This window comes from Pueribacillus theae (genome assembly GCF_003097615.1).
GTDB lineage: Bacteria > Bacillota > Bacilli > Bacillales > UBA6769 > Pueribacillus > Pueribacillus theae.
Window position 1 is genome coordinate 1 of the sequence record NZ_QCZG01000001.1, and the last position, 230,686, is coordinate 230,686.

Genomic DNA, 230,686 nt, shown 5'->3' on the forward strand with positions numbered 1-230,686 from the left:
AAGTGAATAATAACAATGGACCCTTAGCTCAGTTGGTTAGAGCAGACGGCTCATAACCGTCCGGTCGTAGGTTCGAGTCCTACAGGGTCCACTAAATCAGATGTCAGGGATCAGAGGCTAGAAGCCGGATTGAAAGTTATTCATAAAGTTTAAAAAGTATTTTGATTTAACGTTCATCAGGCCTCTTGCTTCCAACATCTTGCAAAACGGAGGAATACCCAAGTCTGGCTGAAGGGATCGGTCTTGAAAACCGACAGGGGCTTCACGGCCCGCGGGGGTTCGAATCCCTCTTCCTCCGCCATACATACGAAACCGGAGCAATTGGAGAACAAAATAATAGGCTCGATAGCTCAGTCGGTAGAGCAACGAGCAAATGCATCGTCGAATGATCCGCGAGTTGTCCCGACACAGCCTGCATCGAAGCATAAGCTAGAAGAGGAAGGGACAGAGGCATCTAGAAGGATTTCCCTATCTCAATTGGAGAACTAAAAAAACTGGCTCGATAGCTCAGTCGGTAGAGCAGAGGACTGAAAATCCTCGTGTCGGCGGTTCGATTCCGTCTCGAGCCACCATACATCACCAAGCGTACAGGTTTCTGATGAAACTTGTTTTTTTGATTTCAAAAAAAGTATTGTAAATAGGTTTAAAAAATTGAAACCTTAGGGTATATCTGGTAATGTAAAAAGTGATCACAACTTACATATGAAGGAGGAATTGCTTATGGCAAAGTATGAACTGCCTGAATTGCCTTACGCTGCGAACGCACTTGAACCGCATATCGACGAAGAAACGATGAAGATTCATCATGGGAGACACCACAACACGTATGTCACCAATTTGAATAATGCACTTGAAGGCCATGACGACTTGGCAAGCAAAAGTGTAGAGGAACTTGTCGCAAATCTTGACGCGGTTCCTGAGAACATCCGTACAGCTGTAAGAAATAACGGTGGAGGACATGCCAACCACTCGTTCTTCTGGCAAATTTTAAGCCCGAATGGCGGCGGCCAGCCTTCTGGTGAATTAGCTGAAGCCATCAACAACAAATTCGGAAGCTTTGATAAGTTTAAAGAGGAGTTTGCGGCAGCGGCCACAGGCAGATTCGGTTCCGGCTGGGCATGGTTAGTTGTAAATAACGGTCAGTTGGAAGTGATGAGTACACCAAACCAAGATACACCGCTTATGGAAGGTAAAACTCCTATTCTTGGCCTTGACGTATGGGAGCATGCCTATTATTTAAAATACCAAAACAAACGTCCGGACTACATTAATGCATTCTGGAACGTTGTAAATTGGGATGAAGTGGCAAAACGCTACAACGAAGCTAAATAAAAAAGATTTCACTCAAAATCAGCCAATTATTTGGCTGATTTTTTTCTGTGTTAGGGAAGGATAATTTGCAGTACGGCAGAAAATCGACGTGGCGGCAAATTTTAAGTCCTGAGTGCAAGTTTTCTTTATCTTCTTTTCCGTGCGAATATCGTCACTTGATTAACGCACACTAATTTTTAAGGGAAAAGGAGAGATACATATGAACATTTTAAAAAAAATACTTGGAAATATTGAAGTGACGCGCGGTCTTTCTTTACTGATTTTAATTGGTGGCCTTTACTCTTTAAGCATTGCTTTGTCAAATACATTTGTGAATGTATTTCTCTGGAAACAGACCGGTAAATTTATAGATATTGCTGTTTATAATTTAGCAATCGTCGTATTAGAACCAATTGCTTTTCTATTCGCCGGAAAAATCGCTAAAAAAATCGATCGGGTCATTGTATTAAGGATCGGTGTGATTTTTTTATCAGCTTTTTATTTAGCAGTATTGCTTTCCGGCGAGAGGGCAAGTGCGTATATCGTTTTACTTGGGGCACTACTCGGAATCGGATACGGTTTTTACTGGCTTGCTTATAATGTTTTAACCTTTGAAATCACTGAACCTGAAACTCGTGATTTTTTTAATGGTTTTCTTGGAGTAATGACTTCGTTTTCAGGAATTGTCGGCCCAATCTTTGCAGGATTTATCATTTCTTCGATGGAAAAGTTTACGGGTTATAAAATTATTTTTTCTTTTTCTCTCTTGCTTTTTGTGGGAGCAGTAGTATTGAGTTTTTTCTTGCACAGAAGAGCGGCCAAGGGCAGTTTTGCTTTTCGCGATGTCTTTCAAGAAAAAAAAAGAAACAGAAATTGGAGAAATATTTTATACGCACATTTTTTCCAAGGGCTGCGTGAAGGAACGTTTGCTTTTGTTATCGTTGTCTGGGTTTTCATCATAACAAAAAGTGAATTGGCGTTGGGTGCGTTTAATTTCGTCATGTCCACTGTCCAGCTGCTGGCTTATTATGCAGTTGCAAGATTTATTAAGAAACAAAATCGAAAAAAAGCAATTCTCGCAGGAGGCATCATTTTATATGCAGCAGTTTACATCATTCTTTTTAAATTAACGTATCCCGGTTTACTATTTTATGCTGCTGTGATTTCGATTGCCTACCCGCTTTTGCTCGTCCCTTACCAGTCCATCACTTATGATGTCATCGGAACAGCGAAAAAAGCTGCCGACTTTAGAGTGGAATATATTGTTTTTCGGGAATTATATGTAAATGTTGGGCGCATTTTTTCCATCCTGGCGTTTATTATTTGTGTATCCATGTTCAAAGAAGAAAGCATCCGATACCTCATGATGGTTCTTGGAGCAGGCCACCTCATTTTGTATTTCTTTGTCAGAAAAATATCTTTTAAAAAAATGAACAGAGCAATATGGCAATAAAAGAAACAATGCCAGTCCTGCAAGTGTTTAACGGACTGGCATGTTTATTTTGTAATAATGTTGACGATTTCCTTGATCGACATCTCACTGTTAAGCTTATAAGATCCCGATTTTACAGCGGTTTCGAGTTTATTCTTATGTAAATAATCTCTAAATTCATCTTTGTCTGTAATGATTTTCGCGTCAAAAAGTTTGCTTGTCACTTCTTGGCTGCTTGTGCCTTTAGGAACGTCAAGTTGAATTTGGTACACGACATTTTTATCAGCTTGTTGATTGGCTTGTTCATTCAACTTTTCAAATTCTTTTTCGGATAGAATGACGAGATCATTTTTGTCAGCAAATGATTTGACATCTGTCTCAGTCAATTGTTTCCTCTCTTCTGTTGGGCTATTTGATGCAGCAGGAGTAGCGTCCGCCTTGACATTTTGAAAATAAAAGTAACTTAATACAGCCGTAGCGAGTAGTAGGCCTGCAGCAAAACTTCGCAATCCGTTTCGAGTCATTTTTTATCCTTTCTTACTTTTTTTATTGTCGGTTAACATGATCTCTTCTTCCAAAACATTAATCTTTTTCTTTAATTTCAAAATTTCCTGCATTAAGCTTATCGAAAAGTTTTCAAGTTGCTTTTCGACATCCTTCGCAGGATCCTTTTGAAAAAAAGAAAAGATCAAAATAAAGACAGCTACTGCCAATAGCGATAGAATCGCAATTTCCATTTTGAATCCCTCTTTTTTCAAATGATTTACAAATATAGTTTAAACGAGGAGTAATAAAAAAGAAAGGGAAAAAATAGATAACTTGAACCTAAGTTGATAATTTGGTACAATGGGTACGTTAATTTGATTTGTGATGATGAAATGGAGGGGTATAGATGCGTGTACAAGTAACTCTTGCTTGCACTGAAACGGGTGACCGTAATTATATTACTACAAAAAACAAACGTAATAATCCGGATCGTATAGAACTTAAAAAATACAGCCCAAGGTTAAAAAGGCATACGTTGCATCGTGAAACAAAGTAAGCGGTAGGTAAATCCTGCTGCTTTTTTTAATTTGGCTGAAGGCCAATACCATAAGGATTTATTTTTTCCCTTTAACAAGGAGAATGAGTGTGATATGACGAAACAAGAATGGCGTACGTTCATGAAAAAAAAGCTTGCTCACATGCCTAGCGATACATTTGGCAATCTTTGTAAAAAAATTCAAGATAGGCTTTTTCAGGATTGTTTGTGGCATGAAGCGAACACGATTGGCTTGACAGTTTCAGTAAATAGAGAAATTGATACGAAGAAAATTATCGAAGAAGCATGGAAGCTTGGCAAACAAACCGCCGTCCCAAAATGTTCGCCTGATTCATTTGAAATGGAGTTTTATCTTTTTGATTCTTTTTCACAAATCGAAAGAGGATTCTGTAATTTAGAAGAGCCTGTTGTCGAAAAAACAAGAGCAATCGCGGAAAAAGACCTAGATTTATTGATCGTTCCCGGACTTGCTTTTGATAAAAATGGATATAGAATTGGTTATGGAGGGGGATTTTTTGATCGTTATTTGCAAAAATACCCGAACGAAACGATATCTTTATCTTTTGAATGCCAACTGATTCCACACGTACCACGCGATCGTTACGATAAACCTGTGAATCAGCTAATCACAGAAAAAGCATGTTATAAAACGAGACTTTAATGGGGGTCTTACGGACGGTTACACAAACTGGTGTTTTCTAAGTTTACATTTACAGATAAAGGGGAAAAGAATTTGGGTGAAATGTTTGAGAGATACTCAAGACAAATGTTGTTTGCGCCAATCGGCTCAACAGGTCAAGAAAAATTAAAAAAAAGCAAGGTGCTTATCGTCGGAATGGGCGCCCTTGGCACGGCAGCCGCTAACCACCTCGTTCGTTCTGGTGTTGGTTTTCTCCGGTTCGTTGATCGGGATTATGTAGAATTGTCGAATTTACAAAGACAGATGCTTTTTGATGAAGACGATGTCAGAGAGTCTTTGCCCAAAGCTGTGGCTGCAGAAAGAAAGTTAAGAAAAATAAATAGCAGCATATCGATCGAAGGGATCGTTGCGGATGTAACCGCAGCCAATATTGAAGAATTCCTCGTTGGAATTGACTTGATCGTTGACGGGACGGATAATTTTTCGACACGATTCCTACTAAATGATGCAGCTTTTAAAAATAACATTCCTTACGTATATGGCGGGGTTGTTAGTTCCCGAGGGATGAGTGCGCTGTTTATTCCTGAAAAAACGCCTTGCCTGAGATGCTTCATTACTGAAGGCGATGGAAGCGGAGAAACGTGTGATACCGTTGGAGTTATTTCACCAATCGTCGACATTGTTTCTTCATATGAAGTCACTGAAGCGCTTAAATATTTAGCGGAAGATCATCATAAACTAAGAAATGGGTTAATCTCAATAGACGTTTGGCAAAACCGGACACATGTGATTCCCTTCGGTGAAGCAAAGCAAAATTGTCCTACATGCCAAAGAAAAGAATATCCCGCCTTAAAAATTGATCATGAAGAAATTGCCACGTCACTTTGCGGCCGTGAAACGGTTCAGATAAAGGCAAAGCAGTCATTCTTATTAAATGAGTGGTCAAATCGGCTTAAACCAATTGCAGATGTGAAAGAGACCCCGTTTTTACTGCGGGTTCAGCTCAAAGAAGGAGAGCGTCTCGTATTATTCCCTGATGGGCGTGTTCTTGTCCAAGGGACAGAAGATATCGTGAGAGCAAAAACGCTTTATGCCCGATATATTGGATTGTAGAAAAAGGAGGCGAACGTTATAAAAACGGTAAAGAAAATCATTTTCATTCAAACCGTTGCGTTATTGCTTGTTGCAATAGGCTTTCGATTTTTTAAAACAGTCCGCCATTTAACATTTCCTGAAATGAGGGAAAAAGTAATCGAATCGAGAATTTAACAACAGCCTTTTTGAAGTAAGAGCAGATTAGTGTAATCTGCTCTTACCTACGGTATATTAGAGTTTTCTTTAAAAGGGTGTTTCATTTTGAATACATTTTATGATATCCAGCAATTATTAAAGCGCTTTGGAATATTTATTTATACAGGAAATCGTCTCGCTGATTTGGAGTTAATGGAAGAAGAAATACATGAACTGTACAGAATGAAAATGATTGAGGCTCAAGATTACAAAATCGCATTGCTCATTTTAAGAAAAGAATATAGATTTGAAAGAGAGAAAAAAGACAGGACTATTTAACTGTTTTTTAAGAAAAGCGAAACTTTATCCAGTCTTTAATCGTAATTATTATGTGGGGTTAAGAAAAAACGCTAATTCATTTTTCTGGAAGTTAGTGGTGAAAAGTTAGATTTGCTTAAATATGGAAAAACTGTCGGTTGCCATAACAGTTAAAAGAGATTATGATATCTCTTATGTAAAGAATTACCGTACGAAAGAGAAATGAGGAGTGCTGGATTACGATGAAGAAGACGTTAGCTAACTATTCGATGTTCTTCACAGCTACGATTTTATTATGGATAAAAACGTATTTCGTTATTCGATTTTATTTTAATATCCCTTTAGAAAATAAAATGCAGCAATTTATTTTAGTTATTAGTCCATTAAGCACAGTGCTGCTGTTTTTAGGCTTTAGTTTATTTTTTTCTCAAAGACTGCGAAATCGGATGATTTTGCTTATAAGTTTCATAGGTTCTTTCATTCTGTATGCCAATATTGTGTACTATCGTTTTTTTAATGATTTTATTACAATTCCCCTCCTTTTCCAAACGAGCAATATGGGAGATTTAGGGAGCAGCGTCTTTGAATTAATGAATTTTACAGATGTTGTGTTTTTCATCGATGTCATTATTCTTGCTGTATTAATGAAATTCTTACAAGTCAAACCTGTGCATACGACAAAGAAACAAATTGCGTCCATATTTGCCGCAGCGTTGGCGCTATTCGCGATTAATCTTGGACTAGCTGAAACAGAGCGTCCGCAATTATTGACAAGGACGTTCGATAGAGAGATGCTCATCAAGAATATCGGAGTGTATAACTATCACATTTACGATATCATTATGCAGTCCCGGGCGAAGGCGCAGAGAGCGCTGGCGGATGGAAGCGAAATCGTAGATATTGAAAACTATGTAAAAGCCAATCGCGCACAACCAAATGAAAAGATGACCGGGATTGCCAAAAGGAAAAATGTGTTTGTTATTTCTTTTGAGTCATTGCAAGATTTTGTCATTAACAATACGGTTGACGGAGAAGCCATCACACCTTTCTTAAATTCTCTTATAAAAGAAAGTTATTATTTCCCAAACTTTTACCATCAAACCGGCCAGGGAAAAACATCGGATTCAGAGTTTCTGCTTGAGAATTCACTGTATCCATTGCCAAGTGGGGCGGTCTTTTTCACCCATTCACAAAATGCCTATCACGGAACACCTAACCAACTAAAAGAAAGTGGCTATTATTCTGCAGTTTTCCATGCAAACAATAAAAGCTTCTGGAACAGGGATGTTATGTATGATTCATTAGGCTATGACCACTTTTATGATGTAGATAGTTATAGTGTTACTGAGGAAAATTCGATTGGGTGGGGGTTAAAGGACGGTCCGTTTTTTGAACAGAGCATAGAATACTTGAAGCATATGCCGAAACCTTTTTATTCTAAATTTATTACATTAACGAATCACTTTCCGTTTACATTAGAAGAAGAGGATCAAATCATCCCGCCATGGACATCAAGTAGCGGTACGCTCAATCGTTATTTCACAACCGTTCGATATACGGATGAAGCGGTAAAAAACTTTTTTGAAAGGTTAAAAGAAGAAGGGCTTTACGAGGATTCCATTTTTATTTTATATGGAGACCATTATGGTATTTCTGAAAACCACAATAAAGCGATGAGCCAATATTTAGGCAGGGAAATAACGCCGTTTGAAAGTGCCCAGCTGCAAAAAGTCCCATTAATCATTCACATTCCTGGGCAAAAGGGGAAAGTCATCGAAACAGTCGGCGGCCAAATTGATTTGAAGCCAACGATCTTTAATTTACTTGGCATTGATTTGAAAGACGACATCTATTTTGGCAATGATTTGTTTTCAAAAGAACATTCGAATGCTGCTGTTTTTAGAGATGGAAGTTTCATAACAAAAGACTTCGTTTATACGAAAGATCTTTGTTATGAAAAGGCGACAGGTATGGAAACAGACATAGAAAAATGTGAACCTTATAAAGAAAAGACCGAACAAGAGCTTCATTATTCCGATCGAATTATTTATGGGGATTTGCTTCGATTTTTTGATAAGAATAACGGAACGGATGTAAAGGTTAAAAAGTGAAACATGGAACCCAGCATTGGGTTCTTTTTCTTTTTTTCGCTCATATTTATACAAGAGAATGTTTCCCATGGGGGGGATTATTTGGAACTCGTTGTTCAGCGCGGCCATACGTTTTGGCTTTACAGCCAGTTATTTCAAATTCCTTTACAGCTTATCGTTGACTCAAATAAAGAGGCAGATCCAATGAATCTAAAAATTGGAGAAACGATTAAAATTCCGGGTTTCATTAGCTCGGCCTATACCATTCAGCCGGGCGATACATTTTGGTCCATTTCATCAAAAAGAAATATTCCTCTGCAACAATTGCTTTTTATCAATTCCGGAATTGAACCAACTCACCTCCGGGCTGGCACAACAATTAAATTGCCTATAAGAATTACTTGGAGGCTAATTGATGGGAAAAAAAATTATGATTATGAGACACTCGTAAGAGATATTAGAATGCTGCTAACAGTCTATCCATTTATACAACAAGGATCAATCGGAAATTCAGTGATGCAAAAGCAAATTCCTGAAATGATTGTTGGAACTGGGCCGAAAAAAGTTCACGTAAACGGTTCTTTTCATGCAAATGAGTGGATAACGACGTCTATTTTGATGACTTTTTTGAACGATTATTTATTGGCATTGACGAATCAGACATGCATTCGCAATGTGCCTTCACTTTCGTTGTATGAAAAAACTTTTCTATCGATCGTGCCGATGGTGAACCCGGATGGCGTAAATCTTGTTTTATATGGCCCTCCCGATGAGGAACCTTACAAAAGCAATGTTTTGAAATTAAATAATGGAAGCAAGGAGTTCTCAGGGTGGAAGGCAAATATCAGGGGGATAGATTTAAATAACCAATTTCCAGCAAGGTGGAGTATTGAGAAAGAAAGAAAACCGAAGGAACCGGGTCCAAGAGATTATCCCGGACAAAAGCCGTTAAGTGAACCTGAATCAATTGCAATCGCTAACTTGACGAAAAGGCGCAACTTTGATCGTGTTTTGGCATTCCATTCTCAAGGAAAAGAAATTTATTGGGGATTTGAAGGATTTGAACCACCAATCGCTGAAACAATCGTTTCAGAATTCGCGAGAGCAAGTGGATATAAACCTGTACGTTATCTTGACAGTTACGCAGGATATAAGGATTGGTTTATCCAAGAATGGAAGAGGTCAGGGTTTACAATTGAGGTCGGGATGGGTGTGAATCCCTTGCCATTGTTACAATTTGATGAAATATACTATGATAATTTAGGCATTTTACTTGCTAGCCTGTATATGTAAAGATTGTTTTTTCAGAAGTTATTTGACATAATAAGGTTAATTTCATATTTTCAAAGACTAGGGGTGCGGAGAGCTGAGAAAAAGGAGGTCATCCTTTTACCCTCATAACCTGATCTGGATGGTGCCAGCGGAGGGAAGTCGAGATGTTTATAACTCGTTGTTTATCACCATAATCCGCTCTCCATGATTATGGTTTTTATTTTTATGGATGAATGGAGGTATAAATTTGAAAAGATTCAGATTATATGTCATTACCGGAGAAGAATTCCATCCATCACGGACGCTTAAAGAAGTGATGCGTGAAGCAATGGAAGGGGGAGCCGACTTCATTCAACTAAGAGATAAAAAAAGTACAAAAAAACAAGTATTGGAAAAAGCTAAAATGCTGCGGGAGCTAACGAATGAATTTGATGTTCCTTTCATTGTAAATGATCATATTGATGTTGCATTAGCTGTTGGTGCTGACGGTATTCATCTAGGACAAGACGATCTGCCGTTAGTGGAAGCCCGTAAACTTGTAGGAGATAAAATCATAGGAATCTCTACGCATTCGATTGAGCAAGCACGGGAAGCAGAAAGAAACGGTGCCGATTATATCGGGGTTGGTCCCATTTTTCCAACGAAAAGTAAAGAAGATGTCGTTGAACCTGTTACAGTAAGTTACTTAAGGGAAGTAGCAAACGAAATTAAAATCCCATTTGTCCCTATTGGCGGCATCAAACTGCATAATGTTGATGAGGTGCTGAATGCCGGTGGCAAAAGTGTATGCGTCATTAGTGAAGTAGTCGGAAGCAGCGATGTAAAAGGTACGTGTGAAGCGTTTATACGAAAAATTAAGGAGTGTGAAACATAATGGCGGTGCTAAGAATTAATGGGGAAGAAGAGCATTTCGATCATGTGAAAACTCTTTTAGATGTCGTAGCGCACTATAAGCTTGAAAATAATCTTGTCGTTGCTGAAGTTGATGGAAAGGTGATTGATCGAGAAAGATGGAGCGAGACGGGCATTGAAGATGGAATGTCAATTGAACTAGTACATTTTGTTGGAGGAGGGTAAACGAGTTGAATGATTCATTCAAAATTGCTGGCGAGGAATTATCATCAAGGCTCTTTTTAGGGACTGGGCGTTTTGCAAATCCGTATATTCAAAATGAAGCTATTGCTGCCTCGGGTACAGAAGTTTTAACATTTGCGATCCGAAGAGTCAATCTTGAGCATCCTGAGGAAGATGCAATATTACAGCATTTGGAAGGGAAAACTTTTCGATACTTGCCTAACACGTCAGGGGCAAGCAACGCAGAAGAAGCCATTAGAATTGCAAGGCTTGTTCGTGCCACAGGATTAAGCAATTGGATTAAAGTTGAAATCTGTGCAAACGAGAGAACGCTTTTGCCTGATCCTGTAGAAACGTTAAAAGCGACGGAACAATTGGTTAAAGAGGGTTTCGTCGTATTGCCGTACACATCAGATGATCCTATTTTGTGCAAACGGTTGGAAGAGGCTGGAGCAGCGGCAGTTATGCCCGGAGCATCTCCAATCGGAACGGGTTTGGGCATATTAAATCCATACAACTTATCGATTATTATTGAAGAAGCAAGCGTCCCGATTATTATCGATGCCGGCCTTGGCTCTGCGAAGGATGTAACCGAAGCCATGGAACTTGGCGCCGATGGCATTCTATTAAATACAGCTGTTGCGAGAGCGAAGGATCCGGTAAAAATGGCGGCAGCAATGAAATTTGCGATAGAAGCCGGCAGACTGTCCTACCTTGCTGGCCGAATAGAAAAGAAACGCTATGCAACGGCTTCCAGCACAACGATGGGGTATTTTACCTCTTCATTTCAATGATGCATTGATGACTAAACGATGACTGAGGAAGTGAACATGTAGTGGCAAAGGATATTCTCATACTTGGCGGCGGTGTTATCGGTTTGGCAACGGCTTTCGAGTGCCAAAATCGCGGCCATCAGGTGACCATTCTTGAAATTGCAACGTGCGGAGGACAAGCTTCAGGTGCCGCGGCAGGGATGTTGGCGCCTTATTCGGAGATGAGTGAGGAGCCTGATGATTTTTTCTTGCTTTCCCATCAAAGCCTGAAAGAGTATCCCGAGTGGCAGCAAGAAATAAAAAACAAGTCTTCCATGGATTTTGAGTATGTAGAATCGGGAAGCCTTTATACGATTTTTCATGAAGCTGAACGCTTCCCCCTTCAAACGAGAATGGAATGGCAAAATCAATTCGGTGTTGAAGCTTCCATTATTGAAAAAAGTGAATTGAAAGAAATGGAGCCTGCACTTTCTGAAGAAATTCTTGCTGCCCTTTATACACCTAGTGAAAGCCATCTTTATTCACCCGACTATGTTAAAGCATTAAAACAGGCTTGTTTGAATACAGGCGTACAGATTTACGAACATTTAAAGCACGTGGAAGTGATCGGGTGGAAAAATGAAGTTCACCTCCGCTCTTATGAAGACAAGCATTTTTTTGCAGATCACCTTATTATATGCAATGGCGCCTGGTCAAAAGAATTGGAAAATAGTTTTGGCATCGCCATTCCAGTTTTTCCGATTCGGGGGCAAATTTGCTCTTATCGTACTGAGAGCCTAATAAAAAGCTTGGTTTTCTCAAGTCAAGGCTATGTCGTGTCAAAAGGCAACGGTTCTCTCGTGTGCGGTGCATCAGAAGATATTGCAGGATTTAATGTTGACGTAACAGAAAAAGGAATAAAGAGGCTTGAAAGGTGGAGCAAAAAACTGCTGCCGGTTTTAGAAACAATGGAAACGAATCACAAGTGGGCTGGGTTGCGGCCGGCAACTCAGGATGGGTTTCCATTAATCGGCCAACTTTCAAATTATAACCATGTCCAATTCGCCACCGGCCATTATCGAAATGGAATTTTGCTCAGTCCAATTACGGCTAAGGTTGTCGCCGATCAAATCGATGGCTTAAAAGAGAGAGTACCGTTGCGTTCTTTTTCGCCAGAACGTTTTTCATAGTTGAGGAGGAGATGATATGTCACTATTTAAAGCTTTAACGATTGCTGGCTCTGACAGCGGGGGAGGGGCTGGTATTCAAGCTGACTTAAAGACTTTTCAAGAATTAGACGTATACGGCATGAGTGTGATCACAGCCATTACCGCACAAAATACGCTTGGTGTCCATGCTGTTTATCCGCAAACAGTGGAATCTGTCGTTGCACAATTAAAAGCTGTAGCTGAAGACTTGAAGCCTGAAGCAGTGAAAACAGGCATGCTTTTTTCAAAAGAAATCATTCAAGCAGTCGCTGAGCAAATTGAAAATTATCAACTGAAAAATCTTGTGATTGATCCGGTGATGATCGCAAAAGGCGGCGGCCAGCTGCTTAAAGATGATGCAATCGATGCCTTGTGTGAGTATTTGCTGCCTAAAGCTACTTTAATAACACCAAATTTACCAGAGGCTATGCGCATTGCTGATATGAAAAAAGTCGAAACAATAACCGATATGAAAAAGGCTGCGAAACGGATTTATCATTTAGGTGTCAAGCACGTCTTAATTAAAGGCGGCCATTTAAGCAGTGATCAAAAAGCGATTGATCTTCTTTACGATGGTTCCACCTATTATTCAGTTTCTTCCGATCGAATCGATACGAAGCATACACATGGAACAGGCTGCACGTATTCTGCCGCGATTACAGCTGAACTAGCAAAAGGTAATGAATTGTATAAGGCTGTTAACAAGGCCAAGCATTTTATTACGTGCGCGATTCGCCATAGTCTTGCGATTGGAAATGGAATTGGTCCAACGAACCACCGTGGCCATAGAATAGAGAATAAAGAAGGCTAAACCAGGAACATCCTTTTTTAGCCTTTTCTTTTTCTTACATGGACTAGAATTGCTAAAGGCAAGATGCCGAACCACCGAAATAAGAATGGCTCTCTTTGGTCTTTTTTCTTTCGTTTTAATTGTTTCTTTTCTTCTTTTGTTGCAAAAAAGTATTTTATTACCTTTTCTGTCACGTATTCCACGTATTCATTTGGAGACATAAGCATCACCTAGTTATAGCATGATCAGAATTTTTCGTTTTTAGTCAATAAATCGGTTATTTTTTTTACTGTTTCCTCAATAGATAAATCGCTTGTATCAATGATATGATTTGCTTCCTTATACAGCGGTAAACGGACTTCTAATCGTGATTCAATTTCCTTTCTTTTGTCTCCTGACAGTAAGGGCCTTGCAGTATCGTCCTTTAGCCTTTCAAATAGTTTATCTGGAGAGCAGTAAAGAAAGAAAGTATTCCCGTTTTTTTTCATGTATGAGCGATTTTCTTCGTTCAAAATGATTCCTCCCCCAGTAGAAACGATGACATTCTCTGTTGGAAGCGAATGAAGCGCTTTTGTTTCCGCTTGGCGAAAATACTCCTCACCGTCTTCAGCAAAGATTTGACTGATTGGGCGGTTTTCACTTTTTATGATTTCTTCATCCGTATCAAAAAAAGGGAGATCCAATTTTTTTGCTAATTCGGTTCCAATCGTCGTCTTTCCGGATCCCATAAATCCTATTAAATAGATTGCGTTCATTGTATACCCTCACTCCACTCGCTTATTCTTTTTGTTTCTTTGTCGTATACAAGAAATATTTCTCTTTTTCCCGGTAAATCTGTTGTTGAAGTTAAAAGAATAACCGTTTCATTTTGATGTTCTTCTGTCACTTTATAAATGACGGAACCGCCCTCAAATGTAAGTTGACCGGCTACCTTTTCTATTGTATCGGATTTTTCTAAAATAGAAAGCATTTCAAGAGAAGCGCGTTGAAGAAGGGTATCGTGGAGAAAGTAATTTTGTCTTTCCTTTAAAAAGCGGCGATCGCTTTCTAAAAGTTCCACCTGGTAAATAAGAATTGCCGCAAAAAGAAAAGCTAGAATAGCGACGATTGGCAAAATAAAGCCATTTTCATTCTTCATTTCTTTCACCTATTGGCGCAAATTTTCTTTTGAACGTTTTCCCATTTAGGCCTTCAATTTCAATCGTAACGATCTTGCCATTCATCTTAAAAGAAACTGTTTTTATATTCTGTAATACGATTTCATGGCCGGTGTCTTTCAGTTGGCGCCGTAACAGATTTTGAAAACGTTCGTATTTCGCTATGTCATTATATCGAAAATGCAAATAGAGCTTGTTATCGATGACTCTTATTTCATCGGCTGAATGTATTTCCCTGCCAATCTGCATGAAAAAGAGTTCTGCCTCCTTTTCGAACGCGGTGCTTACGTCGGTTTTGAAAAATTGAACAATAAGCGGAAAAAAGAGAACAATGATGGAGAAGACAAAAAGTGAAAAAATGGTTTCAAGAAGTGTAAACCCTCTGCTGTTTAAATATGGCTGCCTGTTCCGCATTCTTCATAATTCCTTCCGTTTTTTCCTTTCCATTTGATGCAAATTTCTATCACACTTTCTGTGTCTTGACGGACAGTTAACAGATAATCTGTACCGTCTTTTGAAATCGGGGATTCTGCGATAGGTTTTTCATTTGTCGTTCGATATTCTTCTAACGTATTTTGTATAACCTCATAAGCAAACAATTGCTGCTTAACGGTTTGCCTCTCCTGCAGAACGGTTGTGAAGAGGGGAGCAGTTGCTGCGATGATCATCGTTATCATCGCGAGTGAAACTGTTGCTTCAATTAACGTAAATCCTTTACAGTTTGCTAACATGAAACCTCCCCTTTCCGATGTAGAATGTCAGTTTGTAGCTTTCTTTTTTTGTTCGGACGATCCATGTGCCAAAGTTTGGTACATTTCCATTTTGAATGAAACAGAGCTGTAAATTTAACGTGCCTTTTTCAATTTTTATATCTGGAGAATGATTTCGCACGAGTAGAATCTCATCATTATTTCCCCGAATTTGATAGCTAGAATTTCGTGGTTCTACACAAACCTTTTTTCCTTGCGATAATGCAGATGCTTGCGCGAAGTAAATATCTTCTTCCAATTGAGCAATAAAATGATCGATTGATTTCGTTTCGGAAAGCGCGGAAAAAGAGGGGATCACTATTAATGCAATGATCGAAAAGATGGTTAGAACGATAGCTAATTCGATAAGTGTGTAGCCCTGTTGATGATTTGGTCTGATGCTCATTTTATGAACCGGCTTTTTTAACAATGCCATTTTCAATCACCAACGTTGAATTGTCTGGACATTTGATTGCTCCATCTACATAGTCTGAAAGATCCTCAACTTTTGTTGGCTTTTTTCCTTTTTCTATTTCATACACACCTACTTGCGCCTGCAGAAGCTTTATTGTAGCATCACAGCTTTTTCCATTAACGACGTCTGTGTTTTTCGTCATGTTCGGTACGATAATTAAGAGCAAAATCGAAATAATTGTCAAGACGATCATCATCTCGATCAGAGTGAAACCAAGGTTATTGTTCAAATATTTTTTCATTGAAATCTTCCTTTTTCATTTAAGAGTTTTTTATAAAGATTGAATAAATTGAAGCATTGGCAGCATGACTGACAGGAACATGAGAAGTACGATAAGGCCGACAAAGATAAAGATCGTTGGCTGTACGACATTGAGGGCTTTTACAAGCTTTTCTTCAATCCGTTGAAACAACATATCCGAATAGATGGCAAGTTCATCTGCCAGTTTGCCATTCATTTGGCCATGCTTAATGATCGAAGCAAGTTCTCTTTGGTAAAGAGCTCTTTCATTCATGATGGATTCTAGAGATTCACCACCTTTTAGCCGAAATTTAATATCCGTCGCCTCTTGTTGGAGAAGAAGGGAGTAATTTTGCCGCTCAAAAATATGAAATGCTTCGTTTATTGAGATTCCTGCATTTAGAAGGGAGCTGAAACTCAAGCTGAAATGCTGTGTTATGATTAATTTTGTTAAGGTGTTTACAAATGGGATTTTCAGGAGCGGGGCTAGCTTTGTACGCGGTGATTGCTTGCGGTATTTTGCTGCATAGCTGAGAAGAACAAAGATAAGCAATAGGGCGAAGCCGATGAGAACGGCAGGCAGGGATTTTACAATTTGCATGAGAAACATCGTAGTTTTTGGAAGCTCACTGCCCACAGAATCGAACAGATTCGAGAATTGGGGAAACAAATAGCGGAAAAGCATATAAAGCATAAAACTTGAAAGCCAAATGAGAAAGAGAGGGTATTGCATAATTTTTTGCAATCGGCTTTTAAAATGTTCACGTTTTTCAAGTATATTGCCGCTTTGAATAAAACCTTCAGCAAGATCATAATGCTCAAAAAAGTAGATGCTTGACAGTACATCGTTTGGAAACTTGAATCGATCCAAAACATCGTAAAGCCTATCGCCGTTTTTAAGCTGTTGCAGAATCGTCTGTATATCTTGTTGTACTTCATCTCTTTCATTCAAGGCGAATAATTCAATGCTATTTGATAATGTGTAGCCCCTTTGGATGAGGTTGCCGATTCCTCTTAAAAACGCAGCTTTTTCTCTGTTATTCCATTTTTTTCTTCTCAAGAAGCATCATTCCACCGTTCATTGTAATCTTTTGGAAGATACCCTAATTGAATGGCTTTGTTAATTTCATCGCGTAACGTTGGGTATGTTGGCAGTGGGTTTTTCGGGTTATAAATATGGGCGAGTGCTTCGATAAGGTTTTGATCGGAGAGCAATTCAAATACTGCCAGCCTGCGTTTTGTTTGCGAGGAACATTGTGGTCCACAACTGCCTTTGCAATTGGGGCAAATGGTGTTGATAAGATTTTGCGTTGCGACAGCAGTAACAGTTTGTTGAATATCACTAAAAGAAATGCCGAATTCAAGCAGCCGATAAAGGGCTCCAATTGTGTTTTTCGCATGCATTGTCGTAATGATTAAATGCCCGCTCAGCGCCGCTTTGATTGCTATTTTCGCGGTTTCCCCGTCGCGTATTTCTCCAATCATAATGATGTCCGGATCATGCCGCAAGCTCGCTTTAAATCCTTCTGAAAAGGTAATCCCAGCTCTTTCGTTTACTTCTAACTGGGTAAACGAATCACTTATCTTTTCAACAGGATCCTCAATTGTCAGGACTCGCCGGTTGTACTTCGAAACAGCTTGATGAAGGAGGGCATAAATTGTTGTCGTTTTGCCCGATCCCGTTGGGCCAGTCAGAATCATAAAACCCGCTTGTTCTTGAATAAGGGCAGGCATTCGATTAGCAGGATTGGGAAAAAGAAATAAATCTTTAAAAGAGAAGTTGTTTTCTTGAGGTAGCAAGCGTAAAACGAGGCTTTCATTAAAAGGAGTAGGCATTGTCGATAAGCGTATACTGACCTTTTTTCCGTGGAAGGAAAGGGTAAGTGCTCCATTCTGAGGACGTCTCTTTTCGCCAATATCCATATTCGCTTGGAATTTAAAGTGAGATAGCATTTTTGTATATAGCTGCTCTTTTATTTGGATATAGGGATGAAGTTCCCCAGCGATGCGGAATTGCAGCTGAATATAGTTTTCTTTCGGCTGAAAATGGATATCCGACACTTGGCGGTCAAGTGCTTCTTCAATTATTTTTAAACTTCTTTTTTCAATTTCATTCAAAAGATCACCCTTCCCTAAAAAAATAAAGTTATTCTTTGAAGAAAAACAAACGGCATGAATACCTTTCTGCACATTTCGCTAAAATCCTTCTTATTTTTTAAACTTTTTTTGTATATATTTTTTTATCCTGTTCATAATAATGAGTGCAATTGGACAATTGGGCTGTAGCCAAGCGGTAAGGCAACGGACTTTGACTTCGTGATTCGCTGGTTCGAATCCAGCTAGCCCAGTTTATTTTTAAAGGATAAACCGGTGTAAACATCGGTTTGTCCACTTCACCCTCAAACTTCTAACCTCCAATATCTAAAATTGCCACAACTTAGACACGAAATCGATCATTGGGATTTACAATTGGAACGAAACTCATATATAATGGGAAGTAGCGATTGTGAGTGTAAAGGAGGGGAATTTAGTGGATCGTATGTACCGAGTGTTAGGTTTTTGGACTGCAATGATAGCGATTATGGCTTTTCTTGGCGACTTGGATAATATGGCAATTCTATTTTTGGCACAGACAATCGTTTTTGTTTCGCTTAGTTATTTGAAATTATCAGAGCGGATGTATATGTATCTCTTCGGAGCATACTTAACCATCTTTATGGCAGGTTTTACATACTGGACTGTATTTGTAATGTCCTAAAAAATTTGATCATACAACGTAGGGAAGACGAAGCTTTTGCTCCGTCTTTTTAATTTTCTTAAAATCCTGTGAGGAAGGGGTTTGAATCCATTTCGGCTTCAATTGACGTCACAGGCCCATGCCCAGGGCAAACTTCGGTTTCCTCGGGTAAGCTAAGCAGTTTTTGATGGATGCTGTTCAGAAGCTGTTCATAGTTTCCGAAAGGCAGGTCTGTTCTTCCGATGCTTCCTTGAAACAACGCATCCCCGGAAAAAACGACGCCTTCATTTGCAAAGTAAAAGGACACACTCCCGGGTGAATGCCCAGGCGTTTCAAAGATTTCAATGGAAAACTCGCCAATCTCGATTTGGCTTTCATTTTTAATAATGTGTTCAGCCTTTTTTGCTTTAATGACGCCGAGAGGAAAGCGGATGGAACCATTTTTAGACGGATCCTCAAGCCAGTCTTCTTCGTTTGCATGGATGTAGACTGGAATATTAAAAGCTTCTCTCACTTCGTCAACGGCTCCGATGTGGTCAAAGTGTGCATGTGTCAGCAGAATGGCGAGCGGCGTAACGTTAAGTGTTTCAATATATTGAATGATTTTGCTTCCTTCAGATCCAGGATCAACAATAAGGCATTGATTCGCGTCATTCCATATGACGTACGTATTTTCCTGCAGGGGGCCGACAGGCATTTGCTTCCATTTCATTTTTTTACCTCCTCTTTAGTGTTCATGATCATTCTACACCATATAGAAGATGAAGTTTAGTTTGAAATGAAATGATAGAAGGATTCAAAACAAAGCAAATGTTACATTTTTATAAAATTTCATTCGGCCTTGAAGCCTCTAAACAAGGTTGTCTCGACAAATGGTTGAAAAACGGGTAGAATATGTTAAGGATCATCCTTTTTACATATCATTCTATTTCCAAAAAAGGGAACAATAGGGAACAAACAGATGAAAGGAGTACAATCATGGCTCTCGCAATTATTTTTCTACTGATAACTCTGTTGGCGCTCGTAGCGATTTTCCGTGAATTGCGCAAAAGAAACATGCTAGGGTTTGTGTTTGCATTACTGACTGTTGCAGTTTTCGGATGGTTTAGTGTCATGACATTTATTGATGTGTTCCATGGCGGCGGGGCACCTGCACCAATTTAAACTTCAAATGTTTTTAAAAAACAAAAAGACCGTAAAGGGAATGTAAGGGCTCCCTTTGTGGTCTTTTTTTCATTGGCTAAGATAATAAATGCCTCCATTAATTACTTCGACCTTAATTTTTGGTTCATATTGAATTTGCAGCGCTTCTTTTTCATTATGGTAGGCTTCGCTTTTTTCTTTGTCTTCATAAAACTGTTCAAGCAATGCTAAGTCCTCTTTCCATCTCGCTTTGGCATTTTCCGCCCATTCATCATCCCCATTCTCAATATAGGCGTAGATGGCTTTTTTTACACGATTCATGCCGCTTTTTGGCTTGATGAGGGGGGTTAATGGAAACGAGTAGTCTGGCAAAGTTGGTGTCAGCGATTTTTCTTGCAATTGGTTAAAAAAGTTTTCTTTTAGCTGTCCAGTAATTAAATGCAGCCCTAGAGAGAGCAGGGAGTCTTTTTTTCGATCGCAAACGTATGAAATTTTTACGTTTATATTTAGCCAAGGGATTAAAGAGAGGTAGGCTGAGTTTTCTCCTTCCGCGTTTTCATACATACGGATGAATTGAGACGTTTTTTTAGCAGCCTGGAAGATTTGATGCAACCTTGGCGATCCGAGATGAACGAATTCACCAGATGTTTTTTCGTTTTTTTTCGTTACCAATGTTAAGGTCATCGGCTCGGGAACGCCGCCGATTTTTTCAATGTAGTGCCAGTAGAAAGGACGATTCATAAGGAGTTTATCCATTTTTTCTGTAAGTTTAATGACAAGGGAATTTTCATTTTCCGCAACTTCACAGTCATTCTCCTTAAAATATCGTACAAGAAATTGATGGATATCATGTTGCTGCATCTTGTTGTTTATCCTCCTCTTTAAGATTGCGCTGGAAATTGATAAGTTCAGACAAATTATCCATCTTGATTTTAATTTCGCCTTTGCTTTCTGAATGGAGAAAAATATCATTCACATATTGCTCAATATTTTTTAAATCGAGCTTCGCAAGAATGTCGTCTAGTTGCCCAATTGTACTTTCAAAGAGCTGAATTTTTTCGTAAAGCAAAGATAGAATATGTTCTTCAATTGTGTCTTTGATCGTAAAATTGTAAATATGAACATCTTTTTCTTGGCCAATCCGATGGACACGGCCGATTCTTTGTTCAATTCTCATCGGATTCCACGGCAAGTCATAATTGATGACATGTTGGCAAAATTGCAAGTTGATTCCCTCTCCACCAGCTTCTGTCGCGATTAACACTTGTGCATGGTCTTTAAACAATTGTGTCATCCAATCTTTTTTACTTCGTTTAAATCCGCCGCGAAAGGGGACGGAACTGATGCCGTTTTGCTGCAAAAACCATTGCAAGTAAAGTTGGGTTGCACGATATTCTGTGAAAACGATAACCTTGCCGTCGATTTCTTTTATAATCTCTAGTAATTTTTCCGCTTTCGAATGACCATTGATTTTTTCAATATCTGAAATGAGTTCGATCGCAAATTGTTTCGTTGATTCGCTCGTATCCTCCTTTTCGATCATTTTTTTTAATGTCATAAACAGCGCTTCCCTGCTGGAACAGATCTCCCTTAACAGTGTCAATGTTGAAAGTTGGTGTTCCGAATACATCTGCTCATGTTTTGCAGCGGTAATTTTGTCATATACCATCTTTTCTGCTTCGCTAAAATCAATGGCTATGTTTTTTACGTGGCGCGATGTCCATGATAAGTTTGTTTTTTCTCTTCGATTGCGAATCATGACTTTATGGATAAGTTTTTTTAATTTCTCTTCATTTTCTATTGATCGTTTATTTGAAGCAAATTCATTTTGGAATTGATCGATATTTCCTAAATGTCCTGGTTTAAGTAAAGAGACAAGATTAAAAATCTCTTCAATTTTATTTTGAATAGGGGTTGCTGTGAGCAAAAGACAAAAGCGTTTTTTCAATTGCTGGACAAATTCATAGTTTTTCGTTTTTTTATTTTTTAATTTATGGGCTTCATCGACAATGATAAAATCCCAATTTTGCTGAAAGATAATGTCGCGATGAGGATTTCTTTTGGCCGTATCAAGTGATGAAATGACGACATCATATTGCTCCCAAACGTAAGCTTTTTTTTGCGCAACCGCCGGAATATAGAATTTTTCGTTTAATTCTTTCACCCATTGCAGCACGAGGGAAGCTGGTACGAGAATAAGCACTTTTTTTACTAGTCCGCGAATCATGTACTCTTTTAAAATAAGCCCTGCTTCAATCGTTTTTCCTAGGCCGACTTCATCGGCAAGAATGGCTTTGCCGTTCATATTTTCTACGACTTGCTTTGCCGTTTCTAATTGATGAGGCAAAATCTTTAAATTCGGTAAGTGCTTTGGAGCCTGCAATCCAAAAAAAGATGGAATGGCGAGCTCCTCCTCAGCCTCCATCGCTAATTTTGCCACTTCCCATTTTCCCCAAGGTCCGTCATTTGATAGCCGATGTAAAAATTCCTGTTCCCATTCTTGATCAAAATCGATCGTAATCATTGCGACAACTCCTAGAAAGCATTGAATTGGTTTTGATCTTTGTTTGTTATGATGCCCAATTCCTGCGTTTTTAATAAAATCAACACATTCTAAACAAATAAAAAAGTGACTCCTTTGGAAGTCACTTTTTCTTAATTTTGCCTGTCCATTTCTTAAACCCGCCTTCTAAATAATAGAGATCGGTATAGCCTTTCTTTTTTAAAAATTGTGCGGCCCTGCTGCTGCGGGCACTTCCTTCACAATATAAATAAACGGGCTTGTCCTTGCGAATTTCAGAAAAACGCATGCGAAGCTGGGACGCGGGAATGTTCCGTGCGCCTAAAATATGTCCGCCATTAAATTCTTTTTCTTCCCTTACATCAATCAGTTGGGCTTTTCGATAGCCTTTCTTAAATTCTTCCTGTGATAATTTTTTTAAATAACGCTTTTGAAGCAATTTTGAAATGAAAACAAAAACAATATATGAAACAATGACAATGATTAAAAGCCATAAAATCTCCAAGATTTTTCCCCCTGTTCGTTCTTTTTCTATTATGAAAGGAACGAAAGAATTTTAAGGAGCAGTCTTTTGAGTTTGAACTGCTAAACGCAGAAAGCTGGAGAGCGGTCACATTGTATTTACTTCAGCCGCTTGGAAGCTTTGAAGTTCGCTTCTTCGTCGAACTCAAACCAACTGTAAATTAAAATTCTTTTATTCCACATGTATATCTACATGTTGATTATATCGGTTATTTATAGAAATTCAAAGATTAAAACGGTTAACATCTCTTGAAACTTTTCTGCAGACTTGCATTTTTTAAAATAAAAAATCATGATAGAAGTATTGAACTTCATAAAAAGGGATGAGGCAATTGAAAGAAACTTGGCTTTTCTTAAATTCCGGGGCGTGTTCGCCAGCTTATAACATGGCATGTGATGAGGCGCTGTTAAATTGGCAAAGTGAAGGGAAAATTCCACCTGTCATCCGATTTTACAGCTGGGATCCGGCTACACTTTCCATTGGTTATTTTCAAAGGGCTAAAAAGGAAATTAATTTGGACGCGGTAAAGGGATATGGGCTCGGTTTTGTAAGGCGGCCTACTGGTGGACGGGCCGTGCTTCATGAATACGAATTAACATACAGCGTTATCGTTTCTGAAGAACATCCCAAAATGCCTAAAAGCGTAACTGAAGCATACCGGGTCATTTCAGAGGGTGTGCTGCAAGGTTTTCGGGAATTAGGTTTGGATGCTTATTTCTCTGTACCGAGATCGGAAGAAGAAAAGATGGATTTGAAAAAACCAAAGTCTTCCGTTTGCTTTGATGCACCTTCATGGTATGAGCTCGTTGTTGAAGGAAGGAAAGTGGCAGGCAGTGCCCAAACAAGACAAAAGGGAGTTATTTTACAGCATGGGGCTATATTGCTAGATTTAGATGAAGATAAAATGTTTGATTTGTTTAATTTCCGTGATCTTGCAGAAAGAGAAAAAATGCAAGCAAATTTTAAAAATAAAGCGGTCACCATTAATCAATTACTCGGTAGAAAAATTTCGCTCGAACAGGCTGTAGCTGCATTTAAAACGGGGTTTGAAAAAGGCTTGAATGTTGAGTTGCAGGAGTTTGTACTCGACGAGCCGCAAAAAAATGAAATTCAGGAAATTGCAAGAAACCGGTATCAATCCGATGACTGGAATTTTATGAGGTAAAAAGGTGAACGGGGTTTTGAACATACACTGAAAGTGCAATGGCCAAAATTTATTATATGAAGGATTCTTACATGAGAAAAGTGCCCTTTTCTCTTTTTTTCTTCAAAAATCGATTGATTTCATATTTGACAAAATTATTTTTCTTCCTCAAAAATCAATATATAGTATTAAAAAATGTGAAATTCATACTATATATTGATTTATTTGTTGCTATTTTAAATTCTCCTGTGATATGATGAATTCACACATCAAAGCTAGTTGTCATCGTTCGACATATAGCGAGACTTCCTTTATTGGGGGTTTAAGCACGGCTGCACCGTGAAAACCATGATGAATACATACAACAAGACATAATAAATTAGAGGAGGAGAAATATGGGCATTACACTTACTAAACATGAAATTGATACCGAACGATTAAACGAGGATATTAAACATTTTCCACAAGTCCACCCAATTACTTCTGATATGAAAACGACCTATTCTGGTGTGTCACGACTTGTCATGCTTGACCGTTATGCGTTTAAAGATACTGAAAAAAGCACATTAAAAATTGGCGATTTCGTCGTTCTAACAGTGAAAGAAGATCCGACATTTCCTGCAAGAGGGCTTGGTTTCATAACAAAAATAGATTGGGAAGAAAACTCGGCTTGCGTCGAAATTGAGGAAGAGTATCGCCACAATCTTGATCGGCCGGAGGAAGTTAAATCAGGCATTGTCAAACGAGCATTGGATATTATTGATAAGCCGCTTGAGATTTTTTACGAACAAATCGCAAAAAGGAATGCGACCGGCCTTGCTTCTGTAGAAAAAACAGAAGAAAAGCGCAAAGAATGGACAGAGAAGTTCTATAATGAACTTGTTTCATTGAACTTTATTCCGGCCGGCCGCGTATTGTATGGAGCTGGGGCAAATACAGATGTTACTTATTTTAACTGTTATGTCATGCCATTTGTTCCAGACTCACGTGAAGGAATTTCCGATCACAGGAAACAGGTAATGGAAATTATGAGTCGCGGAGGCGGGGTTGGTACGAATGGTTCAACATTGCGCCCCAGAAACACGCTTGCAAAAGGGGTAAACGGCAAATCCTCCGGTTCAGTATCTTGGCTTGATGATATCGCAAAGCTAACACATCTTGTCGAGCAAGGCGGTTCAAGGCGCGGAGCTCAAATGATTATGCTGGCAGACTGGCATCCTGACATTATCGAATTTATTATTTCCAAAATGCAAAATCCGAAAATTCTTCGCTTTTTAATTGAGAACACAAATGACGAACAGATTAAACAGCTTGCCCGTGAAAAATTGAAATTCACTCCGCTTACTGAAACAGAAGAAGCGATGTATCAAGGCATCGTTAACTATAAAAATATTCCGGGCAAAGGCGGGTTTAACGACCGCATTATTAAAGAAGCGGAAGAAAAGCTTGCAACTGGGGGAACATACACTGTTCATAAACCGGAATTTTTGACAGGGGCCAACATTTCCGTTTGTCTTACAAAAGAATTTATGGAAGCTGTTGAAAATGACGGAGAATATGCGCTTCGTTTTCCGGATGTTGAAAATTATAACCCGGAACAGATGAGAATTTACAATGAGGAATGGCATAAATGTGGAGACGTGCGTGAATGGGAAAAAGCAGGGCATCCTGTCCGTGTCTATCGAAAAATACGCGCCAAAGATCTTTGGGATTTAATCAATATTTGCGCGACATATTCAGCTGAACCCGGCATTTTCTTTATTGACAATGCAAATGATAAAACGAATGCAAAAGCGTATGGCCAGAAGGTCGTTGCGACTAACCCGTGTGGCGAACAACCACTAGCACCATATTCAGTTTGTAATTTGGCTGCTGTGAATTTAGCTCAAATGGCCGATAAAGAAAATAAAAAGGTTGATTTTGAAAAGTTAAAGCGGACGGTTGAAATCGGTGTAAGAATGCAGGACAACGTCATTGATGCGACACCTTACTTTCTTGAAGAAAATAAAAAACAGGCATTAGGCGAGCGGCGTGTCGGGCTTGGCGTGATGGGGCTTCACGACTTGTTAATTTATTGTGAGACTGTCTACGGATCAGAGGAAGGAAATGCGTTAACGGATCAAATTTTTGAAACGATAGCGACGAATGCTTACAGGGCATCTATCGAATTAGCAAAAGAAAAAGGCAGCTTCCCATTTTTAATTGGTGATACTGATGAAGAGACAAGGAAGCTTAGACAAGCATTTACAGAAACGGGCTATATGCGCACCATGCCTGAAGATATTCGATCGGATATACTGGAAAATGGCATTCGCAACTCTCACTTACTGACGGTTGCACCTACAGGATCAACAGGTACGATGGTCGGTGTTTCAACCGGTTTAGAGCCTTATTTTTCATTTTCTTATTTTAGAAGCGGCCGTTTAGGCAAATTTATTGAAGTGAAAGCTGAGATTGTTGAGGAATATTTAAGCAATCATCCCGATGCCCATCCTGAAGCACTGCCTGAATGGTTTATTTCGGCGATGGAATTGACTCCTGAGGCACACGCTGATACACAATGTGTCATTCAGCGTTGGATTGACAGTTCGATTAGTAAAACGGTAAACGCTCCAAAAGGCTATGCTGTTGAACAAGTTGAAGCGGTTTATGAAAGGCTTTATCGCGGTGGTGCTAAAGGCGGAACGGTATATGTCGATGGAAGCCGGGATGCACAAGTGTTAAGCTTGACAGCGGAAGACAATACGTTTGAAGAAGAAGAGCTGACAGAAAACCGTGTTGTCCTTGTTGATACGATTGCACCGTTAAAAAATACAGAAGTGACAATCGGATCTGAACTCGGAAATACTTGTCCTGTTTGCCGGGAAGGCGAAGTTGAAGACATTGGCGGCTGCAATACGTGTACGAGCTGTGGTGCACAGCTTAAATGTGGACTTTAAAAAATGATGCGTGTACTTCCAAATGGGAGTGCGCGTTTTTATTTTTTAAACAAATAAGGACGATTTGTTACAATGCCGTCAATTCCCATTTCGAGTAACTTTTCCGCTATGTTTGAATGATTGACTGTCCATGCGAAGATTCCCATTCCAAAATGTGAAGCCATATTAACCAATTCATCATCAATCAATAGAAAATGGGGATTTACATAGTTCGCATAAGAAGAAAATGACTGGATTTCCTGAACATTAATAGGCGATGTGAAACCAATGAGTACAGCGGTTTTAACAGATGGTAGAAATTTGTGAAATTTTAGGATGGATTGGTGATCGAATGATTGAACGACAAAAGGAGTGTTTTTCGTTTGCTTGTATAGATGCTTTTTTAATTCTTTTGCCAATTTCAGTTCAATTCCCGGATACAAGGAAGGGTTTTTTAGCTCGATAAGCATGCCAACCTTTCCGCTATAGCGTTTCAGTACCTCTTTTAACATCGGAATTCGTTCATTGCGAAAAGAATGGTGAAACCAGCTTCCGGCATCAATGCGTTTCTGGGCTTTGTTTGTCAAATTTTTTACTGGGCCTGCTGCATTCGTCGTCCGCTCCAAAGTCGTATCATGTATGACGACAAGCTCCCCGTTTCGATTTAATTGGACGTCCAGTTCGATATAATCAGCGTGCGTTTGAATCGCTTTGTCAAAAGCTGCAAATGTGTTTTCCGGTGCAATATCAGATGCACCCCGATGTGCAATAATGAATAATTTCTTCTTTCTTCGTTTTAATTTCGTGTCCTTAGCATCTCCGTAGAGGATAAAAATAAGGATAAGCAGAACATAGAACAGCGATTGTTTTAAAGTATAAATCATTTTGCCATATCCCTTCTCCATCAATACTTTAAGCGTCCAGATCGTAAGCTTACACAGGAACGCTGCTGTTTTTACTGAATGTATGTAAAAGCTAAATACTAATCATGAATCAGTATATGAAAGAACTTGTAAATGGTAAGGGCAGTCTAACGAAGCAGCTTTAACTGAACAGAAATTTTTAATCGTTTGCCCCAATCGAAATCGTCACTTTTTTCATACAAATGGATCAGCAGGAAAAGACGCTGATTGGGGTTGGCCATTTATGTATAAGCCTTTTTTAATTTATACAGCACTTGGAGATTCATTGACGAAAGGAAGGGGGGCGTTTTTTTCGCCTAATTTTGTCCAGAGTTATGCACAAATGGCACAGGAAGTTTTCAACAAACAGGTCGTTGTCCACAATTATTCGAAAGGCGGTTTAACGTCAGAACAAATTTTGTCGATGTTTTTCGACCCTGGAATCAGGTACGCAATTTACCACTCGGATTTGTTGACGATTACCGCTGGAGGCAATGATCTGCTTAAGGCGGGGAAACGTTTTATTCTTTCGAGAAATGATTCAGTTCTTAACCGCGCAAGCAATAAGGCCTTAAAAAACATCGAAAAAATGATAGATGAAATAGCTTCCATCAAGTCCTCTACGAAAGCCCCTTATCTTATTCGAATTGTCGATTTATACAACCCGGTTCCACAAGTCCAAGACAGCGATTACTGGATTCGATTATTTAACTATAAATTAAAGAAAAAGTTCACCCGGAAAAATATTGCAGTTACGAACATCCATCCAAAATTCAAAAAAGAAAAAAAGAAATTTCTCTCGGTTGACGGCTTACATCCAAACAAGCGTGGCTACCGTACAATTGCCGAAAATCTTCATCAATTAGGATATGAACCGTTGTTAGAAGGATAAAGCCCCGTTTTTCTTATTATGTTTAATTTTTAGAATTCCTTTACAATATAAAAAAGTTAAATTAAAATAAAAGGAAAGATGAGCAATAATTCAGTTTGCTTCAAATGGGAGTACGGGGCTCAAAATATACTTGTGGATGGGACAAAAATACATATAAAAGGAGAAAGCAATGTTTAAAAAAATTTTGATTGCGAACAGAGGAGAAATTGCCGTAAGGATTATGAGGACTTGTAAAGAAATGGGAATAAACACAGTTGCAGTTTACTCAGAGGCCGACGAAAAAGCCCCTCATGTCCAACTGGCAGATGAAGCGTATTTAATTGGAAAACCTAGAGTAAACGAAAGCTATCTAAATATCGATAAAATTATACAGGTTGCAAATGAAGCAGGCGCTGAAGCGATTCATCCTGGATATGGCCTATTGTCGGAGAATGCAGAATTCGCAAGGCGATGCACCGAATCGGGGCTTGTTTTTATTGGGCCGGATCCATCTGTTATTTCAAAAATGGGAAGCAAAATTGAATCGCGAAGAACGATGGAAAAGGCGGGCGTCCCTGTTGTTCCAGGGATCGATTACCCATTAAAAGACGAAAAAGAAGCCATTCAAATCGCAAATGAAATCGGTTACCCTGTCATGTTAAAAGCTTCGGCTGGCGGCGGTGGAATCGGCATGCAAATTGTAAGAAATGATGAAGAATTAACAAAAGCATACAGCGGCAACCAAAAACGAGCGACTGATTTCTTTGGTGATGGGGCAATGTATGTTGAAAAATACGTTGAAAATCCAAGGCATATCGAAATACAAATTCTCGCCGACAAGCGCCATCATACTGTTTATTTATGGGAGAGAGAATGTTCGATCCAACGCCGGCATCAAAAAGTTGTCGAAGAAGCGCCATCTCCTTTTTTAGATGATGAGACAAGGGCGAAAATGGGTGAGGCTGCGGTGAAAGCTGCGAAAGCAATTGGGTATGTTAACGCCGGCACGATTGAATTTTTGGTGGATGAAAACAAGAATTTTTATTTCCTTGAAATGAATACAAGATTACAAGTTGAACACCCAGTAACGGAAGAAATCACAGGGCTGGATTTAGTGAAAGAACAACTTAAGATTGCATGGGGGACAGAGCTGTCTTTTACACAATCTGATATTAAAAGAATGGGACATGCAATCGAAGTAAGGATCTATGCGGAAGATCCAAAAACATTTTTCCCCTCGCCTGGAAAGATTACAACACTCGAGCTTCCAAGGGGAGAAAATATTCGGCACGAACTTGCTGTAAATGAAGGGTCTACTGTTACACCGTTCTATGATCCAATGATTGCCAAGTTAATCGTTAAAGGATCGACGCGCGAAGAAGCGATAGACGGCATGAAAAAAGCGCTTGATCAATATGTTGTCGAAGGAATAAAAACGAATATTCCGATGTTGCAGACCGTCATCGCCCATGATGCATTTCTAGCTGGAGATACGACGACTAATTTTGTCGATAAGCATCTAAAACAAAAAAAGGCAAAAAAATAATACCCGGTGAATAAGGTTCTCCGGGTTTTCTCATTGCTTATCATGGCTGGGATGTATGGCGGCTTCATTCCAAATTCTATATTTTTTATTAAGATGATGTAAAAATGAGCTGCCCAGAAAATGATGAAAGAAAACAAAATAAACATTTTAAAAAGTGATAAAATCTAAGAATTACTCGTTTTTTGGTACAGAAAAATAAGCTTATCTAATTCTTGGCTAATGCGAATGGTTCTTTTTGATTGGAATCCGTACCGCTTAGCGGCAGCAATCATCTTTTTTCGTTTCGCTTCAATTTCTCTCTTTAACATCGTAAACACCTAGCCTTTATATATTTTCCCTCATATATTTTCACAAAAAAACACCCGTTAAACCAATTCAAGCAAACTTCTTATTTTTCGACAAAAGAAGCCATTTCCTTTCCGGTTTATAAAGTAGTTGAAGGTGGTAAAGTATGATACACTAAAAATGAACCCTTCTTAGTTGGGATCAGCTCGCTTTGGAAAACGACCGAAGGGGTGTTGTGATAATATGAACGATAAAAAAATAAAAGAGTTGATGATTCCATCTGAAAAAGTTGCACATGTCAATTTAAACAACCCGCTTGAACATGCGTTGCTCGTCTTAATTAAATCAGGCTATTCCGCCATACCTGTCGTTGATTCAGATTTTAAATTAAAAGGGCTTATTAGCATGACCTTAATCCTTGATTCAATTCTAGGAATTGAAAGAATTGAAACGGAAAAATTAGAAAACAAAATTGTGAAAGATGTTATTAAAGATGAGGCCCCGTCTATACGCGAGGATGAAAGTTTTATAAGGGGATTGAAACTTTCGATTGACCACCCATTTTTATGTGTTGTGAATCATGAAGGGGTATTTACTGGTATTTTAACACGAAGAGCGATTTTAAAGTATATTAATCGCTATATTCATGAAACCAATCGAGAATCTGTCCGCCCAATGTAGCTGGGACAGATTTTTTCTATTGCTAGACGATAAATAAAAGAACAATAGAGATCTACCATTGCCGTTGATTCGAAAAAGAAAGTGGTGCAAACATGTCTTATCAAAATATTACAGCCGCAAATTATCGCGAAAAAAAAACACATCGGCCGCTTGTTTTAACTGCAGTAATTTTAGCAATGTTTATGGCTGCCATCGAAGGGACAATTGTTGCTACGGCAATGCCCGGGATCGTTTCTGATCTCGGCAATTTTTCTTTATATAGCTGGGTGTTCTCCTCTTATTTACTGATGCAGTCTGTTTCCATTCTTATTTACGGAAAACTGTCGGATTTGTTTGGCCGAAAACCTATTTTTGTATTCGGAATCATTACTTTTTTAATCGGATCGCTTTTGTGCGGTTTTGCGACTTCTATGTTCGCGCTTATTTTATTTCGGTTTATCCAAGGCTTAGGCGCAGGTGCGGTACAACCAATTGCAACGACAATCGTAGGTGATATGTATTCAATTGAAGAAAGGGCTAAAATTCAAGGATATCTGTCGAGTGTTTGGGGAATCTCTGCGATTTTAGGTCCGCTTTTAGGCGGTTTACTCGTTCAATATTTGCATTGGGCATGGATTTTTTGGCTTAATATTCCTTTAGGCATATTGGCTATTATTGGCGTCGTTCGCTTTTTGCACGAGAGTCCTGAAAGAAAAAAGCAGCAGATTGATTACACCGGCTCTTTACTGCTGCTTTTTTCCGTTTCGGCTTTAATGCTCGTATTCATCCAAGGTGGTATCGCTTGGAAGTGGACATCCTTTCCAATCATTTGCTTAATTGCTGTTTTTTTTGTTTGTTTTATGTTATTTATTATCCAGGAAAAACGGTGCAGCGAACCGGTGATGCCGCTTAAAATATGGAAACATCCACTGATGGCTTTTGCGAATGTAGCTACGTTAACGTCAGGGATGATTATGATGGGTGTATCTACCTTTCTTCCGACATTTGTACAAGGTGTGATGGGCAAAACGCCAATTATTGCTGGGTTTACATTGACGACAATGTCCATCGGGTGGCCGATTGCCTCCACAATTGCCGGAAGATTAGTGATTAAAATTGGTTTTCGGACAACAGCTTTGTTAGGTGGGCTATCGCTTGTAGTAGGAGCCATTTTTTTCGTGCTGTTAACTCCTTCTCTTGGCCCTGTTTGGGCTGGTACTGCATCATTCTTTGTAGGGGTTGGCATGGGATTAACAAGCACAACCTTTATTGTTGCGATACAAAGTAGTGTTGATTGGAATACCCGAGGGATTGCAACTGCAAACAACATGTTTATGCGTATACTTGGAAATGCAATCGGGGCTGCATTGCTTGGCGGTATATTAAATAGCCAAATGAAACGATATTTCTTAACAAACAGTGATGGAATTGATGCATCACTGACCGTTGATGCGGCTAATGTATTGTTAAATGAAAGCCAAAGGAATGCTTTACCGCAAGAAGCATTGAACATTCTTAAAGATGGGCTGACTTATGCATTGCATAGCGTGCATTGGGGAATAGCTTGCTTAGCAGTTTTTACACTTGTTTTCATTTTCTTTTTGCCTAAACCTAATCCTTCTCCACAAAGAAAACTTTCACAATAATAGAGGTTGTTCAAAAAGTCCGGAGGCTTACAGGAGGTAAGTCAGTTCGACGTTATCACAGGACGTGATGCTTTTCGTCGAACTTCCTTAATAGGCTGCGAATCTCTTCGTCAGCTTGCTCTTCCGCTCCTCACGTATCCTACAAACATACGTTGCGGTGCTCAGAGCTACGCTTCCTCGACCTTCTTGCCTCTCGTTGTCCTCCTTTTTGAACATGCAATAAGTAGTGAAACGGAGTTGATCTTTTACTATGACAGAATATGAAATGCTGTCGATTTTGGCTGAGGAACTTAATATGCGAAAAGCCGCTGAACGCCTCTACGTTACCCAGCCCGCATTAAGTCAACGATTAAGGACGATTGAAAGAGAATGGGGGACACAAATTTTTTTACGTTCAAAAAGAGGTTTAGCCCTAACCCCTGCTGGCGAGAAAATCATTGCATACGTCAACCGTATGATTCGTGAGCAAGAAAAGGTGAGAGATGAAATTTCTTTTTTGAAAGCAGAAGTTTCAGGAACATTAAAATTGGCGGCTGCTTCAATTATTGGACAGTATTGGCTCCCGAAATTTTTAAAGCAGTACGTGGAGCGATATCCAAATGTAAAAATTTCATTGATTACCGGGTGGAGCAGCGAAATTTTGCATCAGTTTGATGAAGAGCATTTCCATATTGGGATTATCCGCGGAAATCCTGAATGGAAAGGGATGAAAAAGCGATTATTAACAGATGAGCTCGTTCTCGTCGATACAACGATTCAGTCAATTTCAGCATTAAAATCAACCGATAAGCCTTTTATTCAATTTAAAAGTGATTCGACGTACTATCGTGAAATCCAATCATGGTGGCACGAACATTTTATATCGCCGCCTGAGCGTACGATTGTTGTCGATCAAATTGAGACATGTAAACAAATGGCATTAAATGGGATTGGCTACGCGATCCTGCCTTCCATTAGTTTAACTGAAAACGATCGCGACATTTATAAAATTCCATTAATGACAAAACGTAAAGAAAGAGTGAGCCGAGATACATGGATTATAAGCCATGAATCCTATACGCGGCTTAAACAAGTAGAAGCATTTCTAAACCTTGTAAGCGAAATGGAGAAATAAATGAATAAAAGTAACAAAAGAGGGTAATTTATCAATTATGAAGCATTTTTATCTTGTAGAAAAGAGGGATCATATGGCTAAAATTGGTGTTGAGCAGTCTCTAACTAATGTTTCTGAAGCACTCCAAAATAACGGTTATGAAGTGGTTACTTTAAAACAAGAATCTGATGCCAAAAATTGTGATGTATGTGTGATTACCGGACAAGATGAAAATATGATGGGAATTCAAAACACCATCACTGAAGGTTCAATTATTAATGCTAGTGGATTATCAGCTGAAGAAGTTTGCCAGGAAGTTGAAACCCGCTTGCGATGAGAAGAATGAGGGGAACAGGCGATAAAGCTGTTCCTCATTTATTCTCAATTAGCTGAATGATCTTCCTATCTTCTTAGATTTGTATCGTATAAAATAGCAATAAAAACAATCATCTACTTAATTACATTAATTACAATTTAATATTGACTAAAAAGAGAAAGTCCTGTATAATTTAGTTGTAATCGAAATAAGGGGAAAATTTTTTAGGAGGGTTACATAATGGCAGAACGTATGGTTGGCAAACAAGCTCCTCGTTTTGAATTGGATGCTGTAATGCCTGATAAAGAGTTTGGTAAAGTTAGTCTAGAAGAAATCATGAAACAAGACAAATGGACGGTTTTATTTTTCTATCCAATGGACTTTACTTTCGTATGCCCGACTGAAATTACAGCAATGAGCGACCGTTATGACGAGTTCGCAGATTTAGATGCAGAAGTCATTGGGGTTTCCACTGATACAGTGCATACACACTTGGCTTGGATTAACACACCCCGCGATGATAACGGCCTGGGTGATTTGAAATATCCTTTAGCTGCGGATACAAACCACCAAGTATCTAAAGAGTATGGTGTTCTTATCGAAGAAGAAGGTGTTGCACTGCGCGGTCTTTACATTATTAACCCTGAGGGAGAACTTATGTATTCTGTTGTGAACCATAACAACATTGGACGTGATGTTGACGAAACTTTACGTGTTCTTCAAGCACTTCAAACAGGCGGACTTTGCCCAGCAAACTGGAGACCTGGACAAGCTACATTATAATTCCATAAGGACTCAGCTCAAAGATGTTCTTTTTTTGAACATCTTTGAGCTTTTTTCTTTAGGGAATACGGCATAAGAAGTTTAATTATGGTATGATATTTGCAAATTGCAAGTTTGGCATTGACGGAGGAATGGTTGTGAAGAAGGAATTTGCGGTTATCGGTCTCGGCCGGTTCGGGGGAAGCATTTGCCGGGAATTAATTGCTCAAGGAATGGAAGTTCTTGCGATTGATATCGATGAAGAAAGAGTCAATGAATATTCAGAAATTGCAACGTACGCTGTGATTGCGGATACGACAGATGAGGCTGTTCTTAAAAACCTTGGTATCCGTAATTTTGAGCATGTGATTGTAGCGATAGGGGATAATATTCAAGCAAGCATTTTAACAACGATTATTTTAAAAGAACTTGGAGTAGAACGAATTACTGTGAAAGCTCAAAATGATTATCATGAAAAGGTTTTACGGAAAATTGGGGCAGATCAAGTTGTTCATCCTGAAAGAGATATGGGAGTAAGGATTGTAACCAATCTTGTTTCCAATAATGTTCTTGACTATCTAGAGTTGTCAAACGAATATAGTATTGTTGAATTGATTGCTGGAATAAAAATGGATGGAAAGACATTACTTGAATTAGATATCCGTGCAAAATACGGCGTGAATATCGTTGCAATTAAAAGAAATGAAGAGATTCTAGTTTCCCCACAAGCGGAAGAAAAAATAAAAAAAGGCGATGTTTTAGTCGTTATTGGTGCATATCAAGATATTAACCGTTTAGAGAAAAAAATGTCGGAAGAATGAGCAACAAAAAAACGCCCTAGGGCGTTTTTTTAATAAAGACGTCAAAACAAGGACACGTCAGCATCTTTAGATTTCCATAATAATCGGTAAGATCATTGGCCGTCTTTTTGTTTTTTCATACAAAAATGGAGCCAGTGTTTCTGTTACTTCATTTTTTATCTCCGACCATTGATTTGTTTGTTTTTCCATCACCTGATTAAGGTGATTACTTAGTAAATCTTGCGCTTCTTTTATTAAGTCCCCAGACTCACGCATATACACAAACCCTCTTGAAATGATATCTGGACCAGAAACGATTTTGTACTCTTTCATATTGATACTGACAACGACAACAACAAGCCCTTCTTCAGAAAGAATCTTTCGATCCCGCAAAACGATGTTGCCGATATCGCCAATCCCACTTCCATCAACATAAATCGAACCCGAAGGGATTTTTCCTACAATCGAAGCATTATTTTCCTCAAGGGCAAGTACATCCCCATTATCCATAATAAATGAATGATCTTCAGGAATACCGCAATCCGCTGCTAGCTGCGTATGGATTTTTAGCATTCGGTATTCGCCATGAATAGGCATGAAAAACGTAGGTTTCATGAGGCGCAGCATCAGTTTTTGTTCTTGTTGCCCACCATGCCCGGACGTATGAATATCACTTAATTTGTGATGAATGACTTCAGCGCCTGCACGATAAAGTTTGTTAATGATTCTGCCAACGCTTACCGCATTTCCCGGTATAGGCGACGACGAAAAAACAACAGTATCTCCAGGTATGATTTGAATTTGCCGATGTGTGCCATTAGCTATCCGTGACAGGGCAGCCATCGGTTCCCCTTGGCTGCCGGTGCAGAGAATTGTTATTTCGTTATCAGGGACGCGGTTAATTTGCGACGGCTCAATAAATGTTTCTTTAGGTGCCTTAATATAGCCTAATTCTTGTCCAATTTCCATTGCGGATTCCATGCTTCGCCCGAAAACGGCAACTTTACGATCACTTTCAACAGCAGCTTCAACAACTTGCTGGAGCCTATGGATATTTGAGGCAAATGTAGCAAAAATAATTCTGCCGTTCACTTTGCGGAAAATATTTTGGATCGTTTCCCCAACACGGCGTTCAGACATTGTAAAATCGGGGATTTCACTGTTGGTGCTGTCTGACATTAATAAAAGGACCCCTTCTTTTCCGATTTCAGCCATTTTTGTTAAGTTCGCAGGCTCGCCAACTGGGGTAAAATCAAACTTAAAATCTCCGGTTTGAACGATGTTTCCAGAAGGGGTTTTTACGACGATACCGTAGGAGTCCGGGATACTGTGCGTTGTCCTGAAAAAACTGACAGACGTTTTTCGGAATTTAATGACGTCGTCTTCTTGAATTTCGATTAATTTTGCTTCCCTTAAAAGACCGTGTTCTTCAAGTTTGTTTCGAATAAGACCGATTGCCAACTTTCCACCGTATATTGGAATGTTAACTTGCCGCAACAAAAACGGAATTCCGCCAATATGGTCTTCATGTCCGTGTGTAATAAATAGTCCTTTAATTTTTTCACTATTTCTCTCAAGGTAAGTATAATCTGGAATGACGTAATCGATTCCTAATAATTCATCTTCCGGAAACTTAATTCCCGCGTCAATCAAGATAATCTCGTCTTGAAATTGAATGCCGTAGGTGTTTTTGCCAATTTCACCGAGGCCTCCAAGTGCGAAGACGGCTGTTTGATGATTTTTAATAAATTTCATAATTTCTACTTCTCCAATACTTTTCTCATTATATTTTTACCAAAACTTCCCGAATGCAGACATTTTGTTGGAAGTTTCACTTTCTTGAACCCGAAGCCATGTTTATAGTATAAAGGAAAATGGAATGTTTTTCATGTTTTTGTTGTAATAATCTCTTCTTTTTTACGTTAGGAAAGCATAAATAGCGGTAGAAAATCGACGTAGCAGCAAACTTTAAGCCCTAGTATAAGGGCAATTTACCGTTAGCGAGATTATACTCTGTGTGTACTATGCCTTATTTTATGCCATTAAGGCCTGCCAACCGGCAAGTTTTTTAAAATTCTGGCAGAAGGTTTTGATTTATTAATTTAGACCAGCGCTTAAGTATTTTTTTTCTTAATTTTTTTAGCATCACGCTGCATCCCCTTTCTATTCAATTCCAGTTACGAATAGTATTTGAAACTGTCTTTAAAAATTTCAGGTAAATAGTGGGAGATGCAGGTTTAAGTGAAACGGGGGGTTAGATTTGGCTACTTGGCAAGTTTATACTTTCTTAAAAAAACCGGGCAAAAGTCGTCCCGGTTTTTATACGAATTGCTCTTCATTCTCTAATTATAAGTGAAATCGGTCTTTTTCGCCAATTTTGGCTTTTAACCCGTGAATTGTTAAGAAAATCGCTTAACGAAGTACGGGTTTTCCATATGTTTGAAATGGGTCTTTTTTGTCGATTCGATCGTAAAACATAATGCCGTCCAAATGATCGATTTCATGCTGAAAACAAATGGCAGGAAGGCCTTTAAGGCGAAGTTTAACTTCACTGCCGTTTAGATCAGTGCCTGTAACAGTTATCCTTGCATACCGGGGCACATTTCCCGGGATGTCTTCATCCACCGATAGGCAGCCTTCTCCACCTTCCAAATAAGTCTGTTCAACAGAATGGCTTAAAATTTTCGGATTAAAAAGAGCATAACTGTATACATTCTCTTCGTCATCTGTAACAAGGACTGCGATCATTCTTTTGCTGATGCCGATTTGAGGAGCTGCAAGTCCAATACCGGGACGAAGTCCATATTTTTCGGCTATTTTAGGATCTTGGCTGTTCTTTAAAAACTGCAACATTTCCTGCAGCGTTTCTTTTTCTTCTTGTGAAGCGGGCAGTTTAACCGAAGCCGCTTTTTCTCGAAGAATGGGATGGCCATCCATGATAATATCTGTCATTTTAATCATTGAATTATGTCACTCCTAAACACTCAAGCGTCAATTTAATTTTACCATAAAATAAGGTGATGTAGCATTAAACACGTATTAGAGCATGTTCAAAAAGTCTGCAGGCCCACAGGATGTGAGTCAATTGCCCATTGGTCAAAACGTTTTGAGGTTATTTTTCTTGAGATTAGGGAAAAAATCTATACAAAAAGAATCAAATTATTCAGCTCTTTTATAGTACAGTTTTTATCTATTATATAATACAGTTTAGAAACAATTCGCTTGAAATTATAGTATTTATAAGATAAACTTAAATAAAATTAAGACGTGTTATATTCAGAGCCTAAATCTAATATAGTACAGAAATTTTTCTTCTCATACTGTTATATAACCGCTTACATACTTGCTAAATCGAGGACATTCATTAGTCATGCAGCTTTTGGTTAACCTAATAAGTATCTTTGCTTATTAAAAAATGGATATAAATTAAGTAATGATCAATATGAAAGGAAGAGGTGGAAATGATGGGTTTTCATTCATTAGAGAACATCGAAAAAGAATTCCAAACGTTTCAAATTTTAAATGAGCAAGGTGAAATCGTAAACGAAGAGGAAAAACCAGACTTATCCGATGACGAGTTAAAAGAATTGATGAGAAGAATGGTATATACGAGAATGCTTGACCAACGTTCAATTTCTTTAAACCGCCAAGGAAGGCTTGGTTTTTATGCGCCTACAGCGGGACAGGAAGCATCTCAGCTGGCGAGCCACTTTGCACTTGAAAAAGAAGATTTTCTCCTCCCGGGATACAGGGATGTGCCTCAAATCATTTGGCATGGGCTGCCTCTTCACAAAGCATTTTTATTTTCAAAAGGTCATTATGAAGGGAATCAGCTTCCGGAAGATCTGAATATTTTGCCTCCGCAAATTATTATTGGTGCCCAAATCATACAGGCTGCGGGTGTGGCCCTCGGATTAAAAATGCGAGATAAAAAAGCAGTTGCGGTTACCTATACCGGTGATGGCGGCTCTTCACAAGGCGACTTTTACGAAGGGATCAATTTTGCGGGAGTTTACAACGTCCCAGCTATTTTTATCGTCCAAAACAATCGTTTTGCAATTTCGGTTCCGGTTGAACTGCAAACAAACGCGAAAACGATTGCCCAAAAAGCAGTGGCGGCTGGAATTGAGGGGATTCAAGTGGACGGTATGGATCCTTTGGCCGTTTATGCCGTTACGAAAAAAGCTCGTGAACGAGCATTAAATGGAGAAGGACCGACGTTAATTGAAACATTGACGTATCGTTACGGCCCGCATACGATGGCGGGTGACGATCCGACCCGTTACAGAACAGAGGAAACGGATAATGAATGGGAGAAAAAAGACCCGCTCGTTCGTTTTAGGAAGTATTTGGGAAGTAAAAACCTATGGTCTGATGAGGAAGAAGAGATTGTAATTGAACAAGCGAAAAAAGAGATAAAAGAAGCGATTCAGTTAGCTGATAAAGCTCCAAAACAAAAGGTTACTGATTTGATTGGCTTTATGTTTGAGAAGCTGCCTAAAAACCTGGAGGAGCAAATGGAAGAATATAAAGCGAAGGAGTCGAAATAAAATGGCGCAAATGACGATGATTCAAGCAATTACTGACGCCTTGAGAACAGAGCTTAAAAACGATGAGAATGTTCTTGTTTTTGGAGAGGATGTCGGACAAAACGGGGGCGTCTTCCGGGCAACTGAAAATTTGCAAAAAGAATTTGGCAAAGACCGGGTGTTTGATACACCGCTGGCCGAGTCTGCCATTAATGGTTTAGCGATTGGGCTGGCACTGCAAGGATACCGTCCGGTACCTGAAATTCAGTTCTTCGGCTTTGTCTATGAAACGATGGATGCTATCTCGGGACAAATGGCCAGAATGCGCTACAGAACCGGTGGAACCCGTTCGGCACCGATAACCATTCGCTCTCCTTTTGGCGGCGGTGTAAAAACACCTGAACTGCATGCCGACAGTCTTGAAGGATTATTGGCCCAGCAACCAGGGTTGAAAGTTGTTATTCCTTCTACCCCTTATGATGCCAAAGGGCTATTAATCTCTGCCATCCGTGACAACGATCCGGTTATCTTTTTGGAGCATATGAAGCTGTATCGCTCGTTTAGAGAAGAAGTACCTGAGGAAGAATACACAATAGAACTAGGAAAGGCAGATGTCAAAAGAGAAGGGCATGACATTTCCATTATTACATATGGTGCCATGGTTCAATCGTCTATTAAAGCGGCCGAAGCGCTTGAAAAGGAAGGTATTTCAGCCGAGGTTATTGATTTAAGAACGGTTAGCCCGTTGGATGTTGATGCCATTGTCGCATCAGTAGAAAAGACAAATCGTGCCATCGTCGTACAAGAAGCACAAAAACAAGCAGGCGTCGCGGCAAATGTTGTGGCGGAAATTAATGATCGTGCCATCTTAAGCTTGGAAGCTCCCGTTCTTCGAGTGACAGCTCCTGATACGGTTTATCCATTTTCTGCAGCCGAAGACGTTTGGCTACCTAATTATAAAGACATTATTGAAAAAGCAAAACAAGTAATCCATTTTTAAAAAGGAGGGAAGCGCATTGGCATTTGAATTTAAGTTACCAGATATTGGTGAGGGCATCCATGAAGGTGAAATTGTGAAATGGTTTGTAAAGCCCGGTGATACGGTAAAAGAAGACGATCCAATTGCAGAGATTCAGAATGACAAAGCAGTTGTAGAAATTCCTTGCCCAGTCGATGGAAAAGTTCTTGAAATTAAGGCGAATGAAGGGGATACTGTAGTAGTCGGGGATGTCATTATTACATTTGAAGCCGAAGGATATGAAGACAAAGGAAACGGCGGCGAAACGACAGAAAATGAAGTAGTAAAAGACGAAAGTGAAAAAGGGCTCGTCAACAAGGACGAAATGGTTAGCGATCCTGAAGCGAAGGAAAGCGAAAAAGCGGACGAAAAAGAAGAACAAAAAGAAACAAACGTTGAAGAAAAGGCCAGAGTGATCGCGATGCCTTCAGTCCGTAAATTTGCAAGGGAAAAAGATGTTGATCTGTCAAAAGTAACAGGCACCGGAAAAAATGGAAGAATTTTAAAAGAAGATGTTGAGAACTTCTTAAGCGGTGATATAAAAGAAAAAGATAAAACGGAACAGCCTGTATCGCAAGCAGCAGAACCAGCTGTAGAAGAAAACAAGGCGGAAACACGAGAGAAGATAAGAGGCATCCGTAAAGTGATCGCAAAGGCAATGGTGCATTCCAAGCATACAGCCCCTCATGTTACCCATATGGATGATGTTGTTGTCACAGATTTAGTCGCCCATCGGAAAAAATATAAAGAGGCAGCAGCTGAAAAAGACATAAAATTAACCTATTTGCCTTACGTTGTAAAAGCACTTGTATCCGCATTGCGGGAATACCCGGTTTTGAACGCTTCCATTGACGATGAAAATGAAGAAATCATTTACAAACATTATTATAATATCGGCATTGCGGCCGATACAGAAAATGGTCTGGTTGTGCCTGTTATAAAAGATGCCGATCGCAAATCGATCCTCATGCTTTCAAAAGAAATAAATGAACTTGCAGGCAAAGCGAGAGAAGGCAAGCTGACAAACAACGAAATGAAAGGCAGCAGCTGTACGATTTCGAATCTCGGTTCTGCAGGCGGGCAATGGTTCACACCTGTCATCAATCATCCGGATGTTGCAATTCTTGGTGTTGGCCGCATTCAAGAAAAAGCAGTTGTTGAAAACGGAGAAGTTGTCGTTTCACCTGTTCTCGCGTTATCCTTAACTTACGATCATCGGCTTGTCGATGGCGTAATGGCTCAGAAAGCATTAAATCACATAAAACGCTTATTGAATGACCCACAATTACTAATAATGGAGGCGTAATGGAATGGTTGTAGGAGATTTTGCTGAAGAAATTGACACGCTTATTATCGGGTCGGGTCCAGGAGGCTATGTTGCAGCAATTCGTGCAGCACAGCTTGGCCAAAAAGTTACACTAGTAGAAAGAGGAGAAACCCTTGGAGGAGTATGCCTAAACGTGGGATGTATCCCTTCAAAAGCGCTGATAAGCACTAGCCACAAGGTTGAGGAAATGAAAAATTCCAGTGATCTCGGGATCACAGTAGATAATGTGAATGTTGATTTTTCAAAAGTCCAAGATTGGAAAAACTCTGTCGTTAAAAAATTAACCGGCGGTGTTGAAGGACTAATGAAGGGAAATAAAGTGGAAGTCGTTAAAGGCGAGGCGTATTTCTCGGATGAAAAAACGGTTCGAGTGACAAAAGACGAATACACGACACAAACTTACAAATTCAACAATTGTATCATCGCAACCGGTTCAAGGCCTATTGAATTGCCTAATTTTAAATGGAGTGACCGAGTCATCTCGTCCACCGAGGCTTTATCCCTTAATGAAATTCCAAAAAAACTTGTCGTTATTGGCGGAGGATATATTGGAACCGAGCTAGGTACGGCGTATGCTAATTTCGGTACCGAAGTCGTTATTTTAGAAGGTGAGAAGCAAATTCTATCTGGCTTTGAAAAGCAAATGGGTATGCTTGTTTCCCGCTCATTGAAGAAAAAGGGAGCAGAAATTTATACTGGTGCGATGGCACAAAGTGTTGAAGAAAAAGAAGACGGTGTCGTTGTAACAGCAGAAATTAAAGGGGAAACGAAAACCTTTGAAGCCGATTACGTATTAGTAACTGTCGGACGCCGCCCAAATACAGATGAGCTTGGGCTTGAACAAATCGGTGTTGAATTGACAGACAAAGGATTAATCAAAGTTGACAACCAATGCAAAACAAACATAGATGGCATTTATGCCATTGGTGATGTTGTTTCCGGCCCTGCACTTGCCCACAAAGCTTCTTACGAAGGGAAAGTAGCTGCGGAAGCAATCAGTGGCAAACCTTCACAAGTTGATTATTTAGCGATTCCTGAAGTTGTGTTCTCTGAACCGGAGCTTGCTTCAGTTGGCTACAATGAAAAGGAAGCGAAGGAAGCCGGCTTTGACGCTGTCGCTTCGAAATTTCCATTTGCCGCAAATGGCCGCGCTCTTACACTTAATGCGACAGACGGCTTTGTAAAGCTCGTCACAAGAAAAGAAGATGGGCTCGTTTTAGGCGCTCAAATTGCTGGGCCAAGCGCATCAGATATGATTGCTGAACTGGGGCTTGCCATTGAAACGGGTGTCACAGCCGAAGATATTGCTCTGACCATTCATGCCCATCCAACACTTGGAGAAATTACAATGGAAGCAGCAGAAGTCGCTCTTGGTACACCTGTTCATATTGTAAAATAGTTAGATTTGAAAATCGTGTGTCTATAGGCATGCGGTTTTTTTCTGCACTTTTCGTACATATACATGTATGGAGAGGTGATCGACATGCGGCGGTTTTTGCTTAGTATTGGTATCCATGAAGCAATTTGGCTTGGGTATTCACTTGTTACTTTTCTTTCTCCTGAAGACAGGCTGGCTGCGAAAGTTTTTTTATTAATTATTTTTGTTTATTTTGCTAGCTTGATTAGTTTTACAATCGGTAAAACAAAAATGTTTGTATTTTTTAGCTTAACCGCCAGTACCATTTGTTTCTTTATTATTCAAACGGGTATTTCTCTTATCGTCTCCTATTAATGTTTTTAATGAAAATAATAAGAAATTGAAAAAATCATGGATGCAAGAAGGTTTTTGAAGTAACTGAAGAGAATTGGAATAGTGTGGCGATCGATCATGGATCCAAATGAAATTAAAATGTTAGCAGAGTAGGAAGGTGTCTATATGAACTGGGAAACGAGAGTAACAAAATTGCTTGGGATCCGCTATCCAATCATTCAAGGCGGACTAGCCTATTTGGCTTATTCGGATTTAGCTGCAGCTGTTTCAAATGCAGGCGGGCTTGGACAAATTACAGCGATGAGTCTGTCATCTCCTGAAGAATTGAAGGAAGAAATCGCCAAAGTAAGAGAGAAGACTGATAAGCCTTTCGGAGTGAATTTTGCGATTGGGCAAAATAGAAGGCCATTTACCGATATGCTGCAAGCTGCTATCGACGAGAATGTACCGGTTATTTCAATGACAGGCGGCAACCCTCAACCGATCTTCGAACAACTCGAAGGTACGGACATTAAGAAACTTGTGCTTGTTGCAGCGAAAAGGCAGGCGATCAAAGCGGAAGAACTTGGCGCAGACGCTGTGATGGTCGTTGGACAAGAAGGCGGTGGCCATCTCGGCCGTGATGACATCGGCACGATTGTTCTTGTACCGCAAGTTGTGGACGCTGTTTCAATCCCTGTCATTGCATCAGGTGGAATTGGTGATGGGCGTGGATTACTGGCAGCATTAGCGTTAGGTGCAGAAGGAATCGAAATGGGGACCCGCTTTATCGCGACGAAAGAATGCATCCACGCAAGTGAATTGTATAAACAAAAACTAATCGAAGGAGATGAAACAGACACTGTCATTATTAAAAGGAGTATCGGTGCTCCGGCAAGGGCGATTAAAAACAGTTGGACAGATAAAATTTTAGAAACTGAGCAAAAATCGCCTACATATGAAGCATTAAAAGATTTAATCAGTGGAAAGGCAAATAAACGTTACATCCATGAGGGCTTAGAAGATGAAGGCTTTGCATGGGCTGGACAAATCATCGGCCGCATTCATGATTCACCGCCGGTTTCAGAATTGATTGAACGAACGATTTCCGAAGCAGAAGCAATGTATAATAAACTTAAATAGTATGCAAAGAACTCCTGGCATTTGAAGGAGTTCTTCTTTTACAGCATTTGATTCAGCCGGTGCGTTGGAGTGAAGATTGCTTATTTGACATAATTCCTTTTTTATTGGAGAAAATAATGGCAACAAGCTTTAGCGAAGAGTAAAGGAAATGAAAAGGATGAAAAAAATGCTGTATACCATTATCATCGCCTTTTTTTTTATTATAGGGATTTTAAGTATATTTTTAATTAAAAGTTTTAAACCCGATGTGCAGTCATTGGGTGGCAAACAAATGACTCATTCAGCCAAACCCGTTGTCCTTCTCATCATAGATTCATTAATGGACAAACCTCTTCAGAAAGCGATTGAAGAAGGACGGGCGCCGGCCTTTCAATTTTTGATAGATAATGGGTACTATGATTCGAATATGATAAGCAGTTATCCGACCATGTCTGTCACAATAGATAGCACGTTATTGACTGGAACGTATTCAGATAAACATCGGGTGCCTGCACTCGTTTGGTATAACGAGAAAGAAAAACGCCTTGTAAGTTATGGAAGTGCAAAAGAGGAAATTTTAAAACTAGGTGTAAAAAATATACTTGAAGATAGCATTGTCAATTTAAATGCTCATCATTTAAGCCGTGATGTGAATACCATCCATGAAGCAGCGGCTTCCAAAGGTTTACAAAGTGCATCAATCAATGCGCTTCTCTATCGCGGAACTGAAAAAAAAACGTTGCGGCTGCCTACTATCATGGCGAAATTGAACGTAGCGCCAAAAAAACTACAAGTTGAAACACCAACGCTGTTTTCCTATGGTGCGCTCGCACAGTTCAACCCGAAAAATAACAAAAACAATAATATATGGGATGGTTTTGGTTTTAATGATAAATTTTCAGCGCAAGAGCTAAAATATTTCATTCAGCATGAAACGGTTCCAGCATTTACAATCGCTTATTTTTCGGATCTTGACAAAATGGTTCATAAAAAAGGACCGGTTAACCATCTCAAAGGTATCGAAGATGCAGATAAACAGCTTCAGGAAATATTCAATTCTTTCGACTCATGGGAAGAGGCGGTAAAAGAAGTTGTTTGGATCGTAATGGGAGATAGTGGACAAGCAGAAATTGGCAAAGATAAAAAAGAATCGTTGATTGACTTAAAGTCCAAGTTGGGCATGTATAAAATACACAAAATCACTGAGTCTGTTAAACAAGAGGATCAGCTCGTATTGGCTGTAAACGAAAGAATGGCGTTCATTTATAGTCTGGATGAGCAAGTGACGCTTGAAGATATCGTGAACAAATTCAAGGACGATCATCGGCTCAATTTTATTGCTTGGAAAAGTGGCTCCAACGTGAATGTAGTGGCCAATGGGAAAAAGATGAACTTTCATCTAGGTGGCGATTTCAAAGATGAATATCACCAATCCTGGTCGCTTGAAGGTGATCTGTCTGCTTTAGATCTTACGTTGAAAAACAAACAAATTTTCTTTGGAAAATATCCAGACGCGTTAGCCCGTTTACACAGTTCATTACATTCACACTCCGGCAATTATATTATTGTTGATGCAAAACCGGGCTTTGAATTTGTTGGTGAAGGGACACCTGTCCACTTGGGGGGAGGATCACATGGCTCAATACACGAGAAAGATTCAATCGTCCCATTGATTGTAGCAGGCACTGATAAGAGGCCGGCACATTCGCGAATTGTCGATCTTTATCCATGGATTTTACAATTAATGCACCAATGAGACTGCTGCTGTTAAAGGCAAGAGGTGAAAGGCCATTGCATTGGCTTTAACATTTTGGGTTCTTTCGCCCGGAGGTTGCGGCCGGTTAACGTAAATTTAAAAAAGCTACCTGATGCCAAAATGGTCAAAAGGTAGCCAATATTGAATGTTACTGTAACTGTTGCTGTTGTTTGTTATTATTCGCTTGCTGTGTATTTGTTCCTTGCATGCTTTGTGGTGATTGTCCACCCATACTCGCAACAAAAGGAACCATTTGCTGCATCGTCTGCCCCATGCTTTTTCCGTTTTTCGTCATGCTGTAAAATGTAGCTGCTCCAACTCCTACAGAAGCAATCAAAGGGATCCAAATCTTTTGCTGTTGCAAAATCATTCACCACCTTCAAATGTACTTTATTACACTTATATTTTTTCTTAATGTGACTGGAAAAATGTCTGTGAACAAATACCATGTTTAAATGCTGTATTTTTCCTAAGAGGAAACTATTCGTTTATCGACAATTTATATAAAGGCATAAGTGCTTCAAAAGTGTTCTTTGCAAAATGTAAAAACGCTTGTCCATCTTTCAAAAGCGGATCTTCTGCTGCTACATGTTGTCCGATTAAAAATTCGGCCTTTTTCACGTCTCTAAAACGTTCAAGGGCTTTCGTTAAGTCAATCTCCCCCAGGGTAGAAGCGTCTTTTTTCGTATGATCGTGAGAGATAACAAAGTTTTTTGGAATTTTTGTTTGTATGTCATCAATATGCTGTAGAAAGGTGTGTCCGATTTCCTTTTTGTTCGGCAGTTCATAAATGTACGCCAACCATATAAAAACATGGTCGTCAAATAAACCGACTTGAAAATGTGGATGTTTTTTGTAGCCCCGTTTATTTGCGGAAATTGCCAACCAAGTATCATTTGGCGGGTTTTTTGTTCTTCTTGCGTGTTTTGCAATGTGCAAAAACATTTCATCCCCTGCTAATGCGGATATATCTTCTGTTAATGTTTTGCCGATAAGTTGAAATTTTGGCTGGATTCGCTCTTGGATTGCTTCCATCCGGTCTTCAAGTCCTTCAATTGTAAAGGTGTCAAAATCTTTTTTTGTAAATCCCTCAAACTTATCCACGTTTTTCCTCCTCATCAAAAATTTAACGGTAAATTGGTTTGAAATTCATGAAATGTGGGAAGATCTTAATAAAAGTAATTCGAATGATTTTAATCTTGCAACGCATTTAATAGCATTTTACCTATTAATAATTCAAAACACAAAGGGGTGTGAATTATTATGAAGCAAGTAATACAAACATTAAGAAGAAAAGACGCAGAAGAGCGCCTTCCTGTATTGCATTTAGAATTGAATTATGAATTGGCAACGCTTTATGATGCAATGGTTGAAAATGATGAAGCTAAAATTAATGAATCGAAAGAGAAGCTTGAATCCCTTCGGCGCGAGCTCATTCGGTTGGAAGTATAGTATGAACAAAGACGCTGATGCGTCCTTGTTCGGAAGTCTGAGGTCGGAAGCCGGATTGGTTTAAATTGGCGAATTGCCAATTTATACTTTTATGATCATTAAAAATAAGCGAACCATAGGTTCGTTATTTTTTTGTTCATTTTTTTACAATGTGGCATAATAAGAAAAAATGACTATACATTTTTTTCTTGGAAAGTTAGAAATTAGAAGTTGGATTAGGGGAAACAATCGAGAATGATCGATTCCAATATAAATGTTAAAGGGGCTATTTGTAAATGCTTGATGAACATTGGAGGCAGCTTTTTGGTCATGCAGAAGAGTGGATAAAAGAAGCGGGCAAGCTCATAAAGCAATCGTTTCAAAATGAAATTACAATTCAATTTAAAACGAATTTCTCAGATCTTGTAACAAATATAGATAAACAAGTGGAACAATTTTTAACTTCAAATATTCATAAGGCTTATCCAGATCATCGGGTGCTGGGTGAAGAAGGCTTCGGAGACTTCATCGAGTCATCGGAAGGGACGGTATGGATTATTGATCCGATTGACGGGACAACAAATTTTGTAAACCAGCAGCGCCATTTTGCGATCTCAGTTGCGATCTACCATCATGGTGCCGGAAAAATTGGAATGATCTATGATGTCGTTGCAGATGAGTTCTATCATTGTTTAAAGGGAGAGGGAGCTTATTTAAACGGCGTAAAATTGCCCCAACTAAAAGAAAAAAAGCTGTCACAATCACTCATAGGCCTTAATGCGACTTGGGTGACAAAAAATAGAAGAATTGATCCGGCAGTGTTGGCTCCGCTTGTGAACGCAGCCAGAGGGATACGTTCATATGGCTCAGCCGCGATTGAAATTGCTTATGTGGCATCAGGAAGGCTTGATGGCTATATCTCAATGCGGCTTTCCCCGTGGGACTTTGCAGCAGGGATGCTGCTGATCGATGAAGTTGGCGGGAAAATAACGAGGATTAATGGAGAGTCGATTAATTTATTTGAGCAAAATTCTGTTTTTGTCGCAAATCCATTTATCCATGAAGAAATATTACATAACTTTATTTTGCCTAAATTCGATAAAAAATAAGAATAAAAGAGAACAATAAGGAATACGAAATGCAAACTTATTTCGTATTCCATTTTCTTTTAAGCCGAAATCCGTAACCCATGAATCCAAAGGCTATAATTAAAGAAAGCAACGCATATAAAAGCAAGTTTTCCGCAAGTAATACACCAACCAAAAGAATAAAAAAAACAACGATGAATGAAAGCAGCAGGAAAATAATATTTTGCTTAACCAACTGAATTAGCCTCCGTATTTCTAAAATTATTTAAAAAAAGTGTATCACAAATTACGTTGTTTGTCGTGCTTATGGTATAATAATTTAGTTATCCCGCAATCTGGAAGGAATGGAGAAAAATATAGATGATGAATATAAGAGAAGATTTACGTAATATTGCGATCATTGCCCACGTCGATCACGGCAAAACGACATTGGTTGACCAGTTGCTTAAGCAATCAGGAACTTTTCGAGAAAATGAAGATGTCGCAGAGCGAGTGATGGATTCAAACGATTTGGAGCGTGAGCGCGGCATAACCATTTTGGCAAAAAATACGGCGATTCAATACAAAGATAAAAAAATAAATATTATGGATACACCCGGCCACGCCGACTTCGGAGGCGAAGTAGAGCGCATTATGAAAATGGTTGACGGTGTGTTGCTTATTGTTGATGCTTATGAAGGCTGTATGCCGCAAACAAGATTTGTTTTAAAGAAAGCATTGGAACAAAAGCTTATCCCTATTGTCGTTGTCAACAAGATTGACCGGCCGTTTACACGACCGGCTGAAGTGGTGGACGAAGTCCTTGATCTATTCATTGATCTTGGCGCAGAAGAGGAACAATTGGATTTTCCGGTTATTTATGCCTCTGGGATAAATGGAACAGCAAGCTTAGATCCGGATCCGGACAAGCAGGAAGATTCGCTTACCATTCTCTTTGAAACAATCATTGAGAAAATTCCAGCCCCTGTCGAGAACAGTGATGAGCCGCTTCAATTCCAAGTAACAATGCTTGACTATAACGATTACCTAGGCAGAATAGGAATTGGAAGAGTCTTCAGAGGAAAGATATCGGTTGGCCAACAAGTCGCTTTAATGAAATTGGACGGAACGGCAAAGCAATTCCGTGTAACGAAGCTTTTTGGCTTTCATGGGTTAAAAAGAATGGAGATTAACGAAGCGAAAGCCGGTGATCTTATTGCGGTTTCCGGCATGGAAGAAATCAATGTCGGGGAAACCGTTTGCCCGATTGACAACAAAGATCCACTCCCGCCGCTCAGAATTGATGAACCGACATTGCAAATGACTTTTTTAGTCAATAATAGTCCTTTTGCAGGCAGGGAAGGAAAGTTTATTACAAGCCGAAAAATCGAAGAAAGGCTTCGTGCAGAACTCGAAACAGATGTAAGCTTAAAAGTTGAAAACACGGAATCTCCTGAAGCTTGGATCGTTTCGGGACGAGGGGAGCTGCATCTCTCAATTTTAATCGAGAATATGAGGAGAGAAGGATACGAACTACAAGTATCTAAACCTGAAGTCATTATTAGGGAAATTGATGGTGTTCCATGCGAGCCTATTGAAAGGGTTCAAATCGATGTTCCAGAAGAATATACAGGAGCGATAATGGAAGCACTCGGAGAGCGTAAAGGTGAGATGCAAGATATGGTGAATAACGGCTCTGGCCAAGTGCGCTTGGAGTTTCTCGTACCTGCCCGGGGAATGATTGGTTACGCGACTGAATTCATGACCCAAACGAGGGGATACGGAATTTTAAATCATTCCTTTGATAGTTACCAGCCCGTCATCCATGGAGAAGTGGGGGGAAGGCGCCAAGGTGTGCTCGTCTCTCAAGAAACAGGAAAAGCAACACAATACAGCATCATCCAGCTCGAAGATCGAGGGACCATTTTTGTTGAGCCGGGAACAGAAGTGTATGAAGGCATGATCATCGGAGAACACAACCGTGAAAACGATTTAACGGTCAATATTGTGAAAATGAAACAAATGACGAATATGCGTTCATCAACGAAAGATCACACGGTAACGATGAAAAAACCAAAAATTATGACGCTTGAGGAATCACTTGAATATCTGAATGATGATGAATATTGTGAAGTTACGCCTAAATCGATACGCCTTCGAAAAAAAATATTAAACAAAAGCGAACGAGAGAAAATGGAAAAAAGGAAGAAAAATTAAATGCTGCGTCTAAAGGGGAGGGGGAGGCAAAATGAGTGAAGAAAATATCATGAATGCAGAGCCTGAAGGCCTAACATCAATGGCAATGTTGGTCGGTATTGATAAAAACGCTGTTCTTGGGTTCTTTCTTCTGTATCTCATTGTAACGGTATTAACAATCATTGTATTTAACTTAGGATTTGCACGGAAACTGCCGCTCTTAAAGACGGTCATCGTTTATATCGTCCTTGTTTTGGGAAGTTTTATTTTAACGTTTTTTGCCATTGGCCTTCCGATTGCCGAGGGGCTTATTGTCGCTGCGATTGTTCTTGGAATTTATAGAATACGGTTGCGCCAGTCAAAAAAGGAAACGGCGCAAAATGATCATTAAAAGCAGGATGAAAATCCTGCTTTTAAAATAATTCATTCTTTTCCATGGTGCGATAAAGCTTAAAAGATTCACTTGCCAGATGCTTTTTTGTTTTTACGGTAATCCGACTATGGCACTCATCACACATAAACGTATGAATCGGCCTGTTTCTTAAACGTTTTGCAAGCGATGTTTCATCATCTATTTTCTTGATTGCATCACATAACACGCATTTCACTCTCATTGCTACACCTCGCTACTTGTAAACAGTATAACATGAGATAAGCCTAATTACATCGTTTAAGAGGAAGTTCAAAGTCCGGGAACGATAGGCTGCGAATCTCTTCGTCAGCTTGCTCTTCTGCTCCTACTTAATTGAAAGGAGCTATGCACCTGCGTCTACAAGCATTGCTCCGAAGCATGCTTCCTCGGTGCAACTCGCAGCGGATCATAGAAGTATCGCTCGTCGCTGCGGTGCTCAGAGCTACGCTTCCTCGACCTTCTTGCCTCTCGTTGTCCTCCACCGCTCTTTAAATATTCTTATTTTCGTTCATGATCTTGCTTTTCTTGTTCTTTTTTAAGCTTCTGTTCATCTTTTGGGTTTAATTGTTGATCGTTATCTCTAGTCGGTGCATTCCCGTCATTGTTTTCATTCAGCACCCCCGGCGTTTCAGGCATAATCCGGTTTACGATTTCTGCTAATTCTTCCATAATCCCGGCTACCGGACGGCCTTCATCCATGCCTTCTCTCATTTTTCTTAGACGTTCTGTTATATCCGTATCCGCAGTTATCAATGCATTCGCACCATATGGGTCATCTTTCAAAGCTTCTCCTACCGTGTATTTAATCGTTCCGACCCGTGAACGGTCGATGTTTTTATTAACATCGATGCCGATTACTGCGTAATCACCAGCTACAATGGCAGTTGCATCCTCAACATCGGGAATTGAAGTGGCAAGATCAACAAGATGTTTTGCGATATCGTCTGAAGACATTTCATTTGTCTGTCTCATTTCAGCAATATTATTCCCTTGGTTGTTATTATTTTGATCATCATTTTGGCAACCGTATAATCCAACAAAACATAGCGTAAATAAAGCAAAGAATTTTTTCACATAGAACATCCTTTCATGCATTATTTACGTTTATGTTTTGTCATTAGTTAGATGATTATTCGAAATGAAAAGAAACGATATTTTTGATAGGATGATCGCGGTTGCTTCCGTCGCGAAAATAAAGATGAACAGGACCATCTTCGACGAGAGGTTTCCCGTTTAATGCAAAACAGAGAAAGGCATCTCTCACTTTTGAAAATTCCGCTATTATTTTTTCACCGTTTTTTTGTACAATTTGCACATTAGTTATATCTTTTGAAGGGCTGGCATTTTCGATAAAAGGGCGAAAAGGCATCACATAGGAACCTTTTAGTACTTCATCTTTTTTCTTTTGGTTCACACTTTTTTCGACGGGGGGAGAACTTACTCCGTGAACACGTTCTTTATCCCACTGTTCGGAAATGGCTTTCGTATAATCTTCAATGTCATCCACTTTATTTTCGAGTAAATGAAAACACTCTTCCAATTCAATTTTCCGATCGTCAAAAATCCATACACTTGGGTCAAGTGTAATATTGTAGTCTAATTTTCCAGTGAGTTGAATAATGTTACTCATAACTAACTCTCCAATCTTTTTAAGGGATCCTACGTCTATCTTATCATGTACAAATAGGAAAAGGGATATAATAATGTGTGTTCAAAAAGGAGGACAACGAGAGGCAAGAAGGTCGAGGAAGCGTAGCCCTGAGCACCACAGCGTATGTTTGTAGGATACGTGAGTCGCGGAAGGGCAAGCTGACGAAGAGATTCGCCGCCTATCGTTCCCGGACTTTTTGAACATCCTCATATAGTTGAAAAGAGATAGGAGTGTTATGATTGCATTGCATTACTGATGAAGAATTAATCGCACTTGTTGATCAGGCTAGGCCTTTCTGTAAAGAGGGCGAAGTATCAGATTATATTCCAGCACTGGGGAAAGCTGAGCAATCTGATTTATCCATTGCAGTATATACTGAAGATGGCTGCCGTTCTGCGGGAGATGTTGAGAAATTGTTTACTTTGCAAAGCGTTAGCAAAATCTTGACATTAGCCATAGCATTGTGTGATCTAGGTGTAGAAAGAGTATTTGAAAAAGTTGGCATGGAACCGACGGGCGATCCATTTAACTCGATTTCAAAGCTTGAAAATAATAAACCATCAAAGCCGTTAAATCCAATGATTAACGCTGGGGCATTAACAGTAACAAATTTAATAAAAGGAAACAATAACAATGACAAGCTTGAGAGAATTTTAAATTTAGTTCGCGCGATGGCCTGTAATCCTAAAATCAATTATAATTCTTTTGTTGCAGAATCCGAGTATGAAACAGCTTATCTGAATCGTTCGCTTTGTTATTTTTTAAAAGCACACAAAGTCATCGATTGCGACGTGGAACAATTGCTTGATATTTATACGAAGCAATGCGCCATTGAATTAAATTGCATCGACCTTTCGCGCATCGGTTTTGTTCTCGCGAATAACGGGGTTGACCCTGATACAGGAGAAACGATTTTGCCTAGAAAAATTACTAGAATTGTTACGACGTTTATGGTAACCTGCGGGATGTATAACGAATCAGGGGAATTTGCGATCAAAGCTGGAATTCCAGCAAAAAGTGGGGTATCTGGAGCACTTCTTAGTTCAGTCCCTGGCAGAATGGGGATTGGAGTTTATGGCCCGGCGCTGAATGAAAAAGGGAACAGTATAGCAGGGACAAAATTATTAGAAGAACTTTCAGAAAAACTCCAACTCAATATTTTTTAACAAAATCCAGCTTCTAAAACTCTGACTTCGGGCTCGTACGTTTCTGCTTGCATTTTTGATGAATTAAAGATATGATAAAGTCACGTAATTAGGATTCGAAACGGAGGGATCGTTTTGTCGCTTGAGACAATTGCCGTACATCGCGAAAAAGCCTATGCCCTGCTTAAGGCTGACGCCAATAAGATCCTAAAACTAATCGAGGTACAGATGGAAAATTTAACGATGCCGCAATGTCCTCTTTATGAGGAAGTGCTTGATACACAAATGTTTGGTCTTTCTAAAGAAATCGACTTTGCGATACGATTAGGTTTAGTCGATGAAATAGATGGAAAACAGTTGATGGAAAGCCTTGAAAAGCAATTAACTGTCTTACACGAAGCCTCGACAAAACCTTAAAAACTCAAACTATATAAAGATAGTTTGAGTTTTTTATATTTAAATTGGACGAAAATATGATAAAATAAATGCTATCTAGCTGTAAGGGTTGAGTAAAGCATGCTAAAAAAGTTATTAAAAAACTATGACTATTCTTTGATTATCGCCATGTTTTTACTAATCGGCTTTGGAATTATCATGATTTATAGTGCTAGCATGGTTGTTACAGTAACAAAATTTGACCCTCCCCGCCCAAGCAATTACTTTTTTATTAAACAGCTGCAATGGCTGGCAGTAGGAATGGTTCCTTTTATCCTAACGATGGTATTGCCTTACCAGGTTTATAAACGTTTTATGAAAATGATTATCATTGTTTCTTTAGCCTTGCTGCTTATCGTTTTGTTTGCTGGTTCCACATTTAATAATGGGCAAAGGTGGATCTCTTTTGCAGGAATTACGATTCAGCCATCAGAATTTATTAAGGTTGGCCTGATTATATATTTGGCAGCTATCTTTTCTAAGAAACAAAGCTACATAACAAACTTTAAAAAGGCTGTAGTTCCTCCCTTGATCGTAATCAGTGTGTTTTTTTTCCTAGTGGCCAAGCAGCCGGATTTAGGTACGGCGGTGATTATCGCGGGAGTTTCAGGCGTTATGATCATTTGTTCTGGTATGAAAGGAAAACATCTTTTTTCATTAATTGGGCTTTGCTTTGTCGCTTTTTCGATTATTGCGACAGCGTTGCCAATCTTTTTATCCGACGAGCAATTATCAAGAATATCCGGTGCCTATGATCCGTTCTCGGATCCGCAAGATTCTGGCTACCATTTAATTAATTCTTATTTGGCGATTGCTTCCGGCGGAATAACTGGAAGAGGGTTAGGAGACAGCATTCAAAAATACGGGTTTCTTCCCGAACCATATACAGACTTTATTATGGCAATTGTTATTGAAGAACTTGGAGTGTTTGGGACAATCTTTGTGATAGGTTTGCTCGCTTTTATTGTTTATAAAGGATTTATGATTGGCATACGCTGCCAGGATACCTTTGGCAGCTTGCTAGCTATAGGAATCTCATCTTTAATTGCGATTCAATCTTTTGTTAATTTGGGGACGGTCTCCGGTTTGCTTCCAATAACAGGGGCACCATTGCCTTTTATAAGCTATGGCGGATCATTCCTTGTTCTAGCAATGACTTCGATGGGGATCCTTATTAATATTTCATCATTTGTTAATATGAAACGAAAAGCTCTCCAACCTGCACCAACAAAAAATAAGAGTGAAGGAAGGATAGTCTATAGATAGAATTCAATAAATAGGAGGATATGTGAATGGATAGGAAAATCAATAAAGTTTTAGTTGCAAACAGAGGGGAAATAGCGATACGAGTCTTCAGGGCATGTACTGAACTGGGGATACGAACGGTCGCGATTTATTCAAATGAAGATACAGGTTCGTTTCATCGGTATAAAGCGGATGAAGCGTATCTTGTAGGTGAAGGAAAAAAACCGATTGAGGCGTACCTTGATATTGAAAACATCATCGAGATAGCAAAAGCCAATGATGTGGATGCGATTCATCCAGGCTATGGTTTTCTTTCTGAAAATGCAAAGTTTGCACAACGCTGTGAAGAAGAAGGAATTATTTTTATCGGCCCAAAACCTGAACATCTTATCATGTTTGGAGATAAAGTTCGCGCAAGAAGCGAAGCAATTAAAGCTAAAATCCCTGTCATTCCAGGAACGGACGGGCCTGTAAAGAATGTCGAAGAAGTGCGCGACTTTGCTTCAACCTATGGTTACCCAATTATCATTAAGGCTTCTCTTGGCGGCGGCGGACGCGGAATGAGAATTGTTAGAAGCGAAGAAGCGCTAGAAGAAGCTTATAACCGGGCGAAGTCAGAAGCGAAAGCAGCTTTTGGCGGGGACGAGGTGTACGCTGAAAAGTATATTGAAAAACCAAAGCATATTGAAGTACAGATTCTTGCTGATAAAAACGGACACACTGTCCATTTATATGAGCGTGACTGTTCAATTCAAAGGCGCCATCAAAAGGTTATCGAAGTGGCTCCAAGTGTTTCGCTTAGCGATGAACTTAGAGAAGCCATTTGTAACTCCGCCGTCGATTTAGCTAAAAACGTAAATTATTTGAACGCAGGAACAGTAGAATTCCTAGTTACTCAAGATGGGGAATACTATTTTATTGAAGTCAATCCAAGAGTACAGGTTGAGCATACAATTACAGAGTTAATTACTGGCGTTGACATTGTACAATCACAAATTTTAATTGCCGATGGCCATGAGTTGCATGGTAAAGTGGTGGGCATCCCTCAGCAAGAAGATATTCGTACGAACGGGTTTGCCATTCAATCACGCGTGACGACAGAAGACCCGGCGAATAATTTTATGCCTGACACTGGTAAAATCATGGCGTATCGTTCCGGTGGCGGCTTTGGTGTTCGTCTTGATGCCGGAAATGGATTTCAAGGTGCTGTCATTACTCCTTACTATGATTCGCTATTAGTAAAAGTTTCGACGTGGGCATTGACTTATGAACAAGCAGCCGCAAAAATGATACGAAATTTGAAAGAATTCCGTATTCGGGGAATTAAAACAAATATCCCTTTCTTGGAAAATGTGATTAAACATGAAAAATTTATGAATGGCAATTATGATACTTCATTAATTGATACATCACCAGAACTATTTGTTTTTCCAAAAAGATTGGACCGCGGTACGAAGATGTTGTCTTATATCGGTTCAACAACCATTAATGGATTTCCGGGTCTTGAAAAAAAGAAAAAGCCTGCGTTCCCTGAGCGGAGAATGCCGAAGTATAAAAAAACCGAGAATGTCCAAGATGGAACGAAACAAATTTTGGAAAAGGGTGGTCCGGAAGGGCTTGTTGAATGGGTAAAAGCGCAAAATAAAATATTATTAACGGATACGACTTTCCGTGATGCCCATCAATCGTTGCTCGCAACAAGAGTAAGATCATATGACTTGCTGGAAATTGCGGAACCAACAGCACATTTGCTGCCAAACCTTTTCTCAATCGAAATGTGGGGCGGGGCGACATTCGATGTTGCGATGCGCTTTTTGAATGAAGATCCGTGGGAGCGTTTAATTGCTTTAAGAGAAAAAATTCCAAACGTTTTATTTCAAATGTTGCTAAGAGCATCGAATGCTGTCGGCTACAAAAACTATCCAGATAATTTAATTCGTGAATTCGTCAAGCAATCTGCAGACGCTGGCATTGATGTGTTCCGGATTTTTGACAGCTTGAACTGGATTGAAGGAATGAAACCAGCAATCGATTCTGTAAGAGAATCCGGAAAAATTGCCGAGGCATCCATTTGCTACACAGGTGATATTCTTGATTCAACAAGAAAGAAATATGATTTAGCTTATTATAAAAAAATGGCAAAAGAATTAGAAAGCGCAGGAGCCCATATTCTAGGCATTAAAGATATGGCAGGGCTACTTAAACCCCAAGCTGCCTTTGAATTAATTTCTGCATTAAAAGAAACGGTCGATTTGCCGATCCATTTGCATACCCATGATACGAGCGGCAATGGAATTTTCACATATGCGAAAGCGATAGAAGCCGGTGTTGACATTGTCGATGTTGCTGTTAGCGCGATGGCTGGGCTAACGTCACAACCGAGTGCAAATACGTTATATTATGCGTTAAATGGTTTAGAAAGAGCTCCAGAACTTGACATCAGGGCGTTGGAGGAACTTTCTCACTATTGGGAAGACACAAGAAAATATTACGAAGGCTTCGAAAGCGGAATGAATGCCCCACACAGCGAAATATATGAACACGAAATGCCTGGTGGCCAATACAGCAACTTGCAACAACAGGCGAAGGCGGTTGGTTTAGGCGACAAATGGGAGAAAGTGAAGAAAATGTACCGCCGTGTCAATGACATGTTCGGGGACGTTGTAAAGGTAACGCCTTCTTCAAAAGTTGTCGGGGATATGGCGCTGTTCATGGTTCAAAACGATCTTAATGAAGATGATATTTATGAAAAAGGTGAAACATTGGATTTCCCTGATTCAGTGATCGAATTTTTCCAAGGATATTTAGGACAACCATACCAAGGCTTCCCGAAAGAACTGCAAAAAATCATTCTTAAAGGGCGAGAAGCGATTACAACTAGACCGGGTGAGCTTTTGGAACCTATCAACTTCCATGAACTAAGAGAAACGCTGCAAGGGAAGCTCAACAGACAAGTGACAATGCATGATATCATCTCTTATGCCTTATATCCAAAAGTCTTTATGGATTATGCGAATTTGGCGGAACAGTTTGGTGATCTCTCAGTACTCGATACGCCTACTTTCTTTTACGGCATGCGGTTAGGAGAAGAAATTAAAGTAGAGATTGAACGAGGAAAAACACTCATTGTAAAGCTAGTATCTGTTGGCCAGCCTCAACTCGATGGTACAAGAGTTGTCTATTTTGAACTAAACGGCCAGCCTCGCGAAGTAGTCGTAAAAGATTTAAATGTAAAAACAGCGATCGCACAAAAGCCGAAAGCGGATCGAGATAATCCGAACCATATCGGAGCAACAATGCCAGGTACCGTTATCGAAGTCCTTGTTAAAAAAGGGGAACAAGTGAAAAAAGGCGATCATCTCATGATAACGGAAGCAATGAAAATGGAGACGACGGTTCAGGCGCCATTCGATGGAACGATTGTTGATGTTTTTGTAAATAATGGAGAAGCGATTCAAACAGGTGATTTATTGATCGAAGTAACGAAATAAAAATAAGCTTGCCTTTGGGCAAGCTTATTTTTCATGCTGTAAAAGTTTTTGTCTCGTGGCGATAAGAAGCAAGTATGAAATGACGACAAATAAGCATGAAATGAAAAAACCGTGTGCAAGCGTTATAAAAAGGTTTAACTTTGAAAAAATAATCAATGCACCGGAGAAAACTTGAAAAATAACGAACAAGAAAGCGAACAAGAAAGAATAGAAAATTACTTTTTCATTCTTAAATTCCTTTGCTGCTCTTATAAACATATACAATAACCAGATGAAAACAACAAATGCTAGAATTCGATGGATAAAATGGACACCTGCCAAAGAATTTAGAGGTGGAATCCATTCAGTGGCACCACAAACCGGCCATGATGAACAAGCAAGGCTAGCCTTTGTATGCCTAACGAAAGCGCCGCTGTAAATGGCGATATAGAGGAAAATAGCAAAAACATACAATTGCGTCCGGAATGTTTTCGGCATTTCAACAACGTATTCTTTGCCCAACCGATCATCCTCAAAAACAAGCAAAGTCAATAAAAAGACAGAAGCCAACGAAAGAAGCGAAATTCCAAAATGCAGGGCCAAAACAGCAGATGATTGTCCCCATATGACAGCAGCAGCTCCAAGAAGACCTTGGAACGCAATTAGAAAAACAGAAAAAAAAGCGAGCCATTTCGTTTCTCTCAAGTGGCCAAGCTTTTTCCAAGTCCAAATTGCCAACATAATGACCATAATACCTAAGAGGCCTGATACAACCCGGTGGCTGTATTCGATAATCGTTTCAACTTCGGGCTGGGTTGGAAGTAGTTTTCCATAGCAAAGCGGCCATGAATTTCCGCAGCCGTCGCCGGAATCCGTCGTCGTTACGATTGCACCCATTAATAAAATGACAAACATTCCGAGCGTCGTAACGGCAGCATAAACTTTTAACAATTTATTCACAATTAGCACCTTCTTCTAAATTAGGCAACAGGGTTCGTCAAAATCGAATCTATAATGAATAACGTGCCAAATCTACGGCAAATCTAGATTCAGCACTTATTTTCAGGCTCTCGTATTGCTATACAAAATAAATAAGTTCGTTTATAATAATGGTTGATTCGACCAAATTCCCTATCAATCTTATCATACCATTCATCAAAAAGTGTGAACAACCTTAGAAACAATTGTGAAAGATGTATGATATTCAGCGGCATAGGATTGATATCCTTGCAAAGATCCTAGATAATAAGGGTTGCAAAGTAAATTAGAAGTCATTCATTTTGTAAGCTTAGAACAAAGGAGGTGTGATTTGTGGAAAGGGCAAAAGCAGTTACCGTAAGCAAAGTAATGGAACCGGGTCCTTTATCAGAACCTAAAACAGGAACTTGGAAAGACTTTATAACACTTACGAAGACTGGAATCGTTACTTCCAACTTTATGACAGCGTTCCTGGGGGTTTGGCTAGCAGCTAAGTTTACAGGCTTTTCTCTTACAGAAAACTTTTTGCATGTTTTCTTGGCCCTGTTAGGAACAACATTAGTTATAGCTGGCGGTACTTCATTAAACAACTATATTGACCGCGATATTGATGAAATGATGCCGCGTACACAAGATAGACCGTCTGTTGATGGTAGAATCCCTCCTAATCAAGTGTTGTGGGTAGGCTTTAGCCTTTCTGTTATTGGTATCGTTTTACTTTTAATGACAAATGTAATCTCTGCAGTTTTCGGATTGATTGGACTGCTTTTCTATGTTGTTCTCTATTCAATGTGGACAAAAAGAACAACATCATTCAATACTGCGGTTGGCGCTGTATCAGGAGCGATGCCTCCGGTAATTGGCTGGGCGGCTATTGATCCTCAGCTTCATCCAGTAGCCTTAATCCTGTTTTTAATTTTGTTTTTTTGGCAAATGCCGCATTTTTTTGCAATTAGTATGATGAGATGTGAGGATTACCGGGCTGCGGGAATTCCGATGCTCCCTGTCGTAGCAGGGTTTGAAGCAACAAAGCGGCAAATGGTTCTTTATGTTACCGCATTAATTCCTGTTTCATTGCTTCTATTTAAGCTTGGTGTTGTTTATACCGCTTTCATGGCTGCATTGGGTCTTGGATGGTTTGCTGTCGGTTTAGCCGGTTTCAAAATGAAAGACGAATTGAAATGGGCAAAAATAATGTTTGTTTACTCACTGAACTATCTCACAATTATGGTTATCGTTACAATTTTAGTTACATTTAAGATGTAACAATCTGTACCTAGTGTACAGATATATACATAAAATAAGTGTTTCTTACTGCAAGAATTTAAAGACTTGAGAAAGTGAGGTAAAGACATGAAAAAGATGTTAAGGTTGATTCCCGTTCCTATCTTCGGTTTCCTCTTATTAATGCTTGCAGGATGCGGGGAAGAAAACCTATCAGCTCTTCGACCAAAAGGAACAGGAGCAAAAATTCAATTTGATTTAATGATGCTGAGCATCTATATCATGATAGGCGTTTTTCTCGTTGTGGCTATCATTTTTACGTATGTCATATTGAAGTATAGAAAGCGCCGAGGTGAGGAAGATGTCATTCCGGAACAAGTGGAAGGAAATACAACGCTTGAGGTGCTTTGGACTGCAATTCCAATCCTTTTATTATTGATACTGGCGATTCCGACGGTGTTAGCTACCTTCACATTAGCTGCAGAAGCGCCTGAAGATGATAAGGATACGCTAAAGGTTGAAGTAACAGCTCATCAATATTGGTGGGATTTTAATTATCCTGGTTTGGATTTCAATACATCGCAAGATTTGTATATTCCGGTAGGCGAGAAAGTTTATTTTGACCTAACTTCCAATGATGTCATCCATTCGTTCTGGATTCCTGCTTTATCCGGGAAAATGGATACAAATCCAGGTTTGAAAAACAGCATGTGGATTGAAGCGAAAGAACCTGGTGTTTACAAAGGAAAATGTGCAGAGTTATGTGGACCATCCCATGCTTTAATGGACTTTAAAGTCATTGCTCTTGAGAGAGATGATTTTGACGCATGGGCTGACAAAATGAAAAATGCGAAAGCGAAAGCTGACACTGAGGCAGCTCAAGCTGGAGAAGAAGTTTTTAAACAAAGCTGCATTTCTTGTCACGCTGTTGGTGAGGAAGGCGGAAATCTCGCACCAAACTTAACAAACTTTGGCGATCGTGAAACATTAGCCGGTTTTCTTGATGTAACAGATGAAAACATTGCGGATTGGATTAAAGATCCTCAGTCCTTAAAACCTGCTAACAGTATGCCTGGCTTTGGAAACGACTTAAGCGATGATGAAATCAATTCACTTGTTGCCTACTTAAAAGAACAAAAAATTAATCAATAAATGATTAAGGAGGTTTAAACGTGGCGACTCACACTGAACAACTATCCCATCGCAAAAAGAGCGCCTTATGGGATTGGTTAACAACTGTTGACCACAAAAAAATTGCTATTTTGTACTGTCTTGCCGGTCTTTTCTTTTTCATTCTTGGGGGGATTGAAGCAGTATTAATTCGTATTCAGTTGCTATATCCGGAATTTAGCTTCGTTTCCGCACAAACGTTCAATGAATTAATCACAATGCACGGTACAACGATGATTTTCTTGGCTGCAATGCCTATTTTCCTTGGATTGATGAACGCGGTTGTTCCGCTTCAAATCGGAGCGAGAGATGTTGCGTTTCCGTTCATGAATGCACTTGGATTGTGGCTGTTTATTTTTGGTGGTTTGCTTCTTAACATGAGCTGGTTCCTTGGTGGAGCACCTGACGCTGGTTGGACGGCTTATGCGCCTTTATCTACAGACTATGCCGGAACAAGCGGGATGGACTACTATGTTTTAGGGCTGCAAATTGCTGGATTTGGTACGTTAATGGGAGGAATTAACTTCCTCGTTACGGTGATTAACATGAGAGCTCCTGGCATGTCATTTATGCGTATGCCAATGTTTACTTGGGCTTCATTTATTACATCAGCACTTATTTTATTCGCGTTCCCACCTTTAACAATTGGTTTTTTCCTGCTTATGTTTGACCGCTTTTTCGGTTCTAACTTTTTCGTAGCAGATGCTGGTGGTAACGTTATTGTTTGGGAACATATTTTCTGGATTTTTGGACACCCTGAAGTTTATATCTTGATTTTACCTGCTTTTGGTATTTTGTCAGAGGTCATTCCTACATTCTCTCGCAAACGGCTTTTCGGTTATAGTGCAATGGTGTTTGCGACAGCGTTAATTGCGTTTCTTGGGTTCATGGTTTGGGCTCACCATATGTTTACAACTGGTTTAGGCCCTGTAGCCAACTCAATTTTTGCGATTGCTACGATGACCATTGCGATCCCGACAGGGGTTAAGATCTTTAACTGGCTGTTTACAATGTGGGGGGGACAACTTCGCTTCCCGACTGCAAATCTATGGGCTGTAGGTTTTATTCCGTCTTTCTTAATCGGCGGTATGACAGGAATTATGCTTTCTGTTGCGCCTGCTGACTATCAATATCACGACACGTATTTCGTCGTTGCCCACTTCCACTATGTCATTGTTGGAGGTAGTGTGTTCGGTATTTTTGCCGGCCTGTATTATTGGTGGCCTAGAATGTTTAGCAAAACGCTTAACGAAACGCTTGGAAAGTGGCATTTCTGGACATTCTTCATCGGTTTCCATTTTACTTTCTTCCCGCAACACTTCTTAGGGTTAATGGGAATGCCGCGCCGTGTGTTTACGTATTTGTCTGGCCAAAATCTTGAGGCGGGTAACTTTGTAAGTACAATCGGAGCATTTTTAATGGGTGTTGGTACAATAATATTTATTGTCAATATCATCATGACGCAATCGAAAAAAGAAGTGGCTGCTTACGATCCATGGGATGGGCGTACACTCGAATGGGCAATTCCAATTCCGACGCCTGAATATAACTTTGCACAGTTGCCATTAGTGAAAGGCTTGGATGCATTTTGGATTGAAAAAATGAACGGCAACAAAGTAATGACGCCAGCTGAGCCGTTAGATGATGTTCATATGCCGAATGGTTCAATCTTGCCACTCTTAATGTCACTATCGTTTTTCGTAGCTGCTTTCGGATTTATTTTCGATGTATTGTTTGTCGCTATTCTTGGTCTTGCCAGCTTCTTCTTCTGTATGCTCTTGCGTTCAGTAATCGATGACCATGGCTACCATATCCATAAAGAAGAACTAATTCCTGTTGAAAACAAAGGAGGTAAAGCTTAAGTGAGTACACAATCATCAACATTGCCTCCTCATCCTGAGAAAGCAACATTAGAGGGAAAGAATAAGTTTTTAGGATTATGGTTTTTCCTAGGCGGGGAAACAGCTTTATTCGCAACGTTATTTGGTACGTATTTGGGGCTCCGGAATTCAAATGCCGGAGGCCCAACCGCCGAGGAATTGTTTTCACTTCCATTAGTTTTTGTAATGACCATCATCTTGCTTGTGAGCAGTATGACTTCTGTTCTTGCTGTTATGGCGATGAGAAGAAGAAATATGAAAGCATTGCTTGGCTGGTTTATTGTTACAGTTATTTTAGGTTTGTCGTTTATTGGCTTAGAAATTTACGAATTCTATCACTATACACTTGAAGGGCATCAATTTACAAAAAGTGCATTTGCTTCTGCTTTCTATACGTTGCTAGGAACTCACGGTTCCCACGTTGCCTTTGGCTGTGCATGGATAACTGCACTCGTAATCCGCAACTTCAAGCGCCCGCTCGACACATACAACGCGCCTAAATTTTATCTTGCATCTCTATATTGGCACTTTATTGATGTTGTATGGGTATTTATTTTCTCACTCGTTTATTTGTTGGGAGTGATCGGTTAAAATGGTTGAAGAGAATAAAGATTTAAACTCACCGAAAATGACGTTAGAGGAAGAGATTGAATATAAGTCGGAAATGAAGCTTCAGCTCATCTCCTTTGCGATGATGATTATTTTAACAATCGTTGCTTTTGCAGCTGTAGCCAGCGATGCCATTACACCGGCGTTTAAAGCCATTTTCGTCTTAATTATGGCTGGTATCCAATTTGTCTTCCAAGTTTATGTATTTATGCATATGGGGCAAAAAAATCACGAATTTCCGACATTGGCAATTTGGACTGGATTTTTTGTAGCTCTTTTATGTATTGTTGGGATAGCAGCGTTAATTTGGTAAGCAAATGTAAAGTTAATAAAAATGTGATGGCTGCAATCTTAAATTGCAGCCATTCGTTTTTTGCGGGGAGGAAAAACAAAGAATATGGCAGCCATTTTACCTTTAATCAGTACATCTTGTATTGTGATAAGCGCTATACTTATCGCTTTTGGTTGGCGTGAAATTAAGCTTGGCAATCGAGAAAAACATAAAAAGATCATGATAACTGCTGCTTTGTTTGCTTTAACATTTTTTATTATCTATATGTCACGGACGGTATTTATTGGGAACGTAAGCTTTGGAGGCCCTGAGCATTTAAAGATTTTTTATACGATCTTTTTAATTTTCCATGTCTTTCTAGCTACAACTGGCGGCGTATTTGGGCTTGTTACTTTATATCTCGCGTTCAAAGGGAATTTTGTTAAGCATAAAAAAATTGGGCCTTGGACTTCTATGATTTGGTTTTTCACTGCAATTACCGGTGTCGTTGTCTATCTATTGTTGTATGTTATTTTTCCAAATGGGGAAACGACGAGTTTAATAAAAGCCATTCTTGGAAATTAAACAAAGCCGTCTACTTCGTGTGGACGGCTTTAAATTTTAAAGTTTAATTTAATGATTCCCGCTTCTCTTGCAGAATTAAAGAAAATGACGATAAGTGGACCGACAAAAAATCCAATAAAGCCGAAAAGCTTTAATCCGATATACATGGAAATTAAGGTTGGAAGTGGGGATAGACCAATTTGTTTCCCCATCACTTTAGGTTCAACAGTTCGGCGAATTGCCAAAAGGATGACTGCCAGAATCGCGAGCTTTGTACCCATCACAGGATCTCCGACAATAAATTTATAAACTGACCATGGACCGAGAATAACAATCGAGCCAATAATCGGGATAACATCAATAATCCATATAATAAAGGACATCACTAGTGCAACATCTGGCGCAATTAAGTAAAGCCCAATAAGAGAAACGAAAAAAATGATGATGCTTACAAGCACTTGGCCTTTAAAAAACCCAATAAATACATGAGAAAGACGCGATGTCATAAAACTTACTCTTTTAGAGGTTTTTTCTGTGAGATGAGAATATAATTTAGTTTTCAAGCGGGGCATCTCAAGCATAAAAAGAAATAAAGCAATGAGATAGACAAGAAAACTGACTAAAAAATTAGGGATTTCAGTAATAAACTTTGTGATGTAGCCAAAATAATCCAATTGTGCAAGCCTGTATCTTGTATTTTCAAAAAACGTATCGATTTGCCTGTTAAGCTCATTGACAAATTCAGGTGGAAACGCATCAAGCCCTGCAGCAATATTTTCTTCTGTATTATCCCACATTTGTTTCGCATCGTTTACATATTGCGGCAAACTTTCGACAAGCTGAATTCCTTCCGAAACAATTTTGGATGTTAGAAAATATCCACCGAAGCCGATAACGCATAAAAAAACGAGAAATATAATCAATACAGCATACTGTCGCCTTAATTTTAACTTTAATTGCAGTAGATTAACAATAGGCCCAAGAACTAAGGCAGTGAAAAAAGCAAGAAGGATTGGTAAAGAAACTGGTAAGATCCAAATGGCTAGTAATAATAATAGGAGGATCACTAAACTGATGATAAGCGCTCGCCGGATTTTTTGTCTGTTCAACGTTAACTCCTTTCCAAATAAAAGTAAACTACCTTTATTATAATATGGGGAAACTTGATTTTAAAGCATCATGCGATGTGGGGGCTGCCAACAATTAAGAGTCTAACATAAAGAGAAAACGCATGGAAATTCCATGCGTTATACAACTGCTTTTTCTAGAAGCTCTTCAAATTGCTTTAATATGTCATTAGAAGCTTTAATGATTTCTTCAGGAAACTCTTCATCTTCATATTCAACGCCATGCGGATAGTAATGCTTTCCTATATACGGTACGCCAAGCTTCATAATGGCCGCTGAATCTTCAACAACGCCTTCGATGGCAACTGAGGGTACCCGCAAATAAAAAACATCGCCAGTCACCATGTTTTCAAACTTATAGTCGTATGTAGCCCGTTCATAATCCCAATGTCCATCTCGAAATAACCCGACAGAGCCCGCAATATGCTCAAGTACAGAGAATTGAACAGTTTTCCCTTCAATGCCGGTATTTTCAAACTTCATCGATTTTCTCTCCTTTAAACAAATAATAATAACAGTTTAAGTATAACCCACTTTAATTGTAAAGAAAACAAACAGGAAATTGAAAACGAAAGTTCATCAAATTATTGAACAATTGACACAAATAATAAAATAGGCGAACTCTTTTTTAGGCAGAGCGGTAAAATATAAAGAAAGAATACTTTTTATAGGTTACGGGAGGGATTCCGTTGTCTCAACAATCTGTCGAATCTTTTAAAAAATTTGTTAAGAAACATCCTTCTTTAATAAAAGAGGTAAGAAATGGAAGGCGAAATTGGAAGGAATTATATGAGGAGTGGTATATATTAGGTGAGCAAGATGAAGTATGGGATGTTTATAAAGAGAAAGAAGGAGGGAATTCCAGTTCCGATGAGCGGTTAGGTTTTTTTGGGAAATTAAGACAGGTTGATTTCGATCAAGTCCAAAAAAATATTTCAGATATGAAAGGACTTGTTGGAAATATTCAAGAGCTTATCCGTGATTTTAAGCCAAAACAAAAGCCGCCAACTGCACCCCGCATGATGTATCAAAGTCCTTTTACTTATAATCGACCGAGGCGATAAGCAATATTACAACAGAGCCCAGTGGTGAACACTGGGTTTTATATTGGATAAAAACAAATAAATGGGCGGACACTAAAAAGAAGGAAGGAGGTCTATGATCAAATGAGCAGAAAATGGATAATTAGCCTTGGAGTGGGCTTGTTTTTATGCTTTCAAATGGCATTTATGCAACCGTTAACTACCTTTAGTAAAGAAAATATAACGGATATGCCTGTACAAAGTAAATTTAAGGCAATTAAAATAAATTACAGTGTAAAGGGAAGGGATGTGTATGTTGAATGCATCGTTCCCGGGTTCTCTTTCGTTTCCGATGGTGAAAAAAGCACAAGGAAGGATGGAGAAGGGCATATTCATGTGTATGTAAATGGGAAAAAGATAGAGGATGTTAATCAAGCTGCCTTTATTATAAAAGGCCTCCCAAAAGGAACACATGAGATTACATTGCAATTTGTTCATAATAATCAGCAGCCTTATCAATATCATGAAAAATTTACTGTCGATATAAAGTGAGACCAATCAGTGGGGGTCTGCTGCTTAGTTAATGCGTGATAAAATAATGCCATGTAATGGGTTAGCCAATTGCATGGCGTATTCCTTTTTTTGTAATTAAGGGGTAATTTATATATAATAAAGGAGTATGGAGGTGTATTGAATGATTGCAACAAGTGATTTGCTGGAAGTGATTGAAAATTCTAATATGTTAGCTACATATATCTCTCAATCTGAGATTGCAAATAAATATCGACAGGCAAAAGAGTCATTAGCCCATAATTTAGAAGCACAGCAACTAATCGCACGGTTTTCAAAAATGAAAGAAGAATATGATGAAGTTCAAAGGTTTGGTAAATATCATCCCAACTTTACAGAGATCTCTACAAAAATGCGCCATTTAAAGCGTGAACTTGATCTTAATGAAGCCGTTGCTGCATTTAAACAATCAGAGGCAGATCTAGAATCATTGTTAAATGAAGTAAGTGCAATTATTGCCGGTGCTGTTTCACCTTTTATTAAAGTTCCAACAGGAAATCCTTTTTTTGATAATCGAAGCTGCGAAGGTGGCTGCGGTTCAGGTGGAGCCTGCAATTGCGGGTAAGGAAAAAAGGACGTGCTAACTGGTAATAAAAAGCAAAGGGGAAATGAGATGATCGGAGAGCGCATTGGCCTTTCGGTTTGGCTTTATTCTTTAAAACAAATGAAAAATTTGCGCCGTTTTGGCAATGTAGTTTATACATCTAAGAGGATGAAGTACGCTATTGTATATTGCAACAGAGAAAATATTGATGAAACAATCGAAAAACTTAATTCGCTGCATTACGTGAAAGCTGTTCAGCCTTCACTAAAACCTTTTCTTAAAACAGAATATGAAAAAGTGGTCGATAAAGAGAAGGAATTTGAACTGAAAATTGGCTTGTAGCATTTTTGGAACCCGGTTTATATAAAGCCGGGTTTTTATACGACGTTAGAAAGTATGAATGGACAGAACGGCAGAAAATCGATGCAGCAGTATACCGAGACTGTGCTCGTAGAGAGTTAGCGAGAGTATTAGGCCTCTGTCTATGCCTATAAGGTTCGGCGAGTTTTCTTTATGTAAAAAAATACCTGCAGGTAAGTCCTGCAGGAGCCTCTATCCATTGAGGCAATGGGAGAGGAGAAACCGGATGAAAGCTTATGGGGAAAGTAAGCTTTCACCGATGTTGGCACAACATCGTATTTGATGCTGTTAGTTGTATTATTGCCAAATCAATCTTTTGTATACATAAAATAAATTTGACAGAAAAATAAATTTAAAGTTTTAATTAAATATGGTAGGATGGTTTTGTATAAAAGGAGACTTGCCAGGGAATTAGTAACCATTGTCCACTTAACGCCATCAATTCCTCTAAATCTTGAAGTGGGGTTTTACGGGTGGTTGCAAGTGGGATAATAGTGAGAGCAGTGTTCAATTTGTCGAGGTGTCCACAATGCGGATAATAGCTGGAAAAATGAAGGGGTTATCGATAAAAGCAGTTCCTGGCCATTCAACAAGGCCTACAACAGATAAAGTACGGGAATCTATCTTTAATATGATTGGCCCTTATTTTCAAAATGAAGTCGGTTTAGATTTATACGCCGGCAGCGGTGCCCTGGGAATTGAAGCTTTAAGCAGAGGTTTTTCTAAAGTCATTTTTGTAGATCGGGATTATAAAGCTGTCCAAACGATAAACGAAAATTTAAAACGTTCTCATTTTAAGGAAAATGCCGAAGTTTATCGAAACGATGCAAAAATTGCTCTGAAGGCGCTTAAGAAAAGAAATATTTTTTTTTCGTATATTTTTCTTGATCCACCTTACAATAAGACAACCGTTTCAGATATTGAAACGATTCAATCTTTCGGTTTGTTATCCCATTCTGGGCGAATTATAGTTGAACATGCGAAAGAATTTGAATTACATAATCAAATAGGAGAAATCGTTCGAACGAAATATGAAACTTACGGAAGCACGTCAATATCAATTTTTTCTTACAAGATGAATACGAGGGGGATTTAGAAATGAGAAAGGTGGCTATTTGTTCAGGCAGTTTTGATCCAATAACGTTGGGGCATCTGGATATTATTAAAAGAGGTGCTACTGTTTTTGATGAAGTTATCGTCGGAATATTAAATAATATAAACAAGAAACCGTTATTTTCAGTTGAAGAGCGTATTGAACTTTTAGAGGAAACGACGAGAGATATTCCGAATGTCAAAATTGATTCTTTTAACGGGCTCTTAATTGACTATGCGAAAAAGGTTGGAGCAAATTGCATTATCCGTGGATTGAGAGCAGTCTCTGATTTTGAATATGAAATGCAAATTGCTTCAATGAACCGGAAACTCGACAATGAAATTGAGACATTTTTTATTATGACAAATAATGAGTATTCTTTTTTAAGCTCAAGCATTGTGAAAGAGGTTGCAAAATATCAAGGCAGTGTTTCTGGTCTCGTTCCTCCAGTTGTAGAAGAAGCGCTTAAAAGAAAATTTTCAATACCCCGTTAATGAGCGGGGTATTTTTTGGTTTTACTTTATAATTTTCAATTGGTAAATGATAAAAAAGAAAATCGAAAATAAAGTAATAAAAGAACCATATTTTACAAAAATCTCCCAAAGATTAATAAACATGTTGATCGATTCTTGTTGGTTTATCCAACTGATAACAGGTGGATTGGAATCATGATGAGCAGCATAAAGAGGTTTCCATAAAATCGCTGTAAACACCATCGCATAGGTGCCATGAAGAACTCTTCCAATAAAAAAAGGCCAAAATCGGATATCAGCTTGTGCTAGGAAAGTAGCAGCTTGAGCCTGGATTGAAAAGCCATTAAAGCCTAAAATAAAACTTACAAGCAGCACCTGATAAAATAGGGAGACATCTGCCGTTTCGCTTATTTGTTGGGCGCCATTTGTTATTTCGAGCAAGCCTGCAAAGAATGCGGGGCTTAATTCAGCCGGGATGGTGAAGATAGAGAAAAAAACTCCTATCATTGTTCCTATAGCATCAGTAATATTAATGATGCTTAATACGTTATTTAATACTGAAAAAAGAATAATAAACCCACCGACCATTAATAGTGTTTGTATTGCCGAATTTACTGAATCACCGAGCAACCGCCCGAGCGTTCGATTATCATTTAAACGTTTTTGGTGCATTTGCTCAAACGCCAGTTTTAAGGAAGCGGTGTGATGCGGCCGTTTCGTCTTTGAATTTTCTTCTCTTTTTCCATAGAATCGCATCGTAATCCCGACAAAAAGATTGCTTAAATAATGGCAGGTCATAATTAAGAGAGAGAGAGCAACATTGTGAAAGAAGCCGACAGCAATCGCACCGCTCAAAAAGAGTGGGTTTGAAGAGTTCGTGAAAGCGGAGAGGCGTTCCGCCTCGATGGCTGTAATCTGCTTTTCCTGCCTAAGCCTTGCTGTAAATTTAGCGCCCGCAGGAAAGCCAGAAGCCATTCCCATCGCCAATACAAATCCGCCTGCCCCTGGAACACGGAAAAGAGGCCGCATAAAAGGTTCGAGTAAGATACCGACGAAATTGACAATCCCAATCCCAATCATGATTTCTGAGATGACAAAAAATGGGAACAAAGAGGGAAAAACAACTTCTCCCCACATTTTTACTCCATTTAAAGCTGCGGATACAGAATCATTTGGTGAAATAATTATCGAAAAACCAATAAATGTTATGATTATGGCGTAAAGCAACGTTTTCATTTTAGGACCCATTCGTTTATTCATCACCACGCAATACATGTTTCACTTTTTTAAATTGAGTATAGGAAATCGGTTCTTTCGCCGCCGATTTCCTCTAGTCAGTCCTCTGTCATCTGACTTTTGTTTGTTATGTTTGTCCGATCGTTAAATTATACGTTTTAATTTATTTAATAGACCAAAAACTAAAGGGGTGCAGATATGGAGCCGAAAATTGGGTTGGCATTAGGTGCGGGAGGTGCGAGAGGATTCGCTCATATTGGCGCAATCCAAGTGCTTGAAAAAAATAATATTCCAATCGATTTCATTGCTGGCTGCAGTATCGGATCTCTAGTCGGAGCCCTTTATAGTATGGGACACGATGGAGAAACGCTGGAACGGTTTGCCTCTTTGTTTCGGCATAAATTCTATTTTGATTTTATGTTTCCGAAAATGGGCTTTATTGCCGGGAGTAAAGTAAAAGAGCTCATTCACCTTTTGACACAAGGAAAAAAAATAGAAGATTTAGCCATTCCACTATCGATTGTTGCAGTCGATTTACATACAGGGGAAAAGGTTATATTTCGGGATGGAAACATTGCGGATGCCGTAAGGGCAAGCATCAGCATCCCGGGGGTCTTCGTGCCTGAAAACATAAATGGGAGATATTTCGTTGACGGGAGTGTTGTTGATCGTGTCCCGGTGTCAGTCGTGAAAGAAATGGGGGCGGATGTTATTATCGCTGTTGATGTATTTAATTTAAAAACGAAACCGCAAATCACCACAATTGTTGATGTTATTTTGCAAAGCTTGGATATTATGCAAAATGAAATGGTTCGCTATCATGAAATAAAAACAGATATCATCATTCGTCCCGATTTAGGCAATTATAGTCTGCATTCTTTTGAACATGCGAATGAACTGATTCAATTAGGGAAAAGGGAAACAGAGAAGCAGCTTACAAACATTGAAAAGGCAATTGAAAACTGGAAGGAGTCCCACGCCTGATGAGATTCACAAAAAAACATCCATACAAATCAAGAACATATGCCATATTTGCGGTAGTAGTGGCTATTATTTTACTTACTGTGATAAAATTGCCTTTTTACGTGACGTATCCCGGCGATGCTGAATCGCTTGATAATATGGTAACCGTAGAAGGCGGCAACTCTGAGACGGGAGAGTTAATGCTCACAACGATTCGGATTGGAAAAGCAAATATTTTACAATATGCCATTGCTCATTTTAATAAATACCAATATATCTTTCCCGAAAACCAAATAAAAAGAGAGTGGGAAAGTGATAGCGAGTATGATCATAGGCAATTGAAAGTAATGGAGATGTCTCAACAGGCAGCTATCATCACCGCATTTAAATTGGCTGGTGAACAAGTCGAAATAAAAAATGAAGGGGTCATCGTTACCGGATTAATTGAAGGCATGCCAGCAGAAAAAAAGCTAGCAGTCGGTGACATCATTCAATCAGTTGACGGTAAGAAAATTGAGACATCGGAAGAATTGCTTGCCTATTTAAAAGAAAAAAAAGAAGGAGAAACCGTAACGTTTGATATAAATCGAAATGGGAAAATGATAGCGGCTGAGGTGAAGGTTCAACAGTTTCCAAAGGATTATGGACTGGCTGGCGAGAATAAGGTGGGAGTAGGAATCGTTGGGCCAGTAACGAAAAGGGTTGTAAATACAGAGCGAAAAGTTACTTTCAATACAAACAGTATCGGCGGCCCTTCCGCAGGTTTAATGTTTACTCTTGAAATTTATAATCAACTAACTGACAAAGATTTAACGAAAGGATATAAAATCGCCGGAACTGGCGAAATTAATGAAAACGGTGATGTGGGGGCGATTGGAGGAATAAAACAAAAGGTCGTCGCGGCGGACAATGCGGATGCTGATTTCTTCTTTGCCCCTGTAGATGGGAATAATTTTAAAGAGGCGGAAGAAGCTGCGGAGGAAATTAAAACAAAAATGAAAATTATCCCTGTAAAAACCGCACAAGAAGCGATTGACTATCTCTCAAATTTGTAACGTGAAAGTTCGTGTTCAAAAAGGAGGACGACGAGAGGCAAGAAGGTTGAGAAAGCGCAGCTCTGAGCACCGCAGCGACGAGCGATACTTCTATGATCCGCTACGAGTTGCACCGAGGAAGCTTGCTTCGGAGCAATGCTTGTAGAAGCAGGTGCATAACTCCTTTCAATTAAATGAGGAGCGGAAGAGCAAGCTGACGAAGAGACTCGCAGCCTATTAAGGAAGTTCGACTAAAAGCATCACGTCCTGTGATAACGTCGAACTGACTTACCTCCTGTAAGCCTCCGGACTTTTTGAACAACCCTCGTGAAATGTAAGGCAGTTCCAGATGAAAACATTGAACTGCCTATCGGATGATTTTTGTTAATCTAGATACCTGCCTCTTTCATTGGGGGAGTAGAATATTCGCTTTTTATTAGTTTTTCCCGTTTGGATTGATCGTAAGCCATCGCATATACAGATGCAGCAACATCATCAAGCCGCAGCAGTGTGCTGTATTGTTTTGAGTATTTGGAAATAATCGGAAGGCCAATATTCTTTTTCTTTTTGCTTAAATAGTACTGCCCTTTTTTAGACATTGCCAGCAAACGGATATAGGTTGCTTTTTTTGAGGTTAAGGCTTTTTGCATTTCTTCTTTTTTTGCATTTGTCAACATATGTGTACACATTCTTTGCAGCCGTGTCCACGTGAAACGCTTTGTTTTCACTTTTTGGATAAATCCTTTAAAACTTTCAGCTTCTTTTATGTATTGCATAAAACGGTTTTCGATTCCTTCCTCTATTTCATATATTGTTTGCAGTTCGCCTGGCGTCGATGTTAAAAGCCTATATTTTAAAAACGGAAACAGATCTTCCCAGCTTATAAGCTTGCCAAACGTGTCAAACTCTTTTTTTAAAAGCAATAGACTCGAATCGGGTACGAATTGTTGAATGGTCTGAATGGAGCGCTTGCTGTTTATTTCATTTCGTATACTCGTTGCACTCGCGATGGTTGGACTGGCTGGTGTTTGGTCGTGGTAACCTGATTTCGTCCGCCTGACAGTTAACGCTTCAATAGGTGCCTGCTGCTCTTTGATTGCTTTAACGTAATGAAATCCTAATATATTATTGGGCAGGCTTAAATCAAGCAGGCCTTTATGTTTAATTTTTTGGAAAGCATTCGAAGCAGCTTTTGGATAACTTAGCCCTTTTTTCATTTCCTGATTAATTTCAGCATCCAGCAATTCTTCGTTTGCTTGATGAAAAGACAAAAGTTCATGAAAGGCGTCAATGTCCCCCTCTTCACTTCCGAAGCAAATCGCATCTGTGTGTAATGCCTTTAGAAGGGAGACAGCGCCGTTTGCAAACACTTCAGCTTTTTGTGTTGCAAAGGCATAAGGAAGTTCAACAACGAGATCCGCTCCTCCGGCTAAGGCCATTTCCGCTCGTGTCCATTTGCTTGCTAGGGCAGGTTCACCACGCTGAAGAAAGTAACCGCTCATAACGGCAATCACGATATCAGCGTTCGTTTTCTTTTTTGCTTGTTGCAAATGGTAGGCATGGCCGTTGTGAAATGGATTATATTCTACAATGATTCCGACAGATTTCATGAATGAATTCTCCTCTTTCGAATTGTTAATTAAATTATACTGGTATGAAAAGTGAGGAGCAAAAAATTATGTAATTATTGTGGAATTGGAGATAATAAGCCACACTGAAGGAAGTTTCGCTTTATTGACAATAGAGTAAAGGCAAGCTATAATTACACTTGTTATTTCGAGGTGAAAAACATGCTGAAATGGACAATAGAAGAAATTAAGCGCCTTGGAAATGATCGTCTTTTGCTGGATGAAGTTGTCAATGTAGATGATTTGAAGGAAAAGGATAAACAAATTCGCGATATTTCTAACGTAAGGGTACAAGGTGAAGGAAATTTAGTGAATAATGTTGTTACTTTCACTTTACACTTGACAGGGAAGATGGTTCTTCCTTGTTCATTAACGCTTAAAGATGTAGATTATCCCTTTACAATAGACACGATTGAATCTTTTCAACTGGATCGCGGCCCGACGGAGTGGGAAGAGGGAGAGAATGAAGTCTTTCACAAAATGAAAGATAGTACAATTCATCTTATGCCAATTATTGAGGAAAATATCCTGCTTGCCGTTCCGATGAAAGTTGTCCATCCAAGTGCAAAAGTTACATCTTCGGGAGAAGGCTGGGCAATGCTTTCCGAAAAAGACAAAAAACCTAGAATCGATCCGAGAATGGCTAAGTTAGCCGAATTTTTTGGGAAGAAAAATGATACGGATGATGAGTAAAAAGGCTGAGGAAGCGAATGAGAAACGAGAAGATCAAGGGAATGAACAAGTGGACACCACACGTATTTAAAAACGTGAGGATGTGAGTGAAACTGACAAAGAGATTTGACGTTTATTCGCTTGTAAAGGAGGTGGGTAGTTATGGCAGTACCTAAGCGTCGTACATCGAAAAGCAAAAAAAATATGCGTCGTTCACATATCAAACTAGAAGTACCGGGCATGACGGAATGTCCAAATTGCGGAGAATACAAATTGTCTCACCGTGTTTGCAAATCTTGTGGAACTTACAAAGGTGAAGAAGTGATCAGCAAGTAAGAATGAAGTGGAGAGTACATTGCTCTCTGCTTTTTCTTTAATGGGGTGAAATGATGAACACACTGGAATGGAAGCAAGAAGATGGGATTTCTTGGATCGCGCTGAGTCGGCCTGAGTTGAGAAATGCAGTAAACTACGAAATGATGGATGAACTAGACGAAATATTACATAAAATCGAAGCGACAGATGATAAAATTGTCGTTATGACGGGAAGCGGCAATCGGGCATTTTGTTCTGGTGGCGATTTGTCTTTATTCCATTCTCTCTATACGGAAGCGGAAGCGTACGGTATGCTTTCAAAAATGGGGCAAATTTTAAAACGCATTTTTTTATTTCCAAAACCGACGGTTGCTCTGTTGAATGGGGCGGCTGTTGGCGGAGGCTGTGAACTTATTACAGCTTGCGATTTTCGAATAGCAAGAAGAAACACGAAATTCGGATTTGTTCAAGGTTCCCTCGAAATTACGACGGGATGGGGCGGAGGCACAATGCTTTTTGAACGTCTGAAGCCTCACGATGCCATGACATACTTAATGACTTCTCAACTTTTCGCCGCTGAAAAAGGTTTTGAAGATGGTTTTATACATCAATTAATTAATGACGATGAAAATTTGGAAGATGGCTTGAGACAATTTTTAAATCCATACCTAAAACAAAGCGCTAATGTACTTTCAGCATACAAAAAGATTTGGCTGAACAAATTTGATCTCGCTACCTTTGAAGAGAATGTAGAAAAAGAAATTCGAAACTGCTCTAAACTTTGGGAAAAGGAAGAACACCACGCAGCCGTTCGCCGTTTTCTTAACAAATAAATTCGGAGCAAGGCAAAGGATGAAAGGAACCGAAGAATTTTAATCCGCGTATATAGTTTCTATTCTATCTTTTCTACCATTTGCATAAATTAAATAAGAATGAATTTGATGCAGATGGGGGAGGATAGCTTTGGCTGTACACAGGCAAGATGCTTGGACGGAAGATGAAGATTTAATTTTGGCCGAAATTGTTTTAAAGCATATTCGTGAAGGAAGCACGCAATTGTCAGCATTTAAAGAAGTAGGGGAGCGTCTTGGGAGGACTGCTGCTGCATGTGGTTTCCGTTGGAATTCTACAGTTCGAAAAAAATATGAGGAATCGATTGCTTTAGCAAAAGAGCAACGGAAAACACACCAAAGTGAAAGCGGTTTATCCTTTAACATGCTATCTGAGTTAGATAAAAATATGAACTTGGAGGATGTTATTTCATTTCTGCAAAAATTAGCAACAGATGAAAAAAGAATTCATGCTTTGGAACAAGAAAATTTTAAATTGCGCCAAGAACTTGAGGAGACAAAAAAAGAATACGAGAGTAAACTTAAAGAATTAACGGAAGTAAATGAAATATTAAAAAAAGATTATAAGACGATGATTGAAATTATGAATCGGGCAAGCAAATTCGTTGAGGAAGAAGACCACTAAATTTTTCTATAAACTCTCACCTTGCATAAGAGGGAGAGTTTTTTTATTTCTACATCTTGCCTTCCAATGCTACAATGATATAAGTATGTTTAAATTGCTTGTTCAAAAAGGAGGACAACGAGAGGCAAGAAGGTCGAGGAAGTGCAGCTCTGAGCACCGCAGCGTATGTTTGTAGGATACGTGAGGAGCGGAAGAGCAAACTGACGTAGAGATTCGCAGCCTAATTAAGGAAGTTCGACTAAAAGCATCACGTCCTGTGATAACGTCGAACTGACTTACCTCCTGTAAGCCTCCGGACTTTTTGAACATCCTCTTGTAAGGGAGAATAAATTTGTGGGCGTTTCGATTTTAGGTGCAGGTTCAATTGGGCTTCTGTTTGCGGCTTATTTAAGGGAGATTGGGATTAAAGTCACCCTTTATACCCGAACTACGCAGCAGGCAGACCTACTAAATAAAGACGGTTTCATTTTTCGTAACGGGGAAAAAAAGAAGCATTTTTCAATATGTGCAGCCCAACTTACTCTAAATACAGAAATCAACGATCCGTTCGTCATCGTATCTGTTAAACAGCATCAATTAAAAGAGATCATGCCGGTAATAAAAAAAAATTGCCATAATAGATGTTTTTTATTTATTCAAAATGGCATGGGCCATCTCCCCTTTTTGGAGAAACTAACTCATTGTTCTATTGTATTGGGAATTGTGGAGCATGGGGCTATGAAATTGTCTGGAAATGAAGTGAACCATACAGGATATGGAAAAGTGAAAATAGCTCCATTCGACGAAGGAATCGATGAAGAAAAGTTAGTATTTATTGAATCCTGGTCTCAACATCAATTCCCAATTGAATTTCAACAAGATTGGTATAAGATGCTTGCGAACAAACTAGTTGTAAATGCTTTGATAAACCCTTTGACAGCCATCTATCGAATAAAAAATGGTACGTTAGTAAAAAACGGTTGCTTTACTAAATTAATGCGGCAATTATATGAAGAAACGGTTTCTGTTTTAATGATTCAAAATGAAGGGTTATGGGATCATGTCGTGTCCATTTGTGAAAAGACTGCAAAAAACGAATCATCAATGTTGTGTGATATAAAGTTAAAACGCAGAACAGAAATCGACGCCATTAGCGGTTATATCTTATCGCTAGCTAAAGAGCAGAAAAAAACACTCCCTTATACAGAATTTGTTTTCACGAGTATAAAAGCCCTAGAAGTAGAAAATAGTGAAGCAGAGCAGCCTTATGAAAAATTGTGAACGGAATCACTTTGATTCATTCTCACTTTGTAAAGAGGGGAAAGAAAAATGGTTATTGATGAATGTATTCTTCCAAATTCAAATCGTCTCTTTGACGATTATGTTCATAGTAAAGGTGAAGCTGGAAAATTTTTTGAATATGACTATAAAAATAGAAGCACGTACGTCCAAAGAAGAAATGAACTCGTCAAAAATGATTTTCCACGCCATAAACTTGCAAACCATCTTCTTGCATTCAATGAACAATTTTCAACACACCCGAAGGTCTTTGAAAACATAGAAAAATTACAAGCAAATGATTGTACGGTAGTTATTACGGGACAGCAGGCAGGCCTTTTAACCGGGCCGCTTTATACAATTTATAAAGCTATCACGACGATTCAATTGGCTAAAGCATACGAGGACCAACTGAAAACCCCGGTTGTCCCTATCTTTTGGGTAGCGGGAGAGGACCATGATTACCAAGAGATCAATCATATTTGGGTAGAAAAAGATGGAAAGCTAATCAAAAAGAAGTTTCCGAATAAGCAAGTGGATAAACAACCAGTTTCTGATATTACACTTGATCAAGATTCAATGGAAGAATGGGTAGAAGAAATATTTTCTTTTTTTGGAGAATCCGCCCATACTTCCGAGATGATGAAGCTTTTAAAAGAGAAAATCCATGTTTCAAAAACGATCAGCGCCTTTTTTATTCACGTGATGTCTCACTTTTTTCAAAAATATGGCCTTATTTTTATTGATTCAAATCAGGAAGAAGCAAGAAAAATCGAAGCCGTCTTTTTTGAAGAAATGATCCGTAAAACGAATGAACTGCAAGCAGCTTTAAAAGAGCAAGAAAGCCTAATGGGGAAGCTGGATTATCCGACGATCATTGAAACAGATGCTGAATGTGTTCATTTATTTTACCATCTAAACGGGAAAAGAGAACTTTTACATAAAAATCAAGACAATATGTTTTATTTAAAAGAAAAAGATCGTCAATTCACGGAAGAGGAACTAGTCAACATTAGTAGGGAAAGTCCAGAATTATTAAGCAACAATGTTGTCACCCGTCCATTAATGCAGGATTTTCTTTTTCCGACACTAGCGTTTGTAGCAGGCCCCGGGGAGATTACATATTGGGCACAGCTTAAGCTATTATTCGAAGTGATGAATCGAAAAATGCCGCCGGTCGTTCCGCGTATGAATCTTACAGTCGTAGAGCGGAAGATAAATAAAATGCTTGAACAATTTCATTTGTCGGTAGAGAATATATTAACTTCTGGTGTAGAAATGTTTCGAAATCAATGGCTTGAAAGCCGAAAAAACAATGATCTTGAATCGATTATTCAAGAAACACGAAATATGATCGATCTCGCTCATTCGAAGTTAAGAAAATTTGCTTGGGAGAATGATCGGAATTTAGGAAAATTGTCCGAGAAAAACCGATTGTTTATCATGTCACAAATTGACTTTATGGAAAGGAAAATTGAGCGAATGTATAAAGAGCGTTACTTGAATGAATTACAGGCATTCGATACCATTGAAGCTTCCCTCGTTCCAAACGGGGGCATGCAAGAACGCAGCTGGAACATTTTTTATTTTTTAAATAAATATGGGTTAAGTTTCATCGATGAATTATTTACAATCCTTGATTTGGAGAATGATAAACATCATATCATCTATATATAAGAGGATGTTAAAAAAGTCCGGAGGCTTACAGGAAGTAAGTCAGTTCGACGTTATCACAGGACGTGATGATTTAGTCGAACTTCCTTAATAGGCTGCGAATCTCTTCGTCAGCTTGCTCTTCCGCTCCTCACGTATCCTACAAACATACGCTGTGTTGCTCAGAGCTGCGCTTCCTCGACCTTCTTGCCTCTCGTTGTCCTCCTTTTTGAACACGCACTATAAAATAAAATCTTGCCGCTTTGGCAGGATTTTTTCTTTTTTCATGGAAATAGTAAAAAAAGAGTGTGGTACATTGTGGGGGGATGTGGTAGATTAGATTATGAAAGTGGGGGAATTGGGCCATGTTCATGGGGGAATATGAACATAACATTGATGAAAAAGGACGAATGATCATTCCTGCAAAGTTCCGCGATGAACTTGGCTCAACATTTGTGCTCACTAGAGGACTAGATCAATGCATATTTGGTTACCCTTTAGAAGAATGGAAAGTGTTGGAAGAAAAGCTTAAATCGCTTCCTTTTACAAAAAAAGATGCAAGAGCTTTTACAAGATTCTTTTTTTCAGGGGCAATGGAATGCCAACTAGATAAACAGGGAAGAGTCAATATTGCGCCGACACTCCGGAAATATGCCAAATTGGAAAAAGAGTGTACAATCATCGGAGTTTCAAATCGAATTGAAATTTGGAGCAATGCTGTTTGGGAAGATTACTACAATGACTCTGAAGAATCTTTTGGTGAAATTGCTGAAAGCTTAATTGACTTTGAATTGTAGCTATTTATTGAATGATGTTTCAAAAAGAGCCAGGAGACTCTAGTCTTTTTTTGGACAACCAAGTGTGGGAGACGTATGAACGGACACGAAACAGTACTCAAAGAAGAAGCAGTTGAACAACTTAATATTTCCCCTGATGGCATCTATGTTGACTGTACGTTTGGAAGAGGTGGGCATAGTGCAAAAATCATGGAAAAATTATCGCCTAACGGACATCTTTATGCATTTGACCAAGATGTAACGGCCGCTCGCCATGCCGAGCAATATTTTTCCCATCATAATCATTTCACTTTTATCCGTAACAACTTTCGCTTTTTAAAAGAAGAATTAAACAGCCGAAATGTAACGATGGTAGATGGCATTCTTTTTGATTTGGGTGTCTCTTCCCCGCAATTGGATGAGGTTGAACGGGGATTTAGTTATCATCACGATGCCCCATTAGACATGAGGATGGATCAAAATGCACACCTCACAGCAAAGGAAATTGTAAACGAGTGGGAATATGAGAAGCTTGTTTCCATTTTTTTTCACTATGGCGAAGAGAAATTTTCCAAGCAAATTGCGAGAAAAATTGGATATGCAAGACAAAAGAAACGGATAGAGACGACTAGTGAGCTCGTTGAGATAATTAAAGAAGCCATTCCAGCGCCTGCCCGGAGAAAAGGCGGGCATCCGGCAAAAAGAATATTTCAAGCAATAAGAATAGCAGTGAATGATGAACTGAAAGTTTTTGAAGCCGGGCTAAAAGAGGGGATCGAACTATTAAACCCGGCAGGGAGAATCGTTGTTATTACGTTTCATTCTCTAGAAGATCGAATATGTAAAACAGTTTTTAAAAAGGAAAGCACAGGCCCGGAACTTCCGCAAGGGCTTCCTATCATTCCGGATGAATACAAACCGAAAGTAAAATTGATTACGAGAAAACCCATCTTGCCGACGGAAGAAGAGATTAAACATAACCGAAGAGCGCGTTCAGCAAAGCTCAGGGTTGCGGAAAAGTGTTAAATTTTACGATAGGGGGATAAATTTTGGATAATTTGGCTTTTCAAACGAGGAGAAAACAGCAACATGCTCAAAAGCATGTAAAGAAAACATCGACAGTTGTTGTCGAAAAAGGTAGAATAACTAAAGGGGAAGTCGTATTATTAGCGATTCTTGCGATTACTTTTTTCCTTGCTTCCGTTTTTGTTATTTCAAATTATTCATCGATCAATTCAATAAATCGGGACATTCAAGCTGTTCAGACAGAAATTGATGCAAAAACCCGCGAAAACCAGGATTTGGAATTGCAAGTAACAGAGTTGAGCGATCCTGATCGGATTTTTAATATCGCAAAAAATGAATTGGGTTTGGAATTAAATGAAGAGAATGTAAAGGTCATCACAGAGTAAGCTACGCGAGTGTGATAAAAATGGGACAAATGAAAAATAAAAATATTAATAAAGGAGCAGCCAGTGTTGTAATTTTGTTTGTGCTGCTCTTTCTTTTATTGTTTACAAGATTTTTATACATCGAAATAACGAAAGAAGTAGACGGAAAAGAATTAAATACGCTTGCCCAAGAACTTTGGACAACTTCCAAAACGTTAGAAGCCCACCGAGGCTCCATTTATGATCGGAAAGGAAACGTCCTTGCGCAAGATATTCCTTCCTATACGATTTATGCGATTCTCGATCGATCTTATCCAAACCACGTGAAGGATCCTGAAGAAACTGCGAAACAGCTAGCGCCTATTTTAGGTGCCTCAAAAGAAAATCTAGAAAAAATATTAAAGCAAAAGAAGCGCTTTCAAGTTGAGTTTGGCGCTTACGGCCGCAAACTTACGCAAAAGCAAAAAAATAAAATAGAGGAATTAAATCTCCCGGGGATCGGTTTTGAAAGAGAGACCAAAAGATATTACCCTAATCAGGTGTTCGCGTCACATATCATTGGATTTGTGAATGAAAATGAACAGTCTGATATCCAGGAAGGGGTAATGGGCCTTGAAAAAAGTTTGAATAAATATTTAATAGAAAAAAATGGATCGGTTACATTTAAACGCGATGGAAGCGGAACAAAGCTGCCTGTGCCAGATGAAAAAATAGAAAAGCCCCAAAATGGAAAAAGTGTCTATTTAACAATTGATGAAAATATTCAGCTTTTCGTTGAACAGGCATTAAATGAAATTGAAAAAGAATACAAGCCGGAAAGAGCAATCGCAATCGTTGCCAATCCAAAGACAGGTGAAATTCTAGCTTTAGGGAACCGGCCAAGTTTTAATCCGAATAAAAGAGATATTGCAAACTATTCAAATGATGCAATTTCCTCCCGTTTTGAGCCTGGTTCCACAATGAAGGTATTTACCCTTGCCGCCGCGATTGAAGAGGGAGTATACAACGGACAGGAAAAGTATCAATCTGGAAAATACAAAGTTGCCGGTGGTGTCATCTCTGACCATAACAATGGTGAGGGATGGGGGAGCATTACCTTTGATGAAGGCGTAAGACGCTCATCAAACGTTGCTTTTTCCAAGTTGGCGAAAGAAAAGTTAGGCTTTAATCGTCTATACCAGTATTTGACAAAGTTTGGTTTTCGCGAAAAAACGGGAATCGATTTGCCTGATGAAGCAAACAGTGCTTTCCGCTATGAAGCTGAGATTGAAAAAGTAACGACTTCCTTTGGCCAAGGTACAGCTGTTACGCCGATACAACAAATTCAGGCAGCGACTGCGATTGCAAATAATGGCGTGATGATGCGTCCATATGTTACACGAAAAATCATAGACCCTGAAACAGACGAAATCATCCTAGAAAACAAGCCAAAATCAACAGGCAAGCCCATTTCTCCAGAAACGGCATCAAAAGTATTAGACATTCTGGAAACTGTTGTAACAGATGGAACAGGACAGCCGTTTGCGATTGAAGGCTACGACATTGCCGGTAAGACGGGGACTGCACAAATCCCATCTCCGAATGGCGGATATATGAAAGGATGGGGAAAAAATATTTATTCATTTATAGGAATGGCACCTAAAAATGATCCGAAGTTAGTCGTTTATGTTGCCGTAGACCGCCCTAAACTTAAAGGCTTCGAAACAGGCTCTCAAGCAACAGGAAAGCTATTTACATCGATTACGAAAAACAGTTTACAGCATTTAAATATCGAACCAGATGCATCTGAGGATTCAAAGAAAGCTCTTTCGAAAAATAGTAATTATGGCTTAGAACTGGAAGATTATGCTGGGAAAAAGTTGGAAGAAGCGAGAAAAGAACTTGAAAATAAAGGGTTTAAAGTCGAGGCTTTAGGCAACAAAGATAGCTTGATACAGGAACAGATTCCTTATCCGGGTTCATCTGTTTTAAATGGAGAACGAATCATTTTAAAAGGCGACGGAGAAATTAAAATGCCGAATCTAAAAGGGTGGTCTTTGGCGGACGCCTTGAAAGTCGTTGAAATCCTGCAGTTGGAACCGAAAATAAATGGTTCCGGCTATGTTGTTAAACAAAGTATAAAGCCAAAAGAATCAGTAAGAGAAAAGGATCAAATCACGATACAGCTTGCTCCTCCAGAGTAGCCAAAACAAAAACAAAATGAGTGAGCGGCGTCTAATTATTTTCGTACAAGCATATATTGAAACGAGTTAAGTAAGGGAGGTCCTCACTTTGCGCGTTTCAAATGTTACTGTACGGAAAAGGATTATTTTTTCGCTTGTAATTGGCGTAATTGTGTTTTTCGTTTTAATTGCCAGGTTAGGGTATGTACAGCTAATACAGGGGAATTGGCTAACGGAAAAAGCAAAGGATTCATGGAGCAGAAATATTCCTTTTGAAGCAGAACGCGGAGAAATTCTTGATCGCAACGATATTCCGCTCGCCAAAAATATAAGTGCTCCGTCTATCCTTGTCGTGCCAAGGCAAGTGAAGGATGCCAACGATACCGCTGAGAAACTGGCGTCCGCTCTTAATATGAAGAAAGATAGAGTATATGAGATTCTTACGAAACCCTCATCTTCCCAGTGGATTCATCCAGAAGGACGAAAAATTTCAAATGAAAAGGCAAATGAAATAAGAAAATTGCGATTACCTGGCGTATATATCGCTGAAGATAACAAGCGCCATTATCCATTTGGCAGCTATTTGTCACATGTCCTCGGTTTTGCGGGGATTGATAATCAGGGGCTAACAGGCCTGGAAAAATATTATGACGAAAAATTGAGTGGAAAAAAAGGCCAAGTTGAGTATTACTCAGATGCAAAAGGGAATCGCCTGCCTTTTCTTTCAGATGACTACACACCTCCCCAAAGCGGGTTAAATTTAAAACTGACCATTGATTCAAAAGTGCAGACAATCATCGAAAGAGAATTGGATATTGCTGAGACAACTTACCATCCGGATGGGGCCATGGCAATTGCCATGAATCCCAAGACAGGCGAAATTTTAGGGATGTCCAGCAGGCCGGATTTCAATCCGGAAAACTTCCGGGAAATTGCACCGGAAATCTATAATCAAAACAAACCGGTTTGGAGTACGTTTGAACCGGGTTCAACATTTAAAATCATTACACTTGCTGCCGCACTTGAAGAAGGAAAGGTTGACTTGGAGCATGACCATTTTCACGATCCAGGCCATATAAAAGTCGGTAGCGCCAAGCTAAGATGTTGGAAATCGGGCGGGCATGGTGAGCAAACATTTTTAGAAGTTGTCGAGAATTCATGCAACCCAGGCTTCGTAGCGCTAGGCCAAAGGCTAGGCAAAGAAAAACTGTTTTCCTATATTCATAAATTTGGTTTTGGTGAAAAAACAGGTGTTGATTTGCAGGGAGAAGGTACAGGAATCCTATTTGACCTTGAACGGGTTGGGCCAGTGGAACTGGCAACGACATCATTTGGCCAAGGTGTTTCTGTAACGCCTATTCAACAAATAACCGCTGTATCAGCCGCCATTAACGGAGGGGCCTTATATGAGCCTTATATTGCAAAAGAATGGATCGATCCAAAAACGAATGAGACGGTTGAAAAGATAACACCGAAGATGAAGCGGCAAGTTATTTCAAAAGAATCGTCAAAGAAAATCCGTGAATCTCTAGAAAGCGTTGTTGCAAAGGGAACTGGAAAAAACGCGTTTATCGACGGCTATCGTGTCGGCGGAAAAACAGGAACGGCACAAAAAGCTGTCGGGGGAAAATATTTAACAAATAACTACATTGTTTCATTTATTGGTTTTGCTCCGGCAGATGACCCAGAGATTATTGTCTATGTTGCGATTGACAATCCAAAAGGGATTGTACAATTCGGGGGTACCGTCGCCGCTCCGATTGCCGGTAAAATTATTGGCGACAGTCTGCAAGTCATGGACGTTAAAAAGAGAAAAAAACAAATTGAAAAAGAAAAAGCGTGGAATGACACTCCAATGATCGAAGTGCCGGATCTTACTGGGCAAACTCTTAAAGAAATCCGGAATGCTTTTTACAATTTAAAAATCGATGCATCCGGAACCGGCGAGAAAGTGATTTACCAATCGCCAAAAGCCGGCGAAAAAGTCGAAGAAGGTTCAACCATTCGCTTATATTTAAGTGAAAAACATTGAACTTCAAATGATTAGAAAAAAATGATTATCAAAGGATGGCGAAAGCCTTAAGTGATTGACGAACCGAATAAAATGACTACGAAAGCGATCCTTAATGTAGTAAAATAAATGGGGCGGTGAAGCCAAGCGGCCGGAGCTTGGCTTCTAAATTACCTTCTAAACTTACATTCACCCAAGGCCGTACAACTGATTATTTGCCAAAAACGGTGGAGTAAGCCATTTACTCCATCGTTTTTGACGAATAACCTTAACCAAATGGATATAGATTGCTTCAGAGAGGACTGGGATACATGAAGCTGGAAAAATTGATCGGCCATTTACTTGTGAAAAAATGGTTAAAAAAAGGGAATCCGGAAATTCATTCGATTCAAATGGATTCACGCAAGGTAAATCAAAATGATCTATTTATATGTATCAACGGATTTACGGTTGATGGACATGATTTTGCCAAAGAGGCGGTTTCGAAAGGAGCGGTCGCACTCGTTGTTGAGCGTCCGGTCAACTTAGATGTCCCTACGATTTTAGTAAAAGATTCGCAGCGTGCGATGGCCATTCTTGCAGATGTATTTTATGAATATCCTACAAAAAAATTAAATGTAATAGGCGTCACAGGCACAAATGGAAAAACAACGACAACGTATTTGATCGATAAAATATTAGAAGACAGCGGAGTAAGAACAGGAAGAATTGGGACGATTAATACAAAAATCAACGGTGTTGAAAGAGACATAGCAAACACAACCCCTGAATCACTTACTCTCCAAAAAATGTTTTCCGAAATGGTTGAAGGAGATACGAAAGCCGCAGTAATGGAAGTTTCTTCACATGCCCTTCATTTAGGCAGGGTGAGAGGCTGTGACTTTGACATCGCTGTTTTTACAAATTTAACTCAGGATCATTTGGACTACCACAAAACGATGGAAGCTTATAAACAAGCAAAGGGAATTCTTTTTTCCCAGCTAGGAAATACATATAGTAAATGTCAGAGGAAAGTTGCTGTTTTAAATAATGACGATGAAGCTTCAGCCTATTACAAAACGATTACGGCAGCAGAAGTAGTCACATATGGAATCGAAAAAGAGGCGGATATTTCAGCAAAAAATATAAAATTGTCAGGCGCTGGAACTAATTTTTTGCTTTGTACGCCATTTGGGGATATTGACATCAATATGCGATTAATCGGCACTTTTAGCGTTTATAATGCGTTAGCCGCAGTCTCCGCATGTCTGGCATCTGGCATATCCCTTCGTTCGATCAAGCAAAGTCTTGAAAGCATGGAAGGTGTGCCAGGCCGTTTCGAATTGATTGATGAAGGCCAGCCGTACACTGTGCTTGTTGATTACGCACACACGCCTGATAGCTTATTAAATGTTTTAAAAACAATTAAGGAATTTGCGAAAGGGAAAATGACAGTCGTCGTTGGCTGCGGCGGTGATCGGGATAAAACAAAACGGCCGATCATGGGAGAGATCGCCATGCAATATGCTGACTGTGCGATTTTTACTTCCGACAACCCGAGAAGTGAGGATCCTGAGCAAATTTTGCACGACATAACAGCAAATGTAGAAGGTGATTATCTTACGATCGTTGATCGAAGAGAGGCCATTTACTATGCTGTTCAGCAAGCGAAGCCGGATGATGTCATTTTAGTTGCTGGAAAAGGTCATGAGACGGAGCAGATTATCGGCAAGAACATCTATCATTTTGATGATCGTGAAGTTGCCAGAGATGCGATAAAGGAGTCAAGGTTATGAATCAGCCGCTATCTTTTTTTGAATCGCTAGGCGAATTGGTGAATGGAAAGTCAAATGACTCAAGACAAATCGAATGTATATTTATAAATAGCAGGCAACAAGTGAGGAGTGGGCTCTTTATCCCTATAAAAGGTGAGCGTTTTGACGGTCACGATTTTTTGCTGCAAGCGATAAGCAACGGTGCTGTCGCAAGTTATTGGAACAAAGATAAGCTGTTGCCGCCGGGCCTTCCAATGGACTTTCCTATCATTTTAGTTGAAGACACAACAATCGCATTGCAAAAAACCGCAGAACGTTACCTTTCAATGGTAAAGCCGTATGTTGTGGCAATTACCGGCAGCAACGGAAAGACAACGACAAAAGATTTAATTTCTTCACTTGTTGAACAACAATTTCATTCATTTAAAACAATGGGAAATTATAATAATCATATCGGGATGCCTCTTACGATCCTTTCAATGAAAGAGGATTGTGAGGTCCTCATTTTGGAAATGGGGATGAGTCATTTAGGCGAGATTTCATTTTTAAGCCGTCTTGCAAAGCCTGACTATGCGGTGATTACAAATATAGGCGAGTCCCATCTTGAACAACTGGGCAGCCGTGAGAAAATCGCAGAAGCTAAAATGGAAATTCGTGACGGCTTAAAAAGTGATGGAGTAACGGTTATGGATGGAGATGAACCGATTCTAAAGCCCATCGCAAACGAAACGAATGTCATTACTTGTGGATATGGATCAAACTGTGATGTTGTCATTAAAAATGTTTCAGGAAATGAAGATGGCCAGTTTTTTACATTAAATCATGAAGAAACAAAATTTTATTTGCCTTTGCTTGGAAAACATAATATTAAAAATGCTGTTTATGCAATCGTCATCGCAAGAAAACTTGGAATTAGCGATCTTAACATTCAAAAAGGCCTTAAGAACACAACTTTGACAGCAATGCGTCTTCAGCGCATAAAAGGAAAAAATGATTCATTGCTTATTAATGATGCATACAATGCGAGCCCTTCATCAATGAAGGCCGGGATTGAATCGCTTGAGCTGCTAACTGAATATAATAATAAGGTTGCTGTTTTGGGCGATATGTATGAATTAGGTGAAAAAGAAAAAGAGCTTCATCAAAGCGTCGCCAATTCAATTGGGGAAAACGTTCAAACTGTTATCTGTGTAGGGGAAAAAGGAAAATGGATTGGAGAGGCGCTTCAAGAGCGAAAATGGAACGGAACAGTGATTCTATGCGAGACGAAAGAAGATGCAGAATCCCATCTTGAACCTTTACTTACAAGTGAAACGGTTGTTCTTTTTAAAGCATCGCGCGGCATGAAGCTTGAAACATTAATCGATAAAGTGAGACTTCCATGAGTAGAGGTCTTGCGGACGGTTTGTACCGGGAAAAATTGGTTCGTCGCGAGTGAAAAGAGGGGTTTTTAAAAAATGCTTGAAAAAACGCTAGTTTATACACTTTTGGCAGCTTTTTTAATTGCTGTTATTTTATCACCTATCGTTATACCTTTTTTAAGACGATTAAAATTCGGCCAAAGCATTCGTGAAGAAGGGCCAAAATCTCACCAGAAAAAAGCCGGAACCCCTACAATGGGGGGGATCATTATTTTGTTAGCAGGGCTTGTTACAGCAAGTATAGCCATTGCGAGAGCTTCTGAGTTTTCAACCGCCGCCCTCTTGCTCATTTTTGTCACGCTCGGTTTTGGGCTTATTGGATTTATAGACGATTTTATAAAAATTGTTTTAAAAAGAAACCTAGGTCTAACTTCGAAACAAAAATTGCTGGGCCAGTTATTTATCGCGATTGTTTTTTATTTTGGCTTACGAGCGATTGGGCATCCTACAACTCTCAATATTCCCGGAACGGATCTTTCCTATGATATTGGGCTGCTCTATCCTCTTCTCATTATTTTTATGCTCGTCGGCGCTTCGAATGCCGTTAATTTGACAGATGGGCTTGATGGATTGTTGGCAGGAACTGCGGCAGTTGCCTTCGGAACATTTGCGGTTTTGAGTTGGAATCAGTCAGAATTATCCATTGCGTTATTTTGTACAGCAGTTGTCGGGGCTGTGTTAGGCTTTCTCGTTTTCAATGCCCATCCCGCAAAAGTATTTATGGGAGATACAGGCTCATTAGCACTGGGTGGAGCACTAGCTTCCATCGCCATTTTAACAAAGATGGAACTGTTGCTTGTTGTCATCGGCGGGGTTTTCGTTATTGAAACAGTATCCGTTATTATTCAAGTGATTTCGTTCAAGTCAACAGGCAAAAGGGTTTTCAAAATGACGCCATTACATCATCATTATGAATTGTCAGGCTGGTCTGAATGGCGGGTTGTCACGACGTTTTGGCTTGTTGGCTTTCTTTTTGCCGCGCTTGGAATTTACTTAGAGGTGTGGATGTAGCATGAAAAATAACAACGATTATAAAGGAAAAAAGATTTTAATCATCGGTTTGGCAAAAAGCGGTTATGCCGCCGCAAGAATTCTCGATCGCTTAGGGGCGGACATTGTTGTGAATGATATCGTCCCTCTTGAAGAGAACGCCCAAGCAAAAGAACTGAAACGAATGGGAATAGAAGTCATTTGCGGCTCCCATCCTCTTTCTCTGCTTGAAAAAGATTTTGAGCTTATCGTTAAAAACCCGGGGATCCGCTATGACAACCCGTTAATCGCAGAAGCGATAGAAAGGAACATACCTGTTATTACGGAAGTAGAATTAGCTTGGAAAATATCTGAAGCCGAACTTATCGGAATAACAGGCTCCAATGGGAAAACGACAACAACGATGCTAATTACCGAAATGTTAAACGGCGGTGAAAAAAAACCTCTCGCAGCGGGTAACATTGGCACCGTTGTTTCTGAAGTTGCTGAAACTGCAGAAGCGGACTCGATCATCGTAACAGAGCTTTCAAGCTTCCAATTAATGGGCACAATCGAATTCAGGCCGAAAATCGCTGTATTATTAAATCTTTTCGATGCCCATCTTGATTATCATGGTACGAAAGATGCTTATGTAGCGGCAAAGGCAAAAATCTTTAGGAATCAAACAAAAGAAGATTTTCTTGTGTATAATGCAGATGATGAACTTGTTTCAGCAATTGTTGCAACAAGCGAATCGACGTGCATCCCTTTTTCACGAAAAAAACAACTGGAGATTGGTGCGTGCATAAAAGACGGAGAGATCTATTTCAATCATGAACCGGTCATCTCACTTTCAAACATTGCATTGCCTGGTGTACATAATCTCGAAAACATTCTTGCTGCCGTTGCCACAGCAAAACTTGTAGGGATTGATAACGAATGGATTGAAAGGGTGCTTACAACCTTTCATGGCGTAAAACATCGGCTAGAATATGTTGAAACGCTGAATGGGAGGAAATTTTATAATGACTCAAAGGCAACAAACCTTTTAGCGACAGAAAAAGCCATTTCGGCTTTTCATGAGCCGGTCATTTTGTTAGCTGGCGGGCTTGATCGCGGGAATGGGTTTGATGAGCTTATTCCTATTTTACAAAAACATGTAAAAGCAGTTGTCTCATTTGGCGAAACGCGTAAAAAAATTCAAGAAGTGGCTGAAAAAGCAGGAATACAGCATACGAAAATTGTTTCGAATATGGAAGAAGCGGTCGATGCCGCTTATCGCATTTCCGATAAAGGTGACATTATTCTGTTATCTCCTGCCTGCGCAAGCTGGGATCAATACAAAACATTTGAAGAAAGAGGAGACATGTTTGTTAATAGCGTGCATAAATTAAAAGTGTGACAGGCTGTTACGTGAGCAGCTTTTGTTGCGAAAACGACGCGATTTCGAGGTGTTTCGCATGTTTAAGAAAAAGGCTCAGCCTGATTATTTACTCATTGTGTCTACACTTTTGCTATTAACAATTGGATTAATTATGGTCTATAGCGCAAGTGCGATATGGGCAGATTTCCGATTTCATGATCCTTTCTTTTTTGCGAAACGCCAACTTTTATTTGCAGGCGTTGGTGTCTTTGCAATGTTTTTTATAATGAATGTTGACTATTGGGTTTGGCAAAAATGGTCAAAGGTGCTGCTCATTATATGTTTTATTTTGCTTATTCTCGTATTAATCCCCGGGGTTGGGCTCGTTAGAGGCGGGGCAAGAAGCTGGCTTGGAGTAGGTGCTTTTTCGATTCAACCTTCTGAGTTTATGAAAATAGCGATGATCATTTTTTTAGCTAGGTATTTGTCGCAGCACCAAAAAAAGATCACGTCATTACGAAAAGGGCTTATCCCTTCGCTGTCTCTCGTACTCATCGCATTCGCATTCATCATGCTTCAGCCAGATTTAGGGACAGGGGCTGTCATGGTATGCACGTGCATTGTCATGATTTTTATTGCCGGAGCGAGAATTTTACACTTTTTTAGCTTAGGGCTTATCGGTTTAATCGGTTTGGCCGGACTCATTATATCAGCCCCTTACAGGATTAAGCGCATCACTTCCTATCTTGATCCGTGGAGCGATCCGTTGGGAAGCGGCTTTCAAATTATTCAATCCCTTTATGCAATTGGTCCGGGAGGATTGATGGGCTTGGGACTAGGGCAAAGCCGGCAAAAATTTTTTTATCTGCCTGAGCCGCAAACGGATTTTATCTTTGCTGTTTTAGTTGAAGAACTAGGTTTTCTAGGCGGCGTTTTTGTACTTGCTCTTTTCTGTATCATGCTCTGGCGGGGGATTAGTATTGCAAGCGGGGCACCTGACCTGTTTGGCAGCTTTCTTGCGATTGGAATTATCGGCATGCTTGCGATTCAAGTGTTTATAAATATCAGTGTTGTCATTGGTTTATTGCCGGTAACAGGAATCACGCTTCCGTTTCTTAGCTACGGCGGATCGTCACTAACGCTCATGCTTTTCAGCATTGGTATTTTATTGAATATAAGCCGGTATGCAAGATATTAATTTATGATAAGGAAGGAAGAAATTATGGAAAAGTTAGCGGAAAAATTAATAGACGCAGACATCGGTAAAGTGCTATTAGATGAACCGCTTGCGAACCATACAACGATAAAAATCGGCGGCCCTGCAGAACTGTATGTAGAGCCGAAAGATATCGAAAGCTTGAAGCGGTTAATGGCTTTCATTCGTGAAGAAAACATACAATGGTTCGTCATTGGACGCGGTTCGAATCTGTTGGTAAAGGATGGCGGGATTAAAGGTGTTGTCATTAACCTTGCAAAAGGAATCGAACATTTGGAAATAACGGGTGAAACAATCAAAGTTGGCGGGGGATATCCACTCGTGAAACTTGCCACATTGATAAGTAAAAAAGGATTGTCAGGCCTCGAGTTTGCAGGCGGCATCCCCGGTTCAGTCGGGGGGGCGGTTTATATGAATGCTGGCGCCCATGGATCTGACATTTCAAAGATTACAACGCGTGTTCACGTTCTATATCCTGATGGATCGATGCGATGGCTTTCCAATGAAGAGATGAAATTCTCGTACCGGACATCAATCTTGCAAAGCGAACCCGGAATTGTCGTAGAAGCAGAAATGAAACTTAAAGAAGATGACAAAGAAACGGTTACAGCTTTAATGAAAAAGCATAAAGACTACAGGCGCGAAACACAGCCGTGGAATGACCCGTGCTGTGGAAGCGTATTTCGCAACCCGCTCCCTGAACATTCAGGTGCGTTAATTGAAAGGGCCGGCCTTAAAGGCACAAAAATGGGCGGTGTTCAAATTTCCGAAATGCATGGAAATTTTATTGTAAACATTAAAAAAGGAGTTGCGAAAGCACAGGACGTTCTTGATTTAATTGAATTAGTGAAGAAAACAATTAAAGAGAAATACGATATTGAATTAGAAACAGAAGTAGAAGTTGTTGGCGACCCTTAACGGTGAAACACCTTTCGAAATTTGAAGTGACCCCATAAAGTTAGACACGGGTATTTCGTTAGGCGGCTAACTGGGCATGAACTCGGTATTGTACCGGGCTCATGCCCTTTAATTTTGCCTTAATCCGTTTGTGATTATAGTAATCTATGTATTTTTCTAGTTCCTTTTTAAAGTGCTCTACACTTTCAAATTCCTTTAGGTAGAGAAATTCTGATTTCATGATCCCAAAGAAACTTTCAATCACGGCGTTATCGTAACAGTTTCCCTTACGGGACATACTTTGTGTGATGCCACGTTCGCTTAGGGAAAGTTGGTATTTCTTCATCTGATAGTGCCAGCCTTGATCGGAATGAATGAGAAGGTTTTCCTCTCCCTTTAACCTTTCAAAAGCTTGATCCAGCATAGTGGAAACAAGGGAATACGTTGGTCTAGAACCTAATGTATAGGTAATGATTTCACCGTTATATAAATCGAGAATCGATGATAGGTAAAGCTTCTCTCCAAACAGTTTAAATTCAGTAATATCGGTCACCCATTTCTCATTTGGTTTATCAGCTTTGAAATTGCGGTCTAAAATGTTGGAGGCAATCTTACCGACCGTTCCCTTGTATGAACGGTATTTCTTCATACGTACCAGGCATTTCAGGCCTAATTCCTTCATGATACGCTGAACCTTTTTGTGGTTTATCTTGAGCTTCCGATTCCTTAATTCGTCCCGAATACGGCGATAGCCAAGACGACCTTCATGCTCATCATAAATAGATTGAATGATCTTCTTCAACTGTGCATCTGGATCAGGCTTCCCCATGTTTTTCACCCAATAATAATAGGTGCTTCGAGGGATTTCTGCGAGCTTCAAAAGTGCTTTCACCGGAAATTCATGCCTTAATTCATAGACTACTTGCGCTTTGTCTTGTTTGGTGATTTTTCCTTGTTTTGAACTAAGGCATTCAACTTTTTTAAATACGCATTCTCCATACGTAAACGTTCTAGTTCCTCCTGGAGTGCTTCTACAGATCCTTCTGCCGGTGTTGGTTTCTTTGAGTTTTTATTCATGGTTGGACGCCCCTTTTTCTTTGGTTTGAGGGCATCCAATCCTCCGGATTCAAAATCAGTCTTCCATTTAAAAAGTGTTGACGGTGCCGGGATATTAAATATCGCAGCCGTTTTCCTAATGGATGTCCCTTGTTCGACCATATAATTAAGTACATCCATTTTAAACTGCGGGGAGAAGGTTGTATAGGGCTTATCGAAAGCCGCCTCACCAGCGAACTCATATTGTTTAATCCAATTGTGGAGAACACCAGAACTAACACCAATGGATTTAGCCACTGTTTTGTACCCTTCCATCCCATTTAGATAGCTTTTGACGGCTTGTAACTTTTCTTCTGAAGTAAATTTGGCCATTAAAAAACTGCACCTCCAATTGTTAGGTATGTCTAACAATTGGGGTGCAGTTCAAATTTTGAAGGGTGTTTTTTGGTTTTTTACGTAAATATTAAAATTAAATTTCATTAAGAATGCAACGAACTCACCTAAATAATTGTGTTATAATGAGTGGGAAATGCATTTTTTTTGCGTTACTTCGTTTACGGAGGAAAACTTATGAAAAATGGGAAGGTCGTTACGATAGAAGACCGTATTCCTAAATTAAAGGCAGCGCGGCAACGTAAAGCAAATCGAAGATTCATTCTCTATATTTCAATCTTTTTTTTGTTGATTTTGCTTGTCGTTTACTTACAATCTCCATTAAGTAAAGTTGGAAAAATAAAGATTAATGGCAACCATTATGTTACAAATTCAGCGATTTTGAAATCAGGGGGATTATCGAAAGAGACAAGCTTTTGGAATATTAATACGAAAGAATTGGAAAAGAAAATAATCGCAGCGAATCTTCAAATTTCTGACGTTACGATAGAAAGAAAGCTTCCAAACGTACTTTCAATCGAAGTGAATGAATTTTCAAGAGTTGCTTACTTAAAAGAGAAAGATACATTTTACCCTATTCTTGAAAACGGCAAAGTGATTCATCAATTATCATCAAAACAAATACCGGTGAACGCCCCGATTCTTATCGATTTGAAAGAAGAGAAGCTTGAAGAATTAGCATCAGAGTTAAAGAAACTGCCCCAAAGCCTTATTCAAAGAATTTCAGAAATTAATCATGCGCCATCGGAAACTGTCTCTTACGATTTAATTATTTTTATGAACGACGGTTTCGAAGTAAGAACATCAATAAGAGATTTTTCCAAAAACATGAAAAAATATCCATCTATTGTCAGCGAGATTGAACCAGGAAAAAAAGGTATTATTCACATAAATGTCAGCTCCTATTTTGAAGCGTTCGAAACCGAGGAGGCAGCTAAGGTTGAAAGTGAAGGGTAAACATGTTATTTATTCCCTTGTACTTTTGTTGGTAGGGTTTATTGTAGCGTTTTCGTATCAAGTTACAGTAAAAGAGCAGTTGCCTAGCCAAGTGTCTCAAAAAGAATGGGAAAAGGAAGATAAACTTCGAAACGATATTTTAACTGTCCAACAAAATAATTCTTTGTTAATTGAACGATTAACAGAACTTCAAGAAGAAGTACAGGAAATAGAAAAATCTCAAGCTAAGCAGGAACAGATAACATCCGAACTAGTGAATGATCTTGACAACTTAAGGATGATCACTGGAAATGTCAAAGTAAAAGGCCCCGGTGTGATTGTTTCGCTTAGAGATGCATCCTATATCCCTGAACAAGATAATCCTAACCACTACATCGTTCATGAACAGCATATTCAAAAAGTAATTTCTGAATTGTTCATTTCGGGAGCCGAAGCCGTCTCAATTAACGGTCAGCGCATTGCACATAATTCATATATACTGTGTATCGGGCCAGTCGTAGAAGTAGATGGGAACCAGTACTTTGCTCCATTTGAAATCGCTGGGATTGGCGATCCTGAAATGATGGAGGCAGCACTGAACCTTAAAGGAAATTTAAAAGATCAACTTGTTGAAAATGGCATTGAAGTTACGATTGAAAAGAAAAATGAAATTGTAATGGAGCCGTTTTTAAGTAAAGAAAATTAGCCGATTGGCAGCCTATAAGGCGAAGACAGAGGCATGGTACACACAGAGTACAGCGCTCACTGACTCACTCTGTTCGCAGCTTATGCTTAGGACATAAAATTTGCTGCTGCGTCGATTCACTCCCGTGCTGGAAATTTATATTTTCTCCAACGTGCAAGAAAGGGCGAGAGGCTTGAAGCCGCAATCAATCATTGTCTTTACGTTAAGTACGATTATACTTGGCTTTATGCTTGCTGTTCAATTTCAAACAGTTAAAAAGCCAATCGAACGGGATACAAGGAATATTTGGGAATTAAGAGAGGATTTAGAAAAAGAAAAGAAACAGCAAGTGAAATTAAACTCCGAAATTGCTAAATATCAAACGCTATTAAATCAATACAGGCAAAATCCTGAAAAAGAAAGAACTCAAGTGATGAAAGAAGCAATCGAACATATGAAAGAGGAAGCAGGCTTTACTGATGTAGAAGGAAAAGGCGTTATTTTGAATATTGAACCGCTATTCTCAGAAGAATTGATTGGAGAAGAAGTGCCTACACTTCAACCAGAACTTCTTATGAGGCTTATGAATCAATTGAATTCCTTTGGAACAAGCCAAATGCAAATATCAAATCAGCGAGTTATCACAACAACTGCCATTAGAGAAGTAAACGGGGAAACGTATGTGAACAATCGTCCACTACCGGATTTGCCAATTGAAATTAGAATCATCTCGGAAGATGCGGTAAAACTTTTTGATCAAATGAAAGCATCAAAAATTACAGATGATTTTGCTGAGGAAAATTTGTCGATTACGGCAAGGTTAAAAAATAAAGTGGAAATATCTGCATACGATCGTCAATTAAATATAAAAAAGATGAAACAGTATAAGGAGGATTCATAATGTGGCTTCCGCTACTCGGCCTATTAATTGGCATTTTTTTAGGGTTATCAACTGAATTGCGAGTGCCGGAAGAATATACACAATATCTATCAATTGCCGTGTTAGCCGCTTTGGATACTCTGTTTGGCGGCATTCGTGCACATATGCAGTCAACTTTTGATGATCGTGTTTTTATTTCTGGATTTTTTTCCAATATTTTGCTTGCTGCAGGTTTAGCTTTTCTAGGTGTTAATCTTGGTGTAGACTTGTATTTAGCCGCAATTTTTGCGTTTGGTGTCAGATTGTTTAATAATATTGCAATCATACGCCGTATTCTTCTTGCACGTTGGTCTGAAAAACGAAAAAACGTTTGAAAAACTTCATGAAAAAAAAGGATTGCTCCTTTCCATGTGGAATACTTTCCGTAATCAAAGAATCAGTGGGGATGAAGAAAACCGCCACTGACGGAAGTCTCGCTTTATCGATTAAATATTTAAAGTGCGTGTTCAAAAAGGAGGACAACGAGAGGCAAGAAGGTCGAGGAAGTGTAGTTCTGAGCACCGCAGCGTATGTTTGTAGGATACGTGAGGAGCGGAAGAGCAAGCTGACGTAGAGATTCGCAGCCCTCTATAAGGAAGTTCGACTAAAAAGCATCACGTCCTGTGATAACGTCGAACTGACTCACATCCTGTGAGCCTCCGGACTTTTTGAACTACCTCTTAAAAAGGAGTCATCAAAAGATAAAGGTGGTGCCCTAGGTTGAGCAACAATGATATATTTGTAAGTTTAGACATCGGTACATCCAATGTAAAAGTAATCATCGGTGAAATGGTAGATGATTCTTTAAACATTATAGGCGTTGGAACGGCTCCTTCAAATGGAATAAATAAAGGAGCCATAGTCGATATAGATGAAACAGTCCATTCGATAAAAAAAGCAATTGAACAGGCTGAGAGAATGGTCGGCGTACAAATCGATTCGGTCATTGTAGGAGTTGGTGGCAACCATATTCAACTGCAGCCTTGCCACGGAGTTGTTGCTGTATCGAGTGAAGACAGAGAGATTCGCAACGAAGATGTTATGCGCGTCATTGATGCCGCAGAGGTAGTGTCCATTCCTCCAGAAAGAGAAATTATCGATGTGATCCCTAAACAATTTATCGTTGATGGACTAGATGAGATTAATGATCCTAGAGGGATGATTGGCGTTCGGCTTGAGATGGAAGGCACACTTATTACCGGCTCGAAAACCATTTTACATAATTTGCTGAGGTGTGTAGAAAGGGCTGGATTAATCATTGCCGATATTTGTTTACAACCAATTGCCGCAGGATCAATAGCCCTTTCAAAAGACGAGAAAGATTTGGGAGTGGCATTGATTGATATTGGAGGAGGTTGTACGACAATCTCTGTTTTTGAAGATGGAAGTTTACAAAAAACAAATGTCATTCCAATAGGCGGGGAACATATTACGAAAGATATTTCCGTCGGGCTTCGAATTAATATGGAAGAAGCTGAAAGAATCAAATTAAAACACGGCCATGCTTTTATTGATCTGTCATCTGAAGAAGAAGTCTTTAAGGTTACTAGAATTGGCAGCTCGGTTGAAGAGGAATTTAACCAATTTGAAATTTCTCATATCATTGAAGCAAGGGCTTCTGAGATCATGGAATTGGCCGATGAGGAAATAGCACGGATGGGGTATACAAACCTTCCCGGCGGATATGTTTTAACAGGTGGAGTTGCTGCATTGCCGGGAATCCTTGAATTATCCCACCATATTCTCCAAAACAATGTTAGGCTTGCTTCTCCTGACTATCTTGGCGTTAGAGAACCGCAATATACAACTGGCGTTGGTTTAATCCAGTTTACTTACCGAAATATAAAAGTCCAAGGAAGAGAAGTGGCCGCAGCAATAAGCAGTGAAAATAGTGTGAAAACAAAAAAGAAACCAGCTGAACAGAAGAAAAAGCGGGAAGAACATGTTCCCGGCATAGGAACGAAAGTAAAAAGCTGGTTTGGCTCTTTTTTTGACTAAGCATTGGCCTTGTATGATTTTCAAAACTTAGGAGGATCTAACATGTTAGAATTCGATATGGATGTTCATCAATTAGCAAGAATTAAAGTAATTGGCGTCGGCGGCGGGGGAAGCAATGCAGTAAACCGTATGATTGAACATGGTGTCCAAGGCGTAGATTTCATTGCTGTTAATACCGACGCCCAAGCTTTAAATCTATCGTTGGCGGAAACAAAGCTTCAAATTGGAACAAAATTAACAAGAGGACTTGGTGCAGGCGCCAATCCCGAGATCGGAAAAAAGGCTGCAGAAGAAAGTAAAGAGCAAATTGCAGAAGCGCTAAACGGCGCGGATATGGTATTTGTTACCGCTGGTATGGGAGGCGGTACAGGAACTGGTGCCGCACCGGTCATTGCAGAGATTGCAAAGGAAATTGGGGCGTTAACAGTCGGAGTCGTAACAAAGCCTTTTACATTTGAAGGAAGAAAACGTTTAAATCAAGCGGTTAACGGCATTAGCGTGTTTAAAGAAAAAGTAGATACGCTTATCGTTATCCCGAATGACAGGCTGTTGGAAATTGTTGACAAAAACACACCGATGCTTGAGGCATTCCGCGAAGCCGACAATGTTCTTCGCCAAGGTGTCCAAGGCATTTCAGATTTAATTGCGGTTCCCGGATTAATTAATCTAGACTTTGCCGACGTGAAGACGATTATGACGGAAAAGGGTACAGCATTAATGGGAATTGGTATTGCAACAGGTGAGAACCGTGCTGCAGATGCCGCTAAGAAGGCTATCTCAAGCCCGCTTCTTGAAACATCCATTGATGGGGCAAAAGGTGTATTAATGAACATTAGCGGCGGCTCTAACCTCAGTCTATATGAAGTCAACGAAGCGGCTGATATTGTCTCTTCAGCTTCGGATCAAGATGTCAATATGATTTTTGGTTCTGTTATAAATGAAAACCTTAAAGAAGAAATCCTTGTAACTGTTATAGCTACAGGGTTTGATGAGAAAGATATGAGACAAAAACAACCGGATAGCCGCCCTAAGCTTCAACCGAAATCACCAGCTGCTCAGCAATCCCCAAAAGAAGAGAAAGAACAAACTGAAGATAGAAGGTTCGGAAGCAACTATCAAGAAACAGGCGAAACGCTTGATATCCCAACATTTTTAAGAAATAGAAATCGGAGAAGAAGATAGGCGGGATATTCAATCAATAGGCGTTCCTTACAAAGCGATTTTAAATGAAATAGATTTTCACAAGACACGACATTCATTTGTTGTGTTTTTTTTTTGATCATGAGTCGTTGCTTTGCACAGAAATAAGCTTTATTTTTACGTGACAAAATTAGTGTGTTTTGATCAAAATAACTTGGAGGTTCTCGTCATAAATTGACAGACTTAGCAATAGAATCTTTATATACTAGTACACAAAGAATATGATTGGAATGAATTTCAAATGGCTGTTTATTTGGATGTCATTTGGTTTTTGAATTTTTGTACGGATTATCTTTTATTAACATTGACGGGTATTTTGCTTAAGAGAGACATAAAGAAAAAACGGATCCTTATTAGTTCTGCCATTGCATCGCTATATGTTCTGATTATTTTTACGCCCTGCGCTCAATTTTTCTATCATCCTGCAGTTAAATTTGTTTTTTCAATGTTTATCGTGTTTATCGCTTTTCAATTTAAACGCTTTTCTTATTTTTTCCAAAATGTGGCGATGTTTTATTTTGTTGCTTTTATGATTGGCGGGGGGTTAATTGCAGTACGTTTTTTCCTTCAAACAGACTCCCAACTGCTAAACGCAATAGCGGAAATGAACGTTAGCAGTTTTGGAGATCCAATTAGCTGGCTGTTTGTCATTATCGGTTTTCCGCTTCTTTGGATTTTTTCCCGCAATCGATTCACAAATATTGAATACCGCACAATGACATATGACCAAATTGCGGATGTAGAAGTGCATATTGAAGATGAAATTTTTCGCTTGAAAGGGCTTATTGACAGCGGGAATCATCTAACAGATCCACTGACAAAAGTGCCTGTTATGGTAATGGAGCAATCGCATGTAAATTTACCGTTCGATCCAGAGCGTTTATTGTCAGGGGATCCGTTTGAAGACAGCAGTCATCCGTGGTCAGCCCGAATGAGATTTGTTCCCTATCGTTCGGTTGGACAAGAAGAACAATTTATGTTGGCGATACGGCCTGATTTTATTCGGATTTTTTATAAAAATAAAACCTACACTGTAAAACAACTTTTAGTTGGATTAACAAATCAGCGATTATCAAGCGAAGGCGATTACGATTGTATTTTACACCCGAAAATGATCATGCAATCAAATACTTCAAATGCATCTTAAGGAAAATAATAAAGACAATAGGAGGAGAAGCACACGATGAAAATGTGGAAATTTCGTTTGATGCGCTTTTGGTACAAGTTATTAAACAGGCTTGGAATAAAAACGGATGAAATTTATTATATCGGAGGGAATGAAGCATTACCAGCCCCGCTATCAAAAGAGAAAGAAGCAGAATTAATTGAAAAACTTCCAAAAGGTGATACAAATGCGCGATCATTACTAATTGAACATAATTTAAGATTAGTCGTCTATATTGCCCGAAAATTTGAAAATACAGGAATCAATATCGAAGATCTCATTAGCATTGGTACGATCGGCCTTATAAAAGCGGTGAATACATTTAATCCGGAGAAAAAAATAAAGCTTGCCACTTACGCATCAAGATGTATAGAAAATGAAATTCTTATGTATTTACGAAGGAATAACAAGACAAGATCAGAAATTTCCTTTGATGAACCGTTAAACGTAGATTGGGATGGAAATGAATTATTGCTTTCAGATGTATTAGGTACAGATGAAAATATCATTACAAAAGGGATAGAGGACCAAGTAAATCGCAAATTGCTAGTAAAAGCTTTATATACGTTAAACCCGCGTGAAAAGCAAATTATGGAATTAAGGTTTGGATTAAGCGGAAAAGAAGAGAAAACCCAAAAGGACGTTGCTGACTTACTGGGCATCTCCCAATCATACATTTCCCGCCTGGAAAAAAGAATTATCAAACGCCTCAGGAAGGAATTCAATAAAATGGTTTAATTGATCACATGCATTCTGCCAGTCTCCAGATTTCATCTTTGTAAAAGATATACTTCTCCGAACTTAGATAGTGCACCGTGAAAAGAGCCCTCGAATGTAAAGAGGGCTCTTTTTCTCATTGAATATGTTTGTTCATTTGATTGATGGCTGCTTTTTCGAGCCTTGACACTTGCGCCTGTGAAATTCCAATTTCATTTGCGACTTCCATTTGTGTTTTTCCTTGGAAAAATCGCATAATCAAAATCGATTTTTCACGCTCGTTTAGCCGGGTCATTGCTTCTCTCATCGCAATATCTTCTGTCCAATGGCTATCTTTATTTTTATCATCACTTATTTGGTCCAAGACGTAAATCGGGTCGCCGCCATCATTGTAAATTGGTTCGAAAAGTGATACAGGATCTTGAATGGCATCAAGGGCAAAGACGACCTCTTCTTTTGGGACATCCAGTTCCTTTGCGATTTCTTGGGCGGTAGGTTCTTTTGAATTTTTTATCATCAGTTTATCTCTTGCTTGCAAAGCTTTGTAAGCAATATCCCGTAATGATCGGGAAACACGAATTGGATTGTTGTCTCTTAAATACCTTCTTATTTCCCCAATAATCATTGGTACTGCGTACGTTGAAAACCTCACATTGTGGCTTAAATCAAAGTTGTCAATTGATTTCATAAGCCCAATGCAGCCCACTTGAAAAAGATCATCAATATACTCCCCGCGGTTATTGAAACGTTGAATCACACTTAATACAAGGCGTAAATTTCCATTTACTAACTTTTCCCTTGCTGTAATATCCCCACTTTGCATTTCTTTAAAAAGCTTACGCATTTCTTCGTTTTTTAAAACGGGTAGCTTAGATGTGTCTACACCACAAATTTCTACTTTTTGTCGAGTCAATTCTTTCCCTCCTTGCAGGAGTTGATGTCTACGTTAAGTATCTCCTTGGGAGGGAAAAATATGCACAGCAATTTCCCTCGAAAAATGAATGTTCAATCGAACAGTACAATTTTTATAAGACGGCTCATATACTCTAGTGAAAGGTGGGTTCAGCATGAAAATTTCTGAATTTCAAGTCAAGGATGTTGTAAGTGTTTCAAGCGGGAAGCGGCTTGGCCATATTTATGATTTAGAAATTAACGTAACGACAGGTAAAATAGAAGCAATCATTATTCAAGGGGCAGGAAAAATGATGGGATTATTCGGAAGGGAAAATGATCTGATTATACCTTGGAGGAACATCGTAAAAATTGGTGCAGATGTTATTCTCGTTCGTTACAACGAAGTGGGCCAGATGGATGAAACCGAACATTAAATGGTTGTTTTTACAATGAAACTTCCTTCTATTTAACAAGTTGTGATAAAATAAGAACGAATCCTTCAAGAATGAACAAGGGGTGTCGTAATGTCAGAAGTCTTGTTAGAAAATGTTGACGAGTCGTATTTGTCACTTAAAGATTGGCAAGATCAACATGGTGTAATAGCTGGGATAACGACACGCTGCGGAGGAGTCAGCAAAGAACCATATCATCATTTAAATGTTGGTTTCCACGTTGGCGATAATAAGGAGGATGTTCTAACGAATCGAAAAATTGTCGCAAACAAGCTTGCGATCCCATTAGAAAGATGGGTCGTTGCAGAGCAGCCGCATCGTACAGAAATTTATCGAGTAGATGAGAATGATGCTGGTAAAGGGGCGGCAGACATTGATACAGTTATAAAAGGCATGGACGGCCTCTACACAAATATTCCGGGGGTTTTACTTGTTTCCATGCATGCTGATTGTGTGCCACTTTACTTTCTTTCGAAGAAAAACAAGGTAGTCGGCATTGCCCATGCAGGCTGGAAAGGCACGGTCGGCAACATCGGCAAAAAAATGATCGATCGATGGCAGGAAGAAGGAGTGGCTCTTGACGAGATTCAGATTGCGATTGGGCCATCAATTGGACAATGCTGTTACGAAGTGGACGATTTTGTTATCGATCAAGTAAAAAAACTGAAACTGGAAAATTCCGTCTCATTTAAGAAAACAAATGGCAAATTTATGTTAAACTTAAAGTTACTGAATAAGCTTTTATTAATGAGAGCCGGCATCTCTGAGCATGCAATTTCCATTTCAGAACAATGTACAAGTTGTTCAACATCCGTTTATTTCTCACATCGAAAAGAATCAGGGAAAACTGGGAGAATGATGGCTTATATTGGAATTTCAAACAACGGCATGAATAAGAAGTATGGATGAAAATTAGGGTGAACACGTTGACAATTAAAGAAAATTTGAAAAAGATTAAAGAAAAAATAGAGACAGCATGTAAAAACTCCAACCGTAACCCAGATGAAATTACGATTGTAGCTGTAACGAAATATGTAAGCGAAACAACTGCAAAATCCGTGCTTGAAGCAGGTATAACACATCTTGGAGAAAATAGGGACCAGCCTTTCCTTTCCAAATATGAAGCGATTGGAACGGAAGCAACATGGCACTTTATCGGTTCACTTCAAACGAGAAAAGTAAAAAATATCATCAACAAAGTCGATTACATCCATTCACTTGACCGCCTATCATTAGCAAAAGAAATTAATAAACGTACGGACAAACCAATAAAATGTTTCGTCCAAGTCAATGTATCAGGTGAAGAACAGAAACATGGCCTTTCGGTAAATGAAGTACTTCCATTTATTAAAGAGCTTCAGCAATTTGAAAAGATTATCGTTGCCGGATTAATGACAATGGCGCCACATACAGATGATGAGCAACTGATTCGTTCTGTATTTAAAAAGTTGAAAGACATTCAGGAAGAGGCAATGGATTTGAATTTGGCATATGCTCCTTGCAATGAACTCTCAATGGGAATGTCAAACGATTTTACAATTGCTATTGAAGAAGGAGCGACATTTATTAGGCTCGGAAGTTCACTTGTTGGCAGGGAATAAATGGTGGAAAATGATTAGAAGGAGAGAGGTTGCTCATGGGAATCAAATCAAAATTTAAGCGTTTTTTTGAACTTGATGACGAAACATATGAATTAGAAACGTATGAAGAAGAGGAACCTGAACAATACGAAGAAGAACGCACTTCTGTAAAAAAGACAGGAAATGTCGTCAGTCTTCAAAGCGTACAGCAGAATGTCAAAGTTATCCTAGTAGAACCTCGTGTTTATTCAGAAGTGCAAGATATTGCCGATCAATTAAAAAGCCATCGGGCGATCGCAATGAACCTTCAGCGAGTGCCGCATGATCAGGCAAGGCGGATTGTCGACTTTTTAAGTGGTACCGTTTACGCGATAGGCGGCGATATCCAGAAAATTGGAGAGCATACATTTTTATGTACACCTGAAAATGTCGATGTTTCCGGAAAAATCTCAGAAGTGTTGGATGATGACTATTAAGGAGTGTTTGAAGCTTGGGTGCAGTTGTAAGCTTACTTATTACAGCAATTAATATTTATTCATGGCTCATTATTATCTATATTTTTATGAGTTGGGTTCCGAATGCCAGAGAATCCGGTTTCGGCCAGATGCTTGGCCGAATTGTTGAACCTTACTTGGAACCATTCCGCAGAATTATTCCTCCTTTAGGGATGATCGATATTTCCCCAATCGTTGCAATTATTGCACTGCGGCTTGCTGAACGTGGGGTCGTTGAGATTTTTAGAATGTTTATGTAGGATGAATGAGTATGTCAATTTATCAACATTACCGAGCGGATGAAAAACCATTCATTGATCAAATATTCGAATCGATTCATTTTGTGAAAGACACATATTCATTCAAGCTAACGGATTTTCTAGATCCAAGGCAACAAGAAATTGTTACCCAGCTTGCCAGCTATGATGGACAAGTTGTTGTCTTTTTGGATGGCGGTATAGAAAATGCCGAGCGACAGAGGGCCATTATTTCTCCGCCATATTTCGAACCAGAGTCTGATGATTTTGGACTAGCCTTTTTTGAAGTTGATTATGCGGATAAATTTTTTACCATTGAGCACAGGCAGCTGCTTGGAGCATTAATGAACTTAGGGATAATACGGGATAAATTTGGCGACATTTTGATCAACGATAAGACTGTGCAATTTATTGTTGCAAAAGAAGTCTCCGGCTTTGTTCAATTAAATCTACAAGCAGTTGGCAAGGCGACAGTGGCATTAAGAAAGCTTAATTCTGAAGAACTTATTAAGATAAATGAAGAATGGAAAATACAATCAGGGACCGTATCTTCTTTGCGGCTTGATGCTGTGGTTTCTGAAATGTTTCATATTTCGCGGGCGAAATCGGCCGCATACATACAAAAAGGGATGGTAAAAGTGAATTGGAAAGTCGTGGAACAGCCGAATTACGAGTGCTGTAAACTTGACACCATTTCTGTAAGAGGCTTTGGCAGAGGTAAATTGGTATCGATTGACGGGCAGACCAAGAAGGAAAAATGGCGAATTCAATACGGCAAAAAATAAAGTGAATTGTGGGAGGTTGCTTACGTGTCATTAACACCGCTTGATATCCATAATAAAGAATTTAACCGAGGTTTTCGTGGTTATGCTGAAGACGAAGTGAATGAGTTTCTTGATCAAGTCATCAAAGACTACGAATCAGTGATTCGCGATAAAAAAGATCTGGAAGAAAAGGTTCAAACGTTAAATGAGCGGATAAAGCATTTCTCAGAACTAGAAGAATCGCTAAAAAAATCAATCCTTGTTGCCGAGCAAACAGCGGATGAAGTAAGGCGAAATGCGAATAAAGAAGCGGAACTTATTATTCGTGAAGCCGAGAAGAATGCAGATCGAATTATTAATGAAGCTCTGTCACGATCACGCCAAATTGCAGTGGAAATCGAGGAGTTAAAAAAACAGGCTTCTGTCTATCGCACTCGCTTTAGAATGCTTATTGAAGCGCAATTGGAAATGCTGAATAATGACGAATGGGATGAAGTCACCCAATCGATAGTTGAAGCAGAGAAAATTGAGGATACGGTTTAACTTGACTTCATGCAATGATCTATTTATACTATCTGAAAGAAACATACATCTCTATTGTCAATAGATTTTCAAAAGAATATTTGACTTGACAATGACAGGGAGAGTACTTTTTCATTTGTTTGGTAAGCGAATCAGGGACGGTGCGAGCCTGAGGCAAACAGGAAAAAGGAAAATCACCCTTGAGTCCCATACTGAAAGTTACCTTTTATAGTAAGTGTTGGCGTTTATTCGCGTTAAGAATATAGAGTGGCTAAGTCTTTAGATTTAGCTATTAGGGTGGTACCGCGAGGCCTTCTTCTCGTCCCTATTGGGATGATGAAGAAGGCTTTTTATATTTTTTTCAAGGAGGAAGTTTTATGAGTTATAAGGAAACGTTATTAATGCCAAAAACGGATTTTCCTATGAAAGGAAATTTGCCAAATAAAGAGCCAAAAATCCAAGAAAAATGGGATACAGAAAACATTTACCAAAAAGTACAAGAACGTACAAAAGGCCGTCCGCTCTTTGTATTGCACGACGGTCCTCCATACGCAAACGGGGATATTCATATCGGTCATGCCGAAAATAAAGTATTAAAAGACATCATTGTCCGCTATAAATCGATGAGCGGCTATCATGCCCCGTACGTGCCTGGGTGGGATACGCATGGACTTCCTATTGAAACGGCACTTACAAAATCGGGAAAAATTGATCGAAAGAAGCTTTCTGTTGCTGAATTTCGAAAGCTTTGCGAAGAATATGCATTGAAGCAAATCGACCGGCAGCGTGAACAGTTTAAACGGCTTGGCGTTCGTGGAGACTGGAAGCATCCTTACATTACGCTTACGAAAGATTACGAAGCAAGGCAAATCAAAGTTTTCGGTGAAATGGCGAAGAAAGGCTACATTTACAAAGATAAGAAAACAGTGTATTGGTCCCCTTCTTCCGAGTCCGCTCTTGCCGAGGCAGAAATTGAGTATGCAGATAAGCGATCTCCTTCTATTTACGTTAGCTTTAAAGTGAAGGACGGCAAAGGAATTTTAAATGGTGATGAACAGATCGTTATCTGGACGACAACCCCTTGGACAATTCCGGCGAATTTAGGCATTGCTGTTCACCCGGATTACGATTACAGTGTTGTAAATGCAAACGGAAAGAAATACGTTGTTGCAAAGGATCTCATTGATTCACTGGCGAAAGAATTTGAATGGACAGATGTTGCTGTCGAAAAAACATTCAAAGGAAAAGAATTAGAATATGTAGAAGCGCTGCACCCATTCTACGACCGGATTTCACTCGTCATCCTTGGCGAACACGTTACTTTGGATGCTGGAACTGGCTGTGTTCATACTGCCCCCGGACACGGGGAAGACGACTATGCCGTTGGTAAAAAATACAACTTGGATATTCTTTGCCCTGTCGATGAAAAAGGAGTATTCACTTCTGAAGCGCCGGGATTTGAGGGAATGTTTTATGATAAAGCAAACAAAACAGTGACAGAAAAGCTCGAGGAGACAGGTGCACTACTAAAGCTGGCATTCATCACGCACTCCTATCCACATGACTGGCGAACGAAAAAACCAATCATTTTCAGAGCGACGGAACAGTGGTTTGCCTCAATTAAAGATTTTCGGGACGATCTGCTTGAAGCAATTAAACAAGTAAAATGGCATCCTGCATGGGGTGAAACGAGAATTCACAATATGGTAAAAGACCGAGAGGATTGGTGTATCTCTAGGCAGCGAGCTTGGGGCGTGCCGATTCCCGTCTTCTACGGGGAAGATGGAGAACCGATCATTACAGATGAAACGATTGAGCATGTCTCAAATTTATTTAGGGAACACGGTTCGAACATTTGGTTTGAAAAAGACGCGAAAGACTTGCTTCCAGAAGGCTTTACTTCAGAGCATAGCCCGAATGGCGAATTTAGAAAAGAAATGGATATTATGGATGTATGGTTTGATTCAGGATCTTCCCACCAAGCTGTGCTGGCTGAGCGTGATGAGTTAACATGGCCGGCGGATCTTTATTTGGAAGGATCCGATCAATACCGCGGTTGGTTCAACTCTTCTTTGTCAACAAGTGTCGCGGTAACTGGCAAAGCTCCATATAAAGGAGTTATCAGCCACGGCTTTGTCCTTGACGGAGAAGGAAGGAAAATGAGTAAATCCATAGGAAACACTATTATTCCTAATGATGTCATGAAGCAGCTTGGTGCCGATATTTTAAGGCTGTGGGTTTCTTCTGTCGATTACCAGGCAGATGTTCGGGTATCGGATAAAATTTTAAAGCAAGTGGCTGAGGTTTACCGTAAAATACGGAATACCTTCCGGTTCATGCTTGGGAACCTGCATGATTTTGATCCATTGAACAACAGAGTATCGCTCGATGAATTGTCTGAAATCGATCGCTATATGCTTATCCAACTAAATGAGCTTATCGAAAAGGTTACAAAAGCGTACGATGAATACCAGTTTTCTACGATTTATCATGCGGTGCACAACTTCTGCACGATCGAATTAAGCGCCTTTTATTTAGATATTGCGAAAGATACGCTTTATATCGAAAAGGCGAACGATCCGAAGAGAAGGGCGATCCAGACGGTTTTATATGACGTGCTGCTTGCCCTTGCGAAACTCCTTACACCGATCTTGCCACATACGATGGAAGAAGTTTGGGAGCATACGAAAGGCGTCAAAGAAGAAAGCGTTCAGTTGACGGATATGCCGAAGGTGCAGCAAATCGAAAATCATCAAGAAATTAAAAACAAATGGGATCAATTGATCGCAATTCGAGATGAAGTGTTAAAAGCGCTTGAAGAAGCAAGAAATGAGAAATTGATTGGCAAATCACTTACGGCAGAGGTTATTTTATATCCGACAGATGAAGCGAAAGCTTTGCTTGAGAAAGCGGGTTCGCTTGAACAGCTCTTTATCGTTTCAAAAGTCAATATAGCAGGAAATAAGGCAGGTGCACCTCATGATGCAAAATCATTTGATCATGTAAATATCATCGTAAAGCAGGCAGAAGGTGAAACATGTGAGCGCTGCTGGATGGTAACACCTGATGTGGGGCAGCATGAGGAACATCCAACATTATGTACACGTTGTGTCCAAGTCTTGGAAGAAGCGTAAAAAAGTGAAGGGGCGGATAGCTCCTTCATTCCATTTTGTGTTTAAGAGGTTGTTCAAAAAGTCCGGAGGCTTACAGGAGGTAAGTCAGTTCGACGTTATCACAGGACGTGATGCTTTTAGTCGAACTTCCTTAATAGGCTAAGAATTTCTGCGTCGGTTCTTTTTGTCCTCCTTTTGAACACATACTTAAAGCACATTGTCTGAAGGGCGATGTTTACGGAGGTCGTAAGGTGTTCTATTATTTAATCGCTTTGATTGTAATCTTGATGGATCAACTAACAAAATGGATTGTCGCAGCAAAAATGAACATTGGCGAACAAATTGTTTTAATTGAAAATGTATTGTATTTTACTTCCCACCGAAATCGGGGGGCTGCCTTCGGTATTTTGCAAGGGAAGATGTGGCTGTTTTTTATGATTACGTTCATTGTCGTTGTCGGTATCATCTATTATTTGCAGAAGCATGTTGCCTACAAAGGAACGGGAATCGCGTTTGGATTAATTTTAGGCGGTGCGATCGGCAATTTTATCGACCGGTTTTTTAGAGGAGAGGTCGTTGACTTTATCGATGTAAAAATTGGCACGCGCGATTTCCCGATTTTTAATATTGCAGACTCCTCACTTGTTATTGGCGTGATCCTTCTCATGCTATTTACGTTAAAAGAGGAACAGAAAAAAGGAGAAGCGTAATGGAGACATTCCATTTTACGATTGATGAACAGCAATCAGGCCAACGCATCGATAAACTGCTCTCGGGATTAATGACAGACGTCTCACGCTCACGTGTACAGGAATTAATAGATGATGAACATGTAATGGTGAATGGTGAACTGGTAAAAGCGAGCTATAAATGTCAAGCTAGTGATAACATTCAAGTTGTTGTTCCTGAACCAGAACCTTTAGAAGTCCGACCGGAAACAATGGATTTAGATATCATTTATGAAGACGCAGATGTGCTTGTCGTAAATAAGCCACGCGGAATGGTGGTCCATCCTGCACCGGGGCATATGTCGGGCACACTTGTCAATGGCTTGCTTGCCCATTGCAATGATCTGTCGGGAATTAATGGTGTCATTCGGCCCGGGATTGTACATCGGATTGATAAAGACACGTCAGGCTTACTGATGGTCGCCAAAAACGATCAAGCACATGATTCGCTCGTCCAGCAGTTAAAAGCGAAAACAACGGTTAGGAAGTATAAAGCAATTGTCCATGGAAGTTTCGAACATAATCAAGGGACAATTGATGCACCAATCGGCCGGGATGAAAATGATCGTAAAAAAATGGCAGTAACGGATAAAGGAAGAGAAGCTATTACGCATTTTCGCGTTCTTGAACGATTCGATCATTTTACATTTGTTGAATGTCAGCTTGTTACCGGAAGAACGCATCAAATCCGTGTTCATATGAAATATATCGATCATCCGGTTGCAGGCGATCCAAAATACGGTCCAAGAAAAACGTTGCCGATAAATGGCCAAGCACTGCATGCTGAAGTATTAGGCTTTAAGCATCCTAGAAGTGGAGAGAAGCTCATATTCTCTGAACCTGTTCCAGATGATATGGAAACATTGCTTCACGGATTGCGAAATCATATTTATTGACATATAAGAACAGCCAAGGATCCGCATGATTATTGGATCCTTGGCTGTTTTTGTGCACAGTATGACGGATTTTACACGAAGTGATGTGAACAGTAGGGTTGCTCTTCTATTATTTTAATGTTGAGAAACTTGTCGAAGGATACTAAAATTAAAATACAAGTAAAAACCATGAAAGGATTGAATGCAATGGAAAAACAGATTTTACAAGCAATAAAGGAATTATCTATTCAAATGAAAGAAATGGAAAGCAGTATGAAAACTGAAATGGCAGAAATGAAAACTGAGCTAAGAACTGAAATGAAAGAAATGGAAGGGAGAATTACGGAAAGACTAGACAACCTTGAAGCGAGTTTGACAGTCTTAGTAGAAGAAAATCATCAAAACAAAGCAGACATCATGCAACTGAAACAAGCAAAATAATTAGGGAAGAAGCTGACCCTATATTTTTTGTCTATCATTTTTTAGATTTCCACACTTTTCCATCCAATTTACATTAAATTTGTCCATTGGCTCCTCTCTAATTACAATTAGAGTTCCTTCCAAAACAACAACCCATATTTTTCAATTTCACTGTCTGATCTCTTTCATTACGAGTAACTTTGGTGCATCTTTTAGGCATAGGTCTTTGCATTTTTGCCCATACTCTATCATAATTGGAAACCATTTATTCATAGATAGCGGGTGTGAAGATGGTAGAGTTTCGTTATAATGAAGAAAACGATACATATATCGGCTTACAAAGGATGCGTTCATATATGACAAACACGCCGGAACAAATGTGGATTAGACCTGTTCCCGAATTAAAGTATTTGAATGCGGAGAATGTTCACCGCTACCGCTTGCTTATGCGTTATTTCTATCAACAATACAAAAAGCTCAGATACTGGTTAAGTCCGGAAGAAGTCTATCAAGGTGTGCTTGATTTCGGGTTAATTAAAGACTATACGCTAGAGCAATGTCAACAAGACTTGGAATCGCTGACCGAATGGCAGAACCTTACAAATCGACACGACGGCAGTAAGGCATCGACGGTAGAAGAATATTTGCGTAAAAAGTTTCGTTATTTGTTAACGCCGTATTCGATTGAGATTGAAAGAATGCTTGAGAACTTGGAATCGATCCAAGGATATGGCGGTTCACTGGAGGCTTCCTTATTTGACCAAATCGTCGAATGGTTAAAACAAATCAATGACATGCTCGATCAGGATAAAGATTTTGAAGGTGCGTTGGATTTGTGGAAATCGCTTTCCGGAGCTTTCAAACAACTGCATGAAAATGCTTCGGATTATCTTGCTAGCTTACAGACAGGTAAAGCGGAAGAATTAATGATGACAGAATCGTTTCTAGTGTTTAAAGATACGTTGACTCATTACTTGCGGAATTTCATTCAAGGTATGCAGAAATCTTCTTATAAAATTGAAGGCTATTTGCGGAAAATTTCTCTTAATGAAGAGCAATTGCTGGATAAGATCACTGCCGAACAAGAACGGTTGCCCAATCTTGAAGACGACCGTACACATGAGGAGAGACATGCGCAATTTGAAGCGGAATGGCAAAGCTTTAAAAGATGGTTTTTAGGTGAAGGAAACGAATTATCCGATCTCTACTATCTGGAACAAGCAACAAAAGAAACGATTTCCAAAATTGTGCGTGCCGTTTTACGAATCCAGGAAAAAAGACGGCTTGGTACAAGCCGTAAAAGAGAGCTGGACTATTTGGGACAATGGTTTTTCGCTATCGATGAACTTGAGGAAGCGAAGGAGCTTGCGGCCTATACGTTTGGTCTTTATAAAACAAGGCATTTTCAAGGCTGGGACGAACCGATGAACGATAGTGGACATAGCAGCATGTGGGACGAAAGTCCGATGATTCGTCATTTGCGTTCGCGAAGCCGTAAGCAAATCAAAAGACAACAAAATGAACCAGTTCGCCAAACGAAGCAAAAGCAAAATGAGACGAGGGAAATATATTTACAAAAGCAAAAAGAAGAAGTGGAAATCATTGAGCAGCTATTGGAGAAAGAACAGTTTTCCGTTTCCGATTTAAAAGATGTGTCTCGCCCTTTGAGAAATCTATTGCTTTATTGGATCGGACGCTGTTCCAGCCATCCTTCACGGAATATGGATACTCCTGATGGTGTACGGATTGAATTGAAAATGCCTGACAATGAAAAAAGAACGAAATTGACCTCAAACGATGGTGAGTTGGAATTGCCGGATTTTGCTTTCAAACTGATGCGTATTCAGGCATCAAGTGATGATATAAATAAAAACAGTCATCATTTGCGCCGTAATTATCTCGATCATGCAAATGAACAGCAAGCAAAAATTTCAGGAATGTAACGGAAATTGAAGGTGTTACAATGCGTAAATGGGAAAAAAACGAAGAAAAACTAATAGAAGAAAAACAACAGTGCATAAAAGCGCTGCTCAATCGTCCTTGGGTGCTGAAAGAAGAAGATCCGGAAACCTTTCAGCAGATTAAAGATCATTATGAAGCATTGAGAGATTGGTTTCACGATTATTTAGGCTTCCCATTGCTTGTTACTCGTCAATTTGCAAAAGTGGAAAAATTCCCGGAAACCTATCATTGTTGGATGGGAATCGATGAATTTAAGCAATCAAGAGATTATGCGCTGTTCACGTACTGTTTGTGGTATTTGGAGGGACGGGGAGACGGTGAGCAATTTTTGTTGTCACAAATGGTGGAAGACATTCGTGACCATTTGCACACTTATGATGTGCTGATTGATTGGACGTTATATGAACACCGGCTCTCAATGGCACGTGCGTTAAAAAAATGCCGTGATTTAAAGGTTTTGTTATCTGTCGACGGAGAAGAAGGTGCTTGGGCGCGAGATGAGAAAGCGAATGTCTTGTATGAATGTTCACCAATGGCTCGTTATGTGTTGCGGCGATTTTCGAAAGAATTAATGCACTACTCGCGGATTGGTGATTTCCGTGCAGAGCTTGATGAGAAAGACGAAAAGGTGAAACGAAGACAACGGGTGTACCGGCGGTTTGTACAGGAGCCTGTCATTTACGACAGTGATTGGAGTGAAGAAGAGCGGCAATATGTATTGACACAACGGCGTTCACTCATTGACCAATTACAGACACAACTTGGCTTGGAGGGGAGACGTTACCGGGAAGCCTTGGTTCTTTTTGATCCTGGTTTGTCTGCTGAACATGAATTGTTCCCAACTCTATCATCTGTTTCAGATTTGTTAATTTTAACCGCATCAGAGCTTCGAAAAAAAATCGCAAAAGGCTACTATGAACAGAAGGAAGACGGTCGGATCATCATGAGTGTTACAGATTTGGAATCACTGCTGTTTTATTTGCGGGATAAGCATAAGGAGTTTTGGAGCAAAGAACACCGCGTGGCTTCATCGAAAGAATTGCTCAAGCAAGTCGTCTCACATTTAGAAGAGTGGCACTTAGGAGCACTTGAAGAACAAGAAGTAACGATATATCCCGCTTTATCGCGATGGATTGGAGAATATGATGCATTTGCTGGAGGTGACATGTCATGAGATGGAAGATGGAACGGGCTGGGATTTTTAACTTTTGGTATTATGACGATCAGGAATTTTATTTTTCGGATGGACGGTTGATCTTGCGCGGTTCGAACGGTTCCGGTAAATCGGTGACAATGCAAAGCTTCATCCCTTTAGTCCTGGATGGGGATAAGCGTCCATGGCGCTTGGATCCGTTTGGGTCACGCGACCGCCGGATTGAATATTATTTGCTTGGAGAGACAGATAGTGGAATCCATGACCGTACGGGATATCTCTACTTGGAGTTCCGTCATGCTGAAAGTGGGAAAACGTTAACGATCGGGATCGGCATGCGTGCAAGAAAAGGAATTTCTGGTCTCGGTTTTTGGGGATTTGTGCTTCAGGACGGACGCCGCATCGGGAAAGACTTCTTTCTGTATGATTACGATCATTACCGGAAGTACGGTGAGAAAATTCCGTTGCATCGTGACAAACTGATTGCACAGATTGGGGTGGGCGGCAAGCTAGTTCGTGAACAAGCAGCTTATCGCAAGTTAGTCAATCAAGTCTTATTTGGCTTTGATGACGAAGAAAGCTATCAAGAATTGTTAGATTTGTTAATTCAATTGCGCAGCCCGAAGCTTTCCAAGGATTTTAAGCCATCCACGATTTACAATATTTTGACGGATGCACTTCCACCGTTAAAAGAGGAAGAGCTTCGCCCGCTATCCGATGTTTTGGAAGATATGGATCAAATCAATGATACGCTTGATGAACTAATGATTCATCGCAAGGAAATCGAGCGTCTGAATGATGGATACGCGAAATACAACGAATATCTTTTCTATGAAGCATCCAGTCAATTGAGGAGACGGCAAAAGGAATTTGAGAATAAGAAAAACGACATCGATGCTATTCGTCAAGAGCTGGCGGAATATACACAGAATGTAGTCGATTTACAAGAACAGAAAGAGCAAGCGACGGAAAAAGAAAATGAGCTGACGACAGAAATCGAATTGCTTGAACAGCATGAAGCCATCGAAAAACATAAAGAGCTTGAACAAGCAAAAAATGAACGGCAAGAAATTACCATGCAGATTAACAATACGAAGCAGCGCATTGCGGAAGTGAAAGCACGGCTTGAGAAGAACAAAATCGAACAAGAAGAGACCGAAAAACAGGCGCAACGTCAAGAAAAATTGTCCACAGAATGTATGGAGGACATGGAGGTAATTGCACGAGACGCTGAATTCACGGAACATGATTTGTATCATCGTCAGTTCGAGCAACAGCATCACCTCGAAGAAGGAAATTGGCAAGCCTGGAAAACGGATGTTGCAAATCACGGGAAACGTTTGCAAGAAGCGCTTGTGCTTTCACAAAAAGAAGAACGGGCGAAAGAACGAGTTCAAGAGGCAGAAGCGGCCATGAGCGAAGCAAGGGAAGAAAGGGATGAACGGGAAAGGCTACTCCGTCAGGCAGAAAAACAACTGCAAGACACGATGAGCGATTACGAAGACCGTTTTTATCAATGGTTTCAATCGCTGAAAACTTTGCCGTTAGCGGAACAAACATGGCGTGATCTGCTGCATTTACTGTCCGGATATCCCAACGTTTCTTATCCTGAAATCAAGCAGCCAGCGATTAACATTTACGAAGAGACAAAAGAAAAATGGCAAGTGCAAATGACCCAAATTCAGCATCAGCAAGGTTTGTTACAAGAGGAAAAAAGCGCCCTCGAAGAAGAGCTTTACCTATGGGATACGAAAAAAGATCCGGAACCTGAACGACGGTCAAGCAGAGAAAGCTATCGTCAAAAACGGAAAGAGAATCAGGAAGGAGCAGGGTCTTCTCTAGATGCCGGAGCGCCGTTATATGCTTGTTGTGATTTTAAACAGAATTTATCTGATGAAGAAAAAGCCCGTCTGGAGAGCGTGTTGGAATATACAGGTTTGCTGGACGCTTGGATTGGCCCAACACAAATCGTAACGGAAGGCTCCGTTTGGCATGAAGACATCGAAGAATTTATGATTCTTCCTGAACCTGTTAGTGCAAAAAATGATATTGGAACGCTTGCTGACGTGTTGCAGCCGGAACTATCTGATGACATGATGATTAGCGAAGAAGAAGTCTGGAATGTTTTGCGAACGATCCGTTTTGAACGGGAACATCTAAAAGATGAACGATTGGAAGCAAAATCGGATTCAAACCGTACTGGTTCGTGGGTGAATCATCAAGGACAGTTCCAACTTGGTGCTCTTTTTGGTCAAGTTGAAGTGAAACCGAAAGCACAGCTAATCGGTAAAAATGCTCGTGAGAAAATGCGAATGGAAATGATCGAACACTTGAGAAATCAAATCGTTGAAGTGGAAGCAAAAATCCAGGAAAACGGTCAGAAACAACAAGAAATTCGCTTGATCACCGAGCAGCTTAAAGAGGAAATTGAAAACATTCCCTCTGAAGAGGAATTGTTGCATGCTGAAAGAACCCGAAGAGATGCCAGACTTGATTTAGAACAGGCACAGAAGCATCTTGAAAAAATGGATCAGCAATATCGCTCGCATCTTGGGCAATGGCGCCAATTACAGCAAGATTTTAAAGTGTATACAGATCGTTGGTCACGATTGAAAAACCGATCATTGATTGAACAAGCAATAGCGGATATGCAAGCCTATCATATGAGTTTAGGAGAATTACGCTCCGCCGTGCAAATTTTGTTCACTCACAAACAACGACTGAACCGGTTGTTAGAAGATATCGAGGCATGTGAAGAGCAGCAGGAAAGGGAGGAAGAACAACATACAGAGTGGAAACGCAAGCAACGCGAAACGGAACACAAAATAGAAACGTTAACCCGCCTTCTGGATGAATTAGGCATTCTCAACATTTATGAGCGCTTGGAAGAGGTTAAGCAGCAGCGTAACGAAACGTCTCAACTTGTTCAACGATTGGATGCCAATATACGAGACGTTGAAATTAAAAAAGCAAAATATGAAGAACGCGTCAATATCATGAAGCGGGAATTTGGCGAAATTGAAACATTACGGAATCAAGCGGTTCAATACTGGCAAGCAGAGTGGGAACGAAAACTGCTAACAGACTGGGAAGATGAGTGGAAGCGGGACAACTTGGACATAAGTGTTATGCTAATGTTAGCCAAAAAGGCTGAGCAACGGTACCAAAAGAAATATCAAACAAAGCCACGTGATAAAGCAGTGAATGAATTGCTCGATATGTTTAATGAAGTGAAAAACATGTTGCTTGACTACGTACTGGAATCACATTATGACGAACAGCATCAACGTTGGCTCATCCATTCTGTAAGAGACAGGCAACATCCTCTTTCTCCAGGTAAATTACTGGAAGAATTAATCTTGCTCGAAGAAGAGCAAAAGCAATTAATGGATGAAAAAGACCGTGAACTGTATGAACAAATTATTTTGCACAGTGTAGGCAAAGCGATTCGACATAAAATATACCGTGCCGAGCAGTGGGTCAAGCAGATGAACCGTTTGATGGATGAACGGAAAACGTCCAGCGGACTGAAGCTGTCTCTTAAATGGGAACCAAGACCACCAAGAAACGAAACTGAATTGGACGTGGACAAGCTCGTAACCTTGTTACGCAAAGATCCCGAACTGCTCCGCGACGACGAAGTGGCGCAAATGGTCGATCATTTCCGCTCACGCATTCGTTTGGCAAAATCGGAAGCGGATGAGAAAGAGAGCTTACGAAAATGGATTGCCGATTTTCTCGATTACAGACAATGGTTTGATTTTGTTCTTTATTATAAAAAAGGTGAGCAAAACCGGCGTGTGTTGACCGATTCACGGTTTAACGTGTTAAGCGGTGGGGAAAAGGCGATGTCAATGTATATCCCGTTGTTTGCCGCCACGTACTCACGCTATAACGATTCGAATCCGGATTCACCAAAAATTATTTCTTTGGATGAAGCTTTTGCCGGGGTAGATGAAGAGAACATACGTGATTTATTTCAACTATTAACGGATATGGACTTTGATTACATGATGACGAGCCAAGTATTATGGGGCTGTTTTGATACCGTACCGAACCTTTCGATTTATGAAATCATCCGGCCGAAAGATGTCGACTTCGTAACATTGCTTCGTTATCATTGGAACGGATATCGAAGGGAAATGGTTTTGGACGAACCCCTTTCTGATGAGCCCAAACGAGACTTAACGTATCATGATGAAGAAAAAGACCGCAATGAAGCACCAAAGCAAGCGTCGGATCAAATCACACTTGGTTTGTTTAGCGGGGATAACTAGTCAAGGAGAAGATACAAGATGACGGGAACGGAACGATTAGAAGAGGCAAAACAATATTTTTCACATCTAGCGTATCAGCGGTTGTTTCGGCAAGCAAAAAAGAAATACGAATCACTTGGGCGGATCGGGGGACAGATTCGCCTTTCTTCTCTTTCGGAAGATGAAAAAGAAGCGTTAAGCGGTTTATTGGTGAGAGGCCTTTACCATCAAAAGTCCGTGACGGTGACACTAACAGATTTAAACGAAAAATTATTGGCTACACGTTTTTCAATTGATTTGCTTACATTATTGACCGCTCTTTTTGCAGAAGAAATCAAGCCGAAATCGGTAAAGAAGCAAGAAGAAGAAGTTTTATGGGACTCGTTTATTGCGTTTTTACAATCGTACGCACAGCATTCGATCATACTGGATTGGTTGGCTTACGCCCGAACAGGCAAAGACGCCAGCTATCGGATGCTTAGAGAACGTTTTGAGGAGCTTAAACCGGATCTGCAAAAGCATCAATGGCAAACCAATCCATTATCTTCTAGTTGTGTTGAAATTGTACAAGTCGTTAAAGGATTGAACGACTTGCCGATTTTAAGCGAAAATCGATTGAGAACAGGTACTCCCCTTCCGATATTTGCTGCGACATTGACAGGAGACGCTCACTTTTTTGATCGAGATCGTTTTTCAGGCAGGCTATTTTACTATGGGATTTTGTTTATTAACCGCAGCCAAACTGAACATCAAGAGGAAATTGAAAATTCAATTTTTAGTCGAAAGCAATACCAGAGTGTCGGGCTTGCGCTAGATGACCTATCCTCGCAAGTGTTGATTTTGGGTGTGACCTGCAATAGCGGTGAACAACAAGAGTATAGCTACGCGATAACTCTTCGGATGCTCAAGAAAATCATTCCACGGTGGAGGATGAAAGCAGGAGACATCGAACAGAAGTCTAAAAACGAGAACAATTGGTTGCAAGCAGTTCTCAGTACAAAAAAAGTTTTCATTAGCGAAAATCCTTCGATTTGTTCAATGATATTGGATCAATTAAGTGATGCTCCAATTGGGAAAATGATTCCTCCAATTATTTGTACAAGCGGTCAACCAAGTCATGCAGCGCTTGAGTTGCTAGATTTTTTCGGAGATCAAGGTGTGCACATGTATTACAGCGGCGACCTCGATGTCAAAGGTTTAACAATCGCTTACATGCTTCATGAAAGGTATCGCGATTACTGGCACCCTTGGGGTATGACGCGCCAAGCAGTAGCGTGGTGGAGAAAGAATCGCGGGATATATCGTGATGAGGGCAAGCAAAATAAACGATACGGGTTATCTTTTTCGAACGATGAAATCAGAGCGTTGAAAAATATGAAACTTGCTTGGGATGAACAACTGATCGAGATGTTACTGGCAAACGAACAGGGTTCAAGATATCCAATCAAAATCTTTCAAGAAATGCTCATTTCGCTGCTGTGGGAGGAGTTTGAAAGTCATTCATCTCTATAAAAAGAAGGAAAAAATTTATTGACATTGTAAGTAAACTCTGTAATAATTATTGATAGCTAAAGTGAATAGCCTTTAACACCAGTCCCGTGAGGCTGAAAAGGAACGACTATGACATGAGGATTAGTATGTCTATGCCCCCTTTGCCAATCAACTGGTGAAGGGGATTTTTATTGCGATTGGTGGTGGTGTTTTGAAAAAACAAGCTGAAATTCTTGATGAACAAGCAATTAGAAGAGCATTGACACGAATTGCGCATGAAATTATCGAAAGAAATAAAGGCATCGAAGATTGTATTCTTATCGGAATTCGAACGAGAGGGATTTACATCGCTGAACGATTGGCGAAAAGAATTGAACAAATCGAAGGCTCCAGCATACCCGTTGGAGAAGTAGACATTACGCTCTATCGTGATGATCTGACTGTAAACCATGAAGACAATGAACCAACGCTGAAATCAACTTCCCTTCCACAAAATGTAACAAATAAAAAAGTAATTTTAGTTGATGACGTTCTTTATACTGGCAGAACAGTTCGAGCAGCAATGGATGCATTAATTGATTTAGGCCGTCCTGCTCAAATTCAATTAGCCGTACTTATCGATCGCGGCCACCGTGAACTGCCGATTCGTCCCGATTACGTCGGAAAAAATGTTCCAACTTCACGCTCTGAAATTGTGAATGTTGAATTGTTGGAAGTCGATAAAGTGGATAAAGTAAGCATAACGAAGAAATAATCTCTTTTAAAGAAGTCCAGAGAGGCTTGGAAAGAGGATGATGTGCTCACCGTTTTTACGGGAGTGCTGTAAACTCTTTGCCAAGCTGCAGGCAAGGAGTTTTTTATTTTTAATGGAGCTTTTGCTAAGCAGGCCCTAAATATAGAGGAGGATTAAAATGCAAGATTTATTGGAAATGAAAGAAATATCAACTAAAGATATTTATGAAATCCTTCATGAAGCAGCATTATTTGAAAAAGGGATGACATGGGAACCCAAGAAAAAAATGTTTGCCGCGAATCTTTTTTTTGAGCCTAGCACGAGAACAAGATTTAGCTTTGAAGTGGCAGAAAAAAAGCTCGGGCTTGATGTCCTGCATTTTTCCGCCGAACATTCAAGCGTTCAAAAAGGCGAAAGCTTATATGATACAGTTCGGACATTAGAAGAAATAGGTGCAAATGTTGTTGTCATCCGCCATGCTGACGAATGCTTCTATCATTCGTTAAAAGGAAATATTTCGATTCCAATCATTAACGCCGGTGACGGATGCGGCAACCACCCAACACAATCATTATTGGATTTAATGACAATCAGGCAGGAATTTGGCATTTTTGAAGGTTTGAATATTGCCATCAATGGGGATGTGAAACATAGCCGAGTCGCGCGTTCCAATGCAGAGGTTTTGAAAAGGTTAGGTGCGAACGTGAAGTTCTCTGGTCCAATCGAATGGTGGGATGCTTCATTAGGTGAATACATCGATTTTGACCAAGCTGTTGAGGAAGCGGATGTCCTTATGATGCTTCGAATTCAGCATGAACGCCACAATATGAATAATATGGAACTATCGGTTCATGAATACCATCAAAAATTCGGACTGACAATCGAACGTTCTCAAAGAATGAAAAAAGATAGCATTATTATGCACCCCGCTCCAGTAAACCGTGGGGTAGAGATTGCTCCCGAACTTGTTGAATCGCCAAAATCAAGGATCTTTAAACAAGTGAAAAATGGCGTATTTGTTCGCATGGCCGTTTTAAAGAGAGCAGTAGCAAGCTTGGCATATGAGAGGGGAGAAGGCATATGGGAACTTTGTTAAAAAACGGGCGAATCGTAACGGATCGCAACGAACTGGAATGTTGTGACATTTTAATTGAAGATGGATTCATTGAAAAAGTTGCTGAAACGATAGAACAGGAAACAGATGCAGTTGTGATTGATTTGGAAGGGCAACTTGTTATTCCTGGAATGGTTGATTTGCATGTGCATTTACGCGAGCCTGGAGGGGAGCATAAAGAAACGATCGAAACAGGGACAAAGGCAGCCGCAAGAGGTGGTTTTACAACGATTGCTGCCATGCCGAATACAAGGCCGGTTCCTGATGACAAAGAAACACTTTTAAAATTAAAGGAACGCATTGAAAAAACGGCTGTCGTTCGTGTTCTTCCGTATGCTTCGATAACGAAAAGGCAAATTGGTGAAGAGCTTACAGATTTTGACGCTTTAAAAGAAGCTGGAGCATTCGCTTTTACAGATGACGGCGTGGGAGTTCAAAACGCCGGAAAAATGTTAGAAGCGATGAAAGAAGCTCAAAGTGTAAATGCAGCGATTGTGGCCCATTGCGAAGAAAATACGCTCATCAACAAAGGCTCCGTACATGAGGGAAGTTTTTCGAAACAGCATTCATTACATGGCATTCCATCTGTTTGCGAATCCGTTCATATTGCGCGTGATGTTTTGCTTGCTGAAGCGGCCCATGCTCACTATCATGTATGCCATATTAGCACGAAAGAGTCAGTTCGCGCTGTGAGAGACGCAAAACGGGCGGGTATCAACGTAACAGCGGAAGTGACGCCGCACCATTTATTGCTTTGTGATGAAGATATTCCATCAAGCCTTGATCCGAATTACAAAATGAATCCGCCATTAAGAGGGAAAGAAGATCGCGACGCGTTGATTGAAGGCCTTTTAGACGGGACAATTGACTTTATCGCAACAGACCATGCACCGCATACGGAAGAAGAAAAATCGGTCGGAATTGAACGTGCGCCGTTTGGAATTGTTGGCCTTGAAACAGCTTTTCCTCTCCTTTATACAAATTTAGTCGAGAAAGGCATTCTGACATTAAAGCAACTTGTCGATTTCCTTACAATCAAGCCGGCTCAAGCTTTCGAGTTGCCATATGGAAGGCTGCAAGAAGGCAGCATTGCTGATATTGCGGTCATTGACCTTAACAATGAAATCGCAATTGACCCAGATAAATTTCTATCAAAAGGGAAAAACACGCCGTTCAAAGGCTGGGAATGCAAAGGTTGGCCAACTTTAACAATTTCTGAAGGAAACATTGTTTGGCAGCATACAGAATAACAAATTTTAGAATGAAAGGGACGTTGCTTCATGCCGAAAAGAACAGACATCAAAAAAATTCTAGTCATTGGTTCCGGTCCAATCACCATTGGACAAGCTGCGGAGTTTGATTATTCCGGTACACAAGCATGCCAATCGTTAAAAGAAGAAGGCTATGAGGTTATTTTAGTGAACTCCAATCCTGCAACAATTATGACAGATACGACGATGGCAGATAAAGTATATATTGAACCACTCACATTGGAATTTGTGACGAGGATTATACAGACAGAACGTCCATGCGCACTATTGCCGTCTCTTGGAGGACAAACAGGCTTGAACATGGCGATGCAATTGCATAAGGCAGGTGTTCTCGATCGTTTTAAAGTTGAAGTGTTAGGAACAAACCTAGATGCAATTCAAAAAGCAGAAGACCGGGACATGTTCAGAAGCTTAATGCATGAGATTCATGAACCTGTGCCGAAAAGTGAAATTGTTCACACACTTGAAGAAGCATTTGACTTTATAAATAAAGTCGGTTATCCGATTATTGTACGTCCTGCTTATACACTTGGAGGAACAGGTGGAGGCATTGTAGAAAACGAACACGATTTAGTTGAAATCGTAACGAGCGGTTTAAAATATAGCCCTGTGACGCAATGTCTCCTTGAAGAAAGTATTGCCGGCTTTAAAGAAATTGAATTTGAAGTCATTAGAGATTCAAACGATGAAGTAAATGTTATTTGCGATATGGAGAATGTTGATCCTGTCGGTGTGCATACAGGTGATTCCATCGTTGTCGCGCCTAACCAAACACTTTCGGAAAGTGATTATCATATGCTTCGAAACGCATCCGTTAACATCGTGCGTGCAATTGGGATTGAAGGGGGATGCAATGTGCAACTTGCGCTTTCCCCTGATTCATCAAAGTACTACGTCATCGAAGTAAATCCAAGATTGAGCCGTTCATCAGCACTCGCTTCGAAAGCGGTCGCTTATCCAATCGCAAAAATAGCCGCAAAAATCGCAGTCGGCTTACATTTTTCTGAAATTGAAAATCCAGTAACGGGCAAATCTTATGAGGGATTTGAACCTAAGCCTGATTACATCGTTGCCAAAATTCCGCGCTGGCCATTTGACAAATTTGAATCAGCAAACCGCAAGCTTGGTACACAAATGAAAGCAACGGGCGAAGTGATGGCAATCGGAAGCAACTTTGAAGAGGCGATCTTAAAGGCGGTCCGTTCACTGGAAGCGAATGTGATGCATATTAAAGTTTCGGAGATGGGACAGCTATCAAAAGAAATGCTCGAAAAACGAATCGTTCAAGCGGATGATGAAAGATTATTTGTGATTGCGGAAGCCTTTCGTAGAGGCTATACTGTCGAACAAATTTATGAGTTAAGCAAAATTACGAGACATTTTCTTGAAAAAATTGAACATATCGTACAACTAGAAAAACAATTAGAAGATGGACCGAATAATGTGGTTCTTTTACGAAAGGCAAAAAACTACGGTTTCTCTGATGAAGCGATCGCAGAAGCATGGCAAATGAATGAGTGCGATGTTTATGAATTGCGTAAAAACAACGCTATAATGCCTGCATACAGAATTGTTGATTCCATCGGCTATAAATCTGACACGCCTTATTTTTACAGTACATTTGGCAATGAAAATGAAACCGAAACATCAAACAAGAAAAGTGTTGTGGTGTTAGGTTCTGGACCGATTCGCATCGGACAAGGCATTGAATTTGATTATGCAACAGTCCATTCTGTGTGGGCGATTCAAGAAGCAGGATATGAAGCAATCATTATTAATAACAACCCTGAGACCGTATCAACCGACTTTACGACTTCCGACAGGCTTTACTTTGAACCGCTCACCGTTGAAGATGTCATGCATATCATTGACAGGGAACAACCTGAAGGTGTCATCGTTCAATTTGGCGGTCAAACGGCAATCAATTTGGCTTCGAAATTAGCGGAGCGAGGCGTCAAAATTTTAGGAACAACGCTTGAAAACATGGATCGGGCTGAAAACCGCGACGAATTCGAACATCTTTTGAGAAATCTCGATATTCCACAACCTTTAGGAAAAACAGCAACGTCTGTTGAGGAAGCAGTCGGCATTGCCGAAGAAATCGGCTATCCAGTTCTCGTCCGTCCTTCCTACGTGCTGGGAGGACGCGCAATGGAAATCGTCTATCAAAAAGAAGAACTGCTTCATTATATGGAAAACGCCGTAAAAATAAATCCAGAGCATCCTGTCTTAATCGACCGCTATTTAACCGGGGTAGAAATTGAAGTTGACGCCATTTCAGACGGGGAGACCGTATTTATCCCTGGCATTATGGAGCATATTGAACGTGCAGGTGTGCATTCGGGGGACTCAATCGCCGTTTACCCGCCGCAAAACCTTTCAGATGAAACGAAAAAAGTCATTATCGAGCGAACAACTGCTCTAGCAAAAGGATTACAAGTCGTAGGGCTGCTTAATATCCAGTTCGTTCTGCATGATAATGAAATATATGTAATTGAAGTGAATCCACGTTCAAGCCGAACGGTTCCATTCCTAAGCAAAATAACCGGTGTACCAATGCCAAACCTAGCAACAAAAGTCATTTTGGGAGCGAAAATGAAAGATCTCGGTTACTCATCTGGCATGCACCCAGAAGTTGAAGGCGTCTATGTAAAAGTTCCAGTCTTTTCTTTTGCAAAACTGCGACGTGTTGACATTACCCTTGGACCAGAAATGAAGTCCACAGGCGAAGTCATGGGGAAAGATGCAACATTGGAAAAAGCGTTATACAAAGGCTTGCTTGCGTCAGGAATGAATATCCCGACAACCGGTTCTGTCTTATTTACGATTTCCGATAAAGACAAGCAAGAAGTCATGCCGATTGTTGAACGCTTTTATGAAATCGGCTTTCAAATCCTCGCAACGGAAGGAACAGCAAAAGCAATTCAAGAGAGAAAGATTCCTGTGACCGTTGTAAATAAAATTGAAGCGGCAAAGCCAAACTTACTTGATGTGATCAGAGAAGGAGAAGCGAACTTTGTTATTAACACTTTAACAAAAGGAAAGCAGCCTGAAAGAGACGGTTTTAGAATTCGCCGGGAAGCAGTTGAAAATGAAGTGGTCTGCTTCACATCCATTGATACAGCCGTCGCCTTATTAAAAGTCCTAGAAATGATGGCGTTCACGATGAAACCTATGCCAGAATTTGTGAATAATGAAGTGATTCCGTCATGAATCAGCCAATCATAGCGCTTGACTTTCCGTCTATGGATTCTACCGACCAATTTTTATCCCAATTCGACCGTGAAAAATTATACGTAAAAGTCGGCATGCAGCTATTTTATAAAGAAGGCCCTAATTTGATAAAAAAGTTAAAAGAAGCGGGTCATTGGATCTTTCTCGATTTGAAATTACACGACATTCCGAACACGGTAAAAGAAGCAATGAAAAGCCTTGCGACACTTCATATTGATATGGTGAATGTCCATGCGGCAGGTGGAAAGAAAATGATGGAAGCTGCAATGGAGGGGCTTGAAGCAGGGACAGCTGCAGGGAGGCATCGGCCTCTTTGCATCGCTGTAACCCAGCTTACAAGTACGTCAGAAAAAATGTTGAAAGAAGAGCTTCTCATCAACAGCCACATGGAAGAGGCTGTGCTCCACTATGCAAAGCTTACAAAAGAAGCAGGGCTTGACGGGATTGTATCATCAGCATTGGAAGTGCCTCTCGTTAAAGAAAAAATAACTGATTTTATTACGGTTACACCTGGGATTCGCCTTCCAGGGGACAAAGCGGACGACCAAACGAGAATCGTCACACCTGAAAAAGCGAGAAAACTAGGCAGCGACTTTATCGTTGTCGGCAGAAGTGTAACAAAAAGTGGCAACCCGCTTGAAGCATATGAAAGGGTGGTATACGAATGGAACAATTAGCCTTAACAATTGCAAAAGATTTACTCGAAATACAAGCCGTCTTTTTAAAGCCAAACGACCCTTTCACTTGGACATCAGGAATGAAATCGCCGATATACTGCGATAACCGCCTGACACTATCCTATCCAGAAGTGCGTGGCAGAATCGCAGACGGACTCGTTTCAGTGATAAAAGATCATTTTCCAAAAGTCAATGTCATCGCTGGCACTGCCACAGCAGGTATCCCGCATGCTGCTTTAGTAAGTGAACGATTACAATTGCCGATGGTTTATGTACGAAGCTCTGCTAAAAAGCATGGCAAAGGCAATCAAATCGAAGGGAAAATTGCTGCGGGGGAAAATGTTGTCGTCATTGAAGATTTAATCTCTACCGGAGGCAGTGTCATTAATGCCGCCAATGCTTTAAGAGAAGCGGGAGCCAATGTATTAGGCGTCGCTGCCATTTTCAGCTATGGACTTGAAAAAGGAATCACACTTTTAAACGAAGCCAATTTAACGGTGCATACACTTACTAATCTTGATGCCTTAATGAAGGCAGCGGCTGAAGGCGGCGAAATTGATGCTACAGGTCAAGAAATGATAAAAAAATGGTCACAAGATCCTGAATCAATCGGATGGTTAAAGCGAGATTAGGAGCAAGAACACGTATCAAATGCAAGGAGAAGTATCAAAAAGCCTAAGTTTAATACTATGCAACCAGGATGACTCTAGTGAACTGTAATAAAGAATCATCCTGGTTTTTTGTAGTAAGTTTTATAATAGAAGGCCATTCAAGAAAAGATTACTAGTACTTAACCCGCATATTTTGATTTAACATTTTTGAAATGTTAAGCTTATCAATAAGTTTGAAGTGGAAAAAATAAGTAATCCGAATCGGTTTGATGTTGTTCACAAAGGAAAAAAATAAGTTAAAAGAAACTATTTGTTCATTAACAATTGAAAATCATTTTTCATGAGAAAGGAAGGTGGCATTAAATGCTTGATTTTTCAAAAATCGATACGCTTAAAGAACAATTAAATAAGAATAGACCCCTTCCTCCTGAAGTGCTTCAAAATCTTCGAGAAGTGTTTAGAGTGGACTGGACATACCATTCCAATGCCATTGAAGGCAATACATTATCCTTGCTAGAAACGAAAATGGTGGTCGAGGAAGGAATAACAGTCGGGGGTAAAACATTACGTGAGCATTTTGAGGCCATTAATCATGCTGAAGCGATTGATTTTGTTGAAACACTCGTTGAACAAAATAGCGAGCTGTCGGAACGGATCATTAAAGATCTGCATGCGCTCGTTTTAAAAAATATTGATGATAAAAATGCAGGTACATATCGTTCAGTAAATGTCGGTATTTCAGGAAGCCTTCACAAGCCTCCGCATTTTTTACAAGTCGCCGAAGAAATGAAGCGGCTGCTTATTTGGTTCAAGAAAAATCAAGATTTACTACATCCGGTTGAGCTTGCAGCTCGTTTTCATTTTCAATTTGTATATATTCATCCATTTATTGACGGGAATGGACGTACTGCAAGATTACTCATGAATCTTATTCTGATGGGAGCAGGTTTCCCGCCTGCAATTATTAAAGCAGACCGTGAAAAACGGCTTTATTATTATGAGACGCTTGAAAAAGCAAGTGTGAACGGTGATCTTGAACCATTCATTTTACTCGTTTCTGAATGTGTTGAAGAAAGTCTTACACGTTTTTTAAATGCAATAAGTTAACAAAATCTTAGAAAGTCTTCAGTTAACGAAGGCTTTTTTATTTAAAAGCTTTTAGAATACGAATAATAGATTTAAAAAGTCTAGTAAGGATGTAGGAGGTGCCCAGTCTTTACCCTTGATGGCTTTGAAAGGCATCCTAACCTCACTAAACGACAAAACGAAACAGATGAGAAATTAAAATCTAAACTCTTCGTGTCTAATTTCTTTGACATAGAAGTAGGATCTGCTGTTATGAATAACCAATGCTGGAACTTGGAACCTGATATTGACACCTATGAAATTCCCGTTCCACAAGCATGTAGCTGTACGCTCAATATGCTAAGATAAAGAAAACACGGCATTGGAGATGATATGAACGATGAAAGAAGAACTTGTCAACCGATTTATAACCTACGCAAAAGTGGACACCCGATCCAACGAGAAGTACGACACCTGCCCATCCACACCCGGACAGCTAGAGCTTGCAAATATGCTGGTCGAGGAGTTAAAAGAAATTGGGATGGAAGAGGTCACCATGGATGACAATGGATATGTGATGGCTACGCTCCCTGCAAATACGGAAAAAGACGTTCCGACCATTGGATTTCTGGCCCATATGGATACAGCTACTGATTTTACCGGGGCAAATGTCAAGCCTCAAATCGTGGAAAACTATGACGGGAAAGACATTGTGCTCAATGAAGCGTTAAACGTGGTTTTATCGACGGAAGATTCCCCGGAGCTTGCCGAATATGTCAGCCACACGCTGATTACAACCGACGGGACAACGCTTTTAGGTGCAGATGACAAGGCGGGTATTGCAGAAATTATGACGGCCATGGAATATTTGATTAGCCATCCGGAAATCAAGCACGGGAAAGTTAGAGTGGCTTTTACGCCTGATGAAGAAATCGGCAGAGGTCCACACCGGTTTGACGTGAAAAGATTCAATGCGAAATATGCATACACCATCGATGGCGGTCCGCTCGGTGAATTGCAGTATGAAAGCTTTAACGCTGCCGCAGCCAAAATTACGTTAAAAGGAAAAAGTGTTCATCCTGGCACAGCCAAAGGCAAGATGGTAAACGCTTCGAAAATTGCAATGGAATTTCATAAACGCCTTCCCGAAGACGAAGCCCCGGAATCAACAGAAGGTTATGAAGGCTTTTATCATTTGATCTCCGTCGAGGGGAATGTGGAAGAAGCGAAACTTTCTTATATTATCAGGGACTTCGATAAGAAGAAATTTCAAGCAAGAAAAACCAAAATACAGCAAATTGTCGAAGAACTTCAGGGAAAGTACGGAGAAGAGAACATCATCCTGGATATGAACGATCAATATTACAATATGAGAGATAAAATTGAACCAGTGAAAGAAATCGTTGATATCGCCTACGAAGCAATGCGACATTTGGATATTCAGCCAATCGTGCAGCCCATCCGCGGGGGCACGGATGGCTCACAACTTTCTTATATGGGTCTGCCCACACCAAATATCTTCGCAGGAGGAGAGAACATGCACGGAAAATTTGAATATGTTTCCGTTGATGTGATGGAGAAGGCGGTTAACGTAATTGTAGAGATCATTAAACGGTATGAGGAAAGAGCTTCATAATTAAGTGTATATGGACGCATTTTATGACGGGATGATGGAACGGGGGGAATTAATGAAAACCTACGTACTGGTATTGCCAGCACGTGGGTTTTCGCGTCTATTCTACTGAAGTGGCCATTTCGAGTGCATCCAGTGGGACTTCGGTTGTTTCCAATTGATAAATCATTTCTTCATCCTGCCAGCGGATATCAACATTTACTTTTTCTCCGCCCTGTGGATATTCCGCGTATACAATTCCTGAGTCCTTAGGTGCCGGAAGCATATGGGTTTCCAGATATTCCACCATTTTTTTGGCTATTTCTTGATTGTTCATTTCGTCTTCATTGATGGATGCTATACTCATCAGCCAATTTCCTTCTTTCCAGCTGAAGTATGCATGTCCGGCAGCTCCTTCACCATAGCCAGTGATGCCGTATCCAAGGTCTTCTTTTCCCTCTTCAAAAGGCTCCACTTCTTTCCCGTTCATAAAATCACCTATTGAATCGCTTGCTGCTTGAACCGAGTCATGACGGATTCCTGAAAATTTGGCAAGCTCTTCCCCAGAGACGGAATGATAGGCGATCGAGTAGGCATTTTCTTCATTTTTCACTATTTCAGGTTTAACCTCTTCTTTAACCGGAAAGTTCGTTGGTTGCTTAATGAATGCTGCGTCCATTTTTAACTTTTCCGTAATGTCGTTGGTTGTTTTAGATTCGGTTTGATTCTGATGGCTATTTGTCGCTTCTTTGTCTGAAGCATTCTCCTCAGCGTTCGCCTCTGCCGCATCCACTTTATCACCATTGTTATTTTTTTCTGAAGGCGATAAACCAGAGTTTTCAGTTTGACTATCCATTGTATGGTTATTTGAAACACAACCTGCAATGAGACTAGCACTTACAATTGCAACAAACAGTAGAGAAACTTTTCGTGTATTCATGTTCAGTCTCCTAATTATTCGTCTTCGTATTTTTTATTCCCTTTTTAAAAAAGATAAAACACAGGATATCGGCAAAGCCCGCGATATAGGTACATAGTGAGATTACGAGCTACACCAGAAGATTTAGTACCAGGGAAGAGAAAAAAATTGTTTGCTATAAGAAATTTATATGGAGACTGGATCCAAAGTGGATCCGAGCATTATAATAGAGTCAAGTGATCTATTTGCGATTCTCACTTCCTCATAATCAGTCTAGTGGAAAGAGTTTAATGTTGCGTCCACTCGTTACGTATCCAGTTACATGATGGCCATGGGTTACAACCCAATTTTTACACGAACAAATGAAAGTCATTATTTCAAAAAACATGGGGATGCAGCAATTAGTGCAAACAAAAAAGAGGGAAAAGATTGGAGAGGGATGAATAAAATGAGTACATTGGAAGGAATCAAAGTATTGGATTTATCAAGGTTATTGCCTGGGCCTTATTGTTCTCTGATGCTGGCGGATTACGGCGCAGATGTCATCAAAATTGAAGAACCTGAACTCGGTGATTACGCAAGGTGGGCCAAGCCATATATTGGCGGCATCGGTTCAAGGCACCTATTACTAAATCGAAACAAAAAGAGCATGACAATCAATTTGAAAACGAAAGAAGGCAAAGAAATTTTTAAGAAGATGGCAAAGGATGCCGATGTTATTTTGGAAAGCTTCCGGCCAGGGGTAATGGATAAACTCGGATTGTCATATGAAGAAATATCAAAAATCAATCCGGGAATCGTGTATTGTTCGCTTTCAGGGTATGGGCAAACTGGACCGTATCGACTGTTACCAGGACATGATATCAATTATGTTGGATACAGTGGAGTCCTAGGATTAATTGGTTTAAAAGATGAGAAACCAGTTGTTCCTGGTGTGCAAATTGCGGATATTGGAAGCGGTGCCCTCATGGCATTGTCAGGGATTCTCATGGCATTGGTTAACCGTGAACGCACAGGTAAAGGACAGTTTGTCGATATTTCAATGTTGGATGGGGCCGTTTCATGGTTATATGCCGCTGCATCTGAATACTTTGCGACAGGCAATGTGAAGCAGCGGGGAAACACACGCCTCTCCGGCAAAAATGCGTGCTATGATGTGTATGAAACAAAGGACGGAAAGTATTTAGCAGTAGGGGCTTTGGAAGATAAGTTTTGGAACAGGCTTTGTGAGTTAATCGAAAAACCTGAATGGATTCCACTTAAAGATAAAGAAGATGCCCAAGACCAGCTTCGGCAGGACATGACAGATCTATTTAAACAAAAAAATCAAAAGGAATGGCTTGACCTGCTTAAAGAAGAGGATACATGTGTAGGGCCAGTGTACGAGTTGGATGAAGTATTTTCAGATCCGCAAGTTCTGGAAAGAGAAATGTTAAAAGAAATGAACCATCCGAAAGCAGGAAAGATTAAACAGATCGGGTTCCCAATAAAATTTTCTCGAACACCAGGCGAATTAAGAATGCATTCTCCGGAGCTGGGCGAGCACACAGAAGAAATTCTAAAGGAATTAAATTATTCAACTGACGATATTGAACGTTTTAAACAAGAAGGCGTTATTGAAAAAAAGAAATAAATACATAGAGTGAAATGTGAAGGGGTTGTTCAGAAAGTCATTGAAAAATGATTTTCTGCTGCAGCCTCCTTATTTTTATGTAAAGCTCATAAAAAACAATCGTCCCTTCTAATGGAATGAAGTTACCACACAACACTCCAGAAAGGACGATTGTTTATGAGTGATGCTCCGAAGATTGCTAATCATGAATAACACACAACTAACACTTCCTGGATTCAAATCATTCATCCATCTTTTTCATGCGATCCCCATGAAATTCATTGATCGTACGAAAATCAAGTTTTTGCATCGCTGCCAACCACATTGCAGGCGCCTTGAATGTGAGGAAAAAGCAACTTGTATTTTTGAGGCTTTAAATACGAATTGCTGTAGTTAAATGAGGGAGCCAGAACTTTGGAGATTAGCCTTTCCCCATGTTTGTGGGTGGGTTTGACATGTTACACGATACTTGACTTCTGGGCATTCGTGTCATTTACATCGGAGTCATTTACAAAATTCAGTGGCAAATTTACAAGGGAAAAGTCGCCGTTTTCTTCTCCTAAACCATAGTTTTGTTTAAACGTCAAAAAGGTGTCTACACGCGGAGAAGGCGCCAAATTCATCGATGAATTCCTATCCATTGCGTTCACTTTGATTCCAAACACGTTTACGACTAAAGGTCCAAAAAACATTTGTTATCCCTCCCTCTTTTTAGGTAAGACGTTAAAGGAGGCTGGAGAATCCACTTGATCTCGGTCATCAATAAAGCTTTGGGGGCTTACAAAATCACTTCTATCCCCAAAATTTTGTCCGAACCCTTGCGTTTTCTTATCTGAGTTATGCCAATCAGCTAATAAGTTTTGGCCTACATTGACGGCAGAAGCGTTTTCGAAAGAATTGATCTTCAAAATAAATATATTGATATTGATCGATGCCCCTTTCATTTAGAGCCCCTCCCTCCTTTTAGTGAATATATTACAGAGCCGCATCACTTATGTGGTAAAAAAGAAACTTTAAGCAAAAGCGCAAATAATCGGTGTAATGAATGGCTAACCGTGTAAATACATATATATTTAACTCAACCTTTGCTTAATTTGTGATGTGAAGGTCAAATATAAGAAGTTTGCAATCAGTAAAAGATGCACGAATGGTGCACTAGAAAGTTAATTTTTTTCCAGGTTTTTTAGGATTCAACCTTTCACCCCGAGTTTCACACGCTCGGTATGCTTAACCTCCGTTCGATGAAGCCTCCTTTTGAACATAGAATAGATGTGTAACTAAATCGATTCCTGTCTAGGTGAAAAGACATATGTTGGAGGTAAAAGGTAATGGACATGGAGAAGATAAAACAGTGGATGGAAATGGCACAAAAATACCAAAGCGGGAACTTTTGGGATACTATTTTTGACCAACATTCGGGTCAAACCCAGCAAAATACGGGTTCAACCCAACAAAATCCAGGTACTTCGGAGCAAAATAATCATGGTTATACAAGGGAATCACATACGAGCAGTACCCCAACTGAATTCCCTTTGGTAGACATTTTTGTAACAGATACAGAAGTAATAGTCATCATTGAATTGCCTGGACTCAGGAAAGAAGATGTTCAATTATCCCTTTCCGGAAATAAATTGCTTGTTAAAGGAAGAAGTAAAATACCAGTCGTTTCAGGATCTTCTATTCTAAATGAGCGAAAATATGGAGAGTTTGAAAGGCTCATTGAGCTGCCGGAACCTACTGAAAGTAAAGATGTGCAAGCCAGATTTGATTGCGGCCTTCTGTTTGTTACATATATCAGGAAATATACCGAACATGAAAATATTTCTATTCTATAAAAGCATATTTTTTATTGCATTCGTATCCATGACATCTGAATCCTCTACAATAGAAACGGATTTGATGCGTATGACTCCATCGGCACTTTGTTCACCAAATCCTTCATTTCGATGATTGACTACATGACTTCCAACCATGCGGGCTCTGCCTATGTTAATGGAGCAAGATCCATCTATTGTTTGAATTTGTAAATCATGCAACCCAATTGTCCTTGCCCTCATCTGCAACAGCTCCTTTCGCAAATTTTTGGACAAAATTCTTTTCAAAAAAGGTGTGAAATGAATGATGCCTATAAAAGGATTATTCGACCGGAATGAAAATAATGATGATGAAATAAATAAACTAACAAAAAGAGTGAAGGCACTTGAATTAAAAACAAATACATTGGATGTACATATGAAGCGTTTTGTGAAATTGGAAAACAAGTGGCAATCAGAAGCTTTTTCATCTACATATAACAAAAATAAACAAAAGGAATCTCCTCGGGAACCTGAGAAGAAAGAAACTTTAAAACGAGAAGCGCTTTCTGCCATTCAACAGCGCCTTTATTTGCAGCTATCTGAGTATTTTTCACGGAAATTAAGCCCTATCCGGAAGGAAATAGACAGCTTGAAGGATAGAATATCTGTTATGGAAAAAAATTTTTCAGTAGTGAAAGATCTCATGGAAGAAAACCTGCAGCAGACTAACGAACTAAAAGGTGAAATACAAAGGATGAAAATAAATTTAACCACAGAAAGGGAAGAAAAACCAGTAGTCATTCGGGAATTAAAAATAGATAAAATCTTGTTGGATAAATACGAGCAAAACAATAATTTTGGTTGTTTGGGAATCAAGGATATTAGCGGGCAATTAAATATAGGAGCGACTTACGGAAATAGTGCCATTCCAGCCGGGATTGCTGAAGAGTTGATAGGTGATTTGGAAAACTTGGAGAAAGAAACTGAAAATGAAACGGTGGACGCTGAGGATGAATCTAGTTATGAACTCAATAGTGATTCTGGCAATGAATCGAATAATGAATCCAGTAATGATGGTCACGGTGAAGGACACAGCGCCTATTTCGAAAACGAGCAACAAAGAGACGACGACACTGGTGGTTTTACAGATGTGCCCATTGAATGACTAAAAAAAGATTTTTTAAAAAAGGAGTTGAATTAGATTGTAGAATCCTTTTACTATAGAATTGAATGGGGGAATCAAAGATTACTACACTATTTCTAGTTAGACATGGGGAAACGGATTGGAATGCGAGCGGAAGGCTCCAAGGAAAAACAGACATCCCTTTAAATAAAATAGGCATGAAACAAGCGGAAGAATGCAGGGAATTCTTAAAAAGAAGAAATTGGGATGTGATGATAACAAGCCCGTTGAAAAGGGCAAAACAAACAGCCGAAATTATAAACCAAGCTTTACATCTTCCCTTGATTGAGATGAATGACTTTTCGGAAAGAGATTTTGGCGATGCAGAAGGCATGTCGCTAGAAGAAATCCGTTCAGCATTTCCAGATCGAAAGTACCCAAATAAAGAGGATGGGCTTTCGTTTCGAAAACGAATCATGGCTGGTTTGAATAAAATCAACCAACAATACGGTGGTTATGAAGTATTGCTTGTCACACACGGGGCAGTGATTAATTCATTGTTTGCTTTTTTATCAAACGGAGAAATGGGCCGGGAGAAATTAAAATTGTCGAATGCTTCGATAAGCCATATTCATTTTCACGAAGAGCGATGGAAAATAAAAGAATTTAATCAAATTACCCATCTTTCGGTGTACAATGAAAACAAGAATGTAAAATAACTTATATATGATAGGAACAAAAGATTTTAATAGCAGTCTTTTGAGTCTGGATATCTAAACGAAGAGAAGTTTTAACTTGCAGTCGCTCGGATGGTTTCGAAGTTCCTTGAATGCATCCTTGCCAAACTTGAACCAACTGTAAGTTAAAATTCTTTTGTTCAACTTGTTGATTCCAACTTTTTCCAGAAAGGACTATTCCATGAATCAGATTGAAAATCGATCGAAGTTAGAAGTACTATTGGAGGAAACGAAAGAAGGCCTTAAATCGCAGCATTATCTTGCCGATGATCGGACGGCCACAACCGTATCATTAGCTTTCTCTTTGAAAAAACCAATTTTAATTGAAGGGCCGGCTGGCGTAGGGAAGACAGAACTCGCAAAAGCGATTAGCTTGTGGAAAGGCCTGCCGCTTATTCGATTGCAATGTTATGAAGGACTTGATGAAGCAAAAGCATTATATGAATGGGATTATCGGAAGCAACTTCTTTCTCTCCAAGCAAGCAAGGATGATTCACAATCAGTGAAGCACCTTTTTTCAGAAGAATTTTTACTGGAAAGACCTCTGTTAGCTGCTATTCGGACGAACGAGCAAGCTGTTCTTCTTATTGATGAAATTGACAAAGCAGAGCCTGAGTTTGAAAGTATGCTGTTGGAGTTATTAAGTGATTTCCAAGTGACGATTCCCGAGCTTGGAACTGTGAAGGCGATTCAGCGGCCGATCGTTATTTTAACCTCTAACCAGATGCGGCATTTATCGGAAGCTCTTCGTCGCAGGTGCTTGTATTTATACATTGATTATCCTAGCCCTGAGAGGGAAGCCGCCATTATACATGAGCGTGTCCCGGCTCTAAAGGACGAATTGGTTGACGAAGCTGCAATGGCTCTTTCAAAGCTTCGCAATATGGATCTCAGGAAAGCCCCGAGTGTTGCGGAAGCAGTCGACTGGGCGGAATCCTTGCTGGCGATGGGCATTGAAACGCTTGATGTGGACATTGTTGTGCAAACACTAAACGTGCTGATTAAGGATCACAAAGATATCGAACGAGCCAAACAAAATCTTTCAAGGCTAGTAGAAGGTAAGAAGAAAAATGAGAGGTAAGCTCGTTGACCTTTGCAGTTCATTAAGGCTTTCCGGAGTCCCAGTATCGATACCGGAATCACTGGAGGCTGCTTCAGTCGTCACCGATTTAGAGAAGGGGAATGTCGAGGATAGAGAAACGATCCGTTTGTTTCTGCAAGCCACCATGTTAAAAGATGAAAAAAAAGCCTCTCTATTCAATGAACAATTTGAACGCTGGTGGATGCGTTGGTATGGGGCTAGTAAATCAGGCTACACACTTCCCGATATTTTACAATCTCTCGAGAAATCGATTTTAAAAGGCGATAAGGAAGAAATTGAACAGCTTTTTAATATGGCGATCGATCGTTTTAAAAGCTCGGCGGGAGAGGGGGGATCCGGTATTTCACCGGATAAAGAACATGGTGCTGAAGGAATTGGGCATCAAAGCAATCCCCTTAAACGCTTCACTGATAGGCGGGCGCTTTATTATGATCTTAGAAAACTTCTGAATTTTGAAGAGCTTTCTCATAAGATTGCTCAAGATGCTGACATGAGCTTGTGGCATCAGCAAAATGCCAAAGATTCATTGAATCAGGCAGAGGCCTTTTTGCGAAAAACTGTTTTTAATTCAGGATATAGCTCAGGGGATCGCAATGTCTGGAGAATCCGCACTAGAATACAGGAAAAACGTGAGGATGTTTCCGATCTCTCGATATCTAAAGCTACATTTACACAATTTAAAAAAATGCAGGAGATCGTGCCGGATATTGTAAGAAAGCTATCCTATCGAAAAAAATATAAAGATCATGATCAAAAAGGAATCTTGCAGTTAAGAAAAACGATGAGAAGCTCGCTTTCCAATGGTGGCGTCCCTATCGATGTCATTTTCAAAAGAAAAACGCCTAAAAAAGAGCGAATCGCGATTCTCTGTGACTTATCGGGGTCTGTAGAAATATTTAGCCAATTTGCCCTTCAATTGGCGAATTGTTTTAGCAGTCAATTTGCCGGGGTAAAATGTTATGGGTTTATCAGTGATATCGATGATATTACGCGGTTTGTATCAAGGGAAGATTTCCCGCATTCCATGAAAGGACTTTATTCAGAAAGCAACCTTGTCTTGGGTTCTGGCAACAGTGATTATGGACAGGTTTTCGGTCAATTTGTAGAGAAACACCTGCCGGAACTTGCGAGAAGCTCTTCCGTATTAATTTTAGGTGATGCAAGAAACAATGGACGTGATCCGGGATTGGACGCTTTTAAAGCGATTCGAAACTGGGTGAAAAAAGTATATTGGTTAAACCCTGAACCAACGTCATCTTGGGGAAGTGGAGATAGCGTGATGTCCCAATACGCTGAGCTTTGTGATTCTGCCCATTACATTGAAAGCGTAAATGACCTTGCTAAGTTTTTGGTAAGTTTACGTGGGAATTAAATAACAGGATTTTAGCCCCCGGTAACCCAATGAACCCAACTAGAAGATAGTGAGTTATCGAGGAGCTTCGTCTAGGTATTCAATTACTTTTCGGATTTCAAGTTTAACCTTGCTGCCGCAGTTTAATAATCAAATCCTCATCAGGCGTGACATAAATCGTTTGCTGATGATCGTACGTTACATAGCCAGGCTTTGAACCGCTTGGCTTTTTTACATGTTTAATTTTTGTAAAATCGATGGGTACATTGCTTGAATGCTTTGCTTTGCTGAAATATGCGGCTAAAATTGCTGCTTCATGTAGCGTTTGTTCTGTAAATTCCTCTCCACGAATTACAACGTGAGAACCTGGAATGTCTTTTGCATGGAGCCAAGTGTCGTTTTTTCTTGAAAGTTTCATTGTGAGAAATTCATTTTGTCTATTGTTTTTCCCAACAAGAATAGTGACGCCTTCACTTGATGCATAGGTTTCCGGCTGGGGTTTATCCGTTTTTTTCTTTTCTTTGCGGCGCTTTCTTTTGATATAGCCGCCATCCTCCAACTCTTCGCGTATTTCAATGACATCTTGAAGTGTCGCCGATTCCATTTGAAGGACAAGAAGTTCAAAATATGCTATTTCTTCCTTCGTTTTTTCCATTTGTTCTTTCACTGCAAGACGCGCATTTTTCGCTTTCGAATATTTTTTATAATAGGCTTGGGCATTTTCGGCAGGCGTTTTTAAAGGATCAAGTGAGATTTTTAGCTTTTCCCCCGGGTTGTAATAGTTTTCAACTTCAATTGCTTTATCTCCGCGTTGTATTTCATGCATATGTGCTGTCAGAAGCTCTCCGTACAATTGATACTGTTCAGCCTTTTCACTGTCTTTCAAAGTTTTTTCGAGTTTTTTTAATTTGTTTTTATTTTTCCTTACTTCATTGATAAGTAATTTTTCCAAATCATGTGCTTGCTGTTTAATGCGGTCCCTTTCGGCTTTACCAAAGAAAAATCGGTCAAGAAGAGCGCTTGTTGATTCGAATGTTTTTCTTTCGCCTTCTAAATGTGTTAAATGAATAACAGAAAATGCTTCCCTTTCTTTCGTTTGTACCATTTCTGGTTCGTAATGATGTTCTTTAATAGACTCCATCATTTCTAAGAAACAGTTTGGCAGGCTTTCTTTGTTTATGAACCCGGTTCGATGGATAATTTCTTTCGTAACAAGAGGGGAGAGCCCTTCAAAAATTGAGACTAACTGGCGATCCATTTTTCCGCTGTTAAAATCAACTTTTTTCAATAATGTTTCACGATCTGTATGTAGAGGGTTAAGTTTGTTTTGTTGCGGCGGTTCAATATATGGCTGGCCAGGCATAATGGTTCGATAGCTATTCACCGAGGGAGGCAAATGTTTAATGCTGTCTATGATTACTTTTTTTTCAGTGTCGACAAGGATGACATTGCTGTGCCTCCCCATAATCTCAACAATTAATGTCTTCTTTGTGGTGTCTCCAATTTCGTCTTTCGCTTCCACTTCGATATGAATGACACGATCAAGATCAATTTGTTTGATTTTCTTTATGATGCTGCCTTCTATATGTTTTCTCAACAGCATGCAAAACATTGGCGGATGCTTCGGATTATCGAAGCGCTCCTTTGTTAAATGGATTCTTGAAAAGTTAGCGCTTGCTGATAGAAGCAGCTGGCGGTTCTTTCCGTTCGCCCGGATTGAAAGAATGATATCTGTGGAAAAAGGCTGGTGAACTTTGTTAATTCTGCCGTTTAAAATTTGTTCATTTAGTTCTTTCGTTATTGCGCGTGTCACAATCCCGTCAAATGCCATAATTTCACCTCTTTTTGCTTCACTAAGTATAGCATGTTTTTTAGCTTGTCTGAATATAAATTGATTAAGCCAACAGAGTGAAGGAATGATGAGGTGAAAAGATGAATTGGTTCGGAAAAGAAGTCGATGAGATCGAAAAAGAATTAAACAGCAATATTCAAAAGGGATTGACGAGCAAACAGGCTGCAAAAAAGTTGGAAAAGCATGGTTTGAACCAGCTTGATGAACCGGAACGAAAATCAGCATTGCTTATATTTTTATCCCAGTTTAAAGATTTTTTAATTGTTGTGTTGCTTGCGGCTACGTTGATTTCAGGTTTATTAGGAGAGTATATTGATGCCATCGCCATCATTTTAATTGTTTTATTAAATGGAGTGCTTGGTTTTGTCCAAGAAAGAAAAGCAGAAAAGTCTCTGCAAGCCCTGAAACAATTAACAGCTCCAAAAACAAAGGTGCTTCGGGACGGAAAATGGACCGAGATTCCAACAGCAAACATTGCTATCGGGGATATTGTGAAAATCGAAAGCGGGAATCGAATCGGTGCGGATATCCGATTAATTGACGCAAAGAGCCTGTATGTCGATGAATCTGCACTAACAGGTGAATCACAACCGTCTCATAAAGACCCTAAAAAAATTTTTGGAACGGACCCCATTATTTCAGATCAACATAATATGTTATTTAAAGGAACATTGGCTGTTAAAGGAAGCGGCTTAGGGATTGTTGTAGCAACTGGAATGAAAACAGAAATGGGGAAGATTGCCCATTTGATTCAAAATACTGTTACCCTTCAAACACCGCTGCAGCGAAAACTTGAACAACTTGGAAAAATTTTAATTGTTGTTGCTCTATTTTTAACAGCGCTCGTCGTATTAGTTGGCATTTTGCATGGCCACGACCTTTATACAATGTTTTTGGCGGGGGTTTCGCTGGCGGTTGCGGCGATACCCGAAGGGCTTCCGGCAGTTGTGACGATTTCCCTTGCGCTCGGTGTCCAAAAAATGATTAAAAGGCGAGCCATCGTCAGAAAGCTTCCGGCTGTTGAAACATTAGGCTGCGCGACTGTGATATGCTCGGATAAGACAGGAACATTAACCCAAAACAAAATGACAGTTACTCACATTTGGGCACCCGGGAAATTGGTAGAGGTTTCGGGTACGGGCTATGAGCCGGTCGGTTCTTTTTCAGAAAATGGAAAAGCCATTTCAATTGATAGGAGCCCTGAACTTAAGCAATTGCTGACATTTGGATTGTTATGCAGTAATGCGACAATTGTAAAAGAAAAGGAATATAAGTTAGACGGTGATCCGACGGAAGGGGCTTTAGTTGTTGCTGCGATGAAAGCTGGGCTCCATCCAAGCATTCGGCACAACGATTACAAGATGATTCATGAATTTCCTTTCGACTCCCAACGAAAAATGATGAGCGTGATTGTGGAAAATAAAAGAAAAGAACGCTTTGTCATTACAAAAGGGGCGCCGGACGTTGTGCTTGCCAACAGCAACCGAATCGCCAAGGATGGAAAGCAAAAGATTATGTCATCGGCAGATCAGCGTGAAATCGAGAGAGCAGTCGAATATTTGGGTTCAAAAGCTCTACGAGCGATTGCTGTAGCGTATAAGCCATTGTTAAAAAGTAATTTGCCAACATTTGAACATCAAGCAGAAAGCAATTTAACTTTTATCGGAATGACAGGAATGATTGACCCTCCTAGGCCTGAAGTGAAAGAAGCTATTAAAGGATGCCATGAAGCAGGGATCAAAACGGTCATGATAACCGGCGACCATGTGATGACCGCAAATGCAATTGCAAAAGATTTAGGCATATTGCCGCAAGGCGGGAAAACGATCGACGGGCAAACGCTTGCAAACATGACGGTCGAACAATTGAATGCCATAATAGAGGACGTCTATGTTTTTGCCCGTGTGTCACCTGAACATAAGCTGAAAATTGTTAAAGCTTTCCAAGAAAATGGACACGTCGTCGCAATGACCGGCGACGGTGTGAATGATGCACCTGCGATTAAAGCGGCGGATATCGGGATCGCCATGGGGATTACAGGGACGGACGTTGCAAAAGAAGCGTCATCACTTATTTTAAGTGATGATAATTTCTCCACCATTCGCGCAGCCATTGAAGAGGGCAGGAACATTTACGAAAATATTCGGAAATTTATCCGTTATATGCTCGCTTCAAATGTTGGAGAAATTTTAGTCATGCTTTTTGCGATGTTAATGGGGCTTCCCCTTCCGCTTATCGCTATTCAAATCTTATGGGTAAATTTAATAACGGATGGATTGCCTGCCATGGCGTTAGCTGTTGATTCTGCTGAAAGAGAAAGTATGCAGCGTCCTCCTCGAAAAACAGATGAAGGGATTTTTGCAGGAGGCTTAGGCTGGAAAATTATCAGTAGAGGTTTCTTAATCGGGCTTGTTTCTTTAATTGCTTTTTTAATCGCATACGAAACGATGCCACTAGAGAAAGCACAGACGATTACATTTTCAACACTCGTGTTGGCACAGCTTATTCATGTCTTTGATTGCCGCAGTGAATATTCGGTGTTTCACCGCAATCCGTTTGAAAACAAACCATTGCTTTTAGCTGTTTTGTCATCATTGCTTTTGTTGGTTGTCGTTATTTATTATGAGCCGCTGCAAGCTGTATTCCATACCGTTCCACTCCATATTTCCGATTGGCTGCTTATTGTTGGCTTATCATCCATTCCAACGATTTTACTTGCCGGGTTCAACATTTTTAGAAAATAATAACGAAAAAAAGTGCCTTTCGGGGCACTTTTTTGGTAAATATATTGCTAATTGTTTAATCCGCTTGTTGTTAATGGTAAAATTATTTCATATGAATGTGTGGAAGTGGTATGATGATAAAAAGCATGACCGGTTATGGAAAAGCAAGCTTTAGAAATGACGAACTATATCTCTCAATCGAAATGAAATCGGTGAATCACCGTTTTCTTGATGTGTCTATTCGTCTGCCAAACCAGTTCCTCCAATATGAGGATAGCTTAAGGCGAACGGTAAAAAATCGTCTAAAGAGAGGCAAAGTTGACCTTTATGTAACGATTGAAGGCGAGAAGCTTTTTCAAAAAGACATTCACGTAAACTGGGCACTGTTAAGCAACTATATCGAGATCCTCAATCAAATTAAAAGAATGCATCATCTTTCATCAGAAATTTCCATTGATCACCTGCTTCAGTTGACGGAACTTTTTACAGTTGTGGATAAGGAAGAGGCTTACTCGGATCTGTACGTGATTTTTGAAAAAACTTGTGAACAAGCAGTTGATGATCTGATTGCAATGCGCGAAAAAGAAGGAGAAGTGCTTTCCCGCAATATACTTGAACACTTAGCGAATATTGATGCAATCATTGAAAACATAAGATTGCGTATACCTGAGTCAAGAATGCTTTATGAAAGTCGATTATATGATAAAATAAAGGAACTTCTAAATGATAAAATAGAGATTGACGAATCAAGAATATTGACAGAAGTCGCTATTTTCTCTGAAAAGGCGAATATTCAAGAGGAGATTACCCGTTTAGAGAGCCATTCTTCCCAGTTTCGCACCGTATTGCAAGAAGGGGGATTAGTTGGCCGAAAGCTTGATTTTTTAATTCAAGAAATGAACCGCGAAATCAATACGATAGGATCAAAGGGGAATGATTTCGTCATTAATAATGAAGTGATTGAACTGAAAAGCGAGCTGGAAATGATTAAAGAGCAGATTCAAAACATTGAATGATCCAAACGGGTAAACAGGAGGAACGGAATGAATATTAAGTTAATTAATATAGGCTTTGGAAACATCGTATCAGCAAATCGAATTATTTCAATTGTTAGTCCTGAATCTGCACCGATAAAACGTGTGATCCAAGAGGCTCGCGATCGAAATATGCTGATTGACGCTACATATGGGAGAAGGACGCGTGCGGTCATTATTGCTGACAGCGATCATGTCATTCTATCTGCCGTACAGCCTGAAACAGTTGCTCAGCGCCTTTTAAATAAAGACGATATTGAGGATAATAATAGTTAAAAATATACGCTAAAAGTACATAGTAGAAAGTTAACTGGAGGATATGCATGGAGCAAGAAAAAGGCATTTTAATCGTACTTTCCGGTCCCTCTGGAGTAGGAAAAGGCACAGTTCGAAAAGCAATCATGAAAAGAGATGATCACAAGCTGCATTATTCGATCTCTGCCACAACGAGGAAGCCGCGTGAGGGAGAGAGAGACGGCGTTGATTATTTCTTTAAGTCGAAAGAAGAGTTTCAACGTATGATCCAGAATAATGAGCTGCTTGAGTGGGCGGAATATGTTGGGAATTATTACGGAACTCCTGTAAAATATGTAAATGATACGCTGACAGAGGGCAAAGACGTCTTGCTTGAAATTGAAGTACAAGGCGCACTTCAGGTTAAAACTCATTTTCCAGAAGCGGTATTTATTTTCTTGGTGCCACCATCTCTTGCAGAATTGCAGGAGCGAATTGTAAACCGGGGAACAGAAGCCGAGCACATGGTAAAACATAGAATGTTAGCGGCAAGAGAAGAAATTGAATTAATGGATAAATATGACTATGTTGTTGTCAATGACAAAGTTGACGATGCCTGCGATAAAATAAAGGCGATTATCATCGCTGAGCATTTGCGAAAGGAAAGGATTTATTACAAATACAAAAAAATGCTGGAGGTTGAGTAAAAAATGCTATACCCTTCGATTGATTCACTATTAAATATAATTGATTCCAAATATACACTTGTCACATTGTCTGCCAAGAGAGCCCGTGTGATTCAGCAGGAGGAAAACCAACTAATCGAAAATCCACATTCTCATAAGCCAGTCGGCATCGCGCTTGAAGAGATCTTGGAAGGTAAATTAACGATTGAGTAGAGAGATTGCCGAATAAGAAAAACGTTAACCGTTTTTCAGTTCTAGAAGTTAGAAATGAGAAGTTGGGCTTGTAGAAATCGGCGATAAAGACCGATTTCGTATATCGATTTAGTCAAAGGTCAGAAGCCAGATGGGAAAATAACAACCTTTTTGAGGTTGTTATTTTTAATAGGTTAACATTAGAAACTTATTGGGGAGGGAAGGGAAATGCAACTTGGTGGAAAAAAAATTTTGCTATGTGTAACCGGCGGGATTGCTGTATTTAAAGCGGCTGCTTTGACGAGCCAGCTTTTTAAACAAGGTGCCGATGTGAAGGTAATCATGACTTCTGCTGCAAGGGAATTCGTCACCCCGCTTACCTTTCAAACGATGTCAAGAAACGAAGTTTATTTTGATACGTTTGATGAAAAAGATCCAAAAAAAATTGCCCATATTGAACTAGCTGATTGGGCGGATATGGTCGTGATTGCTCCAGCAACAGCAAATATGATCGGAAAAATAGCAAATGGAATCGCAGATGATATGATTTCAACAACGATTACAGCGACAACAGCCCCGGTGTTAATCGCTCCTGCAATGAATTCGCATATGTACGTCCATCCAGCTGTAAGAAAAAATATGGAAACATTGGCTTCATTTGGGTATCAATTTATTGAGCCAGGGGAAGGACTGCTTGCATGTGGGTATGTTGGAAAAGGGCGGCTTGCAGAACCTGAAGAAATTGTCAAAGCAATTCATCAATTTTTTAGCAAAGAAAACAACAGTCAGCCTCTTGCAGGCAAAAAAGTTCTTGTTACCGCCGGGCCAACGATTGAAGTTATCGATCCTGTCCGCTATTTAACAAACCGTTCGACAGGTAAAATGGGATTTGCCATTGCAGAAGTTGCGGAACAGCTTGGTGCTGAAGTAACGTTGGTGACAGGGCCCGTTTCATTGAATACGCCAAACAATGTACGGCGCATTGACGTTACTTCTGCAGAAGAAATGTATAACGCTGTAATAAACGAATATGAAGATACGGATATTGTCATTAAATCGGCGGCTGTTGCTGATTACCGGCCAAAATATGTATATGATCAAAAAGTAAAGAAAAAATCTGGCGATCTTGAACTGGTACTTGAAAGGACAACAGACATTTTAGCTGAACTCGGCAAAAGAAAGGAACACCAATTCTTGGTCGGGTTTGCAGCGGAATCAACGAGCGTGGAAGATTTCGCATTGAAAAAAATTGAAAAGAAAAATTTAGATATGATCGTGGCAAATGACATTACTCAAGAAGGTGCTGGATTTGCCGGCGATACAAATGTTGTCACAATCTATCGCCGAAGCGGTGCGAAAACGACATTGCCCATGTTAAATAAACATGAAGTCGCAAGAAGATTGTTTGAAGAAGTGCTCTCAGAATTAAAGGAAGAACGAAAGTATGATCGCTAAAGTCATTGTTGATGTTGCCAACAGCAAGACGGATCGCTCTTACGATTACTTGATTCCTGATGAATGGACGAGCTTTATTGAAAAAGGGATGCGTGTTATCGTACCGTTTAACAACCGGAATGTCCAAGGTTTTGTCGTCGATTTAGAGGAGCATTCCACTGTACCCAACTTGAAGAAAATAAAAAAATTCGTTGACATGTCTCCTGTTCTGACTGGTGAGCTTCTCGATCTTGGATTTTGGCTTAGCGAGGCGGCGTTATGTTTTAAAATCACAGCGTTACAGGCCATGCTGCCTGTTGCCCTTAAAGCCCGATACAAAAAGCAGCTTGAACGCGTACAGGCCGACATGCTGCCAAAAGAAGTGAACGATTTGTTTCAAAAAAACGATCTTATCGATTGGGATGAAGTCATCAAGCTCCCAGCCGGATTATTGAAACAAATCCAGAAGCTTATCAAAGCCGGGGCCATGAAAATGGTGACAGAAATTAAGGACAGGACAACAAGCAAAACGATAAAAGTTGTAAAGCCGGCAATGGGCAAAAATGACTTATTGAAAGAAATCGAAACTCTGACGCCAAGGGCAAAAAAACAGAAAGAAATTTTGGAATGGTTTCTCGTCCATTTTGCCGAAATACCTTCCAATGAGCTATTAATGAAATTACATGCAACAAGATCAACATTAAAAGCGCTTATTAACAAACAAATTTTAGTCGAAAATGATAGGAAGATATACCGGGATCCTTACGAAGCGGCATCATTTAAACAAACGGAGCCGTTGGCACTGACAGATATTCAGCAAAAAGCGATTCAACCGATCTTGTCTTCAGTAGAAAATAGTGAACAAGAAATATTTTTGTTGCACGGGGTGACAGGCAGCGGAAAAACGGAGATTTATTTACAATCGATTCAGTCAGTCCTTGAAAAAGGAAAAGAAGCGATTATGCTTGTCCCTGAAATCTCGCTAACACCGCAAATCGTACAGCGATTTAAAGAACGGTTCGGTTCCGACGTAGCCGTTCTTCACAGTGGCTTATCAGCGGGTGAAAAATATGATGAGTGGCTAAAAATCCACCGGAAAGAAGTAAAGGTTGTTGTAGGGGCGCGTTCGGCGATTTTTGCACCTTTTGAAAATATAGGCATGATTATTATTGATGAAGAGCATGAAAGCAGTTATAAGCAAGAAGAGAATCCCCGCTACCATGCACGGGATGTAGCGGAGTGGCGCAGCAAATATCACCAATGCCCGCTTATCCTTGGAAGCGCGACGCCATCGCTTGAATCGTATGCAAGAAGCCAAAAAAATGTCTACCATTTAAGTGAGCTGACAGAACGGATTCACTCACAAAGCATGCCTGAAGTGATGATCGTAGACATGCGGGAAGAATTAAGAGAAGGGAACCGCTCCATTTTTTCCCGGATTTTAATCGAGAAAATCAAAGAGAAATTAGACAGAAAAGAGCAATGCGTCCTTTTTCTAAATCGAAGAGGCTACTCAACGTTTATCATGTGCCGCGATTGTGGATATGTTGCAGAATGCCCCCATTGTGATATATCGTTAACGTACCATAAAAACAAAAACACATTAAAATGCCATTACTGCGGATTTGAAGAAATGGCACCGAACCGTTGTCCTGATTGCGGAAGCCAGCATATTCGCTTTTTCGGGACCGGGACGCAAAAGGTAGAAGAAGAATTAACAAAACTGATGCCCGAAGCACGAATCATAAGAATGGACGTTGATACCACTTCAAGAAAAGGCGCGCATGAAAAACTGCTGTCAGCCTTCGCAAATAAACAGGGCGATATTTTGCTCGGTACACAAATGATCGCAAAAGGGCTCGATTTTCCTGATGTAACATTGGTCGGTGTAATCGCGGCGGATACGATGTTAAACTTACCGGATTTTCGGGCGGCTGAAAGAACGTTTCAGTTATTAACACAAGTGAGCGGGCGCGCCGGAAGGCATAAGCTTCAAGGCGAAGTTATCGTTCAATCGTACAACCCCGAGCATTACAGCATTCAACTGGCAAGCGGACATAACTATACATCCTTTTACTTAACGGAAATGAAGGCAAGAAAAGCCCATGCTTATCCACCATACTATTATTTAACACTAATTACTGTATCGCACCCTGAACTTATGAAAGTTATAGCCGTTGCCGAGAAAATAACAAGCCGTTTGAAAAAGGAACTGTCCAATAAAGCGATTGTTCTCGGGCCGGCTGCATCAGTCATCCCGCGCATTAAAGATAGATATCGCTATCAATGCATGATAAAATACAAAAATGAACCAAATTTATTTCATGCATTGAAAAGCATTTTAAATCAATATGAAAATGAACTGGGCAATAGCGGGCTGCAAATCGTTATTGATTCGAATCCATACATGTTAATGTAAATGCACTATGGAGAAGGTGAATATTCTTTGAATATCGTTTTTATGGGAACTCCAGATTTTTCGGTTCCAATTTTGAAAAGAATCATTGAAGACGGATATCATGTCCTCGCTGTTGTGACACAGCCTGACCGCCCAAAAGGGAGAAAAAAGGTTCTTACCCCACCCCCTGTTAAAGTCGAGGCGTTAAAACACAATTTGCCTGTCATGCAGCCAGAAAAACTGAGAAACGAATATGGGCAAATTATAAATTTGAAGCCGGATTTAATAGTAACTGCTGCCTACGGACAAATGCTGCCGGTCGAACTATTGGAAGCGCCCCCTTTTGGGTGCATTAATGTCCACGCATCGCTTCTTCCGGAATATCGGGGCGGAGCACCGATTCACCAGGCTATTATTGATGGCAAAAAAGAAACAGGCGTTACAATCATGTACATGGTGAAAAAAATGGATGCCGGCGACATCCTGCAACAAGTGAAAGTGCCAATTGAGGAAGATGATCATGTCGGTACGATGCACGACAAGTTAAGTGCGGCTGGCGCAGAGCTATTGTCTAAAACGATTCCACTTATAGAAAAAGGCAGCATACATCCGGATAAGCAAGAAGAGGATAAAGTAACTTTCTCACCCAACATTAAACGAGAGCAAGAGTTGATTGATTGGACAAAGGACGGAGAGGCCATTTATAACCAAATTCGCGGATTGCACCCTTGGCCTGTTGCGTTTACGTATTTGGATAATAAACCATTGAAAATATGGTGGGGGGAAAAAGTTCCCCTCAAAAAACAAGATGAGCCTGGAAAAATCGTATCTGTTGAGGAAAATGGCTTCATCGTCGCAACTGGAAACCTTACCGGAATAAAAGTTGTTGACTTGCAGCCTTCTGGTAAAAAGCGAATGGATGCCGAACAATTTTTGAAAGGAAGAAAGATGACACCAGGCGAAAGATTAGGAATGGCAAATGAGTAAAAAAAATGTTAGAGAAGCGGCGCTTGACGCTTTATTAAAAATTGAAAAGAACCAGGCATACAGCAATCTATTGGTAAATGACGCAATAAAAAAAAATGAACTAAATGGCAAAGACGTCGCGTTATTTACTGAGATTGTATACGGGACAGTGCAACGGAAGAAAACGTTGGATTATTTTTTGAGCCCTTTTTTGCCTAAAAAAATTAAAAAGAAAGATGAATGGATTATCCCGTTGCTCCGGATGTCAATTTACCAAATGGTTTATCTTGATCGTGTGCCTGATCGTGCGATTATTTTTGAAGCAGTTCAGTTGGCGAAGAAAAGGGGCCACCGCGGGCTGGCTAACATGGCAAATGGCATTTTGAGAAACATTCAGAGAAGTGGGTTGCCCGATTTTGAAAAAATCGACAATGACATCGAACGGCTTGCAGTGAAATATAGCCATCCTATATGGCTAGTAGAGGAATGGGTAAACCAGTACGGCCTTGAGACAACAAAAAGTATTTGTGAAGCCAATTTAAAAACACCTCCAATGACAGCCCGTGTAAATGGTTCAAAATCAACGGTCCAAGAAGTGATTGACATGCTTGAAAAGGAAGGGGTTATTGCGAAACCCGGGAAACTTTCGAGTGATGCTATTGAAATAGAGAAAGGAAACTTTATTAAAACGAAAGTATTTGAGGAAGGGTATGCTACGATTCAAGATGAAAGTTCGATGCTTGTAGCCAGAGCCCTCGCTCCACAGGAGAACGATCGCGTATTGGATTGCTGTGCGGCGCCCGGAGGGAAAACAACACATATATCAGAATTGCTTAACGGGACTGGAGAAGTAATTGCATTCGATCTTCATCGCCATAAAGTAAAGCTGATTCAAGAACAAGCCGAGCGGTTGAAACTAAAGAACATTCATGCCCAAGCACTGGATGCGAGGGAAGCAGAAGAACATTTTCCGAAAGAATCTTTTGATCGAATTCTTGTAGATGCTCCTTGCAGCGGCTTTGGTGTCATTCGCCGCAAACCTGATATTAAATGGTCAAAAAGTGAAAAGGATGTTCAAGAGATCACAAAAATTCAGCTGGACATCCTCGATTCAATCGCGCCACTTTTAAAAAAAGGCGGCACACTTATTTACAGTACTTGTACGATTGAAAAAAGAGAGAACGAGCAAGTGATAAGGGCTTTTTTGAATAAGCATCATGATTTTGAAGCGAATGAGACACTAAAAAACAATCTTCCTAATAAAATTCGTTCCTACTTAAAAGAGGGACAAGCATCTATTCAAATTTTTCCTCATTATTATGAAAGCGATGGGTTTTTTATTGCTTCATTACGAAAAAAACCTAGTTAAGGCGCGTGTATAGACGGATGCGCCCTTTAAGCAATGTGAGAGATAAGTGGATATCGTGTCGTCTGTGCAAGGCACAATTCGGAAGCCGGCTTGGATCATATTTTGAAGCAGACAGAAGGAGATGGGGTGAGAAGATGGAATCGATCTTTCGTACAGATACGGGTAAAATACGAACACTTAATGAAGACAGTGGGGGTCTGTTCTATAATAACGACAATTTGCTTGCAATTGTGGCAGATGGCATGGGTGGACACCAGGCCGGTGAAATCGCCAGCTCAATGGCTGTTTCATATTTGAAAGAACAATGGCAAAAGGCAGAGATAGAACTAAATCCCGCAAAAACGGAAGAATGGCTCGTAGAGAATGTCCAAAATACAAATAAGAAATTACTTGAATTTGCAAAAACTAACCCTGATTGTCGGGGAATGGGTACAACGGTAGTTTCTGTTATTTGCACGCCGAACTATGTCACGCTTGCACATATAGGCGACAGCCGCGTTTATCTTTTAAATGAAAATGGGTTTTCCTTGCTGACGGAAGATCATTCTCTTGTCAATGAGCTTGTTAAGAATGGCCAAATCTCAAAAGAAGAAGCGGAGCACCACCCCCGTAAACATGTTCTGCTTCGTGCTTTAGGAACTGAAGAACAAGTGGAAATCGATATTCGTTCAATCAGTTGGGAACCGAATGATGTTATTTTACTCTGTTCAGATGGTTTAACAAATAAAGTAGACGAAAAAGAGATTCAAAAAATTATCAGTTCTGACAGCTCCATTCCTTCCAAAGCTGAAGAGCTTATCTCTTTGGCCAATCAAGCCGGCGGTGACGATAACATTACGCTCATATTGATTAAGCACGGGTTTTCCAATAAAAAAAAGGTGAACGAATATGATTAATAAACGGTTAAATGAGCGATACAAGCTGCTTGAAGTCGTTGGTGACGGCGGAATGGCAATTGTATATAAAGCCAAAGATTTAATCCTAGACCGCATTGTGGCTGTGAAAGTGTTAAGAACGGAATTTTCGAATGATACCGAGTTCATTTTACGCTTTCGCCGTGAAGCTGAATCGGCAACGAGTTTATCCCATCCGAACATCGTTAATATTTTTGATGTTGGTGAAGAGGATCATGTATACTACATTGTCATGGAATATGTAGAAGGAAAAACGTTAAAAGAATACATACGCGAATCGGCGCCGCTGCCGATTGATGAAGCGCTTGCTATCACAAATAAAATTGCTTCCGCGATTCGCCATGCGCATGAAAACCATATTATCCACCGCGATATTAAACCGCACAATATTTTATTGACAGATAAAGGCGAAGTAAAGGTAACTGATTTTGGGATTGCGATGGCAATGACGTCTGCTACGATTACCCATACAAAATCCGTCCTCGGATCGGTTCATTATTTTTCGCCCGAACAGGCAAAAGGGAGCATAGCGAACGAAAAATCAGACATCTACTCTCTAGGTGTCGTTCTCTATGAAATGGTAACCGGGGTGCTGCCTTTTACCGGTGATTCACCAGTAACCGTGGCATTAAAACATTTACAGGACGATTTTACCCTGCCAAAACTGTTAAACAATGAAATCCCACAAAATGTTGAAAACATCATTTGTAAAGCGATGGAAAAAAATCCAATATTGCGTTACGATAACGTCGCTCAAATGCAGGAAGACTTGGCAGTGGCACTTGAACCGACGGTTGAACATCAACCTTTACAAAAAGGCATTGATGATAATGAAAAAACAAAAGTTCTGGCACCTGTTTCCTTAAACAACCATAAAAATAGCGACGGATCTTCTGCTTCGGACAAAGGCAAAGCGCCACCGAAACAAAAAAAAGAAAAAAAGAAGAAAAAAAGATATGTTTTTTTATCCGTTATCTTGCTGCTGCTTTTAGGAATAGGAGCTGCTGCGTTTGCCATCGTGCCATCTCTTTTTTATGTGAAGGATGTCTCTGTCCCAGACGTGACAGGCAAGACGTACTCTGAAGCTGTTGAACTGCTTGAAAAGAACCATTTAAAACCCGAGCGCGAAGAGGAACATCATCATGACGTGGAAGAAGAAAAAGTGATAAGGCAATCTCCTTCTCCAAAAACGATGGTGAAAGAAAACAGCCAAGTGACAGTCGTCGTAAGCCTAGGTAAAGAAAAACTGGTATTGGAAAACTTCGAAGGAAAGTCAAAGGAAAACGTTGAACGGATTGTAGAAGATATGGGTTTCAAAAATGTCGTTTGGAATGAAGAAAAATCGGATGAAGAAGCAGGGACAATCGTGTCACAATCACCGCAGGCTGGTGAGGAAATTGTCGTTGGCGAGACCGTTTTAACTTTAAGGTACAGCAGCGGAGTTCAAACGGTTGTACTCGATAATTTAATTGGAATGAGTAAAAACTCTGTTGACAAATATATGGAAAATAAAAACCTTAAAGCCGAGTATAAAGAGGAATTTTCCGATAAAGTCGATAAGAACCATGTCATTTCACAAGACCCCGATCCATATGTGGAATTAAATAAAGGCAGCAAAGTGAAAATCGTGCTCTCCAAAGGAGAAGCGCCTAAAAAATCTGATTATGTACCACCAGTTCAAGAGCATAAGCCTAACAAACCGTCGCCATCAGAGCAGGACAAAAAACAGCCAATAACGTTTGAAGTTTCGCAGCCTATTGAAATTGAGGATGGCAGAGAATTTGAGGTTGTTATACAGTATCAAGATGCAAAGAATAAAAATGGGATTGCAGCAAAAGAAACGATTTCCAAATCAAAAACATACACTTTTCCACTTACAGTGGCTCCTAATGGGCAAGCTTCTTTTCAGCTTATTTTAAACGGGGAAGAAATCAAAAATAAGACATACTCTTACAATGAAGCCAAAAAAATGGAGTGATGCAGCGATTATGACAGAAGGAAAAATTGTTAAATCGTTAAGCGGATTTTATTATGTTTTGTCAGAAAACGGCATTGTTTATCAATGCCGTGCGCGCGGCAACTTCCGCAAACGGAAAATCACTCCACTCGTTGGCGATGATGTTGAATTTGAAGCTGAAAACCTGACAGATGGGTATGTCTTAAATATACTCCCCCGTAAAAATGTATTGGTGCGCCCGCCCATTGCGAATGTCGATCAGGCTCTCGTCGTTTTCTCGGTGAAAGAACCTGATCTTAATTTGCAGCTCCTCGATAAATTTCTAGTGCATATTGAGGCAAACAGGATTGAGCCAGTCATATGCTTTACTAAAATCGATCTTCTTGGGGAGCATGAAACGAAAAACATGGACTCCGTGGCAGAAATCTATCAGTCAATAGGGTATCATGTTTTATTTTTATCTATGAAAGACAAGAAAACGAACGACAAAATCACTCCTTATTTGAAGGAAAAAATCACTGTAGTTGCGGGGCAATCAGGTGTCGGGAAATCATCATTGCTAAATTTGCTAAACCCTTCCTTAAAAATAGAAACCAACAGCATATCCAGCCATTTAGGGAGAGGAAAGCATACAACAAGGCATGTTGAACTTTTTTCTGTAGCAGGCGGATTGGTTGCTGATACGCCCGGCTTTAGTTCTCTCGCTTTCAGCCACTTTACCAAAGAAGAATTGTCCGATACGTTCATTGAAATAAGCAAAGCTGGTGAATATTGCAAATTCCGGGGCTGCACACATTTGGCTGAGCCGGGCTGCGCAGTAAAACAAGCTGTGGAGGATGGCGACATTGCGAAAAGCCGATACAGCCATTACGAAGCTTTTTTTAAAGAGATAAAAGAAACAAAAAGGAGGTATTAACTTTGGTTAAAATTGCTCCGTCTATTTTATCCGCGAATTTTTCAAAGTTGGGTGAAGAAATTAAAGAAGTAGAGGCAGGCGGCGCGGACTATATTCATGTCGATGTAATGGACGGCCACTTCGTACCGAATCTTACGATTGGGCCGCTTATTGTAGAAGCGATTCGTCCTATAACGTCTTTGCCGCTTGACGTACATCTTATGATTGAAAATCCTGATTTGTATATAAAAGATTTTGCCGAAGCGGGTGCAGACATCTTATCGGTACATGTTGAGGCATGTCCCCATTTGCACCGGTCAATCCAATTGATTAAAGAACAAGGGATTAAGGCAGGTGTTGTTTTAAATCCAGCGACACCCATTTCATCGATTCAGCATATTATTGAAGAGGTTGATTTAGTTCTATTGATGACAGTTAATCCCGGATTTGGAGGACAAAAATTTATTTCTTCTGTCATACCAAAAATGAAAGAACTGCACTCGCTTGTTAAGGAAAAAAGGTTATCAATTGATATTGAAATTGATGGCGGAGTAAATTCGGAAACAGCCTTAAGTTGTGTGGAAGCAGGGGCAAATGTGTTAGTAGCAGGCTCTGCTATCTTTAATCAAAGCGACCGAAAGTTGGCAATCCAGCAAATTCGGGACGCCGCTCAAACCGATTGACTTCTCCCGTATAAAATTGATTCTTATTCCTCCTTAATGAGCATATTTGTAGTAATAAAGAAAAAAGAGATGTTTAAAAAGTTCGTGTGGCGAATCAGTACTATTTTTGAATTCGTGAATATAATTTATTAGTGAACTCTTTTTTATACGATCATACGTGGGAAAGGCACCTTTTAAGGAGGGGTACGATGAAGTTTTATACCATTAAGCTGCCGAGATTTCTTGGAGGGTTTATTCGTGCGATAATTGGAACATTTAAAAAAGACTAAAAAGAAAAGCACCCAATTAGGTGCTTTTTCGCATTAGAGGATGTTCAAAAAGTCCGGAGGCTCACATGATGTGAGCCAGTTCGACGTTATCACAGGACGAGCTGCTTTTAGCCGAACATCTTAAGCTGTCGAATTTCTTCGTCAGCTTCGTTCTTGCGGTACTCACACGTATCCTTCAAACATACGCTCTGTTCAGCAGAACTTCGCTTCCTCGAGCTTCTCGGCTCTTTTTGTCCTCCTTTTTGAACACGCGATTTCAAGAAAAATTAGCAGAAGTTAAACTCTCTCCACTTTGCCGGATTTAAGAGCTCTGGCGGAAACCCAAACTCTTTTTGGCTTGCCGTCAACCATAATTCTTGCTCTTTGCAAATTGGCGCCCCATTTTCGCCTTGTTGAATTTAGGGCGTGAGAGCGTTTATTTCCAAAAGAAGTTTTGCGTCCAGTAATTGCGCATTTTGCCATATTGATAACCTCCCAGCGTACAGTGTTATACTGAACTATTTTACCATTGCCGCCGAAACAATGCAAGAAGCTCTGCGACTATACCAGTTGAACACAAGAATTTTGAACACAGTTGGTTTAAGTTTGGCAAGGATGCATTCAAGACACTTCGGGACCTTCCGGGCGATTGCAAGTAAAAACAATGTTGCCCGTACTCCAGTTCTCTTCGTTTCAATGCCCAAACTCAAAAGACTGCTATCAACTAGGCCAGTTACTAAGATAACTGTTAAAATTCTTCCAAGTATAGTAAAATACGTTAAGGAAGTTTTGATTTTAATTGAACTGGAATTAGGCTGAAAAGGAGGATGACTATGTCAATTGAGTTAAAAACCTCACAAGGACAAATTGATATTACGAAAGAAGTCATCGCTGCGATTGCCGGTGGAGCAGCAATCGATTGCTACGGTATTGTAGGGATGGCTTCTCAAAAACAGCTTAAAGACGGAATAACTGAATTGTTGGGAAAAGATAATTTCAGTAAAGGTATCGTCGTTCGGATTGATGGAGACAGTGTCCATATTGATATGTATATTATTGTAAGCTATGGTACGAAAATTTCGGAAGTAGCCCACAATGTGCAATCAACAGTGAAATATCAACTAGATAAAATGCTTGGGCTTGCAGTTGATTCTGTGAATATTTTTGTCCAAGGTGTACGTGTAACGACCACGTAGTTAGGAGGAAAATTTGTGGTATTGAACGAATTGGACGGAAAATATTTAAGACAGATGATATATCAGGCTGCAAGCCATCTATCTCAAAATAAAGAAAAAATTAACGCACTGAACGTATTCCCTGTTCCAGACGGGGATACGGGGACGAACATGGATTTAACATTTTCTTCTGGGGCAAATGAAATAAAAAAACATGCGAAAAACGAGATCAAAGACATCGCTTCCCATTTCGCAAAAGGCCTTTTAATGGGCGCGAGAGGAAATTCCGGGGTCATCTTATCGCAGCTTTTTCGTGGGTTTTCCAAAGCGGTTGAAGCAAAAGATGTTCTCCATTCGCTGGAATTTGCGCAAGCTTTGGAAAAAGGGGTTGAAACAGCATATAAAGCTGTGATAAAGCCTGTTGAAGGAACAATTTTAACAGTTGCAAAGGATGCCGCTAAAAAAGCTGTATCTACAGCAAAAAATACAAACGATATAACGGAAGTAATGAAAGAAACAGTTGCCGAGGCGAAAGCTTCACTATCTAGAACCCCCCAATTGCTGCCTGTTTTAAAAGAAGTAGGAGTGGTTGATTCGGGTGGACAAGGCCTTGTCGTTATTTACGAAGCTTTTTTAGCCGTTCTAGAGGGAAAGGACATAGCCGATGTTGAGACTGACGCTGTAAGCATGGAAGAAATGATTCGTGCCGAGCATCACAAAAATGCCCAATCACATATCCATACGGATGACATTGAATTTGGGTATTGTACAGAATTTATGATTCATTTTCGAGACTCAAAGCTTAAGGAACAGCCATTTGAAGAAGAAGCCTTCCGCAATAAATTAAGTAAGCTTGGAGATTCTCTTCTCGTTGTGGCAGATGATGAATTGGTTAAAGTCCACATCCACAGTGAATATCCAGGTGAATTGCTCACATATGCACAGAGATACGGTGAATTAATTAATATTAAAATCGACAACATGCGTGAACAGCATAGCAGTATTGTTCAACGTGAGGAAGCCGCGAATGTTAAAAAGGCCAACACTGAAGCCAATATTGAAAAAGAGAAAGAACGTTTCGGCTTTGTAACGGTTGCCGCCGGTAAAGGGTTGGTTGAATTATTTAAAGGCCTTGGGAATACAGAAGTGATATTCGGCGGCCAAACAATGAACCCGAGTACCGAAGATATAGTGCAAGCAATTGAAAAAATAAATGCCGAAACTGTTTTTGTTTTGCCGAATAATGGTAACATTATGATGGCAGCGGAACAGGCGGCGAAAGTAGCTTCAAGCCATGTTAAAATAATTCCAACGAAAACAATTCCACAAGGCATTGCCGCGCTGTTTGCGTTCAATCCTGATCTAGACGATAAAATGAACGAGAAGGCCATGAAAGCGGCCATGAGCAATGTAAAATCCGGACAAGTGACGTATGCGGTCCGCGATACAGCAATCGATCGCATTCAAATTAAAGAAAACGATTTTTTAAGCATCTCAGAAGGCAAAATTGTATCGACAGCACCAACAAGCGAAGAAGCTGCCAAAAATCTTTTAAACGAAATGATAACCGATGATAATGAACTTGTAACCATCATTTACGGCGAAAATATAAGCGAGGCGGAGACGGAAGTACTTGAGGAGTATATAAACGAAAACTTTTCTTTTATGGATGTCGAAATACAAAACGGCATGCAGCCGGTTTATTCCTATATCATAGCTGTTGAATAAAGTAAGACTTATCAGAGATTAGCGTCTACACTTCTTCGATTCCTCGAAGTCTTAGAGTAAGGGTCTTTCGGACAGTTGCGGCGTGATAAAATTATTTTTTCCTACCTTTGCCCGGGTAGGATTTTTTCTAATTAATAGCGGGGGAAATGCAATGAAGTTAAATCAACCAGTCAATACAATAAAAGGGATTGGCGACGAATTGGAAAATGACCTCAATTCCCTTGGCATTCATACAATTAAGGACATGCTTGAATATTTTCCTTACCGGTATGAAGATAATGAATTAAGCAACCTGGAGGATGTCAAGCATGGTGACAGTGTTACATTGGAAGGACAAGTTCAAAATACCCCTAATGTGCGCTATTACGGAGGGAAAAAGTCAAAGTTAACCGCAAGAATCCTTGTCGGCCGAATTCTTATCAATGCTGTTATTTTTAATCGGGCTTTTTTGAAGAAAAGCTTAACCCCCGGTAAGACTGTTACGATCTCAGGAAAATGGGATCAACATCGAATGACAGTTACGGTTGACAACATTGAACTTTCTTCCTTTTCGAATGATCGTGCAATCAAACCGATCTATTCATTAAAAGAAGGGATCTACCAAAAGCAGTTCAGAAGGTTTATCGAATCTGCTCTCTTAATCGGTATCGACGATATGGAAGAATTGCTTCCGGGCTTTATACAAAAAAAATATAAACTGTATTCAAAGCGGGAAGCTATTCAAGCGATTCATTTCCCTAAAAACCATACGCAGTTAAAGCAAGCAAGAAGGCGGATTGTATATGAAGAATTGTTGTTATTTCAATTAAAAATGCAGGCGCTGCGCAAGTTTGAAAGAGAGAATAGCAAAGGAACAGCCAAACAATTTTCGCATGAGGAACTGAAAAAGATGGTTGGCTTGCTTCCTTTTGAACTTACCGTTTCCCAACATAACGTATTGAAAGAGATTCTAACAGATCTTCGCTCTCCTTATCGGATGAACCGCCTATTGCAAGGTGATGTTGGATCCGGAAAAACGGTAATCGCTGCGATCACGTTATATGCCGCCGTTTTAGCTGGATACCAGGGAGCACTTATGGTTCCTACTGAAATATTGGCCGAACAGCACATGGAGTCATTGCAGCAGCTTCTAGCTTCCCATAACATTTCGATTGCATTGTTGACAAGTTCGGTAAAAGGGAAAAGAAGAGAAGACATTCTCTCTCGCTTAAAAGCCGGGGATATTCAAATCATCGTCGGAACCCATTCCTTGATTCAGGAAGATGTGAATTTCCATCATTTAGGCCTCGTTATTACAGACGAACAACATCGGTTCGGCGTTAACCAAAGACGGGCATTAAAAAGCAAAGGGCTTTCGCCGGACGTTCTGTTCATGACAGCGACACCGATTCCAAGAACCCTTGCCATCACCGCTTTTGGGGACATGGATATTTCAGCGATAACAGAATTGCCCGCAGGCAGGAAGCCAATTGAAACCTATTGGGTAAAGGATAGCATGTTAGAACGGGTCTATGGATTTTTGAATAAAGAAATTGCAGCCGGCAGGCAAGCCTATGTCATTTGCCCGTTAATTGAGGAATCGGATAAATTGGATGTTCAAAATGTCATTGATGTTCATGAAGAGATTGTCCATCACTTTCCGGATTTTAAGGTAGGCCTGATGCATGGCCGATTAACAAACGAGGAAAAAGAAACGGTGATGCGGCAATTCAGCGAAAATAATATTCAAATCCTTGTCTCTACAACAGTCGTTGAAGTCGGGGTGAATGTTCCAAATGCTTCCTTAATGATTATTTACGATGCTGAGCGTTTCGGTTTAGCACAGCTTCACCAACTCCGGGGACGCGTTGGGCGAGGCAGTTCCCAATCGTATTGCATATTAATCGCCAATCCGAAAAGCGAAGAAGGCAAAGAACGAATGAGAGTGATGACTGAAACGAATGACGGTTTTTTATTGTCGGAAAAAGACTTGAAAATTCGTGGCCCCGGCGATTTTTTTGGACAAAAACAAAGCGGCATCCCGCAATTTAAAGTCGCTGATTTGGTTCATGACTACAGGGCATTGGAAGTTGCCCGAGATGATGCAAAACAATTCATCGAATCCGAAAGCTTTTGGACAGAGCCTGCTTTTGAAAAACTTCGTCACTACCTTTCAAATGAAGAGTTTATCAAAGGAGAAAAATTGGATTAGCTTATTGATAAAACAGATTATTTATTATATATTGCTATTAGTACCTAGTCATAAGATAGATGCTAACACATCTATCTTTGGAGGTTAGAAGTGAGAAGTTGGATTTGTGCAAATTTGCGAACAACCAATTTATACTTTTTATTTTTCGCTTAAATTAGGTGGGAATAATCGATGAAACGAAGTAAAAAAGACAGGCAGCGGCTACTAAAAAAAACAATTGCCGAAACCCCTTTTATAACAGATGAGGAATTGGCGGAAAAATTCCAAGTCAGCATTCAGACGATACGACTCGATCGCCTCGAACTATCAATCCCGGAATTGCGCGAACGGATTAAAAATGTAGCTGTCCAACATCTTGACAAAGTAAAATCCCTCCCATTAGACGAAGTGATCGGGGAGGTCATTGATCTTCAGCTTGATGAAAGCGCCATTTCTATTCTCGAAATTAAAAGGGAGCATGTTTTTTCACGAACAAAAATTGCCAGAGGGCATCACTTATTTGCGCAGGCGAATTCTTTAGCTGTAGCTGTTATTGATGATGAGCTAGCATTAACAGCCAGCGCAAATATTCGTTTCAAGCGGCAAGTAAAAGAAGGGGAAAGAGTTGTCGCAAAAGCAAAAGTGATTAAAAAAAATAAATCTCGTACGGTTGTTGAGGTACGAAGTTATGTAGAGCAAGAGCTTGTTTTTTCCGGTGAGTTTATGATGTTCCGTAAAGACCAAGTAAAGGAAGGATGAACGTTTTTGAAAATAGCCATCGATGTAATGGGGGGAGACAATGCACCTGAAGCGCCAATCGCCGGCGTGATGGCTGCCCTTGAAGTTTTTCCGCATATCGAATTTATTTTAGTCGGCAATGAAAAAAAAATTACGCCTAATTTACCGAAAAGCGAAAGGATTTCAATTATACATACAGAAGAAATAATCGAACCTGATGATGAACCCGTCAAGGCTGTCAGAAGAAAAAAAAATGCGTCGATGGTTCTTGCGGCAACTGCAGTAAAAGAAGGAAAGGCTGACGCTTGCATTTCAGCAGGAAACACAGGCGCGTTAATGGCCGCAGGGCTTTTTAAAGTTGGGCGATTGTCCGGAATTGATCGCCCTGCTCTTGCGCCTACATTGCCAACAATGGATGGAAAGGGCTTTCTTCTTCTCGATGCCGGGGCGAATATGGATGCAAAACCAATGCATCTTTTGCATTACGCGATTATGGGTTCAATCTATGCGGAACGAGTCCGCAAAATACCCTCCCCCCGGGTAGGCCTTCTGAACGTAGGAACAGAAGAAGGCAAGGGAAATGAATTAACAAAACAAGCATTCCATTTGTTAAAAAAAGCGCCAATGAACTTTATAGGCAATATAGAATCTAGGGATCTGCTTGAAGGGATTGCTGATGTCGTCGTTGCGGATGGGTTTTCAGGCAACCTTGTTTTAAAAACGGCTGAAGGAACCGCAAGCAGTTTATTGTCGCTTTTGAAAAGCGAATTAACGAGTTCTTTCTGGGCAAAAGTAGCTGCAGCGATGCTCAAGCCCCGTTTAGCAGGCATTAAAAAGAAAGCGGATTACTCCGAATATGGTGGCGCCGCATTATTTGGCCTTCAGGCGCCGATTATTAAAGCGCATGGTTCCTCTAATGCCAACGCCATCCTTAACGCCATTAGACAAACGAACGAGATTGTTGAAAAAGATGTTTTGCGACAAATCAAAGAAATCATTAAAGATTTGAATTTTGCAGAAATGGAGTGAATGTTTTGGGGAAGACAGCATTTATATTTCCAGGCCAAGGATCACAAACTGTCGGAATGGGGAAACAGTTGGCTGAAGAGTTTAAAGTTGCGAAAGAACGTTTTGATTTAGCCGACGAGCGGCTGCAGTTGGAATTATCGGAAATTATTTTTAATGGGCCGATGGAAAAGCTTAAAATGACTGAAAACACACAACCAGCACTGTTAACGACAAGCATTGCAGTCTTAGAAGTTTTAAAAGAATACGGAATAAAAGCCGATTATGCAGCAGGACATAGCCTTGGAGAATATTCAGCACTTGTAGCGGCCGGGGCCGTGAGCTTTAGTGATGCCGTTTACGCTGTGCGTCAGCGCGGCCTTTTCATGGAGGAAGCAGTGCCGGCCGGCCAAGGGGCTATGGCTGCCGTTCTCGGTATGGATAGGGAAAAGCTCACACAAGTGACTGAAGAGGTAACAGAAGGAGGGGATCTCGTACAGCTTGCGAATTTGAACTGTCCAGGCCAAATCGCCATTTCAGGAACCGCGGCAGGTGTTGAAAAAGCATCCAAAGTTGCAAAAGAGCAAGGAGCGAGGAGAGTGATCCCACTCGAAGTAAGCGGGCCTTTTCATTCTAATTTAATGAAGCCGGCAGCGGAGAAAATGAAGCCGATTTTGGATGAAATCAGCATCCAAGATGCAGAGATACCTGTCATTGCCAATGTCACGGCTAAAGAGATGACAGAAGCAAGTGACATTAAGGCGAAATTAATTGAACAAATTTACTCTCCTGTCCTTTGGGAGGATACAGTAAGAAGGCTTCTTGAATTAGGGGTTGATACATTTGTAGAAATTGGCCCCGGCAATGTGCTTTCGGGTTTGGTAAGAAAAATCGATCGAAGCGTAAAAACGATGGCGATTGGTGACAAAGACAGTTTGTTAAAAGCGTTAGATTCATTGAAAGGGGACGAGTAGAGCGATGTTAAAAAACAAAGCCGCTCTCGTGACGGGCGCATCGCGGGGAATCGGGCGAGCCATCGCATTGAAATTGGCTGAACAAGGAGCAAAAGTAGCCGTTAATTTTGCTGGTCGTGAAGATAAAGCGGCCGAAGTTGTGAATGAAATTATCCAAAAGGGCGGCGAAGCTTTCGCCATCCAAGCGAATGTTGCGGATATGGAAGATGTCCAAAGGATGGTGAAAGAAGCGATAACCAGGTTCGGTTCTCTTGATATTCTCGTGAACAATGCCGGGATTACGCGTGACAATTTAATTATGCGTATGAAAGAGGATGAATGGGATGACGTTATTAATACGAATTTAAAAGGCGTCTTTAACTGTACAAAAGCAGTAACCCGGCAAATGATGAAGCAGCGGTTCGGCAGAATTATCAATATTACTTCCATCGTTGGCGTCTCCGGCAACCCCGGACAAGCCAATTATGTCGCTGCAAAAGCAGGTGTGATCGGGTTGACAAAAACAACCGCAAAAGAATTAGCTTCGAGAAATATTACGGCAAACGCGATTGCACCCGGCTTTATCGAAACAGAGATGACCGATCAACTTGATGATGCTTTAAAAGAGGAAATGCTGAAGCAAATTCCGTTGTCAAAACTCGGCCGGCCAGAGGACATAGCAAGTTTCGTTGCGTTCCTGGCTTCGGAAGAAAGCGGCTATATGACTGGCCAGACGTTGCATGTCGATGGCGGGATGGTTATGTAAAAGATGTTAAAAAGTTCAGGAAAGTCTACCTTTTTGAACGCTAATAAATAGTTTGTTTATCCCGGTGCAACCGTTCGTAAGCCCTAGCTGATGAAAGTCTCGTCTTTTCTGTTTAAACTCGTCCTTTTATTGGGGTTTTACTTTGGCTGTATTTTGCCTATAATGACTTGAGGGGAGGTGAGAGCATGGCTGATGTAATGGAACGTGTAACAAAAATTATTGTCGATCGATTAGGTGTTGAAGAATCAAAAGTAATTCCTGAAGCTTCTTTTAAAGACGATTTAGGTGCCGATTCACTTGATGTTGTTGAATTGGTGATGGAACTTGAAGATGAATTTGATATGGAAATTTCAGATGAAGACGCTGAAAAAATTACAACTGTTGGCGATGTTGTAGACTATATAAATAACAACCAATAACAGTCTCGTCCCGTTTATAAATGTTGTTCAAAAAGGTACAGAAAATCCGCGGCGCATCTCTTCGTTACGGTCTAAAAAACCTTGCTTATGTACCAGAAAACGTACACTCCGCCGGTTTTTTACCCCGTTTCTCGATTTGCTTGCGCCTGATTCAGTACCTTTTGAACACGTACCTATACGGGACGTTTATTCTTAATTGAATTTTTCTGGAGGAAGATATGAACAAGCGTAGCAAGCAAAGCGCCTCTAAAAATGAAAAGCGGACCAAACCAATTCATTCATCCCATTATGTGTTGACTCCGGAGCAAAAAGAGAAGTTTGCATTGCTTCAAGAGTCAATAGGCATAAATTTTAATAACGAACATTTGATCATTCAAGCATTTACCCATTCATCTTATGTGAATGAGCATCGCAAAAAGCCTTATGAAGACAATGAAAGGCTTGAGTTTCTCGGTGACGCAGTACTTGAACTGACAGTATCCAAGTTTTTGTATAACGCCTATCCCCATATGAGTGAAGGAGATTTAACAAAACTGCGTGCAGCAATCGTTTGTGAACCATCCCTTTTTCAGTTTGCGAATGAACTGTCTTTTCACAACTTTATTTTACTTGGCAAAGGTGAGGAACTGACGGGTGGAAGACAACGTCCTGCGCTTTTAGCCGATGTTTTTGAAGCCTTTATTGGAGCTTTATTTTTGGATCAAGGCTTGGATGTTGTTGTTCACTTTTTGGAGAACCACGTGTTTCCAAAAGTTAGCCAAGGTGCTTTTTCGCATACGATGGATTATAAAAGCCAACTGCAGGAAATGGTGCAAAGCAAAGGGCTTGGAACGGTTGAGTATGAGATTACAGAGGAGAAAGGCCCGGCTCATAACCGCGAATTTATATCAGCCGTTTTGATCGAAGGAAAAGTGATTGGAGAAGGAACAGGAAAGTCAAAAAAAGAAGCCGAACAAGAAGCCGCACAAAAAGCACTTATCATCTTGCAAAAAAAACAATCCTGGTAGAAGGATTGTTTTTTGCAGATGAAACAATTATAGAACACGCAATTATACGTTATTACGGAGTGCTCCTAATTCAGAAACGATCGCCTCAATTTCGCTGACGCTAAATTGATTTTTCCTGTTGACAAGAGAATATAGATCCCGCAATTCTTCATAATTGTCAATGTCGTAATCTTCGGCTTTAATGGCTGAAGTGTTCACAACCTGCAGTTTCTGTACAATTCCGTTAATCATGTATTCCATGTTGTCTCTATTTTTTACAGATAAATCCATGTTCACACCCTCTCCCAATGTTTTTACGTATTATTCTATCATGCTTCAACTGATAATTCCCTAACTTTTTCATCACTTGGCAGGAACAAACTGAGAAATCCCAATAATGGAAGTAAGCTAACAAAAATCATAACGAATTTCATGCTTGTCAAGTCAGCTAACGTTCCAAAAAAAACAGCACCTATCGCCCCCATCCCGAAAGCGAGGCCGACAGTCAAGCCTGATGCCATTCCAACTTTTTTAGGCAAGAGTTCTTGTGCGTAGACAACCGATACACTAAAGCTGGACGTGATAATGAAACCGATTAAGAATACGAGTGGTGCAACAAAAATAAGCGAAACGTGCGGCAGAATAAATGCGATTGGCGCAGCCCCGATAAGAGAGAGCAAGATAATATTTCTTTTGCCGAATCGATCGGCAAGCGGACCGCCGGAAAAGGTTCCGATCACACCGGCAATCATAAAAATAAAAATATAGATTTGCGCTTGTTTAATCGATAGCCCATAGTCTCCAATCAAATAAAATTGGTAGAAGTTCGTGATACCGGCGGAATACCATGAGCGGGCAAATACGATGAAAACGAGCAACAGCATTGCGATTTTAATTTTTCTATGGATGGGGCGCTTGCCATTTTTCTCTGTTCCTTTAACTGATTGTTTGATGGCGGGCATGGCTTGGTTTTTATACCACTTTGAAACAAATGAAAGAATAGCCATTCCAAAGAAGGCGACTAGAACGAAGGACAATACGCCACGTTGCCCAAATGGAACAAAAATTAATGCTGTAAAGATCGGAGCCATTGATTGGCCAAAGTTTCCTCCAACTTGATAGATGGATTGTGCAAGCCCTCTCTTGTTTCCAGCAGCCATGTATGCAACTCTTGAACCTTCAGGATGAAAAATTGCCGAGCCCAAGCCAATAAAAAGAACGGAAATTAGGATGATGGAAAAATTTGGCGCCAGCCCAAAACCGATCAATCCAAGCATGCTCATAAACATGCCGGCCGGAAGTAAAAAAGGGAGTGGGCGCCTGTCGGCAATGTAGCCAAAAACAGGCTGCATAACCGAAGAAGTCATGTTCACCATGAATGCAATCCATCCAATCTGGGCATACGTTAAATTTAAGGATTTTTCCAGAATTGGAAACATCGCAGGCACAACCGCTTGAATTGAATCATTAAAAAAATGCCCGGAACTAATCGCAAATAAAATAATATAGACTGTATTTAATTGCTTAGTTGTTGTTTTTTGTGCAGTAACCGCCATTTTCTATTCTCTGCTTTCATTGAATTTAAATTTATTTTAAATGATCGTTGCACTTTATGCTATCATATTACAAGATTGCTTGCCGGAACGATAGTATAAAACACTAGATGCAGCTCTTAAAATCCATACAGGTGAGTTTTCTATTCAAAAAATGAATTGGTGAGAAACGAGGAGGAATTAAAATGAGTTTTTTTAAAAACTTAAAAGATAAAATTACACGCCAAACAGACACTGTTACAGAAAAATTTAAACAAGGGCTAACAAAAACAAGAGATTCATTTGCCGGTAAAATGAATGATCTTGTGAAGCGCTACCGCAAAGTTGACGAAGAGTTTTTCGAAGAATTGGAAGAAATTTTAATTAGCGCAGACGTCGGCGTTGTCACAGTAATGGATTTGATTGAAATGCTTAAGGATGAGGCGAGAACTAAAAATATTCAAGATACGGAAGAATTAAAAACTGTGATTTCCGAAAAATTGGCAGAGCTGCTCGAAAAAGAGGAAGGGGATGCTGACCTTAATATTCAAAAGGATGGCATGACAATTATTCTAGTAGTTGGGGTCAATGGCGTAGGGAAGACGACGACAATTGGCAAACTGGCACATAAATTCAAAACGGAAGGAAAATCGGTTGTCCTCGCGGCTGGAGACACATTTAGGGCGGGGGCGATTGAACAGCTGGAAGTATGGGGTGAAAGGGTCGGGGTGGATGTTATAAAACATCAAGAAGGTTCAGATCCCGCGGCTGTTATTTTTGATGCCATTCAATCAGCCCGTTCGAAAAAAGCTGACATTTTGATTTGTGATACAGCTGGAAGATTGCAAAATAAAGTGAACTTAATGAAAGAACTTGAAAAAGTAAAAAAAGTGATTGCAAGGGAAGTGCCTTCTGCCCCGCATGAAGTACTTCTTGTGCTCGACGCAACGACTGGCCAAAACGCAATGAATCAAGCGAAAATTTTTCGAGAAGCAACAGATGTGACTGGGATCGCGTTAACAAAGCTTGACGGGACTGCCAAAGGGGGCATTGTGCTGGCGATTCGGCATGAGCTTGATATACCAGTTAAATTGATAGGACTTGGCGAACAAATGGAGGACTTACAGCCATTTGATGCTGGCACATTTGTTTATGGCCTTTTTTCCGACATGATTGAGAAAAATAGTGAAAACAACGATGAAGACGGACTGTAAAGATGAAAGCTTGACAATAGAATAGAACAGATGTATCATGGAATAACGTGTAAAGGTAATTTCCTTAACAGGGGGTAGATTCATGCTTGAGAAGACAATCAGGGTCAATGCCCTTTACGATTTTTATCACCCTCTTTTAACACCGAAGCAGCAAAGCTATATGTCGCTTTACTATATAAATGATTTTTCGTTGAGGGAAATTGCTGATGAGTGCAACGTTAGCCGCCAAGCGGTTTATGATACGATTAAGCGCACCGAGATCATGCTGGAAGATTATGAAGAAAAACTGCATCTCTATGAAAAATTTAAAAAGCGCGGGGATGTCATCCGGCAGCTTTACGACGTTCTCGATAACAAAAAGAATACAGAAGTTATGTTGAATCTGATTAAACAACTTGAAAAACTGGATTAGGGGGCGGCATCGCTTATGGCATTTGAAGGATTAGCCGACCGGCTGCAAAGCACACTGCAAAAAATACGCGGCAAGGGCAAATTGACTGAAGCTGATGTTAACGAAATGATGCGTGAAATCAGGCTTGCATTGCTTGAAGCCGATGTTAACTTTAAAGTCGTAAAAGATTTTATTAAGCGTGTGAAAGAACGGGCGATCGGCCAAGAAATTTTACAAAGTTTAACGCCAGGGCAGCAAGTCGTTAAAATCGTCCACGATGAATTAAAGCAATTAATGGGCGGGGAACAGAGCAAAATTGCAGTGGCATCGAAGCCGCCGACAGTGATTATGATGGTCGGCCTTCAAGGGGCGGGTAAAACGACAACCACTGGGAAATTGGCGAATCATTTACGGAAACAATTAAATCGCAAGCCCTTGCTCGTAGCGGCAGATATTTACCGCCCTGCAGCGATTAACCAACTTCAAACATTGGGCAAACAATTAAGTTTGCCAGTGTTTTCGCTTGGGGATAAAGTGAGCCCGGTTGAAATTGCGAAACAGGCCATTGAAAAGGCGAAAGAGGAACACCAAGATTATGTTCTCATTGATACCGCTGGACGACTCCATATTGACGAGGAATTGATGCAGGAGCTTGTTGATGTGAAGGAAGCGGTAAAGCCGGATGAAATCTATCTCGTTGTTGATGCCATGACAGGGCAAGATGCAGTAAATGTTGCTGATAATTTTAATGAACAGCTTGACATTACCGGTGTCATTTTAACGAAATTGGATGGTGATACACGAGGCGGTGCGGCGCTTTCCATTCGAGAGGTAACAGACAAGCCGATTAAGTTTGTCGGGATGGGCGAAAAAATGGATGCTTTGGAGCCTTTCCACCCCGAAAGAATGGCTTCGCGTATTTTAGGAATGGGCGATGTCTTAACATTAATCGAAAAAGCACAAACAAACATCGATGAAAACAAAGCAAAAGAACTTGAGAAAAAGATGCGCACAGCTTCTTTTACATTTGACGATTTCCTAGAGCAGCTTGGCAATGTAAGAAAGATGGGTCCCTTGGATGAACTAATTGGCATGCTTCCAGGTGCAAATAAGATGAAAGGGCTCAAAAATGTACAAATTGATGAAAAGCAGCTTGTTCACGTTGAAGCGATTATTCAATCGATGACACCGAAGGAAAAGGAATCACCTGAAATCATTAACGCGAGTCGGAGAAAGCGGATTGCGAAAGGCAGCGGAACGACGATTCAAGAGGTAAACCGGTTGATTAAACAATTTGATGAAATGAGAAAAATGATGAAACAAATGACAGGCATGCAAAAAGGAAAAGGAAAGAAAAAAGGGAATTTTCCATTCCCATTTATGTAAATTCAATTTATTCTTTCCCTTTACAAATGTAGGGGTTTATGATATTATAATAAGTTTTGGAGGTGAGAATGATGGCAGTTAAAATTCGTTTAAAACGTATAGGTGCAAAAAAAGCTCCTTTTTATCGTTTGGTTGTTGCAGATTCACGTTCCCCTAGAGACGGACGTTTTATAGAGGAAATTGGCTACTACAATCCGGTAAAAAGCCCTGTTGAAGTTAAAATTGACGAAGAAAAAGCATTGCAATGGATGCTTAAAGGCGCAAAGCCTTCTGATACAGTCCGCAATCTATTTTCTAAAGCTGGTTTAATGGAAAAGCTTCACAACACAAAACATGCAAAGTAATAAACAACCTTTTTATTATAAGTTCAAAAAGGAGGACAGCCAGACTTTTTGAACAACCTTACGTGTGGGAGGCTCATGACCGATGACCGAATTAATCGAAACGATTGTTAAGCCACTCGTAGATTATCCTGATGAAGTTGTTGTTACAAAATCAATGAATGAAGGGCTTGTTACGTATTCATTGTCCGTTCATAAAAATGACATGGGTAAAGTAATTGGTAAACATGGTAGAACTGCGAAGTCGATTCGATCAGTCGTCAATGCGGCAGGAGCGAACCGAAATGAACGCATTCATTTAGAAATTGTTTAACTTCATTCAGCAGAAGTCTCCTACTTCTCTAAGTGGTGATATAAATGCATATCGGTATTCCATTTAATGGGGTTCAAATCCCAGCTGAATAAAGTTAAAGCCTCCGGCGGATGCCACAGATTTTCAGAGAAATTAAGGAAGTTCGACTACGAACGCAACGTCCTGTTGCAACGTCGAACTGACCTACATCCTGTAGGCCGGAGCGCTCGATAAAATCTGGGTGCAAATACGCCAAGGCGCATTTGATAAGGTGAGGGGAATCCCTCCCTTTTTTTAATCATTTCACTGGGGGTGGCTTTGATGAAAGTCATCAAACGTGCCATTGTGAAGCAAGTTTTAACGGAAACGAGTAAAGCGGAGTTTCTAAAAGTGTTTACTGAAGAAAAAAATAGATACGTTACAGAATGTGAACAACTTGATTTTGAAAGAAGAAAAGCATTGAAAAATCAAGATAAGAAAAACCATTCATCGATTGCAGCCCGGTTTAATGAGGAAATTGATAGAAGAAAAGAAAAAGTTCGGTCAATTGACTTTCAAATGGAACAATTAAAAATACTCCCGTTGGGAACAGAAGTGGTTGAAAAAGAAATTGAAACCATATCCGAATTAAAAGTTGGCGACAATTGGAAACAATCGTCCCGGCCTGCCGAAATCGTCGTAAAAGACGGTGTGGTTTTGGAGATCCGACCGTAAAAAAATTCTCATTCTCGGAGGTTTTTATGCGATGGTTTAATGTTGGAAAGATTGTGAATACACATGGCTTAAAAGGTGAAGTGAGAGTCATTTCGACGACGGATTTTCCGGATTTGCGCTATCAGATTGGAAATACGCTTACTTTTTTTTCGGAAAATCATGCGAATGAAAAGCCATTAACCATTCGAACACACCGAAAACATAAAAATTTTGATTTATTAAGCTTTGAAGGATATAGCAATGTGAGTGAAGTCGAGCCGTTAAAAGGTGGAACGTTAAAAATTTCTGAAGATCAATTGGGTGAGGAAGAACTTAACGAGAATGAATTTTATTACTATGAAATTATTGGCTGTGAAGTGTTTTCGGAAAATGGCGAGAAGATTGGCGTAGTGGAAGAGATTCTATCGCCAGGCGCCAATGATGTTTGGGCTGTGCGAAAAGATGCCGATAAAAAACTTGTTTATATTCCTTATATTGAATCTGTGGTAAAAAACGTTGATATCCCTGAAAAAAAAATTACCATTCATTTGCTTGAAGGGCTGATTGAATGAAAATTGATATTTTGACCTTGTTTCCCCGCATGTTTGAAGGAGTTTTTAATGAATCAATCTTAAAAAAAGCGCAAGAAAAGTCTTTGCTTCGCTTTAATCTTGTTAATTATCGCGATTATTCATTGAATAAACACCATAAGGTGGACGATTATCCTTATGGTGGCGGTGCCGGTATGGTGTTATCCCCCCAGCCTATTTTCGATGCAGTAGAAGCGGTGGTGAGAACGAGTAAGACGAAACCGAGAATTCTGCTTATGTGTCCCCAAGGCGAGCCATTTACGCAAAAAAAGGCGGAAGAACTTTCCGAAGAAAAACATTTAATCTTTATTTGTGGACACTATGAGGGCTATGATGAAAGAATTCGCACCCATCTTGCAACAGACGAATTATCAATCGGCGACTTTATTTTAACGGGCGGGGAATTGGCAAGTATGGTAATCATCGATAGTGTTGCAAGGCTTATCCCCGGTGTTCTCGGCAATCAGGCTTCGCACCAACAAGATTCTTACAGCACAGGGTTGCTTGAGCATCCACATTACACGAGGCCTCAAGATTTTCGTGGAATGAAGGTTCCAGAAGTGCTTCTCTCAGGCGATCATAAAAAGATCGGAGAATGGAGACGAAAAGAATCGTTAAGGCGAACCATCGAGCGGCGTCCAGACTTGTTAAAAGAAAATCTTTTGACAGAAGAGGACAAGCTTTTTTTATCGAAACTCAAACAAGAAAAATCATAAACTTTCTTGCGGCTTAGTTTTCCATATGCTATGATGGTGGATGTGTGAGTACGATGTTCCGCTGTGATTTAATGAAGGAATGACAAGAACATCTGTGTGGAAGGAGGGCGTATGTCATGAGCGATAAAATTGCTGAAATTACGAAAGAACAACTAAAAACGGATCTTCCTAATTTTCGACCTGGTGACACTGTGAAAGTTCACGTGAAGGTTATTGAAGGAACCCGTGAACGTATCCAGATTTTCGAAGGTGTGGTCATTAAACGCCGTGGAAGCGGAATCAGCGAGACGTTTACTGTTAGAAAAATTTCTTATGGCGTTGGAGTTGAAAGGACATTCCCTGTTCATTCTCCGAAGATTGCCAATTTAGAAGTTGTACGCCGCGGTAAAGTACGTCGTGCGAAACTTTATTACTTGCGTAACCTGCGCGGTAAAGCTGCACGTATTAAAGAAATTCGTTAATCATAAAGTCTTAAAGAAGGCCATTTTGAATAACCGGTTAAATAATGATATAACTTTTAAAGGAGTCTTGTATAAGTCAAGCTCCTTTTTTTGTATCATCTATTGATGTTGGTAAGCTATCTTTTTAAATTGATGGGTATTACTTTCTTGCATTGCACCGTGATAAAGGGATGTGAAGCTGTGACAATTCAATGGTATCCAGGCCATATGGCCAAAGCGAAAAGGGAAATGACTGAGAAATTAAAAATGATTGATGCCGTCTTTGAACTTGTTGACGCTCGGATTCCAATGTCTTCTAGAAACCCAATGATTGACGAAATCATAGGAGACAAGCCCAGGTTGCTTCTATTAAACAAAAGCGATATGGCAGATCCGAAAATGACGAAAGAATGGCAGGATTTTTTTTCCAGTATCTCTATTTCTGCAATTCCGCTTAATTCGCAAAAAGGGACAGGTGTCCAATCGATAACAACAGCAGCCCAGCAACTGTTAAAGGAAAAGCTTGATAAAATGAGAGCAAAGGGAATGAATCCCCGTGCGATAAGAGGGTTGATTGTAGGAATACCGAACGTTGGGAAGTCAACATTGATTAACCGGCTTGCAAATAAAAAAATAGCGAAAACAGGCGATCGGCCAGGCATAACCAAACAGCAGCAGTGGATTAAAGTTGGCAAAGCGCTTGAGCTATTGGATACCCCAGGCATTTTATGGCCAAAATTTGAAGAACCCGTAACAGGCTTGCGTTTAGCTGTGACAGGGGCTATTAAAGACGAGCTTCTCGATTTTCAGGAATTGGCACTGTTTTTATTAACGTATCTTCGGGAAAATTATCCCGAGAATTTGCTTCATCGTTACCACTTAGACGAATTGCATGAAAACCCACTTGATCTCTTAGAAGCAATCGCCAAGAAAAGGGGATTTCTTATGAGCGGCGGCATGATTGATTATGATCGCTGTGCAGAAATGCTCCTGCGTGAATATCGCACGGAAAAGCTCGGAAAAATCACACTTGAAAGACCAGGTGACTTTTATGTTTTCAAACATGCCAATACAAAAGATTGAAGAATACGTTCGGAATGCTTCAATAACTGAAGAGTTGCTTGAACAGCTGCGGAAAGACGAACGCAAAGGAGTGCAGCGCCTTTTGGCAAAGGTTGAAAAGGAGCAAGAAGAACAAAAAAGGCTTATTGAACAATATGAACAAATGTCCCGGTATGAAACGGCTCAAAAAATGAAAGGGAAAAAATTTATTGCCGGTGTTGATGAAGTTGGCAGAGGCTCGCTTGCTGGTTCTGTTGTTGCGGCCGCAGTCATTTTACCTGACGAACCAATTCTTGGATTATACGACTCCAAGCAGGTAAACAAGAAAAAAAGAATGGAATTGTTCGAAAGGATCCACGAAAAAGCAATTGTCGGCATTGGGACTGCTTCCCCTCATGAAATCGATCGGCACAACATTTATATTGCGACAAAAATGGCCATGGTGAAAGCGATTAAAGCCTGCTCACCAAACATTGACCACGTTTTAGTCGACGCGATGCAACTGCCGATTTCCATTTCTCAAACGTCCATCATTGAAGGGGACAAGAAAAGCGTCTCGATTGCCGCGGCATCCATTATTGCGAAAGTTACGAGGGATCGCATGATGGCGGAACTTGCACAATCGTTTCCTCAATATGGCTTTGACCGAAACGTTGGCTATGGAACGAAAGAACACCTTTATGCACTAAAGAACTACGGAGCAACGAGTGAACACCGCCTTTCATTTTCTCCGGTAGCGGACACAATGAAAGGGTAATGGGAGAATGGCATGAACTTCATCCAATCACTTGTTAAATTACATAAGATCGTTCCACTCCATAAACAAATCCCTTCTATTCGAGAAGGACAAATCTTTCACGGCCACGTACGAAAACTCATGCCGAATAATATGGCGCATGTTGAACTTTCGGGCAAGCAAATCATCGCAAAGCTGGAGGCGCCGCTTCAAGCCGAGCATCATTATTGGTTTCAAGTTGAACAAAGTGAATCTACCCCGGTCTTGAAAGTGATTGCCCCGTTTGAATCCAATAAGGAAAGTCAGTCGAATGACAAATCATTTGAATTGCTGCTAAAGCAACTTGGCCTTCCTTCAACAGCTAAGCATAAAGCAATCCTTTCTTTTTTAAAAAATGAAGGGCTCCCTTTTTCAAAATCATTTTTGCAAAAAGCGGTGTCCCTGTTGAAGAATGAAAACATCAGTCAAAATGTGGCTGTTCTTAAATTAATGGTTGATCGGAATTTGCCATTTCGCCAGTCGATTTTCGATGCTTTGAACAGTTTGACATCGAATAAGCCGTTCGTAAGCCAGTTACAACAAATCGTAAATTCGTTGAATAAAACGCCAAATTTGTCCCCATCAGCAGTGCATTTAAATGACAATCTATTGAAGATGATAGACCAGCTACATTGGATGAAAAGCGGTGGAGGAACAAGCTTAGCATCTAATGAAAACGACTGGGAGAAACATTTTCCCCTTAAAACAATACTGGACATCTTAGGATTTCACTATGAAAAAAATCTTACAAAATTTTTAAAAGGGCATGTTCCGATCGATGAATTTAAAAATCAATTAATGACAATAAAACCTACATTACTCTCTCTACTTAAAGAAGACATTCCTACGGAAATAAAAACATTAATACAAGAAACAGTCCAAAGAATTACAGGACAGCAGTTGCTTTTTAAAAATAATGATTCAATGGTGCAGTTGTTTTTTCAGCTTCCTATCCTTAATCAGTTCGGAAAACCTGATTCGATTGTTCACTTTCAAGGAAAACAGAAAAAAGGACAGATCGATCCGGATTTCTGCCGAATTTTATTTTATTTAAATTTGGAAAAATTAAACGAAATCGTTGTTGATGTCCACATTCAAAACCGGATCATTTCCCTTTCTATTTACAATGAAAATGAGTATCCCGTAACAAAATTAAAGCCACTCGAACGATCGTTAAAAACAAGACTTGATCAAGCAGGATACAACCTAACATCAGTCAAGTGGATGAAACAGACAGTAAAACAGCAGTCCTTTGACAATATGTATAGTGAACACGCCGGCGGTTTTCAAGGAGTCGATGTAAAGATATGAGTAAAAACAACTACAGAAAAAAAGCAGCGGCTCTATCTTACGATTCATCCGATCATGCGGCGCCAAAGCTTATAGCGAAAGGCAGCGGAGAAATAGCTGAAAAAATCATAGAGATGGCTGAATCCAATCACATTCCAATTCAACAGGATCCCACCCTCGTTCAACTATTGCATGAACTTGAAATAAATGAAACCATCCCTGAAGACTTGTACAAGGCTGTAGCGGAAATATTTGCTTTTATTTACAAATTGGAGAAAGAAACCGATTAATCTGCAAGAAGAACCTCTTTGCGGGCAATAATAAAACGACTACCCATTTAAAAGGAGGTTTTTTCTTTGGATAACAAAAATAATGAAAGTGAAAATATGTCATCTATCTTTACTAACGAAGAAGAAATTGCGGAAGAGTTCGGCGTATTTCAAACAATGACTGAAAGAGATTTTTTAATCTTTCATTTACTGAAAAAGGCGCAAGAAGAGAAGGAAAAAAAGGAAAATCATAAAGATCGTGATGATCATAAATAAATGTTACGGTGGACAATGCAAAGGATCTTTATATACAATATCAATGGGAACTGAAACAATAGATTGAATGGGAGGATAATAGAGATGAATATCCATGAATATCAGGGTAAAGAAATCTTGCGGCAATACGGCGTTTCCGTTTCTAACGGCAAAGTCGCATTTTCTGCCGATGAAGCGGTGGAAGCTGCTAAAAGCTTAAACTCAAATGTTTACGTGGTTAAGGCTCAAATCCATGCAGGTGGCCGCGGTAAGGCTGGAGGCGTAAAGATCGCCAAAAACCTTGATGAAGTTCGTACATATGCTGATGAGCTACTCGGGAAAACACTTGTTACACACCAAACAGGCCCTGAAGGTAAAGAAGTGAAACGCCTTTTGATCGAAGAAGGCATCGACATTAAAAAAGAATACTATGTCGGTCTTGTTATCGACCGTGCAACAGATCGCGTCGTTATGATGGCATCTGAAGAAGGCGGCACAGAGATCGAACAAGTCGCAGAAGAAACGCCCGAGAAAATATTCAAAGAAGTGATCGATCCTGCCATTGGTTTGCAAGGTTTCCAAGCGCGCAGATTAGCTTTTAATATCAATATTCCTAATGAACTTGTGAACAAGGCTGCGAAATTTATGCTTGGCCTTTATCAAGTTTTCATTGAGAAAGACTGTTCAATCGCTGAAATTAACCCGCTTGTCGTAACAGGTGATGGAAACGTGGTTGCCCTTGATGCAAAACTAAATTTCGATTCCAATGCGCTTTACCGTCATAAAGATATTCAAGAATTGCGCGATTTCGACGAAGAAGATCCGAAAGAAATCGAAGCTTCAAAATATGACTTGAGCTATATTGCGCTGGATGGAAATATTGGCTGTATGGTTAATGGCGCCGGCCTCGCAATGGCGACGATGGACATTATTAAACATTACAACGGCGATCCCGCAAACTTCCTTGATGTTGGGGGAGGCGCAACAGCTGAGAAAGTAACAGAAGCGTTCAAAATTATTCTTTCTGATCCGAATGTAAAAGGCATCTACGTTAATATTTTTGGCGGCATTATGAAATGTGACGTCATTGCAGAAGGTGTTGTAGAAGCATCAAAACAAGTGGGGTTAGAGATTCCGCTGGTTGTTCGTTTGGAAGGTACGAATGTGGATGCAGGGAAACGCATTTTACAGGAGTCTGGCTTAAACATTACGGCTGCTGAGTCTATGGCTGACGGCGCACAAAAAATTGTTGAGTTAGTAAAATAGAAAGGCGGGATTGCGAAGATGAGTGTTTTTATAAATAAAGATACGAAAGTAATTGTTCAAGGAATTACCGGTTCTACAGCATTGTTTCATACGAAGCAAATGCTCGAATATGGTACAAAAATTGTAGGCGGAGTTACCCCAGGCAAGGGCGGTACAGAAGTCGAAGGTGTACCGGTATTCAATACTGTTGAAGAAGCAGTGAAGGAAACTGGCGCAAATGCTTCGGTTATTTATGTTCCGGCTCCTTTTGCCGCAGATGCGATTATAGAAGCGGCAGATTCTGACATTGATCTTGTTATCTGTATTACAGAACATATCCCTGTTCTTGATATGGTAAAAGTAAAACGTTACTTGCAAGGCAGAAAAACACGTTTAGTCGGGCCAAACTGCCCTGGTGTCATTACACCTGAAGAGTGCAAAATCGGTATTATGCCAGGCTATATTCACAAAAAAGGCCATGTAGGTGTTGTTTCGCGTTCCGGAACATTAACGTACGAAGCAGTCCATCAATTATCTGAAGCCGGAATCGGACAATCAACGGCTGTCGGCATTGGTGGCGATCCAGTAAATGGAACGGATTTCATCGATGTGTTAAAGGCGTTTAACGAAGATGAAGATACATACGCTGTGATTATGATTGGTGAAATCGGAGGAACGGCTGAAGAAGAAGCTGCGGAGTGGGTTAAGGCGAATATGACAAAGCCAGTCGTCGGATTTATTGGCGGCCAAACAGCCCCTCCAGGAAAGCGTATGGGACATGCTGGCGCGATTATTTCCGGAGGAAAAGGAACGGCAGCTGAAAAAATCAGTAAAATGAATGAATGCGGCATTAAAGTGGCAGAAACACCTGCTGTCATGGGTGAAACATTAATCTCAGTACTGAAAGAAAATAATCTTCTAGAGAAATGCATTACCCATAAAGCTTAATTGCGGCGGCAACTAGAATAGCTCCTTCACAGGGGCTATTTTTTTAAAAGAAATATGCTCTTTCACAAATTGGCCTCCGAACAATGACGCGTCAGCGTTTTGTTAAATCTAGAAAAAGCGAAGAATGATGAAATGAGGGGATGAAGCGATTTGCATCTGTTTACTGAAAGAAAAATGCGCTTGTTGCATATATACAGCTGTAGGGGAATGGGGCTAAAAACAATCGACAAAATGTTTGCCCATGATCCAACATTTAAAGAAGTTTACAATATGTCGAAAAATGATCTTAAATTTTATTATCAAATGAACGAAAAGCAAGCTGACGTTTTCCATCAAGATCTTAACAAATCAATTGATGAACTATTCCGCACTGAACACGGCTCCTTTCAATTTATTACCCGCCTTGACAAAGAATATCCTCACCAGCTCAGACATATTTTTGACCCCCCTTGGATTCTATTTTACAAAGGCGATCTCTCCTTGCTTCACAAAGAAAAATCTCTCGCAGTTGTCGGGACAAGATATCCTACAAAACAAGCCCTCCCTATTATGAAACAAATCCTGTACCCTTTAATTAGAAATGATTGGTGCATCGTTAGTGGCCTTGCGTATGGCATTGACGCACTTAGCCACCAGCTTGCATTGAATGAAAACGGAAGCACGATTGCAGTTTTAGGTTCAGGCCTTCAATCCATTTATCCAAAAGAACATAAAAAGCTTGCGGAAACGATAGCGAATAACGGGTTGTTGCTATCAGAATTTTTGCCGTTGCAACCTCCGGCTAAATGGCAGTTCCCACTCCGCAATCGAATCATCAGCGGCCTTACAAGAGGAACGCTTGTCGTAGAGGCGAAAGAAAAAAGCGGATCACTCATTACAGCGGATCAAGCGCTTGAACAAGGAAGGGAAGTATTTGCGATTCCAGGTTCCGTATTAAACCCAAATAGTAAGGGAACGAACAACTTAATTCAACAAGGAGCAAAAATGGTATTATGTTCACAAGATATTGAAAATGAGCTCTTTATTGAAAAAAATTAGTACGGACTATTTGACAAAAGATGAACGAGTATTTAATAATAGGGAAGATTTTAAAATTCCTGTGAGGGGGGAGAAGCTTTAGCATGGAAGATTACTTAGTAATCGTTGAGTCTCCCGCAAAAGCGAAAACGATAAAAAAATATTTAGGAAAAAAATATGAAGTCAAAGCATCAATGGGACATGTACGTGATTTGCCAAGAAGTCAAATCGGTGTTGATGTCGAACAACACTTTCAACCTAAATACATTACAATTCGTGGGAAAGGCCCGATTTTAAAAGAATTAAAGGATGCTGCAAAGAAAGTTAAAAAAGTTTATCTTGCAGCTGACCCTGACCGTGAAGGCGAAGCCATTGCATGGCATTTAGCCCACAGCTTAAACATTGATCAAGATTCGGATTGCCGGGTCGTATTCAACGAAATTACAAAGGACGCCATTAAAGACGCGTTTAAACATCCGCGCCCAATTAATATGCATCTTGTTGATGCACAGCAAGCGCGGAGAATACTTGACAGGCTGGTAGGCTATAAAATAAGCCCTATTCTATGGAAGAAAGTTAAAAAGGGACTAAGTGCAGGAAGAGTTCAATCTGTTGCACTGCGTTTAATTGTTGAGCGTGAACAAGAAATTCAGCAATTCAAACCGGAAGAATATTGGAAAATTAAGTCGCTCTTCAACGAAAAAGGAGAGACGTTTGAGGCTTTCTTTTATGGAAAAGACAACAAAAAGATGGAATTGAAAAACGAACAAGAAGTAAATCAAATTCTCGGACAAATAAAAGGTGATACATTTACCGTTGCATCTGTCCAAAAGAAAGAGAGAAGGCGAAACCCGGCCTTGCCTTTCACAACATCATCCTTGCAGCAGGAAGCTGCGAGAAAGTTGAATTTTCGTGCGAGAAAAACGATGATGATTGCACAGCAATTATATGAAGGAATTGAAATAGGCAAAGAAACCATTGGTTTAATCACGTATATGCGTACAGATTCAACAAGAATATCTGATACAGCAGTAGAAGAGACACAAAAATATATTGAACAAAACTTCGGCAAAAATTATTTGCCAAACAAAAAAAGAACGGCGAAGCAAACAAAAAATACACAGGACGCCCATGAAGCGATCCGTCCAACATCTTCTTTCAGAGAACCGAAAGAGATGAAAAAGTATTTAAGCAGAGACCATTACCGCCTTTATAAACTGATTTGGGAACGCCTTGTTGCAAGCCAAATGGCCCCTGCTGTCATGGATACGATGAGCGTTGATTTAAACAATAATGGTGTTGTCTTTCGTGCAACTGGTTCAGCGATTAAATTTCCGGGGTTTATGAAAGTTTATGTTGAAGGGACAGACGATAACAAAGCGGAAGAAAATGCACTTCTTCCTGATTTAAAAGAAAATAGTGAAGTAAAGGCCGAAAGCATCGAACCAAGCCAACACTTTACCCAGCCGCCGCCGCGCTATACGGAAGCACGCCTTGTAAAAACGATGGAAGAATTAGGCATTGGGCGCCCATCAACGTATGCGCCAACCCTTGATACCATCCAAAAACGTGGCTACGTGAAGCTTGAAGAACGCAAATTTGTCCCAACGGAACTCGGAACAATTGTGCTTGAGCTCATTACAGAATTTTTCAGCGAAATCGTAGATGTTGATTTTACGGCGAAAATGGAAAACGATCTAGACGCCATTGAAGAAGGGAAGCAGAATTGGATAAAAATCATCGATGACTTTTATGAGGGCTTCGAAAAAAGCTTGAAAAAAGCCGAAGAACAAATGAAGGAAGTAGAAATAAAAGATGAACCCGCCGGAGAAAATTGTGAGAAATGCGGCCATGAAATGGTGATCAAAATCGGCCGTTTCGGTAAATTTATGGCTTGTTCCAATTTTCCCGAGTGCAGAAATACAAAGCCAATCTTAAAAGATATCGGCGTAAAATGCCCAAGCTGTCAAAAAGGCAATATCGTTGAGAGAAAAAGTAAAAAGGGCCGGATTTTTTACGGGTGTGACAGGTACCCTGAATGCGAATTTCTTTCATGGGACAAACCAATTAATCGAAAATGCCCGAAATGCAACGGCATGCTTGTTGAAAAAAAGACAAAAAAGAAAACACAAGTCGTATGTTCATCATGTGATTATGCAGAAGAGGGGTAGAAAAGGAGTTGTCTCGTCATGACAATAGCTGAAGTAAATGTTATCGGCGCTGGTCTTGCTGGAAGCGAAGCTGCTTGGCAGCTCGCAAAGCGCGGCATAAAAGTGAACTTATACGAGATGCGTCCACAAAAACAAACGCCCGCACATCATACGGATCAATTTGCTGAACTTGTCTGCAGCAATTCATTGCGGGCGAATAGTTTAACGAATGCTGTCGGTGTCCTTAAGGAAGAAATGCGTAAGCTCGATTCAGTTATCGTTTCTTCCGCTGACAAGTGCTCGGTTCCGGCAGGAGGGGCACTTGCAGTTGATCGCCACGAGTTCGCTGCTTTGGTAACGGAAAAAGTGAAAAATCATGAAAACGTCACGGTTTCTCATGAAGAAGTTACGAGTATTCCTGATAGCCCAACAATCATAGCTACCGGGCCGTTGACATCTCAAACGCTGTCGCAGCAACTTAAACGTTTAACCGGAGAGGAATACTTGTACTTCTATGATGCAGCAGCACCGATTATCGAAGCGGACAGCATTGACTTTAAAAAGGTATATTTAAAATCGCGCTATGATAAAGGTGAGGCCGCTTATGTGAATTGCCCGATGACAGAAGAAGAATTTAACCATTTTTATGATGTCCTTGTTTCAAGTGAAACGGTTCCTTTGCGTGAGTTTGAGAAAGAAATATTTTTTGAAAGCTGTATGCCAATCGAAGTCCTTGCGAAGAGAGGTAAAAAAACACTCCTATTTGGCCCGATGAAACCTGTCGGCCTTGAAGATCCGAAAACGAATAAGCGGCCTTTCGCTGTCGTTCAGTTAAGGCAGGACAATAGTTCGGCAACGCTTTATAATATTGTCGGGTTTCAGACACATTTGAAATGGGGCCCGCAAAAAGAAGTGATTCAGATGATTCCAGGATTGGAAAACGCTGAAATTGTCCGTTATGGCGTCATGCATCGGAATACTTTTATTAATTCGCCAAAATTGTTAAAATCGACTTATCAATACATTCAGCGCGAAGACTTGTTTTTTGCCGGGCAAATGACGGGGGTAGAAGGTTATGTGGAGTCAGCGGCATCTGGCTTGATCGCAGGCATCAATGCTGCAAAATTAGCAAAAGGTGAAAAACCGCTCGTTTTTCCTGAAGAAACAGCGCTTGGAAGTTTGGCCCATTATATTACGTCGGCAAATCCGAACAATTTCCAACCGATGAATATTAACTTTGGATTATTTACCCCATTAGGTCAAGTGAAAAATAAGCAGGAAAGAAATAAAAAAATCGCTGAACGAGCATTGAAAACAATTCAGAATTTTGTGTCTAAATTGTGACAGTCCCTTGTATTCAGCATAGTTATATGTTACGATTTAATAGCTTTTTGAGGTGAATGTATGCAAACAGGTAGCTTGCAGTCGTTTTTGTCGTATCTTGAATTAGAAAAAAATTATTCAATGTATACAATTGCGAATTACAAACGAGATCTTGCTAAATTCACTCTTTTTTTAGAAAAAGAAGGAATTGAAGACTTTTCGTCTGTAAATTACGCTGATGTACGATTGTTTTTAACGGAATTGCACGATAGAGGTCTTGCACGAAATACGGTTGCAAGAATGATTTCTTCATTACGAAGTTTTTATCGTTTTTTACTAAGGGAAGAAATTGTAAGCCACAATCCATTTCAAGCGGCTTCCTTACCGAAAAAAGAGCACCGGCTACCGAATTTTTTATACGAAGAAGAGGTAGCCGCTTTGTTTGGCGTTTTAGATATCACAACACCTCTTGGTCAACGGAATCAAGCGATATTGGAACTGCTTTATGCAACTGGGATAAGGGTTAGTGAATGCTGTTCATTAAATCAAACAGACATTGATTTTTCGCTGGGTATGTTGCTTGTGTACGGAAAAGGCCGTAAGGAACGATATGTCCCAATTGGCTCGTATGCAATGGATGCATTGGAAAGATACATTCAAGATGGCAGAAAAAAGCTAGCCGGTAAAAGTTCAGAAGAAACAGATGCTTTGTTTCTTAACTATAGAGGAACGAGGCTTTCGGACAGAAGTGTGCGGACAATCTTGAACAAAATTGTCGAGCAGGCGAGCTTGCATAAAAATATTAGCCCTCATGCAATTCGGCATACGTTCGCAACACATATGCTTAATCAAGGCGCCGATCTCCGTTCTGTACAGGAATTATTGGGCCATGCCCAATTATCCACTACACAGATTTATACACATGTAACGAAAGAAAGTTTAAGAAACACGTATTTGAATCATCATCCCCGCGCATAACTCTAATATTGGCAAGGAAATTCTCTTTTGAATGGAGGGATAATGTTGAACGAGTCTTTTCATGCAACGACAATTTTTGCTATACAGCATAATGGTTCGTCGGCAATGTCAGGCGATGGCCAGGTTACATTTGGAAATGCTGTCGTCATGAAACATACGGCAAAAAAAGTACGCAGGCTTCATAACGGAAAAGTAATCGCCGGATTTGCGGGCTCTGTTGCCGACGCATTCACACTCTTTGAAAAATTTGAAGGCAAGCTGGAAGAATATAACGGGAATTTACTGCGTTCAGCAGTCGAACTAGCGAAGGAATGGCGTAGTGATAAGGTACTTAGAAAACTAGAAGCCATGCTGATTGTAATGAATGAATCGAATATGCTGCTTATTTCTGGCACAGGGGAAGTGATTGAGCCCGACGACGGTATCCTTGCGATTGGTTCTGGAGGCAATTATGCGCTTGCTGCAGGAAAAGCGTTAAAAGAACATGCCAGCGGGCTCTCCGCGAAAGAAATTGCCGAAGCCGCACTTAAAATCGCCGGCGAAATTTGTGTCTATACAAATGATCAAATCATTATTGAGGAACTTTAAATGTTTCTTTTCAAAGGGAGCATGTAACAACTTCTTAATTTGAATGGAGGGTTTCGAATGAATGCCCACTTAACACCTAGAGAGATTGTTGATAAGCTTGATCAGTATATCGTTGGACAAAAACAAGCGAAAAAAGCGGTGGCTGTTGCGTTAAGGAATCGTTACAGGCGAAATTTGCTTGATGATCAGTTGAAGGATGAAATTGTGCCTAAAAATATTTTAATGATCGGTCCGACTGGTGTCGGAAAAACGGAAATTGCCCGAAGGCTTGCCAAGCTTGTTAATGCACCATTCGTAAAGGTGGAAGCGACGAAATTCACCGAGGTAGGCTACGTTGGAAGAGACGTTGAGTCTATGGTAAGAGACTTAGTTGAAATTTCCGTCCGGTTAATTAAAGAAGAAAAAATGAATCAAGTGAAGGACAAAGCGAGAGAAAATGCCGATAAAAGAATTGTTGACCTGCTTGTGCCCTCGAAAAGGAAGCAATCATCACAATACAAAAATCCACTAGAAATGTTCTTTGGCGGAAATGGTTCGAACCAAGAAGATGTGCAAGACAGCTCAGAAGAGCAAAGCATCCATCAGCGCAAAAGACAAATTGCCCACCAGTTGGCACTTGGGGAACTGGAAGATCGAATCATTACAGTAGAAGTTACTGAACAGGCCAATCAAATGGTGGATTTATTCCAGGGAGCCGGAATGGAGCAAATGGGAGTCAATATGCAAGACCTCTTTAGCCAAATTATCCCTAAAAAAACAAAAAAGAGAAAACTTCCGGTTTCAGAAGCAAGGAAACTTTTGATTCAGGATGAAGCTGCAAAGCTTATCGACATGGATGAAGTTTCCCAAGAAGCTGTTTCAAGGGCGGAAAACTCAGGGATTATCTTTATCGATGAAATTGACAAAATTGCAGGAAAAAGCCAACAGTCTGCTGACGTTTCAAGAGAAGGGGTTCAGCGTGATATATTGCCAATTGTCGAAGGTTCAACAGTGATGACAAAATATGGCCCGATAAAGACTGATCATATTTTATTTATTTCCGCAGGTGCGTTTCATATCGCGAAACCATCAGATCTTATTCCTGAATTGCAAGGCCGTTTTCCGATCCGCGTTGAGCTTGAAAAATTAAGTGTGGAGAATTTCGTTCAAATTTTAACTGAGCCAGATAATGCGTTAATTAAACAATATTCAGCATTATTGGCTACTGAAGGTATAGAAATTGAATTTTCTGACGAAGCTATTCAAAGAATCGCTTCTTTAGCTTTTGAGGTGAATCAAGAAACGGATAATATTGGAGCCAGAAGGCTGCATACGATTTTAGAACGTTTACTTGAGGATCTTTCGTTTGAAGCACCGGACATTAACTTGGAGAAAATTGTTATCACACCTGAGTATGTGGAAGAAAAACTATCATCAATCGTAAAAAACAAAGATTTGAGTCAATTTATTTTATAATTAGGAGGAAAAAGATGAGTCTTTTAGAAAAGTCAAGAAAAATTAATTCAATGTTACAAAAAGTTGCAGGTCCAGTAAACTTTAGAGAAATGGCAGAAACACTCAAGGAAGTGATTGATGCAAATGTTTACGTCCTTAGCCGGAGAGGGAAACTTTTAGGAATTGCTGTGAACCAAGAAATCCAAAATGAAAAAATGCAAAAGATTTTAGATGAAAAACAATTTCCGGCTGAGTATACGGAGAAGCTCTTTACAATCAATGTAACCTCAGCGAATTTGGATATTAATCATGAGCTTACAGCTTTTCCGGATGATAATAAGGAACTTTTCAAATCCGGCTTGACAACAATTGTTCCGATTGTTGGGGGCGGAGAAAGATTGGGAACACTTATTTTATCAAGATTTGAAAAAGAGTTTTCAGAGGAAGAGCTTGTACTTGCTGAATACGGAGCGACTGTAGTAGGTATGGAAATCCTTCACGAAAAAGCTGAAGAAATCGAAGAAGAAGCTCGGAACAAAGCGGTTGTTCAAATGGCAATTAGTTCTTTATCTTACAGTGAGTTAGAAGCTATTGAACATATTTTTGAAGAATTAGACGGCAAAGAAGGTTTGCTTGTTGCAAGTAAAATTGCGGACAGAGTCGGTATCACCCGTTCTGTTATTGTAAATGCGCTCAGGAAACTAGAAAGTGCCGGTGTAATCGAATCGAGATCTCTTGGAATGAAAGGAACATATATTAAAGTTTTAAACAATAAATTTTTAGTTGAATTAGATAAACTTCGTTCCGAATAAACAAACATAAAAACATATCATGTTTAAAGACACTTTACATCGTAAAGTGTCTTTTTTGTGAAAAAATTGACAAAATCTGACATAATTGGAAAAATAGACTTAAATACCTATGTCTTTTTTATGTGGAATTTATGTATAATAAGTCATACTGTGACATTGATCATGTGAAATTTCTTTTTTTTTAATTTTAATAGGTTAATGGGCCGAGTTTGTGTTATTAATTTGTAATATTTTTTTCGAGAAAGGACTTGTAGTGAGATGGACCTATTTTCAGATTCGACATTATCCGCATTGGAACGAAGGCTCCACGCTTCATCAGTACGCCAAAACGTAATATCCCAAAACATCGCAAATGCCGACACGCCGCATTACAAAGCAAAGGAAGTTATTTTTAAAGATGAACTGTCAAAGGCAATTGGATTGCAGGCGAAAAGAACGGATAATCGGCATTTTAATTTCGCTGCCACCCAACAAAACAGCGGATACACTGTTGCAACAAAAAACAAATCGATAATGAACAACAATGGCAACAATGTTGACATTGATAGAGAAATGTCGCTGCTCGCTGAAAATCAAATCTATTACAATGCATTAATTGAACGAATAAATGGTAAATTTTCTTCGTTGAAAAATGTCGCTAAGGGAGGGAAATAGCAGTGTCTATTTTTCATAGCATGAACACTTCGGCGTCTGGGTTAACAGTACAACGGCTTCGCATGGATATTGCTTCTTCCAACATCGCGAATGCGGACACTACAAGAGGGAGGTTTGTCAACGGGGAATGGCTGCCGTATCGCCGAAAAATGGTCGCGTTAAAAACGAATGAAAGTCAATTTACCCATTTTTTGCGCCAGGCTATACATAATAAAAACTCAACAATAGGAAACGGAGTGAAGGCCGCCGGCATTGTAGATGATCAAACGCCATTTAAAACATTGTACCAACCAGAGCATCCCGATGCAGACGAAAACGGATATGTGCGCCTTCCAAATGTCGATCCATTAAAAGAAATGGTCGATATCATGAGCGCTTCTCGTTCGTATGAAGCAAATATCACTGCTCTTAATGCTTCAAAAGGGATGTTGGTAAAAGCGCTTGAGATTGGGAAATAAGGAGTGTAGAGAATGGAAAAGTTCGGAATAACACCATTGATCTTCAACCAAAAACCAATTGCCAACATAGAAGTTAAAAAAACGCCATTCGATGTCCAGCAACAATTTTCACAAATGCTTTCAAATGCAATGAATAAAGTGAATGATGCACAAGCCGCTTCAGACAAAGAAACAAAGAAACTAATCGAAAACAAAGCGGTAAATCTGCATGACGTGATGATTACGGCGGAAAAAGCATCTGTCTCGATGCAAGTGGCACTTGAAATTAGAAACAAAGCAATTGAAGCTTACCAAGAAATTATGAGGATGCCGCTATAAGCGTGTGTTCAAAACCCCATTTTCATTTATTGCGGTGTCTAATCAGACATGGGGGTTTTGAACATTCTCTATAACTCTACTTGTATAGCTTTGGCATTTGATGTCTGCCTTAACATGTTCACAGCCGGGGGAAAAAATGAAAGAAAAAGTTATACGCTTAATAGAAAGAATACGCGGGTTTTGGTCAGAGCGAACCCCATTGCAAAAAATAATAGCGATAGGGAGTTCGATCGTTGTTTTAGCTTTAATGATTACGATCATTTTTTTTAATTCGAGGCCTGATTACGCGCCGTTATACTCTAATCTATCATCGGAAGAAGCCGGGCAAATAAAAGAAAGTTTAGACAGCCGCGGTATACCTTCTGTCGTTTCAAATAATGGAACAACCATTTCAGTTCCTGAGAAATCAGTAAATAGCTTAAAGGTTGAACTTGCAGCTGAAGGAATTCCAAAAAGCGGCAAAATCGACTATTCATTTTTTAGTGAAAATGCTGGTTTTGGCATGACGGATAGCGAATTTAATGTTCTGGAACGTGGGGCAATGCAAACAGAATTAGAAAATTTAATCAAAAACATTGATGGGGTGAAAGATGCCAGCGTCATGATAAATCTTCCTGGCGAATCGATTTGGGTTTCCCAAGAAGAACAGACATCTTCAGCATCCGTCGTCTTACATTTAACAAAAGAATTAAACCAAAAAGAAATTAATGCCCTTTATAACCTTGTATCCAAAAGTGTCCCTAACCTACCTGAAGAAAATATCGCGATTATGGACCAGTATTTTAACTACTATGATTCGAATACTGATGCGGATAGCAGTGGCTTTACGCTGTATGAACAGCAGAGAAAGATTAAGCAAGATATCGAACGTGATTTGCAGCGGCAAGTGCAGCAAATGCTTACTACTTTGATTGGCCAAGGAAAAGTCGTTACGTCTGTAACGGCAGATATCGATTTCACACAAGAAAACAGAGAAGAAAACCTCGTGGAGCCGGTTGATCCCGAAAATATGGAAGGCCTTAAAGTGAGTGTTGAACGGATAAGAGAATCTTTTACCGGCGATGCCAATCAAGCAGAAGGGGTGGCAGGAACGGGAGAGACTGACATTCCAGAGTATCCCGCTTTGGCAAATGGCCAGTCTGGAGATTATGAACGTGATGAAGAACGCGTAAACAATGAATTTAACCGGATTCGCAAAGAAATTGTGGAAAGTCCTTATAAAATACAGGATTTAGGCATTCAAGTCATGGTTGAACCGCCTGAGCCTAACGAACCTCAATCATTAAGCCCGCAAACGATCAATAATATCGAGGAAATTTTAGGCACGATCGTAAAGACGACCATTTCGAAAAATACAAACACGCCTCTGGAAGATGAGGATATTACCGACAAGATTTTTGTCTCGGCCCAACCATTCAACGGAAAACCTGATCTTACGCCAGAAGAAACGAGGACAATACCAGTTTGGTTGTATATTGTAGGTGCTGTTCTATTACTTATTATCGGAGTGCTTGCATTTTTATTATTCCGTAAAAATAAAAACGAAGAAGATATCGAAGAACAAGAGATTGAGCAGGAAAAGGCTATTCCATTGCTGGAGGAAGAGATTGATGAAGTTGAGACAGATTTTAATACAGGGGAACGGAAACGATTGAAACAATTGGAGAAACTGGCAAAAGAGAAGCCGGAAGATTTTGCGAAGCTTCTTAGAACATGGTTGTCTGAAGATTAGGAGTTGAGCAGATGGCTATTAAATCAAGAAAATTAACCGGAAAACAAAAAGCGGCTATTTTGCTTATTGCATTAGGACCAGATGTTTCGGCACAAGTGTATAAACATTTGACCGAAGAAGAAATAGAGAAAATGACACTTGAAATTACGAACGTCCGCAAGGTGGATGCACAATTAAAAGAGGAAGTGCTGGAACAGTTCCACCAAATTGCGTTGGCGCAAGATTATATTTCCCAAGGGGGGATCGCTTACGCGAAAATGGTCCTTGAAAAAGCGTTAGGCAAAAATGATGCCATGAATATTATCAACCGGCTGACCCAAACGCTTCAAGTCCGTCCTTTCGACTTTGCGCGGAAAGCGGAACCGGCACAAATTTTGAATTTTATCCAGCATGAACACCCGCAGACAATAGCGCTTATCCTTTCCTATCTTGATCCAGGCGTATCAGGGCAAATACTTTCTGATTTGCCTCAAGAAATGCAAGCGGATATTGCGAAAAGAATGGCAACGATGGACCGGACGTCGCCTGAAATTATTAACGAAGTCGAACAGATTCTTGAACGGAAGCTGTCTACAACTGTTACACAGGACTACACACAGACCGGTGGAGTCGAGTCTGTTGTTGAGGTGCTAAATAGTGTTGACAGGGCAACTGAGAAAACGATTCTTGATGCGTTGGAAATTCAAGATCCCGAATTGGCTGAAGAAATTAAGAAGCGAATGTTCGTATTCGAAGATATTGTTACGCTCGATAACCGCGCCATTCAGCGCGTCATTCGCGATGTGGAAAACGAGGATTTATTACTGTCTTTAAAAGCAGCTAGCGAAGAAGTAAAAGAGATCATTTACAGCAATATGTCCCAGCGTATGGTTGAAACATACAAAGATGAGCTTGAATATATGGGCCCTGTCCGGCTAAGGGATGTAGAAGAAGCACAAATGCGCATTGTAGCTGTTATTAGAAGACTGGAGGAATCTGGAGAAATCGTCATTGCACGCGGTGGAGGTGACGACATCATTGGTTAACTTAATTAAATGTACAACGGAAGACTTAGATAAAAACGCAAAATTGATTGCATTGAAAAGGTCTGTTCAGATAAAGACACGCCATAATGAAAATAACGAAGATTTGAATACAGATTTCCGTGGGCAAAAAGCTAATGAAATGATTGCGGAAGCGAAAGAAGAAGCGGATAAACTTCTGAATGAAACAGAAAAATTGATTCAAAAAAAGAAGCAGCAATTACAAAAAGAAGAAGAAGCGCTCCAAAATAAAATAAATGAAGCACTTGAAGAAGCAAGACTCCAAGGCTACCAAGAAGGGTATGATCACGGCAGGATGGACGGAGAAGAGTCGATTCGCCAATCTGTCTTGGAAGCCCAGCGGCTTGTAGATGCAGCAAAAAAGGATTATTTGAACAAATTAAAAGAAGCCGAACCTGAAATCGTCAAAATCGCCGTTCAAATAACAGAAAAAATAATTGGCGAAACGTTGAAACAACAACCAGAACAGTGGACAAGCTTAGTTAAGACCGTATTAAAGGAAGTAAAAGAACATGAAAACATCCGAATTATCGTCCATCCAACGAAATATGAACGAACGGTTCGGCAAAAAAGAGAGCTGCTATCTGTATTGAACGATTCAACAGACCTGTCCATTTACCCTGATCAAGAATTACATGAAAATGGATGCTTAATTGAAACATCGTTTGGAACGATTAATGCTTCGATTGACAGCCAGCTTTCAGAAATCAAACGACAGCTTATTGAATACGTAGAGGAATTAGAAAATGCTTAGTAAATTGATTGATGCAATCGAACAGGTTGATCCGTATAAACGTTTTGGGAAAGTCACAAGGGTTGTCGGATTGATGATTGAGTCAAAAGGGCCTGAAACATCAGTTGGCAATGTTTGTTTTTTACACATTGGCAAGCGAAAGAAGAGAGTCGTGAAAGCGGAGGTTGTTGGATTTCGCGATGAATATGTTTTGTTAATGCCGTTTACGAACGTTACGGATATTTCACCGGGGACATTAGTTGAAGATACCGGAAAACCGTTGCATATTAAAGCGGGGCTAGAACTTATCGGAACGGTTCTGGATGGCATTGGGAACCCTCTCGATGGAAGTGAGCCGATGAGAGGATTGTTTCCTGTACCAACGGATAATGAGCCGCCAAACCCATTATCTCGCCCCCGCGTACAACAACCGATCGAAATCGGAGTGCGCGCCATCGATAGCTTGCTAACGATAGGAAAAGGCCAAAGGATTGGGATTTTTGCCGGATCAGGGGTCGGGAAAAGCACATTGCTGGGTATGATCGCAAGAAATTCCAATGCGGATGTTAACGTGATTGCACTTATTGGCGAGAGAGGCCGTGAAGTGCTGGAATTTGTTGAGAAGGACTTAGGTGAACAAGGCTTAAATCGGTCGATTGTGATCGCTGCAACCTCTGACCAACCTGCATTAATGCGCATAAAAGGCGCATTGACCGCGACAGCGATTGCTGAATATTTTCGAGATCAAGGCTTGAGTGTCATGTTAATGATGGACTCCGTCACGAGGGTTGCAATGGCGCAGCGGGAAATCGGTTTAGCGATTGGGGAGCCTCCTACAACAAAGGGATACACCCCGTCTGTCTTTTCATTGCTTCCAAAACTTCTTGAACGTTCCGGAACGAATAAATTGGGCGCGATAACTGCGATTTATACTGTCCTCGTTGACGGTGATGATTTTAATGAGCCGATCGCTGATACCGTAAGAGGGATATTAGATGGCCATTTTATTCTTGATCGGCAGCTTGCAAATAAAGGGCAATTTCCAGCGCTTAATATTTTAGAGAGTGTCAGCCGTGTCATGCCAAATATCGTTTCTTCCGATCATCTTTATGCTGCACATCACTTTAGGGACTTGCTCTCTACCTACCGTGAAGCAGAGGATTTAATTAATATCGGGGCTTATAAAACCGGAACATCCAAAAAAATAGACGAAGCGATCGCAGCCAAAGAGAAAATGATTGCTTTTCTAAAACAAGAAGTTGATGAACATGCCTCTATTGAAGAATCGATTCAATTGCTTATTAAGCAATTTTGCAAAGGAGAATGAAGATGGCTTTCCATTTTCGCCTTGATAAAGTACTGACAATAAAAGAAAAGGAAAAAAATCTTTCTGAGCTCGAGTACGCCGATGCAAGGCAGCAATTTGAAAAAGCGGCAAGGCGTTTATACGAACTATTAAAGAAAAAGGAAGACTTAGAAAAACAATATGAACAAAAAATGCAAGTTGGCGTAATGGCAGATTCATTGCTGCAATACAGCTACCATTTGCAAACATTACAAACAAGCATCACCCAAGAACAATTAAACGTAAATCGGGCTAAATTTTTAATGGAAGGCAAACACCAAAAGATTATCCAAAAATCAGTTGAAGTAAAAAAATACAACCGATTAAAGGAAAAACATTTTGCCCATTTTAAAAACCAACTAAAAAAAGATGAAAGTAAGCAATTGGATGAACTTTCTTTAATAAAGCCAGGTGAATGGCATGGGATTTAGCAAGCTTCAGTGGTTCTTTTTCGTCTTTTTAATCCCATTGATTTTTGCAATTGTTGTATACGGTGTTGTTTTATCGTTTATGGGAAAAAGTATTTTTGACCAGTTTAAGACTGTCGGCTCCCATATTCCAATCGTATCAACTTTTTTTGATGAAGAGAAAAAGGATCAAAATGACATTTCATTGGAAAAAGAGGTAGCCCGCCTCACGGAAAAAATTAGGCAGCAAGAAGAAGAAATTGAAAAGTTAGAGCAAAAACTACAAGACAAAGATAACGAATTAGTAGAAACGAAGCAAACCATTGTAAAGCTTGAAAAACAATTGCAAACAGAGGAAGAAGAAACGTTAAGTGATGAAACGAGTGTAAAGGACACAGGGAAATTACTTCTATCCATGTCTCCAAAAGACGCAGCTTTAATTATTTCCGAGATGGAAAATAAGGATGTTATCACGTTGTTCAAAACGTTTAAACCAGAAGAGAGTGGAAGAATTTTAGCAAAGCTGGAGCCGAACAAAGCTTCCAATATTATGAAGCAACTTATGTCAGAAGAATAATCATCACCTGCTTGAAAGGGGGTGAGAACGAAATGAATCGGATAGGTGAATACTTTCTGCAGCTAGGGCCTGAAGGGCAGAGCAGGTCAATGAATGATGCTGCTCAACCGTTTACCAGTGAACGGCCATTTCACTTATTTCTTGAAAAAGAAATGAATATGGAGAAGAAAGCTAAATCTTTTTTTGATGATTTACAGATTGGCAACGATAGTGAACAAAATCAGTTTAAAAAAGCGATAAAATCATTAATCGGTTTTACTGAAGAGGAGTGGGAAGGGTTGCTTGGATCAAAGTCATTAAGGCAAAAGCTTCCTGAACTAGCAGAATGGCAGTCTGAAGCTGAAGAGATCATGCAAATTGAAGACCAAGAGCCAATGATGGAACCGCTAATCCATTCGTTTTTATCAATAATTGGTTTTTCAACGCCGGACAGTCCAGCAAACTTAAACGCAATCATTCAAACGCTTCAACATAGCGACTATTCCGATGATGCAAAACACCTATTTTTTCGATTGATAAATGCTTTGGAATCGGAACATCGAACACCAAATGATGAAAACGAAGAAGTGAATGCATCCAATGTTACCGATAAGCGGATAGGCACTTCGCATCTTCCTGAGAAAGAAAATGAACAAACAAAGCTTCTTGAAACGGTTCAATTTCTTTTACATTTCACTGAAGAAGATTGGGAGGCGATTCTCGGAACAGAACGATTCAATCAGATGCTTCCTGCACTGCGAGAATGGCAGTCTGAAGCTGAAGAAATGATCCGAGCTAAGGACCGAGAGCCAATGATGGAGCGGTTCATCCAGTCCTTTTTAACGATTGCAGGCTTTACACTTCCAGCGAATTTGGCAGACTCACGGTCAACTGTCGAACTTGGCCGCTATCATGATGATGCGAAAACTCTCTTTTTGCGGCTGGCGAATTTTTTAGAAGCGAATCGTGAAACGGTTCAACGTAGCGATCGGACCCATTTTGAAAATGCCATTCTACGTTCAAATCACTTCGTTGCGTCCGCTGTTTCCGAAGGAAGTGAATTTAACAATAGGAGTCATATGAAGACTGAAAAAGCTACTGAACCACGTATCATTTTGCAGCCGGGCCATTTTTTTCAACAAGCATCGATGGATAAACTCCAACAGCTTGAATGGCGGATGCATGTAACGAACAGAATGAACGAGAGTTCTTTAGCTAACCAATTGGAAAGGCTGATGGGGAACAGCCGTTTACACACCTTTAAAAACGGTATAACGGAATTAAGCATCAGGCTGTACCCAGAACATCTTGGCTCACTCGCTATTAAACTCATTCACCAGAATGGTGAATTGATTGCTAGAATAACAGCGCAAACTGAAACTGCAAAACAATTAATTGAATCGCAATTGCATCAGCTGCGCCACGCATTTATTGCTCAACAGATCAACGTCGAGAAAATCGAGATTGGACAACAATCTCACCATTCACAGCAACAAGCTCAACATGAAGGTTCAAGGCAAGGAAATGGACGAAATGCTGAGCAAGAAATGGAACAAACGAATGATTATGAAAATCAGCAAAAAGAAGAAGAGGAAGAATCTTTTAAGAAATGGCTAGAAGCACTTTCGTTTTAAAGAAAGGAGAAGGGTATGGAGAGCAACAAGCTTGATGACTCCTTGTTTTTATCAAACTTGCCCCAAAAAACGACAGGCAACAGTTCATTAGGTAAAGATGAATTCATGAAGATACTGATTACACAACTGCAAAACCAAGATCCATTAAATCCAATGGAAGACAGGGAATTCATTGCACAAATGGCAAGCTTTTCGAGTTTAGAACAGATGATGAACATGACAAAAATGTTTGAAGGGTTCATTGCAACTCAAACGAACGGCCTAATTGTCCAAAACAGCCAAATGATTGGGAAGGAAGTTAAGTATATTACTTATCAAGGAATTGATGATGAAGAAATGGAAGAAGTGACGAAAACAGGTATCGTGACAGCTGTTTCTTTCAAAGGTGGGGAAATGTTATTTGAGCTTGATAATAAAGAAAAGGTAAAACCGGAATTTATCTACGAAATTCGTGAACATAAAGAGACCCCTTCATCTGAAAGCTAGAAGGTGATCGTGTGATAAATTTCCGAGTTCAACACCCTCCTATTCAGCCATCTGATGCCCATCATCAGGCTACAGGTAATAAAACAAACAACAACAATTTTAAAGAACTTTTCAAAACGGAGTTAACAAACGAAACAAATTTAAAAGTAAGCAAACACGCCGAGACACGCTTTCAGCAAAGGGGAATTTCACTGTCAAATGAAGTGTGGAAAAAGGTGGAAAATGCAGTTGATCATGCACGAACGAAAGGTGTAACAGAAGCGTTAGTTTTAACGAAAGAAGCGGCACTCGTAGTTAGTACGAAAAACAAGCTTGTCATTACTGCGCTCGATCGCAAAAGCGCAGAGGAACAAATTTTCACGAATATTAATGGGACAATTCTAATAGAAAAATAGGCTGGACCTGACGGAGGCCAATCGCTGTGGAATGATGGAAGCAGCTAATTATGAAATGAAAAGGGGTAATGTGACGTGCTACGTTCATTGTATTCAGGAATTAGCGGAATGAAAAATTTTCAAACAAAAATGGATGTTATCGGCAATAACATTTCAAATGTGAATACGTACGGCTTTAAAAAAGGAAGGGTGACATTTAGCGATTTAGTGAGCCAACAACTTGCTGGTGCGAATGCCCCTGCCCCTGCAGGAGGAACAGGAGGAACAGGAGGAACAAATCCGAAACAAGTCGGTCTCGGCGCCCAAATCGCATCAATCGATACGATTCACACGGCAACAGCATTGCAAACGACAGGAAGGCCGCTTGATTTAGGGATCAATGGCGATGGGTATTTTGCAGTAACAGACGGAGAGAACGTTTACTATACTCGTGCTGGGAACTTTTACTTAGATGAGGAAGGATATGTTGTCAGTCCAGATGGCCTCTATTTAACACAAAATGGCACCACTGGTTCAAGAATTCGAATTTCGAGAAACACGACCGAAAGCTTCAGTATAGGGAAGGATGGAACAGTCAGTATTAAAGTAAGGAACAACGCTAATTTAGATACCTCTCAACAAATCCGATTAGCGGTGTTTTCAAATCCCGAAGGCCTTGAAAAAATTGGAGGAAACTTGTTTCGCAAAACAGTGAATTCGGGTGAACAGCAAGTCGAAACTCCTAATCAGGGTGGGGTAGGCTCCGTCATTTCTAACGCACTAGAAATGTCCAACGTCGATCTTTCTGAAGAATTTACAGAAATGATCGTTGCACAGCGCGGATTCCAGGCAAATACGAGAATCATCACAACTTCTGACGAGATTTTACAAGAATTAGTGAATTTAAAACGATAAGCAGGAGGAAGGGCTAAGGCAATCCTTAGCCCGTCAAATGAACGGACATGATTGAGCTTACACGGTTAAATGGGGAAACGTTTACTTTAAATGCGTTATATATTCAGCAAATCCAGTCATTTCCTGATACCACAATTACGCTTACGAACGGAGAACTAATTGTCGTTCAAGAAAAAGAGACAGAAGTTATACGGAAAACAGTAAATTTTTATAAGGAGATTAACGTTTTAGGTTTTCGGAAAGGGTTGGAGGGTCAATAATTGGTCAAAAATAAAATGGTTTTTACGATGGTTATTATTTTGCTTTCTATCTTAATTATTGGGATTGTTGCACTTATCGTATATTTTAAACTTGATAATCAACCATCCGGTGAGCCAACGATCGATGAAATTGTGGAATCGACCTGGCAAACCGAGGAAATAACAACAAATTTAAATGATAGCCATATCATACGGATTCAATTCAAAATCCAACTGGATAATAAAAAAGCGAAAGAAGAAATCGAAAAAAGAGATTTTCAAGTGAACAACATTATCATTAATGAATTGTCAAACATGAAAGCGGAAGACTTTAACGAAAAGGGAAGTCTGACATCATTAGAAGACCGTTTACAGCAACAAATAAATGAATTATTGTCAGACGGTGAAGTAACAAAAGTGTACACCATTCAAAAAATCATCCAGTAAATTTAAGGCTTGAAACAGAGGTGGGGCCTTTGTCAGATATATTGTCACAAAATGAAATTGATGCATTGCTTTCGGCGATTACAACCGGTGAAATGGATGCAGAAGAATTAAAGAGAGAAGACGAAGAACGAAAAGTTAAAGTCTATGACTTTAAACGCGCGCTTCGCTTTTCAAAGGATCAGATACGCAGCCTAACAAGGATTCACGAAAATTATGCGCGCCTGCTTACCACGCTATTTTCAGCTCAGCTTAGAACGTATGTTGATATAACGGTTGCTTCTGTTGAACAGCTTCCATATGAGGAATTCATTCGTTCAGTACCTTCTATGACAATTATGAATGTTTTCGAAGCCGCTCCCTTAGAAGGACGCATGCTCATTGAAGTTAACCCAAACATATCGTTTGCCATGCTTGACAGATTGCTTGGCGGCAAAGGCGAAAGCGTGAATAAAGTTGAAAACTTAACCGAAATTGAAACAAAATTAATGAAACAGTTGTTTGAAAACTCATTAGATGCATTCCAAGAAGCTTGGGAATCGATCATTGAGATCGAACCGACAATGCTTGATTTTGAAGTAAATCCGCAATTTCTCCAGCTTGTTTCACCAAATGAAACGGTTGTTGTCATTTCTTTAACGATGTCGATTGCCGAAACGAGCGGATTAATCAATATTTGTATCCCGCATGTCGTGCTTGAGCCTGTTATTCCGAATTTGTCCATGCATTATTGGATGCAGACGAATCAAAAAGCGCGATCTGAATATGAAGTGGAATTGCTTCAAAAAAGGGTTCAGCAAGCACATTTGCCAATTGTTGCCCAGCTTGGAACATCTGAAATAAATATAAATGACTTTTTACACCTCAATACGAACGATGTGATTCGATTAGAACAAAAAATTAGCGAGCCATTGCTTATAAAAATAGGAGAAACGCCTAAGTTTCTAGGCCAGCCAGGAAAAATCAGAAATCGAATGGCGATTCAAATATTGGAAGTGATGAAGGAGGGAGTGAATTTAGATGACTGATGGGATGCTTTCGCAGGAGGAAATCGATGCCCTTTTAAATGGCGGAGAAACGAGCGACTCTGCTGGCAGCAGCGAAGATGGAAGAGTGAGTCTAGATCAATATCTTAATGTCATTGAACAGGATGCGTTGGGTGAAATCGGGAATATTTCATTTGGAAATGCTTCGACCGCACTATCAATGCTGTTAAACCAGAAGGTCGATATTACAACACCTGTACTATCATTAATTTTTAGAAGTGAATTAGCGGCAGAATTCCCTCATCCCCATGTAGCGATCAATGTAAAATACACCGAAGGCTTTAAAGGTGAAAATGTAATGGTCATCCAAGAAAAGGATGCGCAAATCATTGCGGATCTTATGCTCGGAGGGGACGGGACAAACGTATCGGACGAGAGTCTCACTGACATTCAACTTAGTGCTGTACAAGAAGCGATGAATCAAATGATGGGTTCGGCATCGACTTCGATGTCAACGATTTTTAATAAAAAAGTTGATATTTCTCCTCCTTCAATTGAAAAGCTAAATGCTAAGCAAGGCGAGGGAACTGATCAAATTCCTCAAGATGAATATCTTGTAAAAGTTTCCTTTGCTTTAAAAGTCGGTGATTTAATTGATTCTAAAATCATGCAGATTGTCCCAATTCCTTTCGCAAAGGAAATGGTGAAAGAATTATTGGATTTACAAGCAGCAGAACTTGGCGATGATGCTGAGGTGGATGAAGAACCAACCACTGCCCCAGAACCGCCAATACAAAATGAGGAGAAGAAAACAATCGCAGACATGCCTGAACATACGAATCACCTAAATCATTTTACCGAGCGTGCGAAGAATATTCAGCCTGCCGCTTTTTCTGACTTTGGAGAATTAACGAAGTCTGCACATGAGCCGAACAATTTAGACCTGTTGCTCGATATTCCTCTTCAAGTAACGGTAGAGTTGGGACGCACAAGCAGGGCAATTAAAGATATTTTGGATCTGTCAACAGGTTCAATCATTGAATTGGACAAACTTGCCGGAGAACCTGTCGATATATTAGTGAATAAGAAACTGATCGCAAAAGGCGAAGTCGTTGTCATCGATGAAAATTTTGGCGTTCGTGTAACAGATATCATTAGCCAAAAAGATAGAATAAGAAACTTGCAATAATACAGGAGGATTAGAAATGGCAAACCGTATTTTAGTAGTTGACGATGCAGCGTTTATGAGGATGATGGTAAAAGATATTTTGAGTAAAAATGGATATGAAGTTGTTGGTGAAGCAGGAGACGGAGCTGAAGCAGTGGAGAAGTATAAAGATCTTAAACCTGATCTTGTCACAATGGACATTACAATGCCGGAAATGGATGGGATCACTTCTCTTAAAAAAATCAAAGAAATCGATCCGGATGCAAAGGTGATCATGTGCTCTGCGATGGGACAGCAAGCGATGGTCATCGACGCGATTCAAGCCGGAGCGAAAGACTTTATTGTAAAGCCTTTCCAAGCGGATCGAGTGTTGGAAGCAATAAAAAAGACGCTAGGTTGAGTAGGTGTCATTTTTGTTAAAAAAGCTATTTATTATCTCCATGATGTCCATCCTTTGCTTTTTTGCGGTTAATGGGCAAGCACTTGCAGGCGCAGAAAAAAAAGACGAAACCGTTGATGAATGGCTGAAAAATGACTCGGCTTCCAATGACGATTCTCCTGTCGTGGATGAAGCTCAACTTACCGGTTCCAACAATGAAAGCTTAACTTTTGTTTTTGTTAAAATGCTGGCCGCTCTTGCCTTTATCGTTTTTCTCATCTATGCATTAGCAAAGTTCGTCAATAAACGAACAAAAACGTTTGGCGGAAACAGGGCGATTGAAACAATTGGCGGCGTTTCAGTGGGAAGCAATCGATCCATTCAACTTGTAAAAGTTGGAAATCGCCTTCTCGTTATCGGTGTGGGAGAATCCATTCATCTGTTAAAGGAGCTAACAGATAAGAATGAAATTGAAGCTTTGCTCAAGGAGCATGAAGGTAATTTTGGGTATGAAGACTTTTTTTCAAAGTCAAAACAGTGGCTTGAAAATCGAAAGTCGCCAAACCGCCAAAACTTCACATCTATCTTGGAACAACAATTAAACCGCATGTCTGAAAATCGAAAGAACGCGTATAAGGAATTTAACAAAAAGGAGTCAGGAAATGAATGAATTGATCCCCGGCATTGATTTGAATGTATTTACGAATCAGCCGGAAAACGTGGCAACGACTGTTCAATTGATGCTTTTGCTTACAGTTCTTTCGCTGGCTCCTGCAATTTTAGTATTAATGACATGCTTTACCCGAATTGTTGTTGTTCTTTCTTTTGTAAGAACGTCTCTTGCAACGCAGCAAATGCCGCCAAACCAAGTATTAATTGGATTATCGCTTTTTTTGACGTTTTTTGTTATGGCGCCGGTATTTCATGATGTCAATGAAAATGCAATCAAGCCTTTACGAAGTGGTGAGATTACTCAAGAAGAGGCATTTAAAGAAGCTTCTTATCCAATGAAAGAGTTTATGGCTAAATATACGAGGCAGAAAGATCTCGCTTTGTTTATGAGCTATTCGGAAATGGAGCGGCCCGAGTCGATTCAAGATGTTCCGCTAACAATACTTGTACCTGCGTTTGTCATTAGTGAATTAAAGACGGCGTTTGAAATTGGATTTATGCTTTTCGTTCCTTTCCTTGTCATCGATATGGTCGTTGCGAGCGTCTTAATGTCGATGGGGATGATGATGCTGCCGCCGATTATGATCTCTTTGCCATTTAAAATTTTATTATTTGTTTTAGTAGATGGCTGGTACCTTATCGTCCAATCACTTTTATTAAGTTATCGGTAGGTGAAATAACGTGACTTCAGAATTTGTCATATCGCTTGCGGAGAAGGGGGTGTACACGACACTTCTCGTCGCTGCACCACTATTGCTGCTGGCGCTCGCGGTTGGGCTGCTTGTCAGTATCTTCCAGGCAACAACCCAAATCCAGGAGCAAACATTGGCCTTTATCCCTAAAATTATTGCTGTGCTCTTATCGCTTGTTTTTTTCGGTCCTTGGATGCTTTCGCAGCTTCTCAATTTCACCTACGATATTTTTTCGAATTTGCAAAGGTTTGTTAGTTAATGGAACAATTTTTAAACGATTTTCCGGTTTTTTTGCTGATTTTCGTTCGAATTGCAGCTTTTTTTGTGGCGGCCCCATTTTTCTCATATCGGAACATTCCGGTTATAAATAAAATTGCAATTGCCGGAGCGCTTGCTTTTTTCGCTGGTTTTGCAATTGAAAGGCCGGAAATTGCAATCGATGGAATATTTGTCCTTTTAGTCTTAAAAGAAGCCATTGTCGGCCTTGGCATAGGGCTTATCGCAATGATGATGCTTTATGCGGTACAGGTTGCTGGAGGATTTATAGATTTGCAAATGGGTTTTGCGATTGCGAATGTCGTCGATCCCCAAACAGGTGCGCAAAGTCCACTTTTAGGCCAGTTTTTTTATATTTTTGCGTTGTTGTTTTTGTTAGCTGTAGATGGCCATCACATGCTGCTTGATGGAATTTTCAGCAGTTACCATCTCATCCCTGTCGAAAAATTGTTTTTTCCCTTTTCAGACGGACAGGCTGCAAAGCATGTGGCAGCTAGCTTTGTAAAAATGTTTATTATTGCTTTTCAAATGGCGGTGCCAGTTGTTGCGTCGCTGTTTCTTGTTGATGTCGCACTGGGAATTATTGCAAAAGCTGTTCCGCAGGTGAACGTATTTGTCGTAGGTTTGCCATTGAAAATTTTTGTGAGTTTTGTCGTGCTGCTTATTTCCTTTCCGGTTATCTTTTCGATCGTTCGTTACCTTTTTAAAGAAATGTTTTATGCGATGAGAACGCTAATGAAACTCGCTGGGGGAGTTTAGCTTGCCATATATCCGTATTGATTTGCAATTTTTTTCACAAGAAAAGACGGAAAAAGCGACACCGAAAAAACGCCAAGATGAACGGAAAAAGGGGAGAGTTTCAAAAAGTGCTGATGTCAATACAGCCATCATTTTATTCGTTGTTTTTTTATTTTTATGGTTTTTTGGCGGTTTTTTACGCGATGAACTTTTTGCGATTTTTGAAGTCGGGTTGAAAGACTATATTTTAATGGACGTTACAGAAAACACGGTACACCTTATGATGAGTGAACTTAGTTTTCAAGCAGCAAAAGTCGTATTGCCTATCTTATTGGCTGCGATAATTGGTGCTTTGCTAAGCAACTACATGCAAGTCGGCTTTTTATTTTCAACAGAACCGCTTGTGATGAAGCTGGAACGAGTCAATCCCATTCAAGGCGCTAAGCGCATTTTCTCGTTAAGGGCAATCGTGGAACTGCTAAAATCAATGCTTAAAATCGCGTTTATCGGGCTCGTAACCTTTGCGGTATTATGGTTCAGCAAGGACGAAGTATTTCGCTTAACCTCAACTTCGCCTGCAACTTCTTTAAGTGTAGTTGGAAGTTTAACAGTGAAAATGGGCCTGTTTGCTTCGATTTTGCTTCTATTTCTATCTATTTTTGATTACCTCTATCAAAAATATGATTTCGAAAAAAACATCCGGATGTCCAAGCAAGATATTAAAGATGAGTACAAAAAGGTTGAGGGCGATCCGCTTATTAAATCCAAAATCAAAGAAAAGCAGAGACAAATGGCGATGCAACGGATGATGCAGGAAGTACCGAAAGCTGACGTCGTTATCACTAATCCGACGCATTATGCTGTCGCGCTAAAATATGATGAAAATGAAATGGATGCCCCTGAGGTTATTGCAAAAGGCGTCGATTATGTCGCCTTAAAAATAAAAAGCATCGCTAAATCAAATGATGTCACGATCATAGAAAACAGGTCATTGGCAAGAGCCTTATATCATGAAGCTGAAATTGGCGAAACAATCCCTGAGCAATTATTTAAAGCCGTTGCAGAAGTGCTCGCGTATGTCTATCGATTGAAGGAAAAAATCTAGCAGCATACGTCATTTGATAGACAACTTTAATAGAGAAGGGAGGTAGGTATATTCATGAAACTCCGGGATTTATCCGTTTTGGGCGGTGTGATTTTAATTATCGCCATGCTCGTTATTCCATTTCCGCCAATGTTGCTTGATTTTTTAATTATAACGAATATCTTACTGGCGTTACTCATTATTCTCGTCTCAATGAACATGAATGAGCCTTTGCAATTTTCAATATTTCCATCTCTATTATTGCTTGTTACTTTATTTCGCCTCGGTTTGAATGTTTCAACGACACGTTCCATTCTAAGTAAAGCCGAGGCGGGCAATGTCATCGACACGTTCGGCAACTTTGTTATAGGCGGGAATGCTCTTGTGGGATTCGTCGTCTTTTTAATTCTCATCATTATTCAATTTGTCGTCATTACGAAAGGTGCGGAACGTGTATCTGAAGTGGCTGCGAGGTTTACTTTGGATGCGATGCCAGGTAAACAAATGAGCATTGATGCGGATTTGAATGCCGGAATGATTTCCGACACTGAAGCAAGGGAGCGCCGTCAAAAAATTGAAAAAGAAGCCGACTTTTACGGCGCGATGGATGGTGCGAGTAAATTTGTAAAAGGGGATGCGATTGCAGGCATTGTCATCGTCATTATCAATATTATTTTTGGAATCATTGTCGGCATGATGCAAATGGAAATGGACATCGGTACTGCTGTAAATACGTATACCGTCCTTACCGTTGGCGATGGCTTAGTTAGCCAAATTCCGGCATTAATTATCTCAACCGCAACTGGAATCGTTGTAACAAGAGCGGCATCGGATGGAAATTTAGGCCAGGATGTGACAGGTCAATTATTTTCTTATCCAAAAATGCTCATTGTAGCGGGAGCCACGATTTTGTTATTAGGGCTGTTCACCCCGATAAATGATTTAATCACCGTTCCAATTGCTGTTGCGGTAGGTGCCGGGGGCTTCTTCCTGCTACGCTCTGAACGGGAAAAAGACAAACATGAAATTGAAGAAGTTGACGAAATGAAGCATGAACAATTTAAGAGTCCTGAAAGTGTGATGGAGCTTCTCGAGGTTGATCCAATTGAATTTGAATTTGGCTATGGGTTGATTCCACTCGCGGATGCAAACCAAGGGGGCGACTTGCTCGATCGGATTATTATGATAAGAAGGCAGTTGGCGCTTGAACTTGGCATGGTTATCCCTGTAGTAAGAATAAGAGATAACATTCAGCTCCAGCCAAATGAGTACCGCATAAAAATTAAAGGGAATACAGTAGCGCACGGCGATATTTTGCTTGATCATTATTTGGCGATGAGCCCAGGTATTGATGATGAATCGATTGAAGGGGTTGAAACAATCGAACCGGCATTTGGCTTGCCGGCGCTATGGGTGAATGAAGAAATGAAAGAAAAAGCCGATATGGCAGGGTATACTGTCGTCGATCCCCCTTCGGTCATTTCCACGCATTTAACCGAAGTAATAAAAAAATATGCGTATGAATTGCTTGGAAGGGAAGCTACAAAGCAACTCGTTGACCATCTAAAAGAAAGCTACCCAACGACTGTTGAAGAAGTGACGCCTGACCCTTTGTCGATAGGAGATATTCAAAAGGTTCTTTCAAAATTGTTAAGAGAAAGAGTCTCAATACGAAATCTGCCTGTTATTTTTGAAACGTTGGCGGATTTTGGCCAGATGACAAAAGATACAGAACTGCTGACCGAGTACGTAAGACAGTCATTGTCCCGCCAATTAACGAGCCAATATGTTGGAGAGGATAATGTAATGAAAGTCGTTACGCTCGGGGGTTCGGCGGAAAAAGCAATTGCTGATTCGATTCAGCAAACGGAGCACGGCAATTATTTAGCATTGGATCCGGTGGAAAGTGAACAGCTATTCCATAATATTAAAAAGGAGATTGAGCGTATTGCATGGGAACATTCCGCGGTTTTGCTTTGTTCTCCCGCGGTAAGAATGTATGTGAAGCAATTAATTGAAAGGTATCTGCCGGATGTCGCAGTTCTTTCATACAACGAACTTGAGCCGGATGTTGAAGTTCAAAGCGTTGGAGTGGTGAATCTGACATGAAGGTGAAAAAGTATATTGCGTCTACAATGCCTGAAGCAATGGGGCGAATCCGCCAAGAAATGGGGGATGAAGCGGTCATACTGAAATCAAGAGAAATTGCAAAGGGTGGTTTCCTAGGTTTATTTACGAAGAAATATATCGAGGTCATTGCGGCCGTTGATCAAAGTGAACAAAACGTGATAAGAAACCCAAAACCATTTGAAACCGAAAGCGAAGAACGGTCGCTTCTTTCTGAAATGAAACAGCTAAAGGAAGAAATAAAGCAGCTAAGCCGACCGAAAGAAAAACAACATGCCCTATTTGATGAAATAAACGAGCTATTAATGTCGCAAGAGATTCGAAAACCACTCATTCAGCAAATCAATAACGATTTAAAGGAACGCTATGAGAAACAGCAGTTAAAATCCATCCCATTTGAAACGCAAAAAGAATGGGCAATGGAATGGTTAACCAAAATGCTTAATGAAAAAGAGATCGCTGGTTTTCAGTATGAAAAACGTTTGCTTAACATTGTTGGGCCGACAGGTGTTGGAAAAACGACGACGATCGCGAAAATTGCCGCAAAAGCCGTGCTAAAAGATAACAAAAAAGTGGCTTTTATAACGACAGATACGTACCGAATTGCGGCAATTGAACAATTAAAAACGTATGCAACGCTATTAAATGTCCCGGTAGAGGTCGTTTACAACGAAGATGATTTTGCGGAAGCGGCTAAAAAATTCAGTTCTTATGATTTGGTTTTAGTTGATACAGCAGGCAGAAACTTCCGAGAACATAAATTTGTCAAGCAATTGGATAAGACGATTGATTTTAATCAAGACATGGAAACATACCTCGTTTTGTCTCTTACTTCGAAATATGAAGACATGAAGGCAATCGTGCATCAATTCAATCAACTGCCAATTGAGAAAATCATTTTTACAAAAAAAGATGAAACGTCAAGTTTTGGCGCGATGTTAAATGTATTGTACGAGTTTCCGTTAGGGATTGCTTATATTACAGACGGACAAAATGTTCCAGAAGATATCATTGTTCCGTCAATCGATTACATTTTACATTGCATATTCGGGGGTCAAGAAGATGAAAATTGATCAAGCCGAAAATTTGAGAAAGCAAATTGCAAGCGCCAAGTCAGGAAGAAAGACAAAGGTTGTTTCCATCGTTAGCGGAAAGGGAGGAGTTGGCAAAACAAACATTTCGATTAACTTGGCCATTGGATTGAGCCAAATTGGAAAAAAAGTGCTTCTTGTTGATTTGGATATTGGAATGGCAAACATTGATATCGTAGCGGGAGTTTCAGCCCAAGCAACCATTGTTGACATGATTGAGGAGAAACTTTCCATTTACGATATTATGGCCGATGGACCTGCTGGAATTTCGATGATCGCAGGCGGAAGCGGTTTATCCTTTTTGTTTCAGTTAAATGCGATTAAGTTTTCATATTTTTTAAGGCAGATTGAGCAGCTGGAACACCAATTTGATTACATTTTTTTTGATATGGGGGCAGGTATAACAAAGGATAGCATGAGCTTCATTCTTTCGAGCCATGAAGCCATCTTAGTTTTAACGCCTGAACCAACATCGATTACTGATGGCTACGCTCTTGTTAAGGCACTCCATGCCGAGGATGACCGACTTCCTATCTATACGATTGTCAATGCTTGCGAGAATGAAAATGAGGGCTATGAAGCCGCCTTACGCTTTAAACGGGCAGCGCATGACTTTTTAGGCAAAGAGGTAGCGATGATTGGCGCACTCCCGTTTGATCGAACCGTTTCTAGGGCTGTCCGTGAGCAAGTTCCTTTTCTCTTATCAGCCCCAAAGTCGAAAGTAAGCTTAAGCATGAAGAAAATTATTTTTACTTACAGCGGCCAAGAGATAAAGACAAAAAAAGAATTTGGCAATTTCCTCACAAAACTTACGAAACTGCTTACACCAATGTTAAAAAGAGGGAGCAACAATGGCGAATAATCAACTCGTTTGCATCGGAACCAGCACGGGGGGGCCAAGGGCACTTCAATACTTGCTGCCGCAATTTCCTAAAAACCTGCCTATCCCCATACTCATCGTCCAGCATATGCCGCCGATATTTACAAAGCTGCTTGCAGAACGATTGGATAAAATTTCACAAATCCATGTGAAAGAAGCAGAACACGGGGAAGCCGCTATCGAGGGAACAGCCTACATTGCGCCAGGCGGATATCATATGACAGTTACGCACATAGACGGCACTCTAAAAATTCAGCTTGATGAATCAAAACCTGTGAAAGGGCACCGCCCTTCGGTTGACCGGCTGTTTTGCTCCCTCTTGGAAGCGGAGAATTTTGAGATCATCACTGTCTTGCTAACAGGGATGGGTTCTGACGGTACAAACGGCTTGAAACGGATTAAAATGGCTCACCCGCAGAACGTAAGAGCAATTGCCGAAGCAGAAAAATCTTGTATCGTATTCGGTATGCCGAAATCAGCAATACAAGCAAATATAATCGATGAAATTGTGGAATTGGAAAAAATATTTGAAACGATAATGAAACATGTACAGTAGGGGGGATTATCGTGGAAACAAATCAATATTTGGAAGTTTTTCTTGATGAAAGCAGAGAACATTTGCAATCGGTAAATGATCACCTTTTAAACTTAGAAAACAATCCAGAAGATCTTTCATATGTACAGGAAGTCTTTCGATCCGCACATACGTTAAAAGGAATGGCTGCCACGATGGGTTATGAAGATATCGCAAACTTAACCCATAAAATGGAAAATGTATTGGATGATATCCGTAACGAAAAATTAAAAGTTTCGTCCCGACTTCTTGATATTTTGCTGGAAGCAGTTGAGGCGCTTGAAAATATGATTGCATCAATTAGTTCAGGCGGTGACGGAAAACAAGACGTCACTCATCTTGTTTCAATGTTGGAGGAAATTGGGAATGAAGATGCCCTTTCTTCAGAAAAACGCAGCAAGGAATCCGCAACGAAAGGACAGGGTTCTGAATCTATTATTCTGAATGAGTTTGAAAAAACCTTAATTAACGAATCCAAAGAACAAGGATTTGACTCTCTTTTTATTAAGGTTACTTTGAATGACAGCACTGTACTCAAGGCTGCCCGAACTTATATGGTGTTTGATGTATTGGAAAAACTTGGGGAAGTGATTAAATCAGAACCTTCCGTCGAAAAGCTTGAAGAGGAAGAGTTTGACTATGAATTTTCGCTCATTTTTTTAACGAAAGAGAGCCCAGAAGAAGTAAAAAAGAAAATTTTGAAAGTATCTGAAATAAAAGATGTCAGTGTAACGAAGCTAGATTCGTTCACGGGTGCCAACAAACAAGAAAAGCCCGAAAGCAGGCAATCAAATAACAAAAATAAAGGAAATTCCAGCAAATCCCCCAAAGTCAACGCAGCTTCAACAAAAACGATTCGTGTGAATATCGATCGTCTCGACCAGCTGATGAACTTATTTGAAGAACTTGTCATTGATCGGGGGCGCCTTGAGGAAATTGCCAAAGATTTAAACAATAAGGAACTTAGTGAAACTGTTGAAAAAATGACGAGAATCTCTGGCGATTTGCAAAGCATTATTCTTACGATGCGAATGATGCCGATTGAACAAGTTTTCAACCGTTTTCCGCGTATGATCCGAGGGCTTGCCAAAGACTTAAATAAAAAAGTGAAACTGGATATTATTGGCGCTGAAACCGAACTCGATCGCACCGTGATCGATGAGATTGGCGACCCGCTCGTCCATTTGCTCCGAAATTCCCTCGATCACGGCATCGAATTGCCTGAAGTGAGAGAGAAAGCGAACAAAGATCAAGAAGGTTTAATCACCTTAAAGGCTTACCAAAGCGGAAATCATGTGTTTATTGAAATAGAGGATGACGGTGCTGGAATTAATACGGATAAAGTTATAAATAAAGTCGTTCAAAACGGTGTGATGACCAAGCAAGAAGCAGATAAATTAACAGACGAGGAGATCTTTCAACTTATTTTTTCATCAGGGTTCAGCACCGCTGAACAAGTCTCAGATGTATCTGGCAGGGGAGTTGGCCTTGATGTCGTGAAGTCTAAAATTGAATCTCTTGGAGGAAACGTTTCAGTCGAATCGGAGCGTGGGAAAGGCAGCCGATTCATTATTCAACTTCCGCTAACTCTGTCGATTATTTCTGTGTTGCTTATTGAAATTGGAAATGAAAAATATGCGATTCCTCTCTCATCAATTATTGAAACGGCAATTTTGCATGAAAATGAAGTGCTCTTTGCCCATAACCAAAACGTGATTGATTTTCGAGGGAAGATTGTTCCTCTCATTTTTCTGGACGAGCTTTTTGAAATTCAAGATCAAAAAGAAAACGATGAATATTATTCCATTGTCATCGTGAAAAAAGGAGATAAGATGGCAGCGCTGGTTGTTGATGCTTTTATTGGACAACAAGAAGTTGTGCTTAAATCACTTGGCAATTATTTGACGAATGTATTTGCAATTTCCGGGGCAACGATTCTTGGCAATGGACAAGTTGCATTAATTATTGATTGCAATGCATTAATTAAATAAAAGGTGGGGGAATGACGAAATGGAACAAAATGCAAAAGCCATCAAAGCGGTTATCTTTCAATTGAAAAACGAAGAGTATGGGGTCGATGTGCAACAAGTACAGTCGATTGAACGCATGATTCATATTACGCGAGTACCGAAGATGCCTGCTTTTGTTAAAGGAGTTATTAATTTAAGAGGGATTGTTACACCAATTATCGATTTAAAAGAAAGATTCTCAATCGATACGGAAGATTATACAGAAAGTACGCGAATTATTATTGTAGCGGTAGAAGATAAGGAAGTTGGCCTTATCGTGGATGCCGCAAATGACGTCATCGATATTCCCGCGGACGCAGTTGAACCTCCGCCCGAAGTTGTTGGACATATTGAGGCAGATTATTTACAAGGCATTGCCAAACTTGGCGATCGACTGCTTATCCTTTTGAATCTTGATAAAGTGTTAAGCGCTGAAGAATTACTAGAAATTGAACAAATTGAGGCGTAATGACAGAAATGATTTCAAAAACAAATTCATTCCACCTCGATATTTTAAAGGAAATAGGGAATATTGGTGCCGGCCATGCGGCAACTGCTTTATCGAAATTGCTTAGGCATCCAATCGATATGAACGTGCCAAATGTGAAAATAGTATCCTTTGATGAAATGACGGACTTTATCGGTGGGGAAGAAACAATCATTGCTGCCGTGTTTTTTCGTATAGAAGGAGATGCTCCGGGAAGCATGTTTTTTATGCTTGAATTGGACCAAGCTTCAAAATTAATGAGCCAAGTTACCGGGATGCCCATACATTTGAAAGAACCGCCATATGACGAATTAGCAATGAGTGCTTTACAGGAAGTAGGCAACATTTTAACCGGTTCTTATTTATCTGCATTGGCCGATTTTACAAAATTAAACCTTCATCCTTCTGTTCCCGCAGTTGGGATTGATATGGCTGGTGCTTTAATCAATTACGGGTTGATTCAAATTTCGCAGGTGAGTGACTTTGCGGTTGTCATAAATACTGTTTTTATGGAGGAAAATACAGTTTCTTCGGTAATAAATGGCCAAGTTTTGCTTTTGCCTGATCCCGAATCGTTCCAGACGATCTTTTCGGCTTTGGGAGTACCTCTCAATGAGTGAAATGTTGCAAGTTGTTAAGGTGGGCCTAGCCGAAATTAAAACAGTTTCTCCTCCAAATACCATTCGTACGAGCGGATTAGGCTCATGTGTCGGTGTTGTCGTTTATAATGAGGTGTTGCGGATTGCCGGAATGGCGCATGTGATGCTGCCTGACTCCGGCTTGGCGAGAGAAAAAAATTTTCGGCATGGCAAATATGCCGATACAGCTGTAGAAGCTCTTTATCATCGATTGAAAGAACATCATAACGTTTACCCGTTAAAAGCAAAGATTGCCGGGGGAGCGCAAATGTTTCAGTTTAAAAGCGACATGGATTTAATGAGGATTGGCCATAGAAATGTTTTAGCAGTAAAAGAACATTTAAAAAAATTTAAAATTGAATTAATTGCGGAGGATGTTGGAGGAAACAGCGGCCGGACAATCGAGTTTGATCCCGAAACGTCGATTTTAACCGTTCGAAAGGTTAATGCTGGAATGAGCGAAATTTAAAAGGGGAGGATCGCATGAGCCAACAAAGTATGCTTGAAACAAACCAATGGAATAAATGGCTTGAAAACCGCGACTCACAAGCCGCTGAACAGCTAGTCGAAACATATATGCCGCTTGTGGATTACCATGTACAGCGAATTTCAGCCGGCTTGCCTTCCAGTGTTTCGGTTGAAGAACTAAAAAGCTTAGGTTTGATGGGTTTGTTTGATGCGCTGACAAAATTTGATCCGAACAGAGATTTGAAATTTAATACGTACGCCTCTTTCCGGGTGAAAGGCGCTATTTTAGACGGGCTTAGAAAGAAAGACTGGCTTCCGCGCTCAATCAGGGAAAAAACAAAGCGGATTGAGCATACCATTTCAAACCTTGAACAAAAACATCTAAGGCATATTACAATAAAAGAAGTCGCCAATGAATTGGGGATGACAGAAAATGAAGTGCTGGCCACCATTCAGGAAAATACAATTGCCAATCTAATTTTTATTGACGAGGCAAATCAAGATTATGATAATGAGCAAAACGTTCAAATTGAAGATAAAAGCATGCCGACCCCGGAAGAGCAGCTCATGAAGCAAGAACTTATCGAAGAAGTAAGCAAAGCAATTAAAAATTTAACAAAAAACGAACAACTTGTTATCAGTTTTTTTTATGAACAAGAATTGACGCTGACAGAAATAGGAAAAATAATGGAACTTTCCACATCAAGAATTTCGCAAATTCATTCGAAAGCGATTTTTAAACTGCGCCATTTACTAGAAAAAAATGCGTAAGTAAGGCAGATGGTAAAATGATTGGTTTTTTATTAGTAATTAGCATCGTATTACACTTTATAACATTTCTCATTCTAATCTTGGTCATAAAAAAAATGGGACATTCGCTTGACTATGACCAATTAACTAAACAAAAAAAAGAAATCGAGGATTTGCTTGCATCGTATACGCTTGAGCTAAAAGAAGAGAATGAACATTTTCTTAATCAGCTTTTTGGAAAAAAAGCTACAGAAAAAAAAGAGATTGATCATCCTCATGAAAAAGAAATCGAAAGTGTTCCAAAACTGAATGACACGTCTGAGCCTTCATTTGAAGCAAAGGCACTACAGCTCCATGAACAAGGTTATCAAATGAATGATATCGCAAAAAAATTAAACAAAGGCCTTGGTGAAATTGAATTATTGTTAAAATTTAACCGGGAAAGATGAGTTTCGCTTGTCTCTTGGCCGCCGATGTGGTATAGTTACTGACGTGTAAAATACACACGTTTGCAGATTGAAGCAGGGGTGCTGCATAAACGATGCAGTTCAGCTTAAAAATGAAGCAAACGGAGGGAAAAACCATATTTAGGAGGAAATATATTGGCAGTTATTTCAATGAAACAATTGTTGGAAGCCGGTGTTCATTTTGGCCATCAAACACGCCGCTGGAACCCTAAAATGAAACCGTATATTTTCACAGAAAGAAATGGTATTTATATTATTGACCTGCAAAAAACTGTGAAAAAAGTAGAGGAAGCCTATAACTTCGTGCGTCAAGTTGCTGAAGCCGGCGGAAGCATTTTGTTCGTCGGTACGAAAAAACAAGCACAAGAATCTGTGAGAGATGAAGCAAACCGTTCTGGACAATTCTACATCAACCAACGTTGGTTGGGAGGAACATTAACCAACTTCCAGACGATTCAAAATCGAATTAAACGTTTAAAAGACTTGGAACGCATGCAAGAAGACGGCACATTCGATGTGTTGCCGAAGAAAGAAGTTATTCTTCTTAAAAAAGAAATGGATCGGCTTGAAAAGTTTTTGGGCGGCATTAAAGAAATGAAGAGCCTTCCTGATGCTCTTTTCGTTATCGATCCGCGCAAAGAGAGAATCGCAATTGCCGAAGCAAGAAAATTAGGCATCCCAATCGTTGCAATCGTTGATACGAACTGTGATCCGGATGAAGTAGATTACATTATTCCTGGAAACGATGATGCAATTCGTGCTGTGAAATTGTTAACAGGCAAAATGGCAGATGCTGTGCTTGAAGCGAAACAAGGGGAAGAAATGGCTGAAGAACCATCAGAAGAAGAAAGTGAAACTGAAACAACAACGACAGCTTAATCCTTCTGGAATCGCATAATTTTTCGTGTTCGTATCTGTTCATATAGTCTTTTTTATTAAAAAGGGTGATAAAGAGGGGAAGAACCCTTTATCATCCTTTTTTTAGCGATAAGAAAGTGGCTTTTGACCTCTGACTTCTTAAGAAAGAACGCGTGAGCGTTTTTTCTTATATGGAAAGGCAACTTGATAAATACAATATAGGAGGAATATCAATGGCAGTAACTGCACAAATGGTGAAAGAACTTCGAGAAAAAACAGGCGCAGGCATGATGGATTGTAAAAAGGCATTAACTGAAAACAACGGTGATATGGAAAAAGCAATCGATTGGCTCCGTGAAAAGGGAATGGCCAAGGCAGCCAAAAAAGCGGATCGCATTGCGGCAGAAGGATTAACATCCATTGAAATCGAAGGAAATATAGCTGTCATTGCCGAAGTAAACTCAGAAACAGACTTCGTTGCAAAAAATGACAACTTTAAGAATTTAATTAAAGAAGTTTCTAAATTTTTACTCGCTAAAAAGCCGGATTCCGTAGAAAATGCCCTTAATGAAAAGATGAGCGACACCCAAACGCTAGCCGAATATTTGAATGACGCCATTGCAAAAATCGGCGAAAAAATTTCGTTAAGGCGTTTTCAAATCGTTGAAAAAACAGGCAACGACGTGTTTGGTTCCTACCTCCATATGGGTGGGCGCATCGGCGTTTTAGCTGTTCTTGAAGGGGTAGACGAAGAAACAGCGAAAGATATTGCGATGCACGTGGCTGCAGTAAACCCTAAATACGTCAAACGCGATGATGTTCCTGAAACAGAAGTAGAACGGGAAAAAGAAGTGCTTAAGCAACAAGCGCTAAATGAAGGAAAACCAGAAAATATCGTTGAAAAAATGGTTAGCGGCCGGTTAAATAAATTTTTCGAAGAAATTTGCCTCGTTGATCAAGCGTTTGTTAAAGATTCCGATCAAAAAGTAGGCAAGTATGTCCAAAGCAAAGGAGGCTCAGTCAAATCTTTCGTCCGCTACGAAGTTGGAGAAGGAATGGAGAAACGCGAAGATAACTTTGCAGAAGAAGTTATGCAGCAGATGAAAAAATAACCCAATAGTTTACTGTGTAACGTCGCTGTTGAGACAACGAACGAATTTGTGGGAACACTGTGTGTTCCCCTTTTTCAAAGCATCTAATTTACAACTTTCGGAGGGGACTATGAGCGAAGCAAAGTACAATCGTGTTGTTTTAAAATTAAGCGGCGAGGCACTTGCTGCCGACCAAGGTTTCGGTATTGAGCCAAGTGTCATACGGTCGATTGCAATGCAAGTGAAAGAAATTGTTGAACTCGGTGTAGAGGTTGCCGTTGTCGTAGGCGGCGGGAATATTTGGCGCGGGAAAATAGGCAGTGAAATGGGAATGGATCGCGCAAATGCAGATTATATGGGAATGCTCGCAACAGTAATGAATTCATTAGCTCTCCAAGACAGCCTTGAAAACCTTGGTGTTGAAACAAGGGTCCAAACGTCAATTGAAATGAGGCAAGTTGCTGAGCCGTATATCCGCCGCAAAGCGATTCGCCATCTTGAAAAAAAACGTGTTGTGATTTTTGCCGCTGGTACAGGTAACCCTTATTTTTCAACAGATACAACTGCAGCGTTAAGGGCTGCAGAAATAGAGGCAGAAGTTATTTTGATGGCGAAAAATAATGTGGACGGCGTTTATAGTGCTGACCCGACAATCGATTCAAAAGCGACCAAATTTGAAAAATTATCATATCTTGATGTATTGAAGCAAGGTCTTGCTGTTATGGATTCAACCGCTTCCTCTCTATGTATGGATAATGACATTCCGTTAATTGTCTTTTCGATTATGGAAGAAGGAAACATTAAACGAGCGGTTTTAGGCGAGGAAATTGGGACAGTTGTAAGGGGGAAAAACTAATGACAAAAGAAATTTTGAAAAATGGCGAAGAGCGAATGCAAAAATCAGTGGCCAGCCTAAGAAAAGAATTGGCGACATTGAGAGCCGGTAGAGCGAACCCTTCACTTTTGGAAAAAATTCAAATCGATTATTATGGTGCGCCAACACCATTGAATCAACTTGCAGGCATTTCTGTGCCTGAAGCCCGTACGTTATTAATACAACCGTATGACAAATCTGTTCTCGATGAGATTGAAAAAGCAATTTTAAAATCCGACTTAGGTTTAACTCCTTCCAACGATGGCAATAACATTCGAATCACGATTCCAGCTCTTACCGAAGAACGCCGAAGCGAACTTGTTAAATTAGTAAAAAAATATGGAGAAGAGAACAAAGTTTCGATTCGAAACATTCGGCGAGATGTGAATGATGAACTGAAGAAAAGCCAAAAAGATGGTGAAATTACAGAGGACGAATTGCGAAGGCTAACGGAAGACGTCCAAAAACTTACAGATAAATATATTGCTGAAATTGACACAGTTTCAAACGAAAAAGAAAAAGAAATCATGGAAGTATAATTTTTTTAACGTTAAAATAGAATCAGATTGTTATGTAACCCTCTTTTTTAGGGGGTTTTTTACTATTAGAGGTTGTTCAAAAAGTCCGATGTACAAGTGCTAACACTTCACTTTTTTGACATGCACCTCACGAATCGAAAAAATGAAATGCAGTGAGTCATTTCAAGCAAATGGAGGATTTTTAATGCTTGGGAAATTCTTTAGAAGTAAAGATAACCAAGAGTCAAACGAAGTGGATTTAGACTTATCAAAAATTCCTTCACATATTGCAATTATTATGGATGGAAATGGACGATGGGCTAAGAAAAGGGGCCTTCCAAGAATAGCCGGCCATAGAGAAGGAACAAAAGTGATAAAAAAAATCGTTAAAAAAGCGAACGAAATTGGAGTTTCAGCTTTAACATTATACGCATTTTCCACTGAAAATTGGAAGCGGCCAAAAGATGAAGTGGATTTCCTTCTCAAATTGCCTGAAATCTTTTTAAAAACATATTTGCCTGAGTTAGTGGAAGAGAACGTGCAAGTGCGAATAATGGGCGAGAAAAACCATTTGCCGGGTCATACGATTGAAGCGGTTGAAACAGCGATAGAGCAGACAAAACATAATAACGGCTTGATTTTAAATTTTGCGCTTAATTACGGCAGCCGCGATGAATTGACAAAAGCCATTCAAAAAATTGCAGACGATGTCCGTTCAGGATTGATCGAAACCGAAAATGTTACTGAATCACTCATTTCTACATACTTATTCAGCCCAGAATTAAAAGATCCCGATCTTTTAATCCGCACGAGCGGGGAAATACGTTTAAGTAATTTTATGCTTTGGCAATTAGCTTATACGGAGCTTTGGTTTACGGAAACGTTATGGCCGGACTTTTCTGAAGATGAATTTGTCCGTGCGGTGAGAGACTATCAACATCGCGGCAGAAGGTATGGGGGAGTCCCGTCTGGTTAATATAAGTATGTGTTCAAAAAGGAGGACAACGAGATTCGCAGCCTATGTAAGGATGTTCGACTAAAAGCATCACGTCCTGTGATCACGTCGAACTGACTCACATCCTGTGAGCCTCCGGATTTTTGAACAGCCCCTATAAGGAGGAAACTATGAAACAGCGAATCATAACAGCTATCGTTGCAGGTATTCCCCTCGTTCTGCTTGTCATGGTCGGAGGGCTGCCATTTACATTTTTATCTATTTTCCTTGCATTCATAGCGATATCTGAATTACTAAAAATGAAAAAAACAGCTTATTTATCACCCCCTGGCATCATTGCGTTTTTGTTGACTTTTATTATCGTGATGCCGGATGATTGGTATGATCAAATTTTTATCTATTCAAATCATAAGATAGACTTTTTTCTATTTGCTTTACTACTTTTATTGTCGCTGACCGTTATTTCGAAAAACAGGTTTAACTTTGATGAAGTTTCATTCGTACTGATGAGCTCATTATATGCCGGTTTTGGCTTTTACTATTTTTACGCGACAAGAATGATGCCGGAAGGCTTGCCAACCTTAATTTTTGTGTTGCTGTTAATTTGGGCAACCGACAGCGGTGCTTACTTTACCGGAAGGGCAATGGGAAAAAGGAAATTATGGCCTGAAATCAGTCCGAATAAAACAGTTGAAGGCGCTCTTGGTGGCGTGCTTTCGGCGGTTGCCGTCTCCATTTTGTTTCAGCTTTTTTATCCGTTATTCGATTTTACAACCGCAATCATGATAGCGGCTATTGTTGCAGTATTTGGCCAAGTCGGCGATCTCGTGGAATCCGCTTTGAAAAGACACTACGGTGTAAAGGATTCCGGTCAACTCCTGCCTGGACACGGTGGAATTCTAGATCGTTTTGATAGTTTAATTTTTGTTCTGCCGATATTGCATTTATTTCATCTTGTATGATTATACATGAAGGTAAGGAGTGTTTTTTTTGAAAAAAATCAGTTTGCTGGGAGCCACAGGCTCGATTGGAACGCAAACACTTGATGTGATTAGAGCGAATCAGGATTCAATGAAGTTAGTTGCAATGTCCATCGGACAAAATATAGGGCTCGGTGAACAAATGATTCGTGAGTTTAAACCAAAGCTTGTCTCTGTTTTGTCAAAGGATGCGAGGGATGAACTTTTCCCTGTGCTTCCCCCTGAAACGAAAGTTGTTTTTGGAGAGGAAGGCTTAATTGAAGTAGCAACACATCCGGATGCAAATCTTTTACTAAATTCGGTCGTTGGAAGTGTCGGCCTAAAACCAACATTGGCAGCAATTGAATGCTCAAAAACCATTGCGATTGCGAACAAAGAAACATTAGTTACTGCAGGGCATATCGTAATGAAAGCAGCGGCGGAAAAAGGGGTTTCGATTCTTCCGGTTGACAGCGAACATTCAGCCATTTTTCAATGCTTGAATGGCGAGAAAAAAAGTGAAATTGCCAAAATTATCCTCACGGCCTCCGGAGGCAGTTTTCGCGACAAAATGCGTGATGAACTAAAAAATGTGACAGTGGCTGAAGCATTGGATCACCCGAATTGGTCGATGGGTGCAAAACTGACAGTTGATTCAGCTACGATGATGAATAAAGGACTTGAAGTCATTGAAGCTCACTGGCTGTTTCAATTGCCTTACAGTCAAATCGATGTCATTTTACATAGAGAAAGCGTCATCCATTCAATGGTGGAATTTAAAGATACAAGCGTGATTGCCCAACTTGGAACACCGGATATGAAAATTCCGATTCAATATGCGTTAACTTATCCTGACAGACTTGAATTACCGCGGACAAAAAGGTTAAACTTAAGTGAAATAGGCAGCTTACATTTCGCTGAAATTGATTATGAACGTTACCGTTGTCTGAAAATGGCGTTTCAGGCAGGCAAAATTGGAGGGACAATGCCCGCCGTATTAAATGCAGCAAACGAAGAAGCTGTTGCGGCGTTTTTATCGAATCACATCTCGTTTTTAGAGATTGAAACGCTCGTTGAAAAGGCGATGGAACGCCACGTCACGATCAATGACCCGCCGTTGGAAGCCATTTTGGATGCCGATAATGAAACACGGAATGCAGTAAAAAAACTCATCCAATAAGGTCATGTTAATTTCTTCCAAAAACAGCAAATGTTCGTCTCACAGCGTTATCATTCTTGCCAATATCAAGATTGTCATAATAAAGGTGGTTATTTTACCATGAACAGTGTAATTGCTATCGTCATCATATTTGGCCTATTAGTTTTTATCCATGAGCTCGGCCACTTGCTGCTCGCAAAGAGAGCGGGCATTCTATGCAGAGAATTCGCCATTGGATTCGGACCGAAAATTTTCTCAATAAAAAAAAGTGAAACGGTTTATACGGTTCGTCTCTTACCACTTGGTGGATTTGTTAGAATGGCCGGCGAAGATCCTGAAATGATTGAGTTGAAGCCTGGCCACAGAATAAAACTGCAACTGAATGATGATGGGGTAATTACAAAAATTATCGTTAATCAAAAAAACAAGTATCCAAATCTGAAAGACTTTACAGTAGAAGAAGCTGACTTGGAAAAGGGACTCTATGTTAAGGGCTACGAAAGCGAAGAAGGCCCTTTAGAAACTTATCGCGTCGATCCGGTTTGTTCGTATGTCATTGATGGACAAGAGTTTCAAATTGCTCCGATCGATCGCCAATTTGGATCGAAGACTGTGTTTCAACGATTTTTGGCCATTTTTGCAGGCCCGTTTATGAACTTTTTACTAGCTTTTGTTATATTGTTTATTTTTGCGCTCATTTATGGCGCCCCATCAAAAGAAGCCGTTATTGGAGGCGTTGCTGAAGATGGAGCGGCCGTTGAAGCGGGGCTTCAAGCCGGTGACAGGATAACAGCGATTAACGGCAACCCTATAAGCAATTGGGATGAGTTCACTGAAGTGATTCAAACCAACCCGAATCAGACGCTTGCCTTCTCTGTGAACCGTGATGGCAAACAAGTTAATGTCCATGTTACGCCAGATGAACGCTTGAATTATAAAGGCGAGAAAGAAGGCTTTATCGGCGTCGGATATGAAAGGGTTACTTCATTTTTAGGTTCGCTTGAATTCGGTTTTGACACAACAATCTTGTACTCGAAGGCTATTTTTACAGGGCTGGGCCAATTAATTACCGGAAAAATATCGATCGATAATCTATCGGGTCCTGTTGGGATTTACAATTATACAGATGAAGCAGCACAACAAGGAATAGCGACATTAATGCAATGGACGGCCATGCTAAGCGTCAACTTAGGCTTAATTAACTTATTGCCATTGCCAGCCCTTGATGGTGGCCGTTTAATATTTATTATTCTTGAGGGGCTTAGAGGTAAGCCGATCGATCCTCAAAAAGAAAGCCTTGTCCATTTTGTTGGATTTGCTTTTCTCATGCTTTTAATGATTGTTGTGACATGGAATGATATTCAAAAGTTTTTCTTGTAAACAACAGTGGAAATTTTTTATTTCCAATATCTAATTTCTAACATCTGACTTCTATTCTTGAGGTGTTTTTATGAGACAGTCAAATTATTTTGTTCCGACGTTAAGAGAGGTACCGAATGATGCGGAAATTGTAAGCCACCAATTGCTGCTTAGGGCGGGGTTTATGAGGCAAAACGCATCAGGCATATATTCATACCTTCCTTTGGGATTTATTGTATTGCGGAAAATTGAAGAAATTATTCGAGATGAAATGAATAAAGCTGGTGCGCAAGAATTGCTTATGCCTGCGATCCAGCCAGCTGAATTGTGGCACGAGACTGGCCGCTGGAAACTTTATGGGCCGGAATTAATGAGGCTCAAAGATCGCCACAACCGGGATTTTGCTTTAGGGGCGACACATGAAGAGTTAATAACAAGTCTTGTGCGTGATGAAATTAACAGCTATAAGAAAATGCCTGTCCTTCTTTATCAAATTCAAACGAAATATCGAGATGAAAAGCGCCCTCGTTTCGGTTTATTAAGAGGGCGGGAATTTATTATGAAAGATGCGTATTCATTTGATTCCAGTGAAGAAGGCTTAGATAAGGTTTATAACGTCATGGTTGAGACGTACAAAGCCATTTTCAATCGATGCAAATTAAATTTTAGGCCGGTAGTTGCGGACAGTGGAGCGATAGGCGGAAAAGATACTCATGAGTTTATGGCATTGTCAGAGGTCGGTGAAGACACCATTGCTTATTCATCCGAATCTGATTTTGCGGCAAATGTGGAGATGGCTCCTGTTTTAGACGTATACGAAGCAAGTGAAGAAGAACAAAAAGAACTTCAGCTAGTCGAGGATCCGGAGTCGCAACGTGAAAGCTTAGAAAAAAATCGTATCCATTACACATTTTTTGAAACAGATGATAAATGTGTTTGTCTCCTTACGAGCAATGAGCACGTCGTAAATGAGATTAAAGTGAAACATTATTTTGACGCTAATCATGTCAAACCGTTAACAGTAGAAGAAGCCGCCGAAAAACTTAATGTTTCGTTACATGACCTATCGCTTTTTAATAAAGAGATCGAAATTTATGCCGATAACGCAATAAAAGCTGTTGCTAACGGGTCGCTCACAGACAGTACTGGAAAAAGCTATGTGAATGTCAATCCGGACCGCGATTTTAATATTGCTGCATACGCTGATTTTCGAATGATTCAAGAAGGCGATCCGTCTCCTGATGGGCAAGGTGAAATTGTTTTTGCAAGAGGAATTGAAATTGGACAAGTCTTTAAACTTGGAACAAGATACAGCGAAACAATGAATGCGACATTTTTAGATGAAAACGGGAAATCTAAACCCATTTTAATGGGCTGCTACGGGATTGGTGTTTCAAGAGTATTAGCCACCGTTGTTGAACAGCACCATGATGAAAAGGGGATTGTTTGGCCGGTTTCCCTTTCACCGTTTTTAGTTCACCTGATTAGTGTAAATTCGAAAAACGAAGCGCAAAAAGAATTGTCCGAAAAACTATATTCCATTATCCAAAACGAAGCAATTGATGTATTGTACGACGATCGTTCCGAACGAGCCGGTGTCAAATTTTCAGACTCGGATCTTATTGGCATTCCGATTCGCATCATTGTCGGAAAAAAGGCAAATGAAGGCATTGTTGAAGTGAAAATAAGAAAAACTGGTGAGTCGTTCGAAGTGCCTGTCAATTCAATTATCGAAGTTATACGCCAGCAATTAAAAATTTTAGATTAATATAAGAGGATGTTCAAAAAGGCACTGAAAACCCGCGCGTCGCAATTCTTCGTTACGCTTTTTGAACACATAATATAAGTGCCTCATTTTTGAGGTGCTTCTTCATTTTAGTTATCGGAAATTGGGGGAGGAAAATGAATATCGACTTTGAAACAAGAAAAGATCGTTTCAAACTCCTATTAGAACAGCTTCGTATAAATGATGAATCCAGCAAGCATTACTTTAAGGATGGGTATCTTAACAAACTGTCTATCGATAAAACGAAGAGAAGCTGGCACTTTGATTTGCATTTGCAATCGATTTTGCCTTTTCAAGTCTATCTTCTGCTTCAAAAAAATTTAAAGGAAACGTTCCAGCATATTGCCAATACCAGTTTTTCAATCACTACAGAAAAACCTGATTGTTCAGAAGATCTGCTAAATGATTATTGGCTTTATTGCCTTTCACAATTAGATGGCGTTTCTGAGCAGCTTCTCGTTCTATTAAGGGAACAATCTCCTAATTTGAGTGGAAATACACTCGAAATACAAGTTAGAAATGAAGCAGAGGCGATCATTGTAAAGCGGAGGCTTGAAAAAAAGCTAATAGATTGTTTGCGCTCGTTTGGCTTTCCGGCGTTTCAACTAGAAGCAAAGATTATTGAACAAGTGGATGAATATAAACAGTTTGAAGAGCGAAAAGCTCAAGAAGATGCGGAAAAAATGCGCCAGACGATAATAAATACCGAAAGAAACGCTGAAAAAGCTGCCGTTGCCAGTGAAACCTCATTACAAATTGGAAATAAAATTACGGATGAACCAATTGCGATTGAAACGATTCAAGATGAAGAGCGAAGAGTTACGATTCAAGGCTATATTTTCGATGTTGAATTGAAAGAATTAAGAAGTGGAAGATTACTGCTGCAAGTTAAACTCACAGATTACACAGGTTCGCTTTTAATTAAAATGTTTTCCCGCAGCAAGGAGGATGCCCATTTATTCCAAGCTGTTAAAAAAGGGATGTGGGTAAAAATCCGCGGCGGCATCCAGAATGATACATTTGTCAGGGATCTTGTGATGATTGCGAATGATATCAACGCCATCACCCCAATAGTAAGGGAGGATACCGCCCCTGAAGGAAAAAAACGGGTTGAACTTCATTTACATACACCAATGAGCCAAATGGATGCTGTTACCCCAACTTCTAAACTTGTAGAACAAGCAAAAAAGTGGGGCCATCCGGCGATTGCGATCACCGATCATGCTGTCGTTCAGTCATTTCCGGAAGCTTATGCGGCAAGCAAAAAGCATGGAATTAAAGTGTTGTACGGCCTTGAAGCAAATCTGATTGATGATGGTGTACCGATCGCTTATAATGACGCTGAACGAGATTTGATGAATGAAACATATGTCGTATTCGACGTTGAAACAACCGGTTTATCAGCGGTTTATAACAAAATCATTGAGCTTGCAGCGGTTAAAGTAAAAAACGGGGAAATTATCGATCGTTTTGAACGCTTTGCCAATCCACACGAACCACTATCGGCAACGACGATTGAACTGACAGGGATCACAGATGACATGGTAAAGAATGCGCCTGAAATCGAAGACGTTTTAAAAGACTTCCATACTTTTATTCAGGATGACACGCTTGTTGCGCATAATGCGAGTTTTGATATGGGGTTTTTAAATGTCGGCTTCCGAAAAATCGGCCTGAAGGATGCGAAGAACCCTGTCATTGATACGCTTGAACTGGCCAGATTTTTGTACCCGGAATTGAAAAATCACCGGTTAAATACGCTATGTAAAAAGTTCGATATTGAATTAACCCAACACCATCGGGCGATTTATGATGCCGAAGCGACCGGCT

The 230,686-nt window shown here is 40.0% G+C and carries 237 protein-coding genes, 4 tRNA genes, 1 riboswitch and 1 other annotated feature (1 of these 243 cut by a window edge); of the genes, 201 read left to right on the top strand and 40 right to left on the bottom strand.

Features of this window, described 5'->3' with window-relative positions; translation table 11 throughout:
• Positions 1–17 precede the first annotated feature (17 nt).
• The 5 genes from DCC39_RS00005 (at position 18) to DCC39_RS00025 (ending at position 2,764) form a co-directional block, all read left to right on the top strand.
• Positions 18–91 (top strand) — tRNA-Ile (locus DCC39_RS00005).
• A 117-nt stretch (positions 92–208) separates the two neighbouring features.
• Positions 209–301, top strand: a tRNA-Ser gene (locus DCC39_RS00010).
• A 195-nt stretch (positions 302–496) separates the two neighbouring features.
• Positions 497–572, top strand: a tRNA-Phe gene (locus tag DCC39_RS00015).
• 148 nt (positions 573–720) lie between these two features.
• Entirely contained in the window at positions 721–1,332 is a 612-nt protein-coding gene (sodA, locus tag DCC39_RS00020; protein ID WP_116552825.1) for a superoxide dismutase SodA, read from the top strand.
• 199 nt (positions 1,333–1,531) lie between these two features.
• Complete coding sequence (locus DCC39_RS00025) at positions 1,532–2,764, top strand: MFS transporter (protein ID WP_116552826.1); 1,233 nt, start codon at positions 1,532–1,534, stop codon at positions 2,762–2,764.
• 44 nt (positions 2,765–2,808) lie between these two features.
• Here DCC39_RS00025 and DCC39_RS00030 read toward each other — a convergent pair whose 3' ends face one another.
• Positions 2,809–3,267 (bottom strand): endolytic transglycosylase MltG, encoded by a 459-nt coding sequence (locus DCC39_RS00030; protein ID WP_116552827.1) that lies wholly within the window; start codon positions 3,265–3,267, stop codon positions 2,809–2,811.
• Positions 3,268–3,270: 3 nt separating this feature from the next.
• Positions 3,271–3,480, bottom strand: a complete 210-nt coding sequence (locus DCC39_RS00035) for a hypothetical protein (RefSeq protein WP_116552828.1) — start codon at positions 3,478–3,480, stop codon at positions 3,271–3,273.
• Between the two features lie 155 nt (positions 3,481–3,635).
• Here DCC39_RS00035 and rpmG point away from each other — a divergent pair, with 155 nt between their 5' ends.
• The 11 genes from rpmG (at position 3,636) to thiD (ending at position 13,180) form a co-directional block, all read left to right on the top strand.
• The gene (rpmG, locus tag DCC39_RS00040; RefSeq protein ID WP_116552829.1) at positions 3,636–3,785 is read left to right on the top strand and encodes a 50S ribosomal protein L33; all 150 of its coding nucleotides are present in this window, start codon (positions 3,636–3,638) and stop codon (positions 3,783–3,785) included.
• A gap of 94 nt (positions 3,786–3,879) precedes the next feature.
• On the top strand, positions 3,880–4,446 hold the full coding sequence (locus DCC39_RS00045; protein WP_116552830.1) for a 5-formyltetrahydrofolate cyclo-ligase: 567 nt from the start codon (positions 3,880–3,882) through the stop codon (positions 4,444–4,446).
• Positions 4,447–4,527: 81 nt separating this feature from the next.
• The gene (locus tag DCC39_RS00050; RefSeq protein ID WP_116553078.1) at positions 4,528–5,538 is read left to right on the top strand and encodes a ThiF family adenylyltransferase; all 1,011 of its coding nucleotides are present in this window, start codon (positions 4,528–4,530) and stop codon (positions 5,536–5,538) included.
• Between the two features lie 243 nt (positions 5,539–5,781).
• Complete coding sequence (locus DCC39_RS00055; protein WP_116552831.1) at positions 5,782–5,994, top strand: YqgQ family protein; 213 nt, start codon at positions 5,782–5,784, stop codon at positions 5,992–5,994.
• A 221-nt stretch (positions 5,995–6,215) separates the two neighbouring features.
• Positions 6,216–8,084, top strand: a complete 1,869-nt coding sequence (locus DCC39_RS00060; protein WP_116552832.1) for an LTA synthase family protein — start codon at positions 6,216–6,218, stop codon at positions 8,082–8,084.
• Between the two features lie 81 nt (positions 8,085–8,165).
• Positions 8,166–9,356 (top strand): M14 family metallopeptidase, encoded by a 1,191-nt coding sequence (locus tag DCC39_RS00065; RefSeq protein WP_116552833.1) that lies wholly within the window; start codon positions 8,166–8,168, stop codon positions 9,354–9,356.
• Between the two features lie 49 nt (positions 9,357–9,405).
• A riboswitch (TPP riboswitch) is annotated at positions 9,406–9,509 on the top strand.
• 73 nt (positions 9,510–9,582) lie between these two features.
• Positions 9,583–10,209, top strand: coding sequence for a thiamine phosphate synthase (gene thiE, locus DCC39_RS00070; RefSeq protein ID WP_116552834.1), 627 nt, complete (start codon positions 9,583–9,585; stop codon positions 10,207–10,209).
• Positions 10,209–10,412: a sulfur carrier protein ThiS gene (thiS, locus tag DCC39_RS00075; RefSeq protein ID WP_116552835.1), complete on the top strand. Its 204-nt coding sequence runs from the start codon at positions 10,209–10,211 to the stop codon at positions 10,410–10,412. The genes thiE and thiS overlap by 1 nt, the downstream gene beginning before the upstream one ends.
• A gap of 5 nt (positions 10,413–10,417) precedes the next feature.
• On the top strand, positions 10,418–11,203 hold the full coding sequence (locus DCC39_RS00080; RefSeq protein ID WP_116552836.1) for a thiazole synthase: 786 nt from the start codon (positions 10,418–10,420) through the stop codon (positions 11,201–11,203).
• Between the two features lie 41 nt (positions 11,204–11,244).
• Positions 11,245–12,351: a glycine oxidase ThiO gene (thiO, locus tag DCC39_RS00085; RefSeq protein ID WP_116552837.1), complete on the top strand. Its 1,107-nt coding sequence runs from the start codon at positions 11,245–11,247 to the stop codon at positions 12,349–12,351.
• A gap of 16 nt (positions 12,352–12,367) precedes the next feature.
• The gene (gene thiD, locus DCC39_RS00090; RefSeq protein WP_116552838.1) at positions 12,368–13,180 is read left to right on the top strand and encodes a bifunctional hydroxymethylpyrimidine kinase/phosphomethylpyrimidine kinase; all 813 of its coding nucleotides are present in this window, start codon (positions 12,368–12,370) and stop codon (positions 13,178–13,180) included.
• A 17-nt stretch (positions 13,181–13,197) separates the two neighbouring features.
• On the opposite strand, the gene DCC39_RS00095 is transcribed toward thiD, so the two are convergent.
• Genes DCC39_RS00095 through comGA form a run of 9 tightly spaced genes read right to left on the bottom strand, consistent with a single transcriptional unit; the run spans position 13,198 to position 17,898 of the window.
• Complete coding sequence (locus tag DCC39_RS00095) at positions 13,198–13,380, bottom strand: YqzE family protein (RefSeq protein WP_116552839.1); 183 nt, start codon at positions 13,378–13,380, stop codon at positions 13,198–13,200.
• A 24-nt stretch (positions 13,381–13,404) separates the two neighbouring features.
• Positions 13,405–13,914, bottom strand: a complete 510-nt coding sequence (locus tag DCC39_RS00100) for a shikimate kinase (protein ID WP_116552840.1) — start codon at positions 13,912–13,914, stop codon at positions 13,405–13,407.
• A complete protein-coding gene (gene comGG / locus DCC39_RS00105; protein ID WP_116552841.1) occupies positions 13,911–14,297 on the bottom strand; it encodes a competence type IV pilus minor pilin ComGG in 387 nt (128 codons plus the stop codon). The genes DCC39_RS00100 and comGG overlap by 4 nt, the downstream gene beginning before the upstream one ends.
• Positions 14,287–14,730, bottom strand: coding sequence for a competence type IV pilus minor pilin ComGF (gene comGF, locus DCC39_RS00110; protein ID WP_116552842.1), 444 nt, complete (start codon positions 14,728–14,730; stop codon positions 14,287–14,289). The genes comGG and comGF overlap by 11 nt, the downstream gene beginning before the upstream one ends.
• A complete protein-coding gene (locus tag DCC39_RS00115) occupies positions 14,706–15,047 on the bottom strand; it encodes a type II secretion system protein (RefSeq protein WP_116552843.1) in 342 nt (113 codons plus the stop codon). Before DCC39_RS00115 ends, comGF begins: the two co-directional genes overlap by 25 nt.
• The gene (gene comGD / locus DCC39_RS00120) at positions 15,031–15,501 is read right to left on the bottom strand and encodes a competence type IV pilus minor pilin ComGD (protein WP_116552844.1); all 471 of its coding nucleotides are present in this window, start codon (positions 15,499–15,501) and stop codon (positions 15,031–15,033) included. Before comGD ends, DCC39_RS00115 begins: the two co-directional genes overlap by 17 nt.
• Positions 15,473–15,781 (bottom strand): competence type IV pilus major pilin ComGC, encoded by a 309-nt coding sequence (comGC, locus tag DCC39_RS00125; protein ID WP_205948444.1) that lies wholly within the window; start codon positions 15,779–15,781, stop codon positions 15,473–15,475. The genes comGD and comGC overlap by 29 nt, the downstream gene beginning before the upstream one ends.
• 30 nt (positions 15,782–15,811) lie before the next feature.
• On the bottom strand, positions 15,812–16,840 hold the full coding sequence (gene comGB / locus DCC39_RS00130) for a competence type IV pilus assembly protein ComGB (protein WP_116552845.1): 1,029 nt from the start codon (positions 16,838–16,840) through the stop codon (positions 15,812–15,814).
• Entirely contained in the window at positions 16,837–17,898 is a 1,062-nt protein-coding gene (comGA, locus tag DCC39_RS00135; protein ID WP_116553080.1) for a competence type IV pilus ATPase ComGA, read from the bottom strand. Before comGA ends, comGB begins: the two co-directional genes overlap by 4 nt.
• A 158-nt stretch (positions 17,899–18,056) precedes the next feature.
• Here comGA and DCC39_RS00140 point away from each other — a divergent pair.
• Positions 18,057–18,128 (top strand) — tRNA-Gln (locus tag DCC39_RS00140).
• A 182-nt stretch (positions 18,129–18,310) separates the two neighbouring features.
• The gene (locus tag DCC39_RS00145) at positions 18,311–18,538 is read left to right on the top strand and encodes a DUF2626 domain-containing protein (RefSeq protein WP_116552846.1); all 228 of its coding nucleotides are present in this window, start codon (positions 18,311–18,313) and stop codon (positions 18,536–18,538) included.
• Positions 18,539–18,596: 58 nt separating this feature from the next.
• On the opposite strand, the gene DCC39_RS00150 is transcribed toward DCC39_RS00145, so the two are convergent.
• On the bottom strand, positions 18,597–19,229 hold the full coding sequence (locus DCC39_RS00150) for an MBL fold metallo-hydrolase (RefSeq protein WP_116552847.1): 633 nt from the start codon (positions 19,227–19,229) through the stop codon (positions 18,597–18,599).
• A gap of 266 nt (positions 19,230–19,495) precedes the next feature.
• Between DCC39_RS00150 and DCC39_RS00155 the strand changes: the two genes are divergently transcribed.
• Positions 19,496–19,681 carry a DUF2759 domain-containing protein gene (locus DCC39_RS00155; protein ID WP_116552848.1) on the top strand — a complete coding sequence of 62 codons (186 nt, stop codon included), beginning with the start codon at positions 19,496–19,498 and terminating at the stop codon, positions 19,679–19,681.
• 69 nt (positions 19,682–19,750) lie between these two features.
• Here the strand turns inward: DCC39_RS00155 and DCC39_RS00160 are convergent, their stop codons facing one another.
• The 3 genes from DCC39_RS00160 to DCC39_RS00170 form a co-directional block, all read right to left on the bottom strand.
• On the bottom strand, positions 19,751–20,521 hold the full coding sequence (locus DCC39_RS00160; protein WP_116552849.1) for a YqhG family protein: 771 nt from the start codon (positions 20,519–20,521) through the stop codon (positions 19,751–19,753).
• A complete protein-coding gene (locus DCC39_RS00165) occupies positions 20,508–22,184 on the bottom strand; it encodes a DEAD/DEAH box helicase (protein WP_116552850.1) in 1,677 nt (558 codons plus the stop codon). The genes DCC39_RS00160 and DCC39_RS00165 overlap by 14 nt, the downstream gene beginning before the upstream one ends.
• A 121-nt stretch (positions 22,185–22,305) precedes the next feature.
• Positions 22,306–22,665, bottom strand: a complete 360-nt coding sequence (locus DCC39_RS00170; protein WP_240613478.1) for a rhodanese-like domain-containing protein — start codon at positions 22,663–22,665, stop codon at positions 22,306–22,308.
• Between the two features lie 361 nt (positions 22,666–23,026).
• On the opposite strand from DCC39_RS00170, the gene DCC39_RS00175 reads away from it, so the two are divergent.
• Positions 23,027–23,869, top strand: coding sequence for a lipoate--protein ligase family protein (locus DCC39_RS00175; RefSeq protein ID WP_116552852.1), 843 nt, complete (start codon positions 23,027–23,029; stop codon positions 23,867–23,869).
• 374 nt (positions 23,870–24,243) lie between these two features.
• Complete coding sequence (locus DCC39_RS00180) at positions 24,244–26,787, top strand: vitamin B12-dependent ribonucleotide reductase (RefSeq protein ID WP_116552853.1); 2,544 nt, start codon at positions 24,244–24,246, stop codon at positions 26,785–26,787.
• Between the two features lie 38 nt (positions 26,788–26,825).
• On the opposite strand, the gene DCC39_RS00185 is transcribed toward DCC39_RS00180, so the two are convergent.
• A complete protein-coding gene (locus DCC39_RS00185) occupies positions 26,826–27,650 on the bottom strand; it encodes a glycerophosphodiester phosphodiesterase (RefSeq protein WP_165820747.1) in 825 nt (274 codons plus the stop codon).
• A 262-nt stretch (positions 27,651–27,912) separates the two neighbouring features.
• On the opposite strand from DCC39_RS00185, the gene DCC39_RS00190 reads away from it, so the two are divergent.
• Together DCC39_RS00190 and accC are read left to right on the top strand one after the other, a co-directional pair.
• The gene (locus tag DCC39_RS00190) at positions 27,913–28,560 is read left to right on the top strand and encodes a GDSL-type esterase/lipase family protein (protein ID WP_116552855.1); all 648 of its coding nucleotides are present in this window, start codon (positions 27,913–27,915) and stop codon (positions 28,558–28,560) included.
• A 169-nt stretch (positions 28,561–28,729) separates the two neighbouring features.
• Positions 28,730–30,085: an acetyl-CoA carboxylase biotin carboxylase subunit gene (accC, locus tag DCC39_RS00195; protein WP_116552856.1), complete on the top strand. Its 1,356-nt coding sequence runs from the start codon at positions 28,730–28,732 to the stop codon at positions 30,083–30,085.
• A gap of 164 nt (positions 30,086–30,249) precedes the next feature.
• On the opposite strand, the gene DCC39_RS00200 is transcribed toward accC, so the two are convergent.
• Entirely contained in the window at positions 30,250–30,393 is a 144-nt protein-coding gene (locus DCC39_RS00200) for an aspartyl-phosphate phosphatase Spo0E family protein (RefSeq protein ID WP_116552857.1), read from the bottom strand.
• Positions 30,394–30,613: 220 nt separating this feature from the next.
• Here DCC39_RS00200 and cbpB point away from each other — a divergent pair, with 220 nt between their 5' ends.
• The 6 genes from cbpB (at position 30,614) to DCC39_RS00230 (ending at position 35,668) form a co-directional block, all read left to right on the top strand.
• Positions 30,614–31,051 carry a cyclic-di-AMP-binding protein CbpB gene (cbpB, locus tag DCC39_RS00205; protein WP_116552858.1) on the top strand — a complete coding sequence of 146 codons (438 nt, stop codon included), beginning with the start codon at positions 30,614–30,616 and terminating at the stop codon, positions 31,049–31,051.
• 92 nt (positions 31,052–31,143) lie between these two features.
• Positions 31,144–32,676, top strand: a complete 1,533-nt coding sequence (locus tag DCC39_RS00210) for an MDR family MFS transporter (RefSeq protein WP_116552859.1) — start codon at positions 31,144–31,146, stop codon at positions 32,674–32,676.
• Positions 32,677–32,926: 250 nt separating this feature from the next.
• The gene (locus DCC39_RS00215; protein ID WP_116552860.1) at positions 32,927–33,790 is read left to right on the top strand and encodes a LysR family transcriptional regulator; all 864 of its coding nucleotides are present in this window, start codon (positions 32,927–32,929) and stop codon (positions 33,788–33,790) included.
• Positions 33,791–33,863: 73 nt separating this feature from the next.
• A complete protein-coding gene (locus DCC39_RS00220) occupies positions 33,864–34,106 on the top strand; it encodes a YkuS family protein (RefSeq protein ID WP_116552861.1) in 243 nt (80 codons plus the stop codon).
• A gap of 219 nt (positions 34,107–34,325) precedes the next feature.
• Positions 34,326–34,868: a peroxiredoxin gene (locus DCC39_RS00225; RefSeq protein WP_116552862.1), complete on the top strand. Its 543-nt coding sequence runs from the start codon at positions 34,326–34,328 to the stop codon at positions 34,866–34,868.
• Between the two features lie 137 nt (positions 34,869–35,005).
• The gene (locus DCC39_RS00230) at positions 35,006–35,668 is read left to right on the top strand and encodes a potassium channel family protein (RefSeq protein ID WP_116553081.1); all 663 of its coding nucleotides are present in this window, start codon (positions 35,006–35,008) and stop codon (positions 35,666–35,668) included.
• Between the two features lie 66 nt (positions 35,669–35,734).
• Here the strand turns inward: DCC39_RS00230 and rnjA are convergent, their stop codons facing one another.
• The gene (gene rnjA, locus DCC39_RS00235) at positions 35,735–37,402 is read right to left on the bottom strand and encodes a ribonuclease J1 (RefSeq protein ID WP_116552863.1); all 1,668 of its coding nucleotides are present in this window, start codon (positions 37,400–37,402) and stop codon (positions 35,735–35,737) included.
• Between the two features lie 657 nt (positions 37,403–38,059).
• Positions 38,060–38,608: a peptide deformylase gene (gene def, locus DCC39_RS00240; RefSeq protein ID WP_116552864.1), complete on the bottom strand. Its 549-nt coding sequence runs from the start codon at positions 38,606–38,608 to the stop codon at positions 38,060–38,062.
• A 500-nt stretch (positions 38,609–39,108) separates the two neighbouring features.
• On the opposite strand from def, the gene pdhA reads away from it, so the two are divergent.
• The 7 genes from pdhA (at position 39,109) to DCC39_RS00275 (ending at position 47,089) form a co-directional block, all read left to right on the top strand.
• The gene (gene pdhA / locus DCC39_RS00245) at positions 39,109–40,197 is read left to right on the top strand and encodes a pyruvate dehydrogenase (acetyl-transferring) E1 component subunit alpha (protein WP_205948445.1); all 1,089 of its coding nucleotides are present in this window, start codon (positions 39,109–39,111) and stop codon (positions 40,195–40,197) included.
• 1 nt (position 40,198) lies between these two features.
• Complete coding sequence (locus DCC39_RS00250; RefSeq protein ID WP_116552866.1) at positions 40,199–41,176, top strand: alpha-ketoacid dehydrogenase subunit beta; 978 nt, start codon at positions 40,199–40,201, stop codon at positions 41,174–41,176.
• A 16-nt stretch (positions 41,177–41,192) separates the two neighbouring features.
• A complete protein-coding gene (locus DCC39_RS00255) occupies positions 41,193–42,500 on the top strand; it encodes a dihydrolipoamide acetyltransferase family protein (RefSeq protein ID WP_116552867.1) in 1,308 nt (435 codons plus the stop codon).
• A 4-nt stretch (positions 42,501–42,504) separates the two neighbouring features.
• Positions 42,505–43,920 carry a dihydrolipoyl dehydrogenase gene (lpdA, locus tag DCC39_RS00260; RefSeq protein WP_116552868.1) on the top strand — a complete coding sequence of 472 codons (1,416 nt, stop codon included), beginning with the start codon at positions 42,505–42,507 and terminating at the stop codon, positions 43,918–43,920.
• An 84-nt stretch (positions 43,921–44,004) separates the two neighbouring features.
• Positions 44,005–44,253, top strand: coding sequence for a hypothetical protein (locus tag DCC39_RS00265; protein ID WP_116552869.1), 249 nt, complete (start codon positions 44,005–44,007; stop codon positions 44,251–44,253).
• A gap of 144 nt (positions 44,254–44,397) precedes the next feature.
• Positions 44,398–45,354: an NAD(P)H-dependent flavin oxidoreductase gene (locus DCC39_RS00270; RefSeq protein ID WP_116552870.1), complete on the top strand. Its 957-nt coding sequence runs from the start codon at positions 44,398–44,400 to the stop codon at positions 45,352–45,354.
• A 148-nt stretch (positions 45,355–45,502) separates the two neighbouring features.
• The gene (locus tag DCC39_RS00275; protein WP_338066524.1) at positions 45,503–47,089 is read left to right on the top strand and encodes an alkaline phosphatase family protein; all 1,587 of its coding nucleotides are present in this window, start codon (positions 45,503–45,505) and stop codon (positions 47,087–47,089) included.
• Positions 47,090–47,237: 148 nt separating this feature from the next.
• Here DCC39_RS00275 and DCC39_RS00280 read toward each other — a convergent pair whose 3' ends face one another.
• Both DCC39_RS00280 and DCC39_RS00285 read right to left on the bottom strand, forming a co-directional pair.
• Positions 47,238–47,453, bottom strand: a complete 216-nt coding sequence (locus DCC39_RS00280) for a hypothetical protein (protein ID WP_116553083.1) — start codon at positions 47,451–47,453, stop codon at positions 47,238–47,240.
• 116 nt (positions 47,454–47,569) lie between these two features.
• Positions 47,570–48,193, bottom strand: coding sequence for a YktB family protein (locus DCC39_RS00285; protein WP_276309867.1), 624 nt, complete (start codon positions 48,191–48,193; stop codon positions 47,570–47,572).
• Positions 48,194–48,352: 159 nt separating this feature from the next.
• Between DCC39_RS00285 and DCC39_RS00290 the strand changes: the two genes are divergently transcribed.
• Both DCC39_RS00290 and DCC39_RS00295 read left to right on the top strand, forming a co-directional pair.
• Positions 48,353–48,541 carry a hypothetical protein gene (locus tag DCC39_RS00290; RefSeq protein WP_116552872.1) on the top strand — a complete coding sequence of 63 codons (189 nt, stop codon included), beginning with the start codon at positions 48,353–48,355 and terminating at the stop codon, positions 48,539–48,541.
• Positions 48,542–48,816: 275 nt separating this feature from the next.
• Entirely contained in the window at positions 48,817–49,629 is an 813-nt protein-coding gene (locus DCC39_RS00295) for an inositol monophosphatase family protein (RefSeq protein WP_116552873.1), read from the top strand.
• 37 nt (positions 49,630–49,666) lie between these two features.
• Here DCC39_RS00295 and DCC39_RS19025 read toward each other — a convergent pair whose 3' ends face one another.
• Positions 49,667–49,843 (bottom strand): DUF5325 family protein, encoded by a 177-nt coding sequence (locus DCC39_RS19025; protein ID WP_165820748.1) that lies wholly within the window; start codon positions 49,841–49,843, stop codon positions 49,667–49,669.
• A 125-nt stretch (positions 49,844–49,968) separates the two neighbouring features.
• On the opposite strand from DCC39_RS19025, the gene typA reads away from it, so the two are divergent.
• A complete protein-coding gene (gene typA / locus DCC39_RS00300) occupies positions 49,969–51,804 on the top strand; it encodes a translational GTPase TypA (protein WP_116552874.1) in 1,836 nt (611 codons plus the stop codon).
• A gap of 31 nt (positions 51,805–51,835) precedes the next feature.
• Positions 51,836–52,174 carry a YlaH-like family protein gene (locus DCC39_RS00305; RefSeq protein WP_407071821.1) on the top strand — a complete coding sequence of 113 codons (339 nt, stop codon included), beginning with the start codon at positions 51,836–51,838 and terminating at the stop codon, positions 52,172–52,174.
• A gap of 22 nt (positions 52,175–52,196) precedes the next feature.
• Here the strand turns inward: DCC39_RS00305 and DCC39_RS00310 are convergent, their stop codons facing one another.
• The 3 genes from DCC39_RS00310 to DCC39_RS00320 form a co-directional block, all read right to left on the bottom strand.
• Positions 52,197–52,397: a YlaI family protein gene (locus DCC39_RS00310; RefSeq protein WP_116552875.1), complete on the bottom strand. Its 201-nt coding sequence runs from the start codon at positions 52,395–52,397 to the stop codon at positions 52,197–52,199.
• A 296-nt stretch (positions 52,398–52,693) separates the two neighbouring features.
• Positions 52,694–53,269 (bottom strand): YhcN/YlaJ family sporulation lipoprotein, encoded by a 576-nt coding sequence (locus tag DCC39_RS00315; protein WP_165820749.1) that lies wholly within the window; start codon positions 53,267–53,269, stop codon positions 52,694–52,696.
• 55 nt (positions 53,270–53,324) lie between these two features.
• Positions 53,325–53,825, bottom strand: a complete 501-nt coding sequence (locus DCC39_RS00320; protein WP_116552877.1) for a peptidyl-prolyl cis-trans isomerase — start codon at positions 53,823–53,825, stop codon at positions 53,325–53,327.
• 260 nt (positions 53,826–54,085) lie between these two features.
• On the opposite strand from DCC39_RS00320, the gene glsA reads away from it, so the two are divergent.
• The 4 genes from glsA to pyc all read left to right on the top strand — a co-directional run bounded on the left by glsA (position 54,086) and on the right by pyc (position 60,162).
• Positions 54,086–55,012 carry a glutaminase A gene (gene glsA, locus DCC39_RS00325; RefSeq protein WP_116552878.1) on the top strand — a complete coding sequence of 309 codons (927 nt, stop codon included), beginning with the start codon at positions 54,086–54,088 and terminating at the stop codon, positions 55,010–55,012.
• Positions 55,013–55,126: 114 nt separating this feature from the next.
• Entirely contained in the window at positions 55,127–55,408 is a 282-nt protein-coding gene (locus tag DCC39_RS00330; protein ID WP_116552879.1) for a YlaN family protein, read from the top strand.
• A gap of 99 nt (positions 55,409–55,507) precedes the next feature.
• Positions 55,508–56,692 (top strand): putative lipid II flippase FtsW, encoded by a 1,185-nt coding sequence (ftsW, locus tag DCC39_RS00335; RefSeq protein ID WP_116552880.1) that lies wholly within the window; start codon positions 55,508–55,510, stop codon positions 56,690–56,692.
• Between the two features lie 26 nt (positions 56,693–56,718).
• Complete coding sequence (pyc, locus tag DCC39_RS00340) at positions 56,719–60,162, top strand: pyruvate carboxylase (RefSeq protein WP_116552881.1); 3,444 nt, start codon at positions 56,719–56,721, stop codon at positions 60,160–60,162.
• 24 nt (positions 60,163–60,186) lie between these two features.
• Here the strand turns inward: pyc and DCC39_RS00345 are convergent, their stop codons facing one another.
• A complete protein-coding gene (locus DCC39_RS00345) occupies positions 60,187–61,101 on the bottom strand; it encodes a COX15/CtaA family protein (RefSeq protein ID WP_116552882.1) in 915 nt (304 codons plus the stop codon).
• A 387-nt stretch (positions 61,102–61,488) separates the two neighbouring features.
• On the opposite strand from DCC39_RS00345, the gene cyoE reads away from it, so the two are divergent.
• From cyoE to DCC39_RS00375, 6 genes are all read left to right on the top strand, one after another.
• Complete coding sequence (gene cyoE, locus DCC39_RS00350) at positions 61,489–62,385, top strand: heme o synthase (RefSeq protein ID WP_116553085.1); 897 nt, start codon at positions 61,489–61,491, stop codon at positions 62,383–62,385.
• Positions 62,386–62,472: 87 nt separating this feature from the next.
• Positions 62,473–63,495 (top strand): cytochrome c oxidase subunit II, encoded by a 1,023-nt coding sequence (gene coxB / locus DCC39_RS00355; RefSeq protein ID WP_116552883.1) that lies wholly within the window; start codon positions 62,473–62,475, stop codon positions 63,493–63,495.
• Between the two features lie 20 nt (positions 63,496–63,515).
• Complete coding sequence (gene ctaD / locus DCC39_RS00360; protein ID WP_116552884.1) at positions 63,516–65,375, top strand: cytochrome c oxidase subunit I; 1,860 nt, start codon at positions 63,516–63,518, stop codon at positions 65,373–65,375.
• The gene (locus DCC39_RS00365; RefSeq protein WP_116552885.1) at positions 65,376–65,984 is read left to right on the top strand and encodes a cytochrome (ubi)quinol oxidase subunit III; all 609 of its coding nucleotides are present in this window, start codon (positions 65,376–65,378) and stop codon (positions 65,982–65,984) included.
• 1 nt (position 65,985) lies between these two features.
• Positions 65,986–66,315: a cytochrome C oxidase subunit IV family protein gene (locus DCC39_RS00370; RefSeq protein ID WP_116552886.1), complete on the top strand. Its 330-nt coding sequence runs from the start codon at positions 65,986–65,988 to the stop codon at positions 66,313–66,315.
• An 84-nt stretch (positions 66,316–66,399) separates the two neighbouring features.
• Positions 66,400–66,858: a DUF420 domain-containing protein gene (locus DCC39_RS00375; protein ID WP_116552887.1), complete on the top strand. Its 459-nt coding sequence runs from the start codon at positions 66,400–66,402 to the stop codon at positions 66,856–66,858.
• A 29-nt stretch (positions 66,859–66,887) separates the two neighbouring features.
• Here the strand turns inward: DCC39_RS00375 and ytvI are convergent, their stop codons facing one another.
• Positions 66,888–67,946, bottom strand: coding sequence for a sporulation integral membrane protein YtvI (gene ytvI / locus DCC39_RS00380; RefSeq protein ID WP_116552888.1), 1,059 nt, complete (start codon positions 67,944–67,946; stop codon positions 66,888–66,890).
• 138 nt (positions 67,947–68,084) lie between these two features.
• On the bottom strand, positions 68,085–68,447 hold the full coding sequence (locus DCC39_RS00385) for a YugN family protein (RefSeq protein WP_116552889.1): 363 nt from the start codon (positions 68,445–68,447) through the stop codon (positions 68,085–68,087).
• Between the two features lie 206 nt (positions 68,448–68,653).
• Between DCC39_RS00385 and ylbD the strand changes: the two genes are divergently transcribed.
• The 6 genes from ylbD to coaD all read left to right on the top strand — a co-directional run bounded on the left by ylbD (position 68,654) and on the right by coaD (position 72,047).
• On the top strand, positions 68,654–69,028 hold the full coding sequence (gene ylbD, locus DCC39_RS00390; protein WP_165820750.1) for a spore coat protein YlbD: 375 nt from the start codon (positions 68,654–68,656) through the stop codon (positions 69,026–69,028).
• A gap of 102 nt (positions 69,029–69,130) precedes the next feature.
• Positions 69,131–69,538, top strand: a complete 408-nt coding sequence (locus tag DCC39_RS00395) for a hypothetical protein (protein ID WP_116552891.1) — start codon at positions 69,131–69,133, stop codon at positions 69,536–69,538.
• Between the two features lie 142 nt (positions 69,539–69,680).
• Positions 69,681–70,121, top strand: coding sequence for a YlbF family regulator (locus DCC39_RS00400; protein WP_116552892.1), 441 nt, complete (start codon positions 69,681–69,683; stop codon positions 70,119–70,121).
• Between the two features lie 48 nt (positions 70,122–70,169).
• The gene (locus DCC39_RS00405) at positions 70,170–70,442 is read left to right on the top strand and encodes a YlbG family protein (RefSeq protein WP_116552893.1); all 273 of its coding nucleotides are present in this window, start codon (positions 70,170–70,172) and stop codon (positions 70,440–70,442) included.
• A 547-nt stretch (positions 70,443–70,989) separates the two neighbouring features.
• On the top strand, positions 70,990–71,556 hold the full coding sequence (gene rsmD / locus DCC39_RS00410) for a 16S rRNA (guanine(966)-N(2))-methyltransferase RsmD (protein ID WP_116552894.1): 567 nt from the start codon (positions 70,990–70,992) through the stop codon (positions 71,554–71,556).
• Between the two features lie 2 nt (positions 71,557–71,558).
• Positions 71,559–72,047: a pantetheine-phosphate adenylyltransferase gene (gene coaD, locus DCC39_RS00415; protein WP_116552895.1), complete on the top strand. Its 489-nt coding sequence runs from the start codon at positions 71,559–71,561 to the stop codon at positions 72,045–72,047.
• A 21-nt stretch (positions 72,048–72,068) separates the two neighbouring features.
• Here coaD and ylbJ read toward each other — a convergent pair whose 3' ends face one another.
• Positions 72,069–73,262 (bottom strand): sporulation integral membrane protein YlbJ, encoded by a 1,194-nt coding sequence (ylbJ, locus tag DCC39_RS00420; RefSeq protein ID WP_240613463.1) that lies wholly within the window; start codon positions 73,260–73,262, stop codon positions 72,069–72,071.
• 198 nt (positions 73,263–73,460) lie between these two features.
• On the opposite strand from ylbJ, the gene DCC39_RS00425 reads away from it, so the two are divergent.
• Together DCC39_RS00425 and DCC39_RS00430 are read left to right on the top strand one after the other, a co-directional pair.
• Positions 73,461–74,246: a patatin-like phospholipase family protein gene (locus tag DCC39_RS00425; RefSeq protein ID WP_116552896.1), complete on the top strand. Its 786-nt coding sequence runs from the start codon at positions 73,461–73,463 to the stop codon at positions 74,244–74,246.
• On the top strand, positions 74,246–75,280 hold the full coding sequence (locus tag DCC39_RS00430; RefSeq protein WP_116552897.1) for a SepM family pheromone-processing serine protease: 1,035 nt from the start codon (positions 74,246–74,248) through the stop codon (positions 75,278–75,280). Before DCC39_RS00425 ends, DCC39_RS00430 begins: the two co-directional genes overlap by 1 nt.
• A 368-nt stretch (positions 75,281–75,648) precedes the next feature.
• Here the strand turns inward: DCC39_RS00430 and DCC39_RS00435 are convergent, their stop codons facing one another.
• Positions 75,649–76,869 carry a nucleotidyltransferase gene (locus DCC39_RS00435; RefSeq protein ID WP_116552898.1) on the bottom strand — a complete coding sequence of 407 codons (1,221 nt, stop codon included), beginning with the start codon at positions 76,867–76,869 and terminating at the stop codon, positions 75,649–75,651.
• Between the two features lie 180 nt (positions 76,870–77,049).
• On the opposite strand from DCC39_RS00435, the gene DCC39_RS00440 reads away from it, so the two are divergent.
• The 17 genes from DCC39_RS00440 (at position 77,050) to murB (ending at position 96,241) form a co-directional block, all read left to right on the top strand.
• Positions 77,050–77,580 carry a YceD family protein gene (locus DCC39_RS00440; protein WP_116552899.1) on the top strand — a complete coding sequence of 177 codons (531 nt, stop codon included), beginning with the start codon at positions 77,050–77,052 and terminating at the stop codon, positions 77,578–77,580.
• Between the two features lie 141 nt (positions 77,581–77,721).
• A complete protein-coding gene (rpmF, locus tag DCC39_RS00445; protein ID WP_116552900.1) occupies positions 77,722–77,895 on the top strand; it encodes a 50S ribosomal protein L32 in 174 nt (57 codons plus the stop codon).
• A 53-nt stretch (positions 77,896–77,948) separates the two neighbouring features.
• A complete protein-coding gene (locus tag DCC39_RS00450; RefSeq protein ID WP_116552901.1) occupies positions 77,949–78,707 on the top strand; it encodes an enoyl-CoA hydratase/isomerase family protein in 759 nt (252 codons plus the stop codon).
• A gap of 130 nt (positions 78,708–78,837) precedes the next feature.
• Positions 78,838–79,350 carry an RsfA family transcriptional regulator gene (locus DCC39_RS00455; RefSeq protein WP_116552902.1) on the top strand — a complete coding sequence of 171 codons (513 nt, stop codon included), beginning with the start codon at positions 78,838–78,840 and terminating at the stop codon, positions 79,348–79,350.
• 333 nt (positions 79,351–79,683) lie between these two features.
• Positions 79,684–80,610: a 2-dehydropantoate 2-reductase gene (locus DCC39_RS00460; RefSeq protein WP_116552903.1), complete on the top strand. Its 927-nt coding sequence runs from the start codon at positions 79,684–79,686 to the stop codon at positions 80,608–80,610.
• Between the two features lie 48 nt (positions 80,611–80,658).
• The gene (bshC, locus tag DCC39_RS00465) at positions 80,659–82,284 is read left to right on the top strand and encodes a bacillithiol biosynthesis cysteine-adding enzyme BshC (RefSeq protein WP_116552904.1); all 1,626 of its coding nucleotides are present in this window, start codon (positions 80,659–80,661) and stop codon (positions 82,282–82,284) included.
• A gap of 341 nt (positions 82,285–82,625) precedes the next feature.
• Positions 82,626–83,057: a division/cell wall cluster transcriptional repressor MraZ gene (mraZ, locus tag DCC39_RS00470; RefSeq protein WP_116552905.1), complete on the top strand. Its 432-nt coding sequence runs from the start codon at positions 82,626–82,628 to the stop codon at positions 83,055–83,057.
• A gap of 75 nt (positions 83,058–83,132) precedes the next feature.
• Entirely contained in the window at positions 83,133–84,062 is a 930-nt protein-coding gene (rsmH, locus tag DCC39_RS00475; RefSeq protein ID WP_116552906.1) for a 16S rRNA (cytosine(1402)-N(4))-methyltransferase RsmH, read from the top strand.
• A 23-nt stretch (positions 84,063–84,085) separates the two neighbouring features.
• Positions 84,086–84,448 (top strand): cell division protein FtsL, encoded by a 363-nt coding sequence (gene ftsL, locus DCC39_RS00480; protein WP_165820751.1) that lies wholly within the window; start codon positions 84,086–84,088, stop codon positions 84,446–84,448.
• Positions 84,449–84,468: 20 nt separating this feature from the next.
• A complete protein-coding gene (locus DCC39_RS00485; RefSeq protein WP_116552908.1) occupies positions 84,469–86,610 on the top strand; it encodes a penicillin-binding protein in 2,142 nt (713 codons plus the stop codon).
• Between the two features lie 88 nt (positions 86,611–86,698).
• Complete coding sequence (locus DCC39_RS00490; protein WP_116552909.1) at positions 86,699–88,621, top strand: stage V sporulation protein D; 1,923 nt, start codon at positions 86,699–86,701, stop codon at positions 88,619–88,621.
• A gap of 290 nt (positions 88,622–88,911) precedes the next feature.
• Positions 88,912–90,375, top strand: a complete 1,464-nt coding sequence (locus DCC39_RS00495) for a UDP-N-acetylmuramoyl-L-alanyl-D-glutamate--2,6-diaminopimelate ligase (protein WP_116552910.1) — start codon at positions 88,912–88,914, stop codon at positions 90,373–90,375.
• The gene (locus DCC39_RS00500) at positions 90,372–91,739 is read left to right on the top strand and encodes a UDP-N-acetylmuramoyl-tripeptide--D-alanyl-D-alanine ligase (RefSeq protein WP_116552911.1); all 1,368 of its coding nucleotides are present in this window, start codon (positions 90,372–90,374) and stop codon (positions 91,737–91,739) included. Before DCC39_RS00495 ends, DCC39_RS00500 begins: the two co-directional genes overlap by 4 nt.
• Before the next feature lie 72 nt (positions 91,740–91,811).
• Positions 91,812–92,786: a phospho-N-acetylmuramoyl-pentapeptide-transferase gene (mraY, locus tag DCC39_RS00505; protein WP_116552912.1), complete on the top strand. Its 975-nt coding sequence runs from the start codon at positions 91,812–91,814 to the stop codon at positions 92,784–92,786.
• A gap of 1 nt (position 92,787) precedes the next feature.
• The gene (gene murD, locus DCC39_RS00510; RefSeq protein WP_116552913.1) at positions 92,788–94,146 is read left to right on the top strand and encodes a UDP-N-acetylmuramoyl-L-alanine--D-glutamate ligase; all 1,359 of its coding nucleotides are present in this window, start codon (positions 92,788–92,790) and stop codon (positions 94,144–94,146) included.
• Positions 94,147–94,204: 58 nt separating this feature from the next.
• Positions 94,205–95,305, top strand: coding sequence for a stage V sporulation protein E (gene spoVE, locus DCC39_RS00515; protein WP_116552914.1), 1,101 nt, complete (start codon positions 94,205–94,207; stop codon positions 95,303–95,305).
• A 24-nt stretch (positions 95,306–95,329) separates the two neighbouring features.
• Entirely contained in the window at positions 95,330–96,241 is a 912-nt protein-coding gene (murB, locus tag DCC39_RS00520) for a UDP-N-acetylmuramate dehydrogenase (RefSeq protein WP_116552915.1), read from the top strand.
• 58 nt (positions 96,242–96,299) lie between these two features.
• Here the strand turns inward: murB and DCC39_RS00525 are convergent.
• Positions 96,300–97,648 (bottom strand): IS3 family transposase gene (locus DCC39_RS00525; protein WP_116552916.1). Its coding sequence is split into 2 segments (ribosomal slippage): positions 96,300–97,204 and positions 97,204–97,648, totalling 1,350 coding nucleotides; the frame shifts between segments, so codons are not numbered across the junction.
• Between the two features lie 198 nt (positions 97,649–97,846).
• Here DCC39_RS00525 and DCC39_RS00530 point away from each other — a divergent pair.
• The 8 genes from DCC39_RS00530 to sigE all read left to right on the top strand — a co-directional run bounded on the left by DCC39_RS00530 (position 97,847) and on the right by sigE (position 105,310).
• Complete coding sequence (locus tag DCC39_RS00530) at positions 97,847–98,626, top strand: cell division protein FtsQ/DivIB (RefSeq protein ID WP_116552917.1); 780 nt, start codon at positions 97,847–97,849, stop codon at positions 98,624–98,626.
• Entirely contained in the window at positions 98,616–99,311 is a 696-nt protein-coding gene (locus DCC39_RS00535; protein ID WP_338066526.1) for a DUF881 domain-containing protein, read from the top strand. Before DCC39_RS00530 ends, DCC39_RS00535 begins: the two co-directional genes overlap by 11 nt.
• A 172-nt stretch (positions 99,312–99,483) precedes the next feature.
• A complete protein-coding gene (locus DCC39_RS00540; RefSeq protein ID WP_116552919.1) occupies positions 99,484–100,191 on the top strand; it encodes a DUF881 domain-containing protein in 708 nt (235 codons plus the stop codon).
• Positions 100,191–100,544 (top strand): small basic family protein, encoded by a 354-nt coding sequence (locus DCC39_RS00545; RefSeq protein ID WP_116552920.1) that lies wholly within the window; start codon positions 100,191–100,193, stop codon positions 100,542–100,544. The genes DCC39_RS00540 and DCC39_RS00545 overlap by 1 nt, the downstream gene beginning before the upstream one ends.
• 385 nt (positions 100,545–100,929) lie before the next feature.
• Positions 100,930–102,207, top strand: coding sequence for a cell division protein FtsA (ftsA, locus tag DCC39_RS00555; protein WP_116552922.1), 1,278 nt, complete (start codon positions 100,930–100,932; stop codon positions 102,205–102,207).
• A 42-nt stretch (positions 102,208–102,249) separates the two neighbouring features.
• On the top strand, positions 102,250–103,389 hold the full coding sequence (gene ftsZ, locus DCC39_RS00560) for a cell division protein FtsZ (RefSeq protein ID WP_116552923.1): 1,140 nt from the start codon (positions 102,250–102,252) through the stop codon (positions 103,387–103,389).
• A 259-nt stretch (positions 103,390–103,648) separates the two neighbouring features.
• Entirely contained in the window at positions 103,649–104,554 is a 906-nt protein-coding gene (gene spoIIGA / locus DCC39_RS00565; RefSeq protein WP_116552924.1) for a sigma-E processing peptidase SpoIIGA, read from the top strand.
• A 36-nt stretch (positions 104,555–104,590) separates the two neighbouring features.
• Positions 104,591–105,310 (top strand): RNA polymerase sporulation sigma factor SigE, encoded by a 720-nt coding sequence (sigE, locus tag DCC39_RS00570; RefSeq protein ID WP_116552925.1) that lies wholly within the window; start codon positions 104,591–104,593, stop codon positions 105,308–105,310.
• A gap of 115 nt (positions 105,311–105,425) precedes the next feature.
• Here the strand turns inward: sigE and sigG are convergent, their stop codons facing one another.
• On the bottom strand, positions 105,426–106,202 hold the full coding sequence (sigG, locus tag DCC39_RS00575) for an RNA polymerase sporulation sigma factor SigG (protein WP_116552926.1): 777 nt from the start codon (positions 106,200–106,202) through the stop codon (positions 105,426–105,428).
• A gap of 154 nt (positions 106,203–106,356) precedes the next feature.
• Between sigG and DCC39_RS00580 the strand changes: the two genes are divergently transcribed.
• From DCC39_RS00580 to pepT, 23 genes are all read left to right on the top strand, one after another.
• Complete coding sequence (locus DCC39_RS00580; protein WP_116552927.1) at positions 106,357–106,617, top strand: YlmC/YmxH family sporulation protein; 261 nt, start codon at positions 106,357–106,359, stop codon at positions 106,615–106,617.
• 90 nt (positions 106,618–106,707) lie between these two features.
• Positions 106,708–107,544, top strand: a complete 837-nt coding sequence (gene pgeF, locus DCC39_RS00585) for a peptidoglycan editing factor PgeF (RefSeq protein WP_116552928.1) — start codon at positions 106,708–106,710, stop codon at positions 107,542–107,544.
• A gap of 17 nt (positions 107,545–107,561) precedes the next feature.
• Positions 107,562–108,236 carry a YggS family pyridoxal phosphate-dependent enzyme gene (locus DCC39_RS00590; protein WP_116553087.1) on the top strand — a complete coding sequence of 225 codons (675 nt, stop codon included), beginning with the start codon at positions 107,562–107,564 and terminating at the stop codon, positions 108,234–108,236.
• Between the two features lie 35 nt (positions 108,237–108,271).
• Positions 108,272–108,691, top strand: coding sequence for a cell division protein SepF (locus DCC39_RS00595; RefSeq protein WP_116552929.1), 420 nt, complete (start codon positions 108,272–108,274; stop codon positions 108,689–108,691).
• A gap of 14 nt (positions 108,692–108,705) precedes the next feature.
• The gene (locus tag DCC39_RS00600; protein WP_116552930.1) at positions 108,706–108,969 is read left to right on the top strand and encodes a YggT family protein; all 264 of its coding nucleotides are present in this window, start codon (positions 108,706–108,708) and stop codon (positions 108,967–108,969) included.
• An 11-nt stretch (positions 108,970–108,980) separates the two neighbouring features.
• Positions 108,981–109,751: a YlmH family RNA-binding protein gene (locus DCC39_RS00605; RefSeq protein ID WP_116552931.1), complete on the top strand. Its 771-nt coding sequence runs from the start codon at positions 108,981–108,983 to the stop codon at positions 109,749–109,751.
• A 24-nt stretch (positions 109,752–109,775) separates the two neighbouring features.
• Positions 109,776–110,273, top strand: a complete 498-nt coding sequence (locus tag DCC39_RS00610) for a DivIVA domain-containing protein (protein WP_116552932.1) — start codon at positions 109,776–109,778, stop codon at positions 110,271–110,273.
• Positions 110,274–110,355: 82 nt separating this feature from the next.
• Positions 110,356–110,582: a binding site (T-box leader), on the top strand.
• A gap of 47 nt (positions 110,583–110,629) precedes the next feature.
• Positions 110,630–113,386: an isoleucine--tRNA ligase gene (gene ileS / locus DCC39_RS00615; protein ID WP_116552933.1), complete on the top strand. Its 2,757-nt coding sequence runs from the start codon at positions 110,630–110,632 to the stop codon at positions 113,384–113,386.
• A 230-nt stretch (positions 113,387–113,616) separates the two neighbouring features.
• Positions 113,617–114,075: a signal peptidase II gene (gene lspA, locus DCC39_RS00620; protein ID WP_116552934.1), complete on the top strand. Its 459-nt coding sequence runs from the start codon at positions 113,617–113,619 to the stop codon at positions 114,073–114,075.
• Positions 114,075–114,989 carry an RluA family pseudouridine synthase gene (locus DCC39_RS00625; RefSeq protein WP_116552935.1) on the top strand — a complete coding sequence of 305 codons (915 nt, stop codon included), beginning with the start codon at positions 114,075–114,077 and terminating at the stop codon, positions 114,987–114,989. The genes lspA and DCC39_RS00625 overlap by 1 nt, the downstream gene beginning before the upstream one ends.
• 186 nt (positions 114,990–115,175) lie before the next feature.
• Positions 115,176–115,409, top strand: coding sequence for a hypothetical protein (locus DCC39_RS00630; RefSeq protein ID WP_116552936.1), 234 nt, complete (start codon positions 115,176–115,178; stop codon positions 115,407–115,409).
• Between the two features lie 269 nt (positions 115,410–115,678).
• Positions 115,679–117,331 (top strand): TIGR02677 family protein, encoded by a 1,653-nt coding sequence (locus tag DCC39_RS00635; RefSeq protein ID WP_240613467.1) that lies wholly within the window; start codon positions 115,679–115,681, stop codon positions 117,329–117,331.
• A gap of 20 nt (positions 117,332–117,351) precedes the next feature.
• Positions 117,352–118,524: a TIGR02678 family protein gene (locus DCC39_RS00640; protein ID WP_116552937.1), complete on the top strand. Its 1,173-nt coding sequence runs from the start codon at positions 117,352–117,354 to the stop codon at positions 118,522–118,524.
• Positions 118,521–122,780, top strand: coding sequence for a TIGR02680 family protein (locus DCC39_RS00645; protein WP_116552938.1), 4,260 nt, complete (start codon positions 118,521–118,523; stop codon positions 122,778–122,780). The genes DCC39_RS00640 and DCC39_RS00645 overlap by 4 nt, the downstream gene beginning before the upstream one ends.
• Positions 122,781–122,798: 18 nt before the next feature.
• Positions 122,799–124,271: a TIGR02679 domain-containing protein gene (locus DCC39_RS00650; protein WP_116552939.1), complete on the top strand. Its 1,473-nt coding sequence runs from the start codon at positions 122,799–122,801 to the stop codon at positions 124,269–124,271.
• A 190-nt stretch (positions 124,272–124,461) separates the two neighbouring features.
• Positions 124,462–125,004, top strand: coding sequence for a bifunctional pyr operon transcriptional regulator/uracil phosphoribosyltransferase PyrR (gene pyrR, locus DCC39_RS00655; protein WP_116552940.1), 543 nt, complete (start codon positions 124,462–124,464; stop codon positions 125,002–125,004).
• 157 nt (positions 125,005–125,161) lie between these two features.
• Positions 125,162–126,079 carry an aspartate carbamoyltransferase catalytic subunit gene (locus DCC39_RS00660; RefSeq protein WP_116552941.1) on the top strand — a complete coding sequence of 306 codons (918 nt, stop codon included), beginning with the start codon at positions 125,162–125,164 and terminating at the stop codon, positions 126,077–126,079.
• Positions 126,064–127,347, top strand: coding sequence for a dihydroorotase (locus DCC39_RS00665; protein ID WP_116552942.1), 1,284 nt, complete (start codon positions 126,064–126,066; stop codon positions 127,345–127,347). The genes DCC39_RS00660 and DCC39_RS00665 overlap by 16 nt, the downstream gene beginning before the upstream one ends.
• Before the next feature lie 30 nt (positions 127,348–127,377).
• The gene (carB, locus tag DCC39_RS00670) at positions 127,378–130,581 is read left to right on the top strand and encodes a carbamoyl-phosphate synthase large subunit (RefSeq protein WP_116552943.1); all 3,204 of its coding nucleotides are present in this window, start codon (positions 127,378–127,380) and stop codon (positions 130,579–130,581) included.
• Complete coding sequence (gene pyrF / locus DCC39_RS00675) at positions 130,578–131,279, top strand: orotidine-5'-phosphate decarboxylase (RefSeq protein WP_116552944.1); 702 nt, start codon at positions 130,578–130,580, stop codon at positions 131,277–131,279. The genes carB and pyrF overlap by 4 nt, the downstream gene beginning before the upstream one ends.
• Positions 131,267–131,911: an orotate phosphoribosyltransferase gene (gene pyrE, locus DCC39_RS00680; protein WP_116552945.1), complete on the top strand. Its 645-nt coding sequence runs from the start codon at positions 131,267–131,269 to the stop codon at positions 131,909–131,911. Before pyrF ends, pyrE begins: the two co-directional genes overlap by 13 nt.
• Positions 131,912–132,253: 342 nt before the next feature.
• Positions 132,254–132,997, top strand: a complete 744-nt coding sequence (locus DCC39_RS00685; protein ID WP_116552946.1) for a Fic family protein — start codon at positions 132,254–132,256, stop codon at positions 132,995–132,997.
• Positions 132,998–133,355: 358 nt separating this feature from the next.
• Entirely contained in the window at positions 133,356–134,591 is a 1,236-nt protein-coding gene (gene pepT, locus DCC39_RS00690; protein WP_116552947.1) for a peptidase T, read from the top strand.
• 97 nt (positions 134,592–134,688) lie between these two features.
• Here pepT and DCC39_RS00695 read toward each other — a convergent pair whose 3' ends face one another.
• Positions 134,689–135,507, bottom strand: a complete 819-nt coding sequence (locus tag DCC39_RS00695) for a hypothetical protein (protein WP_116552948.1) — start codon at positions 135,505–135,507, stop codon at positions 134,689–134,691.
• 427 nt (positions 135,508–135,934) lie between these two features.
• On the opposite strand from DCC39_RS00695, the gene DCC39_RS00700 reads away from it, so the two are divergent.
• Positions 135,935–137,119, top strand: coding sequence for a CaiB/BaiF CoA transferase family protein (locus tag DCC39_RS00700; RefSeq protein WP_116553089.1), 1,185 nt, complete (start codon positions 135,935–135,937; stop codon positions 137,117–137,119).
• A gap of 437 nt (positions 137,120–137,556) precedes the next feature.
• On the opposite strand, the gene DCC39_RS00705 is transcribed toward DCC39_RS00700, so the two are convergent.
• Positions 137,557–137,790 (bottom strand): hypothetical protein, encoded by a 234-nt coding sequence (locus DCC39_RS00705; protein ID WP_116552949.1) that lies wholly within the window; start codon positions 137,788–137,790, stop codon positions 137,557–137,559.
• A 3-nt stretch (positions 137,791–137,793) separates the two neighbouring features.
• Positions 137,794–138,042: a hypothetical protein gene (locus DCC39_RS00710; RefSeq protein WP_116552950.1), complete on the bottom strand. Its 249-nt coding sequence runs from the start codon at positions 138,040–138,042 to the stop codon at positions 137,794–137,796.
• Positions 138,043–138,426: 384 nt separating this feature from the next.
• On the opposite strand from DCC39_RS00710, the gene DCC39_RS00715 reads away from it, so the two are divergent.
• The gene (locus DCC39_RS00715; protein WP_116552951.1) at positions 138,427–138,933 is read left to right on the top strand and encodes an Hsp20/alpha crystallin family protein; all 507 of its coding nucleotides are present in this window, start codon (positions 138,427–138,429) and stop codon (positions 138,931–138,933) included.
• Here DCC39_RS00715 and DCC39_RS00720 read toward each other — a convergent pair.
• Positions 138,928–139,155 (bottom strand): hypothetical protein, encoded by a 228-nt coding sequence (locus DCC39_RS00720; RefSeq protein WP_116552952.1) that lies wholly within the window; start codon positions 139,153–139,155, stop codon positions 138,928–138,930. The genes DCC39_RS00715 and DCC39_RS00720 overlap by 6 nt on opposite strands.
• 61 nt (positions 139,156–139,216) lie before the next feature.
• On the opposite strand from DCC39_RS00720, the gene DCC39_RS00725 reads away from it, so the two are divergent.
• From DCC39_RS00725 to DCC39_RS00740, 4 genes are all read left to right on the top strand, one after another.
• Positions 139,217–140,059, top strand: coding sequence for a hypothetical protein (locus DCC39_RS00725; RefSeq protein WP_116552953.1), 843 nt, complete (start codon positions 139,217–139,219; stop codon positions 140,057–140,059).
• Positions 140,060–140,139: 80 nt separating this feature from the next.
• Positions 140,140–140,736 carry a histidine phosphatase family protein gene (locus DCC39_RS00730; RefSeq protein WP_116553090.1) on the top strand — a complete coding sequence of 199 codons (597 nt, stop codon included), beginning with the start codon at positions 140,140–140,142 and terminating at the stop codon, positions 140,734–140,736.
• Between the two features lie 199 nt (positions 140,737–140,935).
• Positions 140,936–141,835 carry an AAA family ATPase gene (locus tag DCC39_RS00735; protein ID WP_116552954.1) on the top strand — a complete coding sequence of 300 codons (900 nt, stop codon included), beginning with the start codon at positions 140,936–140,938 and terminating at the stop codon, positions 141,833–141,835.
• Entirely contained in the window at positions 141,825–143,228 is a 1,404-nt protein-coding gene (locus DCC39_RS00740) for a VWA domain-containing protein (RefSeq protein WP_116552955.1), read from the top strand. Before DCC39_RS00735 ends, DCC39_RS00740 begins: the two co-directional genes overlap by 11 nt.
• A 103-nt stretch (positions 143,229–143,331) precedes the next feature.
• Here DCC39_RS00740 and DCC39_RS00745 read toward each other — a convergent pair whose 3' ends face one another.
• Positions 143,332–145,038: an Rqc2 family fibronectin-binding protein gene (locus DCC39_RS00745; RefSeq protein WP_116552956.1), complete on the bottom strand. Its 1,707-nt coding sequence runs from the start codon at positions 145,036–145,038 to the stop codon at positions 143,332–143,334.
• 101 nt (positions 145,039–145,139) lie between these two features.
• Between DCC39_RS00745 and DCC39_RS00750 the strand changes: the two genes are divergently transcribed.
• The 14 genes from DCC39_RS00750 to spoVM all read left to right on the top strand — a co-directional run bounded on the left by DCC39_RS00750 (position 145,140) and on the right by spoVM (position 160,813).
• On the top strand, positions 145,140–147,803 hold the full coding sequence (locus tag DCC39_RS00750; protein WP_116552957.1) for a calcium-translocating P-type ATPase, SERCA-type: 2,664 nt from the start codon (positions 145,140–145,142) through the stop codon (positions 147,801–147,803).
• A gap of 113 nt (positions 147,804–147,916) precedes the next feature.
• Positions 147,917–148,798: a YicC/YloC family endoribonuclease gene (locus DCC39_RS00755; protein WP_165820752.1), complete on the top strand. Its 882-nt coding sequence runs from the start codon at positions 147,917–147,919 to the stop codon at positions 148,796–148,798.
• Between the two features lie 27 nt (positions 148,799–148,825).
• The gene (gene remA, locus DCC39_RS00760; RefSeq protein WP_116552959.1) at positions 148,826–149,092 is read left to right on the top strand and encodes an extracellular matrix/biofilm regulator RemA; all 267 of its coding nucleotides are present in this window, start codon (positions 148,826–148,828) and stop codon (positions 149,090–149,092) included.
• A 47-nt stretch (positions 149,093–149,139) separates the two neighbouring features.
• Entirely contained in the window at positions 149,140–149,757 is a 618-nt protein-coding gene (gene gmk / locus DCC39_RS00765) for a guanylate kinase (protein ID WP_116552960.1), read from the top strand.
• Positions 149,758–149,760: 3 nt separating this feature from the next.
• Positions 149,761–149,949 (top strand): DNA-directed RNA polymerase subunit omega, encoded by a 189-nt coding sequence (gene rpoZ, locus DCC39_RS00770; protein ID WP_116552961.1) that lies wholly within the window; start codon positions 149,761–149,763, stop codon positions 149,947–149,949.
• Between the two features lie 207 nt (positions 149,950–150,156).
• Complete coding sequence (gene coaBC, locus DCC39_RS00775) at positions 150,157–151,383, top strand: bifunctional phosphopantothenoylcysteine decarboxylase/phosphopantothenate--cysteine ligase CoaBC (RefSeq protein ID WP_116552962.1); 1,227 nt, start codon at positions 150,157–150,159, stop codon at positions 151,381–151,383.
• Complete coding sequence (gene priA, locus DCC39_RS00780; RefSeq protein ID WP_116552963.1) at positions 151,373–153,781, top strand: primosomal protein N'; 2,409 nt, start codon at positions 151,373–151,375, stop codon at positions 153,779–153,781. Before coaBC ends, priA begins: the two co-directional genes overlap by 11 nt.
• On the top strand, positions 153,782–154,747 hold the full coding sequence (gene fmt / locus DCC39_RS00785; RefSeq protein ID WP_240613469.1) for a methionyl-tRNA formyltransferase: 966 nt from the start codon (positions 153,782–153,784) through the stop codon (positions 154,745–154,747).
• Positions 154,740–156,095 carry a 16S rRNA (cytosine(967)-C(5))-methyltransferase RsmB gene (gene rsmB, locus DCC39_RS00790; protein WP_116552964.1) on the top strand — a complete coding sequence of 452 codons (1,356 nt, stop codon included), beginning with the start codon at positions 154,740–154,742 and terminating at the stop codon, positions 156,093–156,095. The genes fmt and rsmB overlap by 8 nt, the downstream gene beginning before the upstream one ends.
• 134 nt (positions 156,096–156,229) lie before the next feature.
• On the top strand, positions 156,230–156,991 hold the full coding sequence (locus tag DCC39_RS00795) for a Stp1/IreP family PP2C-type Ser/Thr phosphatase (protein ID WP_116552965.1): 762 nt from the start codon (positions 156,230–156,232) through the stop codon (positions 156,989–156,991).
• Positions 156,984–158,987 (top strand): Stk1 family PASTA domain-containing Ser/Thr kinase, encoded by a 2,004-nt coding sequence (pknB, locus tag DCC39_RS00800; protein WP_116552966.1) that lies wholly within the window; start codon positions 156,984–156,986, stop codon positions 158,985–158,987. Before DCC39_RS00795 ends, pknB begins: the two co-directional genes overlap by 8 nt.
• 10 nt (positions 158,988–158,997) lie before the next feature.
• On the top strand, positions 158,998–159,882 hold the full coding sequence (gene rsgA / locus DCC39_RS00805; protein WP_116553092.1) for a ribosome small subunit-dependent GTPase A: 885 nt from the start codon (positions 158,998–159,000) through the stop codon (positions 159,880–159,882).
• Positions 159,883–159,884: 2 nt separating this feature from the next.
• The gene (gene rpe, locus DCC39_RS00810) at positions 159,885–160,544 is read left to right on the top strand and encodes a ribulose-phosphate 3-epimerase (RefSeq protein ID WP_116552967.1); all 660 of its coding nucleotides are present in this window, start codon (positions 159,885–159,887) and stop codon (positions 160,542–160,544) included.
• 188 nt (positions 160,545–160,732) lie between these two features.
• On the top strand, positions 160,733–160,813 hold the full coding sequence (spoVM, locus tag DCC39_RS00815) for a stage V sporulation protein SpoVM (protein ID WP_116552968.1): 81 nt from the start codon (positions 160,733–160,735) through the stop codon (positions 160,811–160,813).
• Between the two features lie 276 nt (positions 160,814–161,089).
• On the opposite strand, the gene rpmB is transcribed toward spoVM, so the two are convergent.
• The gene (rpmB, locus tag DCC39_RS00820) at positions 161,090–161,275 is read right to left on the bottom strand and encodes a 50S ribosomal protein L28 (RefSeq protein WP_116552969.1); all 186 of its coding nucleotides are present in this window, start codon (positions 161,273–161,275) and stop codon (positions 161,090–161,092) included.
• Positions 161,276–161,625: 350 nt separating this feature from the next.
• Between rpmB and DCC39_RS00825 the strand changes: the two genes are divergently transcribed.
• The 9 genes from DCC39_RS00825 to rnc all read left to right on the top strand — a co-directional run bounded on the left by DCC39_RS00825 (position 161,626) and on the right by rnc (position 170,753).
• Positions 161,626–161,988, top strand: coding sequence for an Asp23/Gls24 family envelope stress response protein (locus DCC39_RS00825; RefSeq protein ID WP_116552970.1), 363 nt, complete (start codon positions 161,626–161,628; stop codon positions 161,986–161,988).
• Positions 161,989–162,003: 15 nt separating this feature from the next.
• Positions 162,004–163,695 carry a DAK2 domain-containing protein gene (locus DCC39_RS00830; RefSeq protein WP_116552971.1) on the top strand — a complete coding sequence of 564 codons (1,692 nt, stop codon included), beginning with the start codon at positions 162,004–162,006 and terminating at the stop codon, positions 163,693–163,695.
• 151 nt (positions 163,696–163,846) lie between these two features.
• Positions 163,847–165,886, top strand: a complete 2,040-nt coding sequence (gene recG, locus DCC39_RS00835; RefSeq protein WP_116552972.1) for an ATP-dependent DNA helicase RecG — start codon at positions 163,847–163,849, stop codon at positions 165,884–165,886.
• 171 nt (positions 165,887–166,057) lie between these two features.
• Positions 166,058–166,624 carry a transcription factor FapR gene (fapR, locus tag DCC39_RS00840; protein WP_116552973.1) on the top strand — a complete coding sequence of 189 codons (567 nt, stop codon included), beginning with the start codon at positions 166,058–166,060 and terminating at the stop codon, positions 166,622–166,624.
• A gap of 6 nt (positions 166,625–166,630) precedes the next feature.
• The gene (plsX, locus tag DCC39_RS00845; RefSeq protein WP_116552974.1) at positions 166,631–167,632 is read left to right on the top strand and encodes a phosphate acyltransferase PlsX; all 1,002 of its coding nucleotides are present in this window, start codon (positions 166,631–166,633) and stop codon (positions 167,630–167,632) included.
• Between the two features lie 5 nt (positions 167,633–167,637).
• Positions 167,638–168,582, top strand: a complete 945-nt coding sequence (gene fabD / locus DCC39_RS00850) for an ACP S-malonyltransferase (RefSeq protein WP_116552975.1) — start codon at positions 167,638–167,640, stop codon at positions 168,580–168,582.
• Positions 168,583–168,586: 4 nt separating this feature from the next.
• A complete protein-coding gene (gene fabG / locus DCC39_RS00855) occupies positions 168,587–169,327 on the top strand; it encodes a 3-oxoacyl-[acyl-carrier-protein] reductase (RefSeq protein WP_116552976.1) in 741 nt (246 codons plus the stop codon).
• A 185-nt stretch (positions 169,328–169,512) separates the two neighbouring features.
• On the top strand, positions 169,513–169,746 hold the full coding sequence (gene acpP, locus DCC39_RS00860) for an acyl carrier protein (protein WP_116552977.1): 234 nt from the start codon (positions 169,513–169,515) through the stop codon (positions 169,744–169,746).
• Between the two features lie 218 nt (positions 169,747–169,964).
• A complete protein-coding gene (rnc, locus tag DCC39_RS00865) occupies positions 169,965–170,753 on the top strand; it encodes a ribonuclease III (RefSeq protein ID WP_116552978.1) in 789 nt (262 codons plus the stop codon).
• 42 nt (positions 170,754–170,795) lie between these two features.
• Here rnc and DCC39_RS00870 read toward each other — a convergent pair whose 3' ends face one another.
• Positions 170,796–171,023: a DUF1128 domain-containing protein gene (locus DCC39_RS00870; RefSeq protein ID WP_116552979.1), complete on the bottom strand. Its 228-nt coding sequence runs from the start codon at positions 171,021–171,023 to the stop codon at positions 170,796–170,798.
• A gap of 38 nt (positions 171,024–171,061) precedes the next feature.
• A complete protein-coding gene (locus DCC39_RS00875; protein WP_116552980.1) occupies positions 171,062–172,288 on the bottom strand; it encodes an MFS transporter in 1,227 nt (408 codons plus the stop codon).
• Positions 172,289–172,470: 182 nt separating this feature from the next.
• Here DCC39_RS00875 and ftsY point away from each other — a divergent pair, with 182 nt between their 5' ends.
• From ftsY to DCC39_RS01205, 66 genes are all read left to right on the top strand, one after another.
• Positions 172,471–173,478: a signal recognition particle-docking protein FtsY gene (gene ftsY / locus DCC39_RS00880; protein ID WP_116552981.1), complete on the top strand. Its 1,008-nt coding sequence runs from the start codon at positions 172,471–172,473 to the stop codon at positions 173,476–173,478.
• An 82-nt stretch (positions 173,479–173,560) separates the two neighbouring features.
• Positions 173,561–173,890 carry a putative DNA-binding protein gene (locus DCC39_RS00885; protein WP_116552982.1) on the top strand — a complete coding sequence of 110 codons (330 nt, stop codon included), beginning with the start codon at positions 173,561–173,563 and terminating at the stop codon, positions 173,888–173,890.
• A 15-nt stretch (positions 173,891–173,905) separates the two neighbouring features.
• The gene (ffh, locus tag DCC39_RS00890) at positions 173,906–175,255 is read left to right on the top strand and encodes a signal recognition particle protein (protein ID WP_116552983.1); all 1,350 of its coding nucleotides are present in this window, start codon (positions 173,906–173,908) and stop codon (positions 175,253–175,255) included.
• A 71-nt stretch (positions 175,256–175,326) separates the two neighbouring features.
• Positions 175,327–175,599 carry a 30S ribosomal protein S16 gene (rpsP, locus tag DCC39_RS00895; protein ID WP_116552984.1) on the top strand — a complete coding sequence of 91 codons (273 nt, stop codon included), beginning with the start codon at positions 175,327–175,329 and terminating at the stop codon, positions 175,597–175,599.
• Between the two features lie 82 nt (positions 175,600–175,681).
• On the top strand, positions 175,682–175,909 hold the full coding sequence (locus tag DCC39_RS00900) for a KH domain-containing protein (protein ID WP_116552985.1): 228 nt from the start codon (positions 175,682–175,684) through the stop codon (positions 175,907–175,909).
• Between the two features lie 300 nt (positions 175,910–176,209).
• Complete coding sequence (locus tag DCC39_RS00905) at positions 176,210–176,602, top strand: YlqD family protein (protein ID WP_116552986.1); 393 nt, start codon at positions 176,210–176,212, stop codon at positions 176,600–176,602.
• A gap of 26 nt (positions 176,603–176,628) precedes the next feature.
• On the top strand, positions 176,629–177,153 hold the full coding sequence (rimM, locus tag DCC39_RS00910) for a ribosome maturation factor RimM (RefSeq protein WP_116552987.1): 525 nt from the start codon (positions 176,629–176,631) through the stop codon (positions 177,151–177,153).
• Positions 177,150–177,887: a tRNA (guanosine(37)-N1)-methyltransferase TrmD gene (trmD, locus tag DCC39_RS00915; protein ID WP_116552988.1), complete on the top strand. Its 738-nt coding sequence runs from the start codon at positions 177,150–177,152 to the stop codon at positions 177,885–177,887. Before rimM ends, trmD begins: the two co-directional genes overlap by 4 nt.
• 116 nt (positions 177,888–178,003) lie before the next feature.
• Complete coding sequence (rplS, locus tag DCC39_RS00920) at positions 178,004–178,348, top strand: 50S ribosomal protein L19 (protein WP_116552989.1); 345 nt, start codon at positions 178,004–178,006, stop codon at positions 178,346–178,348.
• A gap of 180 nt (positions 178,349–178,528) precedes the next feature.
• Positions 178,529–179,410, top strand: coding sequence for a ribosome biogenesis GTPase YlqF (gene ylqF, locus DCC39_RS00925; RefSeq protein ID WP_116552990.1), 882 nt, complete (start codon positions 178,529–178,531; stop codon positions 179,408–179,410).
• Positions 179,379–180,146 carry a ribonuclease HII gene (locus DCC39_RS00930; protein WP_240613471.1) on the top strand — a complete coding sequence of 256 codons (768 nt, stop codon included), beginning with the start codon at positions 179,379–179,381 and terminating at the stop codon, positions 180,144–180,146. Before ylqF ends, DCC39_RS00930 begins: the two co-directional genes overlap by 32 nt.
• A 12-nt stretch (positions 180,147–180,158) precedes the next feature.
• Positions 180,159–181,475 carry a hypothetical protein gene (locus DCC39_RS00935; protein WP_116552991.1) on the top strand — a complete coding sequence of 439 codons (1,317 nt, stop codon included), beginning with the start codon at positions 180,159–180,161 and terminating at the stop codon, positions 181,473–181,475.
• Positions 181,472–181,744, top strand: a complete 273-nt coding sequence (locus tag DCC39_RS00940; RefSeq protein WP_116552992.1) for an EscU/YscU/HrcU family type III secretion system export apparatus switch protein — start codon at positions 181,472–181,474, stop codon at positions 181,742–181,744. The genes DCC39_RS00935 and DCC39_RS00940 overlap by 4 nt, the downstream gene beginning before the upstream one ends.
• Before the next feature lie 66 nt (positions 181,745–181,810).
• Positions 181,811–181,999: a hypothetical protein gene (locus DCC39_RS00945; RefSeq protein WP_116552993.1), complete on the top strand. Its 189-nt coding sequence runs from the start codon at positions 181,811–181,813 to the stop codon at positions 181,997–181,999.
• 84 nt (positions 182,000–182,083) lie between these two features.
• Positions 182,084–183,244 carry an ADP-forming succinate--CoA ligase subunit beta gene (gene sucC, locus DCC39_RS00950; protein WP_116552994.1) on the top strand — a complete coding sequence of 387 codons (1,161 nt, stop codon included), beginning with the start codon at positions 182,084–182,086 and terminating at the stop codon, positions 183,242–183,244.
• A gap of 18 nt (positions 183,245–183,262) precedes the next feature.
• Positions 183,263–184,171 carry a succinate--CoA ligase subunit alpha gene (gene sucD / locus DCC39_RS00955; RefSeq protein WP_116552995.1) on the top strand — a complete coding sequence of 303 codons (909 nt, stop codon included), beginning with the start codon at positions 183,263–183,265 and terminating at the stop codon, positions 184,169–184,171.
• 207 nt (positions 184,172–184,378) lie between these two features.
• On the top strand, positions 184,379–185,209 hold the full coding sequence (gene dprA, locus DCC39_RS00960; protein WP_240613473.1) for a DNA-processing protein DprA: 831 nt from the start codon (positions 184,379–184,381) through the stop codon (positions 185,207–185,209).
• 83 nt (positions 185,210–185,292) lie between these two features.
• Entirely contained in the window at positions 185,293–187,359 is a 2,067-nt protein-coding gene (topA, locus tag DCC39_RS00965; RefSeq protein ID WP_116552996.1) for a type I DNA topoisomerase, read from the top strand.
• Between the two features lie 18 nt (positions 187,360–187,377).
• Positions 187,378–188,682 (top strand): FADH(2)-oxidizing methylenetetrahydrofolate--tRNA-(uracil(54)-C(5))-methyltransferase TrmFO, encoded by a 1,305-nt coding sequence (gene trmFO / locus DCC39_RS00970; RefSeq protein ID WP_116552997.1) that lies wholly within the window; start codon positions 187,378–187,380, stop codon positions 188,680–188,682.
• Between the two features lie 60 nt (positions 188,683–188,742).
• The gene (gene xerC, locus DCC39_RS00975) at positions 188,743–189,639 is read left to right on the top strand and encodes a tyrosine recombinase XerC (protein ID WP_116552998.1); all 897 of its coding nucleotides are present in this window, start codon (positions 188,743–188,745) and stop codon (positions 189,637–189,639) included.
• Between the two features lie 42 nt (positions 189,640–189,681).
• The gene (gene hslV, locus DCC39_RS00980) at positions 189,682–190,227 is read left to right on the top strand and encodes an ATP-dependent protease subunit HslV (protein WP_116552999.1); all 546 of its coding nucleotides are present in this window, start codon (positions 189,682–189,684) and stop codon (positions 190,225–190,227) included.
• 57 nt (positions 190,228–190,284) lie between these two features.
• Complete coding sequence (hslU, locus tag DCC39_RS00985; protein ID WP_116553000.1) at positions 190,285–191,682, top strand: HslU--HslV peptidase ATPase subunit; 1,398 nt, start codon at positions 190,285–190,287, stop codon at positions 191,680–191,682.
• 14 nt (positions 191,683–191,696) lie between these two features.
• Positions 191,697–192,473 carry a GTP-sensing pleiotropic transcriptional regulator CodY gene (gene codY / locus DCC39_RS00990; protein ID WP_116553001.1) on the top strand — a complete coding sequence of 259 codons (777 nt, stop codon included), beginning with the start codon at positions 191,697–191,699 and terminating at the stop codon, positions 192,471–192,473.
• 258 nt (positions 192,474–192,731) lie between these two features.
• Positions 192,732–193,127, top strand: a complete 396-nt coding sequence (gene flgB, locus DCC39_RS00995; protein ID WP_116553002.1) for a flagellar basal body rod protein FlgB — start codon at positions 192,732–192,734, stop codon at positions 193,125–193,127.
• A gap of 2 nt (positions 193,128–193,129) precedes the next feature.
• Entirely contained in the window at positions 193,130–193,585 is a 456-nt protein-coding gene (flgC, locus tag DCC39_RS01000) for a flagellar basal body rod protein FlgC (RefSeq protein WP_116553003.1), read from the top strand.
• Positions 193,586–193,597: 12 nt separating this feature from the next.
• A complete protein-coding gene (gene fliE, locus DCC39_RS01005) occupies positions 193,598–193,903 on the top strand; it encodes a flagellar hook-basal body complex protein FliE (RefSeq protein ID WP_116553004.1) in 306 nt (101 codons plus the stop codon).
• 136 nt (positions 193,904–194,039) lie between these two features.
• Entirely contained in the window at positions 194,040–195,635 is a 1,596-nt protein-coding gene (gene fliF / locus DCC39_RS01010; protein WP_116553005.1) for a flagellar basal-body MS-ring/collar protein FliF, read from the top strand.
• Between the two features lie 11 nt (positions 195,636–195,646).
• On the top strand, positions 195,647–196,660 hold the full coding sequence (gene fliG / locus DCC39_RS01015) for a flagellar motor switch protein FliG (protein WP_116553006.1): 1,014 nt from the start codon (positions 195,647–195,649) through the stop codon (positions 196,658–196,660).
• Complete coding sequence (fliH, locus tag DCC39_RS01020) at positions 196,653–197,432, top strand: flagellar assembly protein FliH (RefSeq protein ID WP_165820753.1); 780 nt, start codon at positions 196,653–196,655, stop codon at positions 197,430–197,432. Before fliG ends, fliH begins: the two co-directional genes overlap by 8 nt.
• The gene (gene fliI / locus DCC39_RS01025; RefSeq protein WP_116553008.1) at positions 197,425–198,738 is read left to right on the top strand and encodes a flagellar protein export ATPase FliI; all 1,314 of its coding nucleotides are present in this window, start codon (positions 197,425–197,427) and stop codon (positions 198,736–198,738) included. Before fliH ends, fliI begins: the two co-directional genes overlap by 8 nt.
• A 2-nt stretch (positions 198,739–198,740) precedes the next feature.
• Positions 198,741–199,187 (top strand): flagellar export protein FliJ, encoded by a 447-nt coding sequence (fliJ, locus tag DCC39_RS01030; protein WP_165820754.1) that lies wholly within the window; start codon positions 198,741–198,743, stop codon positions 199,185–199,187.
• Positions 199,177–199,740 (top strand): MotE family protein, encoded by a 564-nt coding sequence (locus tag DCC39_RS01035; RefSeq protein ID WP_116553010.1) that lies wholly within the window; start codon positions 199,177–199,179, stop codon positions 199,738–199,740. The genes fliJ and DCC39_RS01035 overlap by 11 nt, the downstream gene beginning before the upstream one ends.
• Positions 199,741–199,772: 32 nt before the next feature.
• Entirely contained in the window at positions 199,773–201,353 is a 1,581-nt protein-coding gene (locus DCC39_RS01040; protein ID WP_116553011.1) for a flagellar hook-length control protein FliK, read from the top strand.
• 15 nt (positions 201,354–201,368) lie between these two features.
• Positions 201,369–201,839: a flagellar hook assembly protein FlgD gene (gene flgD / locus DCC39_RS01045; RefSeq protein ID WP_116553012.1), complete on the top strand. Its 471-nt coding sequence runs from the start codon at positions 201,369–201,371 to the stop codon at positions 201,837–201,839.
• A gap of 11 nt (positions 201,840–201,850) precedes the next feature.
• Entirely contained in the window at positions 201,851–202,234 is a 384-nt protein-coding gene (locus DCC39_RS01050) for a TIGR02530 family flagellar biosynthesis protein (RefSeq protein ID WP_240613475.1), read from the top strand.
• 75 nt (positions 202,235–202,309) lie between these two features.
• Positions 202,310–203,128 (top strand): flagellar basal body rod protein FlgG, encoded by an 819-nt coding sequence (gene flgG, locus DCC39_RS01055; RefSeq protein WP_116553013.1) that lies wholly within the window; start codon positions 202,310–202,312, stop codon positions 203,126–203,128.
• 47 nt (positions 203,129–203,175) lie between these two features.
• Positions 203,176–203,388: a flagellar FlbD family protein gene (locus tag DCC39_RS01060; protein ID WP_116553014.1), complete on the top strand. Its 213-nt coding sequence runs from the start codon at positions 203,176–203,178 to the stop codon at positions 203,386–203,388.
• On the top strand, positions 203,389–203,814 hold the full coding sequence (gene fliL, locus DCC39_RS01065; RefSeq protein ID WP_116553015.1) for a flagellar basal body-associated protein FliL: 426 nt from the start codon (positions 203,389–203,391) through the stop codon (positions 203,812–203,814).
• A gap of 29 nt (positions 203,815–203,843) precedes the next feature.
• Positions 203,844–204,839 (top strand): flagellar motor switch protein FliM, encoded by a 996-nt coding sequence (gene fliM, locus DCC39_RS01070; protein ID WP_116553016.1) that lies wholly within the window; start codon positions 203,844–203,846, stop codon positions 204,837–204,839.
• Positions 204,832–205,986, top strand: coding sequence for a flagellar motor switch phosphatase FliY (gene fliY, locus DCC39_RS01075; RefSeq protein WP_116553017.1), 1,155 nt, complete (start codon positions 204,832–204,834; stop codon positions 205,984–205,986). The genes fliM and fliY overlap by 8 nt, the downstream gene beginning before the upstream one ends.
• 16 nt (positions 205,987–206,002) lie before the next feature.
• Positions 206,003–206,365: a response regulator gene (locus tag DCC39_RS01080; protein ID WP_116553018.1), complete on the top strand. Its 363-nt coding sequence runs from the start codon at positions 206,003–206,005 to the stop codon at positions 206,363–206,365.
• Between the two features lie 13 nt (positions 206,366–206,378).
• Positions 206,379–207,014 (top strand): flagellar biosynthetic protein FliO, encoded by a 636-nt coding sequence (locus tag DCC39_RS01085; protein WP_116553019.1) that lies wholly within the window; start codon positions 206,379–206,381, stop codon positions 207,012–207,014.
• A complete protein-coding gene (fliP, locus tag DCC39_RS01090; protein ID WP_116553020.1) occupies positions 207,007–207,687 on the top strand; it encodes a flagellar type III secretion system pore protein FliP in 681 nt (226 codons plus the stop codon). Before DCC39_RS01085 ends, fliP begins: the two co-directional genes overlap by 8 nt.
• Before the next feature lie 10 nt (positions 207,688–207,697).
• Positions 207,698–207,967 carry a flagellar biosynthesis protein FliQ gene (gene fliQ / locus DCC39_RS01095; protein ID WP_116553021.1) on the top strand — a complete coding sequence of 90 codons (270 nt, stop codon included), beginning with the start codon at positions 207,698–207,700 and terminating at the stop codon, positions 207,965–207,967.
• Positions 207,967–208,743, top strand: coding sequence for a flagellar biosynthetic protein FliR (fliR, locus tag DCC39_RS01100; protein ID WP_116553022.1), 777 nt, complete (start codon positions 207,967–207,969; stop codon positions 208,741–208,743). Before fliQ ends, fliR begins: the two co-directional genes overlap by 1 nt.
• Before the next feature lies 1 nt (position 208,744).
• Positions 208,745–209,827 carry a flagellar biosynthesis protein FlhB gene (gene flhB / locus DCC39_RS01105; protein WP_116553023.1) on the top strand — a complete coding sequence of 361 codons (1,083 nt, stop codon included), beginning with the start codon at positions 208,745–208,747 and terminating at the stop codon, positions 209,825–209,827.
• 54 nt (positions 209,828–209,881) lie between these two features.
• Positions 209,882–211,915 carry a flagellar biosynthesis protein FlhA gene (gene flhA, locus DCC39_RS01110; RefSeq protein WP_116553024.1) on the top strand — a complete coding sequence of 678 codons (2,034 nt, stop codon included), beginning with the start codon at positions 209,882–209,884 and terminating at the stop codon, positions 211,913–211,915.
• Entirely contained in the window at positions 211,912–213,006 is a 1,095-nt protein-coding gene (gene flhF, locus DCC39_RS01115) for a flagellar biosynthesis protein FlhF (protein ID WP_116553025.1), read from the top strand. Before flhA ends, flhF begins: the two co-directional genes overlap by 4 nt.
• Positions 212,996–213,886 (top strand): MinD/ParA family protein, encoded by an 891-nt coding sequence (locus DCC39_RS01120; RefSeq protein ID WP_165820755.1) that lies wholly within the window; start codon positions 212,996–212,998, stop codon positions 213,884–213,886. The genes flhF and DCC39_RS01120 overlap by 11 nt, the downstream gene beginning before the upstream one ends.
• On the top strand, positions 213,876–214,460 hold the full coding sequence (locus tag DCC39_RS01125) for a CheB methylesterase domain-containing protein (RefSeq protein ID WP_116553027.1): 585 nt from the start codon (positions 213,876–213,878) through the stop codon (positions 214,458–214,460). Before DCC39_RS01120 ends, DCC39_RS01125 begins: the two co-directional genes overlap by 11 nt.
• 11 nt (positions 214,461–214,471) lie before the next feature.
• Positions 214,472–216,469, top strand: a complete 1,998-nt coding sequence (locus DCC39_RS01130) for a chemotaxis protein CheA (protein ID WP_116553028.1) — start codon at positions 214,472–214,474, stop codon at positions 216,467–216,469.
• Between the two features lie 19 nt (positions 216,470–216,488).
• Complete coding sequence (locus DCC39_RS01135) at positions 216,489–216,956, top strand: chemotaxis protein CheW (protein ID WP_116553029.1); 468 nt, start codon at positions 216,489–216,491, stop codon at positions 216,954–216,956.
• On the top strand, positions 216,956–217,594 hold the full coding sequence (locus DCC39_RS01140) for a chemotaxis protein CheC (protein WP_116553030.1): 639 nt from the start codon (positions 216,956–216,958) through the stop codon (positions 217,592–217,594). The genes DCC39_RS01135 and DCC39_RS01140 overlap by 1 nt, the downstream gene beginning before the upstream one ends.
• Entirely contained in the window at positions 217,587–218,081 is a 495-nt protein-coding gene (locus tag DCC39_RS01145) for a chemotaxis protein CheD (RefSeq protein WP_116553031.1), read from the top strand. The genes DCC39_RS01140 and DCC39_RS01145 overlap by 8 nt, the downstream gene beginning before the upstream one ends.
• 14 nt (positions 218,082–218,095) lie before the next feature.
• Positions 218,096–218,851 carry a FliA/WhiG family RNA polymerase sigma factor gene (locus DCC39_RS01150; protein WP_116553032.1) on the top strand — a complete coding sequence of 252 codons (756 nt, stop codon included), beginning with the start codon at positions 218,096–218,098 and terminating at the stop codon, positions 218,849–218,851.
• A 17-nt stretch (positions 218,852–218,868) separates the two neighbouring features.
• Entirely contained in the window at positions 218,869–219,279 is a 411-nt protein-coding gene (locus DCC39_RS01155; protein ID WP_116553033.1) for a DUF6115 domain-containing protein, read from the top strand.
• Positions 219,280–219,432: 153 nt separating this feature from the next.
• A complete protein-coding gene (gene rpsB, locus DCC39_RS01160) occupies positions 219,433–220,176 on the top strand; it encodes a 30S ribosomal protein S2 (protein WP_116553034.1) in 744 nt (247 codons plus the stop codon).
• Between the two features lie 212 nt (positions 220,177–220,388).
• Positions 220,389–221,267 carry a translation elongation factor Ts gene (gene tsf, locus DCC39_RS01165; protein ID WP_116553035.1) on the top strand — a complete coding sequence of 293 codons (879 nt, stop codon included), beginning with the start codon at positions 220,389–220,391 and terminating at the stop codon, positions 221,265–221,267.
• A 109-nt stretch (positions 221,268–221,376) separates the two neighbouring features.
• A complete protein-coding gene (pyrH, locus tag DCC39_RS01170) occupies positions 221,377–222,102 on the top strand; it encodes a UMP kinase (RefSeq protein WP_116553036.1) in 726 nt (241 codons plus the stop codon).
• A 35-nt stretch (positions 222,103–222,137) separates the two neighbouring features.
• A complete protein-coding gene (frr, locus tag DCC39_RS01175; RefSeq protein WP_407071822.1) occupies positions 222,138–222,659 on the top strand; it encodes a ribosome recycling factor in 522 nt (173 codons plus the stop codon).
• Positions 222,660–222,843: 184 nt separating this feature from the next.
• Complete coding sequence (locus tag DCC39_RS01180; protein ID WP_116553038.1) at positions 222,844–223,614, top strand: isoprenyl transferase; 771 nt, start codon at positions 222,844–222,846, stop codon at positions 223,612–223,614.
• A 149-nt stretch (positions 223,615–223,763) separates the two neighbouring features.
• Entirely contained in the window at positions 223,764–224,555 is a 792-nt protein-coding gene (locus tag DCC39_RS01185; protein ID WP_116553039.1) for a phosphatidate cytidylyltransferase, read from the top strand.
• Positions 224,556–224,583: 28 nt separating this feature from the next.
• Positions 224,584–225,732 (top strand): 1-deoxy-D-xylulose-5-phosphate reductoisomerase, encoded by a 1,149-nt coding sequence (locus tag DCC39_RS01190; protein WP_116553040.1) that lies wholly within the window; start codon positions 224,584–224,586, stop codon positions 225,730–225,732.
• Positions 225,733–225,831: 99 nt separating this feature from the next.
• A complete protein-coding gene (gene rseP / locus DCC39_RS01195; protein WP_116553041.1) occupies positions 225,832–227,091 on the top strand; it encodes an RIP metalloprotease RseP in 1,260 nt (419 codons plus the stop codon).
• 70 nt (positions 227,092–227,161) lie between these two features.
• Positions 227,162–228,838: a proline--tRNA ligase gene (locus DCC39_RS01200; protein WP_116553042.1), complete on the top strand. Its 1,677-nt coding sequence runs from the start codon at positions 227,162–227,164 to the stop codon at positions 228,836–228,838.
• A gap of 134 nt (positions 228,839–228,972) precedes the next feature.
• Positions 228,973–230,686, top strand: the 5' end (the start) of a protein-coding gene (locus DCC39_RS01205; protein WP_116553043.1) for a PolC-type DNA polymerase III. It continues 2,585 nt past the right edge of the window; 1,714 of the gene's 4,299 nt are visible here — the first part of the coding sequence; its start codon is at positions 228,973–228,975; the stop codon falls past the right edge of the window.

What these genes read in the sequence shown, in the direction of transcription:
- sodA (WP_116552825.1), top strand. Translation starts at nt 721, where the DNA reads ATGGCAAAGTATGAACTGCCTGAATTGCCTTACGCTGCGAACGCACTT.
- DCC39_RS00025 (WP_116552826.1), top strand. Translation starts at nt 1,532, where the DNA reads ATGAACATTTTAAAAAAAATACTTGGAAATATTGAAGTGACGCGCGGT.
- DCC39_RS00030 (WP_116552827.1), bottom strand. Translation starts at nt 3,267, where the DNA reads ATGACTCGAAACGGATTGCGAAGTTTTGCTGCAGGCCTACTACTCGCT.
- DCC39_RS00035 (WP_116552828.1), bottom strand. Translation starts at nt 3,480, where the DNA reads ATGGAAATTGCGATTCTATCGCTATTGGCAGTAGCTGTCTTTATTTTG.
- rpmG (WP_116552829.1), top strand. Translation starts at nt 3,636, where the DNA reads ATGCGTGTACAAGTAACTCTTGCTTGCACTGAAACGGGTGACCGTAAT.
- DCC39_RS00045 (WP_116552830.1), top strand. Translation starts at nt 3,880, where the DNA reads ATGACGAAACAAGAATGGCGTACGTTCATGAAAAAAAAGCTTGCTCAC.
- DCC39_RS00050 (WP_116553078.1), top strand. Translation starts at nt 4,528, where the DNA reads ATGTTTGAGAGATACTCAAGACAAATGTTGTTTGCGCCAATCGGCTCA.
- DCC39_RS00060 (WP_116552832.1), top strand. Translation starts at nt 6,216, where the DNA reads ATGAAGAAGACGTTAGCTAACTATTCGATGTTCTTCACAGCTACGATT.
- thiS (WP_116552835.1), top strand. Translation starts at nt 10,209, where the DNA reads ATGGCGGTGCTAAGAATTAATGGGGAAGAAGAGCATTTCGATCATGTG.
- thiD (WP_116552838.1), top strand. Translation starts at nt 12,368, where the DNA reads ATGTCACTATTTAAAGCTTTAACGATTGCTGGCTCTGACAGCGGGGGA.
- DCC39_RS00095 (WP_116552839.1), bottom strand. Translation starts at nt 13,380, where the DNA reads ATGTCTCCAAATGAATACGTGGAATACGTGACAGAAAAGGTAATAAAA.
- DCC39_RS00100 (WP_116552840.1), bottom strand. Translation starts at nt 13,914, where the DNA reads ATGAACGCAATCTATTTAATAGGATTTATGGGATCCGGAAAGACGACG.
- comGG (WP_116552841.1), bottom strand. Translation starts at nt 14,297, where the DNA reads ATGAAGAATGAAAATGGCTTTATTTTGCCAATCGTCGCTATTCTAGCT.
- comGF (WP_116552842.1), bottom strand. Translation starts at nt 14,730, where the DNA reads ATGCGGAACAGGCAGCCATATTTAAACAGCAGAGGGTTTACACTTCTT.
- DCC39_RS00115 (WP_116552843.1), bottom strand. Translation starts at nt 15,047, where the DNA reads ATGTTAGCAAACTGTAAAGGATTTACGTTAATTGAAGCAACAGTTTCA.
- comGD (WP_116552844.1), bottom strand. Translation starts at nt 15,501, where the DNA reads ATGGCATTGTTAAAAAAGCCGGTTCATAAAATGAGCATCAGACCAAAT.
- comGC (WP_205948444.1), bottom strand. Translation starts at nt 15,781, where the DNA reads ATGAAAAAATATTTGAACAATAACCTTGGTTTCACTCTGATCGAGATG.
- DCC39_RS00150 (WP_116552847.1), bottom strand. Translation starts at nt 19,229, where the DNA reads ATGAAATGGAAGCAAATGCCTGTCGGCCCCCTGCAGGAAAATACGTAC.
- DCC39_RS00155 (WP_116552848.1), top strand. Translation starts at nt 19,496, where the DNA reads ATGGCTCTCGCAATTATTTTTCTACTGATAACTCTGTTGGCGCTCGTA.
- DCC39_RS00160 (WP_116552849.1), bottom strand. Translation starts at nt 20,521, where the DNA reads ATGCAGCAACATGATATCCATCAATTTCTTGTACGATATTTTAAGGAG.
- DCC39_RS00165 (WP_116552850.1), bottom strand. Translation starts at nt 22,184, where the DNA reads ATGATTACGATCGATTTTGATCAAGAATGGGAACAGGAATTTTTACAT.
- DCC39_RS00175 (WP_116552852.1), top strand. Translation starts at nt 23,027, where the DNA reads ATGAGGCAATTGAAAGAAACTTGGCTTTTCTTAAATTCCGGGGCGTGT.
- DCC39_RS00180 (WP_116552853.1), top strand. Translation starts at nt 24,244, where the DNA reads ATGGGCATTACACTTACTAAACATGAAATTGATACCGAACGATTAAAC.
- DCC39_RS00185 (WP_165820747.1), bottom strand. Translation starts at nt 27,650, where the DNA reads ATGATTTATACTTTAAAACAATCGCTGTTCTATGTTCTGCTTATCCTT.
- DCC39_RS00190 (WP_116552855.1), top strand. Translation starts at nt 27,913, where the DNA reads ATGTATAAGCCTTTTTTAATTTATACAGCACTTGGAGATTCATTGACG.
- accC (WP_116552856.1), top strand. Translation starts at nt 28,730, where the DNA reads ATGTTTAAAAAAATTTTGATTGCGAACAGAGGAGAAATTGCCGTAAGG.
- DCC39_RS00200 (WP_116552857.1), bottom strand. Translation starts at nt 30,393, where the DNA reads ATGTTAAAGAGAGAAATTGAAGCGAAACGAAAAAAGATGATTGCTGCC.
- cbpB (WP_116552858.1), top strand. Translation starts at nt 30,614, where the DNA reads ATGAACGATAAAAAAATAAAAGAGTTGATGATTCCATCTGAAAAAGTT.
- DCC39_RS00210 (WP_116552859.1), top strand. Translation starts at nt 31,144, where the DNA reads ATGTCTTATCAAAATATTACAGCCGCAAATTATCGCGAAAAAAAAACA.
- DCC39_RS00215 (WP_116552860.1), top strand. Translation starts at nt 32,927, where the DNA reads ATGACAGAATATGAAATGCTGTCGATTTTGGCTGAGGAACTTAATATG.
- DCC39_RS00220 (WP_116552861.1), top strand. Translation starts at nt 33,864, where the DNA reads ATGGCTAAAATTGGTGTTGAGCAGTCTCTAACTAATGTTTCTGAAGCA.
- DCC39_RS00225 (WP_116552862.1), top strand. Translation starts at nt 34,326, where the DNA reads ATGGCAGAACGTATGGTTGGCAAACAAGCTCCTCGTTTTGAATTGGAT.
- rnjA (WP_116552863.1), bottom strand. Translation starts at nt 37,402, where the DNA reads ATGAAATTTATTAAAAATCATCAAACAGCCGTCTTCGCACTTGGAGGC.
- def (WP_116552864.1), bottom strand. Translation starts at nt 38,608, where the DNA reads ATGATTAAAATGACAGATATTATCATGGATGGCCATCCCATTCTTCGA.
- pdhA (WP_205948445.1), top strand. Translation starts at nt 39,109, where the DNA reads ATGATGGGTTTTCATTCATTAGAGAACATCGAAAAAGAATTCCAAACG.
- DCC39_RS00250 (WP_116552866.1), top strand. Translation starts at nt 40,199, where the DNA reads ATGGCGCAAATGACGATGATTCAAGCAATTACTGACGCCTTGAGAACA.
- lpdA (WP_116552868.1), top strand. Translation starts at nt 42,505, where the DNA reads ATGGTTGTAGGAGATTTTGCTGAAGAAATTGACACGCTTATTATCGGG.
- DCC39_RS00265 (WP_116552869.1), top strand. Translation starts at nt 44,005, where the DNA reads ATGCGGCGGTTTTTGCTTAGTATTGGTATCCATGAAGCAATTTGGCTT.
- DCC39_RS00270 (WP_116552870.1), top strand. Translation starts at nt 44,398, where the DNA reads ATGAACTGGGAAACGAGAGTAACAAAATTGCTTGGGATCCGCTATCCA.
- DCC39_RS00275 (WP_338066524.1), top strand. Translation starts at nt 45,503, where the DNA reads ATGAAAAGGATGAAAAAAATGCTGTATACCATTATCATCGCCTTTTTT.
- DCC39_RS00290 (WP_116552872.1), top strand. Translation starts at nt 48,353, where the DNA reads ATGAAGCAAGTAATACAAACATTAAGAAGAAAAGACGCAGAAGAGCGC.
- DCC39_RS00295 (WP_116552873.1), top strand. Translation starts at nt 48,817, where the DNA reads ATGCTTGATGAACATTGGAGGCAGCTTTTTGGTCATGCAGAAGAGTGG.
- typA (WP_116552874.1), top strand. Translation starts at nt 49,969, where the DNA reads ATGATGAATATAAGAGAAGATTTACGTAATATTGCGATCATTGCCCAC.
- DCC39_RS00305 (WP_407071821.1), top strand. Translation starts at nt 51,836, where the DNA reads ATGAGTGAAGAAAATATCATGAATGCAGAGCCTGAAGGCCTAACATCA.
- DCC39_RS00310 (WP_116552875.1), bottom strand. Translation starts at nt 52,397, where the DNA reads ATGAGAGTGAAATGCGTGTTATGTGATGCAATCAAGAAAATAGATGAT.
- DCC39_RS00320 (WP_116552877.1), bottom strand. Translation starts at nt 53,825, where the DNA reads ATGAGTAACATTATTCAACTCACTGGAAAATTAGACTACAATATTACA.
- ftsW (WP_116552880.1), top strand. Translation starts at nt 55,508, where the DNA reads ATGCTAAAAAAGTTATTAAAAAACTATGACTATTCTTTGATTATCGCC.
- pyc (WP_116552881.1), top strand. Translation starts at nt 56,719, where the DNA reads ATGGATAGGAAAATCAATAAAGTTTTAGTTGCAAACAGAGGGGAAATA.
- cyoE (WP_116553085.1), top strand. Translation starts at nt 61,489, where the DNA reads ATGGAACCGGGTCCTTTATCAGAACCTAAAACAGGAACTTGGAAAGAC.
- coxB (WP_116552883.1), top strand. Translation starts at nt 62,473, where the DNA reads ATGAAAAAGATGTTAAGGTTGATTCCCGTTCCTATCTTCGGTTTCCTC.
- DCC39_RS00370 (WP_116552886.1), top strand. Translation starts at nt 65,986, where the DNA reads ATGGTTGAAGAGAATAAAGATTTAAACTCACCGAAAATGACGTTAGAG.
- DCC39_RS00375 (WP_116552887.1), top strand. Translation starts at nt 66,400, where the DNA reads ATGGCAGCCATTTTACCTTTAATCAGTACATCTTGTATTGTGATAAGC.
- DCC39_RS00385 (WP_116552889.1), bottom strand. Translation starts at nt 68,447, where the DNA reads ATGAAGTTTGAAAATACCGGCATTGAAGGGAAAACTGTTCAATTCTCT.
- DCC39_RS00395 (WP_116552891.1), top strand. Translation starts at nt 69,131, where the DNA reads ATGAGCAGAAAATGGATAATTAGCCTTGGAGTGGGCTTGTTTTTATGC.
- DCC39_RS00400 (WP_116552892.1), top strand. Translation starts at nt 69,681, where the DNA reads ATGATTGCAACAAGTGATTTGCTGGAAGTGATTGAAAATTCTAATATG.
- DCC39_RS00405 (WP_116552893.1), top strand. Translation starts at nt 70,170, where the DNA reads ATGATCGGAGAGCGCATTGGCCTTTCGGTTTGGCTTTATTCTTTAAAA.
- rsmD (WP_116552894.1), top strand. Translation starts at nt 70,990, where the DNA reads ATGCGGATAATAGCTGGAAAAATGAAGGGGTTATCGATAAAAGCAGTT.
- coaD (WP_116552895.1), top strand. Translation starts at nt 71,559, where the DNA reads ATGAGAAAGGTGGCTATTTGTTCAGGCAGTTTTGATCCAATAACGTTG.
- ylbJ (WP_240613463.1), bottom strand. Translation starts at nt 73,262, where the DNA reads ATGAAAACGTTGCTTTACGCCATAATCATAACATTTATTGGTTTTTCG.
- DCC39_RS00425 (WP_116552896.1), top strand. Translation starts at nt 73,461, where the DNA reads ATGGAGCCGAAAATTGGGTTGGCATTAGGTGCGGGAGGTGCGAGAGGA.
- DCC39_RS00430 (WP_116552897.1), top strand. Translation starts at nt 74,246, where the DNA reads ATGAGATTCACAAAAAAACATCCATACAAATCAAGAACATATGCCATA.
- DCC39_RS00435 (WP_116552898.1), bottom strand. Translation starts at nt 76,869, where the DNA reads ATGAAATCTGTCGGAATCATTGTAGAATATAATCCATTTCACAACGGC.
- DCC39_RS00440 (WP_116552899.1), top strand. Translation starts at nt 77,050, where the DNA reads ATGCTGAAATGGACAATAGAAGAAATTAAGCGCCTTGGAAATGATCGT.
- rpmF (WP_116552900.1), top strand. Translation starts at nt 77,722, where the DNA reads ATGGCAGTACCTAAGCGTCGTACATCGAAAAGCAAAAAAAATATGCGT.
- DCC39_RS00450 (WP_116552901.1), top strand. Translation starts at nt 77,949, where the DNA reads ATGAACACACTGGAATGGAAGCAAGAAGATGGGATTTCTTGGATCGCG.
- bshC (WP_116552904.1), top strand. Translation starts at nt 80,659, where the DNA reads ATGGTTATTGATGAATGTATTCTTCCAAATTCAAATCGTCTCTTTGAC.
- mraZ (WP_116552905.1), top strand. Translation starts at nt 82,626, where the DNA reads ATGTTCATGGGGGAATATGAACATAACATTGATGAAAAAGGACGAATG.
- rsmH (WP_116552906.1), top strand. Translation starts at nt 83,133, where the DNA reads ATGAACGGACACGAAACAGTACTCAAAGAAGAAGCAGTTGAACAACTT.
- DCC39_RS00485 (WP_116552908.1), top strand. Translation starts at nt 84,469, where the DNA reads ATGGGACAAATGAAAAATAAAAATATTAATAAAGGAGCAGCCAGTGTT.
- DCC39_RS00495 (WP_116552910.1), top strand. Translation starts at nt 88,912, where the DNA reads ATGAAGCTGGAAAAATTGATCGGCCATTTACTTGTGAAAAAATGGTTA.
- DCC39_RS00500 (WP_116552911.1), top strand. Translation starts at nt 90,372, where the DNA reads ATGAATCAGCCGCTATCTTTTTTTGAATCGCTAGGCGAATTGGTGAAT.
- mraY (WP_116552912.1), top strand. Translation starts at nt 91,812, where the DNA reads ATGCTTGAAAAAACGCTAGTTTATACACTTTTGGCAGCTTTTTTAATT.
- murD (WP_116552913.1), top strand. Translation starts at nt 92,788, where the DNA reads ATGAAAAATAACAACGATTATAAAGGAAAAAAGATTTTAATCATCGGT.
- spoVE (WP_116552914.1), top strand. Translation starts at nt 94,205, where the DNA reads ATGTTTAAGAAAAAGGCTCAGCCTGATTATTTACTCATTGTGTCTACA.
- murB (WP_116552915.1), top strand. Translation starts at nt 95,330, where the DNA reads ATGGAAAAGTTAGCGGAAAAATTAATAGACGCAGACATCGGTAAAGTG.
- DCC39_RS00530 (WP_116552917.1), top strand. Translation starts at nt 97,847, where the DNA reads ATGAAAAATGGGAAGGTCGTTACGATAGAAGACCGTATTCCTAAATTA.
- DCC39_RS00545 (WP_116552920.1), top strand. Translation starts at nt 100,191, where the DNA reads ATGTGGCTTCCGCTACTCGGCCTATTAATTGGCATTTTTTTAGGGTTA.
- ftsZ (WP_116552923.1), top strand. Translation starts at nt 102,250, where the DNA reads ATGTTAGAATTCGATATGGATGTTCATCAATTAGCAAGAATTAAAGTA.
- spoIIGA (WP_116552924.1), top strand. Translation starts at nt 103,649, where the DNA reads ATGGCTGTTTATTTGGATGTCATTTGGTTTTTGAATTTTTGTACGGAT.
- sigE (WP_116552925.1), top strand. Translation starts at nt 104,591, where the DNA reads ATGAAAATGTGGAAATTTCGTTTGATGCGCTTTTGGTACAAGTTATTA.
- DCC39_RS00580 (WP_116552927.1), top strand. Translation starts at nt 106,357, where the DNA reads ATGAAAATTTCTGAATTTCAAGTCAAGGATGTTGTAAGTGTTTCAAGC.
- pgeF (WP_116552928.1), top strand. Translation starts at nt 106,708, where the DNA reads ATGTCAGAAGTCTTGTTAGAAAATGTTGACGAGTCGTATTTGTCACTT.
- DCC39_RS00595 (WP_116552929.1), top strand. Translation starts at nt 108,272, where the DNA reads ATGGGAATCAAATCAAAATTTAAGCGTTTTTTTGAACTTGATGACGAA.
- DCC39_RS00605 (WP_116552931.1), top strand. Translation starts at nt 108,981, where the DNA reads ATGTCAATTTATCAACATTACCGAGCGGATGAAAAACCATTCATTGAT.
- ileS (WP_116552933.1), top strand. Translation starts at nt 110,630, where the DNA reads ATGAGTTATAAGGAAACGTTATTAATGCCAAAAACGGATTTTCCTATG.
- DCC39_RS00625 (WP_116552935.1), top strand. Translation starts at nt 114,075, where the DNA reads ATGGAGACATTCCATTTTACGATTGATGAACAGCAATCAGGCCAACGC.
- DCC39_RS00630 (WP_116552936.1), top strand. Translation starts at nt 115,176, where the DNA reads ATGGAAAAACAGATTTTACAAGCAATAAAGGAATTATCTATTCAAATG.
- DCC39_RS00635 (WP_240613467.1), top strand. Translation starts at nt 115,679, where the DNA reads ATGGTAGAGTTTCGTTATAATGAAGAAAACGATACATATATCGGCTTA.
- DCC39_RS00640 (WP_116552937.1), top strand. Translation starts at nt 117,352, where the DNA reads ATGCGTAAATGGGAAAAAAACGAAGAAAAACTAATAGAAGAAAAACAA.
- DCC39_RS00645 (WP_116552938.1), top strand. Translation starts at nt 118,521, where the DNA reads ATGAGATGGAAGATGGAACGGGCTGGGATTTTTAACTTTTGGTATTAT.
- DCC39_RS00650 (WP_116552939.1), top strand. Translation starts at nt 122,799, where the DNA reads ATGACGGGAACGGAACGATTAGAAGAGGCAAAACAATATTTTTCACAT.
- DCC39_RS00660 (WP_116552941.1), top strand. Translation starts at nt 125,162, where the DNA reads ATGCAAGATTTATTGGAAATGAAAGAAATATCAACTAAAGATATTTAT.
- DCC39_RS00665 (WP_116552942.1), top strand. Translation starts at nt 126,064, where the DNA reads ATGGGAACTTTGTTAAAAAACGGGCGAATCGTAACGGATCGCAACGAA.
- carB (WP_116552943.1), top strand. Translation starts at nt 127,378, where the DNA reads ATGCCGAAAAGAACAGACATCAAAAAAATTCTAGTCATTGGTTCCGGT.
- pyrF (WP_116552944.1), top strand. Translation starts at nt 130,578, where the DNA reads ATGAATCAGCCAATCATAGCGCTTGACTTTCCGTCTATGGATTCTACC.
- pyrE (WP_116552945.1), top strand. Translation starts at nt 131,267, where the DNA reads ATGGAACAATTAGCCTTAACAATTGCAAAAGATTTACTCGAAATACAA.
- DCC39_RS00685 (WP_116552946.1), top strand. Translation starts at nt 132,254, where the DNA reads ATGCTTGATTTTTCAAAAATCGATACGCTTAAAGAACAATTAAATAAG.
- pepT (WP_116552947.1), top strand. Translation starts at nt 133,356, where the DNA reads ATGAAAGAAGAACTTGTCAACCGATTTATAACCTACGCAAAAGTGGAC.
- DCC39_RS00695 (WP_116552948.1), bottom strand. Translation starts at nt 135,507, where the DNA reads ATGAATACACGAAAAGTTTCTCTACTGTTTGTTGCAATTGTAAGTGCT.
- DCC39_RS00700 (WP_116553089.1), top strand. Translation starts at nt 135,935, where the DNA reads ATGAGTACATTGGAAGGAATCAAAGTATTGGATTTATCAAGGTTATTG.
- DCC39_RS00705 (WP_116552949.1), bottom strand. Translation starts at nt 137,790, where the DNA reads ATGTTTTTTGGACCTTTAGTCGTAAACGTGTTTGGAATCAAAGTGAAC.
- DCC39_RS00710 (WP_116552950.1), bottom strand. Translation starts at nt 138,042, where the DNA reads ATGAAAGGGGCATCGATCAATATCAATATATTTATTTTGAAGATCAAT.
- DCC39_RS00715 (WP_116552951.1), top strand. Translation starts at nt 138,427, where the DNA reads ATGGACATGGAGAAGATAAAACAGTGGATGGAAATGGCACAAAAATAC.
- DCC39_RS00720 (WP_116552952.1), bottom strand. Translation starts at nt 139,155, where the DNA reads ATGAGGGCAAGGACAATTGGGTTGCATGATTTACAAATTCAAACAATA.
- DCC39_RS00725 (WP_116552953.1), top strand. Translation starts at nt 139,217, where the DNA reads ATGATGCCTATAAAAGGATTATTCGACCGGAATGAAAATAATGATGAT.
- DCC39_RS00735 (WP_116552954.1), top strand. Translation starts at nt 140,936, where the DNA reads ATGAATCAGATTGAAAATCGATCGAAGTTAGAAGTACTATTGGAGGAA.
- DCC39_RS00740 (WP_116552955.1), top strand. Translation starts at nt 141,825, where the DNA reads ATGAGAGGTAAGCTCGTTGACCTTTGCAGTTCATTAAGGCTTTCCGGA.
- DCC39_RS00745 (WP_116552956.1), bottom strand. Translation starts at nt 145,038, where the DNA reads ATGGCATTTGACGGGATTGTGACACGCGCAATAACGAAAGAACTAAAT.
- DCC39_RS00750 (WP_116552957.1), top strand. Translation starts at nt 145,140, where the DNA reads ATGAATTGGTTCGGAAAAGAAGTCGATGAGATCGAAAAAGAATTAAAC.
- DCC39_RS00755 (WP_165820752.1), top strand. Translation starts at nt 147,917, where the DNA reads ATGATAAAAAGCATGACCGGTTATGGAAAAGCAAGCTTTAGAAATGAC.
- remA (WP_116552959.1), top strand. Translation starts at nt 148,826, where the DNA reads ATGAATATTAAGTTAATTAATATAGGCTTTGGAAACATCGTATCAGCA.
- gmk (WP_116552960.1), top strand. Translation starts at nt 149,140, where the DNA reads ATGGAGCAAGAAAAAGGCATTTTAATCGTACTTTCCGGTCCCTCTGGA.
- rpoZ (WP_116552961.1), top strand. Translation starts at nt 149,761, where the DNA reads ATGCTATACCCTTCGATTGATTCACTATTAAATATAATTGATTCCAAA.
- coaBC (WP_116552962.1), top strand. Translation starts at nt 150,157, where the DNA reads ATGCAACTTGGTGGAAAAAAAATTTTGCTATGTGTAACCGGCGGGATT.
- priA (WP_116552963.1), top strand. Translation starts at nt 151,373, where the DNA reads ATGATCGCTAAAGTCATTGTTGATGTTGCCAACAGCAAGACGGATCGC.
- fmt (WP_240613469.1), top strand. Translation starts at nt 153,782, where the DNA reads ATGCACTATGGAGAAGGTGAATATTCTTTGAATATCGTTTTTATGGGA.
- rsmB (WP_116552964.1), top strand. Translation starts at nt 154,740, where the DNA reads ATGAGTAAAAAAAATGTTAGAGAAGCGGCGCTTGACGCTTTATTAAAA.
- DCC39_RS00795 (WP_116552965.1), top strand. Translation starts at nt 156,230, where the DNA reads ATGGAATCGATCTTTCGTACAGATACGGGTAAAATACGAACACTTAAT.
- pknB (WP_116552966.1), top strand. Translation starts at nt 156,984, where the DNA reads ATGATTAATAAACGGTTAAATGAGCGATACAAGCTGCTTGAAGTCGTT.
- rsgA (WP_116553092.1), top strand. Translation starts at nt 158,998, where the DNA reads ATGACAGAAGGAAAAATTGTTAAATCGTTAAGCGGATTTTATTATGTT.
- spoVM (WP_116552968.1), top strand. Translation starts at nt 160,733, where the DNA reads ATGAAGTTTTATACCATTAAGCTGCCGAGATTTCTTGGAGGGTTTATT.
- rpmB (WP_116552969.1), bottom strand. Translation starts at nt 161,275, where the DNA reads ATGGCAAAATGCGCAATTACTGGACGCAAAACTTCTTTTGGAAATAAA.
- DCC39_RS00825 (WP_116552970.1), top strand. Translation starts at nt 161,626, where the DNA reads ATGTCAATTGAGTTAAAAACCTCACAAGGACAAATTGATATTACGAAA.
- recG (WP_116552972.1), top strand. Translation starts at nt 163,847, where the DNA reads ATGAAGTTAAATCAACCAGTCAATACAATAAAAGGGATTGGCGACGAA.
- fapR (WP_116552973.1), top strand. Translation starts at nt 166,058, where the DNA reads ATGAAACGAAGTAAAAAAGACAGGCAGCGGCTACTAAAAAAAACAATT.
- fabG (WP_116552976.1), top strand. Translation starts at nt 168,587, where the DNA reads ATGTTAAAAAACAAAGCCGCTCTCGTGACGGGCGCATCGCGGGGAATC.
- acpP (WP_116552977.1), top strand. Translation starts at nt 169,513, where the DNA reads ATGGCTGATGTAATGGAACGTGTAACAAAAATTATTGTCGATCGATTA.
- rnc (WP_116552978.1), top strand. Translation starts at nt 169,965, where the DNA reads ATGAACAAGCGTAGCAAGCAAAGCGCCTCTAAAAATGAAAAGCGGACC.
- DCC39_RS00870 (WP_116552979.1), bottom strand. Translation starts at nt 171,023, where the DNA reads ATGGATTTATCTGTAAAAAATAGAGACAACATGGAATACATGATTAAC.
- DCC39_RS00875 (WP_116552980.1), bottom strand. Translation starts at nt 172,288, where the DNA reads ATGGCGGTTACTGCACAAAAAACAACAACTAAGCAATTAAATACAGTC.
- ftsY (WP_116552981.1), top strand. Translation starts at nt 172,471, where the DNA reads ATGAGTTTTTTTAAAAACTTAAAAGATAAAATTACACGCCAAACAGAC.
- DCC39_RS00885 (WP_116552982.1), top strand. Translation starts at nt 173,561, where the DNA reads ATGCTTGAGAAGACAATCAGGGTCAATGCCCTTTACGATTTTTATCAC.
- ffh (WP_116552983.1), top strand. Translation starts at nt 173,906, where the DNA reads ATGGCATTTGAAGGATTAGCCGACCGGCTGCAAAGCACACTGCAAAAA.
- rpsP (WP_116552984.1), top strand. Translation starts at nt 175,327, where the DNA reads ATGGCAGTTAAAATTCGTTTAAAACGTATAGGTGCAAAAAAAGCTCCT.
- DCC39_RS00900 (WP_116552985.1), top strand. Translation starts at nt 175,682, where the DNA reads ATGACCGAATTAATCGAAACGATTGTTAAGCCACTCGTAGATTATCCT.
- DCC39_RS00905 (WP_116552986.1), top strand. Translation starts at nt 176,210, where the DNA reads ATGAAAGTCATCAAACGTGCCATTGTGAAGCAAGTTTTAACGGAAACG.
- rimM (WP_116552987.1), top strand. Translation starts at nt 176,629, where the DNA reads ATGCGATGGTTTAATGTTGGAAAGATTGTGAATACACATGGCTTAAAA.
- trmD (WP_116552988.1), top strand. Translation starts at nt 177,150, where the DNA reads ATGAAAATTGATATTTTGACCTTGTTTCCCCGCATGTTTGAAGGAGTT.
- rplS (WP_116552989.1), top strand. Translation starts at nt 178,004, where the DNA reads ATGAGCGATAAAATTGCTGAAATTACGAAAGAACAACTAAAAACGGAT.
- DCC39_RS00930 (WP_240613471.1), top strand. Translation starts at nt 179,379, where the DNA reads ATGTTTTCAAACATGCCAATACAAAAGATTGAAGAATACGTTCGGAAT.
- DCC39_RS00935 (WP_116552991.1), top strand. Translation starts at nt 180,159, where the DNA reads ATGAACTTCATCCAATCACTTGTTAAATTACATAAGATCGTTCCACTC.
- DCC39_RS00940 (WP_116552992.1), top strand. Translation starts at nt 181,472, where the DNA reads ATGAGTAAAAACAACTACAGAAAAAAAGCAGCGGCTCTATCTTACGAT.
- sucC (WP_116552994.1), top strand. Translation starts at nt 182,084, where the DNA reads ATGAATATCCATGAATATCAGGGTAAAGAAATCTTGCGGCAATACGGC.
- sucD (WP_116552995.1), top strand. Translation starts at nt 183,263, where the DNA reads ATGAGTGTTTTTATAAATAAAGATACGAAAGTAATTGTTCAAGGAATT.
- dprA (WP_240613473.1), top strand. Translation starts at nt 184,379, where the DNA reads ATGGGGCTAAAAACAATCGACAAAATGTTTGCCCATGATCCAACATTT.
- topA (WP_116552996.1), top strand. Translation starts at nt 185,293, where the DNA reads ATGGAAGATTACTTAGTAATCGTTGAGTCTCCCGCAAAAGCGAAAACG.
- trmFO (WP_116552997.1), top strand. Translation starts at nt 187,378, where the DNA reads ATGACAATAGCTGAAGTAAATGTTATCGGCGCTGGTCTTGCTGGAAGC.
- xerC (WP_116552998.1), top strand. Translation starts at nt 188,743, where the DNA reads ATGCAAACAGGTAGCTTGCAGTCGTTTTTGTCGTATCTTGAATTAGAA.
- hslV (WP_116552999.1), top strand. Translation starts at nt 189,682, where the DNA reads ATGTTGAACGAGTCTTTTCATGCAACGACAATTTTTGCTATACAGCAT.
- hslU (WP_116553000.1), top strand. Translation starts at nt 190,285, where the DNA reads ATGAATGCCCACTTAACACCTAGAGAGATTGTTGATAAGCTTGATCAG.
- codY (WP_116553001.1), top strand. Translation starts at nt 191,697, where the DNA reads ATGAGTCTTTTAGAAAAGTCAAGAAAAATTAATTCAATGTTACAAAAA.
- flgB (WP_116553002.1), top strand. Translation starts at nt 192,732, where the DNA reads ATGGACCTATTTTCAGATTCGACATTATCCGCATTGGAACGAAGGCTC.
- fliE (WP_116553004.1), top strand. Translation starts at nt 193,598, where the DNA reads ATGGAAAAGTTCGGAATAACACCATTGATCTTCAACCAAAAACCAATT.
- fliF (WP_116553005.1), top strand. Translation starts at nt 194,040, where the DNA reads ATGAAAGAAAAAGTTATACGCTTAATAGAAAGAATACGCGGGTTTTGG.
- fliG (WP_116553006.1), top strand. Translation starts at nt 195,647, where the DNA reads ATGGCTATTAAATCAAGAAAATTAACCGGAAAACAAAAAGCGGCTATT.
- fliI (WP_116553008.1), top strand. Translation starts at nt 197,425, where the DNA reads ATGCTTAGTAAATTGATTGATGCAATCGAACAGGTTGATCCGTATAAA.
- fliJ (WP_165820754.1), top strand. Translation starts at nt 198,741, where the DNA reads ATGGCTTTCCATTTTCGCCTTGATAAAGTACTGACAATAAAAGAAAAG.
- DCC39_RS01035 (WP_116553010.1), top strand. Translation starts at nt 199,177, where the DNA reads ATGGGATTTAGCAAGCTTCAGTGGTTCTTTTTCGTCTTTTTAATCCCA.
- DCC39_RS01040 (WP_116553011.1), top strand. Translation starts at nt 199,773, where the DNA reads ATGAATCGGATAGGTGAATACTTTCTGCAGCTAGGGCCTGAAGGGCAG.
- flgD (WP_116553012.1), top strand. Translation starts at nt 201,369, where the DNA reads ATGGAGAGCAACAAGCTTGATGACTCCTTGTTTTTATCAAACTTGCCC.
- DCC39_RS01060 (WP_116553014.1), top strand. Translation starts at nt 203,176, where the DNA reads ATGATTGAGCTTACACGGTTAAATGGGGAAACGTTTACTTTAAATGCG.
- fliY (WP_116553017.1), top strand. Translation starts at nt 204,832, where the DNA reads ATGACTGATGGGATGCTTTCGCAGGAGGAAATCGATGCCCTTTTAAAT.
- DCC39_RS01080 (WP_116553018.1), top strand. Translation starts at nt 206,003, where the DNA reads ATGGCAAACCGTATTTTAGTAGTTGACGATGCAGCGTTTATGAGGATG.
- fliP (WP_116553020.1), top strand. Translation starts at nt 207,007, where the DNA reads ATGAATGAATTGATCCCCGGCATTGATTTGAATGTATTTACGAATCAG.
- fliR (WP_116553022.1), top strand. Translation starts at nt 207,967, where the DNA reads ATGGAACAATTTTTAAACGATTTTCCGGTTTTTTTGCTGATTTTCGTT.
- flhA (WP_116553024.1), top strand. Translation starts at nt 209,882, where the DNA reads ATGAAACTCCGGGATTTATCCGTTTTGGGCGGTGTGATTTTAATTATC.
- flhF (WP_116553025.1), top strand. Translation starts at nt 211,912, where the DNA reads ATGAAGGTGAAAAAGTATATTGCGTCTACAATGCCTGAAGCAATGGGG.
- DCC39_RS01120 (WP_165820755.1), top strand. Translation starts at nt 212,996, where the DNA reads ATGAAAATTGATCAAGCCGAAAATTTGAGAAAGCAAATTGCAAGCGCC.
- DCC39_RS01125 (WP_116553027.1), top strand. Translation starts at nt 213,876, where the DNA reads ATGGCGAATAATCAACTCGTTTGCATCGGAACCAGCACGGGGGGGCCA.
- DCC39_RS01135 (WP_116553029.1), top strand. Translation starts at nt 216,489, where the DNA reads ATGGAACAAAATGCAAAAGCCATCAAAGCGGTTATCTTTCAATTGAAA.
- DCC39_RS01140 (WP_116553030.1), top strand. Translation starts at nt 216,956, where the DNA reads ATGACAGAAATGATTTCAAAAACAAATTCATTCCACCTCGATATTTTA.
- DCC39_RS01145 (WP_116553031.1), top strand. Translation starts at nt 217,587, where the DNA reads ATGAGTGAAATGTTGCAAGTTGTTAAGGTGGGCCTAGCCGAAATTAAA.
- DCC39_RS01150 (WP_116553032.1), top strand. Translation starts at nt 218,096, where the DNA reads ATGAGCCAACAAAGTATGCTTGAAACAAACCAATGGAATAAATGGCTT.
- DCC39_RS01155 (WP_116553033.1), top strand. Translation starts at nt 218,869, where the DNA reads ATGATTGGTTTTTTATTAGTAATTAGCATCGTATTACACTTTATAACA.
- tsf (WP_116553035.1), top strand. Translation starts at nt 220,389, where the DNA reads ATGGCAGTAACTGCACAAATGGTGAAAGAACTTCGAGAAAAAACAGGC.
- pyrH (WP_116553036.1), top strand. Translation starts at nt 221,377, where the DNA reads ATGAGCGAAGCAAAGTACAATCGTGTTGTTTTAAAATTAAGCGGCGAG.
- frr (WP_407071822.1), top strand. Translation starts at nt 222,138, where the DNA reads ATGCAAAAATCAGTGGCCAGCCTAAGAAAAGAATTGGCGACATTGAGA.
- DCC39_RS01180 (WP_116553038.1), top strand. Translation starts at nt 222,844, where the DNA reads ATGCTTGGGAAATTCTTTAGAAGTAAAGATAACCAAGAGTCAAACGAA.
- DCC39_RS01185 (WP_116553039.1), top strand. Translation starts at nt 223,764, where the DNA reads ATGAAACAGCGAATCATAACAGCTATCGTTGCAGGTATTCCCCTCGTT.
- rseP (WP_116553041.1), top strand. Translation starts at nt 225,832, where the DNA reads ATGAACAGTGTAATTGCTATCGTCATCATATTTGGCCTATTAGTTTTT.
- DCC39_RS01200 (WP_116553042.1), top strand. Translation starts at nt 227,162, where the DNA reads ATGAGACAGTCAAATTATTTTGTTCCGACGTTAAGAGAGGTACCGAAT.